This is a genomic window from Pseudoalteromonas sp. KAN5 (genome assembly GCF_022846535.1).
In the GTDB taxonomy this organism is placed as follows: domain Bacteria; phylum Pseudomonadota; class Gammaproteobacteria; order Enterobacterales; family Alteromonadaceae; genus Pseudoalteromonas; species Pseudoalteromonas haloplanktis.
Window position 1 is genome coordinate 3,668,015 of sequence record NZ_AP025589.1, and the last position, 230,686, is coordinate 3,898,700.

General features: G+C 41.4%; 228 protein-coding genes, 4 tRNA genes, 3 rRNA genes, 1 other RNA gene, 7 pseudogenes and 1 riboswitch (1 of these 244 only partly in view). Of the genes and pseudogenes, 144 read left to right on the forward strand and 99 right to left on the reverse strand.

The window, feature by feature from the left end; translation table 11 throughout:
* Positions 1–13 precede the first annotated feature (13 nt).
* Both KAN5_RS16300 and elbB read right to left on the reverse strand, forming a co-directional pair.
* Entirely contained in the window at positions 14–406 is a 393-nt protein-coding gene (locus KAN5_RS16300) for a cytochrome c5 family protein (RefSeq protein WP_016709574.1), read from the reverse strand.
* A gap of 191 nt (positions 407–597) precedes the next feature.
* The gene (elbB, locus tag KAN5_RS16305) at positions 598–1,248 is read right to left on the reverse strand and encodes an isoprenoid biosynthesis glyoxalase ElbB (protein ID WP_016709572.1); all 651 of its coding nucleotides are present in this window, start codon (positions 1,246–1,248) and stop codon (positions 598–600) included.
* A gap of 567 nt (positions 1,249–1,815) precedes the next feature.
* Here elbB and polA point away from each other — a divergent pair.
* The 3 genes from polA to KAN5_RS16320 all read left to right on the forward strand — a co-directional run bounded on the left by polA (position 1,816) and on the right by KAN5_RS16320 (position 6,028).
* The gene (polA, locus tag KAN5_RS16310; protein ID WP_244390120.1) at positions 1,816–4,551 is read left to right on the forward strand and encodes a DNA polymerase I; all 2,736 of its coding nucleotides are present in this window, start codon (positions 1,816–1,818) and stop codon (positions 4,549–4,551) included.
* A 359-nt stretch (positions 4,552–4,910) separates the two neighbouring features.
* A complete protein-coding gene (locus KAN5_RS16315; RefSeq protein ID WP_244390121.1) occupies positions 4,911–5,498 on the forward strand; it encodes a YceI family protein in 588 nt (195 codons plus the stop codon).
* Positions 5,498–6,028, forward strand: a complete 531-nt coding sequence (locus KAN5_RS16320; protein WP_244390122.1) for a DUF1285 domain-containing protein — start codon at positions 5,498–5,500, stop codon at positions 6,026–6,028. Before KAN5_RS16315 ends, KAN5_RS16320 begins: the two co-directional genes overlap by 1 nt.
* 7 nt (positions 6,029–6,035) lie before the next feature.
* Here the strand turns inward: KAN5_RS16320 and yihA are convergent, their stop codons facing one another.
* The gene (gene yihA, locus KAN5_RS16325) at positions 6,036–6,698 is read right to left on the reverse strand and encodes a ribosome biogenesis GTP-binding protein YihA/YsxC (RefSeq protein WP_016709568.1); all 663 of its coding nucleotides are present in this window, start codon (positions 6,696–6,698) and stop codon (positions 6,036–6,038) included.
* Positions 6,699–6,992: 294 nt separating this feature from the next.
* Between yihA and KAN5_RS16330 the strand changes: the two genes are divergently transcribed.
* From KAN5_RS16330 to KAN5_RS16340, 3 genes are all read left to right on the forward strand, one after another.
* Positions 6,993–7,625 carry a c-type cytochrome gene (locus tag KAN5_RS16330; RefSeq protein ID WP_016709567.1) on the forward strand — a complete coding sequence of 211 codons (633 nt, stop codon included), beginning with the start codon at positions 6,993–6,995 and terminating at the stop codon, positions 7,623–7,625.
* 742 nt (positions 7,626–8,367) lie between these two features.
* Positions 8,368–8,955 carry a Der GTPase-activating protein YihI gene (gene yihI, locus KAN5_RS16335; protein ID WP_016709565.1) on the forward strand — a complete coding sequence of 196 codons (588 nt, stop codon included), beginning with the start codon at positions 8,368–8,370 and terminating at the stop codon, positions 8,953–8,955.
* A complete protein-coding gene (locus KAN5_RS16340; protein WP_085999752.1) occupies positions 8,952–9,467 on the forward strand; it encodes a DUF2489 domain-containing protein in 516 nt (171 codons plus the stop codon). Before yihI ends, KAN5_RS16340 begins: the two co-directional genes overlap by 4 nt.
* A 58-nt stretch (positions 9,468–9,525) precedes the next feature.
* On the opposite strand, the gene hemN is transcribed toward KAN5_RS16340, so the two are convergent.
* A complete protein-coding gene (gene hemN / locus KAN5_RS16345) occupies positions 9,526–10,899 on the reverse strand; it encodes an oxygen-independent coproporphyrinogen III oxidase (protein ID WP_016709563.1) in 1,374 nt (457 codons plus the stop codon).
* Between the two features lie 116 nt (positions 10,900–11,015).
* Positions 11,016–13,043 carry a methyl-accepting chemotaxis protein gene (locus KAN5_RS16350; protein ID WP_244390123.1) on the reverse strand — a complete coding sequence of 676 codons (2,028 nt, stop codon included), beginning with the start codon at positions 13,041–13,043 and terminating at the stop codon, positions 11,016–11,018.
* Positions 13,044–13,172: 129 nt separating this feature from the next.
* Here KAN5_RS16350 and KAN5_RS16355 point away from each other — a divergent pair, with 129 nt between their 5' ends.
* Positions 13,173–13,943: an NADP-binding protein gene (locus KAN5_RS16355; protein WP_244390124.1), complete on the forward strand. Its 771-nt coding sequence runs from the start codon at positions 13,173–13,175 to the stop codon at positions 13,941–13,943.
* Here KAN5_RS16355 and hutH read toward each other — a convergent pair.
* The 3 genes from hutH to hutC all read right to left on the reverse strand — a co-directional run bounded on the left by hutH (position 13,940) and on the right by hutC (position 17,943).
* Positions 13,940–15,472, reverse strand: coding sequence for a histidine ammonia-lyase (gene hutH / locus KAN5_RS16360; protein WP_016709560.1), 1,533 nt, complete (start codon positions 15,470–15,472; stop codon positions 13,940–13,942). The genes KAN5_RS16355 and hutH overlap by 4 nt on opposite strands.
* A 2-nt stretch (positions 15,473–15,474) precedes the next feature.
* A complete protein-coding gene (gene hutU, locus KAN5_RS16365; RefSeq protein WP_244390125.1) occupies positions 15,475–17,148 on the reverse strand; it encodes a urocanate hydratase in 1,674 nt (557 codons plus the stop codon).
* Between the two features lie 81 nt (positions 17,149–17,229).
* Positions 17,230–17,943 (reverse strand): histidine utilization repressor, encoded by a 714-nt coding sequence (hutC, locus tag KAN5_RS16370; protein WP_016709558.1) that lies wholly within the window; start codon positions 17,941–17,943, stop codon positions 17,230–17,232.
* A gap of 111 nt (positions 17,944–18,054) precedes the next feature.
* On the opposite strand from hutC, the gene hutI reads away from it, so the two are divergent.
* A complete protein-coding gene (gene hutI / locus KAN5_RS16375) occupies positions 18,055–19,302 on the forward strand; it encodes an imidazolonepropionase (RefSeq protein WP_138555545.1) in 1,248 nt (415 codons plus the stop codon).
* A gap of 130 nt (positions 19,303–19,432) precedes the next feature.
* On the forward strand, positions 19,433–21,094 hold the full coding sequence (locus KAN5_RS16380) for a GGDEF domain-containing phosphodiesterase (RefSeq protein ID WP_050901596.1): 1,662 nt from the start codon (positions 19,433–19,435) through the stop codon (positions 21,092–21,094).
* Between the two features lie 3 nt (positions 21,095–21,097).
* On the opposite strand, the pseudogene KAN5_RS16385 reads toward KAN5_RS16380, so the two are convergent.
* Both KAN5_RS16385 and rraA read right to left on the reverse strand, forming a co-directional pair.
* A pseudogene (locus KAN5_RS16385) lies at positions 21,098–22,148 on the reverse strand (formimidoylglutamase).
* 3 nt (positions 22,149–22,151) lie between these two features.
* Entirely contained in the window at positions 22,152–22,649 is a 498-nt protein-coding gene (rraA, locus tag KAN5_RS16390) for a ribonuclease E activity regulator RraA (protein WP_016709553.1), read from the reverse strand.
* Positions 22,650–22,866: 217 nt separating this feature from the next.
* Between rraA and KAN5_RS16395 the strand changes: the two genes are divergently transcribed.
* The 3 genes from KAN5_RS16395 to KAN5_RS16405 all read left to right on the forward strand — a co-directional run bounded on the left by KAN5_RS16395 (position 22,867) and on the right by KAN5_RS16405 (position 26,425).
* The gene (locus KAN5_RS16395) at positions 22,867–23,406 is read left to right on the forward strand and encodes a phosphatase PAP2 family protein (protein WP_016709552.1); all 540 of its coding nucleotides are present in this window, start codon (positions 22,867–22,869) and stop codon (positions 23,404–23,406) included.
* A complete protein-coding gene (locus tag KAN5_RS16400) occupies positions 23,403–24,431 on the forward strand; it encodes an MJ1255/VC2487 family glycosyltransferase (protein WP_016709551.1) in 1,029 nt (342 codons plus the stop codon). Before KAN5_RS16395 ends, KAN5_RS16400 begins: the two co-directional genes overlap by 4 nt.
* Positions 24,432–24,544: 113 nt before the next feature.
* Entirely contained in the window at positions 24,545–26,425 is a 1,881-nt protein-coding gene (locus KAN5_RS16405; protein ID WP_138555543.1) for a methyl-accepting chemotaxis protein, read from the forward strand.
* A gap of 72 nt (positions 26,426–26,497) precedes the next feature.
* On the opposite strand, the pseudogene KAN5_RS16410 reads toward KAN5_RS16405, so the two are convergent.
* Positions 26,498–26,617: pseudogene (locus tag KAN5_RS16410) on the reverse strand (IS3 family transposase); the annotation flags it as partial.
* 586 nt (positions 26,618–27,203) lie between these two features.
* Between KAN5_RS16410 and KAN5_RS16415 the strand changes: the two are divergent.
* The 4 genes from KAN5_RS16415 to mutT all read left to right on the forward strand — a co-directional run bounded on the left by KAN5_RS16415 (position 27,204) and on the right by mutT (position 33,428).
* The gene (locus tag KAN5_RS16415) at positions 27,204–28,574 is read left to right on the forward strand and encodes a Gfo/Idh/MocA family oxidoreductase (RefSeq protein WP_244390126.1); all 1,371 of its coding nucleotides are present in this window, start codon (positions 27,204–27,206) and stop codon (positions 28,572–28,574) included.
* 342 nt (positions 28,575–28,916) lie between these two features.
* Entirely contained in the window at positions 28,917–29,396 is a 480-nt protein-coding gene (locus KAN5_RS16420; RefSeq protein ID WP_244390127.1) for a DUF721 domain-containing protein, read from the forward strand.
* 335 nt (positions 29,397–29,731) lie between these two features.
* Positions 29,732–32,440: a preprotein translocase subunit SecA gene (gene secA / locus KAN5_RS16425; RefSeq protein ID WP_016710096.1), complete on the forward strand. Its 2,709-nt coding sequence runs from the start codon at positions 29,732–29,734 to the stop codon at positions 32,438–32,440.
* 592 nt (positions 32,441–33,032) lie between these two features.
* Positions 33,033–33,428 carry an 8-oxo-dGTP diphosphatase MutT gene (gene mutT, locus KAN5_RS16430; protein ID WP_244390128.1) on the forward strand — a complete coding sequence of 132 codons (396 nt, stop codon included), beginning with the start codon at positions 33,033–33,035 and terminating at the stop codon, positions 33,426–33,428.
* Between the two features lie 115 nt (positions 33,429–33,543).
* Here mutT and yjgA read toward each other — a convergent pair whose 3' ends face one another.
* A complete protein-coding gene (yjgA, locus tag KAN5_RS16435) occupies positions 33,544–34,071 on the reverse strand; it encodes a ribosome biogenesis factor YjgA (protein WP_016710094.1) in 528 nt (175 codons plus the stop codon).
* Between the two features lie 145 nt (positions 34,072–34,216).
* Here yjgA and pmbA point away from each other — a divergent pair, with 145 nt between their 5' ends.
* Positions 34,217–35,566 (forward strand): metalloprotease PmbA, encoded by a 1,350-nt coding sequence (gene pmbA, locus KAN5_RS16440; RefSeq protein ID WP_138555345.1) that lies wholly within the window; start codon positions 34,217–34,219, stop codon positions 35,564–35,566.
* A 560-nt stretch (positions 35,567–36,126) separates the two neighbouring features.
* Positions 36,127–36,543, forward strand: a complete 417-nt coding sequence (locus KAN5_RS16445; RefSeq protein WP_244390129.1) for a VOC family protein — start codon at positions 36,127–36,129, stop codon at positions 36,541–36,543.
* Between the two features lie 53 nt (positions 36,544–36,596).
* Here KAN5_RS16445 and KAN5_RS16450 read toward each other — a convergent pair whose 3' ends face one another.
* A complete protein-coding gene (locus KAN5_RS16450; protein ID WP_138555000.1) occupies positions 36,597–37,256 on the reverse strand; it encodes a LiaF domain-containing protein in 660 nt (219 codons plus the stop codon).
* Positions 37,257–37,598: 342 nt separating this feature from the next.
* Here KAN5_RS16450 and KAN5_RS16455 point away from each other — a divergent pair, with 342 nt between their 5' ends.
* On the forward strand, positions 37,599–38,162 hold the full coding sequence (locus KAN5_RS16455; RefSeq protein ID WP_016710089.1) for a BON domain-containing protein: 564 nt from the start codon (positions 37,599–37,601) through the stop codon (positions 38,160–38,162).
* Between the two features lie 53 nt (positions 38,163–38,215).
* A complete protein-coding gene (locus KAN5_RS16460; protein WP_016710088.1) occupies positions 38,216–38,374 on the forward strand; it encodes a YqaE/Pmp3 family membrane protein in 159 nt (52 codons plus the stop codon).
* A gap of 866 nt (positions 38,375–39,240) precedes the next feature.
* On the opposite strand, the gene mgtE is transcribed toward KAN5_RS16460, so the two are convergent.
* The 12 genes from mgtE to KAN5_RS16520 all read right to left on the reverse strand — a co-directional run bounded on the left by mgtE (position 39,241) and on the right by KAN5_RS16520 (position 48,687).
* Positions 39,241–40,599: a magnesium transporter gene (gene mgtE, locus KAN5_RS16465; RefSeq protein ID WP_016710078.1), complete on the reverse strand. Its 1,359-nt coding sequence runs from the start codon at positions 40,597–40,599 to the stop codon at positions 39,241–39,243.
* A gap of 117 nt (positions 40,600–40,716) precedes the next feature.
* Positions 40,717–40,989, reverse strand: a complete 273-nt coding sequence (locus tag KAN5_RS16470) for an HPr family phosphocarrier protein (protein ID WP_016710077.1) — start codon at positions 40,987–40,989, stop codon at positions 40,717–40,719.
* Between the two features lie 27 nt (positions 40,990–41,016).
* Positions 41,017–41,859 (reverse strand): RNase adapter RapZ, encoded by an 843-nt coding sequence (gene rapZ / locus KAN5_RS16475; protein ID WP_016710076.1) that lies wholly within the window; start codon positions 41,857–41,859, stop codon positions 41,017–41,019.
* 177 nt (positions 41,860–42,036) lie between these two features.
* Positions 42,037–42,489 carry a PTS IIA-like nitrogen regulatory protein PtsN gene (gene ptsN / locus KAN5_RS16480; RefSeq protein ID WP_016710075.1) on the reverse strand — a complete coding sequence of 151 codons (453 nt, stop codon included), beginning with the start codon at positions 42,487–42,489 and terminating at the stop codon, positions 42,037–42,039.
* A gap of 4 nt (positions 42,490–42,493) precedes the next feature.
* Positions 42,494–42,781, reverse strand: coding sequence for a ribosome hibernation promoting factor (gene hpf / locus KAN5_RS16485; protein ID WP_016710074.1), 288 nt, complete (start codon positions 42,779–42,781; stop codon positions 42,494–42,496).
* Between the two features lie 28 nt (positions 42,782–42,809).
* The gene (locus tag KAN5_RS16490) at positions 42,810–44,306 is read right to left on the reverse strand and encodes an RNA polymerase factor sigma-54 (RefSeq protein WP_016710073.1); all 1,497 of its coding nucleotides are present in this window, start codon (positions 44,304–44,306) and stop codon (positions 42,810–42,812) included.
* Between the two features lie 66 nt (positions 44,307–44,372).
* Positions 44,373–45,098 carry an LPS export ABC transporter ATP-binding protein gene (gene lptB, locus KAN5_RS16495; RefSeq protein WP_016710072.1) on the reverse strand — a complete coding sequence of 242 codons (726 nt, stop codon included), beginning with the start codon at positions 45,096–45,098 and terminating at the stop codon, positions 44,373–44,375.
* Positions 45,095–45,628 (reverse strand): lipopolysaccharide transport periplasmic protein LptA, encoded by a 534-nt coding sequence (lptA, locus tag KAN5_RS16500; RefSeq protein WP_016710071.1) that lies wholly within the window; start codon positions 45,626–45,628, stop codon positions 45,095–45,097. Before lptA ends, lptB begins: the two co-directional genes overlap by 4 nt.
* Positions 45,618–46,172 (reverse strand): LPS export ABC transporter periplasmic protein LptC, encoded by a 555-nt coding sequence (lptC, locus tag KAN5_RS16505; protein WP_016710070.1) that lies wholly within the window; start codon positions 46,170–46,172, stop codon positions 45,618–45,620. The genes lptA and lptC overlap by 11 nt, the downstream gene beginning before the upstream one ends.
* Positions 46,169–46,720 carry a 3-deoxy-manno-octulosonate-8-phosphatase KdsC gene (gene kdsC / locus KAN5_RS16510; RefSeq protein ID WP_138555744.1) on the reverse strand — a complete coding sequence of 184 codons (552 nt, stop codon included), beginning with the start codon at positions 46,718–46,720 and terminating at the stop codon, positions 46,169–46,171. Before kdsC ends, lptC begins: the two co-directional genes overlap by 4 nt.
* Complete coding sequence (locus KAN5_RS16515; protein WP_016710068.1) at positions 46,720–47,691, reverse strand: KpsF/GutQ family sugar-phosphate isomerase; 972 nt, start codon at positions 47,689–47,691, stop codon at positions 46,720–46,722. The genes kdsC and KAN5_RS16515 overlap by 1 nt, the downstream gene beginning before the upstream one ends.
* A 24-nt stretch (positions 47,692–47,715) precedes the next feature.
* Positions 47,716–48,687 (reverse strand): calcium/sodium antiporter, encoded by a 972-nt coding sequence (locus KAN5_RS16520; protein ID WP_138555743.1) that lies wholly within the window; start codon positions 48,685–48,687, stop codon positions 47,716–47,718.
* Positions 48,688–48,935: 248 nt separating this feature from the next.
* On the opposite strand from KAN5_RS16520, the gene mlaF reads away from it, so the two are divergent.
* Genes mlaF through murA form a run of 7 tightly spaced genes read left to right on the forward strand, consistent with a single transcriptional unit; the run spans position 48,936 to position 53,595 of the window.
* Positions 48,936–49,751 (forward strand): phospholipid ABC transporter ATP-binding protein MlaF, encoded by an 816-nt coding sequence (mlaF, locus tag KAN5_RS16525; RefSeq protein WP_016710066.1) that lies wholly within the window; start codon positions 48,936–48,938, stop codon positions 49,749–49,751.
* Positions 49,751–50,530, forward strand: a complete 780-nt coding sequence (mlaE, locus tag KAN5_RS16530; RefSeq protein WP_016710065.1) for a lipid asymmetry maintenance ABC transporter permease subunit MlaE — start codon at positions 49,751–49,753, stop codon at positions 50,528–50,530. Before mlaF ends, mlaE begins: the two co-directional genes overlap by 1 nt.
* Before the next feature lie 14 nt (positions 50,531–50,544).
* Positions 50,545–51,093, forward strand: coding sequence for an outer membrane lipid asymmetry maintenance protein MlaD (gene mlaD, locus KAN5_RS16535; protein WP_016710064.1), 549 nt, complete (start codon positions 50,545–50,547; stop codon positions 51,091–51,093).
* A 6-nt stretch (positions 51,094–51,099) separates the two neighbouring features.
* Entirely contained in the window at positions 51,100–51,774 is a 675-nt protein-coding gene (locus tag KAN5_RS16540; protein WP_138555742.1) for an ABC transporter substrate-binding protein, read from the forward strand.
* Positions 51,767–52,060 (forward strand): STAS domain-containing protein, encoded by a 294-nt coding sequence (locus KAN5_RS16545; RefSeq protein ID WP_016710062.1) that lies wholly within the window; start codon positions 51,767–51,769, stop codon positions 52,058–52,060. The genes KAN5_RS16540 and KAN5_RS16545 overlap by 8 nt, the downstream gene beginning before the upstream one ends.
* 5 nt (positions 52,061–52,065) lie before the next feature.
* Positions 52,066–52,323, forward strand: coding sequence for a BolA family protein (locus KAN5_RS16550; RefSeq protein WP_016710061.1), 258 nt, complete (start codon positions 52,066–52,068; stop codon positions 52,321–52,323).
* A gap of 12 nt (positions 52,324–52,335) precedes the next feature.
* Positions 52,336–53,595, forward strand: coding sequence for a UDP-N-acetylglucosamine 1-carboxyvinyltransferase (gene murA / locus KAN5_RS16555; RefSeq protein WP_016710060.1), 1,260 nt, complete (start codon positions 52,336–52,338; stop codon positions 53,593–53,595).
* A 39-nt stretch (positions 53,596–53,634) separates the two neighbouring features.
* Here murA and KAN5_RS16560 read toward each other — a convergent pair whose 3' ends face one another.
* The 3 genes from KAN5_RS16560 to KAN5_RS16570 form a co-directional block, all read right to left on the reverse strand.
* Entirely contained in the window at positions 53,635–54,717 is a 1,083-nt protein-coding gene (locus KAN5_RS16560) for a trypsin-like peptidase domain-containing protein (protein WP_016710059.1), read from the reverse strand.
* A 102-nt stretch (positions 54,718–54,819) separates the two neighbouring features.
* Positions 54,820–56,172 (reverse strand): Do family serine endopeptidase, encoded by a 1,353-nt coding sequence (locus tag KAN5_RS16565; RefSeq protein ID WP_016710058.1) that lies wholly within the window; start codon positions 56,170–56,172, stop codon positions 54,820–54,822.
* A 123-nt stretch (positions 56,173–56,295) separates the two neighbouring features.
* On the reverse strand, positions 56,296–56,739 hold the full coding sequence (locus KAN5_RS16570; RefSeq protein ID WP_016710057.1) for a YhcB family protein: 444 nt from the start codon (positions 56,737–56,739) through the stop codon (positions 56,296–56,298).
* A gap of 153 nt (positions 56,740–56,892) precedes the next feature.
* Between KAN5_RS16570 and zapE the strand changes: the two genes are divergently transcribed.
* The 8 genes from zapE (at position 56,893) to KAN5_RS16610 (ending at position 63,570) form a co-directional block, all read left to right on the forward strand.
* Positions 56,893–57,984 carry a cell division protein ZapE gene (gene zapE, locus KAN5_RS16575; protein ID WP_016710056.1) on the forward strand — a complete coding sequence of 364 codons (1,092 nt, stop codon included), beginning with the start codon at positions 56,893–56,895 and terminating at the stop codon, positions 57,982–57,984.
* Between the two features lie 311 nt (positions 57,985–58,295).
* Entirely contained in the window at positions 58,296–58,724 is a 429-nt protein-coding gene (gene rplM, locus KAN5_RS16580) for a 50S ribosomal protein L13 (protein WP_002957960.1), read from the forward strand.
* Between the two features lie 11 nt (positions 58,725–58,735).
* Positions 58,736–59,125: a 30S ribosomal protein S9 gene (rpsI, locus tag KAN5_RS16585; protein WP_016710054.1), complete on the forward strand. Its 390-nt coding sequence runs from the start codon at positions 58,736–58,738 to the stop codon at positions 59,123–59,125.
* Positions 59,126–59,828: 703 nt separating this feature from the next.
* On the forward strand, positions 59,829–60,419 hold the full coding sequence (gene petA, locus KAN5_RS16590; protein ID WP_016710052.1) for a ubiquinol-cytochrome c reductase iron-sulfur subunit: 591 nt from the start codon (positions 59,829–59,831) through the stop codon (positions 60,417–60,419).
* Complete coding sequence (locus KAN5_RS16595; protein WP_016710051.1) at positions 60,419–61,684, forward strand: cytochrome b N-terminal domain-containing protein; 1,266 nt, start codon at positions 60,419–60,421, stop codon at positions 61,682–61,684. The genes petA and KAN5_RS16595 overlap by 1 nt, the downstream gene beginning before the upstream one ends.
* Positions 61,681–62,424: a cytochrome c1 gene (locus tag KAN5_RS16600; RefSeq protein WP_016710050.1), complete on the forward strand. Its 744-nt coding sequence runs from the start codon at positions 61,681–61,683 to the stop codon at positions 62,422–62,424. Before KAN5_RS16595 ends, KAN5_RS16600 begins: the two co-directional genes overlap by 4 nt.
* A gap of 79 nt (positions 62,425–62,503) precedes the next feature.
* Positions 62,504–63,130 (forward strand): stringent starvation protein SspA, encoded by a 627-nt coding sequence (sspA, locus tag KAN5_RS16605; protein ID WP_016710049.1) that lies wholly within the window; start codon positions 62,504–62,506, stop codon positions 63,128–63,130.
* Positions 63,130–63,570 carry a ClpXP protease specificity-enhancing factor gene (locus KAN5_RS16610; protein WP_016710048.1) on the forward strand — a complete coding sequence of 147 codons (441 nt, stop codon included), beginning with the start codon at positions 63,130–63,132 and terminating at the stop codon, positions 63,568–63,570. The genes sspA and KAN5_RS16610 overlap by 1 nt, the downstream gene beginning before the upstream one ends.
* Positions 63,571–63,970: 400 nt before the next feature.
* Here the strand turns inward: KAN5_RS16610 and dolP are convergent, their stop codons facing one another.
* Genes dolP through KAN5_RS16630 form a run of 4 tightly spaced genes read right to left on the reverse strand, consistent with a single transcriptional unit; the run spans position 63,971 to position 67,408 of the window.
* Positions 63,971–64,537 carry a division/outer membrane stress-associated lipid-binding lipoprotein gene (dolP, locus tag KAN5_RS16615; protein WP_244390130.1) on the reverse strand — a complete coding sequence of 189 codons (567 nt, stop codon included), beginning with the start codon at positions 64,535–64,537 and terminating at the stop codon, positions 63,971–63,973.
* Positions 64,537–65,124, reverse strand: a complete 588-nt coding sequence (locus KAN5_RS16620; protein ID WP_016709492.1) for an SIS domain-containing protein — start codon at positions 65,122–65,124, stop codon at positions 64,537–64,539. The genes dolP and KAN5_RS16620 overlap by 1 nt, the downstream gene beginning before the upstream one ends.
* A 1-nt stretch (position 65,125) precedes the next feature.
* On the reverse strand, positions 65,126–65,497 hold the full coding sequence (locus KAN5_RS16625) for a YraN family protein (RefSeq protein WP_016709491.1): 372 nt from the start codon (positions 65,495–65,497) through the stop codon (positions 65,126–65,128).
* Between the two features lie 33 nt (positions 65,498–65,530).
* Positions 65,531–67,408 carry a penicillin-binding protein activator gene (locus KAN5_RS16630; RefSeq protein ID WP_244390131.1) on the reverse strand — a complete coding sequence of 626 codons (1,878 nt, stop codon included), beginning with the start codon at positions 67,406–67,408 and terminating at the stop codon, positions 65,531–65,533.
* Between the two features lie 62 nt (positions 67,409–67,470).
* Here KAN5_RS16630 and rsmI point away from each other — a divergent pair, with 62 nt between their 5' ends.
* Both rsmI and rnpB read left to right on the forward strand, forming a co-directional pair.
* Positions 67,471–68,328: a 16S rRNA (cytidine(1402)-2'-O)-methyltransferase gene (gene rsmI / locus KAN5_RS16635; RefSeq protein ID WP_016709489.1), complete on the forward strand. Its 858-nt coding sequence runs from the start codon at positions 67,471–67,473 to the stop codon at positions 68,326–68,328.
* Positions 68,329–68,371: 43 nt separating this feature from the next.
* An RNA gene (rnpB, locus tag KAN5_RS16640) (RNase P RNA component class A) lies at positions 68,372–68,734 on the forward strand.
* A 275-nt stretch (positions 68,735–69,009) separates the two neighbouring features.
* Here the strand turns inward: rnpB and KAN5_RS16645 are convergent.
* The 3 genes from KAN5_RS16645 to KAN5_RS16655 are packed head-to-tail and all read right to left on the reverse strand — an operon-like array spanning position 69,010 to position 70,065.
* A complete protein-coding gene (locus tag KAN5_RS16645) occupies positions 69,010–69,264 on the reverse strand; it encodes a hypothetical protein (protein WP_016709488.1) in 255 nt (84 codons plus the stop codon).
* Positions 69,265–69,267: 3 nt separating this feature from the next.
* A complete protein-coding gene (locus KAN5_RS16650) occupies positions 69,268–69,714 on the reverse strand; it encodes a hypothetical protein (protein ID WP_016709487.1) in 447 nt (148 codons plus the stop codon).
* 6 nt (positions 69,715–69,720) lie between these two features.
* Positions 69,721–70,065 carry a hypothetical protein gene (locus KAN5_RS16655; RefSeq protein WP_016709486.1) on the reverse strand — a complete coding sequence of 115 codons (345 nt, stop codon included), beginning with the start codon at positions 70,063–70,065 and terminating at the stop codon, positions 69,721–69,723.
* A gap of 507 nt (positions 70,066–70,572) precedes the next feature.
* Here KAN5_RS16655 and mraZ point away from each other — a divergent pair.
* From mraZ to lpxC, 17 genes and pseudogenes are all read left to right on the forward strand, one after another.
* Entirely contained in the window at positions 70,573–71,031 is a 459-nt protein-coding gene (gene mraZ / locus KAN5_RS16660) for a division/cell wall cluster transcriptional repressor MraZ (RefSeq protein WP_016709485.1), read from the forward strand.
* Between the two features lie 30 nt (positions 71,032–71,061).
* Positions 71,062–72,000 (forward strand): 16S rRNA (cytosine(1402)-N(4))-methyltransferase RsmH, encoded by a 939-nt coding sequence (gene rsmH, locus KAN5_RS16665; protein ID WP_016709484.1) that lies wholly within the window; start codon positions 71,062–71,064, stop codon positions 71,998–72,000.
* Complete coding sequence (ftsL, locus tag KAN5_RS16670) at positions 71,997–72,323, forward strand: cell division protein FtsL (RefSeq protein ID WP_016709483.1); 327 nt, start codon at positions 71,997–71,999, stop codon at positions 72,321–72,323. Before rsmH ends, ftsL begins: the two co-directional genes overlap by 4 nt.
* Positions 72,320–74,137 (forward strand): peptidoglycan glycosyltransferase FtsI, encoded by a 1,818-nt coding sequence (locus KAN5_RS16675; RefSeq protein WP_016709482.1) that lies wholly within the window; start codon positions 72,320–72,322, stop codon positions 74,135–74,137. The genes ftsL and KAN5_RS16675 overlap by 4 nt, the downstream gene beginning before the upstream one ends.
* Positions 74,130–75,635, forward strand: a complete 1,506-nt coding sequence (murE, locus tag KAN5_RS16680; protein ID WP_244390962.1) for a UDP-N-acetylmuramoyl-L-alanyl-D-glutamate--2,6-diaminopimelate ligase — start codon at positions 74,130–74,132, stop codon at positions 75,633–75,635. The genes KAN5_RS16675 and murE overlap by 8 nt, the downstream gene beginning before the upstream one ends.
* Positions 75,632–77,020 carry a UDP-N-acetylmuramoyl-tripeptide--D-alanyl-D-alanine ligase gene (gene murF / locus KAN5_RS16685; protein ID WP_016709480.1) on the forward strand — a complete coding sequence of 463 codons (1,389 nt, stop codon included), beginning with the start codon at positions 75,632–75,634 and terminating at the stop codon, positions 77,018–77,020. Before murE ends, murF begins: the two co-directional genes overlap by 4 nt.
* Positions 77,014–78,096, forward strand: a complete 1,083-nt coding sequence (gene mraY / locus KAN5_RS16690; RefSeq protein ID WP_016709479.1) for a phospho-N-acetylmuramoyl-pentapeptide-transferase — start codon at positions 77,014–77,016, stop codon at positions 78,094–78,096. Before murF ends, mraY begins: the two co-directional genes overlap by 7 nt.
* Positions 78,097–79,422, forward strand: coding sequence for a UDP-N-acetylmuramoyl-L-alanine--D-glutamate ligase (gene murD / locus KAN5_RS16695; protein ID WP_138555339.1), 1,326 nt, complete (start codon positions 78,097–78,099; stop codon positions 79,420–79,422).
* The gene (gene ftsW, locus KAN5_RS16700; protein ID WP_029216204.1) at positions 79,419–80,594 is read left to right on the forward strand and encodes a cell division protein FtsW; all 1,176 of its coding nucleotides are present in this window, start codon (positions 79,419–79,421) and stop codon (positions 80,592–80,594) included. Before murD ends, ftsW begins: the two co-directional genes overlap by 4 nt.
* On the forward strand, positions 80,591–81,700 hold the full coding sequence (gene murG / locus KAN5_RS16705) for an undecaprenyldiphospho-muramoylpentapeptide beta-N-acetylglucosaminyltransferase (RefSeq protein WP_138555338.1): 1,110 nt from the start codon (positions 80,591–80,593) through the stop codon (positions 81,698–81,700). Before ftsW ends, murG begins: the two co-directional genes overlap by 4 nt.
* Positions 81,701–83,149 carry a UDP-N-acetylmuramate--L-alanine ligase gene (gene murC / locus KAN5_RS16710; protein WP_016709475.1) on the forward strand — a complete coding sequence of 483 codons (1,449 nt, stop codon included), beginning with the start codon at positions 81,701–81,703 and terminating at the stop codon, positions 83,147–83,149. It abuts the gene before it with no gap.
* A complete protein-coding gene (locus KAN5_RS16715; RefSeq protein WP_244390132.1) occupies positions 83,146–83,430 on the forward strand; it encodes a hypothetical protein in 285 nt (94 codons plus the stop codon). Before murC ends, KAN5_RS16715 begins: the two co-directional genes overlap by 4 nt.
* Positions 83,319–84,065, forward strand: coding sequence for a D-alanine--D-alanine ligase (locus tag KAN5_RS16720; protein WP_244390963.1), 747 nt, complete (start codon positions 83,319–83,321; stop codon positions 84,063–84,065). Before KAN5_RS16715 ends, KAN5_RS16720 begins: the two co-directional genes overlap by 112 nt.
* A gap of 1 nt (position 84,066) precedes the next feature.
* Complete coding sequence (locus KAN5_RS16725; protein WP_244390133.1) at positions 84,067–84,846, forward strand: cell division protein FtsQ/DivIB; 780 nt, start codon at positions 84,067–84,069, stop codon at positions 84,844–84,846.
* Positions 84,843–86,075 carry a cell division protein FtsA gene (gene ftsA, locus KAN5_RS16730; protein WP_016709472.1) on the forward strand — a complete coding sequence of 411 codons (1,233 nt, stop codon included), beginning with the start codon at positions 84,843–84,845 and terminating at the stop codon, positions 86,073–86,075. Before KAN5_RS16725 ends, ftsA begins: the two co-directional genes overlap by 4 nt.
* Positions 86,076–86,096: 21 nt before the next feature.
* Positions 86,097–87,342: pseudogene (ftsZ, locus tag KAN5_RS16735) on the forward strand (cell division protein FtsZ).
* 104 nt (positions 87,343–87,446) lie between these two features.
* Positions 87,447–88,358: a UDP-3-O-acyl-N-acetylglucosamine deacetylase gene (gene lpxC / locus KAN5_RS16740; protein WP_016709470.1), complete on the forward strand. Its 912-nt coding sequence runs from the start codon at positions 87,447–87,449 to the stop codon at positions 88,356–88,358.
* Positions 88,359–88,458: 100 nt separating this feature from the next.
* On the opposite strand, the gene yjjG is transcribed toward lpxC, so the two are convergent.
* The 3 genes from yjjG to KAN5_RS16755 all read right to left on the reverse strand — a co-directional run bounded on the left by yjjG (position 88,459) and on the right by KAN5_RS16755 (position 90,646).
* Positions 88,459–89,133: a pyrimidine 5'-nucleotidase gene (gene yjjG, locus KAN5_RS16745; protein ID WP_016709469.1), complete on the reverse strand. Its 675-nt coding sequence runs from the start codon at positions 89,131–89,133 to the stop codon at positions 88,459–88,461.
* Positions 89,134–89,142: 9 nt separating this feature from the next.
* Complete coding sequence (yjjX, locus tag KAN5_RS16750; RefSeq protein WP_138555337.1) at positions 89,143–89,679, reverse strand: inosine/xanthosine triphosphatase; 537 nt, start codon at positions 89,677–89,679, stop codon at positions 89,143–89,145.
* Between the two features lie 67 nt (positions 89,680–89,746).
* Entirely contained in the window at positions 89,747–90,646 is a 900-nt protein-coding gene (locus KAN5_RS16755; RefSeq protein ID WP_016709467.1) for a phosphoribulokinase, read from the reverse strand.
* Positions 90,647–90,761: 115 nt separating this feature from the next.
* Here KAN5_RS16755 and KAN5_RS16760 point away from each other — a divergent pair, with 115 nt between their 5' ends.
* The 3 genes from KAN5_RS16760 (at position 90,762) to KAN5_RS16770 (ending at position 92,584) form a co-directional block, all read left to right on the forward strand.
* Complete coding sequence (locus KAN5_RS16760; RefSeq protein ID WP_244390134.1) at positions 90,762–91,631, forward strand: hypothetical protein; 870 nt, start codon at positions 90,762–90,764, stop codon at positions 91,629–91,631.
* A gap of 70 nt (positions 91,632–91,701) precedes the next feature.
* Positions 91,702–92,067, forward strand: coding sequence for a hypothetical protein (locus KAN5_RS16765; protein WP_138555334.1), 366 nt, complete (start codon positions 91,702–91,704; stop codon positions 92,065–92,067).
* Between the two features lie 64 nt (positions 92,068–92,131).
* Positions 92,132–92,584: a hypothetical protein gene (locus KAN5_RS16770; RefSeq protein ID WP_138555333.1), complete on the forward strand. Its 453-nt coding sequence runs from the start codon at positions 92,132–92,134 to the stop codon at positions 92,582–92,584.
* A 71-nt stretch (positions 92,585–92,655) separates the two neighbouring features.
* Here KAN5_RS16770 and KAN5_RS16775 read toward each other — a convergent pair whose 3' ends face one another.
* From KAN5_RS16775 to KAN5_RS16805, 7 genes are all read right to left on the reverse strand, one after another.
* Positions 92,656–95,226, reverse strand: coding sequence for a M1 family metallopeptidase (locus KAN5_RS16775; protein WP_244390135.1), 2,571 nt, complete (start codon positions 95,224–95,226; stop codon positions 92,656–92,658).
* Between the two features lie 109 nt (positions 95,227–95,335).
* The gene (locus KAN5_RS16780) at positions 95,336–96,016 is read right to left on the reverse strand and encodes a hypothetical protein (protein WP_138555331.1); all 681 of its coding nucleotides are present in this window, start codon (positions 96,014–96,016) and stop codon (positions 95,336–95,338) included.
* Between the two features lie 77 nt (positions 96,017–96,093).
* Entirely contained in the window at positions 96,094–96,444 is a 351-nt protein-coding gene (locus KAN5_RS16785; protein ID WP_016709461.1) for a DUF2750 domain-containing protein, read from the reverse strand.
* Positions 96,445–96,460: 16 nt separating this feature from the next.
* A complete protein-coding gene (locus KAN5_RS16790; protein ID WP_016709460.1) occupies positions 96,461–96,601 on the reverse strand; it encodes a hypothetical protein in 141 nt (46 codons plus the stop codon).
* A gap of 289 nt (positions 96,602–96,890) precedes the next feature.
* On the reverse strand, positions 96,891–97,175 hold the full coding sequence (locus tag KAN5_RS16795; protein ID WP_244390136.1) for a glutathione S-transferase N-terminal domain-containing protein: 285 nt from the start codon (positions 97,173–97,175) through the stop codon (positions 96,891–96,893).
* Positions 97,176–97,365: 190 nt separating this feature from the next.
* On the reverse strand, positions 97,366–97,647 hold the full coding sequence (locus KAN5_RS16800; protein WP_016709458.1) for a peptidylprolyl isomerase: 282 nt from the start codon (positions 97,645–97,647) through the stop codon (positions 97,366–97,368).
* A gap of 84 nt (positions 97,648–97,731) precedes the next feature.
* Positions 97,732–98,301 carry a glutathione peroxidase gene (locus tag KAN5_RS16805; protein ID WP_138555330.1) on the reverse strand — a complete coding sequence of 190 codons (570 nt, stop codon included), beginning with the start codon at positions 98,299–98,301 and terminating at the stop codon, positions 97,732–97,734.
* Positions 98,302–98,638: 337 nt separating this feature from the next.
* On the opposite strand from KAN5_RS16805, the gene KAN5_RS16810 reads away from it, so the two are divergent.
* The 3 genes from KAN5_RS16810 (at position 98,639) to KAN5_RS16820 (ending at position 102,381) form a co-directional block, all read left to right on the forward strand.
* Positions 98,639–99,124: a GNAT family N-acetyltransferase gene (locus KAN5_RS16810; RefSeq protein ID WP_016709456.1), complete on the forward strand. Its 486-nt coding sequence runs from the start codon at positions 98,639–98,641 to the stop codon at positions 99,122–99,124.
* Between the two features lie 82 nt (positions 99,125–99,206).
* Positions 99,207–101,162 (forward strand): ATP-binding protein, encoded by a 1,956-nt coding sequence (locus KAN5_RS16815; protein ID WP_029216203.1) that lies wholly within the window; start codon positions 99,207–99,209, stop codon positions 101,160–101,162.
* Between the two features lie 88 nt (positions 101,163–101,250).
* A complete protein-coding gene (locus KAN5_RS16820) occupies positions 101,251–102,381 on the forward strand; it encodes a response regulator (RefSeq protein ID WP_244390137.1) in 1,131 nt (376 codons plus the stop codon).
* A gap of 21 nt (positions 102,382–102,402) precedes the next feature.
* Here the strand turns inward: KAN5_RS16820 and queG are convergent.
* The 4 genes and pseudogenes from queG to KAN5_RS16840 all read right to left on the reverse strand — a co-directional run bounded on the left by queG (position 102,403) and on the right by KAN5_RS16840 (position 106,484).
* Positions 102,403–103,537: pseudogene (gene queG / locus KAN5_RS16825) on the reverse strand (tRNA epoxyqueuosine(34) reductase QueG).
* Positions 103,538–103,603: 66 nt separating this feature from the next.
* Positions 103,604–104,821 carry a methyl-accepting chemotaxis protein gene (locus KAN5_RS16830; RefSeq protein ID WP_244390964.1) on the reverse strand — a complete coding sequence of 406 codons (1,218 nt, stop codon included), beginning with the start codon at positions 104,819–104,821 and terminating at the stop codon, positions 103,604–103,606.
* Between the two features lie 101 nt (positions 104,822–104,922).
* On the reverse strand, positions 104,923–105,621 hold the full coding sequence (locus KAN5_RS16835; protein ID WP_016709451.1) for a glycerophosphodiester phosphodiesterase family protein: 699 nt from the start codon (positions 105,619–105,621) through the stop codon (positions 104,923–104,925).
* A complete protein-coding gene (locus tag KAN5_RS16840; RefSeq protein WP_138555328.1) occupies positions 105,618–106,484 on the reverse strand; it encodes a DMT family transporter in 867 nt (288 codons plus the stop codon). Before KAN5_RS16840 ends, KAN5_RS16835 begins: the two co-directional genes overlap by 4 nt.
* Before the next feature lie 272 nt (positions 106,485–106,756).
* On the opposite strand from KAN5_RS16840, the pseudogene KAN5_RS16845 reads away from it, so the two are divergent.
* The 3 genes and pseudogenes from KAN5_RS16845 to rlmB all read left to right on the forward strand — a co-directional run.
* A pseudogene (locus KAN5_RS16845) lies at positions 106,757–106,966 on the forward strand (helix-turn-helix transcriptional regulator); the annotation flags it as partial.
* Positions 106,967–107,085: 119 nt separating this feature from the next.
* Positions 107,086–109,579 (forward strand): annotated as a pseudogene (gene rnr, locus KAN5_RS16850) (ribonuclease R).
* Positions 109,576–110,322 carry a 23S rRNA (guanosine(2251)-2'-O)-methyltransferase RlmB gene (gene rlmB, locus KAN5_RS16855; RefSeq protein WP_016709445.1) on the forward strand — a complete coding sequence of 249 codons (747 nt, stop codon included), beginning with the start codon at positions 109,576–109,578 and terminating at the stop codon, positions 110,320–110,322. The pseudogene rnr and the gene rlmB overlap by 4 nt, the downstream one beginning before the upstream one ends.
* Before the next feature lie 21 nt (positions 110,323–110,343).
* Here the strand turns inward: rlmB and KAN5_RS16860 are convergent, their stop codons facing one another.
* Complete coding sequence (locus tag KAN5_RS16860; protein ID WP_244390138.1) at positions 110,344–110,643, reverse strand: hypothetical protein; 300 nt, start codon at positions 110,641–110,643, stop codon at positions 110,344–110,346.
* A gap of 82 nt (positions 110,644–110,725) precedes the next feature.
* On the opposite strand from KAN5_RS16860, the gene rpsF reads away from it, so the two are divergent.
* The 14 genes from rpsF (at position 110,726) to alr (ending at position 120,955) form a co-directional block, all read left to right on the forward strand.
* The gene (rpsF, locus tag KAN5_RS16865; RefSeq protein WP_016709443.1) at positions 110,726–111,067 is read left to right on the forward strand and encodes a 30S ribosomal protein S6; all 342 of its coding nucleotides are present in this window, start codon (positions 110,726–110,728) and stop codon (positions 111,065–111,067) included.
* 54 nt (positions 111,068–111,121) lie between these two features.
* A complete protein-coding gene (priB, locus tag KAN5_RS16870; RefSeq protein ID WP_016709442.1) occupies positions 111,122–111,439 on the forward strand; it encodes a primosomal replication protein N in 318 nt (105 codons plus the stop codon).
* 12 nt (positions 111,440–111,451) lie between these two features.
* Positions 111,452–111,679: a 30S ribosomal protein S18 gene (gene rpsR / locus KAN5_RS16875; protein WP_002962753.1), complete on the forward strand. Its 228-nt coding sequence runs from the start codon at positions 111,452–111,454 to the stop codon at positions 111,677–111,679.
* Positions 111,680–111,715: 36 nt separating this feature from the next.
* Positions 111,716–112,168, forward strand: coding sequence for a 50S ribosomal protein L9 (gene rplI / locus KAN5_RS16880; RefSeq protein WP_016709441.1), 453 nt, complete (start codon positions 111,716–111,718; stop codon positions 112,166–112,168).
* A gap of 380 nt (positions 112,169–112,548) precedes the next feature.
* Entirely contained in the window at positions 112,549–112,986 is a 438-nt protein-coding gene (locus KAN5_RS16885; RefSeq protein WP_308700776.1) for a type IV pilin protein, read from the forward strand.
* Positions 112,987–112,988: 2 nt separating this feature from the next.
* The gene (locus KAN5_RS16890) at positions 112,989–113,441 is read left to right on the forward strand and encodes a GspH/FimT family pseudopilin (RefSeq protein ID WP_016709439.1); all 453 of its coding nucleotides are present in this window, start codon (positions 112,989–112,991) and stop codon (positions 113,439–113,441) included.
* The gene (locus KAN5_RS16895; protein ID WP_244390139.1) at positions 113,441–113,854 is read left to right on the forward strand and encodes a prepilin-type N-terminal cleavage/methylation domain-containing protein; all 414 of its coding nucleotides are present in this window, start codon (positions 113,441–113,443) and stop codon (positions 113,852–113,854) included. The genes KAN5_RS16890 and KAN5_RS16895 overlap by 1 nt, the downstream gene beginning before the upstream one ends.
* Complete coding sequence (locus KAN5_RS16900) at positions 113,854–114,378, forward strand: prepilin-type N-terminal cleavage/methylation domain-containing protein (RefSeq protein WP_016709437.1); 525 nt, start codon at positions 113,854–113,856, stop codon at positions 114,376–114,378. Before KAN5_RS16895 ends, KAN5_RS16900 begins: the two co-directional genes overlap by 1 nt.
* Positions 114,378–116,213, forward strand: coding sequence for a hypothetical protein (locus KAN5_RS16905; protein WP_244390140.1), 1,836 nt, complete (start codon positions 114,378–114,380; stop codon positions 116,211–116,213). The genes KAN5_RS16900 and KAN5_RS16905 overlap by 1 nt, the downstream gene beginning before the upstream one ends.
* A gap of 199 nt (positions 116,214–116,412) precedes the next feature.
* Positions 116,413–116,964: an RNA polymerase sigma factor gene (locus KAN5_RS16910; RefSeq protein WP_016709435.1), complete on the forward strand. Its 552-nt coding sequence runs from the start codon at positions 116,413–116,415 to the stop codon at positions 116,962–116,964.
* On the forward strand, positions 116,951–117,433 hold the full coding sequence (locus KAN5_RS16915; RefSeq protein WP_016709434.1) for a hypothetical protein: 483 nt from the start codon (positions 116,951–116,953) through the stop codon (positions 117,431–117,433). The genes KAN5_RS16910 and KAN5_RS16915 overlap by 14 nt, the downstream gene beginning before the upstream one ends.
* A gap of 11 nt (positions 117,434–117,444) precedes the next feature.
* Complete coding sequence (locus KAN5_RS16920) at positions 117,445–118,386, forward strand: DUF4097 family beta strand repeat-containing protein (RefSeq protein WP_138555597.1); 942 nt, start codon at positions 117,445–117,447, stop codon at positions 118,384–118,386.
* 110 nt (positions 118,387–118,496) lie between these two features.
* Positions 118,497–119,876, forward strand: coding sequence for a replicative DNA helicase (dnaB, locus tag KAN5_RS16925; RefSeq protein ID WP_016709432.1), 1,380 nt, complete (start codon positions 118,497–118,499; stop codon positions 119,874–119,876).
* Positions 119,876–120,955, forward strand: coding sequence for an alanine racemase (alr, locus tag KAN5_RS16930; RefSeq protein ID WP_138555596.1), 1,080 nt, complete (start codon positions 119,876–119,878; stop codon positions 120,953–120,955). The genes dnaB and alr overlap by 1 nt, the downstream gene beginning before the upstream one ends.
* Before the next feature lie 23 nt (positions 120,956–120,978).
* Here the strand turns inward: alr and KAN5_RS16935 are convergent, their stop codons facing one another.
* A complete protein-coding gene (locus KAN5_RS16935) occupies positions 120,979–121,218 on the reverse strand; it encodes a DUF2960 domain-containing protein (protein ID WP_016709429.1) in 240 nt (79 codons plus the stop codon).
* Between the two features lie 132 nt (positions 121,219–121,350).
* On the opposite strand from KAN5_RS16935, the gene KAN5_RS16940 reads away from it, so the two are divergent.
* Genes KAN5_RS16940 through KAN5_RS16950 form a run of 3 tightly spaced genes read left to right on the forward strand, consistent with a single transcriptional unit; the run spans position 121,351 to position 123,077 of the window.
* Positions 121,351–121,602, forward strand: a complete 252-nt coding sequence (locus KAN5_RS16940) for a hypothetical protein (RefSeq protein WP_016709428.1) — start codon at positions 121,351–121,353, stop codon at positions 121,600–121,602.
* A gap of 24 nt (positions 121,603–121,626) precedes the next feature.
* Positions 121,627–122,250 carry a nicotinamide riboside transporter PnuC gene (gene pnuC, locus KAN5_RS16945; protein WP_244390141.1) on the forward strand — a complete coding sequence of 208 codons (624 nt, stop codon included), beginning with the start codon at positions 121,627–121,629 and terminating at the stop codon, positions 122,248–122,250.
* A gap of 8 nt (positions 122,251–122,258) precedes the next feature.
* Entirely contained in the window at positions 122,259–123,077 is an 819-nt protein-coding gene (locus KAN5_RS16950) for a phosphotransferase (protein WP_244390142.1), read from the forward strand.
* On the opposite strand, the gene KAN5_RS16955 is transcribed toward KAN5_RS16950, so the two are convergent.
* A complete protein-coding gene (locus KAN5_RS16955; RefSeq protein WP_016709425.1) occupies positions 123,074–123,256 on the reverse strand; it encodes a hypothetical protein in 183 nt (60 codons plus the stop codon). The two genes, KAN5_RS16950 and KAN5_RS16955, sit on opposite strands and share 4 nt — an antisense overlap.
* 254 nt (positions 123,257–123,510) lie before the next feature.
* Here KAN5_RS16955 and KAN5_RS16960 point away from each other — a divergent pair.
* Both KAN5_RS16960 and KAN5_RS16965 read left to right on the forward strand, forming a co-directional pair.
* A tRNA-Arg gene (locus tag KAN5_RS16960) sits at positions 123,511–123,585 on the forward strand.
* Positions 123,586–123,818: 233 nt separating this feature from the next.
* On the forward strand, positions 123,819–124,526 hold the full coding sequence (locus KAN5_RS16965) for a hypothetical protein (protein ID WP_244390143.1): 708 nt from the start codon (positions 123,819–123,821) through the stop codon (positions 124,524–124,526).
* A gap of 149 nt (positions 124,527–124,675) precedes the next feature.
* On the opposite strand, the gene KAN5_RS16970 is transcribed toward KAN5_RS16965, so the two are convergent.
* The 6 genes from KAN5_RS16970 to KAN5_RS16995 all read right to left on the reverse strand — a co-directional run bounded on the left by KAN5_RS16970 (position 124,676) and on the right by KAN5_RS16995 (position 129,846).
* Entirely contained in the window at positions 124,676–125,302 is a 627-nt protein-coding gene (locus KAN5_RS16970; protein WP_244390144.1) for a recombinase family protein, read from the reverse strand.
* A 378-nt stretch (positions 125,303–125,680) separates the two neighbouring features.
* Positions 125,681–126,349 (reverse strand): hypothetical protein, encoded by a 669-nt coding sequence (locus tag KAN5_RS16975; RefSeq protein WP_244390145.1) that lies wholly within the window; start codon positions 126,347–126,349, stop codon positions 125,681–125,683.
* 583 nt (positions 126,350–126,932) lie between these two features.
* On the reverse strand, positions 126,933–127,421 hold the full coding sequence (locus KAN5_RS16980; protein ID WP_244390146.1) for a hypothetical protein: 489 nt from the start codon (positions 127,419–127,421) through the stop codon (positions 126,933–126,935).
* On the reverse strand, positions 127,411–127,647 hold the full coding sequence (locus KAN5_RS16985; RefSeq protein ID WP_244390147.1) for a hypothetical protein: 237 nt from the start codon (positions 127,645–127,647) through the stop codon (positions 127,411–127,413). The genes KAN5_RS16980 and KAN5_RS16985 overlap by 11 nt, the downstream gene beginning before the upstream one ends.
* A 215-nt stretch (positions 127,648–127,862) precedes the next feature.
* Positions 127,863–128,579 carry a hypothetical protein gene (locus KAN5_RS16990; RefSeq protein WP_244390148.1) on the reverse strand — a complete coding sequence of 239 codons (717 nt, stop codon included), beginning with the start codon at positions 128,577–128,579 and terminating at the stop codon, positions 127,863–127,865.
* A complete protein-coding gene (locus KAN5_RS16995) occupies positions 128,566–129,846 on the reverse strand; it encodes a tyrosine-type recombinase/integrase (RefSeq protein WP_244390149.1) in 1,281 nt (426 codons plus the stop codon). The genes KAN5_RS16990 and KAN5_RS16995 overlap by 14 nt, the downstream gene beginning before the upstream one ends.
* Before the next feature lie 481 nt (positions 129,847–130,327).
* On the opposite strand from KAN5_RS16995, the gene KAN5_RS17000 reads away from it, so the two are divergent.
* The 6 genes from KAN5_RS17000 (at position 130,328) to KAN5_RS17025 (ending at position 135,878) form a co-directional block, all read left to right on the forward strand.
* A complete protein-coding gene (locus KAN5_RS17000; protein WP_016709424.1) occupies positions 130,328–130,990 on the forward strand; it encodes a hypothetical protein in 663 nt (220 codons plus the stop codon).
* A gap of 226 nt (positions 130,991–131,216) precedes the next feature.
* A complete protein-coding gene (locus KAN5_RS17005; protein ID WP_244390150.1) occupies positions 131,217–133,367 on the forward strand; it encodes a TonB-dependent siderophore receptor in 2,151 nt (716 codons plus the stop codon).
* 118 nt (positions 133,368–133,485) lie between these two features.
* The gene (locus KAN5_RS17010) at positions 133,486–135,009 is read left to right on the forward strand and encodes a PepSY-associated TM helix domain-containing protein (protein ID WP_244390151.1); all 1,524 of its coding nucleotides are present in this window, start codon (positions 133,486–133,488) and stop codon (positions 135,007–135,009) included.
* Positions 135,006–135,350, forward strand: a complete 345-nt coding sequence (locus KAN5_RS17015) for a hypothetical protein (RefSeq protein WP_016709421.1) — start codon at positions 135,006–135,008, stop codon at positions 135,348–135,350. Before KAN5_RS17010 ends, KAN5_RS17015 begins: the two co-directional genes overlap by 4 nt.
* The gene (locus KAN5_RS17020) at positions 135,350–135,628 is read left to right on the forward strand and encodes a DUF3325 family protein (RefSeq protein ID WP_016709420.1); all 279 of its coding nucleotides are present in this window, start codon (positions 135,350–135,352) and stop codon (positions 135,626–135,628) included. Before KAN5_RS17015 ends, KAN5_RS17020 begins: the two co-directional genes overlap by 1 nt.
* A 25-nt stretch (positions 135,629–135,653) precedes the next feature.
* Positions 135,654–135,878 (forward strand): Rho-binding antiterminator, encoded by a 225-nt coding sequence (locus KAN5_RS17025; protein WP_244390152.1) that lies wholly within the window; start codon positions 135,654–135,656, stop codon positions 135,876–135,878.
* On the opposite strand, the gene KAN5_RS17030 is transcribed toward KAN5_RS17025, so the two are convergent.
* A complete protein-coding gene (locus tag KAN5_RS17030; protein WP_016709418.1) occupies positions 135,856–136,827 on the reverse strand; it encodes a zinc transporter ZntB in 972 nt (323 codons plus the stop codon). The genes KAN5_RS17025 and KAN5_RS17030 overlap by 23 nt on opposite strands.
* Positions 136,828–136,977: 150 nt before the next feature.
* On the opposite strand from KAN5_RS17030, the gene KAN5_RS17035 reads away from it, so the two are divergent.
* Genes KAN5_RS17035 through KAN5_RS17045 form a run of 3 tightly spaced genes read left to right on the forward strand, consistent with a single transcriptional unit; the run spans position 136,978 to position 139,367 of the window.
* Entirely contained in the window at positions 136,978–137,406 is a 429-nt protein-coding gene (locus KAN5_RS17035) for an ATP-dependent zinc protease (RefSeq protein ID WP_016709417.1), read from the forward strand.
* 10 nt (positions 137,407–137,416) lie between these two features.
* Positions 137,417–138,322 (forward strand): 30S ribosomal protein S6--L-glutamate ligase, encoded by a 906-nt coding sequence (rimK, locus tag KAN5_RS17040; protein WP_016709416.1) that lies wholly within the window; start codon positions 137,417–137,419, stop codon positions 138,320–138,322.
* Positions 138,309–139,367 carry a succinylglutamate desuccinylase/aspartoacylase family protein gene (locus KAN5_RS17045; protein WP_016709415.1) on the forward strand — a complete coding sequence of 353 codons (1,059 nt, stop codon included), beginning with the start codon at positions 138,309–138,311 and terminating at the stop codon, positions 139,365–139,367. The genes rimK and KAN5_RS17045 overlap by 14 nt, the downstream gene beginning before the upstream one ends.
* 84 nt (positions 139,368–139,451) lie before the next feature.
* Here KAN5_RS17045 and KAN5_RS17050 read toward each other — a convergent pair whose 3' ends face one another.
* The 4 genes from KAN5_RS17050 to recQ form a co-directional block, all read right to left on the reverse strand.
* Entirely contained in the window at positions 139,452–139,997 is a 546-nt protein-coding gene (locus KAN5_RS17050; protein WP_036981231.1) for a mechanosensitive ion channel domain-containing protein, read from the reverse strand.
* Between the two features lie 77 nt (positions 139,998–140,074).
* Positions 140,075–141,697, reverse strand: a complete 1,623-nt coding sequence (locus KAN5_RS17055; protein WP_138973966.1) for a ShlB/FhaC/HecB family hemolysin secretion/activation protein — start codon at positions 141,695–141,697, stop codon at positions 140,075–140,077.
* 152 nt (positions 141,698–141,849) lie between these two features.
* Positions 141,850–142,149, reverse strand: a complete 300-nt coding sequence (locus KAN5_RS17060) for a DUF3630 family protein (protein ID WP_244390153.1) — start codon at positions 142,147–142,149, stop codon at positions 141,850–141,852.
* A gap of 15 nt (positions 142,150–142,164) precedes the next feature.
* Entirely contained in the window at positions 142,165–143,988 is a 1,824-nt protein-coding gene (gene recQ, locus KAN5_RS17065) for a DNA helicase RecQ (RefSeq protein ID WP_138555601.1), read from the reverse strand.
* Between the two features lie 108 nt (positions 143,989–144,096).
* Here recQ and KAN5_RS17070 point away from each other — a divergent pair, with 108 nt between their 5' ends.
* The gene (locus KAN5_RS17070) at positions 144,097–144,552 is read left to right on the forward strand and encodes a thioesterase family protein (RefSeq protein WP_016709410.1); all 456 of its coding nucleotides are present in this window, start codon (positions 144,097–144,099) and stop codon (positions 144,550–144,552) included.
* A 52-nt stretch (positions 144,553–144,604) separates the two neighbouring features.
* Positions 144,605–145,528: an EamA family transporter RarD gene (gene rarD / locus KAN5_RS17075; protein WP_016709409.1), complete on the forward strand. Its 924-nt coding sequence runs from the start codon at positions 144,605–144,607 to the stop codon at positions 145,526–145,528.
* 16 nt (positions 145,529–145,544) lie between these two features.
* On the opposite strand, the gene KAN5_RS17080 is transcribed toward rarD, so the two are convergent.
* Both KAN5_RS17080 and KAN5_RS17085 read right to left on the reverse strand, forming a co-directional pair.
* On the reverse strand, positions 145,545–146,780 hold the full coding sequence (locus tag KAN5_RS17080) for a response regulator (protein WP_016709408.1): 1,236 nt from the start codon (positions 146,778–146,780) through the stop codon (positions 145,545–145,547).
* 90 nt (positions 146,781–146,870) lie between these two features.
* Positions 146,871–147,245, reverse strand: a complete 375-nt coding sequence (locus KAN5_RS17085; RefSeq protein ID WP_016709407.1) for a DUF413 domain-containing protein — start codon at positions 147,243–147,245, stop codon at positions 146,871–146,873.
* Between the two features lie 91 nt (positions 147,246–147,336).
* Between KAN5_RS17085 and KAN5_RS17090 the strand changes: the two genes are divergently transcribed.
* On the forward strand, positions 147,337–148,212 hold the full coding sequence (locus KAN5_RS17090) for a LysR family transcriptional regulator (RefSeq protein ID WP_016709405.1): 876 nt from the start codon (positions 147,337–147,339) through the stop codon (positions 148,210–148,212).
* A 193-nt stretch (positions 148,213–148,405) separates the two neighbouring features.
* Positions 148,406–149,335 (forward strand): porin, encoded by a 930-nt coding sequence (locus tag KAN5_RS17095; protein WP_016709404.1) that lies wholly within the window; start codon positions 148,406–148,408, stop codon positions 149,333–149,335.
* A 50-nt stretch (positions 149,336–149,385) separates the two neighbouring features.
* Here KAN5_RS17095 and recG read toward each other — a convergent pair whose 3' ends face one another.
* From recG to asnC, 3 genes are read right to left on the reverse strand one after another with little or no spacing between them, the layout of a single operon-like run.
* Positions 149,386–151,467 carry an ATP-dependent DNA helicase RecG gene (recG, locus tag KAN5_RS17100; RefSeq protein ID WP_029216197.1) on the reverse strand — a complete coding sequence of 694 codons (2,082 nt, stop codon included), beginning with the start codon at positions 151,465–151,467 and terminating at the stop codon, positions 149,386–149,388.
* Between the two features lie 60 nt (positions 151,468–151,527).
* Positions 151,528–152,214: a tRNA (guanosine(18)-2'-O)-methyltransferase TrmH gene (gene trmH, locus KAN5_RS17105; protein WP_138555589.1), complete on the reverse strand. Its 687-nt coding sequence runs from the start codon at positions 152,212–152,214 to the stop codon at positions 151,528–151,530.
* 54 nt (positions 152,215–152,268) lie between these two features.
* Positions 152,269–152,727 (reverse strand): transcriptional regulator AsnC, encoded by a 459-nt coding sequence (gene asnC / locus KAN5_RS17110; protein ID WP_016709401.1) that lies wholly within the window; start codon positions 152,725–152,727, stop codon positions 152,269–152,271.
* 198 nt (positions 152,728–152,925) lie between these two features.
* Here asnC and asnA point away from each other — a divergent pair, with 198 nt between their 5' ends.
* A complete protein-coding gene (asnA, locus tag KAN5_RS17115; protein ID WP_138555588.1) occupies positions 152,926–153,921 on the forward strand; it encodes an aspartate--ammonia ligase in 996 nt (331 codons plus the stop codon).
* Between the two features lie 52 nt (positions 153,922–153,973).
* Here the strand turns inward: asnA and KAN5_RS17120 are convergent, their stop codons facing one another.
* The 6 genes from KAN5_RS17120 to KAN5_RS17145 form a co-directional block, all read right to left on the reverse strand.
* Entirely contained in the window at positions 153,974–155,578 is a 1,605-nt protein-coding gene (locus tag KAN5_RS17120; protein ID WP_016709399.1) for a FapA family protein, read from the reverse strand.
* A 158-nt stretch (positions 155,579–155,736) separates the two neighbouring features.
* Entirely contained in the window at positions 155,737–156,129 is a 393-nt protein-coding gene (locus KAN5_RS17125) for a RidA family protein (RefSeq protein ID WP_016709398.1), read from the reverse strand.
* A gap of 12 nt (positions 156,130–156,141) precedes the next feature.
* On the reverse strand, positions 156,142–158,247 hold the full coding sequence (gene spoT, locus KAN5_RS17130) for a bifunctional GTP diphosphokinase/guanosine-3',5'-bis pyrophosphate 3'-pyrophosphohydrolase (protein WP_016709397.1): 2,106 nt from the start codon (positions 158,245–158,247) through the stop codon (positions 156,142–156,144).
* 128 nt (positions 158,248–158,375) lie between these two features.
* Positions 158,376–158,651, reverse strand: coding sequence for a DNA-directed RNA polymerase subunit omega (gene rpoZ / locus KAN5_RS17135; protein WP_016709396.1), 276 nt, complete (start codon positions 158,649–158,651; stop codon positions 158,376–158,378).
* Between the two features lie 117 nt (positions 158,652–158,768).
* A complete protein-coding gene (gene gmk, locus KAN5_RS17140) occupies positions 158,769–159,389 on the reverse strand; it encodes a guanylate kinase (RefSeq protein WP_016709395.1) in 621 nt (206 codons plus the stop codon).
* A gap of 113 nt (positions 159,390–159,502) precedes the next feature.
* On the reverse strand, positions 159,503–160,363 hold the full coding sequence (locus KAN5_RS17145) for a YicC/YloC family endoribonuclease (RefSeq protein ID WP_016709394.1): 861 nt from the start codon (positions 160,361–160,363) through the stop codon (positions 159,503–159,505).
* A gap of 178 nt (positions 160,364–160,541) precedes the next feature.
* On the opposite strand from KAN5_RS17145, the gene rph reads away from it, so the two are divergent.
* The 5 genes from rph to rrf all read left to right on the forward strand — a co-directional run bounded on the left by rph (position 160,542) and on the right by rrf (position 167,626).
* Entirely contained in the window at positions 160,542–161,255 is a 714-nt protein-coding gene (gene rph / locus KAN5_RS17150; RefSeq protein ID WP_138555587.1) for a ribonuclease PH, read from the forward strand.
* Positions 161,256–161,278: 23 nt separating this feature from the next.
* Positions 161,279–161,923, forward strand: a complete 645-nt coding sequence (pyrE, locus tag KAN5_RS17155; RefSeq protein ID WP_016709392.1) for an orotate phosphoribosyltransferase — start codon at positions 161,279–161,281, stop codon at positions 161,921–161,923.
* 613 nt (positions 161,924–162,536) lie between these two features.
* Positions 162,537–164,076, forward strand: a 16S ribosomal RNA gene (locus KAN5_RS17160).
* Positions 164,077–164,368: 292 nt separating this feature from the next.
* Positions 164,369–167,253: ribosomal RNA gene (locus KAN5_RS17165) — 23S ribosomal RNA — on the forward strand.
* Positions 167,254–167,511: 258 nt separating this feature from the next.
* Positions 167,512–167,626, forward strand: a 5S ribosomal RNA gene (gene rrf, locus KAN5_RS17170).
* Together the 16S, 23S and 5S rRNA genes form the textbook arrangement of a ribosomal RNA operon.
* Positions 167,627–168,120: 494 nt before the next feature.
* Here the strand turns inward: rrf and KAN5_RS17175 are convergent.
* The 6 genes from KAN5_RS17175 to KAN5_RS17200 all read right to left on the reverse strand — a co-directional run bounded on the left by KAN5_RS17175 (position 168,121) and on the right by KAN5_RS17200 (position 173,033).
* Positions 168,121–169,506 carry a tetratricopeptide repeat protein gene (locus KAN5_RS17175; protein WP_244390154.1) on the reverse strand — a complete coding sequence of 462 codons (1,386 nt, stop codon included), beginning with the start codon at positions 169,504–169,506 and terminating at the stop codon, positions 168,121–168,123.
* A 26-nt stretch (positions 169,507–169,532) separates the two neighbouring features.
* Positions 169,533–169,967: an energy transducer TonB gene (locus tag KAN5_RS17180; protein WP_244390155.1), complete on the reverse strand. Its 435-nt coding sequence runs from the start codon at positions 169,965–169,967 to the stop codon at positions 169,533–169,535.
* Between the two features lie 222 nt (positions 169,968–170,189).
* Positions 170,190–170,594 (reverse strand): biopolymer transporter ExbD, encoded by a 405-nt coding sequence (locus KAN5_RS17185; RefSeq protein WP_016708379.1) that lies wholly within the window; start codon positions 170,592–170,594, stop codon positions 170,190–170,192.
* A gap of 3 nt (positions 170,595–170,597) precedes the next feature.
* Complete coding sequence (locus KAN5_RS17190; RefSeq protein ID WP_016708380.1) at positions 170,598–170,969, reverse strand: MotA/TolQ/ExbB proton channel family protein; 372 nt, start codon at positions 170,967–170,969, stop codon at positions 170,598–170,600.
* A complete protein-coding gene (locus tag KAN5_RS17195; RefSeq protein WP_016708381.1) occupies positions 170,962–172,272 on the reverse strand; it encodes a MotA/TolQ/ExbB proton channel family protein in 1,311 nt (436 codons plus the stop codon). Before KAN5_RS17195 ends, KAN5_RS17190 begins: the two co-directional genes overlap by 8 nt.
* Positions 172,269–173,033, reverse strand: a complete 765-nt coding sequence (locus tag KAN5_RS17200) for a DUF3450 family protein (protein ID WP_016708382.1) — start codon at positions 173,031–173,033, stop codon at positions 172,269–172,271. The genes KAN5_RS17195 and KAN5_RS17200 overlap by 4 nt, the downstream gene beginning before the upstream one ends.
* Positions 173,034–173,368: 335 nt before the next feature.
* Here KAN5_RS17200 and KAN5_RS17205 point away from each other — a divergent pair, with 335 nt between their 5' ends.
* Positions 173,369–175,552 (forward strand): TonB-dependent siderophore receptor, encoded by a 2,184-nt coding sequence (locus tag KAN5_RS17205; RefSeq protein ID WP_016708383.1) that lies wholly within the window; start codon positions 173,369–173,371, stop codon positions 175,550–175,552.
* Between the two features lie 92 nt (positions 175,553–175,644).
* On the forward strand, positions 175,645–176,325 hold the full coding sequence (locus KAN5_RS17210; protein WP_016708384.1) for a Fe2+-dependent dioxygenase: 681 nt from the start codon (positions 175,645–175,647) through the stop codon (positions 176,323–176,325).
* 39 nt (positions 176,326–176,364) lie between these two features.
* Here KAN5_RS17210 and galE read toward each other — a convergent pair whose 3' ends face one another.
* On the reverse strand, positions 176,365–177,378 hold the full coding sequence (galE, locus tag KAN5_RS17215; protein WP_244390156.1) for a UDP-glucose 4-epimerase GalE: 1,014 nt from the start codon (positions 177,376–177,378) through the stop codon (positions 176,365–176,367).
* A 228-nt stretch (positions 177,379–177,606) separates the two neighbouring features.
* Between galE and KAN5_RS17220 the strand changes: the two genes are divergently transcribed.
* On the forward strand, positions 177,607–178,104 hold the full coding sequence (locus tag KAN5_RS17220) for a DUF3016 domain-containing protein (RefSeq protein WP_016708386.1): 498 nt from the start codon (positions 177,607–177,609) through the stop codon (positions 178,102–178,104).
* Positions 178,105–178,154: 50 nt separating this feature from the next.
* On the opposite strand, the gene KAN5_RS17225 is transcribed toward KAN5_RS17220, so the two are convergent.
* Complete coding sequence (locus tag KAN5_RS17225; protein ID WP_016708387.1) at positions 178,155–178,445, reverse strand: hypothetical protein; 291 nt, start codon at positions 178,443–178,445, stop codon at positions 178,155–178,157.
* A 71-nt stretch (positions 178,446–178,516) separates the two neighbouring features.
* Between KAN5_RS17225 and KAN5_RS17230 the strand changes: the two genes are divergently transcribed.
* Positions 178,517–178,726 carry a hypothetical protein gene (locus KAN5_RS17230; protein ID WP_244390157.1) on the forward strand — a complete coding sequence of 70 codons (210 nt, stop codon included), beginning with the start codon at positions 178,517–178,519 and terminating at the stop codon, positions 178,724–178,726.
* Positions 178,727–178,741: 15 nt separating this feature from the next.
* Here KAN5_RS17230 and epmB read toward each other — a convergent pair whose 3' ends face one another.
* Positions 178,742–179,755: an EF-P beta-lysylation protein EpmB gene (epmB, locus tag KAN5_RS17235; RefSeq protein WP_244390158.1), complete on the reverse strand. Its 1,014-nt coding sequence runs from the start codon at positions 179,753–179,755 to the stop codon at positions 178,742–178,744.
* A 42-nt stretch (positions 179,756–179,797) separates the two neighbouring features.
* Between epmB and efp the strand changes: the two genes are divergently transcribed.
* Both efp and epmA read left to right on the forward strand, forming a co-directional pair.
* The gene (gene efp / locus KAN5_RS17240) at positions 179,798–180,364 is read left to right on the forward strand and encodes an elongation factor P (RefSeq protein WP_244390159.1); all 567 of its coding nucleotides are present in this window, start codon (positions 179,798–179,800) and stop codon (positions 180,362–180,364) included.
* A gap of 57 nt (positions 180,365–180,421) precedes the next feature.
* Positions 180,422–181,396 carry an elongation factor P--(R)-beta-lysine ligase gene (gene epmA / locus KAN5_RS17245; protein ID WP_244390160.1) on the forward strand — a complete coding sequence of 325 codons (975 nt, stop codon included), beginning with the start codon at positions 180,422–180,424 and terminating at the stop codon, positions 181,394–181,396.
* 107 nt (positions 181,397–181,503) lie between these two features.
* Here the strand turns inward: epmA and KAN5_RS17250 are convergent, their stop codons facing one another.
* Positions 181,504–183,612, reverse strand: coding sequence for a TonB-dependent receptor (locus KAN5_RS17250; protein WP_244390965.1), 2,109 nt, complete (start codon positions 183,610–183,612; stop codon positions 181,504–181,506).
* A gap of 120 nt (positions 183,613–183,732) precedes the next feature.
* Between KAN5_RS17250 and KAN5_RS17255 the strand changes: the two genes are divergently transcribed.
* The 8 genes from KAN5_RS17255 (at position 183,733) to KAN5_RS17290 (ending at position 191,372) form a co-directional block, all read left to right on the forward strand.
* Positions 183,733–184,128: an acyl-CoA thioesterase gene (locus KAN5_RS17255; RefSeq protein WP_016708393.1), complete on the forward strand. Its 396-nt coding sequence runs from the start codon at positions 183,733–183,735 to the stop codon at positions 184,126–184,128.
* 125 nt (positions 184,129–184,253) lie between these two features.
* Positions 184,254–184,655, forward strand: coding sequence for an META domain-containing protein (locus tag KAN5_RS17260; RefSeq protein WP_016708394.1), 402 nt, complete (start codon positions 184,254–184,256; stop codon positions 184,653–184,655).
* 56 nt (positions 184,656–184,711) lie between these two features.
* Positions 184,712–184,822: riboswitch (TPP riboswitch) on the forward strand.
* A 151-nt stretch (positions 184,823–184,973) separates the two neighbouring features.
* Complete coding sequence (gene thiC, locus KAN5_RS17265; RefSeq protein WP_016708395.1) at positions 184,974–186,926, forward strand: phosphomethylpyrimidine synthase ThiC; 1,953 nt, start codon at positions 184,974–184,976, stop codon at positions 186,924–186,926.
* A 114-nt stretch (positions 186,927–187,040) separates the two neighbouring features.
* Positions 187,041–188,042, forward strand: coding sequence for an FAD-dependent oxidoreductase (locus KAN5_RS17270; protein WP_244390161.1), 1,002 nt, complete (start codon positions 187,041–187,043; stop codon positions 188,040–188,042).
* Positions 188,043–188,062: 20 nt separating this feature from the next.
* Positions 188,063–188,260: a sulfur carrier protein ThiS gene (thiS, locus tag KAN5_RS17275; protein ID WP_029216111.1), complete on the forward strand. Its 198-nt coding sequence runs from the start codon at positions 188,063–188,065 to the stop codon at positions 188,258–188,260.
* A 1-nt stretch (position 188,261) separates the two neighbouring features.
* Positions 188,262–189,080: a thiazole synthase gene (locus KAN5_RS17280; RefSeq protein ID WP_016708398.1), complete on the forward strand. Its 819-nt coding sequence runs from the start codon at positions 188,262–188,264 to the stop codon at positions 189,078–189,080.
* Between the two features lie 13 nt (positions 189,081–189,093).
* A complete protein-coding gene (gene thiE, locus KAN5_RS17285; RefSeq protein WP_244390162.1) occupies positions 189,094–190,614 on the forward strand; it encodes a thiamine phosphate synthase in 1,521 nt (506 codons plus the stop codon).
* Positions 190,614–191,372 (forward strand): HesA/MoeB/ThiF family protein, encoded by a 759-nt coding sequence (locus tag KAN5_RS17290; protein WP_244390163.1) that lies wholly within the window; start codon positions 190,614–190,616, stop codon positions 191,370–191,372. The genes thiE and KAN5_RS17290 overlap by 1 nt, the downstream gene beginning before the upstream one ends.
* A gap of 52 nt (positions 191,373–191,424) precedes the next feature.
* On the opposite strand, the gene asd is transcribed toward KAN5_RS17290, so the two are convergent.
* Both asd and rsgA read right to left on the reverse strand, forming a co-directional pair.
* Positions 191,425–192,291, reverse strand: coding sequence for an archaetidylserine decarboxylase (asd, locus tag KAN5_RS17295; protein WP_016708401.1), 867 nt, complete (start codon positions 192,289–192,291; stop codon positions 191,425–191,427).
* A 15-nt stretch (positions 192,292–192,306) separates the two neighbouring features.
* On the reverse strand, positions 192,307–193,365 hold the full coding sequence (gene rsgA / locus KAN5_RS17300) for a small ribosomal subunit biogenesis GTPase RsgA (RefSeq protein WP_016708402.1): 1,059 nt from the start codon (positions 193,363–193,365) through the stop codon (positions 192,307–192,309).
* A 122-nt stretch (positions 193,366–193,487) separates the two neighbouring features.
* Here rsgA and orn point away from each other — a divergent pair, with 122 nt between their 5' ends.
* The 4 genes from orn (at position 193,488) to KAN5_RS17320 (ending at position 194,676) form a co-directional block, all read left to right on the forward strand.
* A complete protein-coding gene (gene orn, locus KAN5_RS17305; RefSeq protein ID WP_016708403.1) occupies positions 193,488–194,033 on the forward strand; it encodes an oligoribonuclease in 546 nt (181 codons plus the stop codon).
* A 144-nt stretch (positions 194,034–194,177) separates the two neighbouring features.
* Positions 194,178–194,253, forward strand: a tRNA-Gly gene (locus KAN5_RS17310).
* Positions 194,254–194,424: 171 nt separating this feature from the next.
* Positions 194,425–194,500 (forward strand) — tRNA-Gly (locus KAN5_RS17315).
* Positions 194,501–194,600: 100 nt separating this feature from the next.
* A tRNA-Gly gene (locus KAN5_RS17320) sits at positions 194,601–194,676 on the forward strand.
* A gap of 446 nt (positions 194,677–195,122) precedes the next feature.
* Here the strand turns inward: KAN5_RS17320 and KAN5_RS17325 are convergent.
* The 3 genes from KAN5_RS17325 to KAN5_RS17335 form a co-directional block, all read right to left on the reverse strand.
* Positions 195,123–195,548, reverse strand: coding sequence for a secondary thiamine-phosphate synthase enzyme YjbQ (locus tag KAN5_RS17325; protein WP_016708404.1), 426 nt, complete (start codon positions 195,546–195,548; stop codon positions 195,123–195,125).
* A complete protein-coding gene (locus KAN5_RS17330; protein ID WP_016708405.1) occupies positions 195,545–196,012 on the reverse strand; it encodes a chemotaxis protein CheX in 468 nt (155 codons plus the stop codon). Before KAN5_RS17330 ends, KAN5_RS17325 begins: the two co-directional genes overlap by 4 nt.
* A gap of 80 nt (positions 196,013–196,092) precedes the next feature.
* Complete coding sequence (locus tag KAN5_RS17335; protein WP_016708406.1) at positions 196,093–196,527, reverse strand: transcriptional repressor; 435 nt, start codon at positions 196,525–196,527, stop codon at positions 196,093–196,095.
* A 455-nt stretch (positions 196,528–196,982) separates the two neighbouring features.
* On the opposite strand from KAN5_RS17335, the gene KAN5_RS17340 reads away from it, so the two are divergent.
* From KAN5_RS17340 to KAN5_RS17375, 8 genes are all read left to right on the forward strand, one after another.
* Positions 196,983–197,450: a hypothetical protein gene (locus KAN5_RS17340; protein WP_016708407.1), complete on the forward strand. Its 468-nt coding sequence runs from the start codon at positions 196,983–196,985 to the stop codon at positions 197,448–197,450.
* 188 nt (positions 197,451–197,638) lie between these two features.
* The gene (gene dusA / locus KAN5_RS17345; protein WP_016708408.1) at positions 197,639–198,571 is read left to right on the forward strand and encodes a tRNA dihydrouridine(20/20a) synthase DusA; all 933 of its coding nucleotides are present in this window, start codon (positions 197,639–197,641) and stop codon (positions 198,569–198,571) included.
* A 236-nt stretch (positions 198,572–198,807) separates the two neighbouring features.
* The gene (locus tag KAN5_RS17350; protein WP_138555946.1) at positions 198,808–199,476 is read left to right on the forward strand and encodes a PspA/IM30 family protein; all 669 of its coding nucleotides are present in this window, start codon (positions 198,808–198,810) and stop codon (positions 199,474–199,476) included.
* Positions 199,477–199,488: 12 nt separating this feature from the next.
* Positions 199,489–199,692 carry a PspC domain-containing protein gene (locus KAN5_RS17355; RefSeq protein ID WP_016708410.1) on the forward strand — a complete coding sequence of 68 codons (204 nt, stop codon included), beginning with the start codon at positions 199,489–199,491 and terminating at the stop codon, positions 199,690–199,692.
* A gap of 9 nt (positions 199,693–199,701) precedes the next feature.
* Positions 199,702–200,025 (forward strand): hypothetical protein, encoded by a 324-nt coding sequence (locus KAN5_RS17360; protein ID WP_016708411.1) that lies wholly within the window; start codon positions 199,702–199,704, stop codon positions 200,023–200,025.
* A 102-nt stretch (positions 200,026–200,127) separates the two neighbouring features.
* Positions 200,128–200,643: a copper chaperone PCu(A)C gene (locus tag KAN5_RS17365; protein WP_016708412.1), complete on the forward strand. Its 516-nt coding sequence runs from the start codon at positions 200,128–200,130 to the stop codon at positions 200,641–200,643.
* Positions 200,644–200,651: 8 nt separating this feature from the next.
* Positions 200,652–201,638, forward strand: a complete 987-nt coding sequence (locus tag KAN5_RS17370) for a DUF2333 family protein (RefSeq protein WP_244390164.1) — start codon at positions 200,652–200,654, stop codon at positions 201,636–201,638.
* Between the two features lie 3 nt (positions 201,639–201,641).
* Positions 201,642–202,403, forward strand: coding sequence for a TIGR04219 family outer membrane beta-barrel protein (locus tag KAN5_RS17375; protein WP_138555944.1), 762 nt, complete (start codon positions 201,642–201,644; stop codon positions 202,401–202,403).
* Positions 202,404–202,427: 24 nt separating this feature from the next.
* Here KAN5_RS17375 and KAN5_RS17380 read toward each other — a convergent pair whose 3' ends face one another.
* Both KAN5_RS17380 and KAN5_RS17385 read right to left on the reverse strand, forming a co-directional pair.
* The gene (locus KAN5_RS17380; protein WP_016708415.1) at positions 202,428–203,315 is read right to left on the reverse strand and encodes a TIGR03899 family protein; all 888 of its coding nucleotides are present in this window, start codon (positions 203,313–203,315) and stop codon (positions 202,428–202,430) included.
* On the reverse strand, positions 203,284–203,787 hold the full coding sequence (locus KAN5_RS17385; RefSeq protein WP_308700768.1) for an SRPBCC family protein: 504 nt from the start codon (positions 203,785–203,787) through the stop codon (positions 203,284–203,286). The genes KAN5_RS17380 and KAN5_RS17385 overlap by 32 nt, the downstream gene beginning before the upstream one ends.
* A gap of 268 nt (positions 203,788–204,055) precedes the next feature.
* Here KAN5_RS17385 and KAN5_RS17390 point away from each other — a divergent pair, with 268 nt between their 5' ends.
* A complete protein-coding gene (locus KAN5_RS17390) occupies positions 204,056–206,251 on the forward strand; it encodes an EAL domain-containing protein (RefSeq protein ID WP_244390165.1) in 2,196 nt (731 codons plus the stop codon).
* Positions 206,252–206,355: 104 nt separating this feature from the next.
* A complete protein-coding gene (locus KAN5_RS17395; RefSeq protein ID WP_016708418.1) occupies positions 206,356–208,530 on the forward strand; it encodes a YgiQ family radical SAM protein in 2,175 nt (724 codons plus the stop codon).
* 65 nt (positions 208,531–208,595) lie between these two features.
* Here the strand turns inward: KAN5_RS17395 and KAN5_RS17400 are convergent, their stop codons facing one another.
* A complete protein-coding gene (locus tag KAN5_RS17400; RefSeq protein ID WP_244390166.1) occupies positions 208,596–211,370 on the reverse strand; it encodes a prolyl oligopeptidase family serine peptidase in 2,775 nt (924 codons plus the stop codon).
* Between the two features lie 157 nt (positions 211,371–211,527).
* Here KAN5_RS17400 and KAN5_RS17405 point away from each other — a divergent pair, with 157 nt between their 5' ends.
* Positions 211,528–211,812 carry a four helix bundle protein gene (locus KAN5_RS17405; RefSeq protein WP_244390167.1) on the forward strand — a complete coding sequence of 95 codons (285 nt, stop codon included), beginning with the start codon at positions 211,528–211,530 and terminating at the stop codon, positions 211,810–211,812.
* A gap of 70 nt (positions 211,813–211,882) precedes the next feature.
* Here KAN5_RS17405 and slmA read toward each other — a convergent pair whose 3' ends face one another.
* Positions 211,883–212,470 (reverse strand): nucleoid occlusion factor SlmA, encoded by a 588-nt coding sequence (slmA, locus tag KAN5_RS17410; protein ID WP_016708420.1) that lies wholly within the window; start codon positions 212,468–212,470, stop codon positions 211,883–211,885.
* A gap of 113 nt (positions 212,471–212,583) precedes the next feature.
* Positions 212,584–213,801, reverse strand: a complete 1,218-nt coding sequence (gene coaBC, locus KAN5_RS17415) for a bifunctional phosphopantothenoylcysteine decarboxylase/phosphopantothenate--cysteine ligase CoaBC (protein WP_244390168.1) — start codon at positions 213,799–213,801, stop codon at positions 212,584–212,586.
* Positions 213,802–213,954: 153 nt separating this feature from the next.
* Here coaBC and radC point away from each other — a divergent pair, with 153 nt between their 5' ends.
* The 3 genes from radC (at position 213,955) to rpmG (ending at position 215,309) form a co-directional block, all read left to right on the forward strand.
* The gene (gene radC, locus KAN5_RS17420; protein WP_138554221.1) at positions 213,955–214,629 is read left to right on the forward strand and encodes a DNA repair protein RadC; all 675 of its coding nucleotides are present in this window, start codon (positions 213,955–213,957) and stop codon (positions 214,627–214,629) included.
* Between the two features lie 276 nt (positions 214,630–214,905).
* Entirely contained in the window at positions 214,906–215,142 is a 237-nt protein-coding gene (gene rpmB / locus KAN5_RS17425) for a 50S ribosomal protein L28 (protein WP_016708423.1), read from the forward strand.
* An 11-nt stretch (positions 215,143–215,153) separates the two neighbouring features.
* Positions 215,154–215,309, forward strand: a complete 156-nt coding sequence (gene rpmG / locus KAN5_RS17430; protein WP_004335545.1) for a 50S ribosomal protein L33 — start codon at positions 215,154–215,156, stop codon at positions 215,307–215,309.
* A 311-nt stretch (positions 215,310–215,620) separates the two neighbouring features.
* On the opposite strand, the gene KAN5_RS17435 is transcribed toward rpmG, so the two are convergent.
* Complete coding sequence (locus KAN5_RS17435; protein WP_138554222.1) at positions 215,621–216,547, reverse strand: manganese-dependent inorganic pyrophosphatase; 927 nt, start codon at positions 216,545–216,547, stop codon at positions 215,621–215,623.
* A gap of 160 nt (positions 216,548–216,707) precedes the next feature.
* Between KAN5_RS17435 and KAN5_RS17440 the strand changes: the two genes are divergently transcribed.
* A complete protein-coding gene (locus KAN5_RS17440; protein ID WP_138554223.1) occupies positions 216,708–217,235 on the forward strand; it encodes a hypothetical protein in 528 nt (175 codons plus the stop codon).
* Positions 217,228–218,037, forward strand: coding sequence for a bifunctional DNA-formamidopyrimidine glycosylase/DNA-(apurinic or apyrimidinic site) lyase (mutM, locus tag KAN5_RS17445; protein WP_138554224.1), 810 nt, complete (start codon positions 217,228–217,230; stop codon positions 218,035–218,037). The genes KAN5_RS17440 and mutM overlap by 8 nt, the downstream gene beginning before the upstream one ends.
* Positions 218,038–218,112: 75 nt before the next feature.
* Here the strand turns inward: mutM and KAN5_RS17450 are convergent, their stop codons facing one another.
* The 3 genes and pseudogenes from KAN5_RS17450 to KAN5_RS17460 all read right to left on the reverse strand — a co-directional run bounded on the left by KAN5_RS17450 (position 218,113) and on the right by KAN5_RS17460 (position 220,625).
* Complete coding sequence (locus KAN5_RS17450) at positions 218,113–218,613, reverse strand: DUF3299 domain-containing protein (RefSeq protein ID WP_016708430.1); 501 nt, start codon at positions 218,611–218,613, stop codon at positions 218,113–218,115.
* Between the two features lie 10 nt (positions 218,614–218,623).
* A complete protein-coding gene (locus tag KAN5_RS17455; RefSeq protein ID WP_244390169.1) occupies positions 218,624–219,940 on the reverse strand; it encodes an ABC transporter permease in 1,317 nt (438 codons plus the stop codon).
* A pseudogene (locus KAN5_RS17460) lies at positions 219,940–220,625 on the reverse strand (ABC transporter ATP-binding protein). The gene KAN5_RS17455 and the pseudogene KAN5_RS17460 overlap by 1 nt, the downstream one beginning before the upstream one ends.
* 184 nt (positions 220,626–220,809) lie before the next feature.
* Here KAN5_RS17460 and KAN5_RS17465 point away from each other — a divergent pair.
* From KAN5_RS17465 to KAN5_RS17495, 7 genes are all read left to right on the forward strand, one after another.
* Complete coding sequence (locus KAN5_RS17465) at positions 220,810–221,916, forward strand: phosphoribosylaminoimidazolesuccinocarboxamide synthase (RefSeq protein ID WP_138554228.1); 1,107 nt, start codon at positions 220,810–220,812, stop codon at positions 221,914–221,916.
* A gap of 165 nt (positions 221,917–222,081) precedes the next feature.
* Positions 222,082–222,741, forward strand: coding sequence for a methylamine utilization protein (locus KAN5_RS17470; RefSeq protein WP_244390170.1), 660 nt, complete (start codon positions 222,082–222,084; stop codon positions 222,739–222,741).
* Positions 222,734–225,046, forward strand: coding sequence for an EAL domain-containing protein (locus KAN5_RS17475; RefSeq protein ID WP_244390171.1), 2,313 nt, complete (start codon positions 222,734–222,736; stop codon positions 225,044–225,046). The genes KAN5_RS17470 and KAN5_RS17475 overlap by 8 nt, the downstream gene beginning before the upstream one ends.
* Positions 225,033–225,866 carry a DUF3034 family protein gene (locus KAN5_RS17480; RefSeq protein ID WP_244390172.1) on the forward strand — a complete coding sequence of 278 codons (834 nt, stop codon included), beginning with the start codon at positions 225,033–225,035 and terminating at the stop codon, positions 225,864–225,866. Before KAN5_RS17475 ends, KAN5_RS17480 begins: the two co-directional genes overlap by 14 nt.
* Positions 225,866–226,285: a group 1 truncated hemoglobin gene (locus KAN5_RS17485; protein ID WP_244390173.1), complete on the forward strand. Its 420-nt coding sequence runs from the start codon at positions 225,866–225,868 to the stop codon at positions 226,283–226,285. The genes KAN5_RS17480 and KAN5_RS17485 overlap by 1 nt, the downstream gene beginning before the upstream one ends.
* 91 nt (positions 226,286–226,376) lie before the next feature.
* A complete protein-coding gene (locus KAN5_RS17490; RefSeq protein ID WP_244390174.1) occupies positions 226,377–227,444 on the forward strand; it encodes a CDP-glycerol glycerophosphotransferase family protein in 1,068 nt (355 codons plus the stop codon).
* On the forward strand, positions 227,441–227,842 hold the full coding sequence (locus tag KAN5_RS17495) for an adenylyltransferase/cytidyltransferase family protein (RefSeq protein ID WP_016708439.1): 402 nt from the start codon (positions 227,441–227,443) through the stop codon (positions 227,840–227,842). Before KAN5_RS17490 ends, KAN5_RS17495 begins: the two co-directional genes overlap by 4 nt.
* 36 nt (positions 227,843–227,878) lie before the next feature.
* Here KAN5_RS17495 and KAN5_RS17500 read toward each other — a convergent pair whose 3' ends face one another.
* Positions 227,879–228,895: a CDP-glycerol glycerophosphotransferase family protein gene (locus tag KAN5_RS17500; protein WP_244390175.1), complete on the reverse strand. Its 1,017-nt coding sequence runs from the start codon at positions 228,893–228,895 to the stop codon at positions 227,879–227,881.
* A gap of 225 nt (positions 228,896–229,120) precedes the next feature.
* On the opposite strand from KAN5_RS17500, the gene KAN5_RS17505 reads away from it, so the two are divergent.
* Together KAN5_RS17505 and KAN5_RS17510 are read left to right on the forward strand one after the other, a co-directional pair.
* Positions 229,121–230,356 (forward strand): capsular biosynthesis protein, encoded by a 1,236-nt coding sequence (locus KAN5_RS17505; protein WP_138554233.1) that lies wholly within the window; start codon positions 229,121–229,123, stop codon positions 230,354–230,356.
* On the forward strand, positions 230,289–230,686 hold the 5' portion of the coding sequence (locus KAN5_RS17510) for a sulfurtransferase (RefSeq protein WP_138554234.1). The gene runs 457 nt beyond the window's last position; the window shows 398 of its 855 coding nt (coding positions 1–398); it begins with the start codon at positions 230,289–230,291; the stop codon falls past the right edge of the window. The genes KAN5_RS17505 and KAN5_RS17510 overlap by 68 nt, the downstream gene beginning before the upstream one ends.

Consider the following 230,686-nt stretch of genomic DNA (forward strand, 5'->3'; position numbering starts at 1 on the left):
ACAGTATTAAGTATTAATTTTTGCTCATGAACTCAATGGCGGCTTGTAGCTCATCATCAGAACAATCCATACATGTGCCTTTTGGCGGCATTGCATTAAAGCCATTAATAGCATGATTTAAAAGTGTATCAGCACCTTTAGCTAAGCGTGGAGCCCAATCATCAGCTGATTTTGGAGCACCAAGTGCGCCAGTACCATGACATGCAAAACATGCAGCTTGGTAAACTTGTTCACCAGTGCGAGGACCTGTTGGCACTTCAGCAACGGCTGCTTTATCGCCTTCAAAGTAAACGGCACCAACTGGTGCGATACGTTTTTTGATCGCATCTTCAGTCATAGAGTTATCATATGGCTGTGCGTATGCGGTGGTTGCTAGCAATAATAATGCAGCTGATAGTTTTTTCATTTTGCCTTGCTCACTTCGATTTGAACGTGATCAATCACGATAGATGACGGAATTTAGAACGATTATAACGCTTAGCCGCAATTTATAAAACGCTACGATGGATTTTTCTTATGAAAAAACACTCTTTTTTGCGCCAGCGCAATAAAATCGCTCTCGCAAAGCAATTGATTTACGGCTTTTTTAAATTTGAGTTAGCTCATTTTTAATACGGCACTGACTAACTTTTCAATGCCTGCATCGGCATCTAAAATAGATTCTGCAAGCATGTATGCTGGTGTGCTTACGAGTTTGTGTTGCTCGTCAATAACAATGTCATTAACTGGGCAAGTAATGTGCTGAGCCCCTAATTTTTGTAATGCATCGGCAGTATCAACATCATTGCCTATGGTTGCTTTAACTCCATTGCCGTAGATCAACGGGATCATAGCGGGTGCTATACACATATAACCTGCTGCTTTATTAGTATCTGCAAATGCTTTTCCTACACGCAGCATCTCAGCGTGTAATTGTGCTTGTGTGCCATTAATGGCAAAATCACAGAGGTTTTTAGCTGCGCCAAAACCGCCAGGTACTATTAACGCGTCAAAGTCATTAGCGTCCAATTCGGATAGTGCTTTTATATCCCCTCTGGCAATACGTGCCGCTTCAACCAGTACGTTGCGATTTGGCTGCATTTCTTCGCCATTGAGGTGGTTGATGGTATGTAATTGTTCAATATCAGGGGCAAAGCATTGGTAGCTTGCGCCAGCTTTAGCAATGTGTAATAAGGTTAATACGGCCTCGTTGATCTCTGCACCATCATAAACCCCACAACCTGCTAAAATTACAGCTATTTTTTTCATATTATTGGCCCTTATTTATGTTTCATAAAGTTAGTTTAGCATGGCTTTTTAGTGTTCGTCGTGACCTTTGTAAGATCATTTTATGATCTTACAGATGATCGATTAAAGATTATTTTTACTTTTTTAATTCATCTGAGGATGAGTAAAAACGTGCTATATGCTTTTTTAAAAGAGGAGTAAGAGGAAAAAATTATAAAGGATCACTATGATCTTTGATCCATTGTGATAGAATGCTCGTCCGGTTATTTACAAGGGATGAATTAACCGTTATTAGTTGTACCAAAAAGCACAATGAAGGGAAGCGATAAAATGCTTTTCCACATTGCTATAAAAATAATAAAAAAAGAACCTCGCATTATCTTTTTTAAATAAAACAAACGCTTACTGTTTTTCTAGGTAGTTTTAACTACTTTGGAGGAATCCTTTGTGGGTGTTATCTACATAGTTATCCACAGCTTGCTCTTATTTGCTTGCTTAAACAAAGTTTAATTGGCAGTCGTTTTATGTGTGCCCTTATGGCATGCTTATAATTATTTCGTTTTCTCTCATTTAGGATCCAATTACACCATGGCTCAGATCCCTGAAAATCCACTTATTTTAGTTGATGGCTCATCATATTTATTTCGTGCATATCATTCACCACCACATTTAACTAACTCAAAAGGTGAGGCTACAGGCGCTATTTATGGCGTAGTTAATATGATGAAAAGTTTGATCAAGCAGTACGATCCCAGTCATATGGTGGTGGTTTTTGATGCTAAAGGGAAAACGTTTCGTAATGATATGTACAGTGAATACAAGGCCAATCGCCCACCGATGCCTGATGACTTACGTACGCAAATAGCACCACTACATAATATTATTAAAGCGATGGGTTTTCCGCTTATTAGCATCGAAGGTGTAGAAGCCGATGATGTGATTGGCACATTTGCGCGCATTGCCTCAGAGCAACAGCGTCATGTATTGATTTCAACTGGCGATAAAGATATGGCTCAGTTAGTTAATGAGCATGTCACTTTGATCAATACGATGACTGATAGTATTTCAGATCCTGAAACGGTGCTTGAAAAGTTTGGGGTTGGCCCTGAGCTCATTATCGACTACTTGGCGTTAATGGGCGATAAAGTCGATAACATTCCTGGTGTAGATGGCTGCGGCCCTAAAACAGCGGTTAAGTGGTTGCAAAAATATGGCTCATTACAAGGTGTGCTTGAACATGCTGGGGAGATCAAGGGGAAGATCGGTGAGAAACTGGCTGCCGCTGTTGATCATTTACCACTAAGTTATGAACTGGCTACGATCAAATGCGACGTTGAGGTTGAATCTGATCTAGACACTTTCAAACTGCAAGAGCCTAATCGTGATGAATTAATTGCCTTATATGGCGAATGTGAATTCCGTCGTTGGTTGGCTGAATTGCTGGATAATCCAAAAGATGCCGATACCCATTTGGCTGTGCCAAGTGAAGCGAATGAACTACCTCAGGTTGCAGACGCTCACTATGAAACCATTCTCACACAGGCACAATTAGATACCTTAGTTGAGCAACTGAATAAGGCTGAACTTTTTGCGTTTGATACCGAGACGACTAGCCTTGATTACATGCAAGCCAAACTTGTTGGGATGAGCTTTGCAGTAAAAGCTGGTGAAGCGGTGTATTTACCTATAGCCCATGATTACCCAGGTGCGCCAGAGCAGTTAAGCTTAGAGACGGTAATGGCTAAGCTAGGGCCAATTCTAGCAGATGAAAATAAAGCGAAAGTAGGGCAAAACCTTAAATACGATAAAAGCGTATTAGCCAATGCTGGCTTTGAGCTCAAAGGTATAAAGTTCGATACCATGCTTGAATCTTACGTATTTAATAGCGTAGGCACGCGTCATGATATGGATTCATTAGCACTTAAATACTTAGGTCATAAAAATATTAGCTTTGAAGAGATTGCTGGTAAAGGCAAGAAACAGCTAACCTTTAACCAAATTGAACTTGAAAAAGCCGCGCCGTATGCCGCTGAAGATGCGGATATTACTCTACGCTTGCATCAGGTGTTATGGCCAAAAATAGCGGCTGATGAAAAGCTTAAATCAGTGTTTGAAGAGATTGAACTACCGCTGCTGAGTGTTATTTCAGATATTGAACGTACCGGTGTCGCAATTGATAGTAAAATGTTAGCAGCGCATAGCCAACGTTTAGGTGAGCGACTCATTGAGCTGGAAAAAGAAGCTTTTGACATAGCTGGCGAACCGTTTAATTTAAGTTCACCAAAGCAGCTACAAGTGTTGTTGTTTGAAAAACTTGAACTACCGGTTATTAAAAAAACCCCGAAAGGTGCGCCATCTACCGCTGAAGAAGTGCTGCAAGAGCTCGCTCATGATTACCCATTACCGAAAGTGATCATTGAGCATCGTGGTTTATCTAAGCTTAAATCGACTTACACCGATAAACTGCCGTTAATGGTCAATGAGCAAACTAACCGTGTGCATACCTCTTACCATCAAGCGGTTACAGCAACGGGACGCTTAAGTTCTACCGATCCTAACTTACAAAATATCCCAATTCGTTCAGAAGAAGGGCGCCGCATTCGTGAAGCTTTTATCGCAGCGGATGGCTACAAAATAGTGGCAGCCGATTACAGTCAAATTGAACTACGGATCATGGCGCACTTATCGCAAGATAAAGGTTTGCTCAATGCGTTTGCTAATGGCCTTGATGTACACAGTGCTACTGCTGCAGAGGTATTTGGTGTTACGCTAGAAGAGGTGACGACTGATATGCGCCGAAAAGCCAAAGCGGTTAACTTTGGTTTAATTTATGGTATGTCGGCATTTGGCCTCGCGCGTCAACTTGATGTACCACGCCATGAAGCACAGCATTATATTGATAAGTATTTTGAGCGCTTCCCAGGAGTGCTTGAGTATATGGAATCAACCCGTGAAAAAGCAGCTGAAAATGGCTACGTTGAAACTATTTTTGGCCGACGTTTACACTTACCTGAGATCAACGCCCGTAATGGTGCGCGTCGTAAAGGAGCGGAGCGTGCTGCAATCAACGCACCGATGCAAGGCACAGCCGCCGATATTATTAAAAAGGCCATGCTAACGGTAAATAAATGGGTGTATGAACAGGCACCAAGTACCGTTAAGTTACTAATGCAAGTACACGATGAATTGGTATTTGAAATCAAAACAGACTGTGTAGAGCAATATACAGCTGAGATTTGTCAGTTAATGTCAGATGCGGCAAAACTCGATGTCCCCTTGGTTGTTGAAGCCGATAGTGGTGACAACTGGGAACAAGCTCATTAATTGAGCCGACGACTATAAAAGCGCCTTCTGGCGCTTTTTTATTTTTAACTCGCTGCTGTTAATTATGCGTTAAAAAAAAATATTATTTGTAGGATTCGTTATTTGTTTATCAATTCTGCTAGTTTGTACCTGTATTTAGTTTATTTCTCACTATTAGTTTGGTAAAGTCCGCGCGTCCTCATCCTGTAGGACATCCTGTTGATGATGCACTCGCAAGGGTGCAACGTATTGATAGCTTCTCCCCAGTTTGCTATACCAACCCAGTATTAATTTACTGGGTTGTTTTTTTTATCTCGCCATTGCACTTCACTCTATCAGTGCTAACATCAATATAATTCTCATTATTAAAGGAATGCGTTATGTTTAAAACTATGGCTGTCGCCACTTTGTCCCTATCTAGTCTACTTTTGGCACCACTTGCGAATGCGGCGTGGCATGTTAATAATGATCAAAGCAAAGTGAGCTTTATCTCGATCAAATCAAATAGTATTGCTGAGGCACATTACTTTAAATCGGTCTCGGGTGGTTTATCTGATCAAGGTCAGTTTAAAGTCGAAATTGATTTGGCATCTGTTGAAACGATGATCCCAATCCGTAATGAGCGTATGACTAACTTGTTATTTGAAACTGCTAAATTTCCTAAAGCAATTATCACTGCAGATTTAACTAAGCGTTTACAAGCCATTGCACCGGGCCAGCACCTATTAAAAGGTATTAGTGCCGAGCTTGATTTTCATGGCAATAAAAAAGAGATTAAATTTGATGTGTTAGCCAATATGTCGCCAATGGGTGATATCACCATCTCATCGCTTAGCCCTATTATCATCAATGCGAGTGATTTTGCTGTAACAGAAGGGATTGCCGAGCTACAAAAATTAGCGGGTTTACCATCAATTGCAACCGCTATTCCAGTAGACTTTTCATTAACGTTAAATAAAGATAGATAATGCAAAGTTTGCCTGAGCTTGCCAAATTGCTTGAGCAACCAGGCAAGCCTTTCGAACAGTGGCAACCACAACATTGCGGTGAGTTGCCTCTTGAAATCAATGAACAAGGTGAATGGTTTTACGCAGGTAGTAAAATTAATCGCCTTGCCATGGTTAAGCTATTTGCTGCTGTGCTTTGTAAGGAGCAGGGAGCATATTATTTAAAAACACCGGTCGAAAAAATAGCTATCACAGTACGTGATGCACCTTTTATTGTGGTTGATTGGTGCTTTGAAATGACGAAGCAAGGCCAAGTATTGTGTTGTATCGATAATTTAGCGCGAACTTGGTTAATTACGCCAGCACAACCTATTAAAGTGCAAGATTACCAAGGGCAAGATGTGCCATATATTCAATTACCGAATGGCTGTAGTGCGCGAGTTTCTAGAAGTGTGTTTTATCAGTGGGCTGAAATAGCCAACACTGATCAGCAAGGCTATTTCATTCAATCTGCGGGCCAGCGTTTTTATTTAGCCCACTACAATGGTTAATCTATAATTACGCGTCAGTATCTGTTGTTGGTTCCGCATCAGCTGGCGGGGTTGCAACGATCGGTCCTAAAAACCACTCATCTAATTTCTTAGCAACTTCAGGTAATCCAGTGCCTTTTAACGATGAAAATGCATGTACGGTAATGTCACCCTCTAATGTGCTTAATTCGCGACGAACTTGCAAAACTTGTGCTTTACGTGCACCTTGCTTTAGTTTGTCTGCTTTAGTTAATAGCGCTAGCACCGGAATTTCACTGCTAGTTGCCCAGTTAATTAAATCACGGTCTAAATCTTTTAGAGGGTGGCGAATATCCATCAGTACTACAATACCTTTTAAGCTTTGACGCTTTTGCAGGTATTCACCAAGTGATTTTTGCCATTTCTTTTTCATTTCGATTGGTACCTTAGCAAACCCATAGCCAGGTAAATCGATTAGTCGCATATTATCAACATCAGCTAATTCAAAGGTATTGATCAGCTGAGTACGACCAGGTGTTTTACTGGTACGTGCTAACTTTTGATCTGTTAAGGCATTAAGGGCGCTTGATTTACCAGCATTAGAGCGGCCAGCAAAGGCAACTTCAATTCCCGTATCAGTAGGTAATTTAGTGATATCTGGGGCGCTGGTTACGAACGACGCAGTGTTATATTTGATACGAGATTTGAGCACAGGCTCTCCTAGAAACTTAATTTAAGTATTACAGCGAGTAAACTTTCTTATTAAAGTTCACTTAAGCGGTGCATTTTATACTATTACTGGCGTATTAAAAAGCTGATTTGGACTAAGATAGCAGCCTAAAATAAGCAAAAATGATAGCTCTAAAGCTTAATCTAGGTCAAAACCCTATAATTTATAAGTTTAATATGAGTAGAAAACGTGCCAGAGAATTTATTATCGTGTAGAATATATAAATCACAACATCCATATTGTAGATGATACAGGGTCGGAAACAGAGAATTCACCATGAAAAAAATAGCACTATCTTTAACTATATTGCTTGGTGCGTTGTCAGCAAGCAACGCAACAGCATTTGATGGCGATGTAAACGCAGGTAAAGAAAAATCAGCAACGTGTGCGGCTTGTCACGGCCCAGACGGTAACGCGCCGGTTAATATCTACCCAAAACTTGCAGGCCAGCACGCAGATTACATTTATAAGCAACTTGTCGATTTGAAATCAGGCATGACTTCAGGTGGTAAAGAAGGTCGTATGGACCCTGTCATGAGCGCAATGGCAATGCCATTAAGCGATCAAGACATGAAAGACGTGGCGGCTTATTTTTCGTCACTAAATATGTCTGAAGGTGCAACCCCTAAAGATGTAGTTGAAGTTGGCGCCATGCTTTATAAAGCCGGTGATGCAGAGCGTGGTATTCCAGCATGTGCAGCATGTCATGGCCCTCGTGGTAATGGTTCATCATTAGCTAAATTTCCAAAGATCTCTTTTCAACATCCTGAATACATCAAGTCACAACTTGAAAAATTCCGTGATGGTACACGCAATAATGATTTAAATGGCATGATGCAAGATATTGCTAAAAAGCTAACAGACAAAGATATCGAAGTGCTTTCGAAGTACCTAGGCGGTCTACACTAAAGTAGTATGGTTTAGTTTTATTTTTAAGACTAAACTCTACATTAGTTACAAAAAGCAGCGTACGCTGCTTTTTTTGTACCCGTGTTCTAGTTGATATTTCCCTCTTTCTTGTAAGACATTGACCATACCAAGCTGTAAGCTAAATCTTATTTTTATTTTTGTTTTTATTATAACTTGTTGTAATTTAATGTTTTCACAATGTTGCAATTTATGTTGTGTAAGAAAAGTTATATAAATTAGTTGTAACAAAATTATTAATGCGTAAATTAACCCCTGTCGCTGAAACAATAAGAACAAAATGGATTAAACTACACGGAAAGTAGTGTGACACGATTATCGGGGATAGGCATCGGTTGATGTCACCAAGGGAATATTAAAAAAGAGTCAATGAAGACCGAGAATAATAAAATCTCATGGAAGTTTAAAATAACAATAAAATGGAATGTTACACGGAAGGTAAAAATAATAACAATATGGATAAGTAAAATAATAACAATAATAAAGACTAAAAAGTCGAAGGGAGAAGTGTCCAGTTAAATGGTCGCTCAGATTAGCAGGCGGTAGAGATGTTTTCTCTACCGCCTTTTTATTTGTCCTGTTACAATAGCCACCGTTTAGAAAGTGCGCTAGTAGTCGAGTTACCCAACCTCAATCCGCACAAACCGAATTCTTCTGGCAAGGCCAGCATTGCAACGCCAAAAACGCGCGTTGTGCAAAACCTCTTAAGTGAGATGATCAAGATATGAGCAGAAAGAAAAAGTCACGTAAAATCCCGTCTAACGGTCCGGTTCGTTTAAGCCAAGATAAGCTTAAAGAAATGCGTGCGTTAAAAGAGCAACGCGTTAAAAAAACCAAAGGTGCTAAACCAGGGTCACGTAATTCGATTGAGACTTTGCAACCAGAAAGCAAAACCAATCAGCAAAATAAAGACAAGCGTGTTGGCAGCAAAAAGCCAATTCCTTTGATTGCTGTTGCGCCTGAGCCGGTTATTGAACTTAAGCGTAACTTAAAGCCACAAGTTGAATTGAAAAAAGTCGTACAACCTGAGCTTTCACCAGAGCAAGAACTTGAAGCGCTAGAGAACGATGAGCGTTTATTAAAACTGGTTGAGCTGCATGAAAGTGGCCAAATGTTAACTGGTAAAGATGCTAAATACTTTAATAGCCGTATTGCACGTCATCAAGAGTTATGTGAATTGCTTGGCATTGAAGACGATGCAGATGACTTTGCTGACGAACAGTTCAGTGACGAAGGCAATAGCGATTTTGATCATTATTTGTCGAACGATTTAGCCAACGAGTGGTTAGATGATGACGAGGATGATAAATAATGAATATGCTGATCTTAGCTCTGTGTGTTGGTGCTGTGATCATTGCAGGGCTGGCATTTTATGCTGGCCAATTACTGTATAAGCTCAGTGCGCAAAAAAAGCTAATAGCGAAAGAGCAAGCAAAGCAACAAGCCAAGCTCGCTCAATCGCGTTTAGAACGCAATGCAAAGCTGGCTGATAGCATTCATCTAATCGCTCGCGCAATGCATCAAGAGCAGTGTGAGTACTCTGAAGGATGCTTGCGTATATGGGTGCTAATGTCGCAATATAGCTTTGCAGACGATGATGATTTATCAAAACGTTATCCGGGCATATTCGCAATGTATGAAGTCGTAAAAGAAATGCCAACTCATGATGCGCGTAAAAAATATTCTAAAAAAGAAATATTTAAACAGGATACTGTGCGCTGGCGTGCTGAAGAAAGTAATGCCGAGGCAATCAAAGCTGATTGTGAGAAAATCCTTGAAGATTTCAAAGCAGCGCCAGGCAGCGAGAATGTGGTTTTTAATTAGATTTGTGATAACACATAAAGCAAAAGCAGACCTAGGTCTGCTTTTTTGTGCGTGGTAACTAAATCACCCGTGAAAAGCGGGTGTTTTTAATGTGTTGCTGCAAGTAAGTATCAAAGCACATGCAAATGATACGAATAAACAAATTACCGCGCGCAGTGACGGTGATCAATTTTTCATTGATAACAACCATCCCATCAGCAATTAATGGCTCAAGGGCGCTGAGGGAGCTGGCAAAGTAGTCTGTGAAGTCGAGTTGGTACTTATCAGCAATACTTTGCATATCCAACTGAAAATGACAGATCAGTTGTTTGATTACTTCAGCGCGTATTAGGTCATCATTATCAAGTTGCATGCCTTTAGTAATTGCACTGCCGTGTTGAGTTTCTATCGCGTGGTAATACTGTTTTAGCTGTTTTTGATTTTGTAAAATAGCGGTGCCAATTTGCGAAATCGATGACACACCCAACCCGAGTAAATCGCAGTCACCATGCGTGGTGTAACCTTGAAAGTTACGATGCAATTGTTGGCTATTTTGTGCCACGGCTAATTCATTGCTGGTTTTGGCAAAATGATCCATACCAATGAATTGATATCCTGCTTCACTCATTTGTTCTAGGGTATTTTTAAACATGGAGAGTTTATCGTGGGCGCTGGGTAAATCGGCGTCTTTAATTTTTCGTTGTGCGGCAAAGCGCTCAGGTAAATGCGCATAGTTAAACACAGAGACACGATCAGGGCTCAGCTCAATAAGCTGCTCTATGGTTTCTTTAAAGCTCTGAGGTGTTTGTAAAGGCAGGCCATATATCATATCTGCATTGATTGACTTGAAGCCAAGCTCACGTGCTTCACTGATCAAGCTTTTTACTGCATCAGCACTTTGCGGGCGATTAACCGCAAGTTGAACCTCATCATTGAAGTCTTGAATACCAAATGACACACGATTAAAGCCTAAAAAGCGTAAGTGTTTTAACATATCATCGGCAAGCGAGCGGGGGTCAATTTCAATTCCGCGTTCAGCATCATGAGCAAAGTTAAAATGCTGTTCGAGTATGCCAATTAAACGCGCCATTTGCGCCGCAGTTAAAAAGGTTGGCGTGCCCCCGCCTAAATGTAATTGCTCTACTTGGTAACTGGTAAATAGCGCTGCTTGCGCGATGATCTCTTGCTCTAAATAATCGAGGTAGAGATCTGCTTTTGATTGATGGCGGGTGATCACTTTATTGCAGCCGCAGTAATAGCAAAGCTGGCTACAAAAGGGGATATGAATATAGACAGAGAGGCTGTTGGTTGATGATGAGTTGATAGCCTTAATCAAATCATGCTGCTGGTAGCCATCACTAAACGACAAGGCGGTTGGATAAGAGGTGTATCTTGGCCCCGAAATATTGTATTTGTTTATTAAGTCTTGATCCCACTTTGGTAAATTAATCATCACGCGCGCCTTTAATAAAGTTTGCGTCATTATAAAAAAATCAACTTGGCTGAGTATTGATCTACAACAAAAAAGAGTGCTACGAGAGCACTCTTTGTTAGTAGTTTAAAGAGGGATTAAAGCTTAAATTGATTGACAGTTTTATTAAGGGATGCTGCCAAATCATTCAGCTCCCGAGCTTCATCAGCAAGTTCAAGAGCATGATCAGCGGTATTATTTACTAAGTTATTAATCGCCGCTAAGCTGTTATTGATATCTTCTGCTACCACTGTTTGTTGCTCAGTTGAAGTGGCAATATGATGACTTTGATCTTGTACTTTAGTGACGGAATCGGCAATGTTCTGTAGGGCGTCAAGCACTTCTTGTGTTTGCGTAACTGAGCTTTGCGCGCGTTCTTGTCCTTGCTGCATCATAGTGGATGCTTGCTGCGCAATTTGCTGTAAGCGTGAAATCATATTGCGAATATCATCAGTAGATTCTTGGGTGCGGCTCGCTAAGGAGCGAACCTCATCGGCAACCACAGCAAAGCCACGACCTTGCTCACCGGCACGAGCAGCTTCTATAGCGGCATTAAGTGCCAGGAGATTCGTTTGCTCGGCAATTGAGTTGATCACATCAACAACGGCGCCAATATTACTACTTTCTTGCTCTAAACCAGCCACAACCTTGGACGCCTCACCGATATGTTCTGCTAATGCAGTCATTACGCTTTGTGCATTTTGCGAACGTTTTGCTCCATCAACAGAGATGTGTTGTACTTCTTCAGCGGCATTATTGGTGTGTTGGGCATTGCGAGAAATCTCCATCACGGTGGTGGCCATTTCAGTTACTGCAGCACTTACACTGTCGACTTGTTGTTTCTCTTGTTGGATTTCGTCATTAGTTTTTTGTGAAACTAAATTTAACTGCGCTGCGGCATTGGTTAATTGTTTTGCTTGTTGTGCGGTGTCTAACATCATCACACGTAGCTTATCAATAAAGGTATTCATATGATGAGCTAGTTGGCCAACCTCATCTTTACTATCTATGGTAATAGTTTGGGTTAAATCGCCATCCCCTGATGCAATATCGCGCATAATATGGGTTAGGGTGATGATAGGCTTTGAGATCATTTGTGTGGCCCAGATGATCATGGCAATGATGATCAGCAAAATAATAACCACCGAGGTGGTGGTAGTCATTACCGCATCATTGACTGGTTCATCAATTAAGCTGCGCGGTACTAAAATTCCCACATACCAATTTACATAAGGATGCTCTAATTGCAGACGGTGATACACCACAAAATACGCTTGGCCCTGCAAAGTAACACTAGCATCGCCTGTTATGTTATTTTTCATCAGCTGGTTAAGTTCAGCAAACCCTTGAGTGTTGTTAAACTGTTTTTCTAGTACTTCTAGCCCTTCTTTACCGTTAGGGCCTTCATCGGTAATCGATAACTTGTGGTTGGTACGATTTGATAAGTGCACCACTTTTTGATCGCCGTCGAGTAAAAAGCCAAAGCCTTGGCCGTTAAAGCGAATATCTTCAACCATTGTATTGATTTTATTGAGTTGTAAATCAACACCACCAAAACCAATGAGTTCACCTTGTTGATCATAAACAGGTTGTTGTACGACGGCTGAGGCATTGCCTGTTGTTAAATCAACAGAAATTGGCCCTACATATAAGCGGTTTAGTTTTAATGCATCTTTCCACCAGCCGCGTTTATACGCATAATAGGGCTCGTTATTGTAATGAGTGGTTCGCTCATTTTCTTTAAAGTATTCGCCGGTTTTTGCTGATGCAAAAAAGGCGGATAAAATATTTTCGTCTTTACTACTAATGCGCACAAAGTCTTGGTTTATTTCATCATATCCAGGTGCACCTTGTAAGGTTTGGTCACGTTTTTCCCAATTATCAAACCAGTTTACTAAATGGGGATTATTGACAAAAGTGGCTACTACTTTTCCGTACTGAGCAAAATAGCTTTGCATTGATAGTTGTTCGCTTTGCAAGTAGCTGTGGGCTTCACGCTCGATACTTTGTCGAGACAAAGCGGCAATGTGATTAACAAAGTACGCAGAGGCAATCAGTAATAAGACACTTATAGTGCCACCGATCAGTAATAGTATTTTTTTTCGCAATGATAGATTTTTAAGCATAAGTGCACACATTCTTGTTATTTAGTAGAGTAAGCACTCTTATCTAACCATATCTTGATACGTAGTGCTATGGTATCTGATAAGACAAATTAATGAAATTTTATAAAATTGTAAGGGTGATGTTACGTAATGGGTACAAATAAAGACCAGTTAATTGTATTAGGTGCAGGTTGGCTGGGTCATCCCTTGTGTTTACAACAGCAGGCTAAAGGCTGGGACGTACAAGGTACGCACCGCAGCAATGTACACCAACATGCTTTTCAACGGCAGCTAGTATTGCTAGACAATAAGCTAACTCATCAACTTGATTTACATAATGCGTGGTGGGTATGTGCAATACCGCCTCGTAGCCGACACGCAGACAGCCACTATTTAGAAACTCTGACGCTGGCCATTGAGCTTGCTGAGTCTATGAAGGCAAAAGGGTTTCTCTTATGCTCATCAACAGCTGTGTACGATCAAGATAATGCAATCTATACAGAGCAAAGTGAGGTTAAAGCAAGCACTGCACGTCAACAGCCACTAATTGATGCAGAGCAATTAGTGTTAAATGCGGGGGGAAAGGTACTTCGATTAGGTGGTTTAATTGGTCCTGATCGCGAACCAGGTAGGTTTGTGGCGGGTAAAGAATTACGTGGCTCGAGTCGACAAACCGTTAATATGGTGCAGCAGCAAGATGTAATTAATGCGGTACTTACGGTGCTGGATAACTGGCAAGTGGCAGCGCCAATATACAATGTTGTGAATCCCGCGCATCCAACTAAAGCGGATTATTATCAGCAGAAGTGTCAGCAGTATGGTACGCAAGCGCCCACCTTTATTAGTGACAAAATAGCCGAACGCATCATCGATGGTTCGGCTATTGAAGCGTTAGGTTTTAATTATCAATTTGCTATTTAAAACGAAGGTAAAATGCCCGTAGGCAACAAGTTACATAGTTTACCTTGTTGCAATAACGTATTGGCAGCTTCGATATCAGGGCCAAAATAACGGTCCTTATCGTAGTAACTGACCTTTTCACGCAAGATAGCTTTAGCTTGCTCTACTTTTACAGAAGCTGTTAATGGTTTTCTAAATTCCAACCCTTGCGCGGAGGCGAGCCATTCAATGGCTAATACACCTTGGGTGTTATTGGCCATTTCACCAAGACGACGCGCTGCAAAGGTTGCCATTGAAACATGGTCTTCTTGGTTTGCTGACGTTGGTAGGCTATCTACCGACGCAGGGTGCGCCAGTGATTTATTTTCAGATGCCAGTGCTGCCGCTGTTACTTGCGCAATCATAAAGCCCGAATTAACCCCACCATTTTCAACTAAAAACGGTGGCAGTTTTGATAGATTTGAATCAATCAATAGGGCAATTCGACGCTCCGCAAGGGCGCCAATTTCGGCAATCGCTAACGCTAAGTTATCGGCTGCCATTGCAACTGGCTCGGCATGGAAGTTACCACCAGAGATAATATCACCGACATCTGCAAAAACTAATGGGTTATCTGTAACACCATTTGACTCACACAATAACACCTCTGCGGCTTGGCGAATTTGTGTTAAGCAGGCTCCAAGCACTTGTGGCTGACAACGTAAGCAGTATGGATCTTGTACTTTTTCACAATCAACATGGGCTTCGCTGATCTGCGATTGTGCACCAAGCAGTTCACGGAAGATGGCTGCGGTATCTATTTGCCCGCGTTGACCACGTATATCATGAATACGCGCATCAAATGGTGAGCGACTACCCATAGCCGCTTCAATGCTGATTGAACCAATAGCACAGCTTTGTGCATATAAGTCTTCGGCGCGGAATAAGCCTTGCAGAGCAAATGCAGTAGAAGCTTGAGTGCCGTTTAACAAAGCTAAGCCTTCTTTAGCGGCAAGTGTTAGCGGTTCAAGCTTGGCAATTTCTAGGCCTTGGGCAGCGCTGATTAATTTACCTTGATGACGCATTTCGCCTTCACCCAATAGTGGTAAACACATGTGTGATAACGGTGCTAAATCGCCCGATGCACCCACCGAGCCTTTCTTAGGCACACAAGGGTAAACTTCGGCTTCAAGTAATTGCATAAAAAACTCAATAACTTTTAAGCGAATACCGGAAAAACCACGAGATAAAGAATTGATTTTGAGCACCATCATCAAACGTACCGTGCTGTCATCCATGTATTCGCCAATACCTGCTGCATGAGAAAGCACAATAGAGCGCTGTAGTAGTTCCAGTTCATGCTCGGCAATTTTAGTATTAGCCAGTAAGCCAAAACCAGTGTTAATCCCGTATACTGTACGCTGCTGATCAATCACATCTTGCACCGTTTGTGCGCTTGCGGCGATCTTGATGTCGCTGTCTTTAGCAAGCGTTAACTTAACTGGCGAAAGATTAATTTTACGCAGTGTTGCCAAATCGAGCTGGCCGGGTGTGAGAGTATATTCAAACATGGTTATTCCTTATTCAACATAGGTAAGTCGAGACCTTGCTCGTTTGCGCAATTAATTGCAATATCGTAACCTGCATCAGCATGGCGCATTACGCCGGTAGCAGGGTCGTTCCATAGCACGCGACCAACGCGTGCGGCAGCTTCATCTGTACCATCGGCAACAATCACCACACCAGAGTGTTGGCTAAAGCCCATCCCTACGCCACCACCATGATGCAGTGAAACCCACGTCGCACCGCCGGCAGTATTCAGTAAGGCGTTTAATAATGGCCAATCAGAAACGGCATCTGAACCGTCTTTCATTGCTTCGGTTTCACGGTTAGGGCTGGCAACTGAACCTGAATCTAAATGGTCACGGCCAATCACGATTGGTGCTTTTAATTCGCCATTTTTAACCATCTCGTTAAACGCCAGTGCTAGGCGGGCGCGGTCTTTTAAGCCAACCCAACAAATACGCGCTGGTAAACCTTGGAACTGAATACGTTCACGAGCCATATCAAGCCAGTTGTGCAAATGCTTATCATCAGAAATAAGCTCTTTAACTTTAGCATCAGTTTTATAAATATCCTCAGGATCGCCAGATAGGGCTACCCAACGGAACGGACCGATGCCTTCACAAAATAATGGGCGAATATAAGCGGGTACAAAACCTGGAAAATCAAAGGCATTACTTACACCTTCTTCAAACGCCATTTGGCGAATGTTATTGCCATAATCAGTTGTCGCAGCGCCAGCTTGTTGTAGGGCTAACATCGCAGTGACTTGTACTGCCATAGATTGTTTTGCAGCTTTCACTACGGCTTGTGGATCTTGTTCACGCATTTTAGCAGCATGATCCATGCTCCAACCTTGTGGTAAGTAGCCATTAAGCGGATCGTGCGCTGATGTTTGATCGGTTACAACGTCTGGGGTAATTTTACGTTTAACTAGTTCACTAAATACATCGGCGGCGTTACCAAGTAAACCAACCGATAGCGCTTCACCTTTAGCGCATGCATTGTTGATAAGCTCTAGGGCATGATCTAAATTGGTCGCTTTAACGTCTACATAGCGGGTTTTAATTCTAAAATCGATACGGGTTTCATCACATTCGACAACTAAGGCGCTAAAACCTGCCATGGTTGCTGCAAGTGGTTGCGCGCCACCCATACCGCCTAAACCACCGGTTAATACCCATTTACCAGTAGCATCACCGTTAAAGTGTTGTTTTGCCATGGCGACAAAGGTTTCGTAAGTACCTTGTACTATGCCTTGTGAGCCGATATAGATCCAAGAGCCTGCGGTCATTTGCCCGTACATCATCAAGCCCAGTTTATCTAGCTCATTAAAATGCTCCCAATTAGCCCAGTGTGGTACTAAGTTTGAGTTCGCAATTAATACCCGTGGTGCATTGCTATGAGTCTTAAATACCCCAACAGGTTTACCCGATTGCACGAGTAGCGTTTCGTCGTCTTCGAGTCTATCAAGGGTTTCGATGATTTTATCAAAACAAGGCCAATCACGGGCTGCACGACCAATGCCACCATATACAACGAGGGCATGTGGGTGCTCTGCAACCTCAGGATCTAAGTTATTCATTAACATACGCTTAGCCGCTTCGGTGAGCCAGCTTTTAGCGCTTATCTTATCGCCATGTGGCGCGCGGATCACACGCGATTCGTCAAGTCTATTGTTCATGGAGTGCTCCTGTTGTATATACAAGCTTGTTAGTTACAAAAAATACGCTGTTAAGCGCATCATTTTGATATTAATGATCTTTTAATGTTGCTTTTTAAATGTTAAATGGCCACCTAAGCGGTATTTACTACCAGGGGACACTAAACGAGCAAAGCTTACTATGCCTGCGGATGACCAGGTGCGGCGGATCACCTGCAAACAAGGTTCTTCATGGTATAAGTTTAACCACTGGCACATTTCACTATTGGGCATAATTGCTTCAACTGTGTGGCGTGCTTCGGTCAGCGGAGCCACACTTGATAAATACTCATGCGGTGTCAACGTGGTAAAATCTTGCTGTAAGTAGCTTTGTGCTAGCGCGGGGTTAACAAAGCGCTCCTCCACTTGCAGTGGTTGATCGTTTTCGTTGTGCACCAGCACACTGCGAAATACTACACTGTCTACTTCAACACCAAGGGCAATGGCAATCGGTGCCACGGCATTGATTGATTCAAGTACTAATACCGTACAACTGTAATTGCCATTTCGGGCTTTCACTTCATCCGCTATATTTTTAATTTCAAGTAATGATGACTGTGATTTGAAACTGGCGACAAACGTCCCTAAGCCTTGGCTACGAGTAAGGATGCCGGCTTCGGTTAATTCGCTTAATGCTCGGCGTGCAGTCATGCGGCTAACACTAAATTGTTCGGCTAACTCGTTTTCAGAAGGCACTCGTTGGTTTTCAAGCCACGCGCCTGAGCGAATATTATCAACAATAAACTGTTTTATTTGCGCGAACTTAGGTGTCGTCATGTACAGAGCCACTGCGTTATTTTAATGAAATACAGGCTATAAGATGGCACATTTATCTTGTATATACAAGATAGCTTGTTAAACTGATGAAAACATTTTTTAGGGGCTGCTATGACAAATCTAACTGTAAATAACCACGGTGAGGAGTGGGACTTATTGATCACTGATGCCAATATTGCCACTATGGATAGCAGTATTGCTGCACCTTACGGGGCTATTGAAAATGCCGCGTTGGCAATTAAGGATGGTCACATAGCTTGGCTTGGTAAGCAAAGCGAGTTACCACAGTTTGATGCATTGGCAACGCCAATCATTTCGGCAAAAGGGCAGTGGCTCACGCCTGGTTTAATAGATTGTCATACCCACTTAGTGTTTGCCGGCTCCCGCGCTGAAGAATTTGAACAGCGTTTGCAAGGTGTAAGTTATGAGCAAATTGCCGCACAGGGCGGCGGTATCGCAAGTACAGTCAGCGCCACTCGCGCAGCTGATCATGAAACATTATTTGTATTAGCGAAAGATCGTTTAAATGCACTTTATGCTGAAGGTGTTACGACTGTTGAAATTAAATCGGGTTATGGACTCGATTGCGAAAGTGAAGTGAAAATTCTCGAAGTGGCGCGATTACTGGGTGAAAATCACCCTGTTGATGTAAAAACCACTTTTTTGGGTGCTCATGCACTCCCACCAGAATATAAAGACCGCAGTGATGAATATATTGAGTTAGTGTGCAATGACATGTTAACGCAAGTCGTTGCGGGTAATTTAGCCGACGCAGTGGATGTATTTTGTGAAAATGTCGGTTTTAGTCCTGCACAAACTCGTCGTGTGTTTGATGCGGCCACTAAGCACGGTCTACCTGTTAAATGCCACGCAGAACAATTATCAAATCAACAGGGCGCGCAGCTAGTTGCTGAGTTTAATGGTTTATCGGCGGATCATATTGAGCATCTAGATGAAGAGGGTGTAAAAGCTATGGCAGCGGCAGGTACTGTCGCGGTTTTACTACCCGGTGCATTTTATTTTTTACGTGAAACTAAGCAGCCGCCAATTGCATTATTAAAGCAATATAATGTGCCCATGGCCATCTCAACCGACTTTAACCCAGGTACGTCACCCTTGTGTTCTTTGCAATTAATGATGAATATGGGCTGTACCTTATTTAGGCTAACACCAGAAGAAACCTTAACAGGCGTCACTAGAAATGCAGCAAAAGCCCTAGGTTTAACTGATCGTGGGGTACTGAAAGTGGGTATGCGTGCAGATATAGCACATTGGCAGATATCCCACCCTGCGCAATTAAGTTACCAATTAGGCGTAAATAAACTGTTAAATTTGTGGGTTTTGGGTAGACTAAACTAATCAGTATTAATGTTGTACTCAAAAGATGTTTTTAATTGCGCTATTAACAAACACAGGACTTGAACATACTGCAGGGAGCGCATTACTTAACCACACACAATTACCTGTTTTTTTGGCCGGTGCTGTTTTAATGGCGATGATCTGCGCTTTGTGCGTTACTCAAAAGCCGTTATTCCGTCTGAGTTACTTGATCAATAGCGTACTAGCGCTGGCAGTATTAAGTAATGAGCTTAACTTTTTGGAGTTATTCTTCGCAGCCAGTATCGGCTTACATTTATGGTTGGCATTTTCGCAAGATAAATGGACGATGCTAACAATCAGTTGCTGTTCTGCTTTGGTGTTTACCGTATTTTTAGCCGCTCATTTATTATTGGGGTCACCACTTTATTTGATTGTACTGGCGAGCATAGTATTAACGATATCAGGCTATTTTACTGATGAAGAGCTGACAACTAGCGCAGATGAAACAACTCAACTTAGTAGTGCCAGTTACATGGAACCTGCGCCGTTATTAAATTTACCTAACACTACACTGTTACGCCAACGTTATTATCAGTGGCGTAAAGATAACCCACAGCGTGCAGCCTTGGTGGTATTTCGTTTAGAAGGGTTTGCACAAGTTAATCAGCATATTGGTCGTGATTTTGGTGACTTATTACTTGCGCAGTCGGCGAACCGTATTAAGCAATTACTTCTTATTGATGAAGTGATTAGCTTAGCGGGTGAGCAGAAGTTAGCGCATTTAGGTGGACTTAACTTTGCTTTTATTTGTAATTTAGCCCACCAAAAGCACTTACATGAACAGCTAATCAATCAAATATTAGGGGCGACAGTAAAGCCTTTTAATGTAGCTAACTGCACCATCAAAGTAAGCGCGCGGGCGAGTTTTGTAGATTGTGATGAGCAAGAAAATAGCTTTGATAATCTAATTTCGTTCGCTTTTCTCGCGTTAGATAGCCACCCTCAACAACAAGTGGTTGCTTATCATCAACAAATGAAAATAGAGCAAATAGAACAGCAAGCCCGTTTACAAGAGCTCGCAAATATAGATTTTACCAGTGAGTTTGAATTGTATTTCCAGCCGATTATTTGTAATCAGCATGAAAAAATTGAGTTTTTAGAGTTATTGCTACGTTGGCAGCATCCTCGACAAGGGATCTTATCAGCCAACCGTTTTATAGATGACATACGTGTGGCTGGGCTTGCCTATCCATTAGCGACCTTTGTAATAGAGCGCGCTGCGGAACTTGCTATGGCACTGCGAATGGAAGGTATTAGTATGCCTTTAAGTATCAATCTATTTGGTTCAGAAATGCTCAATGAAGAATTTATTGAGTTTATCGATCGCATCTTTGCTGAGCATAATCTACAAGCGGGTGATTTAATTATTGAGTGCCCATTAAACTTGTTTATGAGCCTAGACGAGCAGGGTAAAGCCATGGTGTCGCGCATAAATAGCATAGGGATTAAAGTGTGTGTGGATGGTCTTGGCGATAGCCCTATTTGGTTAGCTAAACTGCCAAATTTAGCGGTTGAGTATGTAAAAATAGCCCCGGCATTAACTGCCGATTTTAGTCAACAAAGCCATGTTCGCAGTTTGATAAGTGGTATGGTCGATATGCATAATCAGCAAAATGCGAAAGTCATTTGCGAAGGGGTTGAAACTCGTGAGCAGCTAAACTTTGTGAAAAGCTTAAATACTTACGCTGCACAAGGGTATTACTTTAGTCATCCATTGAGTAGTGTTGGCATGATCTCTTGGCTTAAGCAATGGCAAATTGAGCATCAATAGCTGTTATAGCTGCTCTCTGGCTTGTAAATAAGCATTCACTAGCGCAGTTATTATTTGTCCTGCGTCGCTCATTCCTGCCTGCATACCGCTGGGGTGTTGATTCGGCGCAGCTTCACATAAATGCAAGTAGTGGCTGTTTATTTGGCTGGCAGCCAAATGCACAAAATGCTCGGCATCACTGACACTAAAACCACAGTTTGTGTAAGCACTGACGGGCATTAATGAAATGCTATCTAAATCAACTTCCACCCCAAGAGGAGCATGAGTTAGCGTTGCAAGTGCTTGCTGGCAAGCTTCTGTGAGAGTTTTTTCGCGTCTTACTTGCAGTGCTTGGTAGCTGTCATAATTAAATTGCGCAGTTGCTAAAGCGTCAATAATCGTTTGATTGTTTTTTAGTTCATGCATGCCAATTACATGGTAATTAGCTAGGCACTGCTCATTGTAAGCATAACGAAAGCCATTGCCGCTGTGGCGACCTTCGCAATCACGAAAATCAGCATGTGGATCAAAATTAATTGCATTGATCGCAGTTTGTTTGTGTTTGCTGAGTGCGCGAATAATACCTAAGCAATTATTATGACCACCGCCAATAACGATAGGCTCAAGACCTGCGGCAAAAATTAAACTCAACACTTGCTCAACACGCTGATCAAGTTGAGCACATAACTCACGTAATTGGATTAACTGCTGAGGATCTTGGTTTGATAAATCGCGTGCCGCAAGGGTTAAATCGTTCACTGCGACTTCACCTAATAACAACACTTTTTCGTTCGCTAAAAATTGGTTATCAGGTTGATTTAAAAATCGTTTAAGGAATGCTTGCCAACCATCTTCCGCACCACCATTGCCTAGATTAGCACGCGGACCAATATCTTCGCACACCCCCACTAGCACATACTTAATACCAAACTGTGCGGCATCCTGCATGGCTTGCAGAGGATCTACATGGGTATCGAGCAAAGCGATAGATTGCCATGCTTTTTTTTTCATTGGCGCGACTGCTACACCAAGGTTTTACAGTCGCTTCGTCATAAATATGGAGATGGTTTGTCACTGACTATTCTTCTACAATTTCCAGTTCAAGTTCTTCTGCTGATAACACAATACCTGTACTATCGGCGTAGATAAAATCATCATCAAAAAACGATACACCCGCAAAGTTTACGCCAATGCCATCTTCGCCAGCACCAGTGCTATCAGCCGCTACAGGGATCGAAGCGATGGCTTGAATACCTAAATCAAGTTCTTCCAACTCATCAACATGGCGAACGGCCCCATAAACAATAATACCTTGCCAGTTATTTTCAATGGCGAGTTCTGCAAGCTCAATATCAATAAGCGCACGACGTGTCGAGCCACCGCCGTCAATTAATAGCACACACTCGTCCCCATCTTGAGAGAGTATGTCGCGGATCAGTTCATTATTTTCAAAACACTTTACGGTTTTTATTCGGCCACTAAAGCTGTGACGACCACCAAAGTTAATGAACATAGGTTCGAGCACATCGACCACATCGGCAAAGTGATCGCATAAATCTGAAGTGCTGTAATCCATTTTTCTATCCTTTTTGAAGATACGTGAGCTGAACTTTAGTATACCTTGCTTTATTGCAATAACAACGACTTAATTGCAACGCTTTGTTCTTTTTTTAAACAATTATTGCGCTAAAACAGTAAAAGCAATATTAGTGTCTTAAAAGCGTCACTCAATTGTTATTTTCACCACCTAAGCTGAAATTGTGTACAGCGTTTACACCATAAAGGAGCAAGTGATGAATGAGAACAACATGCTAAAAAAAATGGCCCAGCTTGATCAAAGCTTATTTTTAATGGTGTTTAATGGTAATGCCCCAAACTGGTTAAGAAATTCTGCCTTAGGTTTTTCTAAAACAGGGGATGGGGGGCTTTACGTGTTAATTGCTGTTGGTTTTGGTTGGTTAAGTAATGAACCTGAGTTACGCCTTTTAGCAATGACCTTATTACTTGGCTTTTTAATCGAGCGACCAATTTATTATGTCGCAAAAAATAGTTTTGCCAGAATTCGGCCATGTGATTGCTTAATCAAAGGGGCTTACATTGTTCCTAGCGATAAGTTTAGCTTGCCATCAGGGCACAGCGCCGGCGCATTTTTAGTTGCCGTTGTATTAGCTCAGTACTTTCCAGAACTCATTAGTTTGTGGTTTCTATGGGCTACATGTGTTGCTACCTCTCGGGTTTTACTTGGCGTTCATTTCCCTATAGATGTCGTTCTTGGTGCATTGATGGGCAGCAGCTGTGGTTTATTAGCAATCTTACTAGTGGCGACTTTATGAAGATATTGTATGGTATTCAAGGGACCGGCAATGGTCATGTTACCCGGGCGCGCGTGATGGCGAAGGCGTTCAAGCAAATGGGGGTTGAGGTTGACTATGTGTTCTCAGGACGAACCCAGCAAAACTACTTCGATATGGATGAGTTTGCAAATTATCGTAGTTTTCGCGGCTTATCCTTTAGTACTAAAAATGGCCAAGTAAATAGCTTTCACACGGTGAAAAATACTCGGCTTTGTAAATTGCTGAGAGATATAAAACAGCTCGATGTATCTGATTATGATTTTGTATTTAACGATTTTGAACCTATTACCGCATGGGCGGCAAAGCGCCAAGGAGTGCCTGTTATTGGCATGAGCCATCAGGCCGCATTTTTATCGCCTAAAGTACCGATGTTTGGACACAGCTTACTTCGGCGCTCATTTATTAAATATTATGCTCCTGCAGATATTTATTTAGGGGTGCATTGGCAACCTTTTGCGCAAAATATCATTCCGCCATTTATTGCTCATCATCACCATAACAACCCTGTTAATGTAGATAATAAAGTATTGGTGTATCTTCCTTTTGAAGATCTCAATAGCGTAATTGATTACTTACGCGATTTTCCTGAAAAAGAGTTTTATTGTTATCACCCCCAAGCTAGCAATGCATCAAGTGGGCATATTCATTTGCGAACTCCAGCCCGAGATGGCTTTTTAAATGATTTAGCAAATGCCAGTGGTGTGATTGCTAATGCAGGATTTGAACTGTCGAGTGAAGCATTAAAGCTTGGTAAAAAGTTGCTACTAAAACCCTTATCAGGACAGTTTGAACAAGATGCCAACGCACAAACATTATTGGCAATGAAAGCTGCACACGTTATGAATTATTTAAACCCCAATGCCTTGGATGATTGGATCCACAGTGCCGGGCAAAAACAAATTAATTTTCCGAGTGATCCACAGCCATTAGTTGATTGGTTGGTGGCAAAGCAGTGGCATAGCACTGAGGATTTGCACCAAAACTTGTGGTCAGCGGTAAGCTAACGTTAAATTTAGCTCAGTTTTTAAAACATCTTGTAAATAGAGCAATAATGTAAGCTAACTTTCCGTTATTTAACTATACTATTTACAATGAATAACTTTAAAGGCTGTTGTTAATGGGTTTACTCCAAAATTTGACTATTAAACGTCGTTTACAAGTCAATGCACTCGTAGTTGGTCTTGCGATGGTAGTTATGCTGTGCGTCATTATTTATGAAGCACGCATAATGTTAAAACTAAATGAAACGATTCAATATGCAGAAGAACTCGATATCCATGAGCTCTCTATGCGTAAGTACGAAAAAGACTTTTTGTTTTATAAGCAAGAAAGCAGTTTAGAGTTATTTGCACAAGAATATGAGCAACTAAAATATAAAATTAGTATGTTAACAGAGCTCTCTCAAGAGCTGGAAATCGCCACGGCACAGGTAGAGCAATTTGCCACTCTTGCTGAGCAGTATAATGAAGATTTTCAGCACGTTGTTAAATTGCAAAAGAAAATAGGTTTACACCCAACAGATGCACTTTATGGTGAACTACGAGATGCCGTTCATCAAATGGAAGCTTTGCTCGATAAGCAAAATAACTACCACTTATTAAGCCTAATGTTACAGCTTAGACGCTCAGAAAAAGACTTTATGTTGCGCTTTGATCTGAAATACCTAGACCGTTTTGAAGAGGGGGTTGCTCAGCTGACAAGGCAGATCCGCAACGAAGACTTAGCAACCAATCAGCAGTCTGAATTGCTCAGTCTACTCACCAGCTATAGTAGCAAGTTCAAAGCATTAGTTGATGCACAAGTTGCGCTAGGTTTAGATTTAGATTCCGGTGCGCTGGGTAAAATGCGTACGAGTGTGAAAAAAAGTGATGACGTGGTGACACAAATTACCGCAGCAACTAAAAAGCAAGTGGAATCTACAGCCGCCCAAGCACAAATGACGGCGATCATAATTTTTATTATCGCAAGCTTGTTAGTGATGCTTTTAGTGTACTTCACAAGTCGCTCGATTATAGTGCCTATTGAGCGGGTTTATCATGCTATTAATGATATTCGCCGTAACAATGATTTACGTCTTTCTATAGAGCACACAGGTAAAGACGAAGTAACCACTATGACCATTGACTTTAATAGCTTAGTGGGTGATTTTAAAAAGCTAATTTATGAGGTGAATACCGCTTTAACCACGCTAAATATAGCGACCGACCATCTATCGGAAACTACCGCCGCCACCAGCTCAGGTATGCAAGAGCAGTTACATGAAGCCGACATGGTAGCAACGGCTGCTACTGAAATGCAGGCGACTATTCAGGACATTTCTCATAATACTGAAGCCGCAGCTAAAAAAGCTGAATCAACTAACCAAAGCGCACAACAAGGCCGCCAAGAAGTTGAAGCAACGGTTAAACAAATAAATCAACTATCTGATTCGCTAGGTGATGCCTCAGCGGTCGTATCGCAGCTCGAAAAAGACGGCGAAACAATTGGTTCAGTACTTGACGTTATTCGCGCTATTGCCGAGCAAACAAACTTACTAGCCCTAAACGCGGCAATTGAAGCCGCAAGAGCTGGCGAGCAAGGACGCGGCTTCGCAGTGGTGGCCGATGAAGTTCGCTCGCTTGCCCAGCGCACGCAAGAGTCAACAAAAGAGATTGAAAGCATTATTTCTATCTTGCAAGGGCGCACTCAAGAAGTGGTAAGTATAATGCAGCACTGTAGAAATCAAGGCGGCGAAAGCGCAGCGCAAGCAACTAAAGCCGGTGAACTGTTAGGCTCAATTACCGAAGATGTACAAACGATTATGGAAATGAGCACTCACATTGCCGCCGCAATTGAGGAGCAAAGCCAAGTTGCTTCAGAGGTAAATAAAAACGTAGTACGTATTCGCGATATTGCCGAAGACGCCTCCGGCCACGCCGCCACTAACGCACAAACCAGCGAAGAAGTGTCAGAGCAAGCAAGAGTACTTTATAAAGCAATAGATAAGTTTAAGGTGTAGCTGTCAGCTTTAAGCGCTAAGCCATAAGTTTTAAGCAGCCTGATCTGACCCCGCTAAAGTAGACACGGGGTTTTATTTTATTGATTCATATTGCATGGGACTTACATTACCTAATGTTCCATGCATTCTCACTGAGTTGTAGTAGTCAATATAAAAACGACTTTGTATTGTCATTTCACTGCGACTCAGTTCAAAGATTCACCACAGAGAACACAGAATTCATAGAGGAAAGTGAAATATTAATTTTGGTTTCTCATTTATTCTCATTCACTTCTCTTTGTGCAAATGGTTTTGAAGTAACTTATTCACAAAGAGGGTAAGAGACGCTGCGCTGAAGAGGTTAAAGGTTAAAGGCGCTAGGAGCTAGGGAAGTGACTAGGGGCTAGGTGTCTTGGCTTTTGTGGGAACAAGCTTTAGCCGTGATTGTTTTTGGTTATGTGTTAAAGCTCATCGGCGCTAAAGCGCTCTCCTACAATCATTAAAGATTTTAGACTTAGGGCAGTGACTAGGGGCTAGGATTCGTAGCCCGCAGCTCGCAGCTCGCAGCCCGTTACCCGCAGCCCGTGGCTTTTCTTCTAGGGGGGCATAAACCTGCGCGAGGTCAACTCGCGCCTACGGGTTTGCACCGGTGTTTGGGTTATTATAGGCGCGGCTTTATGCCGCGCGGTTAAGGGTAATTCTAACCCCTTCTTTTATTATGTTATCTATCCTCATCTACTTTACCTGTTACCCTATTTTAGGTAAGTTGCAGTGAAGTAAATCCAGGGATAATTATAAAATGAAGCAAATTAATCGTCGCGATTTTTTAAAAGCAGCCAGCGCGGCTGCGGCTGCCAGTGTGGTGGCAGGCTGTGCAGGTAATACTAATTCTGCAGCTATAACTCCGAAACAACAAGGCCGTTCAGTAATTGGCTTGATTGCGCCAAAAATGGATGTAGTACGGGTTGGCTTTATTGGTGTAGGCCAACGAGGTTTTGGCCATGTAAAACGCATGAGTCATATTGCTGGTACTGAGATCAAAGCGATTTGTGACACGCATAACGAAGTATTAGAACAGTCCGCAAAGTATCTCACTGATAAAGGGTTAGCAAAGCCTGCTTTGTATACTGGGTCAGATAACGCTTACCAACAAATGCTTGAGCGTGACGATATTGATATTGTCATTATTTCCACTCCGTGGGCATGGCATGCGCCGATGGCGATAGATACTATGAATAGCGGTAAACATGCGTTTGTTGAAGTGCCGCTAGCATTAACCGTTGCAGAAATGTGGCAAATTGTTGATACCGCAGAGCGCACCCAAAAGAACTGCATGATGATGGAAAACGTCAATTATGGTCGTGATGAGCTAATGGTTTTGAATATGGTTCGCCAAGGTGTATTTGGTGAATTACTGCATGGCGAAGCGGCGTATATTCATGAATTACGCTGGCAAATGAAAGAGATTGAGCATAAAACCGGCTCTTGGCGTACCGCTTGGCATGCAAAACGAGATGGTAACTTGTATCCTACTCATGGCTTAGGGCCTGTGTCGCAGTATATGAATATCAATCGCGGTGACCGTTTTGACTTTTTGACCTCAATGAGCTCACCTGCTTTGGGGCGCAGCGCTTATGCAAAAAAAGAGTTTCCAGCCGATCATCAGCGTAATCAACTTAATTATATTGCTGGTGATATGAACACGACGCTAATCAAAACCGTTAAAGGTCGCAGTATTATGGTGCAGCATGATACAACTACGCCTCGACCTTACTCTCGCCATAATTTAATTCAGGGCACTAATGGGGTATTTGCTGGGTTCCCAAATCGTATTGCACTAGAAGACGGTGGCTCAAAAAGCTTCCATGAGTGGGATTACGAAATGGCTGATTGGTATAAAAAGTACGACCATCCCTTGTGGATAAAAATGGGTGAAGAAGCGCAGCGTAACGGCGGCCATGGTGGCATGGACTTTTTAATGTTTTGGCGAATGATTTATTGTTTACGCAATGGCGAAGCGCTCGATCAAGATGTATACGATGGCGCTGCGTGGTCTGTAATATCACCGCTTTCAGCAGAGTCAGTGAGTAACCGCAGCGCATCGATTGATATTCCTGATTTTACCCGTGGCGCGTGGCAAAATGCCAAGCCGTTGGGGATTGTGGGTTAAAAATTAAAGGGGGAAGGGACGAGGTTCTAGGGAAGTGACTAGGGGCTAGGATCCATAGCCCGCAGCCCGTGGCTTTTCTTCTAGGGGTGAACATAAACCTGCGCGAGGTAAACTCGCGCCTACGGGTTTGCACCGGTGTTTGGGTTATTGTAGGCGCGGCTTTATGCCGCGCGGTGTAAAGATTCATGGCTAAAGCCATTTCCTACGTTACGATGTTAACCTTGAATCTTGAATCTTGAATCTTGAATCTAAAATCTAAAATCTAATCTCTTTCTTTTCCCTGGTAGCTTTAACTTTGCTATTCATCTAGAATTGATCTCTCGATGTAATTTGGTGTTTTTCATGGCTAAAGATAGGTTTGCGCCAAAACCGTTAAACGATATTATGGCAGGTCTCAGTGGCCGGTTGTCGTCGTATGCGGGTAAAAGCCAAGCGCTGGATAAACAGCAGAGCTTATTAAGCGAATTTTTAGGGCCTAATTTAAGTGCTAAATGTCGGGTAAGTAATTATCGAGATGGCACTTTAATGATTGAAGCCGTCTCTGCTCCAATTGCTTTACGGTTAAATTACTTAAAAATGGATATGCTGTCGCACTTTCGCGGTGCAGGAATGGCTGAGCTTGGGCAGATCAAAATTACTGCTAACCCACAAGCAAGCCAGCGTTTGACACCAAACAATGCTACAAAAACCGCAAACGCTATGCCCGCTAAAAAACTTGCTATGAGTGAGCAAACAGCAGATTACCTTACTGCTATCGCCGCAGATGCACCGCCATCACTAAAAGAAAAGCTTGAACGATTGGCAAGGCATGGTAAGAAATAAAGGTTTTGGCGCTAGAACCTAAGTTTTTTTCACCTCTTGATTTTATTTTATCTACCTCCATATCTTCAGAGTTAATGTCGTTTCATCGCTTTTATTAAAGTTATGTTTACGAGTTATTGTAAATTTTCTTGCAGAAAACGCATATCTTAACTACGCGATGGTTTGATGTTTCGCATAGTCTGGTATAGTAGCGCACGTATTGAACGCTGCATTTGGCAACGTTTCTCGAAATTGCTAATTAATATGTGCTCAAATGAGTAATCTATTAATTAGTAATTATAAAAATGGGTTAGCTGATAATCGGCTAGCAAAGAATACATTGTAACGGTTTTATCATGATATCTAATTTATTTACCAAGATTTTTGGTAGTCGCAATGACCGCACTATTAAAAATTTAAGAAAGACGGTCGCGCTGATCAACGCACTTGAAACGCAACTTGAAGCGCTTTCAGATGAAGACTTAAAAGCCAAAACAGCAGAGTTTAGAGAGCGTTACGATAACGGGCAAAGCCTTGATGACATTTTACCAGAAGCATTTGCAGTGGTACGTGAAGCATCGAAACGTGTTAATGGTATGCGCCACTTTGACGTACAGTTACTAGGCGGCATGGTGTTACACCAAGGCCGCATCGCAGAAATGCGTACTGGTGAAGGTAAAACTCTTACCGCAAGCTTACCGGCATACCTACGCGGTATCACGGGTAAAGGGGTTCACGTTATTACCGTGAATGATTACCTTGCTAAGCGTGATGCTGAGACTAACCGACCATTATTTGAGTTTTTAGGGTTAACGGTTGGCTGTAACGTGCCTGGTATGATGCCGCAACAGAAAAAAGAAGCCTACGCAGCAGATATCACCTACGGTACTAATAACGAATTTGGTTTTGATTACCTACGTGACAACATGGCGTTTAGCATTAACGAGCGTGTTCAACGCCCACTTTACTATGCGGTAGTCGATGAAGTTGACTCAATTTTAATTGATGAAGCACGTACACCATTGATCATTTCAGGTCCTGCAGAAGACAGCTCGCAGTTATATGCTGAAATTAATACCATAGTCCCGCTTCTTGAATTGCAAGAGAAAGAAGACGAAGAAGGGGTTGAAGGTGATGGCGATTTCACCATTGATGAAAAAGCCAAGCAAGTTCACTTAACTGAGCGCGGCCAAATCAAGGTGGAAGAATTGCTAATCGAGCGTGGCTTGATTGAAGAAGGTGATTCGCTTTATTCTGCTGCAAGTATTACGCTATTAAGCCATATTTATGCGGCATTACGTGCTCATAAGTTGTATCAAAAAGACATTGATTACGTAGTAAAAGAAAACGAAGTAATCATTGTTGATGAGCACACTGGCCGGACTATGGAAGGACGTCGTTGGTCTGAAGGTTTACACCAAGCTGTAGAAGCAAAAGAAGGTGTGAAAATTCAAAACGAAAACCAAACGTTAGCGTCAATTACCTTCCAAAACTACTTCCGTATTTACGACACGCTTGCAGGTATGACAGGTACTGCTGACACTGAAGCATTTGAGTTCCAGTCAATCTACGGCCTAGACACCGTTGTAATGCCAACGAATAAGCCGATGATCCGTGAGGATCGTGCTGATTTAGTTTATCTAACGCAGGAAGAGAAATACGAAGCAATTTTAGTTGATATTAAAGATTGCCAAGAGCGCGGCCAACCAGTATTGGTGGGGACTATTTCAATTGAAAGCTCAGAGTATTTATCACAGTTTTTACGTAAAGAAAAAATTAAGCATAATGTCCTAAATGCTAAATTCCATGCGCAGGAAGCTGACATAGTCGCCGATGCTGGTTTACCAGGTACCGTTACGATTGCCACTAACATGGCTGGTCGTGGTACCGATATCGTATTAGGTGGTAATTGGCAAAGCGAAGTTGAAAAACTAGACAACCCAACTGATGAGCAAATTAAGGCAATTAAAGACGCATGGCAAGTTCGACATGATGCTGTAATTGCGGCTGGTGGTTTACATATTATTGGTACGGAACGTCATGAATCACGTCGTATTGATAACCAGCTACGTGGTCGTTCTGGTCGTCAAGGTGATGCGGGTTCAAGCCGTTTTTACTTATCAATGGATGATGCATTAATGCGTATTTTCGCAGGTGAACGCATGACCAATATGATGCGTAAACTCGGTATGCAACGTGGTGAAGCGATTGAGCATCCGTGGGTTAACCGCGCCATTGAAAATGCACAACGTAAAGTTGAAGCGCGTAACTTTGATGTTCGTAAACAATTACTTGAGTACGATGATGTGGCAAATGATCAACGTCGTGTTGTTTACTCACAACGTAACGAGTTACTTGAGGAAGGCGATATTTCAGAGACTATCTCGGTTATTCGTGGTGACGTATTAGGCAATACTATTGACCAATATATCGCGCCGCAAAGTTTAGCTGAAATGTGGGATATTCCTGGCCTTGAAGAGCGTTTAAAGCAAGATTTCTTAATCGAGTTACCAATTGCACAGTGGCTAGCTGACGATAACAAGCTTTACGAAGAAAAATTACGTGAGCGTATCGAAGAAGCGGTCGAGCAAGCTTATAAAGAGAAAGAGCAACAAGTTGGTGAGTCAGTACTTCGTCAATTTGAAAAGGCGATCATGCTACAAAGCTTAGATCAACATTGGAAAGACCACCTGGCGGCAATGGATCATTTACGTCAAGGTATTCATTTACGTGGTTACGCACAAAAGAATCCTAAGCAAGAGTACAAGCGTGAGTCGTTTGAATTGTTCTCAGAAATGCTTGAGAACCTTAAAATCGATGTAGTGAGCATTTTAAGTAAAGTGCAAGTACGTGCTGAAGAAGATGTTGAAAAAGTAGAAGAGCAACACCGTAAGAGTGAAAATGCCCCTCGTGAATATCAGCATGAAGAAGTTGAGCACGTAGGTGGTGAGACACCACAGGGCGCTGTAGTTAGCGCTCGCGCGGAACCTAAAGTTGGCCGTAATGAACCATGCCCTTGTGGCTCAGGTCAAAAGTTTAAGCAGTGTTGTGGTAAGTTAAAATAACCTGTTTGAGTACTGAAAAAGCGACGCCTACGTCGCTTTTTTTGTTTTAAATTAAGGGGAACAGGGAAAGGTGAAAGGCGCTAGGTTCTAGGGAAGTGACTAGGGGTTAGGTGTCTTGGCTTTTGTGGGAACAGGCTTTAGCCGTGATTGTTTTTGGTTATGTGATAAAGCTTATCGGCGCTAAAGCGCTCTCCTACAATCATTAAAAACTAGGAGCTAGGCTTCATAGCCCGAAACTCGTCACCCGCCGCCCGTGGCTTTTTCTTCTAGAGGGGCATAAACCTGCGCGAGGTAAACTCGCGCCTACGGGTTTACACCGGTGTTTGGGTTTATTGTAGGCGCGGCTTTATGCCGCGCAAAAGGTTTAAGTGAATTATTCACAAAGAAGTAAAGAGGCGCTGCGCTTTAGAGGAGAAAGGTAAAAGTTAAAAGGTTAAAGGTTAGGGTCTTGGGAAGTGACTAGGAGCCAGGTGTTTTCATAGCCCGTAACTCGCAGCCCGTAACTCGTAGCCCGTAACCCGTAACTCGTAGCCCGTGCTTTATGCCACGCGGTTTTTTGGCGGTGTAGATTAATAATAAAGGTAAGATGATAATGACTAAAGAAATTGTGCATGTAGCGGTGGGGGTTATCAAAGCGGGTAACACTTTATTTATCTGTAAGCGTCCAGATGATAAACACCAAGGTGGTTTATGGGAGTTTCCAGGTGGTAAAGTGGAAGATGGCGAAACCGTTTTTGCAGCACTGCAACGTGAGCTTCAAGAAGAAGTTGGTTTAACAATTAATAGCTCAAGTGAATTGATGGTGATTGAGCATGATTACGGCGATAAATGCGTAAAACTCGATGTGCATTTAGTGACTGACTTCAGCGGCCAGGCTCATGGCGCAGAAGGCCAGCAAAGCTCTTGGGTTGCTATTGAGCAGTTAGATGAATATAACTTCCCTGCTGCAAATGTAGAGATTATAGAAAAAATAAAAGAGTCTTGTTAAGCCATATCCCGCGTTCAAAAAATTCTAACCTATGTGAGGAAATATAACTGCTATAACAGTTAATAAGTAATTGCCTATAAAGGGGTTTTATAGGCAACTCAGCGCTAAATGTAGTTTAGCGCATGATGCTTTCCTTAAGGTACTGAAATAACTCTTTGTAGCTTTTGGCTGGTTTTTCAGCTTTTACTTCTTTTGCGGCATTGCGTACTAATTGACGTAGCTTTTGACGCTCAATAACAGGGTGCTCTTCAATCGTTTGATTAACTAAATCATCACCTTGCGTAATTAAGTCTTCGCGTAACTGCTCAATTTTTTTAATCAAAACCTCTGCTTGGTTGTTTTTATTGAGCATAATATCGATGATAGCTTTGATCTCTTCGATATTTTCAACAGTACGTAATGTTTTAGCTATGTAATTTAAATGACGACGATACGCATCACTTTTGTTGCTGATTTTATCTGCGACTACCATGGCTTCTTTTAAATCATCATTTAAGGGTAAGCGTTCACGCTGTTTTTTCCCCATTTTGGCAATTTCTGAACCTAACTGATGAAACTCTTGCGCTTCGCGCTTTAGTTCACTTTTTGATATATAGATAATTTCTTCTTCAATTTCAGCAGGCTTGCCTTTTTTCTTCGCCATGGGGTACTCATATGATAACGTTAACTGCGGTCATTATACGTGATTCTTTTAATGATTAATATTAGCTGATGCAATGCGGTGAGTGTGTTAGCATTTAAGTATTATGATTGCGCCCGTAAAACGCTCTAAGCTCAGGACTAAAAAGATGAAAAGCCAACAGCAAGATCCTATTTATACTCAAATTTCTCAAATTAAAGATGCCGTTGCAGAAGTTTTAGAACACGCTAAAAAACTTGGCGCCACAGGCGCTGAAGCTGCTATGTCGAGCACATCAGGTTTATCGGTAAGCACACGCATGGGGGAAGTTGAAACCATCGAGTTTAATCAGGATGGTGGATTGGGGATCAGCGTTTATGTTGGTAATCATAAAGGTTCAGCATCAACGGCTGACTTAAGCCCAAAAACATTGCGTACAGTGGTCGAAAAAGCCATTGATATTGCTAAATTTACCTCAGATGATCCGCATAATGGTGTTGCTGATAAGGCACTTCTTGAGTTTGCTCCACTTGATTTAGATTTATATCATCCGTGGGATGTTAGTCCTGAACAGGGAATTGAGCTGTGCCATACTGCTGAGCAGGCTGCACTAAACGCTGATGCGCGTATTGTTAATTCAGATGGCGCGAGTTTTTCATCACACCAAGGTCTACGAGTGTATGGTAATAGCCACGGCTTAATTACCGGTTATCCGCGTACGCGCCATAGTATTAGTACCATGGTGATTGGTAAAGATGGCGAGCAAATGCAACGAGATTCAGCCTACACGGTCGCGCGTGACCAAGCTGGTTTGAATAGTGCCGCAGCGGTTGGGCTTGAAGCCGCTCATGAAACATTAGCAAAACTTAACAGCCAAAAATTAGGCACCATGAAAGTACCAGTGGTTTTTCGTGCCGATATTGCTAACTCATTATTTGGTCACCTTGTGTCGGCAATTGGTGGTGGTGCATTATACCGAAAGTCGAGTTTCTTACTTGATAGCCTTGGCACACAAGTGTTCAATAACTGCGTTAATATTTCAGAACGTCCGCATATATTAAAAGGCCTAGCGTCTTCACCATTTGATAGTGAAGGGGTAAAAACAATTGACCGCGAAATCATTCAAGGCGGTGAGCTACAAACTTACTTATTAGCAAGCTACGCAGCGCGTAAGATGAATATGACACCTACCGGTCATGCAGGTGGTATTCATAATTGGCTAGTTGAACAAACCCATGCTGACTTAGCGGCCTTGTTAAAAACCATGGGCACTGGCTTATTAGTGACTGAATTAATGGGCCAAGGAGTTAATACCGTAACAGGTGATTACTCGCGTGGCGCCGCTGGTTTTTGGGTTGAAAATGGTGAAATACAATACCCTGTAAGTGAAATAACCATTGCAGGTAAACTGCAAGATATGTTTAAAGGTATTAGCGGTATAGGTGGCGACATAGAGCGTCGTGGCGGTATTCAAACCGGCTCTGTATTGGTTGAGCAAATGCAAATAGCGGGAAGTTAGGTTAAAGCTTTAAGTCATAATTTTTTAAGCTATAAGTCCTAAGTTTTAAGCAATAAGTTTTGCTCGGTGCCTGAATTTGCGTAGGCGCGGCTTTATGCCGCGCATCAGCGGGAAAGGTTAAAGATGCTAGGGAATATGCTTTTGTAGGTCGGGCTTTAGCCCGAAAAAGTAAAATATTAATTTTTTGGTTTCTCATTTCCTCTCATTGTTTTCTCTTTGTGTAAAAATGTTTATAGGCGCGGCTTTATGCCGCGCATCAGCGGGAAAGGTTAAAGATGCTAGGGAATATGCTTTTGTAGGTCGGGCTTTAGCCCGAAAAAGTAAAATATTAATTTTTTGGTTTCTCATTTCCCCTCATTGTTTTCTCTTTGTGCAAAATGTTTATAGGCGCGGCTTTATGCCGCGCGGTGTGAAGATTCATGGCTAAAGCCATTTCCTACGTCATGCTGTTAACCTAGACCCCCCATTTTTATTATTTCATTTTTCATAAAAAACACTTTACCTCAACTTTGCTTGAGGTTTTATTGTGCCTTTAATTACTCAAATAAAGGAATTTTATTATGTATTTAGAGCACGTGAATTTAGTTGTTGATGATGTTGAAGCTATGCTGCATTTTTATAAAGCCGCTTTTCCACATTGGTCTATAAGAAGCCAAGGTGAAGGGGCGTGGCATGGAAAACCGCGAAAATGGTTGCACTTTGGTGATGACCGACAGTATTTGGCACTAAGTGATAATGGTGAACAACGTAATCGGGATTTAACGGGCCATCAAATTGGTTTAGCGCATTTTGCATATGTTACAAATAATATTGCAGCGGTTATTTCGCGTTTAGAAAGTGCGGGTTACCGTATTGATAAGCGTGGCGCGGAAAACCCTTTTCGTAAAAATGTTTATTTTATCGATCCGGCTGGATTTGAAATTGAGTTTGTGGAGTACCTAAGTGACATTCCCAGTGAGCGTAATAATGATTTATAAAGCGATTAAGTAACTCGCGGCTAGCGTGTAGATAGCTGGCCGCTTTATCGGCTTTACGAGCGCTTATTCATATCTTGCCAGCTGGTTTTGAGGCTGTTGGCGAAGGAGATAAACTTTTCTTTAATGGTTCGCTTGATTTTAATTTCTACCGAGCCAAGCAACACTTTACCTTCGATAGTAATAGTTGGTCCTTGCTGCTTGTTCAGTGACACAGATGTATTTTCAACACTGCCAATAATACTAAATAGTTTTGATACAACATTAACGTGCTCTGGAACATAAATTTGGTCACTACCAAGCAAGCAATTAACATAGAGGGTGATATTTTGATGCTGGAATATGGCATCAGTAAAATCAAGTTCAATCGAACCTAGCAGGTTAGTTAGGTGAATTTCTTTGGGTACGACCCATTGACCACTGCGCTCATTTGATCCCAATATGCTGCGTAGGTGCAATGCTTCATCGTTGTTTTTATTACTGTAATTTGGGCTAAACTGTGCTCTTTTTTCAGATTGATAGCTACTATCAGTTGTTAGTTCAAGGTCACTTACCAAATCAATTAAGGTTTGGTTATCTTTAGCTTCCATCGCTTGGTCTAATCGGCGCTCAAAAGCCTCTGCTGAAATAACCGCATGGCTGTAGTTATAAATTAATTGATCAATAACTTGTTCACGCACTTGCTCAATTGGGCGATCTTCTAGTTTTACAGGCATGGTGTATTCCTTTTTAGTGAAGCAGTTGCTGTATATGTACTATTACTAAGTTCAACTATAACTAAGCAAGGCTTAGGCCATTATTAATTGCAATAAAAATCAATCTGTTAGATTTTATGAAACTAAAATGGTTCGTTATATTAACGACAGATTAACGAATAATGTTATTAAATAGTTAATTTTGCAACGACCAGAATAAATTACCGAATAGTCGGTAAATTATTACCAAGACAAAACACACTGTTGTCACATTTATTCTGTAACACTCTGATTTTTATTGTTTTAAATGTTGGCCTGATGTTCGCATTAATCATATTGTCTTTAATCAAAAGGAGAAAGATTATGAAAACATTTAACAAATCTATTATTGCAGCGTTAGTTCTTGGTACAACAGCAATGGGTGCTCAAGCAAGTAGCTGGGAAAATGAAAGTAAAGATGCTTGGATTGATGGTAAGGCAGAAACAGTTCTTCTAATGAACACTAACTTAAACAATTTTGACATTAACACTGATGTAAAAAATGGCAAAGTTGTACTCACTGGTAAAGTTGAAAGTGAGCTTGATAAAGAGCTAGCCGAAGAGCTTGTATTAAGCCTTGATGGCGTAACTGATGTTGATAACGAATTAACGGTTGTTAAAAATGTCGAAGCCAAAAACAAGAAAATGAAATCTGATAGCACTGAAAGTGACTTAACTGACGCTAAAATCAGTACTGTTATCACAACTCGTTTCTTGTTCAACTCTGAAGTAGGTGGTACTGATATCGACGTTGATACCGATAAAGGTGTAGTTACACTCAAAGGTACTGTTGAATCTGAAGCTGAAAAACAGCTTGCGGTGAAAATTGCCAAAAATGCTGAAGATGTTCGTGATGTGATTGATGAGTTAACAATCGTCGCTGAATAATCTATAAGTCAAGAATGCCCAGCTAGGCTGGGCTTTCTTATGGAGTAAACAATATGGACTTAATTCGTATTATATTTTCAGTATTGATCCCGCCACTGGGTGTTTTTTTACAAGTGGGCTTAGGGATACAGTTTTGGATTAATATTTTGTTAACATTGCTGGGGTATATTCCAGGCTTAATTCATGCAATTTATATAATTGCTAGGCGTTAAGCGCGCAATGTTCAATAAAACAAGGATGGGCAGCCTTATGGCAAGGAGAAATATTATGGACAACATATTAAGGAAAAACCAACAAGGAAGAACAGTCAGTGTTACGCCACTGTGGACGGCACAGCAATGGAAGCAGTTAATGGATAAGGCAACAAGGAGTGAAGCCAAAGCAACAAGGAGCGGGCTTTAAATTATAAGGAATTTACTAGGATGTTAAATACCGAAAAATTATAAGTGCATGCTACTTTTAAACGCAGAGCATGCACTTATAACCTTCCCATAGAATATCTCAAAACTAAATTAGTATCATATAAGCTATAAGCGGTCGGCTTTAGCCACTAAAGGTGTAAGGTAAAAGTTATTAAAAGGCGCTAGGCTTTAGGGAAGTGACTAGGGGCTAGGATTCGTAGCCCGCAGCCGTTACCCGCTGCTTTTTCTCTGTGTAGCGAAGCGCCTCGCTGCTCTTTGTGGTAAAAATTGTTTGTAGGCTCGGGTATCCCGAGAGAAAGATTTAAGTGATTTATTCACAAAGAGGTTAAGAGGCGCTGCGCTTAAGAGAAAGATATAAATGGGTATGTCTTCTCATTTACTCTCATTGTCTTCTCTTTGTGTAAAAAGTGGTTTTTGTCGGAGCTGGCTTTAGCCGCGAAGGTGTAAAGTAAAAGGTGCTAGGATGCGTAGCCCGTGACTTTTATTTTCGGTGGTGAGTATAAACCTGCGCGAGGTAAGCTCGCGGCTACAGGTTTGCACCGATGTTTGGGTTTATTGTAGGCGCGGCTTTATGCCGCGCTTAAAAGGCGCTAGGTTCTAGGGAAGCGACTAGATACTAGGGCCTAAAACCTAGCTTCTAGAACCTCTATTCCTATCTAGACTAACAACCAAGTTGCGGTGCCGAGAAAGGCAAAAATGCCTACAATATCAGTTACAGTAGTCAACACTACACTACCAGCTAGTGCAGGGTCTATTTTCATTTTCTTTAACAGTAGTGGGATACTTGCGCCGGCGACGCCTGCTGCGACTAAATTCATAAACATGGCAAAGGCGAGTACGCCGCCGAGTTTAAAGTCCCACTGCCATAGTGCGACTACACCTGCTATTAAAATTGACCATACCATGCCGTTTATAGCGCCGATCGCGAGCTCTTTCATTAGTAAAAAGCGTTGGTTAGTTTGGTTAATATGACCTACAGCGATACCACGGATCACTAGAGTAAGTGTTTGGCTACCAGCTACGCCACCCATTGAGGGCACAATCCCGTTGAGTACAGCTAGGATCGGTAGAATCGCTAAGGTGTTTTCAAAGAAGCTTGCTACAATTGCAGCGAGCAACGCGGTTAATAAGTTAACGCCAAGCCATACTGAGCGCTTTTTCGAACTTTTTAATACTGGGGCGAAGGTATCTTCTTCGTCGTCAAGACCCGCTAAGCTCAATAAGCTGTGCTCTGCATCTTCACGGATAACGTCAACGATATCATCGATGGTGATCCGGCCCAGCAGGTGGTCGTTATCATCAACAACAGGTGCAGATATCCAGTTATGGCGTTCGAACAATTGGGCTACTTCACTTTCATCCATGGAAATAGGGATTGATTCACAATCTTCGTCCATTAATTCGCGAATAACTTTATCCGGCGAGTTGGTGAGTAGCGTGGTGAGCGACATTGCGCCTAAAAAGCAGTTGTGTTTATCAACCACATAAAGGTCATCAGTGCCTTCAGGCAGTTCGCCACGTAAGCGTAAGTAGCGCAGTACCACGTCAATAGTGACATCGGGACGAATAGTGACCGTATCGGTATTCATCAATGCGCCAGCTGAGCGCTCTTGATAGGAAAGCGCTTGAGTTGCCCGCTCACGGTCTTGGCTATCCATGGCGCTGACAACGTCTTGGTAGACTGTGTCAGGTAAGCTACGTAATACTTCCCCTAAGTCATCGTGACTCATGTCTTCGGTCGCCGCAGCAATATGCTCTGGCGCCATTTGGGCAATGATCCCTAGGCGAACATCTTCAGAAAGCTCTTCGAGTACATCACCTTGTACATCTGGATCTACCAGTTGCCAGAGCAAGGTACGAATTTTATGCGGCGATGATTCTAGTAGTAAAGCTGTGTCACAGGGAGCTGTTTTTGCCAACATACGCCTTACTTGAACAAATTGACCACTGTTAAGTGACTTGGTCACTTGCTTTAGTTGTTGTAGTGGGTAATCTTGTTCAAAAGCTTCTGGCATTGGCGTCCTTAAATAATAAATACATTTAATTGGTGGGATGAAACTTTGATAATTACACTGGTTGCGTTGACCAGTAGCTTATTAAGTTTAACGTAATTTTATTGTGCTGACTATGGACTATTCTTGCTCGTTAAAGCGGTGCGCAATCAGCTCTCCAATAGCAGCAAGTGCGAGTTCGGCATCGGGCCCTTCACACACAACTTTAACTTCTTTACCTTGGCTGCTTTCTAATAACATTAGGCCTAGAACACTGTCGCCAGCGGCTTGTTTGTCATCTTGGTGAAGTGTGATACTGGCATCAAACTGCACGGCTAACTGTGCTAATACACTGGCTGCGCGGGCATGTAATCCAAGTTTGTTTTTTATTAAAAATGTATCTTCTAAGCGCATCCACATTCCTTACTGTAACAGTGGTTGTTATTCTTGCTCGCGATGGCGAATTTTTACATTGCTGTGGCTCATTGAAAAGCTTTCGCCAATGGTTTGCGCTAAATAAACCGAACGATGTTGGCCACCTGTGCAGCCGATTGCAATGGTTAAATAACTGCGGTTATTACGTTCTAAGTGCGGTAACCAGGTTTGTACAAAGGTTTGGATCTGCCAAGTGAATTTTTGCACAATACTGTGGCTGGCTAAGTAATCTTTAACTGGTTGATCAAGACCTGTCAGTGGCTTTAGCTCAGGCTCCCAATGCGGGTTAGGTAAAAAGCGCGCGTCAAATACATAATCCGCTTCTTTTGGAATACCATGTTTAAAGCCAAACGATTCAAAGGTGATAATTAGCTTTTTATCTTTTTTACCTAAAATCTTTTCGCGAATCGTCTCGGCAAGTTGATGGACACTTAGATCAGTGGTATCTAACATAAAGTCAGCACGTGTTGTTAACACATCAAGTAATACTTTTTCTTGTTTGATGGCTAAATCAAGCGGCAATGAATCTAAAGAAAGTGGATGCAAACGGCGCGTTTCAGAAAAACGTTTGATCAGTGTTTGATCATCACAATCTAAATAAAATAATGTTGGATTGGCAAAGCCGGGTAAGTACTCAAGAATGTCGTTAAATTCTTCTTGTTCTTTGGGTAAGTTACGAACATCAATACTAACAGCAATTTTGTCGTAATTATCAGAGACACTACGAACTAATGAAGGCAGTAAGTTTACAGGGATATTATCGACACAATAATAACCAAGATCTTCAACTACACGCAGGGCAACCGATTTACCTGAGCCAGAGCGCCCACTGATGATGATTAACTCCATGTAAACTCTCCTTCACTTAATAGCAATTTTATTAAAAACATGATCACTCTAGCTGGTTAAATAACTCATTAACGTTATTAAAAATTATGTGTACAGAATAACTACCTGTCATAATTTTTCCTTGTTATTGAACTACTTTGTACCGCCATAATAGATCACTAACGCAAGAGGTATGACTTACGATTGCTCAACAATAACGTGATATAAATCTTGATCTGTTTTCGCGCTACGTAGTTGTTTACAAAAATCTTTGTCGTTAAGTTTATCAGCAATTGTGGCTAACGTCTTTAAATGAAGTTGACTATCACCCTCTGGTACGATGAGAGCGACAAACAGATCCACAGGGCGATTATCAATTGCGTCAAAATTAATAGGCGTTTCGCTCACTAAAATGATTGCTAGTGGATTTTCAATACCACTCATTCGACCATGAGGAATGGCAATGCCACGACCAATACCAGTACTACCTAGTTTTTCTCTAGCGAGTAATGCATCGAGGATTTCTTGTTGTGATAGCTGAGGAAGTTGTTCATGAGCCAATTGGCTGATAAATTCAATGATCCGTTTTTTGCTATTAAAAAGGACCGCAGTTTTACTGCAGTCCTGGCAAATAAGTGAGCTTAATTTCATAGTGTTAGTGTCGAGCGTGCTTCTCTTTGTGTTTGATTACTTGACGGTCGAGCTTGTCGATTAGTCCGTCAATGGCTGCATACATGTCTTGATGTTCAGTTGAAGCAAATAACTCAGCACCACTGACATGGATGGTGGCTTCTGCTTTTTGGCTTAGCTTTTCTACGTCAAGAATAACATGGACATTGTTGATGTGATCAAAATGCCTCTCAAGCTTCGCAAACTTATTGTTTACATAGTCTCTTAATGAATCAGTAATTTCTACGTGACGACCAGTTAAATTTAGTTGCATAAGCATTTTCCTTTTTTGATTTTACGCCTTAAATCAAACTCTTTCTTTGATTTGACGGTGGAATAGCCAGTGACTCGCGGTATTTTGCAATAGTCCGTCTAGCTACTTTGATACCTTGCTCTGCCAATATATCTGCAATTTTACTATCACTCAATGGTTTCGCTGAGTTTTCTGCGCTAATCAGTTTTTTGATTAGTGCGCGAATAGCTGTCGATGAGCATTCGCCGCCATTTTCAGTGCTAACATGGCTTGAGAAAAAATACTTTAACTCAAAAATACCACGCGGGGTATGCATGTATTTTTGGGTAGTTACACGAGAAATTGTTGACTCATGCATCTCTACCATTTCAGCAACGTCATTGAGTACCATAGGTCGCATGGCTTCAGGGCCATGTTCAAAGAAACCTTGCTGCTGTTTTACGATGCAATTGGTTACTTTGAGCAATGTGTCATTGCGACTTTCTAGGCTTTTTATAAACCATTTAGCTTCTTGCAGATGCGAACGAATAAACTGACTATCAGTGCTCGACTTTACTGAGCGCGACATAGCTGCATATTGGCTGTTCACTCTGATTTTTGGCATGCTGTCTGGATTAAGTTCAACCACCCAGCGGCCTTTAATTTTTTTCACTGATACGTCAGGAATAACGTATTCTGACTCTTCTCGTACTATGGTATCCGCAGGCTTTGGATTTAGGCTGTGGATCAGAGTCATCACTTCTTTTAGTTCATCTTCCTTAAGCTTAGTCTTTTTCATCAAAGTGCGATAGTCGCGACTAGCTAATAAATCGATATGATCAGTTAAAATCATTTTTGTCTCATTAATCCAAGGGGTTGCCGGATCAAATTGATTTAGCTGAATACATAAACACTCTTGTAGACTGCGAGCCGCGATGCCTACAGGGTCAAATAATTGGATACGTTTTAAAACCGCTTGTACTTCGTCAAGTTCGATTTCTTCTTCGTTGTTGCCTTGATTTAAGCTCTCTACAATGTCTTCACAGCTAAGCGTTAAAATACCTGAGTCATCAATGGCCTCAACAATTGCAATGGCTATTGCTTCATCTGTAGGGCTAAATGGAGTTAGCTGTAGCTGCCACATTAAATATTCATGCAAGGTTTCTGTTGAGGCGCCTTGATATATAGATTCGTCCTCTGGCATTGGGCCTGCTGAGCTATTTGGTGCAGCGCTCATGTACTCATCCCATGTGACATCCATCGCCATTTCATCACTGAGTGTTTCTTTGGTGAGTGCTTCGCTGCTTTCTTGTTCGTATTCGCTGGGCTTGTCATCTGCTGAGGCGCTAACGGTTAAGTCGTCGTTATCTTGCTTTTGCTCATTCTTGCCCGCCGTGTCGTCTGAATACTCATGCTCTTCTAGCTCTAGTAACGGATTGCTATCTAACGCTTCTTGAATTTCTTGCTGCAGATCCAATGTGCTGAGCTGCAATAAGCGGATAGCTTGTTGCAGTTGCGGTGTCATTGTAAGTTGCTGGCCCATGCGCAGCTGGAGTGATTGCCTCATGTATCTCTAACAATCCTTTTATTGTTGTCATTGTTAAGTTTAGCAGATGCTTAGCCAAGTGTGGCTTTATAGCCTAAATTGCTCACCTAGGTAAACATCGCGAACTGTTTGGTCGGCGAGTACATGCTCAGGTGTGCCTGATGCAATTAACTCCCCATGAGAAACTATGTAGGCTTTTTCACAAACATCAAGAGTTTCTCGTACATTATGGTCGGTGATAAGCACGCCAATACCACGGTTTTTAAGGTGTTCAATAATCTTCTTTATATCTAACACTGAAATTGGATCAACACCAGCAAAAGGCTCATCTAACAAGATAAATTTTGGGTCTGCGGCTAATGCACGGGCAATTTCAACACGACGACGTTCACCGCCAGATAGGGCCATACCTTGGCTGTCGCGAATATGTTGAATGCTAAATTCATCAAGTAAGCTGTCAAGAGCTTCTTCTCTTGCTTGTTTTTTAAGGTCTTTTCGGGTCTCTAAAATAGCCATCAAATTTTGATAAACAGTCAATTTACGAAAAATTGATGACTCTTGCGGTAAGTAACCAATCCCCAAGCGAGCGCGACTATGCATTGGCAGTAAGGTGATGTCGTTGTCATCTATACTGATCTTGCCTTTGTCGCTAGGCACTAAGCCTACAATCATATAAAAGGTTGTGGTTTTACCCGCACCATTTGGGCCCAGTAAGCCAACAATGCTGCCGGCGGTAACTTCTAAGCCTACACTTTTGACAACTTGGCGACCTTTGTAGCTTTTAGCTAAAAATTCAGCTTTTAATGTACTCATGGCTGGCCTTTAGATTTGTCTTTTTTGTTACTTACCGGTACTAAAATAGTGTGCACGCGATCATTTGAGCTTTCGCCTTTTTCGGCGCTGATAAGCTGTTGGTCCATGTCGTAGGTAATGCTTTTAGCATTAATTTTTTGCCCTGCTTGAGTAACCTGCGCATCGCCAATTAAGGTTAAGTAGCGCTTGGCAACGTCGTAACGAACCTCTTTAGCGCTGGCGCTCATAATTGTGCCATCAGCTTGTTTTTCTTCAAAATAAGCTGGACTTCCTGTGGCTACAAGCAGTTGTTTATTGTCGCCTAAGTCTTCACGTTTGTGTACTTCAAGGCGATCAGCTTTAATACGGCGGTTACCATGAATAATTTCAACGTTGTTTTCAAAAATACCGATGTTATCTTTTAACTGGGCAAGTTGTTTGTCTGCACTGATCGATACTTGGTCCGCAGGTGGTAAATTAGTCTCAGCAAAGCTTGCAAAGGCCATGAATAAGCTTGGTATAACAAGCAAGTGAGCAAATTTATTGGTCATAATATATGGTTCGCGTATGGTTAATTAGTTCTACCACTTCGGCTTTTAAGTCGGCATTGAGGCCGCGCCCAGTGATCTTTAAATTTGGCCCAATCAATTCTACAGGTTGTTCAGAGCTCATGGTTTGTAGTTCAATATCAACCTGAATGTTATCTGCATTGATGTGCTCAATCATGGCATTGTTGGTCAGGTTTTTAGCCACCACATTGCCTTCTAAAATTAATTGATGGTTTTCATATAAAGTGGCTTCGTTTGCATTAATTTGCCACGTTTGTTGTTGATTATATAAAGTAAAAATAGGTTGCTCAAAGTAAGTGAAGCCTAACTGTTGATAGAGCTCCATTTTTGCAGCGGTTACTTTGTGGCTAATTTTACCTTGTTCATCAAATGCTGTTTGTTTTAATGCTACGGCAGTGTAATCGGGTTTTGCTATTATATCTTCTTGGTTTTGTGGTGCATTTGTTGGCTGATTAAAATAGGGAAACCACAACCACACCATGCAAGCGACGAACAATACGCATAATATTAAACGCGCACTATTCATGAGCTAGTCCCTTCGCTTGTTAGTGACTTACCATTTTCAAGCATCAATAAATCAGTGAGCTCACGCACTGCACCAAAACCACCTGGTAGCATGGTTGTATAATGCGAGATGCGTTTTATGAGCGGGTGTGCATCATTCACTGCTACAGCAAAACCGACTAATTCCATAACCGGCATATCTGGTCCATCGTCACCTATATAGGCTATTTGCTCATCTGTTAACTGCAATTTATTTTTGAGCTGTTGATAAGCTTGCAACTTGTTTTCTTGACCTTGATAAATATGCGCTACAGTCAGGCTAGTCATTCGTTGCTGAACTATCTGTGAATGACGGCCAGTGATCACTGCCACTTCAAAGCCACTGTTGATTAAGGCTTTAATGCCAAAGCCATCTTTAGTATTAAAGGCTTTGAGTTCTTCACCATGATTACCTAAGTAAATACGGCCATCTGAAAATACACCATCGATGTCGCAAATAAGCAGTTTAACTTTTTGCGCGCGACTACGGGCATCATCACTAAGCGGCTGGTATAAATCAGCAAACTGCATTATAAAACTCCTGCTTTGAGCAAGTCTTGCATGTTGAGTGCACCAATAGGGTGTTGATTATCGTCAATCACAATTAAGCCGTTGATACGCTTATTTTCCATAATATTGAGTGCCTCTGCTGCCAACATATCAGCGCTTGCTGTAGTACAAGAGCGGGTCATTACTTCGCTGATTAAGGTGCTATGAATATCAACCCGCTGCTCTAAAATGCGGCGTAAGTCACCATCAGTAAATAATCCTGCAAGTTGGTTGCTATCATCAACAATGGCGGTCATCCCTAATCCTTTGGCTGACATTTCAATTAATGCATCTTTAATACATTGTTTATCATTAATGATAGGTGTTGCAGTCCCCGTGTGCATAATATCTTTTAAGCATAGCAGTAGGCGTTTACCTAAGCTGCCACCTGGGTGCGATAATGCAAAGTCGTCGGCGGTAAAGCCGCGGGTCTCTAACAAGGCAACGGCCATAGCATCACCCATTGCAAGCATTGCAGTAGTGCTTGCTGTAGGGGCTAGTCCTAATGGGCAGGCTTCTTGACTTACTTTTGTACACACATGGGCATCTGCCCAATTCGCCATTGACGATGCAGGGTTTCCAGTAATGGCAATCATTTTTGCGCCAATTCGTTTGATTACTGGAATGATATTCAGTACTTCGCTGGTTTCACCAGAGTTTGATAACAGCATGACGACATCATCGCGGGTTATCATTCCTAAATCGCCGTGGCTTGCTTCACCGGGATGAACAAAAAACGCAGGTGTACCTGTACTTGCCAATGTTGCTGCAATTTTATTACCGATATGACCTGATTTTCCCATGCCAACAACAATGATCCTGCCATGACATTGATATATCAGCTGGCAAGCTTGATTAAAGTTTTCGTCTAGGTATTGGGCTATCTCAGTTAGTGCTTGGCGCTCGATATCGAGTACCCGCTTACCTTGTTCAATAAAATTTAACTGCGTCATGTGTTGTCCATTTTTTGAGTAGCATTAAGCAACTTGGTTGAAAATATAACCTTGATAGATTAAAAACGCGACCAATAAAAGGCCACCTTCAACGCGGTTTATGCGTCTTGTGCCTCTAAAACTCAAAGACATAGCAATCAATGCTATGGTGGCACCAATCATAATTAATGCATCACGGTTTGCCGCGGATGGATCGATAATTGATGGGTTGATAATACCAGCCAGCGGCAATACCGCTAAGATGTTAAAGATATTAGAGCCGACGATATTACCCAGTGCTAAATCATCTTCTTTTTTCAATACTCCAGCAATACAGGCAGCAAGCTCTGGTAAGCTGGTACCAACGGCAATAATGGTTAAGCCGATAACCAGATCACTTAAGCCGAAGAATTTGGCAATATCAACCGCTGAACCAACTAAGAAGTGCGAGCTAATAGGTAACACAATCATGCCAATAATGAGCCAAAATAACGCTGATTTAGTTGATACGTTATCTGGGACGTCCTCACAGGCTTCGCTGACAAAAGGGTCATCAGCTTGGTTTTTTGCGCGAATAGAAATAACAATTAAACCCGCAATAAAGACAACAAAGCCAATAATTAATGCAACACCCTCAGCAAATGAAAAGTAGTTATCGGAAAACACATACCAAGCAGCAATCGAAACTAATAATACTAACGGCATTTCACGCTTTAGGGTCATTGATGACACCGAAAGTGGACGTAACAGCGCGGTAATACCTAAAACAAGCAAAATATTCGTGATATTTGATCCTACCGCATTACCTACTGCGGTGTCGGTTTTACCTGCCAGAGCCGCTGAGGCAGAGACCATCATTTCAGGCGCTGACGAGCCCATTGCAACTACGGTTAAACCAACAATAAGTGTAGGGACACCGAAATTTTTTGCCAGTGCTGCTGCACCGTAAACAAAACGATCTGCACTCCACACAAGAGCTGCAAACCCGAGAATTAAAATGACAAAAGAAGTCACCATTATGTTACGCCAATTATTCAAAATGAGATGGCTGCAAATAGTAACAAAAGCGAACCTGAAAGTATAAATAAAAGAATCAGGTCAACTTGTTGTATTGATTTTGCTTAATAGAATTTTTTTAAGCGCCTGTTAAGCCTGCTGCTGTAAGGTTTTGGCTGTTATTACATAGAATATTACAAAATTTTACGATTTGTTTTTTCCATCTTGCTGTAAAAACGCTTAAAATAGGGGAACTAGTGAAAATAGTAATGGAGAGCGGCTTGTCGCAACCAATAGTAGAAATCAAGGATGTAAGCTTTTCTCGAGGCAATCGCAGCATATATAAAAATATGAGCTTTAGTGTCCCTAAAGGGAAAATTACGGCGATCATGGGACCAAGCGGAATTGGTAAAACCACCATGCTGCGTTTAATTGGTGGCCAATTAAAACCAGATAGCGGTACTATTTTATTCGAAGGCAACAACATTCCTACCATGTCCCGTAAAGAGCTTTATGCGGCACGTACCAAAATGAGTATGTTATTCCAAAGCGGCGCATTATTTACCGATATGTCGGTGTTTGACAATATCGCTTTTCCGCTGCGTGAACACACTCGTCTCAGTGAAGATTTGATCCGTCTTGTGGTGCTCATGAAACTACAAGCCGTTGGCCTACGTGGCGCTCAGGATTTAATGCCTTCTGAGCTCTCTGGCGGAATGGCGCGTCGCGCTGCATTAGCGCGTTCTATTGCACTTGATCCTGATTTAATTATGTATGATGAGCCGTTTGCAGGCCAAGATCCGATTTCAATGGGGGTGTTGGTTAAATTAATTAAGTCACTTAACCAAGTGCTTGGTTTGTCATCGCTAATTGTCACCCATGATGTAACCGAAGTAATGAGTATTGCTGATCACGTTATTATTATTGCAGAGCAAGGCGTTATTGGTAGCGGTACACCAGATGAAATGCGTCATCATGAGTCACCGCTTGTACAGCAGTTCTTAAAAGGGTTATCTGATGGCCCTGTGCCATTTCATTTCCCTGCGCAACCTTACCAGCAAGAGTTACTGGGAGGGCGCCGCTAATGTTAGATTTTTTGCAAATGTTAGGCCATAAAGCATTAGGTCGTTTTGCGGCGCTTGGCCGTTCGACACAAATGTTGTTTGGCGCGCTATGCCATTTACCTAACTTTAGAAAAGGTACCCCGTTACTGGTTCGTCAATTATATATGGTTGGTTCGCAGTCATTATTGATTATCATGGTATCGGGCTTATTTATTGGTATGGTGTTAGCGTTACAGGGCTACACTGTGCTGGTTGGCTATGGGGCAGAAGACAGCTTAGGGCCGTTAGTGGCATTGAGTTTATTGCGAGAGTTAGGGCCGGTAGTCACCGCGTTATTATTTGCTGGACGAGCAGGGAGTGCGTTGACTGCAGAAATAGGTTTAATGAAAGCAACTGAGCAGTTATCTAGCCTTGAAATGATGGCGATTGATCCTCTTAAACGTATTATTGCACCGCGCTTTTGGGCAGGTTTTATCAGTATGCCATTGTTAGCATTAATATTTTCTGCTGTTGCAATTATTGGTGCTCACTTAGTTGGCGTTGATTGGCTAGGCGTTGATACAGGCAGTTTTTGGTCAATCATGCAGTCGCAGGTGTCATTCCAGCAAGATATTTTAAATGGCATGATCAAAAGTTTTGTATTTGCCATCGTGGTTACATGGATAGCACTTTATAAAGGTTATGATTGTATACCGACCTCTGAAGGGATCAGTAAAGCAACAACAGAGACGGTAGTACACTCTTCTTTGGCTGTTTTAGGGTTTGATTTTATTTTGACAGCGGTAATGTTTACCAGCTAATAAAGGTATAAAAAATGAATTCACGGAAATTGGAAATTTTAGTTGGTTTTTTTGTTGCGTTAGGTATTGCTGCATTTGCAATGTTGGCGTTAAAAGTGGCCAATGCAGGGATCAGCGGTAATGGCGAAACGTATTTATTAAAAGCCAAATTTGAAAATATTGGTTCGTTAAAGGCGCGTGCGCCAATCAAAGTGGGTGGGGTTGTAGTTGGTCGAGTTGAGTCGATTTCAATTCATCCGCAAGAATTTGTGCCAGTTGTTGATATGACGATTGATGCGCAATATCAATGTCGTTTTTCAGACACCAGCTCAGTGTCAATTTTGACCTCAGGTATTTTAGGTGAGCAGTACCTAGGTATTAACCCTGTTATTGCGCCGAAGTCGGCTGAGCAAGCTTGTTTCGGTGTAGCAGTCACCAGTGATGATAAAGATTTAGGTTTAGATGAGCTATTTGGTGTTGAAAGCAAAGCCTTAAAAGATGGCGACTATATCACGGACACTAAATCTGCATTGGTGCTTGAAGAGTTAATCGGGCAGTTTTTATTCAATCAAGGCGGCGAGTAAATAATTATGTTTAAACAATTTTTAATGATAGTGGCGCTTACTTTCAGCGCTATCAGTATTGCAAGTGAGCCGGTTGACTTAAAAGACCCTTACAAAATGGTACGCCAAGTTTCAGATAATACGTTTCAGCGCATTACGCGTGACCAGCCTTTAATTGAAAAAGACAAAGAGCATTTACGGGTGATCGTAAAAGAAGAGCTAATGCCGTATATAGATTATAAATATGCTGCACTTCGGGTGTTAGGTAGCCATGTTTCTAAAGTTCGTTCAATTAAAGATCCTGCAGAGCAAAAACAAGCGGTTGAAGACATTAAACGCTTTATTGATGTGTTTCAAGAGTATTTAATCGCAACGTATGCTGGTGTGTTTACCCAATACACAAACCAAAAAGTAGAGTTTGGCCCAAGCAAAGAGTTTGCTGGACAAGATTTAGTATTAGTAAAAACAAAAATTGTTGAGCCGGGTAAGCCAGAAATTAAAATTGATTTTAAAGTGCGTGAAGACCGCGATGGCGAATGGCGTGCTTATGACATGGTTGCTGAGGGCATTAGCTTATTAGATGCAAAGCAAAGTGAATTCCAAGGTATTTTACGCCAACAAGGCATTGACCATGTAAGTAATCTACTTGAACAGAAAAGTAAGTTACCAGTGCAATTTAGAGGCGAAGGCGGTAATGAGTAAAGTGACGGTTACTCAGCTCAATGAACAGCAATTTCGAGTCAGTGGTGAATTGACTCGAAATTCAATTTCTGCTGAACGACTTCTGAATAAAACACCACAAAGTGACCATAAAACATGGTATTTTGACCTTTCTGAGGTGTCTAGGGTTGACACGGCGGGCTTAGCTTGGTTAATTCACTCTTTCGCAGAATTAAAGCAGCAAGGTATTCACCTTGAATTGCAAAATATTCCTGAGCAATTGCAAAAATTGATGCAGTTGGGACAGGTTACAAACCTATTTGAGTGAGAGTTATGCAAACGAGCCAGGTCGAAACCCTATTACGCGACGAACTACAATTAGCTGAAGTACATGTAAAAGCCAATGGTAGCCATTATGAAGTCATCGCAGTTGGTGATTGCTTTGATGGTTTGAGCCGTGTGAAAAAACAACAGCTAGTGTATGGGCCGTTAATGAATACTATTTCTGATGGTACAATCCATGCGGTGTCGATTAAAGCCTTTACACCGACTGAGTGGAAGCGCGAACAAAAATTCATTTTACCTCAATAAAAAGGTTTCCTCATGGATCAATTTGTAATTCAGGGTGGAACCGGACTTGCCGGTGAAGTCACTATTTCAGGCGCTAAAAATGCTGCGCTGCCCATCCTCTTTGCCGCTTTACTTGCGGATGGCAAAAGTACCTTTAACAATGTGCCTCGTTTACGTGATATTGGGACTACTGAAGCGTTATTAAAAACCCTTGGCGCAGAAACCCAATGGCATGGTGAGCAGCTTGTTATTGATGGTGGCAAAGTAGATAAAACACTCGCTCCTTATGAACTTGTTAAGCAAATGCGTGCATCGGTATTAGCTTTAGGGCCTTTGGTTGCGCGTTTTGGTCAAGCGCAAGTATCGTTGCCTGGAGGCTGTGCAATTGGCGCACGTCCTGTTGATATTCATATTCAAGGCTTAGAGCGCATGGGCGCGGTAATAAGTGTTGAGAATGGTTATATTAATGCCAAGGTTGACGGGCGTTTAAAAGGCGCTGAAATATACATGGAAATGGTTAGCGTTGGCGCAACGGAAAACTTATTGATGGCCGCTACTTTGGCCGATGGTAAAACTGTATTAGAAAATGCCGCTCGTGAACCAGAGATCATTGATTTAGCTGTGTGCTTAACCGCTATGGGCGCAAAAATTACAGGTGCGGGCACCAGCCGTATTGAAATTGAAGGTGTTGAAAAACTTCATGGTTGTGAACACCGTATTTTACCGGATCGCATTGAAACCGGTACTTTCTTGGTGGCTGCAGCGATGGCGGGTGGTGAAGTGCTGTGTAAACTTACTGATTTTCACAGCCTAGAGCCTGTGATTGAAAAGCTGCGCGCCACTAATGCGTTAATTGAAGTACACGACGACAGCATTTACCTTGATATGCGCGGCCGTGAACTCAAAGCCGTAAATATCAAAACCATGCCACACCCAGGCTTTCCTACTGATATGCAAGCTCAATTTACTGCGTTAAATGTGGTTGCTAATGGTAGTGCGACAATCACTGAGACGATTTTTGAAAACCGCTTTATGCATGTACCTGAGTTACAGCGTATGGGTGCTAATATTCGTTTAGAAGGCAATACCGCTATCTGTGGTGACACTAAAAGCCTAACTGGTGCGCAAGTGATGGCAACAGACTTACGTGCTTCAGCGAGTTTGATTTTAACGGGGATAGTAGCGCAGGGTGAAACGGTTGTTGATCGTATCTATCATGTTGATCGTGGCTATCAACGCATTGAAGATAAACTCAGTGCATTAGGTGCCAATATCAAACGTAGAAGTAGTTAATAGCCTAGAACCTAGGTCCTAGCTTCTAGGCCCTAGGTTTTATAGTTTAGTCTCAAGCTCTGCCACTTTAACCATCACTTTCAATATTTCACCATTGCGATAAAGCTCAAACTCAATTTCATGGCCGGGCTCTGAATTACCAATAATATTTAAGGTCTTTTGTGGGTTAGTGACATTTTCGCCTGCAATTTTTACCACTATGTCTTGCTCTTTGATCCCCGCTTGCCACGCAGGGCCTAATGGATCAAGGTTGGTTATACGCAGACCAGCCACTGGCGTATAGTTATCACTGACCTCTTTACCTGTGCTATCAACAGCGGTACCCGTGAAACCTAGATAGCCGCGTACAACACGTCCATGACGGATCAGTTTATCCATTACTTCTTTGGCTAACGAGTAAGGAACTGCAAAGAATATTCCTTGAATATCTAAGTTCTCCCGGGTTTTAAATTGTGCGGAGGTGATGCCAACGAGATCGCCGTTAGAATTGACCAGTGCGCCGCCTGAATTGCCAACATTGATTGCGGCATCCATTTGTAACAGGCTGTTGTAGGGGCTGTCGGTAATTTTTTGTTTTCCCGTTGCACTGATGATCCCTTGGGTGATGGTTTGTCCTAAATTAAGCGGGTTACCAATTGCAAGGACGACATCGCCAACTCGTGGTATAAAACGGTCGCTGATCGGGATCACTGGCAAGTGCTCTACATTAATTTTTAATAATGCTAGGTCGGTGATGGTATCAAAGCCGATCAGCTGCACATCAAAATAACGACGGCCATCAGTGAGTAGCACCATAATTTGGTCAGCGTTATTGATCACATGATAGTTAGTTAGAATATAGCCATCACTTGACATGATCACGCCTGAGCCAAGTTCTTGCACGGTATTTTGCCGTTTGTAGCGTGGCTCTTTTGAAATGCTTTCAGAAATGATAGTTACAACCGAAGGTGCGGCGCGTTGTACTGCATCAGCAAAGCTCAGGTGATTAACACTCATGGCGCTTGGCAGTGGGACATTGGGTAGTAAGGTTGCACGCATATTTGGGCTAAAAAAAACGACCAAAAAGGCGATGCCGAGTCCGGCAAACAGCGGAGGAAGGACAAACTTAAAGAATTTCAGCACAATTTTCTTATTCTTAGTGAGCAATCTGGTAATGATGGCACAAAAAAAATAGCAGCGGCAAGTGCCACTGCTATTTTTTATGTCATTTGTGCAATATTTACTTTATTGAATTAAAACAAATACTGACTCACGACCACGTTGTACCCCAAGTACTATGTTTCCTTTGGTATTCTCAATGATCTTATTCATATCATGAATTGTTGCAACGCGCTGGCGATTGACCTGCATAATAACATCACCTTCTTCAAGACCGACTCTTGCTGATGGTGAACGTGGGTCAACAGTTGTTACTTCGACGCCTTTTGCTCCGTTTTTCTGGGTGTTCTCAAGCGTGGCTCCTTGGAATGCAGGGTGAAGTTCATCCCCTGCGGCAGTGAGGCCTGATGCGCCATCAAGTGTCACTTTAACCGTTTGTACTTTGCCATCGCGGTAAATTCCCAGTTTAACTTTTTTACCTTCACCTAAGGTAGCAATTTTACTGCGTAGTTCGTGGAAGCCACTGATTTCGCTACCATCAATGCTAATAATTACGTCACCGGCTTTGATGCCTGCTTTACTTGCAGCAGAATCATCCATCACTTGCATGACGTAAGCACCTTGTTTTACATCTAGCTTTTGCGCTTTGGCAAGGCCTGCGTCAAGTGGACGGCCAGAAATACCTAATGAGCCACGACGTACCTCGCCATGCTCAATAATTTGATCAACTAGGTTTTTCATCATATTAGATGGGATGGCAAAGCCAATGCCCACATTACCACCAGAGGCACCTAAAATAGCAGTGTTAATGCCGATTAGCTCACCGTTGAGATTAACGAGTGCACCACCAGAGTTACCTTGATTTATCGCGGCGTCAGTTTGAATAAAGTCTTCATAGCCTTCAATATTTAAGCCGCTGCGGCCAAGCGCACTGACAATACCTGATGTTACGGTATGGCTTAAACCAAAAGGATTACCAATAGCAACGGCAAAATCACCCACGCGAAGTTGATCTGAATTAGCCAGCTTTACGGCTACTAAGTCTTCAGCATCAATTTGCAATAGGGCGATATCTGACTCTTTATCGCTGCCGATTTTAGTTGCTTCATATTCGCGGCCATCTTCAAGAGTCACTAGCATTTTTTCTGCGTCTTGAACTACATGATTGTTAGTCACTACGTAGCCTTCTTTAGCATCAATAATAACCCCTGATCCTAAACCACTAAATTCACGTTTTTGACTGCGTGGTTGCGGGTTGCCAAAAAAGAAATCAAGCGGATCGGCGCGACGACGAACTTCTTTTGAGCCGGATACTTGGATGCTGACAACGCCCGGTGTTATTTGTTCTAGCATAGGCGCTAACGTTGGTAATTGTTGACCATTAACAGCGATAGGCATTTTTGCCATTGATACAGCAGGGGCCAATAATAAGCTGGTAGATAACATTGCTGCACTGATTAACGATAGTTTCATTTTCATAGTCAGGGTTTACTCCACATCACAGGAAAAAGCACAAACAAAAAAGGCTGCATGTAAGCAGCCTTTTCGAATTTAAATATAAAGCTGTTACATTTAAAGACTATGGGGTCAAAAAAAAGTTCATCAAGATACTTTAGAATGTTCTGAAACTTTATTTTCACCAGCAAATAATCCTGAAGTACCGGCTACATAGTCAGAAGGTTGTGCGTGTGCTGATGAACGATCACTTTGACGCTCTTTTAATGAACGTTGTAATTGTTCTGTCGTTTCTTTTGAGAAGAATGGTTCTGCGGGGTGTTGTTTTTTGTCAGTCAACAGTAGCTTATTGGTTTCATCAACATGGTTTAATAGTTGATCATAGTTGTCTTTCATTTTGCTAACTAACTTACTGGTACTTGCTAAGTGATCTGCAACGTCTTGGCGATATTGCTCCAAAGCATTTTTAGCTTGTTCAGCTTGTTGTTCCAGCTCATCTTGTTTAAATTGCTTTTTGGTTACAAATGCACCTAGGAAAAAAGCCGCCACTGCCACAATAATAATAATGCCGATCCAAGTAACTGTGCCCATAAATTCTACCCCTTTGGGAATTAATACGTAAAAAATAAAAATAACGCCTAAATTGCGTATTCAATAATAAATCCTGTTGTTGCTAATATACCCCGAGTTACGATGCGTGTTAACATATTGCGTAAATTAAACCGTGTTTTATTGTAACTATCTATGACTCCTTGGCAAAAATATCAACAAGATTTACAACGCGATGACTTTGTTTACGATGCCGCGCAAGAAAATGCCGTGCGTCACTTACAAAGACTCTTTGATGACTTAACAGCTCCAAAGCCTGCCGCTAAAGGTTGGTTTTCTAAGCTCTTTAATAATAAAGATAGCACGCCACCTATAAAAGGTTTGTATTTTTGGGGTGGGGTAGGTCGTGGTAAAACATACTTAGTTGATACCTTTTATGAAGCGCTACCTGGCAAGCGAAAGATGCGTGTGCATTTTCATCGCTTTATGCACCGAGTTCATGATGAGTTAAAGAAATTAGATAAAACAGCGAATCCACTTGAAGTTGTTGCGGATATTTTAAAAACCGAAACTGACATTATTTGTTTTGATGAGTTTTTTGTTCAAGATATCACCGATGCTATGCTACTTGGTGGTTTAATGGAGGCCTTATTTGAGCGAGGCATAGTATTAGTTGCTACATCGAATATCGTACCTGATGAGTTATACCGTAATGGCCTGCAACGCGCCCGTTTTTTACCTGCCATTAAGTTGGTCAATGAAAACACAGTGATTGTGAACGTAGATTCGGGGATTGATTACCGGTTACGTACTTTAGAGCAAGCAGAGATATTCCACAGCCCACTCGATGCGCAAGCGGATAAAAACTTATTTGAATATTTTGATAAATTATCGCCAGAGCCGGGCGTACTTGATAAATCAATTGAGATTGAAGGGCGGATGATCAAAACACGTAAAGTGTCAGATTGTATTGTAATGTTTGATTTTCCAGAGCTTTGCGAAACCGCCCGTAGTCAAGTGGACTACATGGAGATCAGCCGTCTTTATAACACCGTGATCTTATCTAACGTAAAGCAGCTCGGGCAAAGTAATGATGATGCTGCACGCCGTTTTATTGCGTTGGTAGATGAGTTTTACGAACGCCACGTAACATTAATTATCTCTGCTGAGAAACCGATCACTGAGCTTTACACGCAAGGTAACCTTAACTTCGAGTTCAAGCGCTGCATTAGCCGATTACAAGAAATGCAGTCACTAGAGTATTTAGCAAGAGAGCATTTGGCTTAGTCTGAGCCGTCAGCCGTCAGCCGTCAGTTTAAGACAAATTCGTCTTTACACGAAAGTTGCAGCGGGCAAATTTTCTAGCTGATAGCTGATAGAAGAAATTTCTTGCGGAAAAAACAACCGTCGAGTAGCAATGTGGTAAAAGTGCTGGTATACTCCCGCGTCTGCCACGTTGCGTTCTATTGCCTTCATCAGATTAGCCTCTTTTGAATGGCGCTAAAGTCTTAAACTCGAAGGGGTTGGAGCAAACATTTAGAGCGGTAATTAATAATAATTACCTGTGGTTTTAATTGAAAAACATTGGATTTTTATAAATGAAAACGTTTGTTGCTAAACCAGAAACAGTAAAACGTGACTGGTACGTAGTTGACGCTGAAGGTAAAACTTTAGGTCGCATCGCTACTGAAATCGCTCATCGCCTACGCGGTAAGCACAAAGCTGAGTACACTCCACACGTAGATACTGGTGATTACATCATCGTTATCAACGCGGAGAAAGTTACTGTAACTGGTAACAAGTTCAAAGATAAAGTGTACTATGCTCACTCTGGTTTCCCAGGTGGTCTTAAGTCTACTACTTTTGATAAACTTCAAGCTGCAAAGCCTGAAATGATCATCGAGAAAGCTGTTAAGGGCATGTTGCCACGTGGTCCTTTAGGCCGCGCAATGTACCGTAAACTTAAAGTTTACGCGGGTACTGAGCACAACCATGCTGCACAACAGCCTCAGGTTCTAGACATTTAAGGAGCACTAACATGGCAAATCAATACTACGGTACAGGTCGTCGTAAAAGTTCAAGTGCTCGCGTATTCTTACGCCCAGGCACTGGTAACATCGTAATCAACAATCGCTCTTTAGAAGAGTATTTTGGTCGCGAAACAGCACGCATGGTTGTTCGTCAAGCTCTAGGGCTTGTTGATATGACTGAAAAGTTTGATCTTTACATCACCGTTGCTGGTGGTGGTACTACTGGTCAAGCTGGTGCTATCCGTCACGGTATCACTCGTGCACTTATGGAGTTTGACGAGTCACTACGTCCACAACTTCGTAAAGCAGGTTTCGTTACTCGTGATGCACGTAAAGTTGAACGTAAGAAAGTGGGTCTTAAGAAAGCGCGTAAGCGTCCACAGTTCTCAAAACGTTAATATTTACGTTATCAAGAATTCAAAAACCCAGCCTCGGCTGGGTTTTTTGTTTTTGCGGCTATAAAAGTTAGCGATAAGCCTTGAGTTTTATATGGTGGTATTATTTAATCTTGAAAAACTCGCAACTCGCAACTCGCAACTCGCAACTCGCAACTCGCAACTCGCAACTCGCAACTCGCAACTCGCAACTCGCAACTCGCAACTCGCAACTCGCGCTCTCTATAAGTGAATGCAAATTCGCACTTTTTATTAGTAACCAGCAAACTCGCATCAAATATGCGCCTAATAATTAACCTGCTTTGGCCTTTACTGCGTGTAACTCAAAAAAAAGTTCAATAATTATTGTAATAAGTGTAAATCCGTCAGTTAATTGGTGAATTTTTTTGCTACAATTGTCTGGCAAGTAATGTGAGTGAGTTCAACAGCACCATGTGCAGTTTATCTGTTTCCTCTTAGTGAGGTTGATCTTGGTCAGTATATTGTTTTTTAAAGACGCTATTATAACAAACGGCTTCATACTCGAGCCGACCCTATTAATAATTTAATTAAATCGGGTTTATTCGAGCATGGAACTGTGAATAACCTTGTTTTAATCAAGGGTTTTAATTATGATCGCGTCTATTTTAAAATTTCTAAAAATTAACCTGCTGTAACTGATGTTCTCAATATAGCAAGTGTTGGGAATCATAGTGGAGATAAGTGGATGAGCAATGCGCCTGTAGACAATGGCCGACGTCGCTTTTTAACCATAGCTACCTCTGTTGTAGGTGGTGTTGGTGCGGCTGGGGCTGCTGTTCCTTTTATTGCGTCTTGGAATCCAAGTGAGCGAGCTAAATCTGCGGGTGCGCCTGTAGAAGTAGATATCAGCAAGCTTGAGCCTGGGCAATTAATACGTGTCGAGTGGCGTGGTAAACCTGTATGGGTTGTATCACGTACCCCAAAAATGCTTGAGCAGATGAAAGCTCACGAAGATCAACTTCGTGATCCTGCATCTGAAGAGCCTCAACAACCTGAATCAGCTGTAAACGAATACCGTTCAAAACGTCCGGAAATTTTCGTTGCTGTTGGTATTTGTACACACTTAGGTTGTTCACCAGGCTTTTTTGAAGGCAACTTTAGTGAAAAAGTAGAAGGAACCGATGATGGTTTCTACTGCCCATGTCACGGTTCTAAATTTGATATGGCAGGTCGCGTATTCCAAGCGGTTCCAGCACCATTAAATTTAGAAGTACCGCCTTACACCTTTATCGATGACACCACTATTTTAGTGGGCGAAGAAGAAGGGGCTGCCTAATGTTTGGTAAGATTATTGGTTGGATCGACGACCGTATCCCAATGACACGTGTTTGGAACATGCATATTGCACAGTATCCAGCACCAAAAAACTTTAACTTCTGGTACTTCTTTGGCTCTTTAGCTATGTTAGTGCTGGTAAACCAAATCCTAACTGGTATTTGGTTAACGATGAACTTTGTTCCGTCAGCTGAAGGTGCATTTGCTTCTGTAGAATACATCATGCGTGATGTTGAATACGGCTGGTTATTACGTTATTTGCATTCAACCGGTGCATCAGCGTTCTTTATCGTTGTCTATCTACATATGTTCCGTGGCATGATCTACGGTTCTTATCAAAAACCACGTGAATTACTGTGGTTGTTTGGTATGTTTATCTTCTTAGCGCTTATGGCTGAAGCCTTCATGGGTTACTTATTACCTTGGGGTCAAATGTCATTTTGGGGTGCACAGGTAATCATTTCATTATTCGGTGCGATTCCGGTTATTGGTGATGACTTAACGCTTTGGATCCGTGGTGACTACGTAATTTCAGGTGCAACGCTTAACCGCTTCTTCGCACTGCATGTAATTGCGTTACCTTTAGTGATCGTTATCTTAGTATTCTTACATATTGTTGCACTTCACGAAGTGGGTTCAAATAACCCTGATGGTGTTGAAATCAAACGTAAGAAAGGCTCTGTTGCAGAAGAAGATAAGCCTAAATTTAAATTCCATGAGTATTACACTGACAAGAAAGACATTGTTGATGCGATACCGTTCCACCCATATTACACAGTAAAAGATATTATGGGCGTGGTAGGTTTCTTAATCTTATTTTGTTGGGTTGTGTTCTTTATGCCTGCGATGGGTGGGTTCTTTTTAGAAGCGCCGAACTTTGAGCCAGCAAACCCACTTAAGACGCCTGAACATATTTTCCCTGTTTGGTACTTTACGCCATTCTATGCAATCTTACGTGCAATCCCAGATAAATTAATCGGTGTTGTCGCTATGGGTGCATCGATTGTTGTACTGGCTCTGTTACCTTGGATTGACCGTGGTACAGTTAAATCAGTTCGTTACCGTTGTGGCTTCCATAAATGGAACATCGCAGGTTTTGTGGTGACTTTCGTTTTACTTGGTTGGGTGGGCGCAACTCCACAAACTGATTTGAAAACGATTATCTCGCAAATCTGTACTGTGACTTACTTTATGTTCTTCGTGCTGTTATTTGTATACAGTAAGAATGAAAAAACTAAGCCATTGCCAGAGAGGTTAACGAAATGATGAAGAAGCTAATTATCGGTTTATTTGCTTTATCAATAAACGTATTGCCGGCAATGGCTGCAGGTCCTTCGGTTCCGTTAATGGAAGCGGGCAATGACCTTACAGATCAGCCATCATTGCAACGTGGTGCAAAGTTGTTCATGAATTATTGTCTTGGTTGTCACCAAATGCAGTATCAACGTTATGAGCGTACTTTTCGTGATATCGGTATTCCTACAGAGGTAGGTCTTGAGCAGTTAATTTTTGACGGTTCAAAAGTAGGTAGCCATATTACCAATGCAATTACTAAAGATGATGCTGCAAAATGGTTTGGTGCGGCTCCGCCGGATCTAACAAATGTTGCGCGAGTGCGTGGCAGTGATTGGATTTACACCTATTTAAAATCGTTTTATAAAGATGAATCTCGTCCGTTCGGTGTGAATAATACAATATTCCCATCGGTAGGTATGCCGCATGTTCTACAAGAGCTGCAAGGTTTACCTACGCCTATCACTGAAGAAGTGGAAGAACATGGTCAAACTGTGACTAAAGTTGTTGGCACTAAAACAGATGGCACTGGCGAATTAAGTGTAGATGAGTATGACCAAGCTGTTCGTGATTTAACGAACTTCCTAGAGTACGTAGGTGAGCCTACGCGTCTTGAATCGGAAGCGCTTGGCCTTAAGGTAATCGGATTCTTAATTATCCTCTTTATCTTGTCATTTATGCTGAAGAAAGAATACTGGAGAGATGTTCATTAATCTTGAACATATTTAAAGGTAATTTTGCAATAGGGGCTTAAGCCCCTATTGCTGTTTTTGTTATTTAATGGAGGTAGGCATGGCCGTAGCTGCCAATAAGCGCCCTGTAATGACCCTTTTTTCTGGTGCTAACTGTATGTATAGCCATCAAGTACGCATTGTACTTGCTGAAAAAGGCGTAAGTGTAGATATTCATCTGGCTGAAAAGGACAACCTGCCAGAAGCACTTCATGAAATTAACCCTTACGGTACAGTGCCAACACTGATCGACCGTGAGCTTGGTTTATATCAGGCAAACATCATCATGGAATACCTTGATGAACGTTTTCCTCATCCTCCACTAATGCCTGTTTATCCGGTAATGCGTGGCCGTAGCCGTTTGATGATGCATCGTATCGATACAGACTGGTATAGTTTAGCTGCTAAAATTTACGACAATGGTGCAGAATCTGCTCAAGCACGTAAAGAATTAACAGAAGCTCTACTTGCTGTTTCAGCCATCTTCACCGAAGCGCCATATTTTATGAGCGAAGAATTCAGCTTAGTTGATTGTTACTTAGCGCCGTTATTATGGCGTTTACCAGAGCTTGGTATTGAGTTAACAGGTGCAGGTTCAAAAGAAATGAAAGAATATATGATCCGTTTATTTGAACGTGAATCATTCCAAGCTTCTTTGACTGAAACTGAGCGCGAGATCCGTTTGTAATGACGCCTAATCGTCCTTATTTATTACGCGCTTTCTTTGATTGGATTGTCGATAATCAGTGTACACCGCATTTAGTGGTTAACGCTGATTTTCCAGCAGTACAAATACCAACACAGTTTGTTCAAGATGGTCAAATTGTATTGAATATTAGTCCTTCTGCTGTAACACAATTCTCAATGGATAATCAGCAGTTAAGCTTCAATGCACGTTTTGGCGGTCAGCCAATGCAAGTTTATGTACCAATCGGTGCTGTACTTGCTATCTATGCCCGCGAAAACGGTGAAGGCACGGTGTTTACCGCAGATGAGTTTTTAGAGGACGAAGACGAATTTGCAGCTGAGTTAGAAAGTGTTGATGTCGCAGATGAATTGTTACCTGACGAACCAGCACCAGCTAAGCCAGAAAAGAAAAAAGGCTCACATTTACGTGTTATTAAGTAATATGTAATTGTTTGATAAAAACCGCTTAGTAGCGGTTTTTTTATGTCTGAATAAAAGCAGGTTCTAGATCAAAGTGAAAGGTGCTAGGTACTAGGGAAGAGACTAGGGGCTAGGTAAACTCACGGCTACGGGCTGCATGGGGGGAGGTTTATTGTATGCGGGGCTTTATGCCGCGCTTAATAGGTTAAAGGGAAAATACTAGGGGCTAGGATTCGTAGCCCGTTCCCCGTATAGCTCGTGGCTTTTTTTTCCCGGTGGTAAACATAAACCTGCGCGAGGTAAACTCCCACCTACAGGAATTAAAAAAGCCTTGCGATATTAACCGCAAGGCTTTTAAACTCGTTGCTCGTTGCTCGTTGCTCGTTGCTCGTTGCTCGTTGCTCGTTGCTCCTGATACCTTTTACAAATATTCAAATACTTTAATTACACGCTCTACACCAGATACATTACGGGCAACGTCTACAGCGGTGTTCGATTCAGCATTTGATACTAAGCCCATTAAAAATACTTCACCGTTCTCTGTAACTACTTTGATGTTGTTGCTACTGATATTTTCAGTGGTGAGTAATTGTGTTTTTACTTTAGAGGTAAGCCAAGAGTCGTGGGTTCGGGTGCTCATACTTATATTAGAGCCAATACGCAGCTGGTTATGTATTTTACGTATTGCAGGTAAGCCCTCAATCGCTCGCTGAGCTTCGTCTTTCATTTCTTGGTTAGCAACTTGGCCTACGAGTAATACAATGCCGTTAACGCTAATTACGTTAATATTGGCATGATCAGCAAGACGAGGCACATCGTTTATTGCAACCCCAGCTTTGATTTCAATATTGCTATCGTCTATTTGTGAGCCAAGCGTACGACGATCGTTTGCTGCAGTAACAGCTCCCGCAGTGCCAGCGACGACTGCAGCGGCACAACCTTGTAATAATAAAACCGTACTGATAACGATAAGAGATTGTTTCAACATTAATTTTCTTCCTGTGGGAATAAGGTTAAGTCGACGAGTTCGCTTAAACAATGAAGATTAACCAAGTGAGATTCAATAATGCGACTTGGACGTTTTGATGGCACACGTATTTCTACGTCATTTGCACCCAATAAACCAACTAATTCACCACCGTCATCACCAACCAACACAATGACTTTCATATCTTTAGTGAGTGCCGCTTCAACTGCGCTAATGATATTTTTTTCATTACCATTGATTGCCAACACTAACAGTAAGTCGCCTTGTTGAGCAAAAGCGCGAACTTGACGAGCAAAAGTATCTTGGTCATCACTTTGGTTGTTTTGACCAAGATTGATATGTTCTTGAGAGAGAGCAATTGCGGGTAAACACGGGCGTTCGGTTTCATAGTAATTGATCAATACACCTGCCATATGCTGTGCAAGCATATGGCAGCTAGCGGTGCCGCAACAGATCAATTTATTACCATTGATCAGGCTTTGCGCTATGGTAAATGCAGCTGCTTCTAATGCACTAGGGAGTACTTCACCTGCGGCAATTTGCACTTGAATGCTTTCTGTAAAAATTTCTTTAATGGTATCTTGCATATTAAAATACGTTTTTTATCCAATTAAGTTGTTGTGATGCTTCGCCGGTTATAGCGACAAAGTCAATTCGTATTGCTTGGTCACTCAGTTTTTTCGCCGCTAAATAATGGTAAATTGACCGTTTTAAGCGTGCTTGCTTTTGCTTCCCTAAAGCATGGAGTGCTCCGCCTTTAACATGGCTACTGCGAAATTTCACTTCCACAAACACTAACGTGTTGCCATCGCGCATTATTACATCTAGCTCCCCGTAAGGGCAGTTATAGTTACACTCAATAGGGATTAGCCCCTGCGCAACTAAATATTTTTGAGCTTCTTGCTCGTAGTATTGGCCTTTTTCCCGGCTATTTTGCCACAGCTGTTTAAACCACGACATAATGACATCCTTGTTTGATAAGTTTGTTAACAACTACTCACTGTTAGATAAGGTGGTAGCTGATTGCATAAATAAGGGCATCGGCGCTGATGTTTGTAACTGCACTGCTTGGATCTGCCTATCTTTGTACTGTGCCCAATCAAGATGACGATTAACTTGGCCATCACTGGTAATACTTAACTGTCCGGTTAAGCCATTAAAGCGTTTACCGGGGATCATACTCAATTGTGTAATATTACTGAGCATTGCCACAGAGTCATACGCCATGGCAAATAAACGTTGGCTAATATCGGCTTGATCAGGCCACAATGAATTATATTGTTGACGCAAACTATGATCTGCAATTTGCCCACTCAACATCCAAGGTAGTTCAGTAAAATACAAGCCTTCGAGGTCGCCTTTATCTGTACTATCTATTTGTTTACTATGGCTTTTAGAGCTGGCATACAGAGGGATGCGATCTGCAAAAGTACTCACGTTGACATCTAAATAAGGTTTGATAAGTCGCGTTTCCATCGCATCACCAAGGATATAAATAACATCAATATCACGGCGAGAGCGGGTTTCACTTTCGACTTCTTGTTTAAATAGCGATTTAACCGAAGCAACACGCTCTTTTGATTTATCTACTTCAAGCAAGCTGATTATAGTGGTAGGCATGTCTTTTTTATCATTATACAGCCCGACTTCCGGAGTCGTTTCGCTGTAGCGTTGCCATTGTACGTTGAAAAAATCAACTAAGCGCTGCCCTGTACTATTATTAGGTGCTAATAACATTGGCTTTTGGTAGCCCACCGTTAAAAAGTGTTCAAGAGCTTGCTGTACTTCGTGCTCAGGGTTTAAGGCAAAATAGTAATGCTGCGGTGATTGGCGTTCGGCATCTGCTGTATTTAAGTGCAGTACAGGGTAGTCTAATAAGGTTTTGCTTGCAGCAAACTTATCGATATTTCCTTTGAGCAACGGACCAATCACAAAGCTTGGTTGGGCTTCGTGTAATTTAACCGTCAACTCTTCAGGACTGAGCATTTCGTCAATAAAAATGGTTTCATCAATCGCGGCGTTATCTAATGCAGCTAGTACACCCGCTTTTAAGGCATCCCCCAAACGTTGATTAGCGCCAGATTGCGGCAATAATACCACTAAACGTTCAATAGTAAGGGGGGTAATGGCGATTAACTCAGCCGCTTTTTTTGGCAATACATCAATTGCAGGGTGACCAGGGTAACGGCGTTGCCAATTATTAATCGCTTGATCAAGCTCAACCGGCGCACCTAAATATACTTGATGATAAAGAGCTAAGTTTACCCAGCCTTGCTGCACTACCGAGCCGCGATTAAAGCGCTCCAACGCATACGATGATAATTGTTGTAAATTGTGCCAAAGATCATGGTTGAGTTGTGGGATCGTTAAGTTATTTTTGCTGGCGGTTTCAGACGCGCGAAAAAAATACTCCATCGCTTCTTTTGGCAAATTTTGTGACGCATACACACTGGCAGTTAAATATTGGTGCCAAGCAAAATGTTCAGGTTGAGTTAGTTGGTTGTCTAAGCTGGCTAAGATCTCAAGTGCGGCGGTATTCTTATTTTGTTGTTTTTGCGCAAACGCGATATACAGCTTATTCTGCACTTGATCTACGCTCGGTGTGCGTTCTAATTCAGTGCATATTTGCTCTAGGAGTGGCCATTGTTGCTCTGTGATCGCCGCATCTCGTGCACTATACAAGAGTTGAATTTGGTCCACACCTTGGCGATTTAAAGCTAGTTGGTACAGTGATTGTGCATCAGTTGCTTGAATTTGTGATGAGCTATTAGCTGAACTGAGATTTTCAGTGGTTTTAGTCGGTTTTTCGGTTGTACTACAGGCCGATAACCCTGACAATATGATAACTAGACTAACAAGTTTAAGTCGCACAATGATTTCCCAATACGTTAAACGCGATTTGCTTATATTACTGACTGACGCAGGAGACCTCAATGTTAAATGAGGAGAATTCACAGAAAATCGGCACTCTTTACATTGTAGCCACCCCAATTGGCAATTATGACGATTTAAGTCAGCGTGCAATCGCGACATTATCGCAAGTTGACTTAATCGCTGCTGAAGACACACGCCATACTGGTAAGTTGCTTAGTCACTTTGGTATCAAAGCTAAAACCTTTGCTTTACATGACCATAATGAAAAACAAAAAGCGCAACAAATTATCGATCAACTTAACCAAGGTTTAAATATAGCACTGGTTTCTGATGCAGGCACACCGCTGATTAGTGATCCCGGTTATGCGGTTGTAAACTTGTGCAGAGAACAAGGTGCTCATGTTACACCTATTCCAGGGGCATGTGCAGCCATCACAGCAGTATGTTGCTCTGGCTTGCCAACAGATCGCTTTCAATTTATTGGTTTTACTCCCGCAAAAAGCAAAGCGCGGCAAGATTTTTTTATTGAAGCGGTTAATTCCAACATCACCAGCATCATGTACGAAAGCACGCACCGTATTATGGCAAGTCTTGATGACTTAGAAATTGCCTTAGGGAGTGAACAACAGGTGGTATTTGCCAAAGAATTAACTAAAACCTTTGAAACATTCTTTAGTGGCACTGTTAGTGAGTTAAAGCAATTTTTAACCGATGACCCAACCAAGCAACGGGGCGAAATAGTGCTTATGTTACCTGGTAACCCTAAGCAGGTTGATGATATTCCGCCAGAAGCACGAAAAATGTTAGCGCTACTTGAGAATGAAATGCCAATGAAAAAAGCCTGCGGTATTGTGGCTGATTACTTTGGCATGAAGAAAAACGCCTTATATAAAACAATTATTGACGAAAAAGGCTAAATCTTTACTGCACACAACTACAAGCTCAGGTATACTGCGCGCCGAGTCAGCCAAGATGATCGCTGCCTGCAACGAAAATGCGCAGGGGGAGGAAAGTCCGGGCTCCACAGGGCAGGGTGCCAGCTAACGGCTGGGGGGCGTGAGCCTACGACAAGTGCAGCAGAGAGGAGACCGCCAACTTCGGTTGGTAAGGGTGAAAGGGTGCGGTAAGAGCGCACCGGGCCACTAGTAATAGTTGGTTGCAAGGTAAACTCCACCCGGAGCAAGACCAAATAGGGTTCCTTAAGGTGTGGCCCACATCGGAACCGGGTAGGTTGCTTGAGCCATAGAGCGATTTATGGCCTAGACGAATGATTATCACTTTCTTCGGAAAGGACAGAACCCGGCTTATACGGCTGACTCACTCATTCAACAAAAAAAGCCCGCAGTTAACGCTGCGGGCTTTTTTTGTGCTTGTGTTTAGGTTATGGGTCTCGAGTTTCGAGCAGCGCGCTACGGGAGTAGGATGTTGAGAGGTGGACTCAGATCTCAGATATAGAAATTAGAAGTTAGAAACTTAAAATTTAAATTTATTATTTCAATAAATAGACTTGGAATAGCTTACATAAGATAACGTCGAGGTAAAAATAGCAATACGCTTAAGCTAGATATTCAAAAACCACTATCTCAGTATTGCATCGCTTATAGCAGCCGTAATAACCAACTAAATTGACTTAATTTAGCGACATTACTGGAAGGTCGGCGGCTATTTAGCGCTTGATAACCTGCACCGGCAGTAAATGCGCTGGCAATACCCACTTTGGTTACAGCAAAGCGTTTCAGTCGATAGTTGAAAGCTTGATGGTGCTGTTGTTTTAAAGCTTGAATGGTGTTCATCTTTTCAGTTAAATGAGCCACTTTCCGGTTTGGTTTGAGAATAAAGTAATCAATGAGCATCTATTACTCCTTGGTAATATTGAGCAACTGCTTAATGCTATGGCTGGTTTTATCGAAGCCAATTTTACTACTGATATAACCAATGTTTTTCCACAGCCAAAATAAACACAGTAACTGCAAGCTGATCAGGCAAAGGGCACTGAGCCAGATTGATTGGCTAAAGGCGAAAATAGCCAAGCCAAGAGTGACGAGTAGACCTGCCCATAAGAGTACTAAGCCACCTGCAAAGCTCACGAGTAAAATGATAGTCAACGCTAATGAGCGGGTTGATAGTCGCCACTCTGCACTGGCTAACTCTTTACAAATACCAGCTTGTTGGCGGTAATCCTGATAAAGCTGTTCACCATACTGGGTTAATTTAGCTAGGTGATCTTGCCACTGATCTGCACTTTGCTGTGCAGGATCAGCGGCTTGATTTTGCTTATCTTTAAGATCAGTATCTTGTTGCATAACAGCTTACTTGCCACGACGAAGTAATGCAGTTACTAACATACCAGCTGCAAATGCAATACCAGCTGTTGCAAGAGGATTTTCTGATGCTAGCTGACGTGTTTTACCACTGTATTCAGTTAACTTTTCACGAGCAACTTTTTGCTTTTCTGACAGTGTTTCAGCTGAACTAGCTGCGCCATGACGGATACTTTGCTCTGCTGTAGCCGCCTTTGAAGAGAGTGCGTCAACTGCAAGATGAGCCGCTGAAGTGGCTTTATCTGTAAGTGGCGCCTCTGTATGAGGTGCTAGGGTATCTGTATTTTTGTTAGCTGCTGAAGCTGAGTTAGTACTTGATGTTGAAGTAGCCATAATAATCATTCCTTAAATATTAAAATTAAATAGTGCAATACTAACTGCATCCTTTGTACCAGTTCTGCCAAATAATAATTTAACCATTAAATCAGTTGCTTATGTTTTTTAATGGAAATTGAAATACTTAAAAAAGCAGCATTTTAGGTAACTATTGCAAAGCCATCGCGTAAATTTTACAAGGCGTAGTTAATAGGCATTTGGTGTTGTTTATTTTGTAACTATTCATTGATTATTCATTAATCATTTAGCTTGGTTTATTTGTTTTTATCTCAGAATAAAATATTTTTTTCAAAGATATCCACTTTTTCCCACGTAATTCAGTAGCTTTGCGCTAGCCCTTATTTTTTCTGGCTTTAACACGCGATTATAGGATCTTGCTGACTTGACAAAACCGCTTGTCAAGCCCTAAACTGGAGCACTGTGGTAAAAAGTGGTTTTTAGTGGATCAAATTGGATCAAACTAATCAAAATGGATTGATTATCAACTTTTAGAATAGGCTTTTTATGTTCCGTGGTGCGAGTTCGCTCAGTTTGGATGACAAAGGACGGTTTGCGGTACCTACTAAGTACCGCGATGCGTTGTTGTCTGAAGATCAGGGAACTGTGATTTGTACAGTCGCACTGAACGAGCCTTGTTTGTGGTTATATCCACTGGCGCAATGGCAAGATATAGAAGATCGCCTCGCTAGAATTTCTAATATGAATCCACGTGCTCGACGCATGCAAAGGATGTTGTTAGGTAACGCAACTGAATACCAATTAGATAAAAATGGCCGAATTTTGCTGGCACCGTCGTTACGGGCTCATGCAGATTTAGGCAAAAAAATCATGTTGGTTGGTTTGATGAATAAATTTGAGATCTGGGATGAAGAGCGTTGGCATGAACAAATGCGCCAAGACACCGAAATAGAACGCCTCGGTGAGTTTGAATCAACACCAGACTTAGATAATTTTTCACTCTGATCACACAATAAAAAAGGCAAATAATAGCTAATGACAGCGCAATTTGAACACATTTCCGTACTAATGGACGAAACCATCGATGCGTTAGCAATTAAGCCAGACGGCATCTATATGGATGGTACATTTGGCCGTGGCGGACATTCTGGGCAAATCTTGGCGCGCCTTGGTGAACATGGTCGATTACAAGCGATCGATCAAGATCCACAAGCAATTAAGTCAGCTGAAAAGTTTGCCGATGATAACCGCTTTGCTATTGCTCATACGCGTTTCTCTAATTTATACGAAGTGGCGGCGCAAAACGATCTGCTAGGTAAAGTGGATGGTATTTTATTAGATATCGGTGTGTCATCTCCGCAATTAGACGATGCTGAACGTGGTTTTAGCTTTATGAAGGATGGCCCGCTTGATATGCGTATGGACCCAACCAGTGGCCGAAGCGCGGCGCAGTGGTTAGCCGAAGCCGAACTTGAAGACATTGTGCATGTGATCAAAACCTATGGCGAAGAAAAGTTTGGTCGCCGTATTGCGCACAAGGTTTTAGAAGTTCGTGAACACACTCCTATTACGACGACCAAGCAGCTAGCTGATTTGGTTGATGAAGCGGTCCCCGTAAAAGATAAGTTTAAGCATCCGGCTACGCGTACTTTCCAGGCGATCCGTATTTATATCAATAGTGAGCTTGAAGAGATTCAAACAGCGCTGCAGGCGGCAATTAGGGTATTAAAGCCGGGTGGCCGTTTAGTGGTGATTTCGTTTCATTCGCTTGAGGATCGCATTGTAAAACAGTTTATTAAAAAACAGAGTAAGGGAGCAGCATTACCCAGAGGTCTGCCTTTAACTGATGCACAAATAAATCAAAACCTGACGTTAAAGGCAGTGGGTAAAGCTATTAAGCCAAGCCAAGCTGAAATTGAGCGTAATCCACGTTCACGTAGCTCAGTACTTAGGGTGGCACAGAGATTGGGATGAAGCCAAAAGCGAATCATCGACAACCCAATTTATTTGTAGAAGTGCTCAAAGGCCTAGCAGCAAATAAGCTGACGTTGGCCTTATTGGTTGTGATATTTGCATCCAGTTTGAGTGTGGTGCAGGTCACCCACTTTGCTCGCCAAGAGCTGATTGAACAGGATCAGCTGCTGCAAGAGCGAGATGAGCTGGATTTAGAATGGCGTTATTTATTAGTTGAAGAAGAATTTTATTCGCAGCATGCGCGCATTGAAGAAATTGCCACCATGCAACTTGAGATGAAACGGCCGACCAGCCAAGATGAACAGGTGATAGTACTGCCATGAGAAGCAGAGGGAAAAAACCAGTCAATAGTTTGATCACATGGCGTTTTATGCTGGTGTGCTCTGTTGTGCTGCTTGTTTTTGTCACTTTGGTTTCACGTGCGGCCTATTTACAAGTTATTGAGCCTGATAAAGCGCGTTCAGAAAGTAACAAACGTACCGTGCGAGTTGAAAAATTACACGTACAACGTGGGATGATTTTTGACCGTCATGGTAAAGAGCTCGCAGTGAGTGTGCCAGTTGTAAGCGTGTATGCAGATCCAAAAGCATTGCATAAGTCATTGCGTACTAAAGTGCTTAGGCAAGCACGAAAAAATGGCGAAGACGAAAAAGCATTGGCCGAAAATACAGCATTACTTGAGCAACGTATTAGCGAATATTACAAAAATGACTTACGTTGGCGCGAACTTGCCGATGTACTGCGTATTGAACCGAACAAAATTAATAGTCGTTTACGCGACGATGCTAGCCGCCGTTTTGTGTATTTAAAACGCCAAGTAACTCCAGCCGTTGCCAATTATATTGGTGATTTACGCCTACCAGGTATTCATTTATTAGATGAATCAAAACGTTATTATCCAGCAGGTGAAGTAACTGCACATGTGCTAGGTTTTACCAATATTGATGGTAAAGGGATTGAAGGCATAGAAAAACTGTATGAAAGTGCGCTAACCGGTGTGGAAGGACGTCGTACTATTCGTAAAGATGCACAAGGGCGTGAAGTGGAAGTACTTGATGAACGTGAACGCATTGAGCCTGAAAATATCCAACTCAGTATCGACCAACGTATTCAAGCAATTGCTTATAAAGCAGTTAAATCAGCAGTACTGACTTACAAGGCAACCTCTGGCTCGGCAATGGTTGTGGATGTAAAAACCGGTGAAGTGTTAGCGATGGTTAACAGCCCCTCTTTTAACCCCAATAATTTAAATGATGCAGCTCCTCATAAGCGTCGTAACCGCGCAATCACTGATTTGTTTGAACCTGGTTCAACCGTTAAGCCTCTAGCCATTTTAGCTGGCTTAGACTACGGCACAATTCAACCGGATGATAAAATTGATACTTATCCAGGCTGGATGCGTTTAGGCGGTAGTTTAGTGTCAGATTCGCGTAACCACGGCGAAATGACACTGCGTGAGATTTTAAAATACTCCAGTAATATGGGCGTGACGAAAATTAGTCAAACAGTGCCTAAGGATTACTTTGTTGGGTTATTCCAAAAAGTGGGTTTTGGAACAGATTCAGGCACCGGTATGGTCGGGGAAAGCAGTGGTTTGTTTTACCCTAATCGTCGTTGGTCTGATCACGAAATTGCCGCTTTGTCATTTGGTTATAACCTTGCCGTAAGTACCGCTCAAATGGCACGTTTTTATGCCATGTTAGGTGCTGGTGGTGTAAATCGTCCACTTACAATCTTAAAGCAAGACAGTATTCCTGAAGGTGAACGAATATTTCAACAACAAGATGTTGAAGCCGTTGTACATATGATGGAAAGCGTATTTGAAGACGATGGTACAGCGAGACGTATAAAGGTCGATGGCTATCGCGCAGCAGGAAAAACAGGCACCTCTAAAAAAGCCGCCGTAGGTGGTTATGGGGATGAGTATGTTGGTTATTTTGCAGGTTTAGCACCTGCCAGTAACCCACGTTTAGCTGTAGTAGTATTAATTAATGAGCCCGGTGGAGATGTTTATTACGGCGGCGCAACGGCAGGACCGGCGTTTGCTGAAATAATTTCTAATTCATTAAGAATTTTAAACGTAGCGCCTGATAAAGGCTCGGTTGCCTACGTGAAGGGCATAGATGATGATGCGTGATTTAAAAATAATTTTACAAAAAATAGAAGTATCAGCTGCAAGCTTGTTAGTTAAAGATTTGCGTTTGGATAGTCGCGATGTCACCCCCGGTGACGTATTTGTGGCTATTAAAGGCCACCAGTTAGATGGTGGGCACTTTATACAACACGCCATTGATAATGGCGCGGTGGCGATTATTGCTGACCGTTTATGTGAGTTTGAATCTGATTTTGATCCGCTGTATTTAATTACTGACTTGGATAAAAAGCTACCGGCTTTGGCGAGTCATTTTTATCAGCAACCGAGTAAGCACTTAGATGTGATAGGTGTTACTGGTACGAACGGTAAATCAACCACCACCGCTATGATAGCCCATTTAGCAAGGTTTTGTGGTACCCCGTCAGCCATTGTTGGTACATTGGGTTATGGGCAGCCAGATAACTTAACCGAATTAATTAACACCACACCGTCATGTGTTGACTTGCAAAGAATATTAGCGCAATTAGCTGAGCAAAATAATAAGTTGGTGGCGATGGAGGTTTCATCCCATGGACTGGTACAGCATCGTGTTGCCAATACCCACTTTAAAGCTGCGGTGTTTACCAATCTATCTCGCGATCATTTAGATTACCACGGTGATATGGCAAGTTATGCTGACGCTAAGCTAATGCTAATGCGAGACTTTGATGCGCAGCTGGTGGTACTTAATCAAGATGATCATCAAGTTCAGCAATGGTTAGAGCAGTATGATTTTACTAGCTTAATTTGTTATGGTCACAAAGCGCTAGTACCTAAAAATGCACGGTTTGTTTACTTTACCGATGTTAATTACCATAAAACTGGTATTTCGGCACAATTAACGACAAGTTGGGGTGATGTTGCCATTGCTTGTCCGCTGTTTGGTGAATTTAATTTATATAATTTAGCCGCCGCAATAGCCACGTTATTGGGTATGGGTTATCCGCTTGAAAAATTAGCCGCAGGGTGTGAAAGTTTACAGCCTGTTGCGGGCCGAATGCAGGCCTTTAGCGCACCAAACCAACCAACTTGTATTGTTGATTATGCTCATACGCCGGATGCCTTAGCATTGGCACTGCAAGCACTCCAACAACATGTGCCTGGTGGCGTAAGTTGTGTATTTGGCTGTGGTGGCGATCGTGATAAAGGCAAGCGCCCGATGATGGCAAAAGCGGCAGAGCAATATGCTGATCAGCTTATTGTCACCAGTGATAATCCCCGCAGTGAAGATCCGTGGCAGATCATTAACGATGTTGCCGCAGGTTTTAGTCAACCAGATAAAGTTCATTTAGAGGCGGATCGTGCTGCAGCTATTGCCTTTGCTATTGATAATGCAAATGCTCAAGACGTTGTTTTGATTGCAGGCAAAGGCCATGAAGATTACCAAATCATTGGTGCGCAACGGATCGATTTTTGCGATCGAAAGTTTGTTCAGCAGCACTTACAACAAGCACAAAAGCTAGATTTACAAGAACAACAACTCAGAGGATCGCAGTTATGATCCCTATGGATTTTGATTGGCTGGCAAATGTGCTAGCAAGCGATTATCAAGGTGATAATCAACCCGTAATTAATATTAATACGGACACTCGCACAGTTTGCGCGGGAGAGGTGTTTTTAGCGTTACAAGGCTCTAATTTCGACGGCCATAAATTTGTACAACAAGCGAAAGACAAAGGCGCAATAGCTGCCATCGTTAGTCATAAAGTTGCCGTTGATATTCCCCAATTTTTAGTGGCAGATACACGTATTGCACTAGGCGACATTGGTGCTGCGGTAATGGCAAGTGTTGCTCCGCAAACTATCGCGATCACTGGAAGTGTCGGTAAAACCACGGTAAAAGAAATGTGTGCCGCTATTTTAGCCGCACATGGTGAGGTGTTAGCAACGAATGGCAACTTTAATAACGACATTGGTGTGCCATTGACCTTGCTTCGCCTTGAACCTCAGCATAAGTATGCCGTTATTGAACTTGGTGCGAATCATATTGGTGAGATTGCATACACTGTTGCCATGACCAAACCTGATGTAGCTGTAGTATGTAATGTTGCAGCAGCGCATATTGAAGGCTTTGGCTCGCTTGAAGGCGTAGCCACTGCTAAAAGTGAAATTTACGACGGCTTAAAAGAGCATGGTACTGCAATTGTTAACTGTGACAGTGAATTTAGCGATGGTTGGTTGAATAAGCTTGCAGGGCGTAAAATTAAATGTTTATCAAGCACTGAACAGCTGGACATTTGGGCTGAAGATATCAGCTTAGATGCACAAGCACACGCGTCTTTTTTCTTCTGCACTGCGCAGCAACGTGTGCCAGTAACGCTTGCACTGCCTGGTCGTCATAATGTGACTAATGCATTAATTGCTGCGGCACTAACCAGTGAGTTTGGTGTGTCACTTGAGGCGATCGCTAAAGCGCTCGCAAATATGGCTGAAGTTAAAGGCCGAGTAAACATAATTCCTGTTACTGACACCCTAACCGTGATTGACGACACCTATAACGCTAATGTGCAATCAGTTAAGGCTGCAATCGACCTATTACGTGACCTAGCAGGTAAGCGTGTTTTGGTCTTAGGTGATATGGGCGAACTTGGCAAGGAAGCTGCGCTTTATCACCAACAAGTTGGTTTATATGCCAAACAACAAGGTATCGATGAGCTGTATAGTTTAGGTGTATTGAGCCAATATGCCAGTGATGAATTTGCTCAACCACAGCGGCATTTTTCGAGCCGTGAACAGCTATTGCAACAGTTGCGGGCAGAGTTGGCTGATTCTACACAAAACACCACTATCGTCGTGAAGGGATCACGTAGCTCTCGCATGGAATTATTAGTACAAGATTTAGTTAACAGCCAGCAAGTTGGCCGCAATGGAGTATCTCAATGTTAGTTTGGCTGGCAGAATACCTAACTCAATATTACAGTGCCTTTAATGTGTTTTCGTACCTTACGGTGCGCGCAGTATTTGGCATTTTAACGGCATTATTAATTTCTTTATATTTTGGTCCTAAATTGATCCGCGCGTTGCAAAGAATGCAAATAGGCCAAGTAGTTCGTAATGATGGACCCGAATCTCATTTATCGAAAAAAGGCACTCCAACCATGGGGGGCTTATTAATCTTAGCGTCTATTTTTACAAGCTCACTACTATGGGCTGATCTGAGCAATAAATACGTGTGGGCAACACTGTTTGTGATCGGCTCGTTGGGTATTGTTGGCTTTGTTGATGATTACCGTAAAGTGATCCGCAAAGATCCTAAAGGACTTATCGCTAAGTGGAAATATTTTTGGCAATCAGTGATCGCACTCGTGGTGGCGTGTGCATTGTTTTTTAGTGCGAATCATGCAAATGAAACCTCACTCGTTGTGCCATTTTTTAAAGATGTGTTACCGCAATTAGGCTTATTTTACATAGTAATGACTTACTTTGTGGTGGTGGGTACTTCAAATGCTGTAAACCTCACTGATGGCCTTGATGGCTTAGCTATTGTACCAACTATTTTAGTGGCGGCAGCACTGGCGATCATTGCGTATTTAACCGGTAACGTAAATTTTTCGGCTTACTTACATATTCCACATTTACCGCTGGCTAGTGAGTTAGTTGTGGTATGTACTGCCATTGTCGGTGCAGGCCTAGGCTTTTTATGGTTCAACACCTATCCGGCACAAGTATTTATGGGGGATGTAGGTTCATTAGCACTTGGTGGTGCACTAGGAATTATTGCGGTATTGGTACGCCAAGAATTGATACTCATTATTATGGGGGGCGTGTTTGTGATGGAAGCGTTATCGGTGATTTTACAAGTCGGCTCGTATAAATTACGCGGCCAGCGCATTTTTCGAATGGCGCCTATTCACCATCACTACGAATTAAAGGGTTGGCCAGAACCACGTGTTATTGTTCGGTTTTGGATTATATCAATCGTGCTAGTACTGGCTGGCCTCGTGACATTAAAGATCAGGTAAATGACGTATTTAAACGAGATAAAAAACAAACAAGTAACAGTGCTCGGACTCGGTGTAACCGGTCTGGGCATTGTGCGTTTTTTATTGTCGCAAGGTTTAACACCGAATGTAGTTGATAGTCGCCAATCGCCACCGGGAAGTGACTGGCTGCAACAGCATGCGCCAAATTTAAATACTCATTTTGGTGATCTAGCAAAGGCAAAGCTTGATAGTGCCGATATGATCATCATCAGCCCAGGCCTAAGTTTGACCCTTCCTGCTGTTGCACAAGCGATACAAGCGGGTGTGGAAGTATTGGGTGATATTGAATTGTTTGCGCGCTTAACAGATAAGCCTGTAGTTGCTGTCACTGGTTCTAATGGTAAATCAACGGTGGTGACACTTGCGTACGAAGTGCTAAAAAGCGCCGGTTATAAAGTTGGCCTTGGTGGCAATATTGGCACCGCAGCGTTGGACTTATTAAGCGATGATTTTGATGTGTATGTACTCGAGTTGTCGAGTTTTCAACTCGATACCACATACAGTTTAAAGCCGATTAGCGCAACGGTATTGAATGTTTCAGAAGATCACCTAGACCGCTATGCCAGTTATCAAGCATACATAGAGTCAAAACAAACAATTTATAGTAATGCTGCTCTTGCTGTGATCAACAGCAGCGATAGCGCAACCCATACGCAGGTTATGCCGCAATTGAGCTTTGGGATAGACACTGGCGATTATTGCCTGATGACTTATCAAGGTGTTCAGTACTTTAGTTATCAAAATGCGCCTTTGTTGCCTGTGAGCAGTTTAGCGGTGGTGGGTCGTCATAATCAGCTCAATGCATTAGCGGTTATGGCTTTACTCAGCCCATTTGATATTACACCACAGCAATATGCACAGGCATTTGGTGAATTTACAGGGTTAGCTCATCGTTGCCAGTTTGTTGCAGAACAAGCGGGCGTTAAATATTTTAATGACTCTAAAGCCACTAACGTTGGCGCGACTATTGCGGCAATAGAAAGCTTGGCAGATCAAGCTAAGCAACTGGTGGTTATTGCCGGTGGTGATGCTAAAGGTGCAGATCTTGATAGTTTAAAACCGTATTTACAGCAACAAGTTAAAGCGTTAATTTGTTTCGGTAAAGATGCTAAAGCCTTAGTTGCATTAACTGATAAAGGTCACCTAACAACAAATATGGAACAAGCTGTTGCGCTTGCTAAGCAGCTAGCGACAGTGGGTGATATTGTTTTGCTTGCTCCTGCTTGTGCCAGCATCGATATGTATAACAATTACATGCAACGTGGCGATCACTTTAGCCAATGTGTTTTAGCGGAGGCGCTATGATCGCGTTTGCTGATATTCGTGACTCTTTGACTCCAAAGCCATCGGCGCAGCTGTTCGATGTACCTCTGCTGTACTGTGTGATTATGCTCATAGGTTTGGGGTTTGTGATGGTGACGAGTGCATCAATGCCCACCGCAGATCGTCTGTTTGATAATCCGTATCATATTATTATCCGCCACAGCATGTTTTTAGCGATTGGTTTTGTATTGTTTTGGATCACCTGCTGTGTGCCGATGGACTGGTGGAAGCGCTCCAACCCTTATTTGTTACTGCTTGGCATGGTGTTGTTGATCATTGTGTTGATTGTTGGCCGTGAAGTGAATGGTGCAAAGCGCTGGATCCCAATAGGTCCGATAGGCTTTCAAGTTGCTGAAGCCGCAAAGTTATATTTTTTCAGTTATATCGCTGGTTATTTGGTACGTAAACGCGAAGAAGTACAAGAGAACATAAAAGGTTTTGCTAAGCCTATTGCTGTATTTGCAGTGTACGCGGCATTAATTTTACTACAACCCGATTTAGGGACTGTGGTGGTGATGTTTGTAACTACAGTCGGGTTATTATTCTTAGCTGGCGCGAAATTGTGGCAGTTTTTTGTATTGATCTTAACCGGCATTGGCTTAGTGGTTTTACTGATCATTATTGAACCGTATCGCATGGCGCGAGTGGTAGGCTTTTTAGAACCATGGGATGATCCATTTGGAAAAGGCTACCAGTTAGTACAGTCATTAATGGCCTATAGCCAAGGTGGTTGGTTTGGTCAAGGCTTAGGTAATAGTGTACAAAAATTACAGTATTTACCAGAAGCTCATAATGATTTTATTTTTGCCGTGATCGGTGAAGAGCTAGGTTTTATCGGTATTGTCAGTATTTTGATGGTATTTGGAACCTTTGTATTTAGAGCCTTATTAATCGGTCAACAAGCATTAAAGTGCGGCAAAGAATATGAAGGCTATTTTGCATTCGCAATAGGTATTTGGTTTGCGTTTCAAACCATGGTGAATGTGGGCGCAAGTGCCGGTATTTTACCAACCAAAGGCCTAACTTTACCGTTTGTGTCTTATGGTGGCTCTAGCTTACTTATCATGACCATAGCGGCAGCTATTTTATTACGAGTGGACTTTGAAACCAAAATGGCCACAAAACAAGCAACATCTCGCGGAGGTAAGCGATGAGTAAAAAATTAGTCGTTGTTGCTGGTGGCACGGGGGGGCATATCTTTCCTGGTATTGCGGTGGCGGATCACTTAAAACAACAAGGTTGGCAGGTTAGTTGGATTGGCACGGCCGACCGAATGGAAGCCCAAGTGGTACCCAAACACGGTATTGATATTGATTTTATTAATGTCAAAGGCGTGCGAGGAAATGGCCTTGCACGTTTAATAAAAGCCCCATTTATGGTTATTAATGCCATATTACAAGCGCGTAAAGTATTGAAAAAGCAACGCCCTGATGTTGTGCTTGCGATGGGCGGCTATGTGACAGGGCCAACCGGCATGGCTGCAAAAAGCTTAGGTATTCCATTGGTGATCCATGAACAAAATGCAGTGGCTGGTATGAGTAATAAATACCTCGCTAAGTTTGCTAATAAAGTTTTAGCTGCATTTCCGCAAGCCTTTGCAGCAGGTCACAGTGAAGTTGTTGGTAATCCAGTGCGAGCCAGTGTGGCAAATGTAACAACGCGCACCGCATCAACGCCGGTTAATATTCTAGTTGTTGGTGGTTCATTAGGGGCACAAGTACTAAATCAAACACTACCAGCGGCATTTAAGCAACTGAATGATGACTTTCAACTAAATGTTTGGCATCAAACAGGCAAAGGGCAGCTTGGCTCGGTAACACAGGCATATCAGCAACAAGGTTTTAGTGTTGAGCAAGCAAAAGTGGCAGAGTTTATTGATGATATGGATACCGCATACAGTTGGGCTGATATAGTGGTTTGCCGCGCTGGCGCTTTAACTGTCAGTGAAATTGCCGCTGCTGGCAAAATGGCGGTATTTGTGCCGTTTCCGCATGCAGTGGACGATCATCAAACCGCCAATGCAAAATTTTTAGTCGATGGCAAAGCAGCATTATTAATGCCGCAGGGGCAGTTTAACGAACAAAACATTGTTGAACTATTGCGCCCATATTTAGCCGAACCAGAATTAATTAGTGAACTTGCTGGTAATGCAAAACAGTTGGCGACACTCGATGCTACCGCAAATGTTGCATGGCATTGTATGGATGCGGCCGGTGTTGCTCTGCCTGCACAGCACGTTACAGAAAAAAGAGATTATTAAGTGAAAGAAACGTCAACAGAAAAAAGTACTCGTCCGGCAATGCGCCGTATTAACACCATTCACTTTATTGGCATTGGTGGTGCGGGTATGGGTGGTATTGCCGAAGTACTCGCTTTTGAAGGATACCGTATTACTGGGTCTGATATTGCGCACAGTGCAATGACCGAACGTTTGATCCAAGCCGGTGCTGAAGTGTTTATTGGTCATCATCAAAGCAATGTAAAAGATGCCAGCGTTGTAGTGGTATCAAGTGCGATTGATGAATCTAACCCTGAGATTATTGCAGCAAAAGCTGCACGTATCCCTGTGGTTCGCCGCGCTGAAATGCTGGCCGAGTTAATGCGTTTTCGCCATGGTATTGCCATTGCTGGCACTCACGGTAAAACCACAACAACCAGTTTAATTGCCAGTATTTATGCTCAAGCAGGGCTTGATCCAACCTTTATTATAGGTGGCTTACTTAATAGTGCTGGTAGTAATGCTAAGGTGGGTAAAAGTGATTTTTTAATTGCTGAAGCGGATGAGAGTGATGCGTCATTTTTACATTTACAACCTATGGTATCGGTGATCACTAATATTGAAGAAGATCACATGGATACTTACGGCGGTAGTTTAGAAAAAATGAAAGACACGTATGTAGACTTCATTCATAACCTACCGTTTTATGGCCTTGCTGTGGTGTGTATTGACTCTGAAGTGGCGGCTGAGCTTATTCCACGTTTTGCACGTCCGGTGATCACTTACGGAGAGTCAAGTGACGCCGATTATCGTATGACTGACTTTAGCCAAACCGCAAATACGAGCCAGTTTAAAGTGCGTAGCAAGCAAGGTGATGAGTTAACTGTGCATTTAAATATGCCAGGTAAGCACAATGCATTGAACGCCACTGCAGCGATTGCTGTGGCCAAAGATCAAAAAATTGCTGACCATGCAATTTTAGAAGCATTGCAGAAGTTTGAAGGCATTGGTCGTCGTTTTCAGCATTATGGCGACTTTGAAAACGAGCGCGGCAAAGTGATGCTAGTGGATGATTATGGTCACCACCCTTCAGAAGTTGCGGTAACAATCGCGGCAATTCGCCAAGGCTGGCCTGATAAACGTTTAGTGATGATTTATCAACCGCATCGTTTTACGCGTACTCGTGATTTGTATGAAGACTTTGTAAAAGTACTTGCTGATGTTGACCAGTTATTATTGTTAGATGTTTACAGTGCTGGTGAAGAGCCAATTGTGGGGGCTGATAGTAAGAGCTTATGCCGCACTTTGCGTCAACGTGGTAAAGAGCCTCTGCATGTTGCCAGCAGCTCAGAGCTTGCAGGTGTTTTAGCAGATACATTACAAGATAATGATTTAGTTATAACCCAAGGCGCTGGTAATATAGGTCAATTAGTAAAAGTACTCGCAGCGACATCGCTATCGATTGAGAAACTTAAGCAGGTAAAGGTATGACGCAATTAAACACACAATTTGGCAAAGTGGCCGTGTTGCTTGGTGGTAACTCCGCTGAGCGTGAAGTCTCACTAAAATCAGGTCAAGCTGTCTTGAACGCATTACAAAATGCAGGTGTTGATGCCATTGCGTTTGATCCAAAAGAGCAACCTTTATGGCAATTAAAAGAATTAGCTATCGAACGTGTGTTTATTGCTTTGCATGGCCGCGGGGGGAAGACGGTACCATTCAAGGCGCACTTGAATTTATGGGCATCCCTTATACCGGCAGTAACGTATTAGGTTCAGCGTTAGCGATGGATAAAGTTCGTTGTAAGCATTTATTTAAATCAGCAGGGTTAAGTACCGCACCATATGCTGTTGTGGATAACAAACGTGGTTTTGATGCTAACGCTATTATGGCTGAGCTTAAAAAAGTAATGGTTAAACCGTCACATGAAGGCTCTAGCATCGGCATGGCGCAGGCAAATAATGCGCAGGAGCTTGATGCAGCACTGGCTGCTGCATTTAAATTTGATAGCCAAGTATTAGTTGAGCAATGGATAACTGGCCGTGAATTTACTGTGGCTATTTTAGGTGATGATGTACAACCTGTAATTGAAATGACCACCCCGAATGGCTTTTATGATTACCAAGCTAAATATCAATCAAATACTACGCAATACCATTGCCCTGCTGATTTATCAGCAAGTGACACGCAAAAGCTGCAAACAATGGCGTTACAGGCGTTTGATTTAGTAGGCGCCAGTGGTTGGGGACGTGTTGATGCAATGCAAGATGCTGAGGGCAACTTTTACTTACTTGAAGTGAATACTGTACCAGGCATGACTGAAAAATCGTTAGTGCCGATGGCAGCGAAAGCAAATGGCGCAAGCTTTGAGCAATTAGTTGTTCGCATTTTAGGGCAAACGCTTTAATATGCCTCCCTTTTTGGAAAAAGCGCAGCAATTAAAACAGCAACTAAATTGGTCGCTGATTTTTGGAGTGAGCTTTTTTCTGGTCGTGGTGTTTAGCTTAGTGCAAATCACCAGCGGCGTAAGGGAGTGGTTGGTAGAGAACAAAGACGCCCAAATTAAGCATTTATCGGTATTAGGTAAACCTCAATATACTGATGAAAAAGCGATTATTGGGGCAATTAAAAAAGCCGACTTATCGAGTTTTTTTGATTTAGACGTTAAACATGTGCAGCATTTGGTACAAGCGCTGCCTTGGGTTGCCACGGCATCGGTACGTAAGCAATGGCCAGACACATTACAAGTGTACGTAGTGGAGCACCACGCGGTGGCAATTTGGAACAGTGATTTATTGCTGAACCAAAGCGGTGAAGTATTTGAAGCGAGTAGCGACAAACTCGTTGAACAACTGCCGCAGCTTTATGGCCCGGAAGGGAGTGAGTTAGAAGCATGGGTTGCCTTCAAGCAATTTGATGAGATGCTCAAAGTAAACGATTTAAAGTTAACCAGTCTTGCATTGTCTGAGCGGTTTTCATGGCAACTGTGGCTTGATAACGGCATTCGTCTTAAGTTGGGACGTAAAGAGAAAGCTAAACGGGTACAACGGTTTATCGATGTGTACCCGCGGATGGAAAAACGTGCAGATGCACAAGTAGATGTAGTGGATTTACGGTATGATACCGGCCTTGCAGTGAGCTGGAAGCTCCTGGAAGAAGCGCAATTACAAAATAAGAGTAAGGCATGACTAAGTCAGCAGAAAGAAACCTCGTGATTGGATTAGACGTTGGCACCTCAAAAGTGGTGGCCACGGTTGGTGAAATCACCGCAGATAACAAGCTCAGTATTGTTGGGGTTGGCAGTCAAGTATCCCATGGTATGGATAAAGGCGGCGTAAACGACCTTAATTTAGTGTCTGAGTCTATTCGTCGTGCAATCGATGAAGCAGAGCTTATGGCAGATTGCCGTATCAGCTCTGTGTATCTGGGGATTTCCGGTAAACATATTCAATGTCAAAACGAAAGTGGTGTGGTGGCAATTAATAACACCGAAGTTACCGATGAAGACATTGAAAATGTGATTCATATTGCTCGTTCAGTGCCGGTATCTGCTGAGCGTAAAATGCTGCATGCGTTGCCGCAAGAGTACAGTATTGATATGCAAGAAGGGATTAAAAACCCACGTGGTATGAGTGGTGTACGAATGGAAGCCCGTGCTCATATCATCACTTGCTCAAATGATATGGCGAAAAACATTGAAAAATGTGTAGAGCGCTGTGGTCTTGAAGTTGACCAACTGATTTTTACAGCCCTTGCGTCGTGTTACTCGGTATTAACTGATGATGAAAAAGAGCTTGGTGTAGCGGTGCTTGATATTGGCGGTGGTACAATGGATATCACCATTTATATCAATGGTGCGCTGCGTCACTCTGCGGTTATCCCTGTTGCGGGTAATCAAGTGACGGGCGATATTGCAAAAATATTTCGCACACCGATATCACATGCTGAATCACTCAAGGTACAATACGCCTGTGCAAGTAGCCAGATGGCCAGCAGCGAAGAGACAATAGAAGTACCAAGTGTTGGTGGGCGACCTGCGCGATTAATGTCGCGACATACCTTATCAGAGGTGGTTGAGCCACGCTTTAGAGAGTTATTTGAACTGGCGATGGAAGAAATTCATCGTTCAGGGTTAGCAGACCAAATTGCAGCAGGACTCGTCATAACTGGCGGGAGTGCTAAAATGGCTGGCGCGATGGAAGTGGCAGAAGACATTTTCCAGATGCCAGTAAGAATAGGCAAGCCAATCGGGATGGTTGGTTTGACTGATTATGTAGATGACCCTTCATATGCAACGGCGGTGGGCTTATTACAGTATGGCCGCACAATGCAATCGATGAATGCACAAAAATCGAAACCTGAAGGCGATAACAATTGGTGGAACCGTATTACTAAGTGGTTCCAAGGCGAGTTTTAATACTCAAGTCGGAGAGTAAACATGTTTGATATGATGGAACAACACAGCGAAGAAGCTGTCATAAAAGTAATAGGCGTGGGCGGCGGCGGCGGTAATGCAGTCGAGCACATGGTTAAGCAACAAATTGAAGGTGTGCGTTTTATTGCAGCTAATACGGATGCGCAAGCATTACGTAATTCATCTGCCGATATTACCGTGCAGCTAGGTACGCAGATCACCTCAGGCTTAGGTGCTGGGGCAAATCCTGAAGTTGGCCGAAATTCAGCAGAAGAAGATGCGGAAACTATTCGTGCCAGCCTTGAAGGTGCTGACATGGTATTTATTGCTGCAGGTATGGGCGGTGGTACTGGTACTGGTGCTGCACCGGTTGTTGCTAAAATAGCTAAAGAGCTAGGTATTTTAACCGTTGCAGTAGTAACGCGTCCGTTTGACTTTGAAGGCAAAAAGCGTGGCAGCAGCTGCTGAACAAGGTATTAACGAATTGTCAGAAATTGTAGATTCACTTATTACAATTCCTAACAATAAATTGCTTAAAGTTTTAGGTAAAGGGACTACACTATTAGATGCGTTCGCGAAAGCAAATGACGTATTGTTTGGTGCGGTACAAGGTATTGCGGAATTAATTACCCGCTCAGGTTTAATCAACGTGGATTTCGCCGACGTACGTACAGTAATGTCAGCAATGGGTACTGCGATGATGGGCACAGCGTCAGCGTCGGGTCCTGATCGTGCGCAAGAAGCGGCAGAAGCAGCTATCTCTAGCCCATTACTTGAAGATGTTGATTTAACCGGTGCTAAAGGTATCTTGGTTAATATCACCGCCGGTATGGATATCGCGATTGAAGAATTTGAAATTGTTGGTAACCACGTTAAAGCACTAGCATCTGAAAACGCGACAGTTGTTGTAGGTGCTGTGATTGACCCTGAAATGACGGATGAATTACGTGTAACAGTGGTAGCAACAGGTTTGGGCGGTGATCGTCGTCCACAGTTTGGTATTGTTGATAACGGCTTTAAGAAAGCGTCAGGTTCTGATGTAAGTGGTTCAACAGGCCAAACAAGCAGTATGTATGTACCAAGCTTTGCAAGCCAAGGTAGCAGTGATGATGTAACTGCTGCCCCAAGTGTTGAAAAACACGAGTCGAGCATGACAACGCAAAGCAATAGCGGTTTATCAAAAACCAATGAAAGCAGTAAAAAGTCTGAAAAATCAGAAGGTGGTGATTACTTTGACATCCCTGCCTTTTTAAGAAAACAGGCCGATTAAGCAAATAAATAAAATTATTTTGCTTGAAAAGTAATCGAATTTGGCAGCTGGTCGTATATGTGATACAATCGGTAGTCTAACTGTAACTATAAGTGAGCGAAGCTATGATTAAACAGCGTACGATTGCAGAAATAGTCAAAGCCATAGGAATTGGACTTCATAAAGGTGAGAAGGTCACAATAACTCTCCGACCTGCGAGCGCAAATACTGGGATTGTATTTCGTCGTGTCGACCTTGATCCGGTTGTTGATTTTGAAACAACGCCTGAAGCCGTTGGTGATACGCAATTGTGTACCTGTTTAACTAACAAAGATGGCGTTCGCTTATCTACGACTGAGCACCTGATTGCAGCGGTAGCAGCAATGGGGATTGATAATTTGATCGTTGAATTAGATAGCTCAGAAGTGCCAATTATGGATGGTAGTGCATTGCCATTCATCTATTTGTTACAAAAAGGCGGCATTGCAGAGCAAAATGCGGCTAAGCGCTTTATTCGTATAAAAGAAAAAGTACGTATTGAAGAAGGCGATAAATGGGCCGAGATCGAACCTTATGATGGTTTTCATATCGACTTTGAAATTGCTTTTGACCACCCGGCAATCAATGAAAGCCGCCAACGTATCGGTTTAGATATCACGGCACAAAGCTTCACTGAAGAAATTAGCCGCGCGCGTACTTTCGGTTTTATGAAAGACATTGAATATATGCATGCTAACAACCTAGCTTTAGGTGGCAGCATGGATAACGCGGTAGTATTGGATGAGTTTAAAGTACTTAATCCTAACGGTCTGCGTTACAGCGATGAGTTTGTTAAGCATAAGATTCTAGACTGTGTTGGTGACATGTTTATGACAGGTCACAACATTTTAGGCAAAATTACTGCCTATAAGTCGGGTCATGACTTAAATAACAAGTTACTTCGTAAAATTATGGCAACTGAGTCTGCATGGGAATGGGCTACATTTGATACTCCAGTTACAATGCCAGCACCGGGCCTAGAAGTAGCCACAGCGTAATTACAACCGCTTACTACAGTTATAAAAAATGACGCCATTGAGCGTCATTTTTTTGCCTTAATATTATGGCCTAGATTTTAATTGCAAGCCTAGAACCTTTCTACAATCCCAACAGCTGTTGTAATTGCACCAACTCGGTAATTTTATAAGTAGGCGTGATCCCTTGCGGTAGCTCAAACCCTGGGTGCTGTAACCAGCAGCTATCAATTCCTGCATTTTGCGCACCGAGTATATCGCTGTTTGCAGTATCGCCAACCATTAAGATCTGCGCTTTGTCAGGGTTACCCATTAAATCAAAAGTATGTTGAAAAATTTCCTTCGCAGGCTTTGCTATGCCAACTTGCTCAGAAATAACTAGCCAATCAAACATATCGTTTAAGCCGGTGCGCGCTAAGCGGCGAGCTTGTAATTGCGTAAAGCCATTGGTAATGATACCAAGCCGAGCATGTGGTTTTAGCGCAGTGAGTAACTCTACAGCACCTGGTAAGGGGTGACAGATTTCAGCCATCGCGGTTAAAAAATCATCATTGAGTGTTTGAGCGGGCACATTGAGTTTAGCGGCCCATTCACTAAACCGGGTTACCTGTAAGTGTGTTGCCGTTATTTGATTGTCTTGATAAGCAAGCCACAGTGATTTATTGGTTACTTGATAGTGTTGATAATCAGCCTCAGTAAAGTTAACTCCGTAATTGGCAAACATTCTTTTTAAGCCTGCGAAGGCATTGAAGCTGAATAGCGTTTCGTCGGCATCGAATAATACATGGGTATACTTCATTAAACTTCCTTAGCGATAAAGTGCAGGGTGTATAAACGGCGCCATAGCGAGTGTTAAGGCTTGCGTGTAAGTACTTTCACGGGTGGCATGGTGGTTAGTTAATAAACCGATAGCGCCGCCTTGCTGTTTGATATTGGTGGTATTAAATGCATTGTCCATTACATCACCCAGTTCGTTACCTTGTAGCAACGAATCATAAAGACGTTGTGGTAAAGGTAGATTACTACTGCGGCCGATTGCTCGTTGCTGGCTGTTGGCAATCACCACAAATGCAAAGGTTGCTGGGCCATAACTAAATTGCTCTGCACCGCCTTCCATTGCCACGTAAAAGTCGGCTTGATGATGCTGTTGGCAATGTAATACACGATTTTCTGCACCAATACGGGTTTCATCTTCACCGATTGGTTGATCTGGTACTTGTGATGGAGCGTCAACACCTTGGCAGTCAATTGTCATATCAGGATAGTAGAGAGAGAAAATACTGCGTGCGGCATTTATTTTAACTGGATTGTTTGAACCGACAATAATACGTAATGATTGTGCCATGCTGACATCTCCTTTTATGATGAAGTCAGCAGTTTACATAAGCTAGGTATTTCAGCAAGCGTATTTCTTAAATAGGCAAATCAACCGGGGCTAATTCGGCAAGGGCGCGTTTTTTCAAAATAATGTCTTTAATGAGTGGGGTTAACACAAGTTCCATTGCCAAGCCCATTTTTCCACCAGGTACTACAAGGGTATTGATACGTGACATAAAGCTGCCTTCAATCATCCGTAGGTAATACGGAAAATCTACATCATCTATGCCACGAAAACGGATAACTACAAAGCTTTCATCAAGGGACGGAATATCTTTTGCGCTAAAAGGATTAGACGTATCAACCGTTGGAACCCGTTGAAAGTTTATATGCGTGCGTGAGAACTGTGGCGTAATGTGATTAATGTAATCATCCATACTGCGCACAATTGAGCCCATCACGGCTTCGCGAGAGTGACCACGTTCAGAAGTATCGCGGATCAGTTTTTGGATCCATTCAAGGTTAATAATTGGCACCATGCCAATGAGTAAGTCGACATGTTTTGCTACGTCGTGATCTTCATCAACTACGCCGCCATGCAGTCCTTCGTAGAATAAAATATCAGTGCTAGCCTCTAACTCTTGCCATGGTGTAAAGGTACCAGGTAATTGATTGTAAGGGACGGCTTCATCGAAGGTGTGCAAATAACGACGTAACTTACCAGCACCAGTATCACCATAGGTGCTAAACAAGCTTTCAAGTGCGCCAAAGTCATTTGCTTCACGACCAAAGTAACTAATGTGTTTACCTTCTTGTTGCGCTTCACGGACTTTTTTATCCATCTCAGGGCGAGTATAACGGTGAAAACTATCGCCTTCTATAAATGCAGCCTCAATATTAAGACTACGAAATATATGTTTTATCGCGCTTGTCGTAGTGGTAGTACCTGCACCAGATGAACCAGTGATTGCAATAATCGGATGTTTAGCTGACATAATTGTTCTCGTTATTATGGTCTAGTCATTTATAAAGGGCTTAGTAGAGTAGGTCAAGTGACATAGGGAGTTAATTAACGCTATTATAGGCAGAGAATAATAACGAGAGACCCACATGAAATTGATTTCACCTTGGTTAAGTTTAGTTGCCACCTTTGTCACTATCCCTCATATGGCTCTGGCTGCGATGCCAAAGAGCGAAATTTTACTTGCTAAACTTAACACGGAATATGGATTACAAGTAAGCCGTATCACCAATAATGATGTTTATAATAATCAACCGTTACTTACTCAAGCCGGTATTTATTTTACCAAAGAAGTACAAACAGATGGGCAAAGCCAAACTGATTTGGCTTTTTACGATTTTAGCAATCAACAAGTCGTTAATTTAACAAATACAGCTGTAAGTGAATACTCTCCTACTTTAACTCCTGATGGTGATGCGCTTTCAGCAATCGTGGTTGAGGCTGACGGTAAGCAAAAATTATGGCAATACCCGTTTGATCATAACGTACCACCGAGTCGCATTTTTGAGTGGATAGAGCCCGTTGGTTATCATGCTTGGGGGCCTAAAAATGATATGGTTATGTTTATTTTAGGCGAACCTCATACCTTACAATACACTCAGGTTACTGCTGCAAAGCCAACAGTTGTTGCGCACAATATAGGGCGTACTTTGACTTTTAACCATACTCTAGGAGTTTACACATTTAGCTACAATAAAGCGCAGCAGCATTGGTTAGCCAGTTATGATCCGCAACAAGCTAGTGTGACTAATTTGTTTCGTTTACCCCAAGATGTACAAGATTACGCATTTAAAGACGCAAATACGGTTATTTATGCAATCGGTAGTCGTGTTTATCAACGCCAGTTGGATAGCCCTGAACACGTTTCACTGTGGTTAGATTTAACGCCTTATTGTGATAGTAAGATTACTCGTATGAGCTATTTAGATGAACAGCTCGCTTTTGTATGTAGTATATAATATAAGACTTTTCAGGCTTTTAGCTGTACTGTAGTTTACAGCTAATAGCCTAATGAGGAACAGAATAACCATGTCAGCTAGCCCAGAGCAAATCAACGAGCAGTTAATTGAATTACAATGTCGTAGTAATTTTAGAATTAAAAATATTACTGAGTACATGTTGCCTAAATCAAAAGAAGCTATTTATCTGCATATAGAAGGCGGGCAAGCTAAGTTAGTACTGCGCCCGGCGCTGGAAGTGTTTAGTGATGATTTTAATAACATAGACGGTGTTAGCCGTATTGCAGGCTTTTTCCATAGTAGTGAAATGACTCGCTTCCCGACTCGCATTTTTAAAAGCACCAATCCCATTCATTACGGTATTGGTTTTAAAATGAATAGTGTTGCAGGCGCGAAAGAATTTATTACTCAGCTGGTAAAAATTATCAACGGTTAGGTTCATTTTGATTTCAGTTTGCTTGGGTATAATCGTCCCTAAAGTAAATAAATGGAATTGACTTATGCAACGCTTAATACTCGCTTCAACTGTAGCGGCGAGCTTAGCTGGTTGTGGTTTACAAGCTACTCATAGTGTACCAGCGCCTGATTATACAATTGAACATGACCAGTTCGTTAGCCAGAATGAAGTAATACCAGCAGGGTGCTTTGCACAATTGGTCACTAACCTTAATGGTGATAATACCACTGCCGCAGTGTTTATTGAGTCAGCAAATTCACGTGGCTGCAATAGTGCAAATTATCCGTATCCCGGTGGGGATGAAACACAGATAAGCTACAGTATTGAAAAAATATTACCGGATCACAATTATCAGCTAAAAGTATGTGAAACACGTGATGAAGGAAGTATAGCTGCAGTTTGTGATCAGATAGTGGTTCAGTTTACTAATTTAGACTATCAGTTGGTTGGGGGGGCTGAGCAAGTTCTGTCAATTATTAAGCGCGGTGAATGGTAAGTTTAATATTGCTAAGTTCAGGATTAGTTTAGTAATAACGGCAAACCAGTGGTTTGCCGTTTTTATAAAAATTAACGCTTTAAGAAGCTATTAACAGACGCTAACTCACGTTCTTTAAGTGAGATACAATTATTCACGCTTTCTTCAAGTTTACTTAATGTACGCGCATAACCTGGCTCGTCAGCAATTTTATCCATAAAGAAACTTTGTGTTTTTGCCAAGCTACTAGCGCTACAACCTGAGGTTGTAAAATAAGGTAAGTTAGGCACAAAGAAAGGAGGTAAATTGGCCGCTACTTTATCGTAATTTTCATATACCCAATTGATAAATAAGCTTTCACGAGGCTTACTATACATTTGACCAGACATGATAGTACGCATGTCTGATGCAGTCACATCGTCAGTTAAGCTGTAATTTAGCACCTTGGTTTGTAGTTCAGCACTACCAAAGTAACTCATTGCGGCAAGCATTTTAGTGCGCACTTGCGGGTCTTTAGTCGTTTTAAAGGTATTTATATAGGCATCAAGTAAGTGTTGATCGCCATGAAATGCCGCTAAGTTTAAGTAAGTTGATGCCAGATATGGGTCTACTTTCTCAGGATTGCTTAAGTAAACACGCGCTTGTGCTTTAGCGGTGTTTATTACGCTTTTGTCTTCTCCGTCAAATCCTAAACGAGCTACCACTTGCGTACGTAATTGTGAAATTGCTGCGTCTTCATCAACTTTGGCCGTTAAACCATATTGCTTAGCTGCGGGCATGATGCTTTTACGAATAAACTCAGGCCACAAGTCGTGGTTGCTTTCATCTTCAAAAGTACGTTTTTGCGCTGCTAAATAGCCAAGTGCAGTGTTTGCAACACGAGGATGTTTATCACTTACGAATACTTCCAGAGTTTGCATTAAGTGGGCTGCTGAAATTACACCGGCATCTAATAATGCATCGGCGGCTGATAGCAATGCTAAGCGCTCGCGTACGGTGAGTACTTCGGCTGCATGCTCAATTAATGAAGCGAATTGTTGGTCGTCCATTACCCAGCGATAATAACCTAAAGCTCCTTGATCTGGGTAAATCCACTCTGGTTCAAATTCAAGCTTAACACTCTGGTTGGCCTTACTCAGTAATACATTAGCGGTTTTGACTTTGTCGCCTGCACCGTATTTTATTGCCACAGGTACATTCCAAAGTTGTGCCGGCGCGTCAACTCCAGCGTTGGTAAAGCGGCTTTGGTTAATGGTCAGTGTTTTACCTTGCTGAGTTACTTTAACAAGCGGAAATGAAGACTGTTCGATGAACGATTTTAATACGCTTGCTACATCTTTGTTTGATGCTTTACCAAGTGCTTGCCATAAATCAGCCGCTTCTGCATTCTTATAAGAGAACTCTTTTAGATACGCCTGAATACCTTGTTGGAATGCCTTTTCACCAATCCAATTTTCAACCATGGCTAATACAGAGCTGCCTTTGCTATACGCAAGGCCTAAGCCATCCATAATATCGGCTTCGGTTTTAATTGGTTTCCGAATTGGTTTAGTACTTAAACGTGCATCGAGTGCCATTACATTATTTTGTGGTAAATCTAAATGTGATTCAAACTCAGGGTTTAATTGAGCGGTGATTTTGGCCGCCATCCAGCTCGCAAACGCTTCATTTAGCCATAAGTCATTCCACCATTTCATGGTGACTAAGTTACCATACCATTGGTGAGCAAGTTCATGAGCAATAATCGATACATTACGCTGCTTTTTACTGCGCGTAGCCGTGGCTAAATCTAGCAGTAAAATATCTTCACGGTAGGTAACTAAACCAGCATTTTCCATTGCGCCAAATGGAAACTCTGGTACAGCGACAGAATCCAGCTTTTTATAAACGTAGGGGATCCCAAAATAATCCTCAAGGGCTGCTAGCACTTTTGGCATTGCTTGCTCGGCATATTCGCTTAAATGAATTTTACCTTGTGGCGTGATCACGCGTCCTGGAATAGGCATACCTTTGACTTCACGCTCTTCAAATGGACCCACAGCCATCGCCACCAAATAGGATGGAATTGGCGGCGTTTTACCAAAATAGTGAGTGGTCATCTCACCCGTTTTTGTGGTTTTTAGTTCAGGGGTGTTGGCATACACTTTTTGTGAACTTGGCGCTGTAATCGTTAATTGAAATGGGATTTTGTAACTTGGTTCATCAAATACCGGAAATGCACGGCGGGCATCGCTCATTTCAAACTGGGTAAATAAATATGGCACACCTTGATCTAAGGTTTTATATAAGCCCACACTTTGGCGGTTATAAGGTGCGGTAAAATCAATTTTTAGGGTATACTTTCCTGGTTGGATTTGTTCAGCGCAACTGAACTTAACCTTGCCAGTTTTAAGCATTTCAGTACTTAAATCGCAGTTTTCATCCCCCAGCAACTTTGCCATTTGTGCTGCGTAGTCAACACCGTTCAGTTCGATATAGTTAGTTGGTTTTAGCACTTCAAGAGCTATTTCGGTCATACCGGAAAATGTATCTTGGGCTGGATCTAGAGTTAAAGAGACGTGTTGAGAGCTTGGTTTGGCAAGTTTTTCGATAACAAACTCATTAGCATGGGCTGAACTAACAGCAACGGCCACACTCAGAGTCAGTAAGCTTTTAATAAACATAGAGCACCTGGATTTTTCTTGTTAGAAGTTATGTACCAAAGCTTCAAAAAAGTACTTTGGCAGCGTCTTTCCTATCCTAGCAGTTTTTTATCAATGAGTAACAAATTTGTCAGACTGCGTGACGTTGCACAAAGCGGGACCAGTGGATGTGAGGGTTGATCACTCTGAGCTGCTGGGTGATCTGATTTAGTTGCGTTATATCATTAAACTCGTGCTGGTCATATTCATTAAAGCCGAGCAAATAGTTAAAGGCATCTTTATTATTTGCTTGCATAGCATAAATACGAATTTGCTGTTCAAAGTTAAGCCGTAAGCTACTGATCGCCGTTTTCATACCGAGTTGATCAATACTGGGAATATCACACTTTTGTAAGTACCCGGCACGCTCCCCTTCACCGGAGAACCAAATACGCACTTTCTCACTGTAACGACCTGATTTTGAAGGTAAGTCAAATAGTAAACGAGTGTGATTTTGTTGTTTTACTAAGGCGATATAGTCATTTAAACCGGCATCAAACAGGGCTTGATGAATAGGCACAATACGAGCTTTAATTTTACCGTGAGTATGAAAATGAAAACAAAATACATGTTGGTGTTCAACGATGTCATCCAGTTGCAAATGACCAATTTCGTCACTGTAGGCACCGCTATAATAGGCGATTAATGGCAGCCAAAAATGCCAATGTTTTGCTTGTTCACGAGGGAGGCGTTGATCACCATAAATATAGCCATGGTAAAGCGTATGTAATTCCATAGCGGAAAAAGGGCGACGACCAAGATGGGATTTCAACGTAATACCCTGAAAGTAAATATGTGCGTTAGTTTATAGCAAATAAACCAACGCAGTAAAGCAATGTTAAATAATGCTTATTCGCTTAACGCGCGTGCTAATCCAACTGGTTCGATTTCAACACAGACTTGATCGTCATTCCAGTTTAGGCCTACAAGTGCATCATCTTCTTTAAGGTCTTCAACCCAATCATCTAAAAATTCATCTAAGGTAATTTCAAGCGGACTGTAATCAGCCCATTCTTCTTTACACTGGGCCTTTGCCGTAGCTTCACTTTCCCATAATAGCAGTACATCGGTGTTTTCAAATTGGTTAGAATCACAAACCACAAAACCGCCATCTTCAGCACCGAGTGCCCATAGTTTTTCACTTAGGCGTACTTTTTCTACAAAACTAACTAGTTCTGATTCTATTTCGATATCACTCATGTGTTTACCCTTAATATTAAATTCGAGGATTAGTTTGCTGTGCGACAGTATGTTGACTGTATGAACGGTGAAACTCAATTAAGTTACTAAATAGAGTCAGATCAACCAGCTCACGAAAGCAAATCCAATCAAGTAAGCAGTATAAACTGATGTGCATACCCAAACCACCTCAAAATGTAAGTTTCAGTTGGAATTAAAAGTGATTTAGGCAAGGCATTGATTGCAAGTAATAGTAGATCTATTGTTAAAATCAATAACGCAGTATAAATCGCTTTTAAACCAACCCGTTGGGCGTTTCACAGGCACTTACTCTCAGCGTTGTTACTTTTTAAAAGGGACATTCTTGCAAAGTAACGCCTTGATATTAAGCACCTGTGAAACGCTGAATTCTGCATCTTGGGGTGGTTTGGGTATAATTATTCACAGCTTTTAAATTCATGATCAGTTCAATGACTATTTAAATAGCTTAATGTTTCAGCAATGCGTTCGTTTTGGAGATTAAAAAATAATTTATCTTGTGTGGAATCAAAGCCAGAGCGTTGGCACAATAACAGTTCAACCCGCGAATCATTGCAGCCATTAATAGTGCTAAGTAAGTGCTCCTGTTGCCAGCTAAGGCGAGGGTGAGCATGCTGCTCAAGTAAAAAACGGATAATGTTATTCGAATCAGCAAGTGTGTGCTGCTTGGTGATTAGCACCGGAATTTTACGGGCAGGGTTGTTTTTGATCATTAATTAGCGATCGTGCTCAGCGAAAATATTGAGATTGATAAACCCCAATTCGCAGTTATTTAACAATGCCCAAATACGAATGCGGCGTACAAATGGTGAGGTTGTTGAGCCTAATAACTGCATATGCTTACCTGTGACATAAAAATAAAGCCGCAGAGGCGGCTTTATTCACATTAGTTGAAAACTAACATTATTCTGAGCGGCTGGTTACTTCAAGTAAGTGGTAGCCAAACTGAGTTTGCACAGGGCCTTGTACCTGATTTATTGGTGCAGAAAAGACCACTTTATCAAATTCAGGAACCATCATACCTGGGCCAAATTCACCTAGCGCACCACCATCTTGGCCAGAAGGGCAGTTAGAATGTGCTTTTGCTAATTCAGCAAAGTCTTCACCTTGCTCAATCTTGCTTTTTAAATCTAAGCACTGCGCTTCGCTGTCTACTAATATGTGTCTTGCACTTGCCACTGTCATAAAATCTCCCGTTTAAAATGGTGTTTTTTTAATCAAACCTGTGGTTATTCTAGTCTAATACTATCGTCTTGTACCAGTATTTATTTAAATATCTGAAATTGCTTGTTCAACGGCTTTCACCATTGCCTCTGAATTTGGTTTAGCTTTGCTATTAAAACGTATGATCTGTTTACGATCTGCAGAGACAAGGTATTTGTAAAAGTTCCAATTTGGTGAACTGGTCTGGGCATTCAAATGCTTAAAAATAGGGTTGGCGTTACTCCCGCGTACTTCGCTGGTTGCAAACATTGGAAACGTAACCCCATAATTGATAAAGCACACTTTTGCAGTGTCTTTTTCATCGTCTTCTTCTTGAAAGAAATCATCTGATGGAAACCCCAAGATCACTAAACCTTGCTCTTGGTATTTTTGATACAGCGCCTCTAACCCTTCAAACTGTGGAGTAAAGCCGCAGTTGCTAGCAGTATTAACGATTAATAGTGGTTTGTTTTTAAACTGGCATAGATTAATGCTCTCTTTAGAGCGTAATTTACGCATATTGACATTGGTAAAGTCATCACACTGTGCTGAGGCTTCTAATGTCGCTGGAGTGGTTGCGGCATTTAGGTAGATGCTACTAAATAATGCGGTACAGAATAATAATTTTTTAAACATAGTGATTCCTAGCTGGTGGTTATATACCCGAACCACCTCAAGATACACGTTTCAGTTGGAATTAAAAGCGACTTAGGCAAGGCATTGATTGCAAAGAATGGTTGTTCCCTTGTTAAAATCAATAACGCAGTATAAATCGCTTTTAAACCAACCCATTGGGCGTTTCACAGGTACTTACTCTCAGTGTTGTTACTTTTTAAAAGGGACTGCCATTATTGCAAAGTAACGCCTTGATATTAAGCCCCTGTGGAAACGCTGAATTCTGCATCTTGAGGTGGTTTGGGTATAGCTGATACGTTATTATCAACATTACTGATCAATAACCATAACAAACTTAATGACAACTCGATTAGCGACTAGCAATGATTTACCGGCCATCGTTGCAATTTATAATGAAACCATTGCCAGCAGAATGGTTACCGCTGACACCGAAGAGGTGACAGTAGCACAAAGACAAAGCTGGTTTGATAGCCATACGCAACTTCGGCCAATATATGTGTATGAGCAAGATGAAAAAGTGGTTGCATGGCTCAGCTATAAATCGTTTTATGGCAGACCCGCTTATGACGGCACTGTTGAGATCAGTATTTATATTACTGGCCGCGCACAAGGGCAAGGGCTTGGTAAGTATTTACTCGAATTTGCACAGACGCAGGCTAAGCAGTTAAATATTAAAGTGTTACTAGCATTTATATTTAGTCACAATATTCCCAGCATTAAACTGTTTGCGGCCTTTGAGTATCAACAATGGGGAGAACTCCCCAACGTTGCTATTATGGATGGTAATCACTACAGCTTAACCATATTAGGCAAGCATATTTAAGAAAATGACCTTTTTGATTATGTGAATACAGAAAATTTAGGCTACGCTTTCATCAGGTTAAGTGGGTGAAAGTGTGGTCAAAATAGTGCGAAAAATATTAATCGTTGATAGCAGTAGTGTTTTAGCTATGCGAATAAAAGTATTGCTAGAATTAATTGGCTGCGAAGTTGAATTAATCCATTTTTCAATGTTAAAAGAGTGCCCCGCGTTGAGTTCTTACGATCTCGTGGCTATAGCACATGGCGTGCCAGTAGCTACTGCAAGTTTATTAATTGCAGAGATCAAAGTCGAGCACGTGGTACTTCTTGCACCAAAAGTTGAAAACAACGAGCAACTGTCTTTATTCAGTGAACTTAACCGGTTGGTGCCAAATGCGATTGTCATTTATCCCTTCTTCTCAAATAAAGAAATTAGCAGCTTATTAGAGCAAGCTCTAGAGCTTGGCACTGATACTACGTTGCAATTACCGACAGTATTACTGGTTGATCATATTCCTGAGCGGCTTGAAAAAGTAGCGAATAGCTTGTTAGGCGCTCATATCAAAACTATTACTGCTAACAGTATTAGCGCTGCAATTAGCCAAGCACAAGGGCATGATATTGATTTGCTATTGAGTGACTTTAGTTTACCTGATGGCTCCGGTATTGATGTATTTGTTACCCTCAAAGCACATTACCCACAATGCCGTTGCTTGCTTTTTACTTCAAAGCCAAATCAAGTTTCTATGATTGAAGCGATCCGCCAAGGTGTTGAAGACGTGTTAATAAAGCCAATTAATGAAAATATGCTACTGCAATCTGTACATAAACTCTGGCAAACGGAATTATTAAAACGTCATAACATTGAATTGGTTGAGCGCTTACAAGATACCGTTGATGCACTCATCGAAAAAGATAGTCTACTGCGAGTTATTTATAAACATACCCCAGATCCTATCATGCTATTTGCAAGAAATGGTGAAGTCATTGAAGCAAATGACGCCTGCTCTAAACTTTTTCGACTTTCAGCAAAAGAGCTTCAGAGCTGCTCTGTGTTTACTTTATTAGATGAAACATCAGCAGAAAAAATTAAGGATAAAGTGGTCACTTTAAATCAAAATCGGCAATTTAGCTGTGACGTGCACCTACCTTTGGAAGCCGGTGAAGGCATCCCTTTGGTTGGCTCGTTTAATGAGATTGATCATCATGGTGAAATTGCGCTGGCTGTTATTTTTAAAAACGTTACTCATCTAAAACACAAAGAAGATCTCTTACTAGAAGCGAAAGATATGCTGGAAGAGCAAGTCAGAGCACGTACCTCGCAATTGGAACATGCTAAAAATGTTGCTGAAGCGGCTAATCATAGTAAGTCAGAGTTTCTTGCCAATATGTCTCATGAATTGCGTACCCCAATGCATTCAATCTTAAGTTTTGCTCGCTTTGGTTTAGATAAGCTTAGCAAAGGGGATATTGCGGTGGAAAAGTTACAAAAATACTTATCACGTATTGAGTGCAGTGGTGAAAGATTGCTTTCATTACTTAATAATTTGCTCGACTTATCAAAATTAGATGTGGGCAAATTTCCCTTTAATCCGCGTCCGCATAATCTAACGAACATAATTAAAACCAGTATTGATGACGTCTCTGGTACTGCGATGGAAAAAGAGATAGACATTCAGTTTGTGCCACCAAGCTCGCCTGTCATGATTGACTGTGATGAAGAGCAAATAAATCAGCTATTACGAAATATATTAGGCAATGCATTGAAATTTAGTGAACCACGTAGCTGCGTTGAAGTGGTTTTAACGACTAATCAACAAGCGCAAGCTGTTATTGAAGTCATCGACAGTGGTATTGGTATACCTGACGATGAGCTTGAGCATGTGTTTAGCAAGTTTGTACAAAGCAGTAAAACGAATAGCGGTGCTGGGGGAACTGGCTTAGGTTTAGCGTTATGTCGAGAGTTTGTTTCGCTACATAAAGGGGCGATATCAGCGCATAACAATAGTTCAGGTGGGACTACAATTAATATCAATTTGCCATTAGAGGTAAAACTTTAGCCAAACAAAAATAAATTACTTGTTCGTACTGGTAAGTGCCTTTTTTACGACTAAACTATTAATGTTAATTAAGAAATGGACGACAATTATGGCTTTGACAAGAATATTGGCGGTTGATGACGAACCTTTTAATTTAGAAATTATTGAAGAGATATTACTCGATTTGGATTTTGAATTAAAAATGGTAGGCAGCGGCTTTGAATGTTTGAGTGTGGTAGAAGACTTTGCACCGCAAGTTATTTTACTTGATGTGAGCATGCCGCAAATGAACGGCTATGAAGTATGTAGAAAACTGAAAGCGAATCCTAGCACAGCTCATATCATTGTTATGTTTGTTTCAGCTCGAGGCACTGTTGAAGAGCGTATGGAAGGTTATGCGGTAGGAGCCGAAGACTATATTGTTAAACCGTTTGGCCACGATGAATTAAAATCAAAGCTGAACATTCTTAATCAAGTATTAATTGAAAAAGAGTCGCTAGAACAGCAGGTTGAAGATGCAACCTCAACCGCTTTTAATGCTATGGCAAATAGCTGTGAGATGGGATTAATCGTTAATTATATTGAAAGCATAGGTATGATTAACAACACTAAGGCGCTTGGTGAGGCTTTAGTCAATTGCTTAAAGTCGTTTGATTTACAAAGTAATGTTGAGTTTAGAACGATTCCTGATGCTCCTGAGCATTTTTCTCTAACAGGTGTGTGCTCGCCAATTGTAATTGAATTGTTTGATATGCTTAAACATAAAGGACGATTGCATGAATTTTCTCACCGCATATTGGTTAATTATGAATTAATTAGTTTATTGATTTTAAATATGCCAGATCATGATCCTGATAAGCATGGACGAATTCGTGATCATGTTTGTTTTATTGTTAGTGTGACCGAGCAACAGCTGCGAGCAATTATGAACCGTGCAGCTTTAGAGTTGCAACAAACCAAACTAAATAATGCCATAACGATGGTTAATAGTAAGTTTCATGGCTTAATTGATTTATTGAATGAAAATCGTAAAAATAATGAAGCCGTTTTTAAGCGTTTACAAGAGGAATTAGAAGAACGGATCCCATCAATGGGATTAGATGAAGATCAGGAAATTTTTATTTATCAAAAGGTCGATCAAACTATCCAGAACTCAGTTGCCCGAGAAGAGTCTGTTAAGGAGGTGAAGGCTGCTTTTCATGAAATAGAGCAAGATCTATCAACTTTACTAAGTAAGTAAATTTACTCGCGATAATTGACTTTATGCGTCTCGTGGTAAGCCTTTTTCTACAATACGTATTAAACGGGCGGTTTTGCGTAATAACTTATCATGCTTAGCGCGTTGTTGCGCAAGCGCCCAATCGATATGCTCGATGACCATAGCACTCGATTGTGTGCGAATAACATTGAGTGTATCAACAATGCTTTGGCTAAATGCTGCATTTCCTAATCCCACCGCAATATTGCGACGCCAGCGCTGATGGCCAATGCGACGAATTGGGCTGCCTTCGGTATTCTTTAAAAAAGTGGCTTCGTCCCAACTAAATAGCTCGAGTAGATCTTTATCTTTTAACTGCTTGCGTGGGTGAAAATCTGCTTCATCTGTGATTTGCCCATAGCGATTCCACGGACAAACGAGTTGGCAGTCATCACAACCATAAATACGATTACCAAGTAGTGGCCGATATTGTTCAGGTATTGAGCCTTGTAGCTCAATGGTTAAGTAAGAGATGCATTTACGCGCATCAACCACATAAGGCTCAACAATAGCACCAGTTGGACATAAGGTAATACACGCAACGCATTTCCCACAACCTTCAAACTCATTTGGTTTATCAATGGGTAGTGGAATATCAACAAATAGCTCCCCTAAAAAAAACCAAGAGCCAGCTTCTTGATTAATCAATAAGCTGTGTTTGCCTCGCCAGCCTAGCCCTGCTTTTTTCAGCCAGTTGTCGCTCAAGTACCGGCGCTGAATCAACAAAAGGGCGAAATCCCAATTGATCAACATGCTGCTCAATTTTTTGACCAAGCTGCTTGATGCGATTGCGCATCAGTTTGTGGTAATCACGGCCAAGGGCATAGCGACTAATATAGGCTTTATTAGTATCTTTGAGGGTTTTAGCAAAGCTTGCATCGGGGGGCAGGTAATTCATTTTTACCGAAATAACTCGTACAGTGCCTGGTACGAGTTCAGCTGGGCGCGCACGCTTCATACCATGGGCGGCCATGTATTCCATCTCACCGTGATAGCCTAAATCAAGCCAACGTTGTAGTTGTGCTTCATGTTTGCTCAGATCAATATCAGTGATTCCGACTTCACTAAAGCCAAGTTCTAAACCCCACTTTTTTATATCTAAAGCAAGTTGTTTGTAATCAGAAGTTAGGTTAGTCACACGGGCACATCATGGTTAAAAGTCGCTGCGTAATTTAGCATATTACGCAATTAAGATCACGATAGGTTATACAAAGCGCTGTAATTGCTGCTGTGTTTTTTCGCTTAACCGCTGAGACTGTTGGCAGTCAGTAACGGCGATATCGATTTGTGATTTGGCTTGACTGCCCAATGCAACGATTTGCTCAACTGATTGGTGGGTTTGGTTTTGTGTTTGCTCAAGTAGATGCACGGCATGCACAATTTGCTGCAATTGTTGTTGGTTCTGCTCAAACTCAATTAACCGCTCCGTGAAACCATGGGAGGTATTGCTGATAGTGGTTTCTGCATTGTGTGAATAATTAACGAGTTGTTCTGATTCTTTATTTGTTTGGTTGACTAAGGAATCCATTTGATTGATGAAATCGCTGATCTGGCGAGTTGCATCGCTTACTTTAACTGATAATGTTCTTACTTCATCGGCAACAACAGCAAAACCACGACCCGCTTCACCAGCGCGAGCAGCTTCTATGGCTGCATTTAGAGCCAGCAAATTCGTTTGATCTGAAAATTCTTCGACCATTTTTAGGATGCTGCGAATATTGTCACTGTTTTGTTTCAAACCTAAGATTGTTTCTGAAAAGCTGCTTAACACATGACTAATCGACTTAACTTGGCTAACGAGTTCAGTTAGTTGCTGTGCCGAGTGAGTTACAAAGTTTACATGCTCACTATTTACTTGATGAACACTGTCGGTGTTACTCACAATGCTTTGCAAACTATCGGTTATTTGATTGCTGGCAGCGGTGATTGTTTGGCTAAAGTCGATTTGTTGTTCGCTTAATTGTGCAGTGTGTTGCATTGATACGGTCACTTGATTATTACTCTGTGCGCTGGCTTGGGCACTTTGATAAATAGTGCCTAATAACTGACTCAAATGCTCCGTAAAAATATTGTATTGCTGACTAACGTCGCGAAACTCATCAAAAGTAAATTGAGGTAATTTTGCAGCTAGATTGGCATCTTCGTGATTTATTTTAACTAATGTATCGCGCATAGCTTGCACAGGACGCACAATTAGAAAGCGCATATAAAAAATGGTGAAGGCAAAGCCGCTAATAATGATAAAGGTTAGAACCCAAAAAACCCCAGTGTTGGTGCCTTGCTCATTAAGGCTTTGATATAACCAAATTAGGGTAACGGCTTGAAAAGCGAAAACAAAGCTCAGGTTACCAATGATTTTTCGCGTTAAAGTAAAAAATAAGCTTTGTTCAATAAAGTTATAAATACGCATATACCCACTCATTAGTCGCCCGCTTGGCTGTTGCATCTGTTTTTACTCAGTATTGTTCAAATTCACTTTAATTCAAGAATATAGGACGAACTGTAGTATCTTATACAGTAGGCTCAAAGTGAGTTTAAAATCATTTTAGTGTTACAAGGGTAGTTGGTAAAAATACCCTCTACGCCATAATTAAGCATTAATTCTATATCTTCCTGTTTATCAACTGTGTATGCATAAACTTGTAAACCACGTTGCTTAGCGTCAGCAACAAACTCATGATTAATGAAGTTTTTATCAATATGAATACTTGAAGCATGTAAACGTTGTGCGAATTCTGCATAGTTGATTGGAATAGAGGCTGTTAAAGCGCCAATTTTGACCCATGGTAACTTTTGTTTTAACCACATGAGTTGATGGTGATCAAATGAAGAGACTAAAAGGTTCTCCCGCGACAGTTTGTTAACTGCAATATTTGCTTCAATCAACTCAACAAACTTATCCAGCGAAAAGGTGTGTTTTAATTCAAGGTTCAATAATGTTTTATTACCAACCCAGTCAATGGTTTGCTGTAAAGTAGGGACGCACTCGTTATTACCAGCATCAAAACATTGAATTTGCTCTCGAGTAAGTTTATTGACTTTACCGCGGCCGCTGGTGGTGCGATCTAACCACGTATCGTGGATAATCATGTAATCATCTAAACAACTTTGCACATCAACTTCAATCCCATCAACTTCTATATCAACAGCAGCTAAAATCGCACTTTGAGTATTTTCAGGGTACGTACCGCTGGCGCCGCGATGAGCAAAAACTTTTATCATAATGTGTGTTTCCGAGTAACTGACCATGTTTCATACAATGCTGCACTGATCACCATAGTACCACCCAGTAAGGTTAGCAGTGAAGGTTGTTCATGCAACAATAAAAATGCTAAAAATGTGCCATACAGAGGCTGCAAACAAGAAATAAGCCCCGCAGTCGATGCGGATAAATATTGTAAACTTGCCGCAAATAAAGAATGCGGAGTTGCAGTAAATATAACTCCTGCAACGAGTAACAGGCCCAAGTCACGGGTGGATACATTAAGCACTGGTACTTCTACAAAAGTAGCTAATAAAATACTTGCCACTAACGTTTGATAAAACATGGTTTGTGGCCCGCCATACTGGCTAAAATAGCGTTTGTGAACAATATTTCTAAACGCGAAAAAAAACGCCGAAACCACCCCAGTTATCACCCCTAAAGTGATGTCATTACCCATATTTGCATTGGGGATCAGTAAATAGATCCCAGTTATTACTACACAGGCACTGAGCAAATCGTTTACTTTAGGTTTTTTGCCATTAAAAAAAGGTTCAATAAAAACGGTTATTACTGGGTAGGTAAAAAACGCAATCATACCCACTGCAATGCCAGCCATTTGCATACCAGCAAAATAGGTTACCCAGTGTATGCCGACAGTCGCCCCTAAAAATAGCGCAATGAGGTAATCTTTCCTGCTATTGAGTTTAATTGCTTTCTTTTGCCATAGCAGTAAAAGCAAAATAGCTACACCTGCAATGGCGGCACGATATACCGTAATATCTAGTGCATTTAAGTTAATTAGCTTGGCAAATAATGCTGTACCACCAAACAGTAATACGGCGATGTGGAGATAAATTAAACTTTGCTGCTGAGCTTGCATCTAGACCTCTTTTAGACTGGTAAATACTAACATTTCAGATGTTATAAACAGGCTTGTTTTTGTAGCATTTTGTATCTTTATTAATGACAAAAGTCAGTTTTATTGATGACAATTTACACTACACTAAGCCAGCTTTAAAAGAGATAGTTAACATATTAAGTTGACTTGAGGTTGGTTATGAATATTGCAGCATGGGTAAGTTTTACATTTTTATCTTACGCCTTAAAGTCATTACCGCTTGGTGTGGACTATAGTGCAAAGCAATTAGAGCAAACGCATTAGCTGATGGTGATCTCTTGTCACCGAAAGAGCGCAAAGCATTACAATTAGCGGGTGAAGGCTTGAAAACCGTTGATATCGCCGCTAAATTATATTTAAGCGAGGGCACGGTGCGTAATTATCTATCCGATGCGATTGCCAAACTCAATGCCAGTAACCGAGTCGATGCGGCACGTATAGCTAAACAAAAGGGCTGGTTATAGGCTTTTTTAGTCGATTTAAAGTAACTAAATTGGCTTTCTTAAAAGTTTCATAGCTTTTGCCTGTCTCATTGATCGGTTATGGGTTAAAATAACATCATAACCAATTAACAAGATAGTGAATGTCAAACCAAGATCCTAATCTCAGTCGAGAACAAGAAAAGTACGAAAACCCTGTCCCAAGTCGTGAGTTTATACTTACTCACCTAAAAGAGTGCGCTAAACCAGCTAACTTCCATCAGTTATGTGAAGAGTTGGCTGTAAACGATGATGAGCGCCAAATTGCGTTTAAGCGTCGCTTACGTGCTATGGAGCGTGATGGTCAACTATTCTTTAATAAATTTAAATGTTACGCCTTAATTGATGAAGCAGGGCTTGTTAAAGGTAAAGTAATAGGTCACCGCGACGGGTTTGGCTTTTTAGAAGTCGAAGGCGAAAGTAAAGACTGGTTTATTGCCAAGCATCAAATGAATATGGTGCTCCATGGCGACATCGTCTTGGCTAAAGGTAGCAAACGCGGCTCAGGTGGTAAATGCGATGCGCGCATCATTAAAGTATTGCCTAATGAACGTGCCCCCATTGTTGGCCGTTACTTTGTTGAACATGGTATTGCTGTTGTTGTCGCGGAAGATCCGCGTATTACACAAGATATTATAATTTTGCCTGGTAGTGAAAATGGCGCTCGGCATAACCAAATGGTGCAAGTGCAAATTACTCAAAACCCTAGCCGTAATATGAATGCGGTGGGAAAAATTATCGATGTATTGGGTGAGCATTTAGCACCAGGTATGGAAATCGAAGTAGCACTGCGTAATCATGATATTCCTCATGTTTGGCCTGAAGCGGTTGAAAAGCAGGTTGAGCATTTAGGTGAGTTTGTCGAAGAAGCCGACAAGCAAAACCGAGTCGATTTGCGCGATTTACCCCTAGTGACGATTGATGGCGAGGATGCTCGCGATTTTGATGATGCCGTGTACTGTGAGCCTGTTGAATCAGGTGGATGGCGTTTGTGGGTTGCGATTGCAGATGTATCTCATTATGTAGGAATGAATACTCCTCTCAATGCCGAGGCAATCCAACGCGGTAACTCAGTGTATTTCCCTGAGCAAGTTATTCCTATGTTGCCAAAAGTTTTATCCAATGGCTTATGTTCATTAAACCCAAAAGTTGACCGTTTATGTATGGTCGCAGAAATGCTGGTATCAGCTGAAGGCAAACTATCAGGTTACCGTTTTTATGAAGCGGTGATGAACTCACACGCGCGTTTAACCTACACCAAAGTAAATGCCATTTTACAAAACGATGAAAAACTACGTACTGAATACGCAGCCGTTGTGCCTCATTTAACTGATTTACAGCAAATGTATATGGCATTAAAGGCAGCTCGCCAAGAGCGTGGCGCGATTGAATTTGAAACCCTCGAGACCCGCTTTGTTTTTAACGCCCAGCGCAAGATAGAGTCTATCGTGCCAGTAGTACGTAATGATGCGCATAAGCTGATTGAAGAGTGTATGATTCTAGCTAATGTATCAGCGGCTAAAATGCTTGAAAAACATGAGGCGAGCGCACTCTATCGTGTGCATGCGGAACCTGATGGTGAAAAACTGGGGAACTTTAGACAGTTTTTATCAGAGTTGGGTATCGAATCTACCCTGAGTGACGAGCCAACACCAAAAGAGATCACTCACGTATTAGCTAAACTTGGCGATCGCCCTGATGCTGAATTGATCCAAACTATGTTACTGCGCTCAATGAAGCAAGCTGTTTATCAGGCCGAAAATATTGGTCACTTTGGTTTGTCATTGGATGAATACGCGCATTTTACTTCACCTATTCGTCGCTACCCTGATTTAGTGGTACATCGCGCGATTAAAGGTATTTTAAAAGCACAGGGCATGGTGACATCGGGTGCTTATGTCTACAGTGATGAAGAAGTTGCACAACTAGGTGAGCAGTGCTCAAACACTGAGCGTCGTGCCGATGATGCAACGCGTGAAGTGGCCGATTGGCTCAAGTGCGAATACATGCAAGATCATGTGGGCGACGAGTTCGAGGGAGTGATCTCTTCGGTGACTAACTTTGGTCTGTTTATTCGCTTAGCTGATTTGCAAATTGATGGTTTAATTCATGTCACGAATCTCGGCGATGAGTACTTTCAGCATGATGGCGCGAAGCATTGCTTAATTGGTGAACATTCTCGTAAGGTTTATCGTTTAGGCGATAAAGTGACGGTTCAGGTTGCGTCAGTAAGCTTAGATGAGCGCCGCATTAACTTAACCCTTGACGGTAATGGCGAGCAAGATAGATACGCGCGCCGTCGTGGTGATGCAAAAGGACATCGCCCAGCAAGTGTTCGTTCGCAATTAAAACGTGGCAAAATACCAGGTAAAAAAGCGGATGAAACCGCCACTTCTGAGCGTAAAGGCGGTGCTGAGCAGAGAAAACCAAAGCCAAAAAAAAGCAGTGCCAGTAGAGGCAAAAAAGAAGCCCGCAGGGAAGTCAGCTGCAGCAACGACTACAACAGCAAAAAAACCGAAGAAAAAGGCAGTTAAAAAGCCAAAGAGACCCGGCAAAAATGCCCGTAAAAGTACTAGCTCAGGAGCAAAGAATACGTGAGTAATGAATTAATTTATGGCTTTCACTCAGTTGAAGCGATTTTAGCAAGTGAACCCGAGCGTTTTATTGAAATTTATGCTCTTAAAGGGCGCGATGATAAACGCTTATCTCCGGTTATTGAGGAAGCGCGTAAATTTGGTATATCAGTACAATTTATGCAGCGTAAAGCGCTTGATAACAAAGCAAAGGGTGAGCAGCATCAAGGTATTATTGCAAACGTTAAAGCGGCACCTACGTTTAATGAAAAAGATTTGGATGTTATTATTGCTCGCGAAGACACGCCATTTCTATTGGTGTTAGATGGTATTACAGATCCACATAATTTGGGGGCTTGCTTACGTAGCGCTGATGCAGCTGGCGTTCACGCTATCATTGTACCAAAAGACAAATCTGCTAAATTAAATGGTACTGCACGTAAAGTAGCCTGTGGCGCAGCTGAAACAGTACCGCTGATCCAGGTTACAAACCTTGCGCGTACTCTGCGTGAAATTAAAGACGCAGGCGTGTGGGTAGTTGGCACTGCTGGCGAAACAGATACTCATGTATTCGATGCTAATCTAACCGGCCCAATGGCAATTGTAATGGGCGCAGAAGGCGAGGGCATGCGCCGCTTAACCCGTGAACACTGTGATGTGCTCGTTAAAATTCCAATGGCCGGCACCGTATCAAGTTTAAATGTTTCGGTAGCAACGGGCATTTGTTTGTTTGAAGTACTACGCCAGAGAAACGCAACACAAGCTTAAGAAGTTTTAAGCTTGTAGCCGTCAGCCGTCAGCCGTCAGTTTAAGATCAAGTAACTTATTGACACGTAAGTTAATACGAGCAAAATCTCTAGCTGATAGCTGATAGCTGATAGCTGATAGCTGATAGCTGATAGCTGATAGCTGATAGCTGATAGCTGATAGCTGATAGCTGATAGCTGATAGCTGATAGCTGATAGCTGATAGCTGATAGCTGATAGCTGATAGCTGATAGCTGATAGCTGATAGCTGATAGCTGATCTTATTTAAAGCTAAAAAACCTACTTGCTTAATTTTCCCACTAAGCGTAAAATGCGCGCTCATTTCGGCCTAATTAATATTAATTCCTTGCCTTAAACCGACTGGCTGAAACGGTAGAAGGCTCTATTAACCGTAAGGAATATCCATGCGTCATTACGAAATCGTATTCATGGTTCACCCAGATCAGAGTGAGCAAGTTGCTGGTATGATCGAACGTTATACTGGTTCTATCACTGAAGCTGGTGGTACTATCCACCGTCTTGAAGACTGGGGTCGCCGTCAATTGGCTTACCCAATCAACAAGCTTCACAAAGCTCATTATGTTCTTATGAACGTTGAAGCACCAACTGAAGTAATCAGCGAGCTAGAAACTACTTTCCGCTACAACGATGCAGTGCTTCGTAACTTAGTTATGCGTACTAAAGACGCTGTAACTGAAGCATCTCCTCTTGTAAGAGAAGAGAAGAAAGAAGCACCAGCTGCTTAATTGTTTTGAGTCCAAGCATGGCGTTTGATCAGCGAGAATTTTAAGGTAAACCATATGGTCAGTCCTTTTATGAATCAGCTGGTTATCTCTGGGGTTGTTTGTAAAACACCTAAGTATAGCCAAAGCCCTGCTGGTATCCCACATTGTATTTTTGTTGTAGAACATAAATCAATGCAAGTTGAAGCAGACCTTAACCGTAATAGTTATGTCAGACTTCAAGTGGTTGCCAGTGGTAAGCAAATGCAACAACAGACTCAACATTTGCACGTTGGGCAGGCATTGCAAGTGAGCGGTTTTTTAAATCGTCACGAAGGTCGTAACGGCCTTAGCCAATTGGTTTTGCATGCTCAGCATATAGAAAGAATTATTTGAGGAATTTATCTCATGGCACGTTATTTCAGACGTCGTAAGTTCTGCCGCTTTAAAGCGGAAGGCGTACAACAAATCGATTATAAAGATCTAGCTACTCTTAGAAACTATGTTACAGAAAGTGGCAAAATCGTACCTAGCCGTATCACAGGTACTAGCGCTAAATACCAGCGCCAGCTAGCAACTGCTATTAAGCGTGCTCGCTACTTAGCCCTTCTTCCATACACTGACTTACATAAGTAAGCAGCGGATTAACACGTTTTTAAAAGGTGTAGAAACATGCAAGTTATTCTACTAGATAAGATCGCAAACCTAGGTGGCCTAGGTGACCAGGTTGTAGTTAAATCTGGCTTCGCACGTAACTTCCTTTTCCCACAAGGTAAGGCAGTTCCTGCAACTAAAGCTAACATTGAAACTTTTGACGCACGTCGTGCAGAGCTTGAAGCGAAAATCGCTGAACAGCTTGTTGCTGCACAAGCACGCGCTGATAAGCTTGAAGCATTAGCTGAAGTTACACTAGTTTCTAAAGCTGGTGATGAAGGCAAATTATTCGGTTCAATCGGTACTCGTGACATCGCTGACGCTATCTCAGCTGTTGGTGTTGAAGTTGCTAAGTCAGAAGTTCGTTTACCTCTAGGTACTATCCGTGAGACTGGCGAATTTGACGTATCAATCGCAGTACACTCAGACGTTACGGCTACTATCAAAGTAATCGTAATCGCTGAAGCTTAATTTTAATTAAGCAAGAAAAGCCGTGCTGAAAAGCGCGGCTTTTTTGTTTGAATTGTTATAATTTTTATTTCCTCATTGTTTATAGCTATTTTACTATTGCTATAGTCGCCCACTAATTTAATAAATATTAACCCAATGCTGCTTAAGCGCTTTATGATATGAAGTTTAGGTTCTTATGTATCAAATACAGGTAAACTGCAGTAGAATTTCCATTTTAGCTAGTTTCTTATTTGCTTGTTTTAAATTAAAAGCATAAAAAACTAATGATTTATGCTTGTTATAATGTAGCAATATTGTAATTATGTTACAGTTAATTGACATTGACAGCGTTGTCACTGTATATTGTTTGTGCACTGGGCATAGTGTTAAGGATGCAATAATTGAAACAACACATGATGAGCAATGTGAAACCACCTGCTGGTTTTACATTAATAGAGTTATTAATCGTAGTCGCCATTTTAGGCATTTTGTATAGCGTTGCCATGCCTTCATATATTGAGCATATGGAGCGTAGCCGCCGTGCTGATATTCAGCAAGTTATGTTACAACATGGGGCGTCTTTGGAGCGTATATATTCGCGTAATGGTGGTTATCCAAATACTTTTGATGCGGCGGTAAATACAGAGTTTTACACGTTCACTTATACAGCGTTAAACCGTGTTACAGGCGCTGCGGCAAGTGAAAACTTTAAAAGCCGTGCATTTACATTAACGGCAACACCAAAGCTTGGTTCTGCTCAAGCGGGAGATCGCTGCGGTGCTTTAGTGATCAAGCACGATGGTACACAATCAGCTGATGCAAGTAACTGCTGGGAATAATAATGATTCGAACTGCTGCAGGCTTCACATTAGTAGAACTCATGATTGTGGTGGGAATTGTTGCGATCATGGCCGTATTAGCTTTTCCATCGTTTAGCCAGCAAATAATGCAAGATCGCGTAGTAACCACAGCTAATCAATTGAACAGTGTTTACAAATACGCGCGTAGTGAAGCTGTAAAGCGCGATCGCGATATTAAATTGATTGTAAGTGGTACAAAGTGGCAAGTAAAAGCATCTGTTGATGGCGTTGACACTGTTTTAAAAGAGTTTGTAATTCAACATCAAGGTGTAACCGTTGGATTAGTTGATCGTACTGTTTGGTCTACTGGTGAAATATCTGCGGCAAGCCAAATATTAATTGAAGATGATAATGATAAGACGGTCGACTACTATCTGTGCATTTTAAAAAGCGGCCAAAATTGGTTAGCTGAACAGTCAGCGGCGTGTGCATAATGAACAAACAACAGGGCTTTTCATTATTGGAAGTGATGCTATCTGTGGTAATTGCAGGTATTGCATTACTAGGTTTGGCCGCAGCGCAACTAAAATCATTACAGTATGCGACCAATAGCTTTAATTACACCATCTCTTTAGTACAAGGACAAAACACTTTAGAGCGAATTTGGCCTCGTTTATGTGAGCTACAAACAACAAACTCTGCATTATTTACAGATGCTAACTTTCGTGCTTCTTTAGGTCCGCAAATTAATGATTACCAGCTGACGTTACCTGCGGCGTACGCACATGATATGCAAATTACAGTGTCTTGGAGTGATGAACGAATTAAGCAGCAAGATCCTGCTCAATTAGAGAATCAGATTACCTTGAATGCCAGTTACCCCGAACTACCTGCAGGGTGTATTTGATGATATCGATTTATCGTACACGAGGTTACACCCTTGTTGAGCTAATGGTTGCATTGGCTGCCGGTGCGTTTTTATTAGCAGGTGTTAGCCTGTCATATTCAGCAATTAAAGGTACGATTTTGGTTGGTAAAGAGCTGGAAAATGCGCAAGAAGTGATCCGCTATACCAGTAAAGTTTTTACGCGCAGTATTAAACAAACCCCAAAGCTTCCTGAAATTGCGGCAGATGGCTCGACAATTACTATTTATCAGCCAGCAGGGGTTATTACCTGTGATGGGAGTGTTTCGGCTGCTGATGTTACAGAGGTTTATAGCTTAGCAGGCAATAGCTTAATGTGCGCCTTAGACGCTGCCCCTGCTCAGCGGCTGTTAACTGGGATCACGCAATTGAGTTTTTCACTTAATAATAATGTTGTAACCATTAATGTAGGGCCTGAAAACTTACCGAGCCAATTTGGTGGCGCAATTATTGTAGATATTGCGGTATCTAATGTGATTTTAAACAATGCATTCGGTGGTGTGTAATGGCTAAAAAGCAGCACGGTTTCACGTTAATAACAGTATTAATCCTCACCAGTATGGCAAGTATTGTGGTGCTTAATTCATTGCGTGAAAATATTGTTCAAGAGCGCATGAGTGGTAATTTTCAAAAGAAAATGAATAGCCGACTGCTTGCAGAAAAGGGCGTGTTTGAAGAAGCCAAATTATTGCAACAAGCTTTATTAAATGATCAAACATTAGATATAGACGGCTTAATTGCCGCTACCGGTAATGCATCCGGCAGTGGTCTGATTGGTGATGATGCCACTTATCATGCCAGTATCACTAAAAATGCCGCAGGTGAACTGGAAATAGCCAGTCTTGGACAGCGTTATGATGGTGATGCGCAAAGTAACTTAGTGGCGAGGTTTGGCTTTACACCAGGTAAAGGTGGCTCTGTTTTTGAAAATGCAATCGTGGGTTGTGAAGGGGTTTCATTAAGTGCAAGTGGCCGAATCGATAGTTATGACTCAAGTTTGGGCAACTACGATCCAGATAATGCAGAGGCCGCAGCCGTTATTGGCACTGTTTATAAAGATAAAGACGTGACGTTATCAGGCGCTTCCACTATCTGGGGGAGTGTACATGCTACGGGCAGTATTATTTTCAGCGGCTCATCACCTATTACCGGTTCGTTGCGAGCAAATAATACCATTACTATAGACTCTAATTTCACTGTGTCTACAGATCCACTTTTACCTGAAGGGTTTCCCCTAGATACAGCTGTTGGCGGCGATGTATTATCGGCTGGTGATGTAATATGGAAGCAAGGGAAAATACTGGGGGTAGTTCGTGCTAATAATGATTTAATTTTTCCAAATAACAGTGCCAGTACAGTCTTAGTAAATAAAAATAATGAAGTGTATGATGTTATGTATGGTAATACATTACAAGCGCCAGCGGGGTTAGCTGCACACCTAGAGCAAGACGGAGTTCCATATTCTGATGCTCGGTTTAAGCAATCGCCAAATGTAGAATTGGTCCCTTTTCAAGATCCCGATAACTTCGAAGCCAGTAAAGTGCAGTGCGATCCTATAGATATTGCTGGTGCTGTAAATGATCTTATAGATCCTGCAGCTGAAGATATTTTAGTTAAACACAGTACCACAACATTAGTTGTTGGCCAGCCTGAAACCCGAGTTATTTACGAGTTAACACCTGATATTGGTCAATCTAAAATAGAGAACCCAGGCACTTATGTATGGGAGAATTGGTTAGGTGAGCCCCCAGCAACGTTAGATTATCAGTTAGCTACAATTAACGAGGAAATAGATCAAAAAGTACTTAAATCAGGTAGTTTTGAGCTAAATAATGGTATCTTAAAGGTAACAGGTGGCGATGTTATTTTAATTGTTAATGGTGATTTTACCATGACAGGTGACTCCTTCATTGATATAGCAGTCGGTAGTAGTTTAACTCTGTATATTTCAGGTAAGGTCGCAATGAATGCAGCTGAAGGGGCGATAACTATGAAGCATGGTTTAACTGAGACTGGTAAACCTGTTTTTAGTATTTACTCTGGGTATTCAGGTGTGGATGGCATAGATATTAGTGCAGACTCTGATTTATACGCTGCTATCTATGCACCTAAAACGGATGTAAGTGTTGTGGCTAATGGCGGTTTTAGTGGTTCTATTCGAGGAAAAACGGTAACAGCCTCTGGACGAGGTGGGATTCATCATGATTTAAACTTATCAAATGTAAATAATGGTGGAGACAGTGCCACTACAGGAAAATTAGTTTTTCTTGGCTGGTCATATAAAGTACCCGCTCAGGCTCCAGAGGAGCCGGTTGAAGAGCCCGTAGAACCGACAATTTAATTCTCACCTAAACGGCTAACAGTTAAGTTAGCCGTTTTTGTATTTATCTTTTAAAATTTTTCAACCAGCTTTAAACCTTTTCATTCTTTCTCTACGTCTAACTATTCAAGAAACATAAAACATCTGAAAGATCGTATTTCCACCATGGTTGGGTATACACTAAATTCAGAATAATAATCATAAAGGGACAGCATCAACGATGTTGATAGATGCAAAACAGGCTTTTACACAGCTAAGTGAAGATACACTTATTACACGTGTTAAAAGCGGTGATCAAAATGCCTATGCGGCACTTTATGAGTTACATGTAAAACGGGTCTACGGTTTGTGCTTGCGCTTATTAGCGGATCGCGAACATGCGGAAGATGCAACTCAGGAAGTGTTTGTGCAATTGTGGCATAAGATAGCCAGCTTTGAAGGGCAGTCACAGTTTTCTACTTGGTTGCACAGTGTTACTAGCAATATTGCGATTAGCTATTTACGCAAACATAAAAATTGGTTGCAAAAAGTGGTGAGCTTCGAGCAAAGCGGTATGGATGAGCAAAGTGCTGCTGATTGCCAAGGATTAAATGGACTCGATAAATTAGTACTAAGGCTCCCTGAGCGAGCGCGTATGGTGTTTGTTTTACATGCCATAGAAGGTTACCGGCATGAAGAGATTGCCAGTATGTTAGGTATGGCAGTTGGATCGAGTAAGTCGCAATTTCATCGCGCCCGTCAGTTATTAAAAGAGTGGTATGAAAATGAATAAGCCAGATTTTGAAACCTTTTTAGCTGAGTCCATTAACAACACTGACTCAGAAATTACGCCACAAAAAGACTTATGGCCAGGCATAGAAAAAGCACTAACGCATGCTCCTGTGTCGCAATCTAAAACGATTTTATGGCCTAAATTAGCGGGAGTTGCGGCATGCTCGGTCGCCGCTTTATTAAGTGTGCAATTAATATTTTCGGGGGCAGAGCCTGCAACCAGTGTGGCGATGAGTGATTATTTTACCCAACAAAAGCAAACCTTGTTGGTGCAATATCAAAACCAACCAGCTTTGACCGACAATTGGCAGCAACAGTTAGCGGAGCTAGAAGATGCTGAGCGAGCAATTAAGCAAGCATTAGAGAATGAACCTGAGAACCCCGCGTTATTAAAGATGCTGGCGCAGGTTTATCAACAGCAATTAGATTTAATTAATAAGGTACATGCACCGAAGTGGCAACAAATTTAGGAGTAACAATCATGAAAACATTACTAATAGCACTGACTTTATTGCCGTTTATAGCTACGGCGGGTGAAAAAATTAACGAGCAAATTGAGGTGCCAGTTAATAAACGCATTTTTATTGATAACCAACGTGGTGATGTCCGTATTGAGGGGTGGGATAAAGCGCAACTACAGATCACTGGTGAACTTGATGATAAAGCGCAAGGTTACCGTTTAGAGGATCGAGACGGTCGCATCGAATTTATTGTTAAAATGCCGCGCAACAATAATGGTTGGAACAGTGGTGATGGTTCACAGCTGACTATTTATATACCAAAAAGTAGCGAGCTTGAGTTTACGGGAGTGAATGCCAACATCACTGCTAAAGAGTTACATGCCGGAGTTGATATTGATGTTGTTAACGGTGATATAAACTTACACAGTATCAGCGGCAATATTAGTGTTGATACCGTCAATGGTGATGTTAATGCTATCGGATTAAAAGGTGATATACGCTATGAAACTGTTAACGGTGAAATTAATGATAAAGATTCACAGGGGACACTGCGCTTTACTGCGGTTAACGGCGATATTAAATCTAAAACAGCGGCGCAAGAAGTACGTTTAGAAAATGTGAACGGTGATATTGATTTTGCATTTGCAGCGTTGAAAAGTTTACGCATTAATACCGTTAATGGGGAAAGTGAAATCCATATTAATCAGTTATTAAAAGGCGCGCAGATCACGTATGAATCAGTCAGTGGTGATGCCGACTTTTATTTCCCTGCGAATGTATCGGCTCACTTTGAAATCGAAGCTCATGCCAATGGCAAAATCGTTAATGAATTGAGCAATGATAAAGTGAAAAAAGCCAAGTACGGTCCTTCTAGTGAATTAGAATTTGCAGTTAACGGTGGTGATGCAGATATTGAAATAGATACGATCAGCGGACGCATTGAATTACGTAAGCAAAACTAATCTCCTTAAGCAAAGCAGGAAAAGAAATCCTGCTTTGCTCTTTGCACGGCTTAGCCAAGTCGATAGAATAGAGGCCATTCATTGTTAGTATTGCGAAGTTATGGCTACATATGGCTAAACCAGATAAACAAGTCGACACTCTTAAAGTTCCTCCTCATTCCATTGAAGCAGAGCAATCTGTTTTAGGTGGCTTAATGCTTGATAATCAAGCCTTTGACCGTGTTGCTGAACTGGTTGTTTCACAAGACTTTTATACCCGTACCCACAAGCTGATTTTTGAGGCCATGGTTGAGCTTGCTGAGGTGGGTGATCCAATCGATTTAATCACTATCTCTGAAAGCTTAGAGAAGAAGAATTTACTCAGTGGCATTGGTGGTTTTGCTTATTTAGCTGAGATCGCTAAAAACACACCTAGTGCGGCGAATATCGACGCTTATGCAAACATTGTACGTGAACGTGCCGTAGTGCGAGAAATGATTGGTGTTGCCAATGAAATTGCCGAAGCGGGATTTAACCCCGAAGGGCGCACCAGCCACGATCTACTCGATTTTGCAGAGAGTAAGGTTTTTAAAATTGCTGAGCAACGCACTAAAAGCAACGATGGCCCACAAAGCTTACACAGCATTCTAGAAAAAACCGTCGATAAAATTGAAGAGCTTTACCAGTCACCGCAAGATGGTGTGACAGGAGTAAGTACTGGGTATGCTGACTTAGACAAGATGACCACAGGTTTGCAGCCTTCAGATTTGATCATTGTTGCCGCGCGTCCATCAATGGGTAAAACCACCTTTGCGATGAACTTAGCTGAGCACGCTGCGATGACCCAAGATAAACCCGTGTTAATTTACTCATTAGAGATGCCCTCGGAGCAAATCATGATGAGGATGTTGGCATCACTTGGTCGCATCAACCAAACCAAAGTACGTACTGGTCAGCTCGATGATGAAGATTGGGCGCGTTTATCATCCACCATGGGCTTGTTGATGGAAAAAGGCAAGATGTATGTGGATGATGCCTCGGGCTTAACGCCAACTGATGTGCGTTCTCGTGCGCGTCGTATTGCTCGCGATCATGGCGGTATCAGTATGATTATGGTCGATTATCTGCAATTAATGCGCGTACCGAGCTTATCAGATAATCGTACCTTAGAAATTGCGGAAATATCTCGCTCACTTAAGTCCTTAGCCAAAGAGCTGCAATGTCCGGTTGTTGCGTTGTCACAGCTAAACCGTACCCTAGAGCAACGTGCCGATAAGCGGCCAATCAACTCTGACTTACGTGAATCAGGCTCTATCGAGCAGGATGCCGATTTGATCATGTTTATCTACCGTGATGAAGTGTATAACGAAGACAGCACCGAAAAAGGTGTGGCTGAAATCATCATAGGTAAACAACGTAACGGCCCAATCGGTAAAGTGCGCTTAACTTTCCAGGGTCAGTTCTCGCGTTTTGATAATTACGCGGGCCCTGCAATAGATGATGATTACTAATGCGTTTAGCGATAGCCGAAATTAATCTGCAAGCACTTGCCCATAACCTAGCGCAAGTGCGTCAGTTTGCCCCTGATAGTAAAATTATGGCGGTTTTAAAAGCCAATGCCTATGGTCATGGTTTAGTGAAGATTGCCCAACATCTCAACGCAGCTGATGCCTTTGCTGTTGCTCGTATAGATGAGGCTTTGGCTTTGCGCGCAGGTGGGTTAACTAAACCAATAGTGTTACTTGAAGGCTTTTTTCATCAAGATGACTTACCCATTTTATTGGCAAATAACTTTCAAACCATTATTCATGATGAAAACCAACTTGTCGCGCTAGAACAAGCCCAGTTAGATGCACCGATCAGCTGTTGGTTGAAAATCAACACGGGCATGCATCGATTAGGGATTGCTGCGACTCAGTTTGAAGATTTTTATCAGCGTTTACTGGCGACCCCAAATGCGAAAAATGAGATTAATTTAATGACTCATTTTTCGTGTGCTGACGATGTGAGCGATACCAAAACAGCAGAGCAAATTAGTTTATTTGATTCGTTAGTAGCAACAAAGCAGCAAGCCCATTGTTTAGCTAATTCTGCTGGCATTATTGCTTGGCCTGCAGGGCATGGTGACTGGGTGCGACCTGGTTTAATGCTGTATGGCGTGTCACCTATGCTTAACTGCACGGGAGCGCAACATGATTTAAAGCCTGTGATGCGCTTAACCACTAAGGTGATTGCAATTCGTGATGTAGCAGCAGGACAATGTGTTGGCTATGGTGGTCGTTGGCACAGCGTCAAGGCGACTAAGCTTGCTGTGGTTGCTATGGGGTATGGTGATGGTTATCCGCGTCATGCAAAACATGGTACGCCTGTGGTCATCGGTAATAAGCGTTACGGTATCGCTGGGAACGTATCAATGGACATGATCAGTGTGGATATTGGTGATAATAGCGACAATATCAAAGTAGGCGATGAGGTGGTAATGTGGGGGCCAGAACTTCCCGTGGAAGAAATAGCCCTGTGCGCTACAACAATACCTTACGAGCTATTGTGTAATATCACCCCACGGGTAAGTTATGAGTATTTAACTTAAACTAATGAGAGTAACGTTAAGCGTTACTCTTTAATAAAATACACATCACTGAAGCCCATACGGGCAAACTCTTCATCACGAAAATTACGTACTGCTGCAGAGCCTTTTGAGGTCATAGCAATTTGCTGTTCCATTTTTAAGTAATTTGTTAAATCAATCCCTTCAGCGGCTGCAATGGCTTGGTACATATCGTGGTACTTATCTTTAGCAAAATTAATTTCGCGCGGTTGATTTTTAAACTTATACGTAATGCGTCGTGCCATGGGGAACTCGTAAATTGAATTAAATTGCCCTGATTTTATACCTTATTCGTCATCCTCTCTACCTTTGAATGACTTGTGGCTAAGCTCAAGTTACAATGGTGACTTATTTTGTAGCCGCAGCAAAGGAACATCATGAAACTAACTGTTGAGATCAGCAAATACCCACTACATCAAGATTACATTCCTTTTATTAAAGGTTTTATTGACCGTTTAAATAGTTACGATGACTTAAAAGTGATTACCAATACGTTATCAACGCAAATTTTTGGTGATTATGATCTCGTTATGTCCGTGCTTAGCACAGAGATTAAACGTTCATATGAAGAGTTTGGTAAAGCCATTTTTGTGTGCAAATTTCTCAATGGTGATCTTTCTCCTGAATAACCGTTAACTTCTTAGAGAGTCAACATGGATTTTATCACGCAAACGCTTACAGGCTTTACGGCCATGTCGCACTGGGAATATATCGCTGTAGCTTTGTCGATGGCGTATTTACTGCTGGCTATTAAAGAGAGCTTGTGGTGTTGGCCTGCGGCATTTTTTAGTACTTTAATTTATACCATCATGTATTGGAATGGTGCCTTACTGATGGAATCGCTATTGCACTTTTACTATATGTATATGGCAGTTTATGGCTGGCTTGCATGGCGTAAAGGAGGAGAAAATAAGCTTGAATTAGCTATAACTTCATGGCGTTTAAATCAGCATTTATTGATCATTATGGGCACGTCAATTGTGGCTGTAGTCTTAGGGTATGTAATGAGTAATTATACCCATGCAGATTTTGCCTATTTAGACAGCTTTACAACTTGCTTTGCCGTTGTTACTACTTACTTGGTTGCAAAAAAAGTGCTTGAAAACTGGCTATATTGGATAGTGATCGATGCGGCGTCTATGTACTTATATTATGAGAAAGGATATTACCCTACACTGGTGCTTTTTGTGTTTTACACCATTATGGCGGCGTGGGCATTTAAAACTTGGTACGAAGAGTACGAGCAAACTCAAGCTAAGCCGTTAGCACAACTATAAGAAGCACTATGACAGGTCACGAAATTAGCGGCATTTTTGCCGCTTTTAACTCGCAATTAAACATCGTTAGCAGCGAACGATTGCATAGCGGTTTGAGTAACGATAATTTTTTAGTACGTGCACAGTGGAAGCATCAGCCACAGGCTTATTTATTAAAGTGTTATCGTGATCATTGGCCTGAAGTTGGTTTAATAGCGCAAGCCGATTTTGCAGCACAAGGTATTTGCCCACAGCCACTTTGGACTGATAAAGCCAATAAAATCGCTATTTTTGATTACTTAGAGGGCGATATTGCACAAGGGAATTACACTACAGAGCTTTTAAAAAAGTTAGTCACTTTACATGGTTATCATGCCCAAACAGTACCAATGAACATCAATGATGAACTCGCTTTTTATCAACAAACGCCCTTATATCAGTATTACCAAGTGAGTATTGCAAAAGCATTGCAGCAAATAGCTTTGTTTCCTCGCGATGACGGCTTTTGCCATAATGATTTGGTGAAGGAAAATATTATAGTTAATCAGCAGGGGATGTTCTTAATTGATTTTGAATACGCGAAGAGCAACGATGTTTACTTTGATTTAGCCGCGCTGGTAGTTAGTTTTTCGCTCGATGATAAGCAAAAAACTAATTTGTTGGCACACTATCAACAATTTTTACCTGATGGTCAGCAGTTTTATTGCAGCATAAACAAGTTAGAGTGTTATCAAGTGGTCTTTTTAGTTTTATGTATTTGTTGGTACAGCGCACGCTCAGTCGAAGATAAAGTATCATTATTACGTACGCAGTTAGATCGTTTAATTAACCGTAAAAGCAGTAATTAAAGACCGCCAAAACGAGCGGCAAGTTCTTTATACTTTGCAACTTCATCGGCATCAAACTGCGGATCGCCATTAGCGTCTTCACCTTTTGCGATCAGTAAGCTTTCTCTGGCTAAACGCTTTACACGCTCAGTTTTAACACCTAAAAATTCTGCGACTTGCTCGGTTGACATTAAACTCATAATACTTCCTCGTGTTAAACCTTTTACAAGCGCCTTATAAGTTGTTCGACGGGCATTGATATGTTGCAAAATGGTTATTTATTTTCATTAAGTATAATTTAATAGCGGTTTTTTGCTTACTTGTGAAGTAATTTATTCTATTTCGTTTGTTTTATAATCAACTAGGCGATAGATGCTGGCAATTCATTGCAGATGCCTTTATTATTGCTGCGCCTAAGCACTGATATCGCGAGTTAGTGTGGTGGCACAAATGTGCTCTCGTGGTGAAATGGATATCACGTGGCCCTCCGGAGGCTAAGTTGTAGGTTCGATCCCTACCGAGAGCGCCATTTGCTTACATAACCCGCTTTAAATCATACACTTAATTAAGTATTCTTTATTTGTAACTACTAATTAGCTACCAGCTAATCACTGTCGTTACAAAAATAATGCAGCAGCACCTCTATTACTGAATAATGTAAAACTTAAGTGATAGTAATAAATGAACTTAGGTATATTATGATCTACACTCAAAAGTGCGCTAAAATAATTAAGGTCAAAATTAAGAAAAGGGAAAGGCTTAATGATTATGGTCAAATATCTGTTACTGTTGGTTTGCTTTTCACTGTTAAGTGCTTGTGAAGAAAGTAAGGAATTAAATAATGCACAAGTGGAGTCGCTAGCAACCTTGGTGTCAATAACATCGCATAATGCAAACTCTACTTTATCTGGTAGTGAAAATGAGATAGAGCTATCAGCTCAAGTATTCACTATTTGTAATGAAAAGATATACGTAAATAACCCTGATATTAAAAGACTTACCCGATTGGCTGTTCAGGAAGCATTATATGCTCTCCCTATTACCAGCTTAACCAATGGTGCATTCGAAGATACTGTTAAAATGGTTACTTCTAATCCTGCATTGGATATGGGCATTTCTCCTATATTTATATCTTTATACTCACCAACTACTACACAAGCAGATATATTCGAAGATGATTATTTGGCATTTAAAAATTCACTTGTTGAACTTTATGAGTTGACGGATGAGTTTGTGAAAAGTGAGGAGAAAAACAGAAGTAAATACTCAGATAAAGAGTTTACTCGACTAGCAGTTATGAAGTTACCACACATTGCTTGTTTTAGTGCAGATTTTTACCTCAGTCTATTCGATTATAGTCAGGTTAATGGATTTAATACAATAGCCAGAGAAGCCGCGATAAAAATGCTATCCAATACCAGAAAAAAAGCTATATCAGATGTTACAAAACGATTAAGAAATTATAATTGAGTTAGTACAGTTAGAGTGTCTAACATAAAAGAGTATACCAAAAAAATATCTTAAATAAAAAATAATAGAGTTATGCTAGCGCCTTGTTAATCAAAGAATTTCAGCACTTAAAAATATCGTAGCTGAATTATTGAAATATCGTAGCTGTATCAAGTGGTTAACTTGTTTTTGATACGGTAGAACGTAGCACTACTACAGCCAGCTAGTTGCATAATTTCTCTTGGAGCTAAGCCTTTCTTAATGTAACTATCAATCTTATTGATTAGCTCAGTGTTGGCAGGGCGACCACCTTTGTCGAGTTCAACACCCTTGGCGGCTGCCATCTCTTTAGCACGTTGTTGACCCTGCTTGATACGCTCTACACGCTTCTCTTGGTCTAATCTTGCCATTGTTGCCATCAAATCTACAAGCATATTATTGATACAATCTAATACTTGCCCAGCTATAGAGCCGTCATTTACTTGGTGAGTGGTTGGCAAGTCTGCAACTATCAAGCGTAAGCCTTTAGCTTTTAGTTGGTCTTTAAGGAGTTCAAAGTCTGGTTGTGATAAACGGCTCAATCTATCTACTGACTCAACGAATATCACTTCACCAGCTTTTGACTCTTCTAGCAACTGATTAAGCACAGGGCGCTTTAGTTTAGTACCTGTGTAATTTTCAATGTAAGTTTCTACAATTGTTAAACCAAGCTCTTCTGCTTTATCTACCAGTAAATATTTTGCACGCTCTGCGTCTTGCTGTTTTGTAGATGCTCTCAAGTAGATTCTAGTATTCATAATATTCTCTCTCACATTATCATTAACTTGTTGTTGATAGTATATCTTATGAGAATTCTTGTAAACTTATTTATTCTATATGTTATGAAGTTATTTTAAGCTTGTAACGCTTGCCCTTGCTGGGTTTCACCAAGTTTATACAGTTATGAGAGAGTTTAGAGAGATAATAAAGGCTATAACCACCAGCTGTAACCTTATTAATAACAACAAGTTACACACATATTTGTATGAATTATGAACGGGCACATTAAAGGGTGATACTTTAAAGTTGTTGTTTTTCAATTATTTAGACTCTTGCGGTCTTGGTGGTGCGGTATGTAATTATTTTTTGTCATGATACGGTGCGAATCATGTCCTCAATTTGTTAAGCATAAAGGGCTATGCAGCCCTCTTAATTGTATTTTTCATTGAGGCTTTGAAGTTGGTTCTAGTTGGCTGAAAGCCTATATCAGCTCTTGTAACACTTGTGTCAACTTTAGCGAGATATGCAGCCAAATAAACAGCATTATCAATAAGGCTAGGTTTTGTTTTAGTGCTATATAATTCTACTGAGGTTTTGTTGATATCCTTTAGCCCTTTCCAATTCAGTGGATACATTAAATTCAGTCTATGATCACTACCTGCGCTAACAGCGTGAGAGGTAATCAGCCCTGCTCGCAGTAACATATTTAGAGCAGAGTTAACACGTTCAGGAGAGCAGCTATCTCTATCTACAACTAACACCATGTGAAAGTGTAAGCCGTCCTGCGTAGTGTTAGATTCAGCCTTGGCAAAGTACAGGGGGTTACCACTGGCAAGGTATTTTGTGAGCTTCTTTGTTATTTGTGTGTATTGCTCACTATTCATTAAACTAGATGGAGTTATACGAATAAAATAAGCCGTTGGTCGTTTGTATGCACCGCTGTATGAAGCGTATTCTATTAGATCTGTGAGTGTTCTAAGATAGTCACGAATGTAACCATTTTGCTTGTAAAGTAATTCATAGTGCTTGCGCTGATAGTGAGTAGAATTAATATAATTGTTTGTTGTTACCTCTAATGTTGGCATTAAAAACCTCCTGTTAATTGTTCATAAAATCACCTGTTAAGTTGGGTAAATTGTTAAATGTTATAGCTATAGTTATATACCGTAATTATTCTTGGTAATCCGCCACGCACAATACAACGCTTAAATCATTAATAACAATGACTTAAAGAGTTAGTTAGTTTGGGGGAATATAGCTAAATGAGTAAAAACACTTAAAAAGTGGGGGGTAGCCACTTTCAATTAAATAGTTAACTTTTTAATTTATCACCAAATCATTCGCATGTAAAGATAAATACTTTGCTTTCTTAAAAGTTTATTTCGATGGGGAATTTTAGGCTAACCATTTGTGTGATTCTAATTTCATCAAACCCAAGTTTCTCTAATGCTAGTGCGAAAGCGTAAGCAGATGGACTGTTTTGTGTGAAGTCATAACCAAGTCGCTCAAGTAGAGCCTTAACGTTTATCTTGTTATTAGACATAGTTTTCCTTTTTATTATTGCTGCTAGTGGACTGGTAAGAAGGGGTACAAGGCGTTTTAAGCTTTTATTTGATAAATGGTATTGGTTTTATATTAAAAATGCTTTTACCCCCGCTACAGGAAGAATTAGAGCATATCTAATAATGAATCTTTTAGTTTTTGTTGCTCTAATTTATGCTGAGTTTCAATATCAGCAAGTTTTTGTTGCTCCTTTTCGAATAGTAGATTCTCTACATACTCCTGTTTTACTGCTTCGAGTTCCGTCTTATATTGTGCAAGCACTTCTTTATCTATACGCTCAATGTCTGTCTCTTGAATGTTTTGCGGTTTAATTAGAAAGGCTTTGAATGCACCATGTGTAGCGGTACTTCTTGATAAATCAATTTCATACTCTGCCCACTTAGGTAGCTTTATCTCTTTTAAGAACTCATAGAATGTATTCTTGTAAATGATTATCTGAGAGTAGTTTTCAGTATCGCCAATTATGGGGTATCTGCTGTAATTAATTCTTGCTGCTGCATATCGTTTAGCAAGTTCAGTTTCATCAATCTGCCATGCTTGTTTGTGTTGGTCTAGCAGTTTCTGTAAGGCCGCTGGTAACTTTTTATTGCTCATGCTCACCTCCTAAAATTTGAGCAACTGCTGCAGGTAATGACTCGCCTTTTTTGAGTAAGTTGAGAATTTTTAGATATTCGTTTCTATGAGTTGATGGGTCTATATCGAGCGCTCTCATAATATCCTTAACGCTTGTTATCGTCTTTGTCGTTTCTGTGAAAATAGCCTTTGCTGTTTTAAGGCTGTAGCTTGTTTTATTGGTTGTTACAATGTCGTATGTAATCAATTAATTTGTTCCTTGTGCTGTGAAAAAAGCACACACAAAACCACCGTCCGATAAACAGAAAAATTGAGGATAATAGCGGCTAGCGTGTACTTTGGATTGGAAAGCTATGATATGAACTATTAGAAGTATTACTAGTTCATGTACCCATTATAACACTTAGTGAATAGTTATGCAATACCCTGCATTTCTATTCATTTTTGAAAGGGGGGGAATGGCTATAATAAATCAATTCCGTAAAATTTTTTTATATTTTCAGTAGAGTAGCGCTTGTGTTCTTTATCCCACCCGCTTGAATTTGGGTTTTGGCTTGCTTTATTTGCTAAAGTCTGGGTAGATTTACCTGTTATTATAGAAAGTTGCTCTCTTTTGGCAAAACCCTGACTCTTAACTGTTTGCTTACATTGTTCTATTTTGTCAGGGTCATTAATTGCATTGGGAGTGGTGGTGTGGGGGTTTTGGGTGGGAATAATTAATTCTGGAATTTCACTATTAACTTCAAGAGTTAGCTTATCAATAGTTTCTTTCAGAAATAATAGTTCTGTAGGTTGATGCTCAAACCTTACTTTATTGTTTGTTACATGTGAGAAACCATATTCACTAGACCTAGTGGTTTTTGAGAGATAGACCAATCGAAGGAGACTATCTTCATGATATATACGGGTTATAAAATGGTCATTTGAATCTACAATGCCCACTCCAGAAATGATTGTTCTTGTTGTAGATAAACTACTCAAATCCACCTCGAAAGCGCCATTTAGCTTTATTAAGCTAGGCTTGCTTCCTGATTGATGTGACGAGCCAACAGCGTAACCATTATAGTTAATACAAGGGCGTATGACGTATTGACGATAAATATAATCTTCCATGTCATCGTAAGAGCAACCTAGTTGTTTGGCAGCTTCTTTGTATTTATAGTATTTACGGGCTAGCACGATTAATTAATTCCCTTAATAAGTGATCTTTTTCTTCTTGAGTCATTTTATCAATATCTATTGTAGATGTATTGCTGTTTCCAAAAATCAGATCAGCATAACTCTGATTACTCTGTTTCATTTGCTCCATATTTGTATGGGCATAGACTGATGATGTTACTCCAATATTACTATGTCCAAGGTTTTTAGAAACGACAGTTATATCTGTTCCGCTTCTTAATTGAAGAGTTGCGTATGTTCTTCTAAGATCATGAACTTGAACATTCTTCTCTTTATCGTGAGGGAAGTGCAACCCTGCTCTAGCTCTAATTCTATACCACCAACTGCCTTTTGATGTTTTTTCACTAATATGGGTTGTAGGTTTCTTATTACTAGGGAATACATATTCACCTTGATTTTTGGTTAGCTCTTTCCTTAAGTTCAATAATTTTATCATTTGTTCTGATAGAGATAACTCCACCCTTTTCTTATTTTTAGATAAGCTTGCAGGAATAATCCAAGTTTTAGTGTTTAGGTTTATATCCTCCCATCTCATAGATAAAACATTATTTTTTCTTTGACCTGTTAAAATTAAGGATGTCAGAACATGCAAGTAAATTAAATCCTCATGTTTAGCTGACTCAATCAAAGCGTTTACCTCATCGACACTTAAGACTCGTTCTCTTGGGGTGTTAGCTATTATTTTAATTGATTGAAACGGATTGACGCTTATAACCTCTTCATTAAAAGCTTTAGTAAACATAGCACTTAAAACTTTTAACATAGAGTCTCTTACTGTTGGACTGTGCTTTGTTTCAACTTCATTAAGATATTTATAGGCTTTTCCTTGGGTGAATTGTTCTATAGCTATATCAGGCAAAGCAGGGTAAATACTTTGTTTTAGGTTTAAATGTCTTAGACATGAATTTAACCACGATTCGCTAACATCTCCCTTTTTATATCGGCTGTGTGTGTATTCGTAAAAGCTTTGGCTATATGACTTTAGTGAGTGCCCCTTGAAATTAGGGTTTTTACCCTCGTTCAAAGCAACAAACACCGAAGCCGCTTTTCTTCTCATTTCTGTAACTGAATACTCAGGAAAAGTGCCTAGCGTAATAGTTTTAACCTTTCCCTTAATTTTCTTGTATAACTTAAAAGTTTTACTTCTTTTTCCTACCTCAATTATTAGATAAGGAGTGTCAGTATCAAAGTACCGTTGTGATTTTTCTATTGAAAGGGGAAGTTTGTCTATAAAATTTTTAGTTAACTTAACTCTGTTAGTTTTCATTCCAGCTACCATTTAACTACCTTTTTTTGGTAAATTACAGTAATTTCTGGTAATTAGCAAGTTCGGTTACTTGTGGTTTTGTTGCTTATCCTTGTGTTTTTTAATGATAATATTATATTTCGGTATGGTTTGGTAATGCTTGGTTTTACTCCTACCGAGAGCGCCATTTGCTAATCTACAAGTTATTATCGAACTAAATAGAATTCGCTATTTTGTTTCTAATTACTCCCTTTTGTTTGTCTAGCTAATACCAACCAACTTAAATATTTAACCATTCTAGCGAGCTAAAAAGCACCTCAAGTTATTGCAAATTCAATTGATAATCATTATTGTTATCGCGGTGTTGAGCAACGTCGCTTACTACTTGGCATTGCGGTGAAGGTAGATTGATAAGTGCGGTTAGCTTTTGTGTACTTTTAATTTAAAGCTGAGTTTTAGACCATTTGCTAAATGAATTATTAACAGACTTAAAGGAAATCTAATGAAAAGCCTAAAAAATTCTCTTTTTATTGCTGCGCTTTTAACGTGTAGTAACTTTGCGATTGCACATGAAATTTGGTTGGTAAAGTCGGCGAAAGGTGATGCTGTAAAATTGTATTTAGGTGAGCCTGGGGAGCCTGAGTCCGGCGATAAAATTGCAGGGCTGAAGAATACAAAAGTATTTGTAGATTCAACAGAGTCGACTTTAGCACTGACTCAACAGCAAAACTTTTGGTCAGCAGAGCTTACTGAACAAGGGGATGTAAGAGCGTTTACGGATGATTTATGGAAGCCTTGGAAAATGGAAAAAGTATCAGAGCAAGATACAGATACATTTCAAGCGGCTAAGTTATTTGCGAAAGCAGGCCGTGAAGAGATCCAAGCAAAGCAAGAGCTTGAATTTGTACCAACTAAATCAAACGGGGATACCTTCACACTTGTTTATAAAAATAAACCGGTTGTTGATCATGAAGTATTAGTGCAAACACCTAAGCACCAAGTAAAAACAATTACAGATAAACATGGTCAACTAACAGTTACTAGCGAAGAACAAGGAACCTATATTATTTCGAGTGATCATCCGGTTGCGGGTAAGGCGGTGATTGCCGGTAATCAGGTTGATAGTACGTATAATATTGTAACAATTAGTTTTCAAGTTAAGTAATTAAAGTTAGAGGTAAGCACTTTATGTTTTGTTAAGTTGCTTATCTCGAATTTAAGTTAAGTAATTTTTTAATAGTTGCAAAGCGTATTTATAGAGCATTAGTTTACATGGTGGATAGATTTGACATTGTGACTTCTTCAAGTGGTATTATATTATAATAATTGATGCAAGTAGTTATCATTCGTGATATCTTTTGCGTTGTTGTTTTTCTTATTAGAGTATTACCATGCATTTTACCCTACTGCCAATTGCGACAGCTGTCAGTGTCGCGCTAATGTCAATGAATCTAGCTGCTGCAGAAAGCGACAGTAAAGACGAAAATAAAATAGAAAAAATCACTGTTAACGGCAAATATATTGTTAATGAAAACATCGATACTGCCACAGGATTAGGCTTATCTATCCGTGAAACTCCTCAATCAGTCACTGTATTCACCGCTGAACGTATTAGAGACCAAGACCTTGATACGATTATTGATGCGGTTGATAACACCGTAGGTTTATCATCATCAAAAATGGATAACATTCGTAACACTATGCAGTCGCGTGGTTTTAGCGTATCTAATTATCAAATAGATGGTGTGCCATTATCATGGAGTTTGGCTGGGGACTCTGGAGAAACATCAGCGGATGTGGCCATTTATGAGCGAGTTGAGTTTGTTCGTGGTGCTACGGGCTTATTAACCGGAGCGGGCGACCCGTCTGCATCAATTAACCTGGTTCGTAAGCGTGCAAGTAACACTGATTTAACAGGCTATGTTGATTTATCAGTAGGTAGCTGGAATAAAAAAGAGCTAACCGTTGATCTTGCCAATGGCTTGAATGACAGTGGTTCAGTGCGTGGACGTGTTGTTGCTAAAGTCGTTGATAGCGAGTCTTACATTGACTTATACGAAGAAAATAAAAAGATTTTTTACGGTGTATTAGAAACTGATTTAACTGCAGACACTATTTTTCGCGTAGGCGGTAGCTATCAAAAAAGTGATCCACATGGGCCGGTGTGGGGTGCATTACCCGCTTATTATACAGATGGTACAGCAGCAGATTGGGATGTATCAAAAACCACAGCTGTAGATTGGACGCGCTGGGAAACTGAGCACACCAATTATTTTGCTTCACTTGAGCACGTGTTCTCAAATGGCTGGCAGTTTGTTGCTAATTACAACCACTCAGAATACGACAAAGAAACAAAATTATTCTATGTGTATGGTGCGCTTGATAAAGAAACTGGTGCCGGCTTAACTGGCCAGCGTTACTTCTCGTTTGGTACCACAGAGCAAGATAGCTTTGATTTACAATTAAAAGGCCAATACAACTTATTCGATCAAACTCATGACTTTGTGCTAGGTGCTTTGTATTCAAAACAAGAAGGCACAACCAGCACGCGCGATCCAGATCCTGTTATTGGTGGTACCGCATGGGATGCTGTGCCAATTGATGACTTCTATAACTTTGCCGGCGATTCAATTGCTGAACCTAATTGGACAGAAGAAGCCACAGTACAAGACGATAATGATACTGAGCAAAAAGGCTTTTACGCAGCTACACGTATTTCGATTACTGATGCATTTAAAGTGATTGGTGGTGGACGTATTTCATCGTGGGATCGTAAGCGTTATTACTATGGTGCAGAGCAAGATTACGGTAACTCAGGGGTGTTTGTGCCTTACTTTGGTGCTTTGTATGATCTGAACTCTCAGCACCGTATTTATGCAAGTTACACTGAAATATTCAAACCACAGAATAACTTAGATGCGAACGGTGAATACCTCGACCCAATCGATGGTAAAGCAAGTGAAATCGGCTTAAAGAGTGCTTACTTTGACGAGCGTCTACAAACGTCACTTGCGATCTTTAATATCCAACAAGACAACTTAGCCGTTGAAGATCCAAATTACGTACCGACCGCAGAACAGATGTCAGCTTATTATGGCGCTGAGGGTACGCAAAGTCGTGGTTTTGAGTTTGAAGTAATGGGTGAACCAGTGGATGGTTGGAATATCTCTGCTGGTTACTCTCAGTTTGAAGCGGAAGATGCGGATGATGTTAAAGTAAATACCTCAGCACCTCGTAAGCAGTTTAAATTGTTTACTACCTATCAATTTGTTGAACAATTACCTGACTTGACAATTGGTGGTGGTGTCAACTGGCAAAGTAAATCTTATGCCGAAGGTAGTACTGTTAACGTAGAGCAAGGTTCATATGCGTTGGTTAATTTAATGGCGCGTTATGACATTAACGAAGCAATGAAAGTGCAAGCTAACGTTAATAACCTGTTTGACGAAAAGTACTACAACTACATGACTGCAGGTAGATCAAATCTATATCGCTACGGCGCGCCACGTAGTGTATCAGTGAGCTTTAGCTATAACTTTTAAGCTGAACACAATGATAAGCGGACCGCTCGTCCGCTGTAATTTACTAAAGGCGACCAGTGCGCCTTTAGTGTTTTATGTCAGTAGGAAAAATTAAGTGAAATTACGTTTTAGAGACAGCATGAACTGGTTACACACATGGTCTTGTGTGGTACTAGGTTGCCTTTTATTTGCTGTGTTTTTGACTGGGACATTGGCGTATTTTCAATATGAAATTACTCATTGGATGCAACCAGAAGTAGAGCAGATCCAACATAAAGACAAAGCGATTAATCAGGCTCAGGCTTTTTTAAATACGCATACAGAAAACGCTCCGCGCTGGACCATAGTGCCGCCTAATGAACGTTTTTCGCCGATTGTCACTTATTGGCGTGATAAAAATACTACAGGGCGATTTAGTGTTGCTCGCCTTGATGAACAAGGTAACGAAATTAACAGCCGCGCAACGCGTGGAGGCGAGTTTTTATACCGGTTTCACTTTGATTTACATTATATGCCGGTATTTTATGCCCGTTGGCTAGTGGGCATAGCAGCAATGTTGATGCTGGTGGGAATTATAACCGGCATTGTGGTTCACAAAAAAATATTCAAAGACTTTTTTACACTGCAATTTAACAAAGGAGCAAAAAGCTGGCTCAATAGCCACACTGTGTGTTCAGTACTTGCGCTTCCTTTTCATATTATGATCACTTACACAGGGATAGTGACGTTAATGCTTATGTACTTCTCATGGGCGATGAATATGGGCGATGGGGATAGACGTAGCTTCTTCTCGGCATTTAGCGATCAAGCCCCAGCTTTAAAAGCGTCAGGAGAAAAAGCACAATTACTTCCTCTTGGTGATATTTACAACAGCGCCAAAGCTCAGTTAGGGCACGCTGGTATCGGCTCAATTATTGTAAGTAACCCTGGCGATAGTAACGCTATGGTGGAAGTGTATGAAAATGCAACCGAAGAACTCACTTCAGATTACCGAACACTTAGATACCATGGTGTCACAGGTGAACTATTGCATGATTCAGGGGTAACAAACGCAGCAGAGCAAACCCGACGAACCATGATTAGTCTGCATGCCGGGCGTTTTGCTGATACTTCGCTACGTTGGCTGTATTTCTTGTCTGGGATCATGGGAACAGCTATGGTCGGCACAGGCCTGTTGCTTTGGTCTAATAAACGTAAGCAAAAAATGAATCCACGTTTTCGCATCGGTTATAAAATCATGGATGTGACTAACTTAGCATCTATTATAGGTCTACCTTTAGCTATTTCGGGGTATTTTGCTGCAAACCGGTTACTACCTTTGCAGCTTGAAAGTCGTGCCGAATGGGAAATTCATTGTTTTTTTATTGTTTGGCTTATGGCGTTTGTTTACCCGATACTAAGAGGGTGCAAACACAGCTGGCAAGAACTAAGCTTTATTACAGGCGTGAGTTATTTAGCATTACCTGTAATCAGTATTTTTACTACTTCACGCCACATTCTCAACTATCAATTTGAGCGAGATGCCACTTTGCTGTTTATGGATTTATTGTTATTTTTTACCGGAGGGTTGTTTATTTATATTGCGCATATAGTTTGGCGTAAAGGACATGAGCCAGCCGTGACTGCTCGTCCTAAAAGGCCGCCACGAGGAGTCGTACAATGACAATCAAGGCTTTTTTACAAGCAATCAGCAATGCTAAGGGTATGCAAATATTATGGCGAGTCGTGCTGGCAAGTGTTCTAGGATTCATTTTTTTAAGTGTGTTTATTGCTGGCGTAGCAAGCTTAGGCAGTGCTTTATTTCACCTGAGTAAAGCCACACTGATGTTATGGTTGATGCTGATTGGTATCGTCTTATATTGTTGTTTAGTTATGTGGATATTTGCCAGTAATAAATTAATGCGGTGTAGTGTAATTATTATTGCTGGTATTGTGATCTCTAGCGCTGCATTGTATGCCGGTGATATGTTGCATAAAAATCATCAGCCTGTGGAGTCTCGCTGATGATATTATTTATCAGTTTAATTATTAGCCTTATTGGTTTTATAGTATTAGCATTGGGAATGGCAAGGCACCGTAAAACGTTTGCTTTGACGCCAATATCAGCCATTGGTGAGCAGATCTATTTATCTGCTGGTTTGCTCATTATTAGTCTTTCCTTGTTAATAAATATCACGCAATTAAATGCAGGCTCGGCCATTGTATGGTGGTGTGGGCAATTGTCGTTGAGCGCATTGGCCGTCGTGACTATTTTGACTAGGAAACGAGGTAAGCGTTACTAATCGTTGAGTATAGGAGTTTATTGTTATGACTTATCAGCCTATAAAATGTACAGCTTACGATCAGCTTGAACTTTTTTGTATACAGCAAGCTAAGGTCACAATTACAACAACGGATGATGAAACGTTAATTGGTAAAGCTATTAATCTTGAGAACTATAAAGGGCAGGGGGAGTTTTTACTTATTAAATGTGAAGGTCAAGGCGAACATTTAGTTCGCCTTGACCAGATCAAAGCCATCGCTTATTTTTAAAGTACACGCCAATTGCACCAGTCAGGACTACCAGAAAAATTACAAAGGCGCTAAACGCATAAGGACTTTCAGTGCCCGGGATACCGCCGACATTGACGCCGAGCAATCCAGTTAAAAAGCCTAGTGGTAAAAACAATGCGGCAACGACCGACATGACATACATACGCTGATTAAGTTGCTCAGAAACTTGGCTGGTAATCGTTTGCTGAATAATTTGTGCTCGTTCAATCGAGTTGTCTAACTCTTCAATAAAACGAATAAGTAAGTTGGTTGTTTCATTTAGTTTCGCTTTATCGTTTTCATCTAACCAGCTATAGCGGTTTGTCATTAGCATAGTAAGCGCTTCTTTTTGCGGTTTTAGATAGCGCTTTAAGCCAATGGTTTGACGACGTAATTGCGACAAACCTTGGTTATCGAAACGTTTTGTTGGCTCGTCAATTTCATCTTCAAACTCGTCAAGAGAATCGTCTAAGTTATCAATAACGCCTTGCATACGAGAAGTAAGATTATGCGTTAATTGGCAAACAAGCTCAGAAATACTGCAGGGGCCGGCTTTTTCTGTTAATGACATAAGCACATCTTGTACCGAAAGTAGGCGGCGTTTGCGTGTCGTGATCACGATGTTTTCATTAATGAATAAACGAATAGACACCATGTCTTCTGGGCTTTGTGCCGGATTTAGATTAACGCCACGTAAAAATAACATACAGCCGTTGGTGACTTTGGTGATCCGAGGCCGCGTTTCATCGGCAGTTAATGAAGCTAGCTCATAATCAGTGAGTAGTTCACTGTTTTTTAGCCACTCAATAGCATCAGCTTGACTATAATCTAGATGGACCCAGAGTTTTCCTTGCTCAGGTTGCCAATTATTTAAGTCAGTGCTGCTCTCTATTATATGCGCTCCGCCCTGCTCATCGAGGGTAAGTGCGTGAAGTAAACCATTGAACATAGTAAATTCTCTTAATTGCTGTATGGTTAATATAGTTGACTATTGAAAGAGTTAGGTCAATCAAATTGACTCATCGACTTAATAAATTTATTTCATTGGTGTTTTTACTCGTGTAGCGTATAAGACAGTTTTTTATTAAAGGGCACATTTATGACGGCAAAGATAATTGTTGGTTGGCGTGAGTGGTTAAGTTTACCTGAGCTTGGCATTAATCAAATTAAGGCTAAAATTGATACGGGTGCCCGTACCTCATGTATCCATGCACTTAATATTGAAGAATATGAACTAGAAGGCGAAAAATGGGTGAAGTTTACTGCCCAGCCTTTACAAGAAGACGAACATACTCAAGTGCAGTGTCATGCTAAAGTAAAAAAGATGAAGTATGTAACTAGCTCAAGTGGGCAACGGGAGTTACGGTATTTTATTGAAACTCAGCTCTGTGCCGGTGGTCAAAGTTGGACTATTGAGGTGACTTTAACCAGTCGAGCCAGCATGAAATTTAGAATGTTATTAGGGCGTACAGCCATGGAAAATCGTATAGTCGTTGATCCGGCTTTATCTCATTTATTAGATAGTTAAGGTATTAACTATGAAAATCGGTATTTTATCTCGCAACAAAAATTTATATTCAACACGTCGTTTAATCGAGGCTGCCCAGTTGCGTGGTCATGAAGTGAAAGTGATTGATGCATTACGTTGCTACATGAACATTAACTCTGAACAACCAGAGATCCACTACCGCGGTGAAAATCTAAAAGACTTTGATACCATTATCCCGCGTATTGGTGCTTCGGTTACGTTTTATGGTTGCGCCGTATTACGTCAATTTGAAATGATGAATGTGTTTCCTGTTAATGAGTCTGTGGCAATTTCACGTTCGCGAGATAAATTACGCTCGTTACAGTTATTGTCGCGCAAAGGCGTAGGCATGCCAGTAACAGGCTTTGCTAGTAAACCAGACGATGTGAAAGACTTACTTGAAATGGTAGGTGGTGCACCCGTGGTCATTAAATTGCTCGAGGGTACACAAGGTATTGGTGTGGTGTTAGCTGAAACGCGTAAAGCAGCAGAAAGTGTTATTGAAGCCTTTATGGGTCTAAAAGCTAACATTATGGTGCAAGAATATATTAAAGAAGCGGGTGGTGCTGATATTCGCTGTTTTGTATTAGGTGATAAAGTGATTGCCGCGATGAAGCGTCAAGCACAAGAAGGCGAGTTCCGTTCTAATTTACACCGCGGTGGCAGTGCAACATTAGTGCGTATCACGCCTGAAGAACGTAGAACAGCTGTGGCTGCGGCTAAAGCGATGGGCTTGAATGTAGCTGGGGTTGACTTACTTCGCTCATCTCGCGGGCCTTTGGTAATGGAAGTAAATTCATCACCAGGTCTTGAAGGTATTGAAGTGGCGACAGGAAAAGATATTGCAGGCATGGTGATCGAATTTATCGAAAAAACCGCTGCGACTAAAAGGACCGCAACGCGTGGCAAAGGTTAAAATCAATAGTGCGTTTACTTTATTAGGTGAAACGGTAGGTGTAGGCGAGCGTAAAACACTGGCCTTGGAAGCTGCAAAGCTGTACACCCACTCACCGTTAAATATTCCTATCGAAGTAGTGAATGGAGTGCAAGCTGGCCCAGTGTTAATGGTCTGCGCAGCAATTCATGGTGATGAACTCAATGGTGTTGAAGTAGTACGCCAATTATTAGCGAAAATAGATCCGTCTCAGTTACGGGGTACGTTAATTGCGGTGCCTATTGTGAATGTATTTGGCTTTATCCATAAGTCACGTTATCTACCCGATCGTCGCGACATGAATCGTAGCTTTCCGGGTTCTACTCGTGGCTCTCTTGCAGGACGTATGGCGCATATGTTCTTTTCGCAAGTGGCCGTTCACTGTACGCACATTATTGATTTACATACTGGGGCGATTCATCGTACTAACTTGCCACAAATCCGTGCCAATTTAAGTGATGAAGCCACAGCACAAATGGCTAAAGCATTTGGTACGCCGGCGGTGATTGATGCCTCTTTACGTAATGGCTCATTGCGTAGCGAAGCTGCTAACTTAGGTATTCCAGTTATTACCTATGAAGCAGGTGAAGCATTACGTTTTGACCCAATAGCCATTGCCGCAGGTATGCAAGGCGTAGATTACGTGATGCGACATTTAAAAATGATCCGTGGTAAGCGTGCTAAAAAGCTGCCTGAACCTATCATCGCGAGCTCGACCAGTTGGGTGCGTGCAGAGGTTGATGGTATTGTACGCGCACAAGTATCATTAGGTGAGCGCGTAATGAAGGGCCAGATATTAGCATATATCAGCAGCCCATTAGGCGACTCAGAGCTTGAGCTGTTAGCTCCACGCAGTGGTATTGTTATAGGGCAACAAACAATGCCATTAGTTAATGAAGGGGATGCCGTGTTCCACTTAGCTTATTTTGCCCACGCGAATAGCTTAGTAGAGCAACAGTTAGAAACCTTTATTGATGAAATTAGTGATCTTGAAGATGAGTTAAAAACTGCTGATTTAAATAATTAGTCTGCTTAAGAGATTTACGAACACATTGGTTTAAAAAGCCGCTGAAAAGGTTTTTTCTTCAGCGGCTTTTTTGTACCCGTTAGACTACTGAGGTGACTTTTTAGGGCCGATAATACGCTTTATTGGAGCTACTTTAGTGGGTTTGGGTTCACTGCTTAATACCATTACAGGCCGGGTAACAAACAAGTTATTTGGGTAAATAACACGGTGGCCATCGATATGCTCAAGTACCACATTCATTAGGCCCATTTCGACAATGCGCCCTTCCACAAAATTAGCGCCATCAATCACGCGAACCCAATAGCCAACACGGCAATCATTTTGGATAAACATCAGTAAGAAGGAAGTTAGATTGCTTAAAAGTGACCATGCGGCAAAAAGCGCAACCCCTAACATAGCAAACAAGGAAGACCCTAACACCAGTAAGCCTCGTAGCTCAATGCCCCAAAAAACCAGCACTAAACAGATCATCACAAATGCGAGAATAATTTTTAGCAACAGTTCGGCACGGTACTTTCTGTGAATATCGACCTTACCTTTGATAGTTTTTTCGAGTAATTTAGTAGTGAGTTTTAATAGTAATGGGAATGCCAGCAAGGCAACTAATGTTACCACCCACCTATATTGCATAATAAGAATATCAAGTAGTTCCACAGGTTGTCCCAATCAGCTTTACTTAAGCCGTATTCTAGCGTTTTTCGCGACCATTAAAAGGCATTTTTTACAGTAACAAGCCATTGGATTGAATCAACGTCATCATCTTTATCTAGGGGAGCGGCAATATCTAAATGAATCACCGTACCGGCATTGGCTCTACTCGGTGCTAGCCTTAAACCAACACCAATATTTTTTAATACCTGACCATTATCGCCGTTATTTTTATCGTTAAACCAGGCGCGCCCAATATCAAAAAATGCAGCCCCGCCGACTTTAAAAAGCTGCAGCAAGTCGTATTCCCAATAATAACGTTTCTCTAAATTAATCAAAAAGCTGCGATCACCTTGTTGGTAGTCCAATGGGTAGCCACGTAAGCCATTTTCACCACCTAAACTCAATTGTTTATCTGGGGTGAGATTACCCGCATAATCAAGTCGCATTCTGGCATACCATGATTGCTCTAAACTGGTATTTAAATAATATTGTACTTGGCTGCTGGCTAAAAGGTTCTCTACTTTGCCTTGCTCCTCGTTCCAATAACCATCGAGACTGGCATGAAAGCGCCAAAGTGTATCGTTGCCGCTAAAGTGCGCTTTTTTGGCATTAAAAGAGTACACAGCGCGACTGGCATCATTACTGACTTCTTCACTTGAGTAACCGAGTAAAGCTTGTACATTCCACCCTAAATTAAGGTCTTCGGTGCGATAAATACTGTCGAAGTTTCTAACTTTTACAAAGTGATCTTCAAACCAATGACCGCTTACATAGGGATAACTTAGCTCTCGCTCTTCAGCCAGTGGTGTATTGGTCTCTAAAGTACTAGCAAAGCTCTGTTGTTCGTGGGTATAACCTACGGTAAGTCGCTGTGTCCAGCTATTACTTAGGCGTTTAGAATGACCGAAGTAAATACGGTTATATTCAGTTTTTTGGGAAAATTGGCTGAACACTTCGCCGCGTTCATAAAGCGATTCAGTTCGTTGATCTGAGTAGCTCAACAAGCCATAACTATAAGGTGTGTCAATTGAATAAAACGGGTAAGTTAACTCAAGTAAATGGCGTTTCCCATCATCGTTATCAGAATACTCGACGCGGCCACGGTAACGGCTAGACAGTATGTTCGGGTCATCATAAACAAATAAATAACCATTGCGCTCAGCATCAGTTGTACGTGACAGTGATAGGCGTTTTCCCCAGCCAAATAAGTTAGACTCACGAAAGCCTATGCTCGATTTATTTTCGCCGCCACTTCGACTAAAGCTTACCTCTGGGAGTAATGTCCATAAATCGCGGGTCTCAACTGTGACATCAATATTACCGTCACAATTAGTTTGTGCACTTATATTTGCATCGTACAGGTAAGCTTGGCGACGTAGTAAGCGTTCTGATTCGGCTAATTTTTTTGGCTCATAGTTATCTTCAGGCATAAATAACAGAATGCTTTTAATAACATCAGGCTCGGTGGTCATATGTGCACGATTAGCAAATCTAAATAATGCGTTATTCTCTTCTTCGAGTTCAGTATTAAAAACGTTAAGTTGGTTTAGTTCGATTTTTGCTATTTTAGCGCCCGGGGTTTTTTCAGGCAGTAGTTCCTCACCATCAAGTTGGCGGTGAAGGTTTGTTTCAGTGGCTGTTGTTGTTTGTTGTTTTTGGCAGCTAGATTCGCTTTGCATAGGTGATTGTGCAAGGCAATAGGGGGCATAGAGCAGGTAGCTAGAACAGCTCAAAAATAAAAATTTAAAACATCTGCTTACGGCCATTTAAATCCTTGAAAATGAACTTTAGTCTTTGCTTACTACACACTAACTTGCAGTATAAGTCCACCTCATTGCTGCATTTGTGTAAGAAAATAATGCACAAGTACAGCTAATAATTGCTCAGCTTCAACTCCTTCACCATTAATCCATATACTATTACTGTAATGTTCAAAGTTTAAATTAAAGTTTTGTTGCGCGTAGCTAAAGCGACATTGGTGGCGATCGGCACCACTGGCAAATTCGCTAATGCTGAGCGCGGGAGCATGCAAAAATAAATGTGCCCATAGTTCAAAGTCATCATCATTGGGCATTTCGCTTGGGTTGATAATGATTACATTATGACGGGGGTCTAATTGAAATTCAGTCATGTTGTTACTCGGTACTTAGGAAGTCGCTAAATAGTTGCGAATAGCATGCAAAAATGGGCTGCCGTATTTGTTAAGTTTGGTAAAACCAACTCCTGAAACTTTGAGAAATTCACTGTCATTGGTTGGCATCAACTGTGCCATTTCTGCAAGAGTTTTATCGTTAAATACCACATAAGGTGGTACATCATCAGCATCAGCAAGTTCTTTGCGCAGGGCGCGTAGTTTAGCAAAGAGCTTTTTATCATAATTAAATTGGGCCAGTTTATCTTGATAAACGTGCTTAGCCTGCAAGCGTGGCTCGGCCATTTGCAGTGCGTATTCGCCTTTAAAAATCGCACGAGCACCTTCAGTTAAACGCAGAGCAGAACCTTGGGTGATATCCTGGCTGAGCAATCCTTGGTGAATAAGTTGGCGTAAAATACTCAGCCAAAATTCACTACTGTGATCTTTGCCGATACCGTAGGTGCTTAGCTGGTGGTGATTGTTATCACGAATGCGGCTAGTATTAGCCCCGCGTAATAATTCAACAATGTAACCTAAACCAAAACGCTGCTCGGCACGGTACACACATGAGAGTGCTTGCTGGGCAACTAAAGTACCATCAAAGCTTTTTGGTGGATTCAAGCAAATATCACAGTTGCCACACGGTTCTCGTTGGTATTCACTAAAATAGTTAAGCAGTATTTGTCGGCGGCAGGTTTGTGCTTCTGCAAAGCTGGCCATGGCATTAAATCGTTGCTCTTCGACGCGACGACGCTGTTCATCTTCAATGTCTTCAAAAAAGCGTCTTACTCGACCAATGTCAGCAGGATCAAAGTACATGATTGCTTCAGCCGCAAGGCCATCACGCCCAGCGCGGCCCGTTTCTTGATAGTAAGATTCAATACTTTTTGGAATATCGTAATGTAGTACAAATCGCACATTGGGCTTATTAATACCCATCCCAAAGGCCACGGTGGCAACCACGATTTGAATATCATCACGGGCAAAACCTGTTTGCACAAACTGGCGTTGCTCGTTACTCATGCCAGCATGGTAAGCCGCAGCATTCATTCCTGCGTCAGCTATCTTTTCAGCTATTTCATCAACGCGTTTACGGCTAGTGCAATAAATGATGCCACTTTGATTTTGTTGTTCTTTTAAATAGCGTAAGAGCTGTGCGAGCGGCTTGAACTTTTCTTCTATGGTATAACGAATATTAGGCCTATCAAAACTGCCAGTATGAATATAGGGAGCTTGTAAACCTAACTGTTGCACAATATCAAACCGCGTTGCTTTGTCAGCTGTAGCAGTTAGTGCCATCATAGGCACGTGTGGGAAATGCAGCTTAAGCTCGCTTAGGCGACAATAATGCGGGCGAAAATCATGACCCCAATGCGACACACAATGTGCTTCATCAATCGCAAATAAACTAATATTAAGGTGACCTAGGCGTTCTTTAAATTCGTGTTGTAGAATTTTTTCTGGAGCAACATACAGTAGTTTTATCAAGCCACTGTGTAGTTGTTGGTATATTTGTTGTTGCTCGTCGCGGTTCAGGCTATTGTTAATATACGCCGCTTTTACTCCAAGCGCTTGGAGTTGTGACACTTGATCTTGCATGAGTGAGATCAATGGTGAGATAACCACGGTAAGGCCACTCAAGGCCAGTGCCGGCACTTGGTAGCATACTGATTTGCCACCGCCTGTGGGTAATAACACGAGGGTGTCTTGGCCACTGAGGGCTGCATTGATCACCGTTTCTTGGCCATCACGAAATTCACTATAACCAAACACTTGTTTGAGTATAGCGGCGGGACTGCGCACAATGGTGCTTGGAGTGGGGGTTGGTGTATTCATCGCGGTCATTTTAGAGCTTTTAGGCGACCTTGCATAGGTGATTTTATCGCACTTTCTTTTTAGTTGTGCTTTACTCGTCTTACCAGTCATAAAAAGCGGATAATAATAATGAATAAAGCTATTTTAATTGATCGAGTTGCTAAGGTGTTTGTTGAGCAAATGCCGTTTAATCAGTTTCTACAAATAAAAGTAGAGTCACTGGATGCAGAACAAGCACAAATTAGTTTTCCTTGGCAGGATGTTTTTATTGGTAATCCGGCGCAAAAAATCCTTCATGGCGGAGTGATCTCCTCAGTACTTGATAATGTTGGGGGGATGCTTGCTGCGGCAGCGATGATCGATAAACTTACCGAACTTGACCTGCCAAGCCTACAAAAAAAATTGGCAACCTTAGGTACTATTGACTTACGAACCGACTACTTAAGACCCGGCAAAGGGCTTGAGTTTACCGCCAGCGCAAAGCTGATCCGCTCAGGAAACAAGGTGTGCGTATGTCGGATGGAGCTGCATAATGAACTTGGTACACAAATAGCTTTTGGTACCGCGACTTATTTAGTTGGATAAAGCCTAAGAGGCAGGTAAACTAGCCGCCTTTCATCCCTTTTAGAATCAATTTATGCCAACTAATCTTGAGCAGCGTAAAGGCGTTATATTAGCGTGTATGGCCTTTTTTATGTGGGGCCTTGCGCCGATCTATTTTAAGTTATTACAACATATATCAGCATTTGAAATATTAATGCACCGTGTTGTATGGTCTGTTTTGTTTATTGTTGTCATTGTATCCGTTATGCAGCAATGGCATAAAATTCAAGCTGTAATAAGGAAGCCTAAATTATTATTGATGTTGGCTTTAACTGCTGCGCTATTAGGTTTTAATTGGGGGTTGTTCATTTGGGCGGTAAACAATGATCATATGTTGGATGCAAGTTTAGGTTATTACATAAACCCGCTTTTAAATGTATTACTTGGTATGCTCTTTTTAGATGAAAAACTTCGTAAGTGGCAAGGCGTTGCGGTTGCACTTGCATTAAGTGGTGTTGCGATTCAGTTGATCAGTTTTGGCTCGTTTCCTGTTGTGGCATTTTCATTAGCAGGATCTTTTGCTATCTATGGGTTATTACGTAAAAAACTGCCGATAGAGTCTCTGCCTGGTTTACTATTAGAGGCTGTGATTTTATTACCTGTTGCGCTTATTTATTGGTGGTTAATGGCGCCGACTGCAAGTTCTAATTTGATTTTAAACGATTGGCATATGAATGCATTACTGATCAGTGCTGGTGTCGTTACCACCTTACCATTACTTTGTTTTACAGGGGCTGCTAAGCGCTTACAGTATACGACCTTAGGCTTTTTTCAATACATAGGGCCAAGCTTAATGTTTATATTGGCAGTTATGTTTTATGGGGAAGTATTTAGCAATGAAAGAGTGGTGACTTTTGCATGTATTTGGAGCGCCCTTGCTATTTTTAGCTGGGATTCTTACCGCCAATCACAAAAGCGCAAGCGTGAAAATATCCCAGCACCCACTAAGCCTATTTAACCAGAGTTTATACTAATTAAGTACAGACTTTATTGCGGCCTGTTTCTTTGGCTTCATAAAGCTTAATATCAGCCTGTTTCAACAGTTCATCGATTTGATAAACAGGCTGATGCGCATAACCGATAGACAGCGTAAATTGAATTTTTTGCTGGCTAAATTCTGGGCTGTTGAGCTCAATGAAATGGCGAAAGCCTTCTAGATGCTTTAACACATCATTGCTGTTGGTATCACTAAAATAGACCGCAAATTCTTCACCACCCAAACGAGCTGCCAAATACTTTTTAAAGTATTTAGCAAAGCATCTCGCAAGTCCTTTAAGTACTTCATCACCGGCATCATGGCCGTAGGTATCGTTAATTGATTTAAAGTGGTCAATATCAAACATGGCTAACGAAGGTGTTAATTTTGCTTTATGCATTTGCTTTAATGACTTTGCTGTTTCTTCAAAGAAATAACGACGATTAGGAAGCTTAGTTAAATAATCAGTATTGGCTTGTAAGCGAATCGTGGCAATTTGCTCAAGCATATCAACGTTTTGGCTTAATCGACAGTAAAACTCTTCACTGTTAAAGGGTTTTCGTAGATAGTCGTTAGCGCCATTTTTTAAAAAGCGTGCTGATAGATGAGATGAATCAGAGCCAGAAATTCCAATGATGGCTTTTTCATCATTACTGTATAGGCGACGGATCTCACTGCATAACTCATCGCCATTCATATTCGGCATTTCGTTATCGGTAATAATCACGGCAATGTCGGGAGTGTGTGCAAGTATAGCAAGTGCCTCCACACCATCATTGGCTTCTAAAACCTGGTATTTATGACGCTTTAATAAACTACAAATATGACGGCGGGTTGAAAGAGAATCATCGGCCACTAATACTTTAACGTTTTCATTACGGGGAAGGCGTTGTAATTGTTTCTCTAAATATTGGTAAGCTTGTTTATTTTCTTTGGTGATGTAATCAATAATGGGATATTTTTCAACGGTATCACGGGTTTTTAAATCGATGTTACCAGTCATTACAATAGTGGGGATTTCTGCTTCAATAGTGCAGGGAACGGCTTCCCCTTGCGGGGCATCTGGTAGAATAAAATCCACAACAGCACAAAAATAGTTATTTTTACTGATCAACTCTTTTGCTTGCGCTAGGGATTCGGCTATATCAGCGTCATAGCCAACTTTAATTGCAATGTGTTTTTGCACTCGCGCTATAGTTGGCGTATCTTCAATGATGAGTATTTTCCGTGTCACGTAACACCTTGTTTTTTGGCTGAGCCAAATATAATTGCTTATACAAGTTGTAACTGTTAAAACACGAAAAAGCAAATAACATCATTATTTTTATAGACTATCTGACTCCGAATAGTAGTCTTGGCTCTGCGGTGTTGGACTTGAGATCCTAGAGCGGCCAAATAGCGTATGAAACTTGGCTTTACAGGTTGTCAGCTTGAGGTATTTAATCCACGCACGTTCAATTGCGTTGGTTGGCTCTTGACTACCTGAAACAACAGCAAGAAATTGTGCTTGAATTTCGTTTTGTGGTTCAAGGGTTTTGTTGTATAACCCTTTGAGAACAACGCCGTGCTGCTCGAGTATGCTAGCTTCTAATAAAGTGAAGTTACCGCTGCGGCCGAATCCGCGTGGAAAATTCTGGTCATCATAAAACTGACGTTGGCTTACAAATGCTTGGCGAAGTAATGAAATATCATTGCTCATGGCTGTTTCCTCATGCCCTATTTACTGGCTGGAGTATGGATCAAGTTGCGCAATTTATTAAACAAAAAATTTTTATCGTGAGGATAAATAATTGGATATAGATTTATTAAAAACTTTTGTTGAAGTGGTGCGTACTCGCCACTTTGGTAAAGCAGCTGAAAACCTTTATATCACACAGTCTGCAGTGAGTTTTCGTATTCGTCAATTAGAGCAAGGGTTAGGGGTTAACTTATTTATCCGCCAACGCAATAATATCCAATTGACCGCTCCTGGAGAGCGTTTGCTGCCCCATGCACAAATGATTATAACAGGTATGCAACGAGCTAAATTAGACGTTGCACTTGCGGACAATATGCATAAGCAAGTGAGTTTAGCAGGTACCCCAAATATTTGGGATGCTTTTTTGCAGTTTGGTATTACAAATATCGTTTCAGCTATGCCTGGTGTATCACTGGTTGCAGAAGTGAAAGCGCAACAAGAAAGCACGCGGTTATTATTAGAGCGTACTTTAGATCTCGCTATTTTATTTGATCCGCCTAAAGTCGATGAGTTGGTTGTTGAACGTATTTGCACGTTGCCTATTATTCCTATTAGTGCCTTTGAAGGAGTTGGCAATGAAAACTTTTTTGATAATCAATATGTATACGTAGATTGGGGAACCACGTTTTCTCTTTGGCATGCGCGACAGTTTACTGGTCATACTCCACCTTATTTTCGTACCAGTACTGGACGTATTGCACTAGACTTAATACTGCAATGCGGGGGGAGTGCATTTATTCCAGAAGTATTAGCGAAACCTCACTTAGACAAAGGTGAGTTATATCGAGTACCAGATGTCGAGCATACTTCTCGCGATATTTTTGTGGCGTATCATAGAGACAACGAACAAAAGCCGTTACTTGAAACGTTAGTTAATCTGTTGGTTGAGTTAACGCCAAATATGAGTAGTGAATTTGGCGTAAAATAGCTTTACTGGTACTTTATCATGCCACAGTGCAATAAATGTTTGTGACAATTTCATGTTGATTTGATTTCAGTTTGAATGATTTTTAATGAAATATTTAAGTCGAAAATGTGTCTGCTGTAATATTTCTGTCATTTATCGATGGCAAAATGCAGCCGTATCAAAACTAGTCTGTTGCGTTTATTGAGGAAAGAATATGAAATTTGCAAAATCGAGCCTGTTACTAGCGGCTATTAGTGGTGTGTCTTTCTCGGCATTAGCTGATGTTGAAGTATATGGTAAAGCAAATATCACAGCACAGTCTTCAGATGAAGGCGATGGCTCGTTTACTGAGCTAAAAAGTAATGAGTCACGCTTCGGTATTAAAGGCGGCGAAAAAATAAATGATGGATTAGAAGTTATTTATCAATTTGAGTTTAAAGTTGATGTATCGGATGCGGACTCCAAAGGCGATGAAGACAACATAACTGCACGCAATCAATTTGTCGGTCTTAAAGGTAGCTATGGAATGTTGACAGCAGGTCGTGATTACTCGGCTTTGCGTAAGTCACAAGGTAAAATTGACCAATTCAATGACCTTGAAGGTGACTTAAAGAATGTATTTAAAGGTGAAGTACGTACCGGTAATGCATTACATTATACTTCAAACTCAATGAATGGTTTTAGCGCTTACGCAACATATGTAGTGGAAGATAATGCACAAGGCGATAACTCTTATTCAGCTGCTGTTACTTACGGCGATAGCAGATTAAAAGAAACTAAGTTTTATGCTGCCATTGCCGGTGATTACGAAATGGAAGGTCACGATATTATTCGTGCAACTGTTGCAACTAAAGTTGCAGGGATAAAGCTAGGTGCAATGTATCAAAGCCAAGAGCGTTTAATAGATAAAGTAGACTCGGATGGTTTTTTGGTGTCAGCTGCCTACGATATTAGTCAATTTACACTAAAAGCACAGTATCAAACCCTTGATAGTGATGATGGCTTAGATAAATCGGGGTATAGTATTGGTGCTGATTATAACTTGAATAAGAATACTCGTTTATTCACATTTTATACCGACTATGATTACGCATTAAAAGATGATGCTAGCTACTTAGCATTAGGTCTTGAATATAAGTTTTAGTTTATCGAATTACGGTAATCAACTAGGCCCTGCAATTTAGCGGGGCTTTTTTATGCCTGCGCATAGTCAGCTTTACCAGCAAGCCAGCGGCTGATTAACATATCAACCTGTTGTGGGTGATGCTTTAACATTTGCAAGGCAATCGGCCGGACTTGGTTCAAGGTGTGCTTATCTCGGGTTAAATCAGCGATTTTAAATTCAGCTAAACCCGTTTGCTTGGTACCGAGTACCTCACCAGGACCACGAATTTCTAAATCGCGCTCTGCGATAACAAATCCATCATTACTATCTCTGAGTACTGCTAGGCGTTTTTGTGCAGTGTATGAAAGTGGTGCGTGATACAGTAATACGCAATGCGACGCCGTGGCTCCTCGACCTACGCGGCCGCGTAACTGATGTAACTGGGCAAGACCTAAGCGCTCAGGATTCTCAATAATAATTAAACTAGCATTTGGCACATCAACCCCGACTTCAATAACCGTGGTTGCGACTAATACATGAATATTACCCGCTTTGAATTCGCTCATAATTGCTTGTTTTTCAGCGGCTTTCATGCGCCCGTGCACCAAACCAACCTTCAATTGTGGTAAGGCTTGGGTTAATTGCTGAGCACTGTCTTCAGCTGCTTGGCATTGCAGTGCTTCTGATTCATCAATTAATGTGCATACCCAATAAACTTGACGACCTTGTTCAGTACAAGCTGTTCTTACCCGAGCTATAATTTCATCACGGCGAATGTCAGGCAGTGCAACGGTGGTAATGGGGGTTCGACCCGGCGGTAACTCGTCGATAATCGATGTTTCTAAGTCTGCATAGGCGGTCATTGCCAAGGTGCGTGGTATTGGTGTGGCCGTCATCACTAATTGATGTGGGTAACAGTTATTAAAGCGACCTTTTTCTCGCAGTGATAAGCGCTGGTGGACACCAAATCGGTGTTGCTCATCGATAATGATCAATACTAAGTTATTAAACACTACTTGCTCTTGAAATAACGCGTGGGTGCCGACAATCATTTGCGCTTCGCCAGAGGCTATTTTCTCTAAAGTAGCACTGCGCTCTTTGCCTTTGGTTTTGCCACCTAGCCAAGCTGTAGTGATACCTAGCGCTTGAAACCAGTTTTCGAAGGTTATGCCATGTTGCTCAGATAAAATCTCAGTAGGTGCCATTAATGCGACCTGATAGCCTTGTGCGATTGCTGTTAAGGCGCTTAAGGCGGCAACGAGTGTTTTTCCTGAGCCAACATCACCTTGAACTAAGCGCATCATTGGGTAAGGGTGCTGTAAATCACTTTTTATTTCTGCCACCACTTTACTTTGTGCATTGGTTGGGGCAAAAGGCAGTAGCGCTAAAAACTCTTTCTCTAATTGATTTATTGGCGACAGTGGCACGGCTTGCTGCTGTTGACCTTGTTGGCGCAATTTCAATAAGCTTAGGTTTTGTGCTAGCAACTCTTCAAATACCAACCGCTGCTGCGCTGGGTGCAAGCCTTGCTCAAGGGCTGTTAAGTCAACATTATTTGCTGGGCGATGCAGTAATAATAGTGCGTCAGTTAAGTTAATATTGCCATGCTGAAATTGCTTGGGTAATAGCTCTTCAACGTGATACTTATTGAGCAAGTCAATTGCTTGATCGCTTAAAGAGCGAATCGAGAGTTGTTTTAAGCCCTCAGTTGTTGGATAAACGGGGGTTAGCGTGGTCGCTGTAGGCTGTTCGCTCGGTGTATCGCTGAGGCTGTATTCAGGGTGGGTCATTTCATAGCCCACTCTGCCACGGCGTATTTCACCAAAACAGCGGATCACTTTTCCACTACTTAAGTTATTTTTTTGTGCTGCCGTAAAGTTAAAAAAGCGTAATGTTAATCGTCCGGTACCATCATTTACTTGGCACACCAGCATACGTCGCTTACCAAACGTGATTTGGCTGGTTTCTATGGTTGCTTCAATTGTTACATGGCTATGAACAGCTAAATCACAGATATTGTAAACACGGGTACGGTCTTCATAACGCAGTGGTAAGTGGAAGAGCATATCTTGTACTGTGCTGATCCCCAGCTTTTTAAGGCGCTCAGCCATCTTCGGGCCAACACCTTTGAGATCAGTAATTGGATAGCGACTTAAAGCTGGTTTTGACAAAATAGGCTCAAATCATTCATTTTTAGATGGTTTTTAGTTTACGTGCGAAAGCTTTAGTCATCAAGCATGTTTTAGCCGTTGCCAAAAGGCATCATCAGCCATGATCTCGCCACTATCATCAAGTGCTGGGTAGGGGAGTGACTTTTCTCTGCACTTTTGCGCAATGATTGGATGGCAGCCTTCAAATAGCATTGCATGTTTTACAGTTTCATCAAGCATAGTACGTTCATATAAACCTGCTTTTAGGCGCTGGTCTTGTGCTTCAAATAAAATCAAAGCAGCTGCTACTGATACATTGAGTGACTGCGCCATTCCCTGCATTGGGATAATGATATTTTTATCAGCGTGAGCCAGTGCTTGTGGCGATATGCCAGTTTTTTCTTGGCCGACAATAATTGCTGTAGGAAGTGTGTAGTCTATATCGCGATAATCAACGGCATCAGGGCTAAGATTAGTAGCAAGAACTTGGACTTTCGGATTGTGCTGACGCATCATTGCCACGGCATTATCAATATCCTTATGCAGGTGCGTTGCGATCCAATTTTTACTGCCACCAGAGGTGTTATTAGTTAGCCATTTTTGGTTTTGTGGCCACACAGCATGTACATGATGGCAGCCTACCGCATCCGCACTGCGAACAATCGCAGACAAGTTATGGTGTTTATGCACATCTTCTAAGCACACGGTTAAATCAGTTTGACGGCGATCAAGTACGTGTTTTATACGATGGTAGCGAGTATTTTCCATTTTTAGCCTTGTCTGAACTCATAAAATTGCCGCAATTATACGGGAATTAGTGCCTTAAGGCATTACTGAGCGGCTTATTGGATTTTGTAGCGAAATGAGCGTTTCGGTTGACTGTATGGCTTCGATAGCTTGAATTTTATTGATCAGTACATCTTGTAAATGATCAATTGAACGCGTCATTACCTTAATAAAAATACTGTAGTTACCGGTTGTGTAATAAGCCTCAACCACTTCTTCAAGTTCTTTTAAATGCAGTAAAGTTTGCGGGTAGTCTCGAGCATTATTAAGGTTTATACCTATAAAACAGCAGACGTCATAGCCAAGTTGTTTGGCATTAATGCTGACTTGAGTGCCGGTGATGATCCCTGCATGTTTCATTTTTTCAACACGAACATGAATAGTCCCGGCACTGACTGCAAATCGTTTAGCTAATTCTGCATAGGCAGTACGGGCATTATCCATTAAGGCGTGAAGGATCTGTTTATCGAGATTATCGATTTGATAATTTTCCATGTAAATAAGTCGCTATAATTATTGAATCTCTATTTTTTATACCATCAAATTAATTGAAATTATATATTAAAGCTCTTTTTGTTATTGGTTATTGAATTAAAATGCTAAATAGTTGAGGATTGCTTTAACGACATGGTTGCTGCAGCGCAACTATGCACTTTTAGCAAGTAACAATAACTGGGAATGAGGCCAATTATTATGAGTTCACAATTTATGCAGCAACAGCTGCAAATTAGCAAAGTGAAACACTATTTTTCACAGCAATTAGAGCAACAATTAGGCTTAATTGAAGTACAAGCCCCTATTTTGGCTAAAGTAGGCGACGGTATTCAAGATAACCTTAGTGGCACTGAAAATGCGGTTGCGGTAAATGTTAAAACCATTCCACAGAGCCAATTTGAAGTGGTTCACTCTTTAGCAAAGTGGAAGCGTAAAACATTAGCGGATCATGGTTTTGCTATTGGTGAAGGCTTATATACACATATGAAAGCATTGCGCCCGGATGAAGAGTCATTAAGCCCGATCCACTCAGTGTATGTTGACCAATGGGATTGGGAAAAAGTCATTTGTGCTAGCACTGAGCGCTCTTTAGATAAATTAAAAGAAACAGTGCGTGCATTGTATAAAGGGTTAAAAGCAACTGAGCAATTTGTTGCGGATGAATTTGCTATCAGCCCTTTTTTACCAGCTGAAATTACCTTTGTGCATAGTGAGCAATTACGTCAAATGTATCCTGATTTTACCGCTAAGCAGCGTGAAAAAGCCATTACTCAGGAGTATGGCGCGGTGTTTTTGATAGGTATTGGTGGGGTATTGGCTGATGGCAAAATTCATGATGTACGTGCGCCTGATTATGACGATTGGTCAACCCAAACCTGTGAGCAGTATAGTGGTTTAAATGGTGATATTTTACTATGGAACCCAGTGCTTGAAGATGCTTTTGAAATTTCTTCAATGGGGATCCGTGTATCACCAGAGGCGTTAGTTGCTCAACTAGCGATCACTGGTGACGAAGGACGATTAGAGTTTGATTGGCATAAGCAATTGCTCGCTAAAGAGCTGCCACAAACTATCGGTGGTGGTATTGGTCAATCACGTTTGGCTATGTTGTTATTGCAAAAGTCGCACATTGGTCAAGTACAAGTAGGTGTGTGGCCTGCAGATTTAAAACAAAATATTGCGGGTATTTTGTAAGTAGTATTAAGCAATAAGAGACTAACTAAGGGTAGTCTCTATCTGTTTGTGATCAACTGGTTTTAAATTCAATTTCTATCTTCCCTTCTTGCAATTTTACATTGCACGGAGGGTAGCTACGGTTAGTTTTCAATACCTTATCAAAAATATGGATTTCAACACCCGAGTGTAATTTCTTATTAACTGCTAGATTGGCATTATTGAGTAGCCCATATAAGTGATGTTCTAAATTCGATAAGCGCTTTTCGAGTTGTTCAGCTTGTTGGCAATAATGAGTTTGAGTAGCGCCTATTTTGGCTAGCAGGAGTTTTTTCTTCTCCGCGTCTTTAAGTAAATCAGCTTTTTCAATAGTCGCTTGCAACGTATCAAGTTGCTCATCTGTTTTAGCTAGCTCTTTTAGGCACTCATCTGTTTCTGCAGTAATAGCTCGCCCTGATGCAGCCATATTAATGAGCATTTTGGCACCAGACTCATTGCCAATCTCACCGGCTGTGATCATCCCAGCATCAAGAATTTCACCGCCAAATAGTTTACCTTGAGGATTATCAGCTTGGCCAATTTGTAGTAACTGCGTCGCTTTCATTGCGCAGTGGCTCGCTTGGCGTTCAATAAAAATATTATTACCAGCAAGGTAACTATATTGGGCGTGCGATAGATGAATATTACCTTCACAAATAATTTTACACGAGAGGGTTTTATCTTCTAGCTGGTGGCCAATAACACCTTGTTTAATAGTAATATCGCCTTGAGCAGTTAACTCACCGGATTCAACCGTGCCCATAACGGTAATATCGCCTTTGGCAGTCACTTTCATGCCCGGCTCAATGTTGTGAGTGACGATAACACTGCCATCAAAATTAACATGACCACTTTTCACGGTTACATCGGAAATAGTAAAAATATCATCAACGCGCATACCATTTTGAATTTCGACTGGTACGCCTGCAATGGTTGATATTAGCTCTAGCGGATTGGTTTTAGATATTTCGCTGCCTTCTCCGGCAACCAAAGGGCTACTTTCCCCCGGTTTCGCGGGTAAAATATCACCTTTGACGGTAAAGCCTTCTTTACCTGGAGTTGCAGGTTGCTGTTTAACTAATAATGTTCCCGGTTCAACACTGGCCAACTTGCCAAAGTCGCGCATATCTACAGTGCCATCTTCACGTAACTTCGGTGTTTTTAATCGTTCTTTTAGTGTTTGTACTTGAGGGAAAAGTTTGGATGATTTTCCGTCTTCAGGCAAGCGACCTTTTGCGAGTATGCCTTTAACTGTGGTACCTGCGGGTAATTCAAACTGTTTCTGTAAAAGCTGTTCTAAAAAAACTTGTTTGTAGCCTCTCGCAACTCCCGCTTTAATTAATTGCTGCTTCGCTAAATCTAAACCTAGCACTTTACCACCTTGCGCAATTGTAAGTTCACCGGTGGCTAACATTTTATCATCGCTGATAGTCACGACTAGGCTGGCATCATGCTTACTAGCGACAACTAAACTGCGTTCACTATTGGGTTCTTTAAAATAAGCGTTTATGGCATCGTGATCTATTCGGCATTCACAGAATGTCGATTTTTCGAGTGCTTCAATAATGAAGGCGGCACTGGGTGGTGAATGTTCTATAACATCAAGTAATACATTACCGTTATGAGCAAGCTTAAACACGGATTATCCTTTTACAACAATTAAGTTAAAGGTTTTTATTATTTATAATGATAGAGTGCTAGAGATTTGGGGTAGAGTCAAGAAAATCGAAGGTGAGATTAGATAAGGGCAATAAACCTAAGTATTTATTCTTAGGTATATTACCCCTTTAGTCATGGTTAGTTTGTAGACGGTAATTCCATAATTCCATCAATTTCAACTTGCACGTTTTTTGGTAGTGCACGTACACCGATTGCTGCGCGTGCAGGGTAAGGTGCTTTGAAATATTGGCTCATTACTTCGTTTACAGTAGCAAAATTAGATAAGTCAGTTAAATAGATGTTCACTTTTACTAAATCTTGAATGCTACCACCGGCTTCTTTACATACCGCGCTGATATTTTTAAATACTTGATGTGTCTGCTCTGCAAAATCTTCAGAGATCACTTCCATCGTAGCTGGCACTAAAGGGATTTGACCAGATAAGTAAACGGCCGTGCCAACCTTAACAGCTTGGCTGTATGTACCGATTGCAGCAGGTGCTTGTTCGGTAGAGATAAATGCTTTATTCATGATTTTCCTATGTTATTTTTTACGATAGACTTTTTGAACATCAGGCATAACGCGAATGCGGCGCATGATATTAGCAACATGGACACGGTTTTTAACAGTGATCCCTAAATCTATCACGTACAAATTACTTTCTTTTTCATCAGTGGCAATTTCCACTATGTTTGCTTGGGTTGTCGCAATCACATTGGTTAATTTTGCTAATGCACCTTGGTGATTAATAATCTCTACTCGCAGTGCTGCAATATACTCTTTCTCAGGGTTATCATCCCATTTTACGACTAAATATTTAGAGCGCTCAGTTTCCCAACCACGAATGTTTTTACATTCCTGGCGATGAACTGTAATGCCTTTACCTTGGCTAATGTGTGCCGTAATTGCATCTCCAGGCACTGGTCTACAACATTTAGAATAGTTAACTAACATGCCCTCAGTACCAATAATGGTCGCTTTGGCATTTTTAGTTAGATCGCTTAAGTCATCATTATCGTTTTGTAACAGGCGACGCGCGATCAACATACTCATTAAATTACCGCAGCCAATTTCAACTAATAGCTCTAACACTGTATTAAGTTCATGCTCTGCTAAAACACGGTTGATATTTTCTGCAGGTAAGTCATCAAATTTAGTTTCACCTAAAGCTGAATCCAGTAAACGGCGGCCAAGGAGTAGAGCTTCTTCATGATGTTGGCTCTTCAGGTAGTTTCGAATACCCAAACGGGCTTTGCCAGTGACAATAAAGTTGAGCCAAGTTGCATTAGGATGGGCACCTGAACTTGTTATAACCTCAACAGTTTGACCCGTATCAAGTGCCTTACTAAGTGGGTGAGGCTTACGATTTACACGAGCACCGACACAAGTATTGCCAACATCAGTATGTACCGCATAGGCAAAATCAACAGCTGTTGCGCCCATGGGTAATTCAACTATGCGACCATCGGGAGTAAATACATAAATTTCTTCAGGGAATAGCTCTGTTTTAACGTTTTCAACAAATTCAAATGACGAGCCGGCACTTTGTTGTAACTCTAGTAAGCTTTGCATCCATTGACGTGCACGTTGCTGTGCCGTGTGGCCTGCGCTATCACCTGCCTTTTTATACATCCAATGTGCAGCAACGCCTTTATCTGCCATATGATCCATATCGTGAGTACGAATTTGGATCTCAACAGGGATACCATGTGGGCCTACTAATGAAGTATGTAGCGATTGATAGCCATTAGTCTTTGGTACCGCAATATAGTCTTTAAAGCGCGTTTCAATCGGTTTATATAAATTATGTGCAACCCCTAATACGCGATAACAGGTGTCCATTGATTCAACTGCAATTCTAAAGGCGTAAATGTCCATCACTTCATTAAATAGCAACTCTTTATTCAACATTTTTTTGTAGATACTATATAAATGCTTCTCACGACCTGAAACGGTAGCTTTGATACCTGCTTCCTCAAGTCGAGCAGTGATCTCTGTTTGAATATTTGAAATGACTTCTTTACGATTACCTCGGGCTTTAGCAACTTCTGATTTTAAAGCGCGATGACGCATAGGGTAGAGTGCTTGAAAGCCTAAATCCTCAAGCTCATTTTTTATATCGTGAATACCTAGACGGTTAGCAATTGGCGCATAAATTTCTAGTGTTTCACGTGCTATGCGGCGGCGCTTATCCGGACGTAGAGCACCGAGAGTACGCATATTGTGGGTGCGATCGGCAAGCTTAATCAAAATAACCCGAATGTCTTGGGTCATTGCCATAATCATTTTTCGATAATTCTCAGCTTGGAACTCTTTTTTATCTTTAAAGCTGAGCTTATCTAGTTTGCTAACGCCTTCAACCAACTCGGCAACAGTATCGCCAAATATTTCTGCTAAATCTTGTTGGCTAAAGTCGGTGTCTTCAATCACATCATGCATTAATGCGGCCATTAATGTTTCATGATCTAAGTGCATGCCAGCTAAAATTTGGCTTACTTCAACAGGGTGAGTAATGTAAGGCTCGCCGCTTGAGCGAGTTTGACCTTCATGGGCCTCTCGGGCTACCACGTAAGCTTTTTGTACTAACTCTACATCGGCCGCAGGTAAGTATTCAGATATTTTCTTTTTTAGACCTTCAAAAAGATACATTCACACTCCAATGTTCTCGTGAAGCAATTAGGTAACGGTATGTTAAGAATATACGATGAAAAGAAGGGATTGCCAACGGCTAGCGTATAAATACTACGCCGTTGGCTAAATCAGACTAGTAAGTCAGATTATTGGTTGCCGCCTACAATTGCTGCTACCGCAGCCATTTCAGCTGCTTCTTGGTGTTGTTGCTCTTCACGATCGATAAGATCCATTGATGAACTATCTACTAAACCAAGTTCAATTTCACGTAAAGCAACAACTGTTGGTTTATCGTTCTCAGGGTCAACAAATGGTTTTTTACCACCCACTGCGATTTGGCGGGCACGACGAGCCGCAACTAAAATTAAGTCAAAACGATTACCAATTGCATCTACTGCATCTTCAACAGTTACGCGAGCCATCTTCAGCACTCCAAATAAATTTTTAAGCAAAGACGTAGTTTACTGCACGTAGTCAGATTCGCCAATAGCTTGTGGTTAATTTAAACAAATAAAATACGGGCTTAATAAAAATAACGATTATTTAAGCAAATCAGTGAGCAATTTTTGATGACGTATAGCTTGGCTTTGAAGTGATAAGCGCTTTGCTAATACGATTGTTTCAATTTCGTTGAGTGCAGTAGCAAAATCATCATTAACGACAACATAATCGTATTCGTCAAAATGAGATGTTTCTGACTGTGCTTTTGCCATTCTGCCAGCAATTACTTGTTGAGAGTCTTGGCCACGATTATTTAAGCGTGATTCAAGCTCGGCTTTCGATGGTGGTAGAATAAAAATAGTTTCAACATCAGCAACTAGCTCGCGAACTTGGCGGGCGCCTTGCCAATCAATATCTAAAAATACATCAATGCCAGCAGTCAATTGCTGCTCAATAGCCTGTTTAGATGTACCGTAGTAGTTATCAAAAACTTGCGCCCACTCAAAAAAATCATTTTTCTCTATCAGCGCTTTAAATTCTTCAACAGTAACAAAGTGGTAATGCACACCGTTTTCTTCCCCTGGACGAGGCGAGCGAGTCGTATGTGATACCGATACTTTCATATCACTATGTTTTGCTAACAATGCATTGATTAAGCTCGATTTACCCGCACCAGAAGGGGCCGATAAAATAAATAAGTTTCCGCGAGTTTGCGTCATGAATTTGTTCTCTTACTAAAAATAAATAGGCTTGAGTTACGAGTAACTCAAGCCTTTAATAGTTGTATTGTACTTTATTTGAGTAATTTTGCTCAAGTTGAGCGAGTTATTGATTATTCAATATTTTGGATCTGCTCGCGCATTTGCTCAATCAATACTTTAAGTTCTACTGCGGCATTGGTGATGTCGCTGTTGATTGATTTAGAGGCGAGGGTGTTAGCTTCGCGGTTAAACTCTTGCATCATGAAATCTAAACGACGACCACATGCGCCACCTTTTTTAAGGATTTTTTTAGTTTCTTTCACATGCGATTTTAAGCGGTCTAACTCTTCGGCTACGTCTTGTTTTTGTGCAAGATAAATAAGTTCCTGTTCAAGACGAGACTCATCGATATCGGTTTTTAAATCTTCCAACTTTTGGTTGAGTTTTTCACGTTGCCATTTGGCAATCTCTGGCATATGGGTTTCTACAACAGCAACTTGTTCTAAAATACCATCAAGACGCGTTGCAATCATTTCTTCAAGGTTAGCACCTTCGGAAGCTCTTGCTAACTTGAAGTCTTCGATTACTTGATCAAAACCTGCAATAAGTGCGGTGTTTACGCTGTCCATGTCAAGCTCTTCAGCTTCCATAACGCCAGGCCAACGCAGGATATCAACAGGGTTAATATCGCCATTACTTTGCTGTTGAACCCACTTAGCACTATTAATTAGCTGCGCGGCCAGTGCTTCATTAATAGATAGCTCACCAACGTGGGCTGGATTTGCGACAAACTTTAAAAAGACTTCGACTTTACCGCGTTGTAAATGTTTACGTAAGCGCTCGCGAATAACAGGCTCCATGCCACGAAATTGCTCAGGGGCGCGAATAAAAGTTTCAAGGTAACGTTGGTTGACTGAACGAACTTCCCACGTGCCAGTGCCCCAATCGCCTTTAATTTCGCGACGCGCGTAAGCAGTCATACTGTGGATCATGGATGATTTCCTAGTTTTATTTATTCAATATTAATTTGATTATACCGTAACACTGCATAAGCTCTAGCGGAAATTTTTGTTGATGAGAATTTTACAATCGGCTTTTGTACAAATCAGCATGGCATCTGAGTACACATCGACTTATAATACGTAAAATTATGAATTAAGGGGATCGTTAATGCGTCCAAGCGAAAGAACACCTAACCAAATTAGACCGGTTACATTTACCCGTAATTATACATTACATGCTGAAGGATCTGTGCTGGTTGAGTTTGGTAACACTAAAGTACTTTGTACAGCAACTGTTGAATCAGGTGTACCGCGTTTTATGAAAGGCCAAGGTAAAGGATGGATCACAGCTGAGTACGGTATGTTGCCGCGCTCAACCCATACTCGAAATGGTCGTGAAGCGGCGCGTGGAAAGCAAGGCGGTCGTACCATGGAAATTCAACGTTTAATTGCGCGTGCTCTGCGTGCTGCAGTTGACTTAAAAGCGTTAGGTGAAAATACCATCACTATCGATTGCGATGTTATTCAAGCTGATGGCGGTACTCGTACCGCGTCAATTAGTGGTGCGTGTGTAGCGTTAGTCGATGCACTTACACATATGCGTAGTAAAGGTATGATCAATTCAAACCCACTTAAATTTATGATAGCAGCAATCTCGGTTGGTATTTATAAAGGCCAAGCAATTACTGATTTAGAATATTTAGAAGATTCTGATGCTGAAACCGATATGAATGTCATTCTTACTGAAACCGGTAAAATTATCGAAGTACAAGGTACCGCAGAAGGTGAACCATTCTCGTTTGATGAACTAGATGAGTTACTAACTCTTGCTAAGCATTCGATTCGCGAAATTATTGACGTCCAAAAACAAGCATTAGCTTAATAAAGAAATAGGTTTATATAGTAATGAAAGATTATCAAATCGAGTTTATTGAATTTGCACTTGAAAAGCAGGTGCTAAAGTTTGGTGAGTTTACCTTAAAATCTGGCCGTACTAGCCCTTATTTCTTTAATGCTGGTTTATTTAATACAGGACGTGACCTTGCACGTCTTGGTCGTTTTTATGCCGCAGCCCTTGAAGATGCTGCGATTGACTATGATGTATTATTTGGCCCAGCTTATAAAGGTATTCCGATTGCAACAACTACTGCAGTTGCACTTGCTGATCATCACGATAAAGATGTGCCTTATTGCTTTAACCGTAAAGAGAAGAAAGCACACGGTGAAGGGGGAACATTAGTTGGCTCTGAGCTTAAAGGTAAAATCATGTTAGTTGATGACGTGATCACCGCAGGCACAGCTATTCGTGAATCAATGGAAATCATTGCACAAAACGGTGCTGACTTAAGTGGGGTGTTAATCGCGCTTGATCGTCAAGAAAAAGGTAAAGCAGAGTTATCAGCTATTCAAGAAGTAGAGCGTGACTTTGGTACTAAAGTTATTTCGATAGTAAAACTGGCCGATCTTATTAGTTACCTTGAAAGCAAAGGTACTATGAATGAGCACCTAGCATCTGTAAAAGCCTACCGAGAGCAATACGGTATTGCTTAATTAAGCTTTGTTAAATTGTTATCTAACAAAAAGCCCAGTGATCATCACTGGGCTTTTTACGTTTTATAACTCCCGCAGGTTAAGGTGAAGTAAAAAAAGTATCACTTTTGTAGAGTTTGGTTTGATTTTTGAACGAACAGAGTTTTATTTTAAGTTTTCTTCAATAAAGGGTTGATCTGTTTCTGGATCTCCCTATAATGCGACCCCACTGAGACGGCAGAGCAGGCAACGCTTAAGCTGCAAGCAAGTCACTTAGTAAGTCGAGTAAAACTTGAGTTTAGATTTTTTAGAAAGTTTAAAATTAAGTGTTGACAAAAAAATAGGAAAGCGTAATATGCGCAGCCCTAGCGAGGTAAAGCCAAGCGCTTTAATCGCAACCGGATAACCGGTATAGCTCTTTAACAATATAAAGCAATCATCTGTGTGGGCACTCGTACAGATTGAGTTCTAACAGCAGATTCTAGTTCGCTAGATGACGCAAACAAATTTAGAGTCTCAATTGAACTGAGTGACCAACAGCAATAAATTTATTTATTGCAGCACAGTCAATTCAATATCGAAAGATATTAAATAAATTCAGAATTCATTGAGCTGTCGAAAGACAAAAAACTTTTAATTGAAGAGTTTGATCATGGCTCAGATTGAACGCTGGCGGCAGGCCTAACACATGCAAGTCGAGCGGTAACATTTCTAGCTTGCTAGAAGATGACGAGCGGCGGACGGGTGAGTAATGCTTGGGAATATGCCTTTTGGTGGGGGACAACAGTTGGAAACGACTGCTAATACCGCATGATGTCTATGGACCAAAGTGGGGGACCTTCGGGCCTCACGCCAAAAGATTAGCCCAAGTGGGATTAGCTAGTTGGTAAGGTAATGGCTTACCAAGGCGACGATCCCTAGCTGGTTTGAGAGGATGATCAGCCACACTGGGACTGAGACACGGCCCAGACTCCTACGGGAGGCAGCAGTGGGGAATATTGCACAATGGGCGCAAGCCTGATGCAGCCATGCCGCGTGTGTGAAGAAGGCCTTCGGGTTGTAAAGCACTTTCAGTAAGGAGGAAAGGTTAAGTGTTAATAGCACTTAGCTGTGACGTTACTTACAGAAGAAGCACCGGCTAACTCCGTGCCAGCAGCCGCGGTAATACGGAGGGTGCGAGCGTTAATCGGAATTACTGGGCGTAAAGCGTACGCAGGCGGTTTGTTAAGCGAGATGTGAAAGCCCCGGGCTCAACCTGGGAACTGCATTTCGAACTGGCAAACTAGAGTGTGATAGAGGGTGGTAGAATTTCAGGTGTAGCGGTGAAATGCGTAGAGATCTGAAGGAATACCGATGGCGAAGGCAGCCACCTGGGTCAACACTGACGCTCATGTACGAAAGCGTGGGGAGCAAACAGGATTAGATACCCTGGTAGTCCACGCCGTAAACGATGTCTACTAGAAGCTCGGTTCCTCGGAACTGTTTTTCAAAGCTAACGCATTAAGTAGACCGCCTGGGGAGTACGGCCGCAAGGTTAAAACTCAAATGAATTGACGGGGGCCCGCACAAGCGGTGGAGCATGTGGTTTAATTCGATGCAACGCGAAGAACCTTACCTACACTTGACATACAGAGAACTTACCAGAGATGGTTTGGTGCCTTCGGGAACTCTGATACAGGTGCTGCATGGCTGTCGTCAGCTCGTGTTGTGAGATGTTGGGTTAAGTCCCGCAACGAGCGCAACCCCTATCCTTAGTTGCTAGCAGGTAATGCTGAGAACTCTAAGGAGACTGCCGGTGATAAACCGGAGGAAGGTGGGGACGACGTCAAGTCATCATGGCCCTTACGTGTAGGGCTACACACGTGCTACAATGGCGCATACAGAGTGCAGCGAACTCGCGAGAGTAAGCGAATCACTTAAAGTGCGTCGTAGTCCGGATTGGAGTCTGCAACTCGACTCCATGAAGTCGGAATCGCTAGTAATCGCGTATCAGAATGACGCGGTGAATACGTTCCCGGGCCTTGTACACACCGCCCGTCACACCATGGGAGTGGGTTGCTCCAGAAGTAGATAGTCTAACCCTCGGGAGGACGTTTACCACGGAGTGATTCATGACTGGGGTGAAGTCGTAACAAGGTAGCCCTAGGGGAACCTGGGGCTGGATCACCTCCTTATACGATTTAGAACTTATTTGTTCGAAGTGTCCACACAGATGATTGTTAGTTAGAAAGCGAAAGCTTACTAATTAATATGCTCTTTAAAAATTTGGAAAAGCTGATAATAAAATTCGTATGAATAACATTGTTATTTATACAGAGTTTTCAAAAGTAAAAAAGAATGATAGCAGTATCATTCAGTGCCATTTAATAAACGTTTACGTTTGTTGATTGGTATCTACTTTAGTATTCAATATTAACTTCTGGCGAAGTTAAACTGTCACAAAACAAAGACCCGTTTGGGTTGTATGGTTAAGTGACTAAGCGTACACGGTGGATGCCTTGGCAGTTGGAGGCGATGAAGGACGTATTAACTTGCGATAAGCTTAGTCGAGCTAGTAAAAAGCACTTGAGACTAAGATTTCCGAATGGGGAAACCCACCTGCTTGCAGGTATCGTTAACTGAATACATAGGTTAACGAGGCGAACGCGGAGAACTGAAACATCTAAGTACCCGTAGGAAAAGAAATCAACCGAGATTCCGGAAGTAGCGGCGAGCGAAACCGGAACAGCCCTTAAGCTTATAATGTGTTAATGGAAGGCTCTGGAAAGTGCCACGATACAGGGTGATAGTCCCGTACATGAAAATGCATTTTAAGTGAAATCGAGTAGGTCGGAGCACGTGAAACTTTGACTGAATATAGGTGGACCATCATCTAAGGCTAAATACTCCCAACTGACCGATAGTGAACCAGTACCGTGAGGGAAAGGCGAAAAGAACCCCTGTGAGGGGAGTGAAATAGAACCTGAAACCGTGTACGTACAAGCAGTAGGAGCAGACTTGTTCTGTGACTGCGTACCTTTTGTATAATGGGTCAGCGACTTATATTTTGTAGCGAGGTTAACCGAATAGGGTAGCCGTAGGGAAACCGAGTCTTAACTGGGCGAATAGTTGCAAGGTATAGACCCGAAACCCGGTGATCTAGCCATGGGCAGGTTGAAGGTTGAGTAACATCAACTGGAGGACCGAACCCACTAACGTTGAAAAGTTAGGGGATGACCTGTGGCTAGGAGTGAAAGGCTAATCAAACCGGGAGATAGCTGGTTCTCCCCGAAATCTATTTAGGTAGAGCCTCGGACGAATACTTACGGGGGTAGAGCACTGTTAAGGCTAGGGGGTCATCCCGACTTACCAACCCTTTGCAAACTCCGAATACCGTAAAGTACTATCCGGGAGACACACGGCGGGTGCTAACGTCCGTCGTGAAGAGGGAAACAACCCAGACCGCCAGCTAAGGTCCCAAAGTCATAGTTAAGTGGGAAACGATGTGGAAAGGCCCAGACAGCCAGGAGGTTGGCTTAGAAGCAGCCATCCTTTAAAGAAAGCGTAATAGCTCACTGGTCGAGTCGGTCTGCGCGGAAGATGTAACGGGGCTAAACTATGCACCGAAGCTGCGGATTCATCTTAGGATGAGTGGTAGGGGAGCGTTCTGTAAGCCGTTGAAGGTGACCCGGGAGGGTTGCTGGAGGTATCAGAAGTGCGAATGCTGACATGAGTAACGATAATGCGGGTGAAAAACCCGCACGCCGGAAGACCAAGGGTTCCTATCCCATGTTAATCAGGGTAGGGTAAGTCGACCCCTAAGGCGAGGCCGAAAGGCGTAGTCGATGGGAAACGGGTTAATATTCCCGTACTTGGTATAATTGCGATGGGGGGACGGAGCAGGCTAAGCAAGCATGGCGTTGGTAGTCCATGTGAAAGTGAGTAGGTTGGTGACTTAGGAAAATCCGGGTTGCTAAGACTGAGACACGAGACGAGCCACTAAGGTGGTGAAGTTGCTGATGCCATACTTCCAGGAAAAGCCTCTAAGCTTCAGATTATACCGAATCGTACCCCAAACCGACACAGGTGGTCAGGTAGAGAATACTAAGGCGCTTGAGAGAACTCGGGTGAAGGAACTAGGCAAAATCGTACCGTAACTTCGGGAGAAGGTACGCTCCTATCTGTGATGAGATTTACTCTCTAAGCGGACGGGAGCCGCAGTGACCAGGTGGCTGGGACTGTTTATTAAAAACACAGCACTGTGCAAAATCGCAAGATGACGTATACGGTGTGACACCTGCCCGGTGCCGGAAGGTTAATTGATGGGGTTAGTTTTCGGACGAAGCTCTTGATCGAAGCCCCGGTAAACGGCGGCCGTAACTATAACGGTCCTAAGGTAGCGAAATTCCTTGTCGGGTAAGTTCCGACCTGCACGAATGGTGTAACCATGGCCACGCTGTCTCCACCCGAGACTCAGTGAAATTGAAATCGCAGTGAAGATGCTGTGTACCCGCGGCTAGACGGAAAGACCCCGTGAACCTTTACTACAGCTTGGCACTGAACATTGAACCTACATGTGTAGGATAGGTGGGAGACTTTGAAGATGAGACGCTAGTCTTGTTGGAGTCGTCCTTGAAATACCACCCTTGTAGTTTTGATGTTCTAACGTTGGCCCCTGAATCGGGGTTACGGACAGTGCCTGGTGGGTAGTTTGACTGGGGCGGTCTCCTCCCAAAGAGTAACGGAGGAGCACGAAGGTTGGCTAAGTACGGTCGGACATCGTACGGTTAGTGTAATGGTAGAAGCCAGCTTAACTGCGAGACAGACACGTCGAGCAGGTACGAAAGTAGGTCATAGTGATCCGGTGGTTCTGAATGGAAGGGCCATCGCTCAACGGATAAAAGGTACTCCGGGGATAACAGGCTGATACCGCCCAAGAGTTCATATCGACGGCGGTGTTTGGCACCTCGATGTCGGCTCATCACATCCTGGGGCTGAAGTCGGTCCCAAGGGTATGGCTGTTCGCCATTTAAAGTGGTACGCGAGCTGGGTTTAGAACGTCGTGAGACAGTTCGGTCCCTATCTGCCGTGGGCGTTTGAGAATTGAGAGGGGTTGCTCCTAGTACGAGAGGACCGGAGTGAACGAACCGCTGGTGTTCGGGTTGTCATGCCAATGGCATTGCCCGGTAGCTACGTTCGGAACTGATAAGCGCTGAAAGCATCTAAGCGCGAAGCAGGCCTCGAGATGAGTTCTCACTAGACTTTTAAAGTCTCTGAAGGGCCGTTGAAGACTACAACGTTGATAGGCAAGATGTGGAAGCATGGTGACATGTTAAGCTAACTTGTACTAATTACCCGTGAGGCTTAACCATACAACGCCAAACGCGTTTTATCATTTACGTCCATGTAAATGACTAAAGCCGCACAAGTGCGTTAAAATCTGTTCCAGACAGATTTTTATGTGACTGTTTAAGCGCAGAAGTTAAGATTGTAGGTCGTGATTTATCGCGACAACTAAAGTAGATTTACTGACAGCCGTAAGCGATAAGCTTTCAGTTGTAAGAAAACTTTTATTATCAGAATTCCAAATTTTAGTTAGTGCGTAGCAATACGAACTGACACCAAATTTGCTTGGTGACAATAGCGTTTTGGACCCACCTGACCCCATGCCGAACTCAGTAGTGAAACGAAACAGCGCCGATGATAGTGTAGCATTTGTTATGTGAAAGTAGGTCATCGCCAGGCTCCAAATAAGAGAAACCCGTTACAGTAATGTGACGGGTTTTTTGTTGTCTGGGATAAAGTAAGCCGTCAGCCGTCAGCCGTCAGCCGTCAGCTATCAGTCGCACAGTGTCAACCTATACACCGTGATGAGTCTCTGACACCCACGGAGAAAAGAACGCCACGAACTCCTCAGAGCGCAACATACACCTTTAAAACGGCTTGCCTCTTTAACTCCCCTATACTTTAATCTTGAAAAACTCAAAACTCAAAACTCAAAACTCAAAACTCAAAACTCAAAACTCAAAACTCAAAACTCAAAACTCAAAACTCAAAACTCAAAACTCAAAACTCAAAACTCAAAACTCAAAACTCAAAACTCAAAACTCAAAACTCAAAACTCAAAACTCGAAACTCGAAACTCGAAACTCGAAACTCGAAACTCGTCCTACTGCGTAGTGTATGATGGCTCCAAATTAAAGAAAGCCGCTTTATAAATGAAGCGGCTTTTTATCGGTTTAACCTTCTCGTTGGATCAAGCCTTCTAGAGCTCGGATATTGGTGAGTAAGTCTTGGCGTTGAGGATTGGCATTAAATGCCTTTTTTAGCTGGTTTAATGCTTGTTTGTAGTTCTTACTATCAATTTCTATTTGAGCTAATCCTAACCATGCAGATAGTTGGAAATCAGGTAACGCTTGAGCTCTAACATACATTAACCTTGCTTGTGTTAGTTGGTTTTGCTGTTGATAAATAGTTGCCAGACTTAACAGCGCATCACCTAGATTTGGATCAATAGCCAACGCTTTGTTTAACCGCTTGGTAGCCTGTTTTAAGTTTCCTTGTTCAATTGCTAATTGTGCACTGTAAACTGATAGTTCAGCTTGTGATTGTTTTGATAACTTATTGCTAAACGGCGTTAGTTTAGCAATAAGCTGTTTTGCCTGAGCCCATTTTTGTTGGGCGATAAGCCAATTTAGGGTTTGCATGCTTACCGCAGTGGCTTCATCTAGGTGTGCTGATTCTGTATTTGCAAGGGCCTTATTCAGTAGATCTACTGATCGAGAATAACTGCCTTGAGTAAGGTGTAGCTGTGCTGCAAGTAGCTGGTTATTGGCGTTAGTAGGCGCTAATTTTAGCGCGACTTCAATGCTGGCTAATGCTTGCTTATTATTATTTTGCTGAAGTGCGATTTGTGCCCGTTGTAGCCAAAGCTCAGAATTCTCCGGAGACGCATTGAGCAGCTCTTTTAACAGCACTTGGGCTTGACTAAGATCACCTGCGGAGATCAATGAAAATAATAACCCTTGTTGATATTGTGTTTGCTGTGGTTCCAGCATGAGTGCTTGTCGATATGCGGCTATAGCACTCCATGGTTGCTCAGCTTGTACATGAATATAAGCAAGTTGTGCATATACTTGAGCATCCGCTTGACCAAGTTCAATACAACGAGTTAGATGAGGTTGTGCTTGTTTATAACTACCTTGTTGCATATAAAGCAGACTTAGCCCTTGGTGTGCTTTAACTAGATCTGGGATAGTCGATAAACTTGCCTTTAATGCCAGTTCAGCCTCTTTAAACTGCTTTAGGGTCAACAATACTTGACCACGTAACAGTTGGAGTGCGGGACTGTCATTATTAAGCTCTCGTTGTTTGAATAAGTTTGCAACAGATTGATAATTTCCTTGCTCTAACAATGGTTTTACTTGTTGGGCGAAACTACGTTCGTTTGGCTCTATTTTTATATCTGTTGGACTCAGTAAATTATTATTAATAAGCAATTGCCAGTGCGGATCGCTGGGCTGTAATTTAACACTCAAAAGTGCAGCCTGACTGGCATTTATATAAAGTGTTAATGGCATGATTGCACAGCAAGCAAACCATTTTTTTGTCGTTAATTTTTTCATTGTATTTTCACTTTAATACTGACTTGCTAAGGTTTAAATTCAATGGGCCAAATAAATCTGGCACGCACTATATCACCGTCTTTTTTAGGTGAACTAAAACGACTTTGTTTGATTATTCTATCTATTTCGGGTTTTAGTTCTGGATACGGGTTTTGCACTACATTTATTAAACTTAAGCGACCATTTTCATCGATAAATACATCGAGTTTTACTATAAAAGAGCTTACTCCTTGGCGGGTTAGCTTTTTTGGTAATATGGCCTTTACCGGAGTGAGTAGTGTCGGAAGACCGTCTAGTTGGTTTAAGCTAAACGCATCCCAGTTTACCTCAATTGATTGAAATTCAGGGGTTGCTATTGGCATGTTAGTAAGTGTTGGCTTGCTTAAAGATATTTTGCTCTCAACTTTTATATTAATAGCTTGAATTGTTGCACCCGCTCCCTCGACGACTAAGCTTTGCATTGGTTCTGCTACTGTAGACTGGGTAACTGTTGGCGGTGGGGGGGCGGCAACGGTACTAAAGCAACTTCTCGCACGATCACTTTATCATTGATAACATGTTCGGCTATTTGCCCAAGCCATAGCAAGAGTAATGCAATGCTAAGTACGGCAAGGCTTAATATAAAAGCAAAAAATGGATGTCGCTTATTGCTTGTTGCTGATGTAAGCGTATTACTGTGCATATTATTGTTGGGTCGCTAAGTTAACAGTTGCAGCACCAGCGAGTTTAGCTTCGTCTATGACTTTGACTAATAACTCGGTTGGCACGGTTTTATCTGCTTGGATCACTACTGGGCGCTGTTGTTGTTTTAGCATTTGCTCAACACTGCTGCGTACACCCGCAACACCTATTTGGCTGCCATCAAAGTAAACTTGTTGGCTATCCGTTATAGCAATAAAGATCACTTGTTGCTCTAATCGGCTGGCTGAGACTGCTTGCGGTTTATCAACTTCAACACCGCTTTCGCGAACGAACACAGTGGTAACGATAAAGAATATTAATAAAATAAACACCACATCTAACAGTGGTGACATATCGATATGGTGAGCTGATTGCTGCTCTAGACGCTGTTTTAATCGTGCTTGCATTGGTTAGCTCACTGGTAATTTAATCGCACTGCGACGCGTAACGTACAATAAATATGCCTGCATCAGCCATGCGGGAATAGCGCAGACTAACCCTAACTGTGTTGTTAGCAAAGCATCACTGATCGCTTGGCTCATTAGCTCGTTTTGCCCTTGTGACATCACTTTAAATGTATCAAGCAAACCAATAATAGTACCGAGTAAGCCAAGTAATGGTAGGGCTGCAGTTAAAATAGAACTAACATCATGCCAATAGCCTTGACGTTGAAGCTTATACTGCTTTATATGCAAAATATCGTGCCAAATAAGCTGATAAACATAAAGCGCTAATAAGATGATCAGCCAGCAGATAAAGTTACCAAGTAGTTGATCAAACATCTTTTACCTCTAGCTGACTAAGTTGCAGTGCAAATGCTTCAAGTTGGCTGTAATAGGCTTTAGCTTTACGCGATAGTAGAGCATTGAGCACTAATGCAGGTATTGCGACTACTAAACCAAGCTCTGTAGTGATCAAAGCCTGAGCTATACCGCCTGATACGACCTCGGGATCACCTGAGCCAAACAATGTCATCATTTTAAATGTTTCAATCATTCCACTGACGGTGCCTAACAATCCTAATAGTGGTGCGACAGATGCAGTAATTGCAATCGCGCCAATGTAGTTATCGAGCTTATGTTTATCATGCATCAGTTGATTAAACAGTTGATCGTCTCGTATTTGCCCTTTGTGGTTATCAATCGATAGCTTGAAGAGCGTAGCTTGCATCCCGCTAAAGTTATGTTGCTCTGGCGCGTTAAATGTATTTTGTAATGTCAGAGCTGAGACTGATTTTATTTTGCTTAAACCAAACAATTGATACGCTTTAAATAAAGCAATCAATAAAGCAAAGCATGCAAACAGAATAATTGGAATTGCCCACAAGCCGCCCTTTTCAAGATGCTCAACAGTACCTTCTTGCTGAGCTTGGCTCGCAGCTAAGCGCGTTAAACTAGGATCAAATGTTAGTGATACGGTTGCTTTTTCCGAGTTCTTACTAAGTTGTGATAATGCTTCATCAAATGGCGTTTCACCGCTTGTTGATTGCACTAATGCAACTTTAGGTGGAGCTTGGGTTGGGTCTGTTGTAGCAAGTAATCCCATTAACTGTGGCTGGGTAACGCTAAACCAAGCAACGGGCCCCACTTGTAACGTTGTAGCTGGGGTAAGCTCACCATTTTTCAGTACAATATTTTGTTGTTTAAATTGCGGATAGAGCGCCGCAGTTTGCTGTTTTATCACAGAGAATACGTTATTCAACAGTGTTTGTTGATCGTTATTACTTTGAGCAGCTTTAGCGTATTGGCGAGTAAAGCGGTTCAGTAAATTAAGGCGATATTGTTGCTGTTGTTGCCAAGTATCTAAGCGAGTTTGCAGTTGAGTTAAACTAAGTGTGTCTTCATCTGCAAGGCGACGGTTTATAGCTGCTTGTTCGCGTTCTTTTTTTAGTGCTTGTTGTTTATCAAATATTTTTTGTGCAAGGGCCGTTTGTTGCTTAGTAATTCGCTGTTGTGACTTATTTAATGTGCTTTGCGCACTTTTTATATCTGTTAGTAATTGCTGTTTAGCATCATTTGCTGTGGCGGCTGTAGTTAGTTGACTTACGAATAAAAGAGCAAAACACAATAAATTGATTAATTTCATTGAATAGACTCCTTAGCTGCATAACTAAATACAGGTAGGGTTAACCAGTTTGCTGCTTGCTTTTTCTCTTGCACTGCAATGCCGTGTGCAATTTGTTCGCCATCAAGTTCACTGTCAAACTGCCATTGCCACCCTAGCTCAGCAGGAAAACCGATCCCCGTGTAGCTTAAATCATTACTCACAAACCATGCTTGAGCGGCACCTAAATAGAGTTGTTTGACCCAAATTTCTTTACCTTGATCGTTAGTAATTGCCATCTCATGAATCGAAATTCGATTTTGAAAATCAGCAAGTTGACCTAACATTTTTAAAGCAATTTGGAGTTTTTCATTTGCATCCAAATTTTCATCAGTTAGATCGCCAATTTCTTGCCAGCTAGTGAATAATGGTGGCGGTAATTGTACTTGCAGTGAACGCAGTTGCTGAATGAGCTGATTTAATTGAGTGTTTAAAGCGCTTTCATCGACTTCAAGTTGCCCTTGTTTTTGGATCAGTGCAGTGCGCTTTTCTGCAAGTTCAGAGCTGTTCTTTTGACGGTTGTGATTGAACTGTTTGAGTTGGGTTTGCTCCGCATCCAGTAGCGTGAGAGTTTGTTCCATAGTGGCTTTTTTTTCTAACCAGTGTGTTTCTAGCTCATTTGTTTGTTGTTCTATTTGTAGCCATTGATTGACAAGGCTTTCAAGTTCGCTAACTGGATCTGCGGTACTTGAGAATGAGCTGAGTAAAATAACTGCCCCAAGAGATTTTATAAAACGTTGCATATGATAATTAATGCCCTAAAAGTGATGACGATATGTAGCACGGCACAGAGTTTAGGCTAGATGAAAGTCATGCCTAAAACTGTAAATTTTTAAGTGCTTTAATATTTTTTATAGCGTAATCGGTACATCTAAATTGATGTTTATTTAACAATGGTATTACGTATGTTTAAAAGTGCGAAAAATAGTACAATGCCTGACAAAATAACACAAGTGATAATATTTCGCATTTACATTGCTTTTATCGAGTGCTAGGATTTCGCCGAATTAAAATCAACGTGCTTAAACGACTTGCTACAAATAATTATGTTAGCGAGCGACCTACATATGGAGTTAAAATGGGTAAAATGTCTAGTAAACGCCGAACTTATGTAAAACCTTTGGCTGCTTTCGTAACCGCAACTTTATCAACTTGGGTATCTGCTCAAGGAGCTGAAAATGTGCAAGAGTTATCAGTAACCAAAGCTACCACACAATCGGAACAAAGCTACAAAGTTGAAAAATCTTCATCAATCAAGAACACCCAACCACTCGTTGATACTGCAAAATCAATTACGGTTATTAACAAAGCGGTGATGAAAGATCGAAATGTAGATAGTTTGCAAGACGCTTTGCGTAATGTGTCAGGCATTTCATTAGCAGCAGGCGAAGGTGGTGCTCCTGCTGGCGATAGTTTATCTATTCGTGGCTTTAGTGCGGCGAACGATATTTTCATTGATGGTATTCGTGATATTGCTGGGTACGATCGCGATACTTATAATGTTGAGCAAATCGAAGTGGCTAAAGGTCCAAGCTCAGCAATGACTGGCCGTGGCTCAACCGGTGGGAGTATCAACTTAACCACTAAAACAGCAACATTAGATGAATTTAATGATGTGTCATTACGTTTAGGAACCGAAAGTGATTATCGTGGGCAAATCGATAGTAACTTCAAAGTAGGTGAAACATCTGCATTACGCGTAAATGCTTTAGTTGATGAAGGTGATGTTGCTGGGCGTGATCATGTTGATTACGAAAAACAAGCTGCAGCTATTTCATTTGCCTCTGGTTTGGGCACTGAAAGCCGTTTTAATCTTAATGCCGATTATCAGAACCAAGATAATATGTCTGATTATGGTATTCCGTGGGTTGGCTCTGCACCTGTGGTTGCTGAATTAGCTGGTAGCGAAAATGCGGCACCACCAGTGGATTTTGACAACTTTTACGGCAATGTATACCGTGATTTTGAAGATATAGAGGCTTACTCAGCAACAGCCAAATATGAATATGACTTATCACAAACCACAATGTTACGTGCGCAAGGGCGTATCGGTAGCGTTGAGCGTAAAGATACAGTAACTGCACCGCGCTTTATTGATGTATCGACAACCACAGATATCAGAATGAGCGATGTTAAAAACCGCGATACACGCAATGAATTAGCAACATTACAGCTTGATTTGGTGGGTGAGTATGATTTTGCGGGTGTAAAACATAATGTGGTCGCTGGTGTTGAATTAACTAACGAGACGTTTAGTCGCTGGAACGTAACTGCGCTGGTCGCTGATAATTTAAAAGATGAGCCGGCATTAAATGACTTATATAATCCGGATGCATATTTACCTTACAGCGGTCAGTATGGTCGTGATGGTACTAGTACTGAAGCGGTTGCTAAAACCCGTGCTATTTATGCTTTTGACACTATAACTTTTAATGAGTATTGGGAAGTCACTGCAGGTTTACGTTCAGAGCAGTATGACAGCGATTATCAGTATGATTACAATGATCCAAGTTTGACGATTTCAACCAGTGATACGATGACCAGTTGGAATGCGTCTGCGGTATACAAACCAAGTGAAAATAGCAGTATTTACTTTGGCGCTGGTAACTCGTATAACCCATCAGCAGAGGGGATCGCAGTTTCTACACGCGGTAATGCCAGCGAGTTAGAACCAGAGAAAAGCCAAAGTTATGAGTTGGGAACTAAGTGGAATCTCCTCGACGATAAATTGATGACTACAGCTGCTATTTTTAGAACGGTTAAGACTAATGCGCGAGTTGATGATCCAACAAGCGATGAACGTGGTGTTGAAGTGCTTGATGGCGAACAACGTGTACAGGGTTTGGAACTTTCTGCTACGGGCCTAATTACTGACGAGCTTAGTATTATCGGCTCTTACACATTCCAAGATAGTGAGGTGACGGAGTCAACTGTAGATGGTGATGTCGGTCATGATTTAGCGCGTGCGCCTAAAAACAGTTTTAGTGTATGGGCGCGATACGACTTTAGTGATGCGCTAGCCGCAGGCTTTGGTGCACAATATATTGGCGAACGTTATAATGGTAATTCATCGACCAGCCGTAAAGCCGATAGCTATGTGTTATTAGATATGATGCTTTCTTACCAAGCTACTGAACAGTTAAGTATTCAGTTTAATGGTGAAAACTTAACCGATGAAGATTATGAAGATCAACTCGGTGGTGGGCATTTTATTCCAGGTCAAGGTCGTTACTTTACTCTAACGGCTAGTTACTCTTTCTAATTACAACCAAATGTTTGTTGAATAGGTTAGAGCTTAATGAAACAGGTTAATGTACATTAACCTGTTTTTGTTTTAAAAATTCAGGAACCTCCATGTTATTAAAAATACCTGATTTACTGAGTGCTGATGAAGTTGCTTATTGCCGAAAGGTGTTATTAGCCGCGCAATGGACAGATGGCAGTGTTACCGCTGGTTATCAGTCAACTAAAACTAAAAATAATTTACAATTACCAGAGCAAAGCGTTGAAGCTAAAGAGCTTGGCGATATTGTTATGGGCGCTTTGGCGCGTAGCAATTTGTTTATGTCTGGTGCGTTGCCTGCAAAAATATTTCCGCCCTTATTCAATTGTTACCAAGGTGGGCAGTCGTTTGGTATTCATGTAGATAATGCTATTAGGCAAGTCCCTGGCACGCCAGTAAAAATTCGTACAGATTTGTCTATGACATTGTTTTTCAGTGATCCAGAAGACTACGATGGCGGTGAACTTATTATTGAAGACACATATGGATCACATTCGGTAAAACTCCCAGCAGGAAGCATGGTGTTGTATCCATCAAGTAGTTTGCATAAAGTGACACCCGTTACGCGTGGGCGCCGTTTAGCGTCATTTTTTTGGTTACAAAGTATGGTCAACAGTGATGAAAGACGTACTTTACTGTTTGAATTGGATTCATCAATTCAAAGTTTGCGTGAAAAAGTCAGTGATAGCCCAGAGATAGTGCGATTAACAGGGGTTTATCATAATCTGCTTAGGCAATGGGCACAGACTTAATCAAGCTAGACAATAATTGTCTAGCTTGATTAAAACGAACTATTTATAGCCGTTAGGGTTGTTACTTTGCCAGCGCCAAGTATCTTCCATCATGCTATCAATCCCGCGCTCTGCTTGCCAACCAAGCTCATTAAGGGCTTTTTCTGGTGCCGCGTAACAGGCTGCGATATCGCCTGGACGGCGAGGGGATACTTGATAAGGAACATCTTTACCGCAGGCTTGGCTGAATGCGTTGAGCATTTGCAGCACTGAATAACCATTGCCTGTGCCAAGGTTGTAAACGTGGGCGCCGCTATCTTGGTTTATTTTATTAAGTGCCTTTAAATGGCCAAGTGCTAAGTCTACAACGTGGATATAATCACGAACCCCAGTACCATCGACGGTATCGTAATCATCACCAAATACACCTAACTGCTTTAACTTACCAACAGCAACTTGCGAAATGTAAGGAAGCAGGTTATTTGGAATACCATTTGGATCTTCACCAATTAAACCTGATTCATGTGCACCTACAGGGTTAAAGTAGCGCAATATCGCAAAAGCAAAGCGCTCGTCTGATTTTGCGATATCTTGCAGCATCATTTCAACCATCAGTTTTGATGTACCATAAGGGTTGGTAGTACCACCTACAGGGAAGTCTTCACGAATTGGCAGACTTGCCGGGTCACCATAAACGGTAGCAGATGAACTAAATACTAGCTTGAATACACCCGCATCACGCATAGCATCAACGAGGCTTAGCGTACCTTGTACGTTATTTTGATAGTACTCAATTGGCTTTTCGACTGACTCGCCTACCGCTTTTAGACCTGCAAAATGAATAACACTCTCGATTTGATGTTTAGCAAACACGTGGTCTAAAAATACTTTATCGAGAATATCACCTTGATAAAAAGTCACGTCTTTTGCTGTAATGCTTTTGACTCGGTTGAGTGATTCTGGTGACGAATTACTTAGGTTATCAATAACGACAACATCCTGTCCTTGCTGTAGTAGTTCTAAAACTGTGTGTGAGCCAATATAGCCTGCACCACCGGTGACTAAAATAGTCATACTATCTCCATTTAAGTAATTTTATTCAATTAAGCTAATTTCATCACAAATAGTGATTGATTGCCTGTTTTATCTGTCATTAATTTTTTTAGTGTTAGTAAAACTATCTGCTTGATTACATTTTTGCTATAAATGATAACAATTAAGAAAATTAGTATTAAGCTATAGTTAAGTTGAAAGTGCTAATCTTGCACCTAACATAGGGTAACGCCTTTATTGGAGAATGTTATGAATACAGTAAAAAAAATAGCAATGGCAATGCTAGTAGCACTTCCTGTTTTTGCTCATGCTGGCGAGGCTGTAGTTAAATGGCAAGACTTTAATGATTATCGCGATACGCGACCATCTAATGAACCTAAAGGGTCATATCATAAACATATTGCGACAAGCTTTGAAAAGCACTTCAATAAATTGGCTGAAGATTTACCAGAAGGTTATAAATTTAACGTTGAAGTGACTGAACTTGATTTAGCTGGTGATGTACGTTTTGGCGGTATGAATGATTTACGTATTATTAAACCTATTTATTTTCCACGCATCGAGTTTAAATACTCAGTGACTGATAAAGATGGCAAAGTGCTGAGTGAAAGCGATAAAGTCGAGTTAAAAGACATGGGCTTTATGGATAAAATTAAAATGGGCCGTGATGAAGAGTTTTATTACGATAAACGTTTAATTACAGATTGGTTTAATAAAGAATTAATGCCGCAAATTGTTCCTAGTTAATTACACCCTAGCTAAGATGAAGAAGCGCTCACACTGTGAGCGCTTTTTTGCTATTTAAAGGTCGCTAATAATTGCAGGATTTGTTGGAGTTTAATTACCGTAGCTTTAAGCTTTTCTTCGTCAAGGCCGTTTGTGCTTAGGCTCTCGACATCAGCGGCAACATCCAGAACATAAGGTTTAAAGCGCTTTGCTTCAAAACTAAATCCTGCATCTGCAGGAAATAATGCTTTAAATTTGCCATGGCCCTGTTGCTGAAGTTCATCTAACTTTTTATCAGCATCAAGTGATTGACGATAAACAATTTTTAAGTTGGCATTGAGTTGTTCAATAATAGAATCCATTTTTTTCCTAAAGCTTTCGACTGCATTGCCGATATAATACGGGTAATGAACTAAAAAGTCAGGTATGAGCTATGAATATATCAGGTGGAAACCTACCGGCCATGAGTGGTGCGGGACAAAGCGGTGAAGTGTACAGCGCAGCATTGGCAAAAAAACAGCAAAAAGCTGACGGTGCAGCAGCGCTAGCGTTAATTGAGGCTGCTGGGACTAGTAGTACAGCGCAAACACCCGCAAAGTCTGTAACAGCAACGCTTGGTAATAACGTAAACGTGTATGTTTAACAGCGCCTTGCGTTGTTAAATCAGTTTGAGGTCGATAGGGGTTTTACTTTTTTGACCACCGATCTCGCGAACCAGCTTAGGCACTAAATAGCCTGGTAGTGCATGTAGCATATCAGCCAAAATTTTGCGTGCCTGCGATTCATCAATATCAAAGTGACTAGCCCCTTCAACTTTATCAAGTAGGTATAAATAATAAGGTAGTATATCAGCTGCAAACAACGCCTCGCTGAGTGCTATTTGAGCTTGGCTAGAATCGTTCACTTCTTTAAGTATTACTGCTTGATTTAGTAACATCACACCTGCCTGTTTGAGCTTTTGCATCGCGGCTTTAAATTCATCGTCAATTTCATTGGCGTGATTAATATGATTAATGAATACGATTTTAAGCGGTGATTTTTCTAATCGTTGGCATAATTGCTCGGTAATACGCGCAGGGATCACCACAGGTAATCGGCTATGAATTCGCATCCGCTTAATTTGTGGTAATTGTTCCAGCTCATCCATAAACCAACTAATAGCATCGTCTTTGGCCATTAGAGGGTCGCCACCACTTAAGATCACTTCATTGATATTATGATCCGACTTAATGTAATCGAGTGCTTCAATGAGACTGCGCTTATTCAGTTGATTTTCTTGGTATGGAAAATGACGACGAAAGCAATATCTACAATTTACCGCGCAGCCAGTTTTAAACATTACTAAAACTCGCGACTTGTATTTATGTAAAAGCCCTGGTTGCGCATTGTTTTGCTCTTGCAAAGGATCTTTATCAAATCCGGTTTTAGAGATAAACTCTTGGTGGCGTGGCATGACCTGCAACAGTAATGGGTCGTTTATATCGCCATAACGCATTTTTTTGATAAAAGGCACAGGTACACGAACCGGAAAAAGAGCCCGTGCTTTAAGGTCTTTTTCATCGGCCATGCTTGATAAACCTAGCATTTCTAGCAAGGTGCGTGGGCAAGTAACAACATTAGCTAATTCTTTTTGCCAGTTTTTATGCAAATTTGTTTCATTTCTTTGTATCATTGGCACGTAGATTACTCGAAAAATTATTAGATAGAGGAAACGATGGCGAATTATAGCACCAACGAGTTCAAGGGCGGCCTAAAAATTATGATGGACGGCGAGCCTTGTAGTATTTTAGAAAATGAAATGGTAAAGCCTGGTAAAGGTCAAGCATTTAACCGTGTTCGCATCCGTAAGCTGATCTCTGGAAAAGTACTTGAGAAAACCTTTAAATCAGGTGACTCAGTAGAAGGTGCTGATGTAATGGATACTGATCTTGCGTATCTATACACTGACGGTGAGTTTTGGCATTTCATGAACAACGAAACTTTTGAGCAAATTGCCGCAGATGAAAAAGCGCTAGGTGATTCAGGCAAATGGTTAGTTGAAAATGATGTATGTACTATTACATTATGGAATGGCAGCCCAATTGCTGTAACCCCACCTAACTTTGTAGAGCTTGAGATCACTGAAACTGATCCAGGCCTAAAAGGTGATACAGCCGGTACTGGTGGTAAACCAGCTACATTAAGCACTGGCGCTGTAGTACGTGTACCATTATTCGTACAAATTGGCGAAGTGATCAAAGTAGATACTCGCAGTGGTGAATACGTAAGCCGTGTTAAGTAAGCAATAACATGACTTAATTAAATCCCAGCTTAGGCTGGGATTTTTTTTGGAGAAAATATGTCAGCAGATCTTTGGATGCCTAGTGCCGAAATAGCAACCTTGCAGCAACGTGCGAGTATTGTAAGAGCTATCCGTGAGTTTTTTTATGCCCGTGAAGTAATGGAAGTCGATACCCCCAGCTTAAGTGCGGCCAGTGTTACTGACGTACACTTAGTTAGTTTTAATACCTCTTTTGTTGGGCCGGGTCATTCTAAAGGCTTGCCGCTGTATTTACAGACCTCTCCTGAGTTTGCCATGAAGCGTCTTTTAGCGGCCGGTAGTGGGGCTATTTTTCAGCTCTGTAAGGCATTTCGTAATGAAGAAGCGGGTAGTCATCACAACCCTGAATTTACTATGCTGGAGTGGTATCGCCCTGGGTTTGATGAGTTTGCCTTGATGGATGAAATAGATGAGCTAATGCAGTTGGTTTTAAATGTCCCAGCAGCGCAGCGATTAACTTACCAGCAAGCATTCCAACAGGCTTTGGGGCTTGATCCACTGACCGCGACACTGGCGCAATTACAGCAACTCGCTATTGAGCAAGGCTTTGCTGACATAGCCGCACATGAAACTCACCGAGATACTTTACTGCAATTATTATTTTGCATGAAAGTAGAGCCAACTATTGGCCAAGATAAGCCCTGTTTTGTTTATCACTTTCCGGCGTCACAAGCTGCTTTAGCACGTATTTGTGAACACGACTCACGAGTTGCAGGGCGCTTTGAGCTTTATTATCAGAACATGGAGCTGGCGAATGGCTTTAACGAGCTTACCAATGCACAGGAGCAAGCTAAACGTTTTACTGATGATAACGCATACCGCAACGCTAATAACTTAGCACAGGTGCCTATGGACAAGCGTTTAATCGCGGCTCTTGAGCACGGTTTACCACAATGCGCAGGGGTGGCATTAGGTATCGATAGGTTAGTGATGTTAGCCACCAAAAAAGACACCATAAAAGAAGTGATCGCGTTTGATGTAGGTAGGGCTTAAAAGATTCAAGGTTCAAGATTCAAGATTCAAGATTCAAGATTCAAGGTTCAAGGGAAGGTAAAAGTAATCTAGCTTTTACCTTGGAACTTGTCCCTTGAAACTCGTTTTTATAACTCGTAAATAAAGGTGACACCGGCGACCATAGGTTCGCCAAATTGTGTGTAGGTGTGAGTAGCATAACCATCAGCTGGGTCGTTACCAAACTCAAAACCACGAGTGGGTACTTCTTCGTCAAACACGTTACGCGCCCAAGCACGAACAGACCATTGCTCTGCTTCATAGCCCGCACTGAAGTTAACTAAATTAACGCTCGGTGCTTGTGAGTTATGACTATCCGAGAAGTAATAATCGTCTTTGCCTTCAATACCCACAGTGGCATATAGCTCATTTGTGAAGTTATAGCGCGCTGTAAATGCGTATTGGTATTTAGGGGCTTGTGATTGTTCACGACCATCTTGATCTAATGGAGGTGAGTAAAGGCTTGTTCTAGCTACATAATCGTTTATCTTAGTATCCAAGTAACCTGCACTACCGGTAAAAAATAAGTTATCGGTTAATTGATAGCTACCTTCAATTTCAAGGCCGTAGTTTTCACCTGAACCTGCATTGTCAAAATAACTAGTAAAGTTTTTACCTTCTATTAACCAAGACTTTAATTGCATGTCTTCACGGTACATATAAAATGCCGCTAAACGCAGCACAAATTTGTCATCCAGTGAGCTGCCTTTCACCCCGAACTCACCATTCCATAAGTATTCAGGTTCAAAGGTTGTGTGTTGTTTGAAAAAGTCTGCATCGAGCGCGAATTCTTGCGCTTTTGCGAGCGCTTCAGAGTTAATACCACCGGCTTTATAACCACGGGTTAAACTAGTATAGATCATGGTACGGTCAATCACTTGGTATTCAAGTGCTAACTTACCACCGACCATGACATCGTCAGTATCAACAATAAACCCATTGCTATCAGTGTAATCCCCTTGGTATTGCTCAACTCGCAAGCCAGTGATCAAAGTGGTTTTCGAGTTGATTGGGGTTGCTAGTTGGCCGTACATAGCGACATTGTTCACTTCATACGTTGAGTCAAAGGTTTCTAGTTCAGAAAACTTTCTACGCTGGCGGTCCAGATCTACATCTCTTCCTTGATAATAAATACCTGCAACCCAATCGCGTGACTTACCATTGAATTGTAATTCAGCAGTTTTATCTTTGCGGTCACGATAATAATAATCTTCGTAGCTATAACCATCAGGGTGTAGTCCGGCAGCGCATAACTGTGGCTGGTTAATATCATTACATACCCAGTCTTCATCAAAGCTGTAAACTAGCTCACTATCAATACCTGATAGGTTAAGATTGACATCAAACCAATCAAAGCCGGTGTATATATTGGCAAGGCCTACGGCAATACTTTCTTGGTTATCTTGGCCTGGTTCATCAGCTACGCTATTGCGGCTGTTATCTAGAGTAAATGCATCATAGCCGTTGTTGATATCAATATAGTGAACGCTTAATTCAGAGCGCAAGTGATCGGTAAGTTGGCTATGAAGTTTAAAGCGGCCAACCATTTCGTCTTGTTGTTGTGTTGGTTTATCAAGGTATAAATTATCTTGATAACCGTCAGATTCGCGCTGGTAAATACTGGCGCGTACTGCGGTGCTATCTGTAATACCAATGCCTGCGGCAACACCCGCTTCATAACTATTGTAGTTACCTGCGCCCAGTTGTACTTTTAAACTTGGCTCAAAGCTTGGATCAGCTGATTCCATTTGGATCATACCAGCCATGCCGTCTGCACCAAAGCGTGTGCCTTGTGGGCCGCGGTATATTTCAACTTGGTTAACATCAAATAACAGTGAACTGCCGCCAAGGCCTGAATAATTAATGCCATCAATCACTAAACCAACAGATGGGTTGATTGGATCAACAAACTGCGAGCGTAGACCAACCCCACGAATTTGAATATAGCGGCCACGCGATGCGCCAGAGGTAAAGTTTACATTGGCGGCACTGGCAAGCATTTCATCTAGAAAACTAGCACCACGCTCATTAATTTCACGATCGCTAAATAAGCTAGCGCTGGCGCTAAGGGTTTGAATACTTTCTTTTTGAAAATCCCCAGTAACGAGTATTTTTTCAAGTTCAGAATCATCAGCAAAAGTAGGGGCGCTTACTAAAGGTAAGAGCGCGGCAGTAATTAAAGACAAGCGTAGTTTCATTCGGTTACTTAACTCCATTTCAGGGACTCGCATGATAGCAACTATTCTTATTAAAGTCGTGATACGCGATATATTAATGTGCTATAAACGCGCACAGTATACATAATAAGGAATACAAATATGACCTTTAAAGTTGACTTTAAAGTGCGTGATTACGAATGTGATCTGCAAGGTATTGTGAATAACAGTGTGTATTTTAACTACCTAGAACATGCGCGTCATGAATTTTTACATGCCAATGGGATTGATTTTGCACAGCTCGCCCGTGATAAAATTAACCTTGTAGTGATGCGCAGTGAAATGGATTATAAGCAATCATTAGTGCCTGGGGATGAATTTTACGTAGTTGTAGAGCCTGAGCGTATTAGCCGCTTAAAGTTTGGTTTTCGGCAAACGGTTGTACGAAAGCATGATGAGAAAGTGATGTTAAAGGCATTAGTAATTGGTACCTCGGTGAATGAGCAAGGTCGCCCATTTTTGCCAGCGCAGGTTGATCAGCTATTTAAAGTCGAATAATTCTCGAATTTGAATGTTTTTTACTATCTTAGAACAATTTTTTACATTAAAAACATGCATTTTTAACGGTATAGATGGTTATTTGTTGTTATTATAATGTGATTGAGTTTTAGGTTAGTATTCACATGAAATTAGCAGCAATACCGATGCTTGTTATCGGTTTATGTGTAGGCTGCTCATCGACAGGGACCGTCACTAGTGAGCAATTGAAATACACCAAGTGGCAACTATCACGGGTTGATGGTTTAGCGATCCCAGCATCTTATTCTGCCTCATTGAGCTTTATTGAAGCTTTGCAAGTCAATGGGTTTGCTGGTTGTAATAAGTTTTTTGGCGAAGGGCAACTTGATGATAATCATCTCACGGTGAATAAATTAGGGATGACCCGGAAGTCGTGTGGTAATGAGCTGGATGAGTTTGAACAGCAGTTTTTAAATGCCTTAAAGCAAGGCGTGCCGTTGCAAATGCAAGATCAGCAGCTTGTCTTAAGCGGCGAGCAAACGTTTGCATTTATTCCAGCGGGTTAAGCGCTTGCAGACGAGTTGTATCTGACGTACACTCGTCGACGAACAATATATAGAATTTTTACTTGTCGGAGTGCCTTGAGTTTTAACTTAAAGGCTGAGATCGCGAAAGCGGGATCCGTGAACCTGATCAGGCTAACACCTGCGTAGGGAACAAGCTGCCTTAAATGGGTGCTTGTGCGCCTGTTTGGCGTATAAGTACTCTGGCTGCCAAGGTTAGGTGTACTTTTATAACACCCGCCTACGATCCATGTAGCTGTTGCTACTCTCTATTGCATAGCAATATCTGACAAGACAACCCTTTTAGCAATGAGGTAAGTCATGTCAAACACATCAAATAAACCGTCTCGCCGCGAAACCCGTGCGGCTGCATCAGATTATATTTACAACCTGACTGGGCAACCATTCCCAAGTTCACACAAAGTCTACGTACAAGGCACGCAAGAGAATGTACGCGTTGGTATGCGTGAAATTACTCTAAGCGATACTTTTATAGGTGGTACAGAAGAAAACCCAGTATATGAATCAAATGCGCCATTGCGTGTATACGATACCTCTGGTCCATACACAGATCCTGACTTTAAGTTAGATGTGCGTAAAGGGCTTGATAAATATCGTGAGCAGTGGATTGAAAGCCGTGGCGATACAGAAATTTTAGAATCCGTGACCTCACAGTTTTCGCAGCAGCGTATGGCTGATGAAGGCCTTGATCACATTCGTTTTGAGCACCTTCCTAAAATTCGTCGTGCTAAAGCGGGTAAAAATGTCACGCAAATGCATTATGCTCGCCAAGGTATTATTACCCCTGAAATGGAATATGTAGCGATCCGGGAAAACATGGGCCGTGCACAAATTCAACAAGAATTGTTAGCGCAGCAGCACAAAGGCGAGTCGTTTGGCGCGAGTATTCCTGAATTTATTACCCCTGAATTTGTCCGTGATGAAATTGCTCGCGGTCGTGCAATTTTACCAAATAATATCAACCACCCTGAAACCGAACCAATGATTGTTGGCCGTAACTTTTTAGTAAAAGTAAATGCCAATATTGGTAACTCGTCTGTTACTTCATCAATTGAAGAAGAAGTTGAAAAAATGGTGTGGTCAACCCGTTGGGGTGCTGACACCGTAATGGATTTATCAACGGGTCGGTACATTCATGAAACGCGTGAGTGGGTAGTACGTAATTCACCAGTGCCAATTGGTACTGTGCCTATTTACCAAGCGCTTGAAAAAGTAAATGGTGTGGCTGAGGATCTCACGTGGGAGATTTTCCGCGATACGCTTATTGAACAAGCCGAGCAGGGTGTTGATTACTTTACAATTCATGCCGGTGTATTGCTGCGCTATGTACCAATGACAGCTAAGCGCGTTACGGGTATTGTATCGCGCGGTGGTTCAATTATGGCTAAATGGTGTTTAGCGCACCATAAAGAAAATTTCTTATACACTCACTTTGAAGATATTTGCGAAATTTTAAAGCAATACGATGTGTGTTTTTCATTAGGCGATGGCCTGCGCCCAGGCTCAATTGCGGATGCTAACGATGAAGCGCAATTTAGCGAGCTACGTACTTTAGGGGAATTGACCAAAATAGCGTGGAAACACGATGTACAAGTGTTTATTGAAGGCCCAGGTCACGTGCCAATGCATATGATCAAAGAAAATATGGAAGAGCAACTTAAGCATTGCGATGAAGCCCCTTTCTATACTCTTGGTCCACTGACGACTGATATCGCTCCAGGTTATGACCATATCACTTCAGGGATTGGTGCGGCACAAATTGCTTGGTATGGTTGTGCGATGCTGTGTTACGTAACACCAAAAGAACACTTAGGTTTACCAAATAAAGAAGACGTTAAAGAAGGTTTGATCACCTATAAAATTGCCGCCCATGCAGCCGATTTAGCGAAAGGCCACCCTGGTGCGCAAGAGCGCGATAACGCCTTATCAAAAGCGCGCTTTGAGTTCCGCTGGCATGACCAATTTAATATTGGTTTAGACCCTGTTCGTGCTCGGGAATACCACGATGAGACTTTGCCGCAAGAATCGGGCAAAGTGGCACATTTTTGCTCTATGTGTGGGCCAAAGTTCTGCTCAATGAAAATCACCCAAGAAGTGCGTGATTACGCCAAAGATCTCGAAGCCAGAGGTATCGATCCCAACAACGTAGGCGATGCGATTGAGATCAAAATGGTCGATGTCGAAGCCGAAATGAAAGCTAAGTCAGCCGAGTTTAAACAAACCGGCTCAGAGATTTATCATAAAGCGGTTTAACTAAAAGGCGCTAGGTTCTAGGGAAGAGACTAGGTTTTAGGATGTTGTTAACCTAGAACCTAGAACCTAGAACCTAGAACCTAGAACCTAGAACCTAGAACCTGAGGAGCTCTTATGTCTTATAACATTGCGGTAATAGGCTTTGGTTTAACTGGGCGCTTAGCGGCGCTTGAACTGAGCTTAAAGCATAAGGTGACTGTTTATGAATCGGGAGATGAGCAGGCGCTTGATAGTGCGGGAAAAGTCGCTGCGGCGATGCTCGCGCCTTTAGCTGAATCGGTATTATGTGAACAAGATTTAGCTTTGCTAGGACTGGATTCGATCAGGCGCTGGCCAAGTATTTTAGCGCAGCTTGACGATGAAGTGTTTTTTCAACAGCAAGGTTCTTTAGTGGTCGCTCACCAGCAAGACAAAGGCGATTTACAGAGTTTTATACAACGCTTAAAACCTTTGGCTGGCCATCATGGACACCGGTTAACAGGAGCGCAAATCGGTGAGTTAGAGCCGGAACTTGCAGGGCGTTTTAATCAAGGTGTGTTTTTACCGTGCGAAGGGCAAATTGATAATCACGCTTTTTATCAAGCGAGTTTTAAGACTCTGAAGCAGCGGAATGTGAGCTTTAAGTTTGCACAAACAGTTGATGTAGACTCTGGAAACTTGCAGCAATCATTTGATTATATTGTTGATTGTCGTGGTCTAGGCGCTAAAAGTGCAGCGTGTAAGTTGCGTGGAGTACGTGGTGAGGTCGTGCGTTTGTTCGCCCCTGAGGTAAAGTTAACGCGTCCGGTGCGGTTAATGCATCCGCGCTATCCAATCTATATTGCCCCTAAGCCTAACGACCAGTATGTGATTGGTGCGACAGAAATCGAGTCACAAGATCATGGCCCAGCTACGGTACGCTCAACTCTTGAGCTATTATCGGCAGCGTACACAGTACATAGTGGCTTTGCAGAAGCACGGGTGTTAAGCATTCAAACTGGCCTGCGCCCTGCGTTTAGCGATAATCGCCCGCAGGTAACTCAGCAGCAACAGCTGATCAGCATTAATGGCTTGTATCGCCATGGCTATTTGCTTGCACCGAGTTTAGTCGCTGATGCTGTGGCGCGGATCAATTAAGGGTTAGTATGAAAATGAGTATGAAAATAACAATTAATGGTGAAAGTTTTGAGTTGGTAAATACTGCCAATTTAACCCAAGCATTACAGCAATTTGCTGCAAAGGAGCCTTTTGCGGTTGCGATTAATGGTCAATTTATTCCGCGTAGTCAGTGTGATACACACTTACTCAATGAAGGCGATAGCATTGAATTACTATCACCGATCCAAGGTGGTTAATGTGAGTAGTTTAATATCAGATAGTTTTAGTATTTATGGTGAGCAGTTCACTAGCCGCCTATTAATTGGCTCAGCATTGTATCCGTCACCTGCGATTATGGCCGATTCCATTGTAGCCAGTGGTGCGCAGGTGGTTACTGTGTCATTACGACGTCAGCAAAGCGCCGCAGCTGGTGATGACTTTTGGCAGTTGATCAAAGACACAGGGTTAAAAGTATTACCCAATACAGCAGGGTGTCATAGTGTTAAGGAAGTTGTTACGCTTGCGCAAATGTGCCGTGAAGTGTTTGCCACCGATTGGATCAAGCTAGAATTAATAGGTGATGACTATAACCTACAACCCGATCCGTTTGCTTTACTTGAAGCCACAAAAATATTGTTAGCTGACGGTTTTAAAGTGTTACCTTATTGCACCGACGATTTAGTATTATGCCAACGTTTAGCTGAAGCTGGATGTGAAGTACTAATGCCATGGGGAGCGCCGATTGGCACAGGCAAAGGGTTATTAAATCAATATAATTTAAGAACTATTCGAGAGCGATTACCCGATACCACATTAATAGTCGATGCAGGCTTAGGTTTACCATCACACGCCTGCCAAGCGCTTGAATTAGGTTATGATGCAGTGTTATTAAATTCGGCTATTGCAGGCGCGGGCTGCCCTGTTACCATGAGTCATGCATTTAAAGCAGCGGTTGAGGCTGGCCGTTTTGCGTATCGAGCGAAGGCGATGCCAGAAAAAGACGTTGCTGCCCCATCTACTCCCACGATGGGTATGCCTTTTTGGCATCAAGATTTTGGTATTAAGAATAAAAATTAGGAAATACGTAACTATGAATCATGTTGTTTGGACAATTGCTGGCTCTGACTCTGGCGGTGGTGCAGGTATTCAAGCGGATATTAAAGCGATGCAAAGTTTTGGCGTCCATGGTTGTACGGCGATCACCGCGTTGACTGCGCAAAATAGTTTAGGCGTTGAAGCACTTAACCCAATTTCAACCGAAGTGATTGAATCACAATTACTTGCGCTTGAAAGCGACATGAAAGCCCGAGTTATTAAAATTGGCATGTTGGCAAATGTGCAGCAAATTCAATTGATCAGTGAGCACCTTAAACATTATAAAGCCACATGGCCTGTTACACCTTTAGTTGTTTATGATCCCGTGGCGATTGCTAGCAGTGGTGACTTACTGACAGAAGAAGATACTGTTAGTGCAATTAAAGAATGCTTAATGCCGCTGGTGGATGTGATCACCCCCAATACGCATGAAACGCAGTTACTCACAGGCGTGTATTTAATAGGCCCTAGCGCTGTAAAAGAGGCAGCAGCTAAACTACATAGTTGGGGCGCGAAAGCGGTGGTGATCAAAGGTGGTCATTGGGATTACCCAAGTGGATATTGCATTGATTACTGCAGTGAGGGGGAAAGCGAATACTGGCTTGGCAATGAAAAAGTTCAAACCCCACATAGTCATGGTACAGGGTGTAGTATGGCGTCGGTGATTGCTGCCTGTTTAGCAAAAGATTACCCACTAAAAGATGCCTTTATTTTAGCGAAAGCGTATATCAATCAAGGTTTAAAAGCGGCTACTCGCTACGGTGAGGGGATTGGTCCTGTGGCACAAACGAGCTTTCCAGAAAATCTTGCCGATTACCCACAAGTAATAGAAGCGGGCAGTTGGCTGGGGGATGAACTTGATTTTGAACAACCGAATGAATTTACTATGGCGGCAGGCTTTGCAGAGTGTGAAAGCAAACAGCTTGGTTTGTATGCGGTGGTTGATACGCTTGACTGGCTAGAAAAGTGCTTGGCTCAAGGAGTTAAAACTGTACAGCTTAGAATGAAAAATGGCACTGATGAGGAGCTTGATCACGCAGTTGCCGCAGCTGTTACACTAGGTCAAAAGTATGATGGTAATGTGTACATTAACGATCATTGGCAATTAGCCATTAAGCATGGTGCTTATGGTGTGCACTTAGGGCAAGAAGACTTACTGGAGGCTAACCTAGTTGCCATTAAAGAGTCCGGTATGCGATTAGGGCTGTCAACTCACGGTTTTTATGAAATGCTACGCGCTCATAATTACCGCCCGAGTTATATGGCGTTTGGCGCTATTTACCCCACCACCACCAAAGATATGACAGGGCAAATACAAGGGCTTGAAAAGTTAAAACACTTTGTGCCGTTAATGCAAGATTACCCAACCGTTGCCATTGGTGGTATTGATTTAGCGCGTGCCAGTGACGTTGTGGCAACGGGGGTTGGTAGTGTGGCGGTAGTGAGAGCGATTACCGAATCTACTGATTATCAGCAAGCTATAGCCGATTTACAAAGTATTATTGGTCATGAATAATGATTGAGTTATCAGACAAAGAGCAGCTGCGTTACAGCCGTCATTTAATGCTCAAAGAAGTAGGGCTAGAAGGGCAGTTAAAATTAAAAGCAGCCCATATAGTGGTTGTAGGCGCAGGCGGCCTAGGCAGTCCTGCGTTACTGTATTTAGCTGCTGCTGGTATTGGCGAGTTAACCTTGTTAGATGACGATAAAGTTGAGCTTTCAAACTTACAGCGCCAAGTGCTCTATAAGGTAAATCACTTAGGACAAGACAAGGTCAGCGCTGCGGGTAAAGTGTTAAGTAGCTTAAATAATCAAATAAAAATTAATACAGTTAGTACTAAACTCAGTGCTGATAATGCCCAGCAAGTATTCTCTGGCGCGACTTTAGTACTTGATTGCAGTGATAACTTTAGCACGCGTTATGTGGTGAATCGGCAATGCTTGGCACTAGGGATCCCGCTTGTGTCAGGGGCGGCTATAGCGAGCGAAGGTCAGTTGATGTGTTTTGATTTTCGCCAGCCACAAAGCCCTTGTTACGGCTGTTTATTTGGAGCACAACCCCAAGAGCAAACGCTCAATTGCAGTAATGCAGGGGTATTAAGCCCGCTATTAGGGGTAATCGGTTCAATGCAGGCACTATTAGCAGTTAATATTGTGCTTGGTCATCATCAAGGAAGTCAGTTTATTCGTTTTGATGGATTAAGTTTAGCGCAGCAGCAGTTTAAATTAAGCAAAGCGCCCCAGTGTACGGAATGTGGTGGGGAACTGGCTTGATATAATAAAACGCGGCATGACAGGATCAGCCGCGTTTTTATTGAAAAATTAATTAATCATCAATCTCAGCGAAGGGTGTGCCCATACGGGTTATAGTGCCAGGTTTTTGATCATCAAAAATGTCTGCTTTATCCGCTCCCCAAGCTAAAATAACCGTTGAGCCTAATTTAAAGCGGCCCATTTCTTCACCTTTTTTCAAGGTAATGGCGTTGTCACCTGTGGTTGGGTAGTTCCAGCTAAATACATCTTTACCTGCGGGTGGTGTCACTGTGCCAGCCCAAACAGTCTCAATGCTAGCAACAATAGTCGCTCCTACTAATACCATAGCAAGCGGGCCAATTTCAGTATCAAATATAGCTACTACGCGTTCATTACGTGCAAATAAGTTTGGTACATTTTGTGCGGTAAGTGGGTTCACTGAGAATAAATCACCCGGTACATAAATCATTTTGCTTAATGTGCCGTCAATAGGCATATGAATACGGTGATAGTCCTTTGGGGCCAAATAAATAGTTGCAAAGTCACCTCCTAAAAATGGCGCTGTATCTTGCTCTGAGCCACCTAGTAGTGCTTGCAAGCTGTAATCATGGCCTTTAGCTTGGATCAGTTGACCTTCAACAATCGGCCCTAGTTGGCTGATCGCACCATCGACAGGGTGAGCAATGATGTCACTCTCTGTTGCTAATGGGCGCACACCGTCTTTTAATGGGCGAGTAAAAAATTCATTAAAGGTTTTATAGTGAGCAGGATCGCTATATTGCGCTTCGCTCATATCAATTTTGTATTGTTTAATAAATAGCTTGATCAAGGTAGTGGTAAGTGCGCCAGCTTTCGCTGCGGCTAATTTACCCACCATGCGCGATACAAAGTGTTTTGGCATTGCATATTGCATTGCTATTTTGAACTTATCTAAACTCACTGATTTCTTCCTAATTTATACGCGCGGAGCGCGAGCTCCGGCACGGCCATCGGCCATTGTTTCTAAAATTCTGTGGTAACTATCAAAACGTAACTGCGAAATATCACCTTCATCTACTGCTTGACGAATTATACAACCTGGATCGTTTAAATGCTTGCAGTCTCGAAAACGACAGCCACCGATGAATTCACGAAATTCTTTAAAGCACCATGTAACACGTTCTACATCTAAGTGCCATAAACCAAACTCACGAATGCCTGGCGAGTCAATTAAATTACCGCCAGAAGGGAGATGGTGTAATCGTGATACTGTCGTAGTGTGTTGACCAAGACCGCTGTTTTCAGAGACTTCTTTGGTGAGTATTTCAGCATCAGGTAAAACAGTATTCACTAAGGTTGATTTACCTACGCCACTTTGACCAACAAAAATACTGTTTTTATCAACTAACGTTTCTTTTAGTGCGTCAATGCCATAACCACTTTTATTACTCACTAAAAAAACTTGATAACCAAGGCCACGGTAAATATCGAGTACTTGGTTGATTTCTGCTAAGCCTTGCTCGTCAATTAAGTCTATTTTATTAAGCACTAAAATAGGCTCTATGCCCATGTCTTCACACGCGATTAAATACCGGTCGATAATACTTGGGGTAAACTCGGGTAATACTGCTGACACCATCAATATTTGGTCAATGTTGGCTGCTATGACTTTTACACCGTCGTAAAAATCAGGGCGAGTTAATTGCGAACGGCGTTCATGCATCGCTTCAATTACACCAGCTAAATCACCTTCGCTGACTTTAGCACGACGAAATTGTACTTCGTCACCACAAACAATGCCTTTTACGGTGCGGCGAATATTACAGCGTAGTACATCGCCGGCATCGGTTTCAATGTCTGCATGTTGGCCAAACCGGCTGATCACCACGGCATTTTCTGCAGGGCCTAAATTGTCCGTTTGCCATTGGTTTGATGCACCTTGGGCAGTGCCTGCATCGGCATTCGACAAGCGCTTTTGGTGATTGGCCTTGATCCGACGGGATTGGCCTTTACTTAATTTCTTCTGTTTTGCCACTTTTGGCCTATAACTTGGTTAAATGTCGTGCTTTTTGAAAAAAAAGCTTTAGGTCGACTGATGATACTAATATGATATAACTAAATGCGTTGGATCTAAAGGAAAGTACCGCTTAGGTAATTATGTCTTTTCATAAATCAAATCTTATCTGGCTCGACCTTGAAATGACAGGTCTTGAACCAGCCACAGATAAAATACTCGAAATAGCCACTGTTGTCACCGACAGTGAGTTAAACATTTTGGCTGAAGGGCCAACTATTGCTATTCATCAAAGCGATGAGTTACTTGATGGCATGGATGAATGGTGTACCACTCAACATGGTCAATCTGGCTTAACAGCACGTTGTAAAGCAAGTACATTTACAGAGCAAGATGCTGTAGAGCAAACCTTAGCATTTTTAAAGCAATGGGTTCCTGCTGGCGCGTCACCTATGTGTGGAAACTCTATTGGTCAAGACAGACGCTTTATGAATAAGTATATGCGCGAATTGGAAGATTACTTCCATTACCGTAACTTAGACGTGAGCACCATTAAAGAGCTTGCACGACGCTGGAAACCAGAGGTGTTAGCGCAAGTGAACAAAAAAGGCTCACACCTTGCTTTGGACGACATCAAAGATTCGATCATGGAATTAAAAGTCTACCAAGAAAAATTCTTTAATTTGTAAAAAACACTTGCAAACACATTGAAATATTGTAGAATCCTGCCCCGCTTAAGACGATAACCCCCGCGGGGTTAGTGTGTTTGAGTGCAGGTTAAAGGAACGAGGTTTAATATTGGTAGAACCTAGAACCTAGAACCTGAATATGATGCGGCACTAGCTCAGTTGGTAGAGCGCGACCTTGCCAAGGTCGAGGTCACGAGTTCGAGCCTCGTGTGCCGCTCCAATTTCTCACCAAAGAAATTGGCTTAAGTTTCAAGGGGAAAGTTGAAAGCTCCAAGCTGTTCTAACTTGAATCTTGTAACTAGAAACTTTTTATGCGGCACTAGCTCAGTTGCCAGAACGTTTTACCGCGACTTGTCGCGCACCAACGGACAAATTACTGGCTATTTTGAATGCGGCACTAGCTCAGTTGGTAGAGCGCGACCTTGCCAAGGTCGAGGTCACGAGTTCGAGCCTCGTGTGCCGCTCCAATTTCTCACCAAAGAAATTGGCTTAAGTTTCAAGGGGAAAGCTGAAAGCTCCAAGCTGTTCTAACTTTTAACTTGAATCTTGTAACTAGAAACTTTTTATGCGGCACTAGCTCAGTTGGTAGAGCGCGACCTTGCCAAGGTCGAGGTCACGAGTTCGAGCCTCGTGTGCCGCTCCAATCTTTATCTAATATCAAAAAAAAAACATGCCAAGGTCGAACTAAGTCATAAGCAGTTCGAGCCTCGTGTGCCGCTCCAATCTTTATCTAATATCAAAAAAAAACATGCCAAGGTCGAACTAAGTCATAAGCAGTTCGAGCCTCGTGTGCCGCTCCAATCTTTATCTAATATCAAAAAAAAACATGCCAAGGTCGAACTAAGTCATAAGCAGTTCGAGCCTCGTGTGCCGCTCCAATCTTTATCTAATATCAAAAAAACATGCCAAGGTCGAACTAAGCCATAAGCAGTTCGAGCCTCATGTGCCGCTGGATTCTCTTCTAAGTGAATATTCATCTTTTATTTATTAAAACCGCCACAAATAAAAGAAGTTAATAGTTTTACTTAATCAGCTGTTGGAGTAATGCTTTTCTGATAGCTGATAGCTGATAGCTGATAGCTGATAGCTTTATATTTGCCCTTGCAATGTCACAACAATACGTCTTGCGCCACCATGATCACGATGCTCACCTAAATAAACTCCCTGCCAAGTGCCTAGTTGTAAGCGCCCTTGATTAATTGGAATAGTCAGTTCACAACCTAAAACACTGGATTTAATGTGAGCAGGCATGTCGTCATCGCCTTCATAGTCATGGCGGTAATAAGGTTGGCACTCGGGGACAAATTTATTGAAATGGCTTTCCATATCCATACGAACCGTTGGATCGGCATTTTCGTTGATAGTTAAGCTTGCTGAAGTGTGCTGAATAAAAAGATGTAATAAGCCAATTTGATAATCAGCTATTTCAGGTAGTTGGCTAATTATTTCATTGTCAATAATATGAAAGCCTCGTGAGCGAGGCTTCAGTTGGATGGTTTTTTGTAACCAGCTCATAATTTGTCGAAGCTAACTTCTATGTTGGCATTACCCGCATCTGAGGTAAATGGCATAAGTATTTTTGCGCCTTCACTTTTATGAGTAATGGTATGGCCCTTACCTGACACAACAATCGGGGTTGCCATATCAAAATCATAGCCTTTTTCACCAAGTAGGTTTTTGGCACCACCTGTTACCATGTTGGTAATTTCTCCTACCATATCGGTAACTTCTTCGTTGATTGAATCAGGGCGTTCACCTAGCATGCGTTCCATAATTGTTAGTGCAAGGTTTTCATCAAATGTGATTGAAAATGACCCTTTAGTTTGTGGTCCTACCATGCCAATTAATCCAGAAACATCGCCACAGGCAATTTCATCTTTTTTAATTTTTGGCTTTCCTGGCTTTAGCTCGGTTTGTGCCATTGTGCTGAGCACGTTCAACAAAGATGATAAAAAAGGATTGATGAACTCTACATTCATTGTTGTTTATCCCTCGAATTGAGCAGTTTTACTGCGGTTATACATTAAAGTGTAGTGACTTATTTTAGCTCTGCACTTAATTATTCTTTACATTGGCCACATTTACCATGGGCTTCAATTGTTTGCCCAGAGACGATAAAGCCACTTTCTGCAGCAAGACTGTTAAGTTCGTGCGAAATTACACTTGAATGTAGTTCTTTGACAAAACCACAACTGTCGCAAATTAATAGTTGTACTGGGTGAATATGATCAAAATGATGGCACAGCATAAATGCGTTAGTACTTTCGATTTTGTGGATAAAACCAAGTTCAGCTAAAAAGTCTAAGGCGCGGTAAATAGTGGCTGGTTTTGCTCCAGATTCGGTCAACTTGAGTTGCTCTAATAAATCATAAGCGCCTACACCGCCTTGAGCAGTTGCTAATAGGCGAAATACTTTTTCACGGATGGGTGTAAACCGCGCGCCGCGATTATCACACACTTGCTTGGCTTTACTAACGAGTGATTCTATATTCATCTTCATCTTATCCTTACGCTACCCGCGATATACTAACATACTGTATTGTAGTTGCAGTGTTTTTATTCAACAGTTTTATTCTAGAAGTGGCTATGGTCTATTGTGGTCATTATGGCAAGTTTGAGTGTTTCACAGTGTCGCTTACTTATGGGTATTATCAATACTGTTTTGATGACTTGTAATACTAATTACACGTAGCTTAAGTATAAATCACAGCATTTATGATAACTGTTAATTGTGGAATTAATATCATCATCAGTTGCTACGCTATAACGCTATAAGTTAAACCTAAGCATCAGTATTTTCGTGCAAGACGTTATTGATGAGAGGTATCCATAAAAGAGCGTAATTTAACTGATAAATGGAATTAAATATATTTCATTGATTTAATTATTGAAATATCGTTAAGTGTTATCTAGTTTTACACTATAGGTTTTTTAATTTAAGGAATAAAAATGAAGCTTAAAAGTATTGTTTTATCTGCGTTACTTCTTTTTGGGGCTGTGGCTTGCGTAGAACCTAGTTATGATAGTGATAAAATAAGAGTTGTTGAAGTTACAGAGCATGATTTTGAGTTAAATGGGCAAAGCGCTGTAACTATATTTGTTGGTGAAAAAAACACCCCTAAGTTTAGTTTTACAATTTTAAAAAGTGACTTGAAAAAAGGAACGTTGCTGCAGTCCACCTCTAACAGTGAACCAAATCTAGCCGTAAGTGCTAGTGTTGGCTCAGAATACTATACTCAGTCAGCGGATTTTGATACATCAGCGACTGTACAGATTGTAGAGCTAGATAAAACTAATAAAATTGCGAAAATAGCTGTCGGGGCTAAATTAGTTAATCCTAAAATTAAAAATTACACTGAGCTTGCTGTGACTGTTGTGGAAGTCAGCGGTGTGAATTACGATTATTTAGTTAAGTAACCTCAGCCACGATAATAAATCTTAATCGAGCCATTTACAGCTATCACTCGAGGCTTGCAATTGGCTCACTGCTTATCATTGAAGCAGCCTCTCTACTTGTGTAAAATACAGCGCTTTTTACGTGGCTAATGGTAGCGACTAATTAACCTGAGGATTTTACTTTGAATAGACGTTTTTCCGTGGCACCTATGCTGGATTGGACTGATCGCCATTGCCGTACTTTTCATCGTAAAATGACAAAACACGCGGTGTTGTATACTGAAATGGTGACAACTGGGGCCATTTTATTTGGCCGCGGTGATTATCTACATTTTAATCATCATGAAAACCCGGTTGCTTTGCAATTAGGTGGCTCTGATCCAGACGCGTTAGCTAAGTGTGCAAAGCTTGCTGCTGAGCGCGGCTACGATGAAGTCAACCTTAATGTTGGTTGTCCATCAGATCGTGTTCAAAATGGTCGTTTTGGTGCGTGTTTAATGGCTGAGCCACAACTGGTTGCTGAGTGTGTTGCGGCCATGAAGGCAGAAGTTAATATCCCAATTACGGTAAAAACACGTATTGGTATTGATGAGCAAGATTCGTATGAATTTTTATGTGCATTGATAGAAGCTAGCCATAACGTTGGCTGTGACGATTTTATTATTCATGCTCGTAAGGCATGGCTAAGTGGTTTGAGCCCGAAAGAAAATCGCGAAGTACCGCCACTTGATTACCCACGAGTTTATCAATTAAAGAAAGACTATCCACAACTTGACCTGAGCTTAAATGGTGGTGTTAAAACGATCGCTGATAGCCTTGCCCATTTAGCGCATATTGATGGCGTAATGATAGGTCGTGAAGCTTATAGTAATCCATTTATTTTAAGTGAAGTAGACGAAAAAATTTATGGTGAAAGTGCATGCACTTTGTCTCGTCATGATGTGGTGCGTGCTATGTATGATTATATTGAAGATGAAATGCGCCAAGGTGCTAACTTTTGGCATATTGCTCGCCATATGCTGGGGATTTTTCAAGGCCAACCCGGTGCGCGAGGTTATAGACGCCACCTTTCAGAACATGGTCATGGCAAACAGGCTGATTTGTCAGTGATGGATAAAGCACTTAGTTTTGTTCCCGAATAGCAGTACCTTTTTAAATTAAAAAGCCACTTTTTAGTGGTTTTTTTGATCCTAAATAATGGTTAAAAAATCATTTTTTTAGTCAAATTAACTTATGCATATTCATTTCAGAGTCAGTTTAGTCTTCACTTTTTAAGTGTATCCTTTTGTTTTTTATTGTTTAAATTTTAATTTTTGTCACTTGGCACAAGTCTTGGAATCACCTTGTTGTAATCACCCATAATCAACAGGAGAAAATCATGGGCTTAATTAATCGTGTTAATGATCTAATTCAATCAAACCTCGTTGCTGTGTTAGATAAAGCAGAAGATCCAGAAAAACTACTCAACTTATTAATTCAAGAAATGCAGCAAGCATTGGATGAATGCCGTACTACTGCCGCGACAATACTCTGTGAACAAAAAGCGTTACAGCGCCAGCAAACTGATAAAAAAACGTCGATAGCACAATGGCAAGCAAAGGCTGAGTTAGCGGTCACTAAGGGGCGTGATGATTTAGCCACTGCAGCACTTAAAGAAAAGCAACGTGTTGCAACTGAGTTAGCTGCGATTGAACCAGAGCTTGTTAAATTATCAGATTCATTAGCGAAGTTACGTGATGACGCGCAGCGTTTACAAGACAAACTGAGTGCGGCTAAAGCTAAACAACGTAGCTTGGCGCAGGTTCATCATGTTCTAAATGCTCGTGTGCGTGTTAATCAACAATTAAATAGCGATAAAGTTGCGCATGCACTTGCACGCTTTGATGTTATTGAGCAGCGTGTGGAGTCAATTGAAGCACAAGTTGACGCCTATGATGTAACGGCAAAGCAGCATTCAACTGCAGAGCAGATAGATGCATTAGTAAAAGATGAAGCGTTAGATAAAGAGCTTGCAGTGCTTAAAGCTAAATTGCAACAAACCGCTTAGGAGTAATAAACAATGAATACATTTAATCATGCTCGTTGGAGTAAAGATCCGTTAAATAAAAAAATATCGGGTGTATGTAGTGGTTTAGCACGCAGGTTCGACTTTCCTATTTGGGCGACTAGGCTTGCTACAATCGTGCTTTTTATTCAGTTTCCTGTTTTTATAGGTGCAGGTTACTTAATTGCTCATTGTTGTTTAGATAATAAAGTGCACTAGGGAAGAGCCATGAAAATTATTGCATTTTGCTTATTGGTTGTGTTGTGCATAGCATTTAACCCATTTGAAGTAGGGCGATTTGATTCATGGCAGCTACCGCTATGGATTGCAGACTTAAGCTGGGTTGGTATTGAGTTATTTGGTGCATTAGTGGCGGTGATCGTTGTAATCGCTTTGGTTGCGCTGGTGAGTGTTGGCTTGCTTGGTGCGGGTCTCATTGTAGGAGTTGGTGTGATATTAGCCTTGCTTTTTGGTTCTTTAATGATTGCTTGGCCATTATTGCTTATCGTTTGCTTGTGTTGGCTTGTTGCGGATAACCAAAAAGTGGCTTAATTTGGGCCACTGAAATAATCTTAAATGCTAATTTAGCTGACTATTTTTTCGTAAATATGCTAAATTTAGCACTTAAACTTGATTCTCATAACAAGGATCGAAATGTCTCTTAAGCCATTACTTACTTTGCTCTCATCTGCTATTTTTGCAATAAGCTTTTATTCTTCCGAGTTATTTGCTCATACAGGACACCAACATGAAACTGTAAATAAAGTGGTTGTTAGCAATGCTCAAGTGCGAAATTTTTTACCTGGAAGTAAATCCAGCGCTGGCTATTTAACACTAGTAAATCATGGTGATACAACCATTGAGCTAACAAAAGTGACTCTTGATGGCATGGGGCGTGTTGAGGTTCACGAACATCAACATGTTAATGGTATGATGAAAATGCAAAAGGTAGATATGCTACAGATCAAGGCTCATCAACAACTCGATTTTAAGCCTGGTGGTTATCATTTAATGGTTTTTGAGCCTGAAGAGCCATTAAAAATAGGGCAAGAACTCAAACTCACGCTATATTTTAGCAATGGAGATCGTGTATTTACTCAAGCAACGGTGGTTTCATTAGAGAGCCAAATTGAAGAAGTGCCACAATCTCAGCAGCATACACATCACTAGGAGGTTAAATGTCACAGCATAAAGGGAAAATTATCACTGGGCTAATAGTAGTCTTTATTATTTTTTATACCATATCGGTTTATTGGAGCGTTGAACCAAGTCGCGTAAATGTAATTACTCAAGCAAAGCAAGAGGCGCAGTTGCGTGGAGAGAAATTTGTTACCGGCTATACAACCACCTCAGCGTTGATTAATGTTGCGACTACCTTATTAAATAAACCGGGCGGTTACTTATCGAATGATATGATGCCGCCAAGTGTGTTGATGGACAATATGCCGGCATGGGAATACGGTGCACTTGAAATGACTCGCGATTTAGCACTGTCGATGCGTAAAGATTTTAGCCGCTCACAGTCACAGTCAACCGAACATGAAGCTTTAAAAAAAGCGCAACCACAATTTAATATCAGCTCAGAAGCCTGGGCATGGCCAAGTGCTGAAAGTGAATATCAAAAAGGTATCGATTTTTTAATTGTGTACCGAACTCAAATAGCCGATCAAAATGCTCGAGAGAGCCAGTTTTATGCACGTGCTGATAATTTACGTGGCTGGTTAAAGGAGGCTGAAAAGCGCCTCGGTAGTTTAAGCCAGCGTTTAAGTGCCAGTGTTGGTCAAGAGCGCTTAAATACCGATTTAGCCGGTGATAAAGAAGCGCATCAAGCAACTTATGCCCCATTACAAAACCAAGTGAAAACCTCTTGGTGGAAAATTGATGATGTATTTTATGAGTCACGAGGAGCTACTTGGGCTTTATTACATTTTTTGCAAGCAGTGGAATATGATTTTGCAGATGTATTAGAGAAAAAGAATGCGCGAGTAAGCTTACAGCAAATTATACGTGAACTTGAGGCAACGCAAGAAACAGTGTGGAGTCCTATTATTTTAAATGGCAATGGCTTTGGTTTTGTTGCAAATCATTCATTAGTAATGGCAAATTATATCTCAAGAGCCAATGCGGCTCTTATTGAACTTAGCGAACTTTTAGCACAAGGATAAAACATGAAAAAGTACTGTTTAGCTGCCGCCCTTTCTATGGCCTGTTTAGCACCAGCGGCACACGCTGATACTTTATTAGGCTTATATGTTGGTGTTGATGGCTGGCAATCTGATAACTCAGGTAGCTTTGCTGATCAAGGCAATATGCAAGATTTTGATTTTGAAGATGAAACCTTCACTAGCTATTATGCGGCGCTTGAACACCCAATTCCGTTAGTACCAAACATTAAATTAAAGTATACCGAACTTGAGCTCAATGGTTCTGCACTTCTTGATGAAAGCTTTGTATTTGGTGGCACTACGTTTACTACAAATACTCAAGCCAACACCATCAGTGACTTATCACATATCGACTATATTCTTTACTATGAGATTTTCGATAATGACTTAGTGTCTATTGACTTGGGTGTGAATGCTAAGCAGTTTGATGGCGATATTATTGTTTCGGGTACTTCAAACGGCCAAGCAACAACTGAGACAGTAGATTTTTCAGGCTTTGTACCACTTGTTTATGGTCGTGCTGAAGTAGGCTTACCATTAACCGGATTAAGCGTATTTTTTGAAGGCAGTTTATTAGCGATTGATGATAGCAAAGTGCAAGATTACCAAGCGGGTATTGCGTGGGCTTTACTTGATAACCTTGCGATTGATTTAGATATCAAAGCGGGCTACCGTCAAATGACTTTAGAACTAGATGATATTGATGATCTATATACTAATATCGATGCATCAGGTCCATTTGCAGGCGTACAAATTCACTTCTAATTTGTTAGCTTTTACGTGGCACTGTTATTTATTTGCGTGCCACGTTACTTCAAACTCCTCTTCAAGCGCACTGCTTAATAATTGTTTATAAGCTTTATTTATGGGCGTGTTGATTAATTTTCGTAATTCATCACCTGTCTGCGTAAATTTATAATAACTCAGTACTAAATCGTTACTTTTGGGCTTAAGTGCTATTCGCTGGGTTAAAAAGGTTAGGTTTATTTCTTGGCCTGCTTTTAGCGCCGCAGACTCAATTTCTTTACGATAAATTAGGCCAATATCCATTAAGGTTAATATATCTGGAAAGCTGATCCCAGCTTTGCCTAAGTTAAAGGACACTTTATTGCCTTTGCGCAGCAAATCAAATAATGAGGGTTTTTTGTAAAAGCCTAATAAAATTAAATGACTGTGATCTTTTTCGTTATAGCCACAAAGTGCGGTGCACTTTTGCAGTGCATCTGCTTCGCGTTGGGTCATTTGCTTTAGTGTTTGTAAGCTTTTAATTGAAAACGTACCTGGGGATACCGTTTCTCCGGCTAAAATTTTTGCCCATAATTTTTGCATTGATTCATTAGCAGTGTCTTCACACAGTGCAATAAACCGCTCAACCCAATCACTGTCAGGTTGGCCATTACTGGTGACATCAGGGCAAAAGTCCATTGCCATGGCCATAATAGCTTCAATATTTTGCTGTTGTTTGACTAGTAGTAATTGTTGGCGATGTTGTGCTCTGCCGAGTGTAGAGTTATCACTATTTACTTGATAGGGGAGCTTACTTTGTCCTTGTGGACCATAACTGTCGTCACTGGTGCTGGTAAGGCGAGTTGAGCTGGTTTTACGCATGGAGTAACCGAGCTTAGTTTCAATAATATGAGCGAGATTAATTTTTGCTTGGGCTGTTTGAATCGTCATTAGCGTTCTCTAACTCTGGTATTGTTTGTAGTTGTGCTGTCGTTTTTAGGTTATTAAGTCCAAGTCTTAAGGTGTTTTCTAAGATGTATTGGCTAAAGAGTGCTAAATAGCCTCCAAAAATTGGCGTGGTAACTTCGCCGGATAACGTACATGTCACTAAATTGCCATTGTCTTGTGGTGAAAAAGAAACTTGTCCGGTAACAATATGCTCTTCATTAAATAAAATATTAAAATCAATTTTAGTATGGCTTATATTGGTAATGGTCATTTCACCAAATCCCCAGCTACTTTGCCAAAATTGATGAGCCCCCACCCCTGAATTTGGTTCACCAAGAGTGAAAACAATACTTGGGTCTACTTTTTGCCAAGGTGACCAACTTGACCACTTTGTAAAGTCGCTGATCAAGGGGGCTATGTTTGTTTGCGTAGCATGTATTGTAATGCTTTTTTGAACTTGGTATTGCTGGGGCAATAGCAGCCCAATTACTAAAAGAATCAAAGCAATAAGAAAAATAAATTGAGTAACTCTGGGTAAAATTTTAATAGCTATTCCTTAGGTGATAAATTCCACTGTTGTACCATGAGGCATTGAATGTTGACTATAATCTGTCTATCAAGCTTCATTATTTATCAACATTAGTACTGTATCATAAGCTAAATAGTGATAACTTATTAGTCAATAGTTGGATAGTCTCAATATTAAATGATAGCGCGGGATATTTGCATTTAAAGGGTTTGGAATGACGTCAGAACACAATGATTTTTTGTTTGCTAATCATGAAGAGGAACTTCATGCGGAAGTTGTGCCTGTTGGGTATTGGGATGTTTTGATTGTTGATGATGATCCTGAAATTCACACTGTTACTGAATTAGCACTTTCAGGGGTTAAGTTCTGGGGGAAAACATTGCGTTTTCATCATGCTTACTCTGGTGTTGAAGCGGTTGAAGTATTAGCTAATACTCATAATGTGTCGGTATTGCTGTTAGATGTCGTGATGGAATCAGATGATGCGGGGTTAAAAGTCGTTAAAGAAGTACGCGATACGTTGCAAAACCATAATGTACGTATCATTTTACGTACAGGGCAACCGGGTTACGCGCCTGAAGAAAAGGTTATTCGTGAATACGATATAAATGATTACAAAACGAAAACAGAGCTTACTCGCAGTAAATTAGTGACATCTTTAGTGACCGCTATTCGTTCGTATGAACAAGTTTGCCAACTTGAATACCAAAGCAAAGCGTTAAATAATATTCTACTGGCCTCTAAAGCTATATTAGGTTTTACCGACATCAAAGCTTTTACGATGGCGGTGATTAAGCAACTCTCGGTCATTTTAGATTGTGCACCAAGAGGGGTTGTGTGCGGCAGTTTGGATGACAGTCATCAAGTACGAGTGTTAGGTGGCTGCGCTGAGTTTAGCGCCTTTATTGGTCAAGGTATTGAGCAATTAGATGATGGACGAATAATTCTTCAGGTACAAAACTGTTTTGAATTTGGCGAACATCAACACACCGAGCATGACACGACATTTTTATTGAAGAGTAAGAATCGCCAAGCGGCTATTTATTTAGAGTATGTCAGTCAGCCAAGCTTAACCCAACTACAATTTGCTGAAATTTTCTTAACCAATGTCAGTGTAGGATTAGATAATGTTAGGCTATTTAATAAACTCAGAGATGCCGCTTATAAAGATGTACTGACAGGGCTTGCGAATAGAACGGACTTTATTGAACAGATTGAAAAATACCATCGCTTAAATAGTAATGAATACATATTTGTTTTAATTGATGTCGCACACTTTTCAGATATCAATAATGGACTAGGCCAAGAAGTAGGTAACCACTTACTTATTGCAATTGTTGAACGGCTTAAACAAGAGTACCCACAGGCTAAATTACTGTCTCGAATTGGCGCCGATGTATTTGGCTTTTTAATTGCCCGTGATGAATTTAATTTAAATATATTGCGGGAAAACTTAAATCTTCCTTTTACTGCTGCAGAGCACTTATTACCGGTTAATTTTAAAATTGGCTTATGTGAACAGCAAGACTTCCAAGCCACGGGTATCGAAACACTAAAACTCGCCTATATAGCACTTAACCAGTCTAAACAAGGTAAGTTAGGTAATGCTGTTTATTATACGCCTGATATGGAAGAGCAAATGACTTGGCGACTAGGAATCATTCGCCAGCTGCGCCAAGATTTTGAAAATAGTAAACTAGAAGTATGGTATCAGCCGCAATTGGCTTTTAGTGATTTATCCTTAATAGGCTGTGAAGCGTTACTGCGTTGGCCGTCGGGTAATGGTAATTATATCTCCCCAGCAGTTTTTGTGCCGCTGGCTGAAGATGCAGGATTAATTGTTGATATTGGTCAATGGGTGTTAGAACAGGCTTGTCAGCAACAAAAGCGTTTAGCTGCGCAAGGTGTAGAAATACGTATTGCAGTGAATGTGTCGGTGCCGCAATTTAAGGTCAAGGATTATGCCCAACAAGTCAAAGAGACGTTATTAAAATATCAGGTTAACCCCAAAAATATTGAATTAGAAGTCACTGAAAGTGTGGTGATGGATGAGCTTAGTGTGGTGATTGATACCTTAAATGAGCTTAAAGCGTTTGGTGTTGAAGTGGCCATTGATGACTTTGGTACGGGTTTTTCATCATTGAGCTATTTGCAAAAGTTGCCATTAGATCGATTGAAAATCGATCGAGCATTTATTAAAGATCTTCCTGATCAAGACGACGGCGCGATTGCTGCGTTAGTGGTTGCATTGGGTGCTAAGCTCGGTTTAAAAACCATTGCTGAAGGGGTCGAAACACAAGCACAAGCTGACTTTCTTAAGCAATTAGGCTGTGATGAAGTACAAGGTTTTATGTACGCTAAACCAATGCCAGAAGTTGAGCTTATTCAGTATATTGAAAACAAAAAGTAGCAAGATTATTGGAACTATCGGCTATCATCGTAAATAGTTAATATCGCTTGGGGATTAATTCGAGTATACTTTGCGACCTTTTTTAAAGCAATTGGTTACTTTTTATGAGCGCACTTAAAGCCAAGCGAGCGTTATTCTCATATCCCAAATATTGGGCTGAGTGTTACGGCACAGCTCCATTTTTACCTACAACACGCGAAGAGATGGACGCCCTTGGCTGGGATAGCTGCGATATAATCATAATAAGTGGTGATGCGTATGTTGATCACCCAAGTTTTGGTATGGCCGTAATAGGTCGCGTGCTAGAAGCGCAAGGCTTTCGGGTTGGCATCATAGCGCAGCCTGACTGGCAGTCAAAAGATGCCTTTATGGCACTTGGTAAACCTAACTTATTCTTTGGTGTTACCGCTGGTAACATGGATTCGATGATCAACCGCTATACGGCTGAAAAGCGTATGCGCCACGATGATGCATACACGCCGGGTAACATTGGTGGTAAACGTCCTGATCGCGCGGTAATGATTTATTCGCAAAAATGTCGCGAAGCTTATAAAGGCGTACCTATTGTTATTGGTGGTATTGAAGCAAGCCTCCGCCGTATTGCCCACTATGATTATTGGCAAGAAAAAGTGCGCCGCAGTATTTTATTTGATGCCAAAGCCGATATTTTAATTTACGGCAATGCTGAACGTCCGTTGGTGGAAGTTGCGCACCGTATTGCTGCAGGCGAAACCATGGATACCATTCAAGATATTCGTGGTACAGCGGTTATCCGCAAAGAGCCATTACCTGGTTGGCGTGGTAGTGATTCAACAGCAATCGACAAAATTGGCAAAATTGATCCAATTCCTAACCCTTATGGGGCGGATGATGTAGGCTGCAGTAAAAGTGAATTTAAACAAGCGGGTATTGATTTACAAGCTGAAGCTGCAAAACCAATTACAATTCAGCCAGCACGCCCTAAGCCGTGGGAAAAAACCTATGTTAAGTTACCTGCATTTGAGCAAGTAAGCGTTAACAAGCCGTTATACGCCCACGCATCACGTATTTTACATCAAGAAACCAACCCAGGTTGTGCGCGTGCCTTATTCCAACGTCATGGCGATCGTTCAATTTGGGTAAACCCGCCAGCGTATCCACTGGAAACGCATGAGATGGATGCGGTATTTGGCCTGCCTTATCAACGTATTCCACACCCAAGTTATGGTGATGCGAAGATCCCCGCATACGATATGATCAAAACCTCGGTTAATATTATGCGGGGCTGTTTTGGTGGTTGTTCGTTCTGCTCTATCACAGAGCATGAAGGGCGGATCATTCAGAGCCGTTCGCAAGAATCGATTATTGATGAAATTGAACAAATTCGTGACAAAGTACCGGGCTTTACGGGGGTTATTTCAGATCTGGGTGGCCCAACCGCCAACATGTATAAACTGCGTTGTAAGAGCAAAAAAGCAGAGAGTACCTGTCGTCGCCTATCGTGTGTTTACCCTGATATTTGTAAGCATATGGATACTGATCACACGCCAACAATTGAGTTATATAAGAAAGCCCGTGAAGTAAAAGGGGTGAAAAAAATTCTCATTGCTTCAGGTGTGCGTTACGACTTGGCAGTGCAAGACCCACGCTATGTAAAAGAGCTCGTTACGCATCATGTTGGCGGATATTTAAAAATAGCCCCAGAGCATACTGAAGATGGCCCATTATCAAAAATGATGAAGCCAGGCATGGGCGCCTATGATCAGTTTAAAGAACTCTTTGATAAGTACTCAAAAGAAGCGGGTAAAAAGCAGTACCTTATTCCTTATTTTATCTCTGCACACCCAGGGACAAAAGATGAAGATATGGTAAATATGGCGTTGTGGTTAAAAGAGAATGATTTTAAACTTGATCAAGTGCAAAATTTTTATCCATCCCCTATGGCGAACGCGACGACGATTTATCATACTGAAATGAATTCGTTACGTAATATTAAAAATAATACTGAGCAAGTTGCTGTACCTAAAGGGGCACGCCAACGCCGCTTACATAAAGCGATATTACGTTACCATGATCCAGCTGGTTGGCCGATGATCCGCGAAGCTCTTCGTAAAATGGGTAAAGCTAAACTCATTGGTAAGGGGCCTAATTGCTTAGTACCTGAAGAAACCCGCGATGAAAAATCGCTTAAAGCAGGTAAGGGAGGGCGTCCAGCACTGAGTCGCCATACTGGTTTTAGTCAGTTTAAAAAAGCGAATACTAAGCCGAGAGTAGGCGGCAATCGCCAACGGGCAAGGTAGTTTTTCGGCCGCTTAAGTTAAAACGCCCAGCATTTGCTGGGCGTTTTCGTTTATGGCTTATAACCTTATTCTTCTATAAACGCTTCACCTTCCGTCATCCACTTAGTAGCAGGCTTGCCTTTTAAGTAGTGATCAAAGTACTGCATCATACGAATTGAAAAATCCACTTGGTTTGGAAATTTCTTTAAATGATGCGGTTCACCTTCGTATTGCAAGAATGTAGCGTCTTTACCTGCACGGCGCAGCGCTAAATAATACTGCACACCTTCGTGCCATGGTACAGCGTCATCTTTATCTCCAAACATAATCAAGATAGGGGTATTTACTTTGTCAGCAAAAAACACCGGTGAATTTTCAATATACAGCTCAGGCGCTTCAAACAAGGTTTTACCGATGCGGCTTTGCCCTGTCTCATATTGGAACTGACGCGCAAGGCCTGATTTTAACCGAATACCACTGTAAGCACTGGTCATGTTAGACACTGGTGCACCCGATACAACCGCTTTAAACATGTCGGTTTGAGTGATCATAAAGGCACTTTGGTAACCTGCCCATGAGTGGCCTTGTAAGCCAATTTTATCCGGATCCGCAATACCTAAATCAATCAGTTTTTGGGTCGCGTTGATCATGGTTTGGGTTGATGATTTACCGGGATGACCAATTTCAAAGCGAATATCTGGTAAGAAAATCGCATAGCCGTTTGAGGTAAACATGGGGAAGTTAGGGCGGTGGTTTAACTCCATTTTAGGGAAATCATACATGCGTTGACTCATATAACGATAAAAGTACACCACTACTGGTACTTTATCGCCTTTTTTATAGCCGGCAGGTTTAATTAACACACCTTGTAAGTCTTCACCATCAAAGCCCTTATAACTAATTAGCTCCGGTTCTTGTCCCCATGCAAAGTCATTAACTTGTGGATTTAAGTTGGTAACACGTTGTGGTTTTTTAAAGCTAAAATCAGTTTGATAAAAATCAGGGAACTGCTGATAAGTTTGCTCAGTAAATAAGTACTTATCTGCGTGCTTGGCTTTTTTCACTACATCAAAACGTTTTTGACCGCTTAATACTTTACTTAGCGAGTTATCGGTAAGCTTAAGTTTGACTATTTCAGTTTGTTTTTGCTGCAAATTTGTTGCGCTAAGTAGTAAAGTTTCATCTGACTTAAAGCCAACGTGGTCTTTATCAAGTTTGATAACTCGATATTGAGTATTGATTTCTTTACCATTGGTTAAGCGAGTCGCTTTAAGAGTGTTAACATCAAACACCCAAATATCATATTTACTATATACCAATACTTGACTGCTATCGTTAAGCCAGCCAGCAACACCATAACCTGGCTGTGCTGATGGGTAATCGTGTTGGTCATCTGCAAATGTTGCTTGAATCGCTTTTGTTAAGGTGCTGACTTTATTGTTGTTTAAGTCTTTTAGTTGTACTTGGCTATTTTCAAAGTAAGTCGCGTATTGCCCACTGGGTGACAGGCTCGGTCTAAACGGGTAATCGTTGATAATTGCTTTTCGCTCACCTGTTTGTACATTCACAGCGTAGTAGTCGGCAAAAAAACCACCGTACATAATGCGTTCAAGGTAAGGTAAATTCGATGAACCAAGTAATGCATCTCGACTATTAGTATTGAGCGCCAGACTCGGCATACTTGTATCACTTAGCTGGGCAACCTGTTTGCCATTAAGGTGGTAAACTGCTTGGTAATGGCGATTTTTATTAACCTCATTCCATTGTTGTTCTTCACGAGGTTTGATTTCGGCGTCGTTATTGTGCCAAACATTTAGGCCTTTTTGGTCGCGGATAGTATCGTAGTCAAATAGCGAGGCTTGATCTGTGTATTTCTTTGCTGTAATTTTTTCTGCTAGCTTAGGATGGTTCTCAAAATATAAGCGCTCACCGTCTTCAGACCAGCTCAATTTTGCTGTTTTGCCGATAGTCCAACTTTTCTCTGGTGAAGCTATATCTGTAAGCAGTTCGTTTTGCCACAGTTTGAGTTGATGATCGCGACGACGCATATCGTCATTCACATAATTACCCAGCGTGAAAGCGGCGATATTCTTAGTTGGGTGCCAAGCAATTTTATTTGCAACAACACCTGGTTCATCAATTAATACACTTGTTTCAAACGTACTATTTAATGAAATTAACGCTACCTGATTATCGCTTCCATCTGAGTAGCTTTGACTGACAAGTAGCTCGTTGCTTGATGCATTAATAGCGTAACTAAACACGCTATTTACAGTGTGAGTTGTTTCATCTTGTAAATTTACAACCACTAAATCAAATGTTTTGTCTTTCTTATCAGGTTTGATTTCACTTGATTTATCTGTGCTATTTGCGTTATCAAGGTCTTTACTTTCATCGTCTTTATTAGTTTTTTCATCTAATCGATAGGCTAACCAGTTACCATCATCAGAGAGCTGGTAGTCCTTTATGTTTTCAAAAGTTTGTTGCTTGCCGGTAGTTGTATTTACTAAGACCAGATTGTTTTTTAAGCTGTCTTTCTTTTTTGTGGTCTCTTTTTCAAGCAAGGTAGGTATTTGGGTAAATGCTACCCAGTTGGCGACTTTATTGATTTGAGGTTGAGTGCCACGCTCAACTTCAGCGAGTAATTTATTATTGTTTAACGTATAAACTAAGCCCGTTGCATCGCCACGATAGGGTGTTGAGCTAAAGCTGAGTACTTTACCGTCTTCTGATAATTGGGTATTTTTGGCTGACTTGAAATCGAATACATCTTTAAATTGCAGCGCTTCTTTTGCGTTTACAGTGGCGCTACTTAGACTGGTAACCAGTGCTATGCTGAGCAGGGAAAGTTGTGCTTTCATTAGTAGTTCTCTTTTTGTTTCATCAATCCCATCATAACGAGTTTGTTAAACAATTCGAGTAGATACGATAAGTGCACTAAAAAGGAAGTTAAAAGTAGCAAGTGGCAAGTTACAAAGTAGGAACTAAACTTTGTTCCTGTCTATTTTATTAAGGGTTATGATGAGATTTGAACAGCTTCATGTTTGGCAGCGCTTCGCTGATTTGGCTTGTGAGGTTTATATTCACTTTAAAACAAGCAAAGAGTTTGGGCTTAAAGATCAAATTACTCGCTCAGCTCTTTCTATTTCTTCAAATATAGCTGAAGGCATGAGCGTGAAACGACTAAAGGTTATGCACGTTTTTTATGATACGCAAAAAGAAGTTGTGTGGAATTATTTCCAAAATGTTGACCGGTCTAATGAATACGGTCAACTCTTGGGAACCTTGAACCTTGAACCTTGAACCTTGAACCTTGAACCTTGAACCTTGAACCTTGAACCTTGAACCTTGAACCTTGAACCTTGAACCTAACTTAAAGCCAGATTTTTTGCAGCTCTAGCCATTGCTTTTCAAATTGAGCGCTAGGTTTTGCTTTAAAATCACTGCGTACGAATTGATTCATTTTGCCCTCTATATAGGCAAGTAAAAAATTGGCAATAGTTAACTCATCACTTTGGAAAGTTTTACCTTCGCGTAGTTTTCGTTCACGAAGTACTTGTTTTAGCTGAGTTTCAAGCTTTTCAAATAAGCCTTGTACACGATCACGTAAACGCTCTTGCTCACCTTGTAGTGCGTCACCCGTTAAAATACGGGTGATACCTGGGTTTTTTTCAGCGAAGGCTAATAGTAATAATAAAATGTTATAGATACGGCTTTGCGTCTCTTTTTCATTTTCAAGAATTAAGTTGATCCGTGAAAGTAGCGTGTCTTCAATAAACTCAATTAGCCCCTCAAACATCCGTGCTTTACTCGGAAAATGACGATATAACGCAGCTTCAGATACGCCCACCTCAGCAGCTAGTTTTGCTGTGGTGATACGTTGACCTGGGCTGGTTTCTAACATTTGTGCGAGTGCTTGTAGTATTTGCTCTTTGCGATTACTTCTTTTTGTCGCAGGCATGAACATTCCTTTCTTTTGATAATTTATTGAGCGTAGGCCAGCGTTGACCACTCACTTTTTGAGCTAATGAGTGGGGCTATGTTAATGTTTTATTCAGTTTCTTTCCAGCCTTTTTACAATCGTTTAGCAAGCTCACTCATTACACTCAGTGCGAGTGCGCTTTTGGTGTCAATTGCTAATTCTTTTTGCTCATTGTGCCAGAATAATGTCAACGCATTATGATCTGAATTAAAGCCAAGGCCACTTGTTGATACGTCATTAGCGCAGATCATATCTAAATTTTTATTCGTTAGTTTCCCTTTTGCATAACTTGCAACATCTTGGGTTTCAGCAGCAAAGCCTACGGTATAAGGACGGCCATCAGTGAGATTGGCAACGGCTGCAATCACATCAGGGTTTTTTACTAACGTCAGCGTTAACTCGTCTCCTTGCTTCTTCATTTTTTGTTCAGCAACCTTGGCTGCACGGTAATCAGCAACGGCTGCACAACCAATAAATGCATCTGATTTTGGAGCCAAAATAAGCGCCTGTTCAAGTAGTTGCTCTGCACTCTCTATCTTTATAAGGTTAGCGCCCGTAGGAGGAGTGAGTGTAACAGGACCTGAAATTAAATTAACTTTCGCACCCAATAGTAAGGCGGCTTGTGCCAAAGCGTAGCCCATTTTTCCTGAACTGTGATTAGAGATAAAACGCACCGGATCAAGTGGCTCACGAGTTGGTCCTGCAGTGATTGTAATGGTTTTACCGGTCAGCAGTTGCGGCTGCTCAGGTTGGGTGCAAAGTGCGACTAATTCGTGTGGCTCAAGCATACGGCCCGCGCCTACATCACCACAGGCTTGCTCACCTTTGCCAGGGCCCCAAATTGCAATGCCGCGTTGTGCTAACGTTGTTAAATTAGCTTGCGTGGCCGGGTGGGCATACATTTGTTGGTTCATTGCAGGCGCTACCGCTACTTTTGCTGGTGTTGCCAGTAATAAAGTGGTGAGTAAGTCATCCGCAATGCCTGCGGCCATTTTTGCAATTATATTACTGGTGGCAGGGGCAACTAAAATTAAATCAGCCCATTTCGCAAATTCAATATGACCCATAGCGGCTTCAGCAGAAGGATCGAGTAAAGAATCTGATACCATTTCACCACTAACTGCTTGCATGGTAAGTGGTGTTATAAAGTGCTTAGCTGATTCGGTCATAACGACTTTTACATCACAGCCACGCTCTTTTAAGCGCCTTACCAGTTCGGCGCATTTGTAAGCGGCAATACCACCGCTGATCCCCAGTACAATTTTTTTATTGATGAGTTCTGTAGGTAAATTGGTCATTAACTTTGTCATACTTTGCTGAAACCTTTGTCGATATGCGCTAACGATAGCAAATCTTTGCGTTATGGACGAAGTTTTAATAGGGAATTTTATTTTAACTTTAACAGGCGAAATTCTATTTTTGCATTACAGTTAAATAATAAAACACTTTTCAGGGACGAAATAATGCAGCTTATGTCTTTACCGAGCAACCAACGACCACGGGAAAAGTTATTAGCGAGTGGAGCTAAGTCGCTCAGTGATGCAGAATTACTTGCTATATTTTTACGCACAGGCTTGCCGGGAATGAATGTTGTGGAGTTAGCGCAGCATTTAATGACACAAAATCAAACCCTTCATAATTTATTTAATGCGACGATTGATGATTTTTGTGCACAAAAAGGTTTAGGGGTCGCAAAGTTTGTGCAATTGCAGGCCGTGCTGGAGCTCAGTCGCCGTTATATGATGGAGCAATGTAAGCGCGATGCAGTATTTAATTCGCCACAATCAGTGTATGACTATTTAACGCTTGAATTACGAGGCTTACAGCAAGAAATATTTATGGTGTTGTACTTAGATAGCCAGAATCGATTAATTAAAGAAGAAACTCTTTTTTATGGCACAATCAACGCTGCATCAGTTTATCCACGTGAAGTGGTGAAAGCAGCATTGAAAAATAATGCCGCGGCGCTAATTTTGGCACATAATCACCCTTCTGGAATTGCTGAACCGAGTCAAGCAGACAAATTAATTACCACTAAATTGCAGCAAGCTTTACAATTAGTTGATATAAATATTTTAGATCACATCATTGTCGGTGGAGATAATTGCGTTTCGTTCGCAGAACGAGGCTTGATTTAAGAGCATTCAAATCACTAAGCGTGTTAAAAATGAGCGGTTTAGTACTTATTTGCAAATTAGTTTAATTTAAATGCAGTTTTTACTTTCCCTAAGGGCATTCGATCTTTATAATTAGCCGCTATCAAATTTACACATGAGCTGATTGGATTAGATCAATCACTTGATCTTTGCCTGTATAAGCTGTATAAAGAGCGCCCTTCGATTTATCCCTGGGGCACAAAATACATAGCCTAGGGGAAAATTAAGCTCGAGCGAAGTTATTGGAGATATATAGACATGTCTAAAGTATGTCAAGTTACAGGTAAGCGTCCTGCGGTTGGTAATCACCGTTCACACGCGAGAAACGCGACTAGACGTCGTTTCCTACCTAACCTACAAACACACCGTTTTTGGGTTGAAAGTGAAAAACGTTTTGTAACATTACGCACTACTACTAAAGGTATGCGTATTATCGATAAAAAAGGCATCGACACGGTTCTTACTGAAATCCGTGCTCGCGGCGAAAAAGTTTAAGGACCTGAGTCATGCGTGATAAGATCCGTTTAGTTTCTACAGCTGGTACTGGTTTTTTCTACACTACCGACAAGAACAAGCGTAACATGCCGGAAAAAATGGAAATCAAAAAGTTTGATCCAAAAATCCGTAAACATGTTCTTTTCAAAGAAGCTAAAATCAAGTAATTTTAGTTTTCTCTGAATATCAAAAACCCAGCCTAGGCTGGGTTTTTTGTTTTAGACTAGCCGTCAGTTAAGAGCAGCTAGGAGCGGTAAGCTGTAAGTTTTAAGCTGAACGGCGTTAAAATTGGCTACGTAGGTTGTGGTTGAGCAGCGCGAAACCCAACGAAAAATACCATATCAGCCTGCATCAAAAAACTGCATTATCGAATGTTTTTACTCCTTCGGTTTATCTGTTTAAATGGCTTACAGCCAACAAAAAACCGTTGTTATTTACATAACAACGGTTTTTAGAATTACAGCTTACAGCTTACAGCTTACAGCTTAGCAAAAGCGTCTTGCAGTGGTGGCACTACTTGCTTTTTACGGCTTAATACACCGTCTAACCATACTTTACCGTCTTCAGGCGTTACACCATAAGCAGCTTCCACTAATGTTGCATCGTCAGAAGCGATGAGCATTTGTGAGCCTTCTTTCATAATGTCGGTAAGTAGTAAGAATACCGAATGACGGCCGCCTTCTTCCTTAAGCTTGGCAATATCAGCTTCAAGCTCGGCTTTTATGTCATCAAATACTGCAAGATCGATAACTTCTAACTGACCAATCCCTACAAGCTTACCGTTCATGTTGAAGTCTTTAAAATCACGCATTACTAAATCGCGCGCAGGTGTATCTTCAACAGCTGATTTAACACGGAACATATCCATGCCTAATTCTTTAAAATCTTCAATGCCAGCAATTTCAGCTAGTGCTTCAACACATTTTATATCAGCTGTGGTGCAGGTTGGAGATTTGAAAATTACCGTGTCACTTAAAATTGCGCACATCATGATGCCTGCAATGTCTTTTGGTATTTCAACATTGTAAAAATCATACATCATTTTGATGATGGTGTTTGAGCAACCAACTGGACGGATCCAACACTCAAGTGGTGTTGAGCTAGTTAAATCACCTAATTTATGGTGATCAACAACACCCACAACGCGTGCTTGGTCGATATCATCTGGTGCTTGGGTTTTTTCAGTGTGGTCAACGATGTAAACGTCTTCACCTGCGTAGCTTAATTTTAGCTCTGGCGCTTCAAAGCCAAACTTATCAAGAATAAATTGTGTCTCAGGTGAAACTTCACCAAGACGGGTAGGAATTGCAGGCTCTTCAATTTGGTTTTTCAAATAAGCCAGTGCAATTGCACCACAAATAGAATCTGAATCTGGGATTTTATGACCCACTACATACATTGACATGACGGAACTCCTTAAATTTTGCCGTATATTAGCAAAGTAATCTAACTTTGGCACATTACCACTGGTGAATTTTAGTAATATTGCATAACAAATTTCGGCTGCCATTTTTACATATTTTTGGTTACACTTTAACTAATTGAATCTTTTAGGAAGAACTCAAATGCAGTTAGGCCGCAAGGGCTGGAACAATGTTGTTATTTTTTCCATGCTGTTAATGATTTTCTTTTTTAATGGATTACACACTAAACTAAACAGTGGCCCAGAAGAAGCTAGGGTGCAGAGCGTGTTGCCTGACCAAAGTTTTATTTTAGCGCTTGAATTCCCAAATCAAAAAATAGAGCGGATCGGTACGTCTTGGCGTGCTATAGCATTAATTGACAATGCCCCACCGAGTCAATGGCAAGCAACCACAGTTAATCTTGTCGAATTAATTAATCAGTGGCAAAACATGCAGTTGTCGGTTGCAGAAGAGCAGCCGACATTTCACAATACCACCGCGTTAACAGTTGCTACTGTGTGGTTGGCAGGTGAGCAGTTACCTTGGTTATATCAATTATACCGTGCCCCACAGGGCTATTATTTACTCGATAAAAGTAACCAGCGTGTATTGTTGCTTGATCAACAGACTGCGCAGCGGTTATTTCCAAGTTTTAATTTTATACACAGCGAGCCTAAGTCGAATGCCTGAATTACCAGAGGTTGAAGTTAGCCGAATGGGGATCACCCCACATATTTTGCAACAACGTGTCACTAAGGTGAATATTCATAACCCTAATATGCGTTGGCCAGTGCCTGATGAGGTTTATCAAATCACTAATTTAGCTGTGTTAGATGTACAGCGCCGAGCTAAGTATTTACTGCTGAAATGTGAATTGGGTAGTGTTATTTTACATTTGGGAATGTCGGGTAATTTACGGGTTGTTGATAAAGACGAACCATTAAAAAAGCATGATCATATTGAATTCATATTTGCTAATAACAAAGCACTGAGACTCAATGATCCGCGCCGTTTTGGTTGTTGCTTGTGGCAGCAGCTTGACCAGTGCCATAGCTTATTAAGTAAGCTTGGTCCTGAACCGCTTACTGATGAATTTACCGCTAAACGGGTATATGAGCAGTCGCGTAATAAAAAAGTGCCAGTTAAACAGTTTATCATGGATAACGCCGTGGTGGTTGGGGTAGGTAATATTTACGCTAATGAATCCCTTTTTAAAGCCGGTATTCATCCTAAACGCGAGGCAGGTAAAGTATCACTGGCGCGTTATCAGCAATTAGTGCCTATTATTAAAGATACACTCGCTGCGGCGATCACCCAAGGTGGTACAACGCTAAAAGATTTTGCGCAAAGTGATGGTAAGCCAGGCTACTTTGCTCAGCAGCTTCTAGTGTATGGTCGTAAAGGTGAGCCGTGTATGGTGTGTAAACAAATATTAACTGAAATTCGCTTAGGTCAGCGCAGCACTGTATTTTGTAGTCAGTGCCAGCGTTAATTAAGCGTACTTTCTCCATCGGTTTGAGGTAAGTTAATAAAAGGTCAAAGGGTTAAGCGTTTGACCTTCCATAAATTACAACTCAAATGGTGCGACGCCGACGGCTGTCATTTTATAGCCCACTTGAGCTATTTCGCCACTCCAAGTTTCAGTGTTGATTACGCCGGTAACAACAATTGCATCGTAGAGGCTTTCAATTGGCACACCGCCTTTAATTGTGACGTGAACAATTTGATTTGGTGGTGGTGGTGGCACATGAATACAGGCGCCAAAATACGGCACCAGTAAAAACTCAGTGATCACTTCGCTATCACCTTCGAGCGGTACAACAAACCCGGGTAAACTGACTGATTGGCCATTAAGTTCTTTTACAACTGGGGCATCTAAGTCGGGTTGCACCCAATTTTGCTCTGTTCCTTCATGACTGGCTTGCTCTTGAGTGTCTATTTGCACGTGCCCTTTAGGGATTAAATCTTCCCAAAATATCTCTTTAGGTTCGTTGGCTAAGCTATTAAAGCTTAGAACAAAACTAAAAATAACTAAGCAAACTACAGTGAGTTTTTGAAAATACTGCATGGTGTTCCTCTTAAATTTTAATGCTCATGCCATCTGATAATGAATAAAAATAAGCACGGGAGGCTGGAATTAAGCCAACGATAAAACCGGCCGCCATAATAGCGCCGATCAGCATCAGTTCATAGCTCGATAGCATAGCAATGGTGGTAGTGATCCCTGCGTGGCTTTGTAAGTAGCCTGAAGCGAGGGCCATGAGTAAATAAAATAATCCACAGCCCGCTAAGCAACCTAAAAATGTGGTCAATAAGGATTCAATGCTGATCAAGGCGAATAGGTGCCAAGGTCTTGCACCCACTGAACGCAAGATTGCTAATTCACGACGGCGTTGATTGAGGTTCGCTAATAGCGTAGTGAGCATGCCTAATAGGCTTACTAATACTACGACTATAGAAAACAGCAGTAAGATTTTTTCAACAATGGTGAGCATTTCCCACAATTCACGTAATGTGACACCGGGCATTATGGCGAGCAATGCTTCATCTTTAAACTGGTTGATATTACGGCGTACCTGGAGAGTATAAAGTGGTGAATCAAAACCAATTAAAAATGCGGTAATTTGTTTTGGGTTGCCAATCAAATCAGTAGGCTTTTCATGTTCATGTTCATGTTCATGTTCATGTTCATGTTCATGTTCATGTTCATGTTCATGTTCATGTTCATGTTCATGTTCATGTTCATGGCTGGTATGGTTTGTACTATGAATTTGTTCAATTGCAGCTAATGGGATATGCAGCGTTTTATCAACAGGGGTGCCGGTGGCATTTAAAACGCCGACAACCGTAAAAGGGTTGTCATCATGATGATGAAAGCTCGTGTTACCCATGCCGTGGGAAATAATAATACTATCGCCAAGCGAGTAGCCTAAGCTCTTGGCGACTTGAGCGCCGAGCACAACTTCATTTAAATGCTGAAAAGGCCGCCCTTGGCTAAAACTAAGTGGCTGCTTTTTAGCAAATTTATAATGCTGGAAATAGTCTGCAGAAGTGCCCAGTACGGCTTGACCTTTATGGCTATCGCCAAGTGATAAGGGGATACTCCATTTTACGCCGCGTTGTTGTTTTATATATTGATAACTTTGCCAACTAACCCCGTTATTAGCGTGACCAATGCGAAAAACTGACGACAGTAACAGCTGAATATCACCCGTTCGTGCACCAACAATGAGATCAGTACCTGAAATGGTATTACTAAAACTGCTTTTGGCATCAACACGTACGCGTTCAATACTCAGTAATAGCATTACGCTGATAGCAATAGTCAACAAGGTCAGAAACACACTTGCACGGCGGTTGTATAGGCTGCTTATAGCAAGCTTTACTAGGACCATTAAACTTGCTCCTGTAACGCGATCAAATCAATATTACGATTAAATAAGGGTTGTAAGCTGTCATCGTGACTGACAAAAACGAGGGTGCTGTTAGCGGCTTGAGCTTGTTCGAACAATAACTTAATGAATGCTTGACGGTTATTGCTATCAAGTGCTGACGTTGGTTCATCAGCGATGATAAGCTCAGGGCTACCAATAAATGCCCGTGCGGCAGCGACACGTTGTTGTTGCCCGATACTTAAATTAGCAACATTTTGCTGGTGGAATTGCTCGTCCAAGCCAAGCGCATTCAATAGTCTGCTAGCTTCTTGATGCAGACTTGAGCTAGTTGTTAATGCTTTTTTTGTCGCAGCTTTGAAAACTGACAACCTAAAGTCACATTCTCAAGCGGTGATAAGTAAGGCAGTAAATTAAAGTTTTGAAAAATATAGCCAATGTGATCAGCACGAAAAGCATCACGCTTACTATTGCTTAGCTGGTTAAGCTCACAATCCAAAATTTTTAACGTCCCTGATGTTGGTTGATTTATCCCCGCTAGCAATGCTAGCAATGTGGATTTACCACAACCGCTTGGGCCATGTAAAAATACATGCTCACCTTTTATCACCTCCAACGATGCAATTGCTAGAGTGGGCTTAATTTGGTGTTTTTGCCATTTAAAACTTAGCTGCTTTATATCAATCATCATACAGTTTACTGCTGGAATTTGATGTTATCTTATAACGTTAATAACAAAATACCAACTAATCTGCGTTAAATCACATAGTGCTTTAATTGTGATTTTCCCCGGTCTCGATTATTATTAGCGGCTTATAACCCCAATCCCATACTAGTGCCTGTAATAGGCTCGCCATAGATCCGGAGATAGCATGACTAGCTATAAAGTTTTAGATGTAAACGATGACTTACCAATACGCACTAAGGGCCCTGTTCATAGTGGTAAAGTTCGGTCAGTTTATTGGCTAACAGACGAAGATAGTGCGCGTTTGATTAACGAAAAAGGTTATCAAGTACCTAAAGGTACTGAGCTGGCTATTATGGTTATTTCTGATCGTATCTCTGCATTTGATTGCATTTGGCAAGGTGAAAATGGCCTAAATGGTGTGCCAGGTAAGGGGATTGCATTAAATACTGTTGCATCGCACTGGTTTAAGCTATTTGATCAAGCGGGTCTTGCAGGAAATCATATTGTTGATATTCCACATCCATATGTTTGGATTGTTCGTAAAGCCAGTACAGTAAAAGTAGAAGCCATTGCTCGCCAGTATATTACCGGCAGTATGTGGCGTGATTACAGCAAAGGTGTTCGTCATTTTTGTGGTTTAGAATTACCAGAAGGCTTAACCGCGAATCAGAAGTTGGATGATGTTTTAATTACGCCATCAACGAAAGGTATTATTACAGGCGTTGCAGATATTCCTGCCGTGGATGATGTAAATATCACGCGTGACAATATCACTAATAATTTGAGTGTTTTTAATTTTAAATCTGAAGATGATGTTGCAAAATACGAAGAGCTACTTGTTGAAGGTTTTACTTTAATTAGTGCTGAGTTGGCTAAATTGGATCAAATTTTTGTAGATACAAAGTTTGAGTTTGGTTATGTAGAAGATATTGATGGTACAGATAAGCTGATCTATATCGACGAAGTAGGCACACCTGACTCATCACGCATTTGGGATGGTGCAGCTTACCGTGATGGTAAAATTGTTGAGAATTCAAAAGAAGGTTTCCGTCAGTTATTAATTAGCAATGTACCTGATAGTGATGTATTACTAAATAAAGACCGTATGCCTGAGCGAGAACAGCTTGCTAAAGATTATATTTTGCCAGAATCAGTAATGTTATCGGTGTCAGAAACTTATGTTGGTATTGCTAGTAAGATAGTTGGCTATGATATCGCCATTCCGACAGATCCACGTACTGAGGTTATTACTATTTTAGATCAGCAATATGGCTTGATCACCAAGCTTTAATCATGAGTTTTTTATTTGCTAATGTTTAAAAGCCTTAAGTTTTACTCTTATTTAGTGTAACTGGGCTTTTATTCTTGCATTTCGGGTCAGTCTCTAATTAACTTAACCTAAGATTAATTAGAGACACTCATAGGTTAGTGCTTACGCGCTACCGAGGATGACTAAATGAAACTGCAAAAAATGGCAAGCAAAAGCATAGTGACTCTTTTTACAGTGGCGCTCTCATACGCAGCCTGTGCGCAGAATGTTGCACTTAATATTGTTGATCAACATGACTTGCCACTTAAAAATACAGTTGTCGAACTGGTTGGTGAAGATACTCGTAAATCATCATCGCAGTTACCCGTACTTATCATGGATCAAGTTGACAAGCAGTTTTCACCCTCATTGTTAATTGCTCAGCAGGGACAACAGGTTAATTTTCCGAATAGCGATAATATTCGTCATCATGTGTATTCTTTCTCTCCTGCAAAACCATTTCAGTTGAAACTTTATTCAGGGCAGCCTGAAAGCCCAATTACATTTGAGAATCAAGGGGTCGTGGTGCTTGGCTGTAATATCCATGATTCTATGTTAGGGTATATTTATGTCGCTAAAAGTTCTCATGTATATCAAAGTGATGAGCATGGAAATGTGCAGCTAAATGGCTTAACACTGCCCGTTCAGCTTAGTCTGTGGCACTCACTGCAAAAAAACGCTCTAGAAGAAAAACAATCTTTAACGTTAACTGTAAATTCACCTAATCGTGTCCAAGTTACATTGCAAACAATAGAGCCTAAGCCACGTAATACGTTTGGTAGTAAGTTTAAGGGCGGGAATGACTAACAGCTTAAAAAATCGCATTACTATTTTATGTGTAGGCCTTGTATTATTGACGACTATGGTCAGCTTATTGAGTTTTTGGTGGTCGACGAGCCAATTTAATGAGAAAAAGGTCACACAAGATATTAACGTGGCCGAGAATGTCTATAAGCAGTATCTGACCTCAAAAGAAAGTTTACTACTTACCGCTGCTAAAGTATTAACTGCTGACTTTGGTTTTAAACAAGCGGTTGCGACTCGAGATGCCAATACTATAAGTAGTGTATTGTATAATCATAGCCAACGTATCAATGCTGACTTGATGTTGTTATTAGACCTATCAGGGAAGTTAGTATCAACTAACCGACAGCAAGATTTTGATAGTAATTTACAAGAACTGATGAATGAGTTGCTCAATAATACCGAGCAATCAAGCTTTGTTGTGCTAAATAAAGAACTATACCAGGTTATTTTATTACCGATCAAAGCACCTCGCACCGTGGCTTATAGCCTTGTTGGGTTTAAAATTGATGACGAGGTTGCTGTTGAATTAAAAAACCTAACCGGCATGGATGTAAGCTTTATTGCTAAAAGTGATGACTTAGTAAAAAGTTCGTTATTAGAACGGCCAACGCCCTTTATTCCAACTGAATATTTTCATAATAAAACCACACAACGAATTTTTGGTGAACAACTCGTTTATAGCAATCGTGACGTACATTTACCCTCACTCAATAACCACCCTGTGAATGTGTTACTAAGTGCTGATTTAACGCAAAGTTACAGTGAGTTTGAGCGGCTGTTTTACACGTTAGTTATTTTAGCCACGATAACCATTTTTATTGGTGTGATTACCAGTAGCTTATTAGCAAAAAATTTAACCATGCCACTATCACAATTGGCTAGCTTAGCGCGGCAATTTGCGCGTGGTAATTACAATGTTGAGCTAATGAGTAAAAAACAAAGCAATGAAATATCAACCTTGATCGATGCTTTTAAAAATATGGGTAATGATATTCAAGAACGTGAACAGCAAATTAGCTTTGCAGCAAAACATGACTCCTTAACAGGTTTTTATAATCGTTCAGCGATATTAGAAGTATTGAATGAGACCCTTAACCAAAATCAAGAATATACTTTAGTCGCAATTGATATTCGTGGCCTCAGGCACATTAACGATAAGCTCGGTGCACGTATTGGTGATGATTGTTTAAAAGCCGTAGCATCACGGATTGCTGAGTTTTCAGATGACTTAGGTGGTTTACATGCCCGCATTGGAGGCGATGAGTTTTTAACTGCATTTGCGAGCAATACTGGGAGCAACCTTAAAAGTGGCATAATTGGTTTAATGGCGCAGTTGCAAGCATGTTACACGATTCAAAAGTTGAAAATTAATTTACGTTTCAGTGCAGGGGTTGTGCAATATCCCTCTCAGGGTTTGCAAGCCGATGATTTAATGCGCCGGGTGTTGATTGCTGTTGATAGTGCCGCTAGTGCGCATGAAAATATCCATTATTACCAGCAAGGTGAAGATGAAGAGCACCTTGAAAGGCTGAGAATGATCGATGAGCTCAAACAGGCTATTAATGACGACGATGGTCAATTATTTATGACTTATCAACCCAAATTACATATTGCCACTCAAAAAATAGATAAAGTTGAGTCACTCATTCGTTGGCAACGTAAAGATGGTAGTTGGGTGTCTCCAGAGTTATTTATTGATTTAGCAGAACAATCAGGGTTAATTGTTGAGTTAACAGGCTGGGTTGTTAAAACAGTAGTTGCACAAGTGGGGCTTTGGCAACAGCAAGGTATTTATATGCAAGCAGCTATTAATGTGTCAGCCCAAGATATAGCTTACCCAGGATTTCATGCAAATTTAATACGTACGTTAAAACAGTTTTCGGTGGCTCCAGCGCTTATTACTATCGAATTAACCGAGCGCGATATGATCGAAAATGAAGAAAAAGGTATTCACGCACTGGAAAACCTTAAAGCTATTGGCGTAAAAATTTCGTTGGATGATTATGGCGTAGGGCAAACTTCCTTAGGTCGTTTAAAAATGCTTCCTATTGATGAGCTGAAACTTGATAAGTGTTTTATTTTAAAGCTAGATGAATCAGAAAAAGATCAATTCATTGTGGAATCCACCATCACCTTAGGTCATCAACTTGGATTTTCTGTGGTTGCAGAGGGAGTCGAAACCTTAGCTTCGCTTGAATTGTTACAAAGAATGCAGTGTGATCATGTGCAAGGTTATTACTTAAGTCGGCCGCTCAAAGCGGAGGTGTTTGAACAATGGTTGGAGCAATATAATGAACAAGCTTAAGTTATTATTTGTTACCGTTATAACATTATCCGTTTTTGATTCTTTTGCATCACAGGGTAAGTTGTTAGCAACCCCCGGGGTATCGCAAGTAGAAGGAAGTGGCGGTGGGGGGATCGTCCCCTGGGCGCAACTTGCAGGGTATGCCAGCGAAGATGAATTTGCCATCAATGGCTTTTGTAGCCGTGCAGATGTGACAGATTACACTCTAGATGTATGTGGTACACAAATTAATTTATTTAATCGTGTTGAGCTTAGTTATGCACAGCAAAATTTTGCAGTGCCAGCACTTGATACTGAAATCGAACAAGCAATTACAGGTGTTAAAGTTAGGCTCTATGGCGATATTGTCTACAGTGATTGGCCACAGCTAACACTCGGTGCGCAGCATAAGTCTCTTGATGATGGCACTGTTGCGACACTCGTAGGCGCAAAAGAGACTTCGGGCACTGATATTTATCTTGCGGCGAGTAAGTTACATTTAGGTGCTATCGCGGGTTATAACTGGTTCTGGAATTTAACTACACGCTATAGTGAAGCAAATCAGCTAGGGTTACTTGGCTATGGTGGAGCCAATGGCGGCGAAAAATTATTATTTGAAGGCAGCACTGCTATTTTCTTAAGCCGAGAAATTGCCATTGGTGTTGAATATCGACAAAAATCAAATAATCTAGGGCTCGGCGAGCAAGATTGGCACGATCTGTTTGTAGCGTGGATGCCTAATAAATATGTTAGCGTTACCGCAGCATACCTTGATTTAGGGAGTATTGCGGGAGCTGCTGAGCAAACGGGCTGGTATTTATCGGTAACAGGGTATTGGTAATGCTTAAATTTATTCCGGTAATAGTTTTTACAATGATACTCAGTGCTTGCTCAAATATAAGCAACTTAACTTTGTACCAACAACTCGATGGCCAAGCAGGCCTAGAAAGGTTAGTTGATAGCTTTATTAATCAAATTGGTAATGATGAGCAGGTTTTTCACTATTTTGAGCATGCCAATATTAGCCATTTTCGTGCAGGCTTCCTTAACCACCTATGCGTGTTAACGGATGGCCCTTGTGAATACACGCGCGATAGTATGGTTGACATCCACACTGGTATGAATATTACCGAAGCGGACTTCAATCATGTTGTCGATTTACTTATTAATGCCATGAATGAACAAAATATTGATCACACCGTACAAAATAAAATACTTGCGAAAATGGCACCGTTAAGGAAAGAGATAATTAAGATATAAATAAAATAGTCGATGATTTTAAACGATTCGGCTGAAATAAAATGATAGATTATGTACAATGTTATCTGCTTTTGCTAATTTAATGTAAGCTATGTTCATTTACTTCGATGTCCAGCATATTTATTATATCCCTCAATACCTACCAGTTATAAAAAAACTAATCGGAAAAGGGCACAAATGTGTATTGGTTTTTTATAAAACGCAGGACGCGAAACTCATTTCAATCTGTAATAGGTTTATCACAGAACAGCAGCTAGCAGCTGTTTGGTTAAATACTAATAGTGATGCTTTTTCTTTTTATCAACAAAGTGATGCTGATTGGATAATCTTTGGTAATGCTTTCCCTAATTGTGACAAGTTAACTAAGAAAACAGCTTTAATGCAGCATGGTATTGGCCCAAAGCAGTGCTATTATGATGTCTCAAATACAGGGGTGACGATACGCTTTGTTGAGGGTGAACATAGACTGAAAAGGTTACAAGATTTATATCCGAATGGCCATTTTTACGATAGCGGTTATGCTAAATTAGACCCTTTGTTTGATAATAGCGCTGAAAAAATATCGCTGAAAGAGCTAGGCCTTGACCCGAATAAAAAAACTTTACTTTATGCACCCACATTTTACCCGAGCTCAATAGAGTGTATGGGTGATCAATTTGCAAATGACTTTACTGATTATAATATAATTATAAAACCTCACTTTTTTACTCTTGTAAAACCGCGTTATAAAAAACAACGTATAAAGCTAGCGCACTGGGGGAAAAGCTCTAATGTATATATAGCAGATGAAAACCAGTTTGATCTTATTCCTTTTCTTGCCATCGCAGACGTTATGCTTTCTGATGCATCTTCAGCCATTTTTGAGTTCTCAGCTTTAGATAAACCCGTTATTTGGTGTGATTTTTATAAATTACGTTGGAGTTATAGAGGTATCTTTTCATTCAGATTGAAAGAACGATTAGATGATGATATTAATTATTTTAATGAAATTTGTCACCCAGCTAAGCATTATCAAGAGGTCATTACTACGCTTAGAAAGCCTATATTTGAAAGTATGATATTTAAGGAAAATAGAGCTAGGGTTATCAAACGGCTCGCTGGTAAAATAGATGGCTTATCTGCTGAGCGAATTGCGAACTATTTAGAGGAAAATAAATGAAACGAGTAATAACTTTTGGAACGTTTGATATTTTCCATGTTGGCCATATCAATATATTAGAGCGTGCAAAAGCATTGGGCGACTACTTGATTGTTGGGGTGTCATCAGATGCGCTCAATATGTCAAAAAAGGGGCGCAACCCTGTTTACAGTGAAGCCGACAGAGTAAAAATTATCAGCTCATTACGTTGTGTTGATGAGGTGTTTATCGAGCATTCGTTAGAGCTGAAAGGGGAATACATCACTACACATAAAGCTGACTTATTAGTTATGGGGGATGATTGGGCAGGACGTTTTGATGAATTTAAAAGCCTTTGTGATGTACAGTACCTTACTCGCACACCTTCAATTTCAACCACTGAAATAATTGAAGTGGTACGTAATCCATTATCGCAATAAGCCGTTAAGGTGGACCCCGCCCACCCTCAAGTTACATCACTTTAATTTCATATAGTTGAGTGCTTTTCGGATTTTGTATCGACGCAATAGATTGAGTGGCTTTTGCATAACCCCAGCTTCAATTACTTGTGCGGTTGCAGCCAGTACACGTTGAGCACTGTTGCCATCAGTAAAAGGGTGTACTTGAGTTATATACTGATTAATCTTTAGTTGCTGCTCATCACTTAAAGTGAGAGCTTGTGCCAAAGCATTACTTAATTGCTCCGGTTTAGTGATATTTATCAGTGCATCTTGCGGTTGAGAGTTATTAAAAGTGATCACTGGTTTACCTAATAGTAAGGACTCATCAACGGCGCTCGATGTATCTGAAATAACAACATCTGCGTGTTGAATTAAAGGAATTAAGTTATCACTTTGACAGATCTCAAAATGTGCTAACTCAGCAAGTGACTGATACAATTGTTGCCACTGCGGTTTAGTTTTTGGGTGAAACTTCAGTTTAATGTCGTAATCACCACTACTTGCAAGTGCTTTTATTTGCTCAAATAAGCTCTCAAGCGAAGATAAGTTTGGCGAAAATGTTGGCGCATATAAAATAACCGGCTTTATATTCTGTTGTTTTTGATAATCGAAGTAAGGGTCGAGTTTTGGCCAGCCAGTTTCAGTGACTCTAAAATATCCGTGTTTTTTCGCGAGTTGTCTAAATGGCTCAGTGGTGAGAGGACCGTGAGTGCAGTACAAGTCAAAAAAGCCTCTGATCGCAAAATGCCCTTTCTTTTTATATTCTAAGCCATGAAACACTTGTACCTTTACCCCAGGGAAAAAATCCGGAACAACATTACCTGGCACAAATACGGCACACGGGTTAAAGTTTTTAACTTCTTCAATAGTATGAAGTTGTTTCTCACCGTCTAATAAGCTGTTGGTAATACTGCTTTTTTTTGTAATAAACCAGCAAGCTTTATCTCCATTTGCTTTAATAGCTGCTTGAATAGGGCGTAAAATAGCAAAGCTATAGGGTTGTTCTACATAGAATAAATAATGTTTAGGCATGTGAAGTCACTTTTCGACTTTAAGTTGGCAATAAAATGCATCTCGAAGGTATTGGTAAAGACTCTATTTACCGGAATTAGTTTCATATAATACAGTTTTATTACATTAAAAGAAAATAGTGTATTTTCTCTGTCAAAAAAGCCGAATCGATTTTTTGTTCATAAATTAGTCATAATTACAGCTTAGTATTACCACCTAAAGAAGCTAAATGGGTGCGATCTTACTATGCATTTCCTCTTTGTATCTCGTCGTAATATACATGCTCGATATTATAAAAAGTTAATTGCTCAACTAGATCTGCATGCAAGTTTACATATTTTTGGTAAACCAATGCTCAGTGCATTAACATATTTACCTGACGCATTTAAAGTATCCTTTGATAGCGTTATTGCTACGCAATTAAAGCGTAAACAAGCAAAGCATGCTATTTGGCATAACTATCTGATAAAATTAGTCTACTCTTTTTTAATGAATGTAGTTGAGCGCTGTCGTTATGCTAAGTATTTAGCGTTATTCAAGAAGGAGCAGGCCACCCATTTAGTTATTTGGAATGGTCATAAACTGCCTAATGTTACAGTCGTAAATGCAGCCAAAAAGTTAGGTATTAGTGTTATTTATTATGAAAATGGCTTATTACCTAATACAACTTGTTTGGATCCCAAAGGCGTTAATTATGCATCTTCAATTCAACGTGAGAAACATTTTTACCTCGATATTGCACCTTCAAAAACTGCAGTTTGTGAAGCATCAGAATTAACAGCTAGAGTAAATCATAGAAAACGCAAAGCCTTTATGAAAAGCAAGCTGCCAGCTCGTTATATTTTTGTGCCGTTTCAAGTTCCTCATGATACGCAACTAGTATGTTATTCGCCTTGGGTTAATTCGATGGAGATGCTATTTACAGAGGTAATGACTGCGATTGAAAAGCTAAATGATCCAGACCTAAAAGTCGTATTTAAAGAACACCCTTCTTGGCATAAACATTATTCTCATTTATATAAAAAGCACCCTCAAGCAGTATTTGCTAATGGTAATATGGCAGCTGATTTAATTAATAACGCAGAGTATGTGATTACAATTAATTCAACCGTTGGCTTGGAGGCGCTATTGTTGGGGCGACGCGTTATTACATTAGGGCAGGCTTGCTATAACATTGATGAATTGGTTTTACATGCAGGTAACAGCGAGGAATTAATTAAGCGAATATTACTAATGAGCCAAGGTTGGCAATTCAACCCTCAACTTAGGGAGCAATTTTTCAATTATTTAAAGCATGTTTACAGTATTGAAGGAAGGTGGCAAGATTGCTGCAAAGAGCATGCTAAAGCTGTGGAGCAACGTTTACTCGGGTTAGATGTTTTTTCTCAGCAAATTAATGAAGTAAAGGACCATAATGAAAAACATAGTAACTTGCCAATGGTTGAACGAGCACTTGAACGACCCCAAGCTGATTATTTTTGATGCCGGCATGGTGCGCCCTGGTAAGCCGGGTGAATATAAACCTCAAGCTAAGTTACCGAATGCTTTACGTTTTGATTTTAAAAAGCAATTAGCCGATCAAGAAAATCCACTACCACATACTATGTGTAGTGCTGAGCAATTTACTCAGCAAATGCAGTTGCTGGGGGTTGATAAAGATTCGCTGGTGGTTATCTACGAGGATAAAGGATTATTTAGTTCGGCCCGAGGTTGGTGGATGTTTAAAGCCATGGGCTTTGATAATGTTAAAGTTCTCAGTGGGGGCTTAGAAAAATGGCAATCTCTCGGGTATCTCACCCAAGTTGAATACAG

Excerpts from the sequence above, each read along its gene's own strand:
- KAN5_RS16415 (WP_244390126.1), top strand. The coding sequence starts at position 27,204 with ATGAAGCAAATTAATCGTCGCGATTTTTTAAAAGCAGCCAGCGCGGCT.
- mlaF (WP_016710066.1), top strand. The coding sequence starts at position 48,936 with ATGGAGAGCGGCTTGTCGCAACCAATAGTAGAAATCAAGGATGTAAGC.
- KAN5_RS16980 (WP_244390146.1), bottom strand. The coding sequence starts at position 127,421 with ATGAGCAATAAAAAGTTACCAGCGGCCTTACAGAAACTGCTAGACCAA.
- KAN5_RS16790 (WP_016709460.1), bottom strand. The coding sequence starts at position 96,601 with ATGCACATCAGTTTATACTGCTTACTTGATTGGATTTGCTTTCGTGAG.
- KAN5_RS16970 (WP_244390144.1), bottom strand. The coding sequence starts at position 125,302 with ATGAATACTAGAATCTACTTGAGAGCATCTACAAAACAGCAAGACGCA.
- rimK (WP_016709416.1), top strand. The coding sequence starts at position 137,417 with ATGAAAATCGGTATTTTATCTCGCAACAAAAATTTATATTCAACACGT.
- yjgA (WP_016710094.1), bottom strand. The coding sequence starts at position 34,071 with ATGGCGAAGAAAAAAGGCAAGCCTGCTGAAATTGAAGAAGAAATTATC.
- secA (WP_016710096.1), top strand. The coding sequence starts at position 29,732 with ATGATATCTAATTTATTTACCAAGATTTTTGGTAGTCGCAATGACCGC.
- rapZ (WP_016710076.1), bottom strand. The coding sequence starts at position 41,859 with ATGGAGTTAATCATCATCAGTGGGCGCTCTGGCTCAGGTAAATCGGTT.
- KAN5_RS16600 (WP_016710050.1), top strand. The coding sequence starts at position 61,681 with ATGATGAAGAAGCTAATTATCGGTTTATTTGCTTTATCAATAAACGTA.
- KAN5_RS17200 (WP_016708382.1), bottom strand. The coding sequence starts at position 173,033 with ATGCAACGTTTTATAAAATCTCTTGGGGCAGTTATTTTACTCAGCTCA.
- KAN5_RS16355 (WP_244390124.1), top strand. The coding sequence starts at position 13,173 with ATGGGTACAAATAAAGACCAGTTAATTGTATTAGGTGCAGGTTGGCTG.
- orn (WP_016708403.1), top strand. The coding sequence starts at position 193,488 with ATGTCTTTTCATAAATCAAATCTTATCTGGCTCGACCTTGAAATGACA.
- rplM (WP_002957960.1), top strand. The coding sequence starts at position 58,296 with ATGAAAACGTTTGTTGCTAAACCAGAAACAGTAAAACGTGACTGGTAC.
- KAN5_RS16810 (WP_016709456.1), top strand. The coding sequence starts at position 98,639 with ATGACAACTCGATTAGCGACTAGCAATGATTTACCGGCCATCGTTGCA.
- epmB (WP_244390158.1), bottom strand. The coding sequence starts at position 179,755 with ATGATACAAAGAAATGAAACAAATTTGCATAAAAACTGGCAAAAAGAA.
- KAN5_RS17145 (WP_016709394.1), bottom strand. The coding sequence starts at position 160,363 with ATGATCCACAGTATGACTGCTTACGCGCGTCGCGAAATTAAAGGCGAT.
- KAN5_RS17125 (WP_016709398.1), bottom strand. The coding sequence starts at position 156,129 with ATGAATAAAGCATTTATCTCTACCGAACAAGCACCTGCTGCAATCGGT.
- rpoZ (WP_016709396.1), bottom strand. The coding sequence starts at position 158,651 with ATGGCTCGCGTAACTGTTGAAGATGCAGTAGATGCAATTGGTAATCGT.
- lptB (WP_016710072.1), bottom strand. The coding sequence starts at position 45,098 with ATGAGTACATTAAAAGCTGAATTTTTAGCTAAAAGCTACAAAGGTCGC.
- kdsC (WP_138555744.1), bottom strand. The coding sequence starts at position 46,720 with ATGCAGTTTGCTGATTTATACCAGCCGCTTAGTGATGATGCCCGTAGT.
- KAN5_RS16965 (WP_244390143.1), top strand. The coding sequence starts at position 123,819 with ATGATTATGGTCAAATATCTGTTACTGTTGGTTTGCTTTTCACTGTTA.
- KAN5_RS16545 (WP_016710062.1), top strand. The coding sequence starts at position 51,767 with ATGAGTAAAGTGACGGTTACTCAGCTCAATGAACAGCAATTTCGAGTC.
- KAN5_RS17450 (WP_016708430.1), bottom strand. The coding sequence starts at position 218,613 with ATGCAGTATTTTCAAAAACTCACTGTAGTTTGCTTAGTTATTTTTAGT.
- KAN5_RS17185 (WP_016708379.1), bottom strand. The coding sequence starts at position 170,594 with ATGCAAGCACGATTAAAACAGCGTCTAGAGCAGCAATCAGCTCACCAT.
- KAN5_RS17405 (WP_244390167.1), top strand. The coding sequence starts at position 211,528 with ATGATGAGATTTGAACAGCTTCATGTTTGGCAGCGCTTCGCTGATTTG.
- asnA (WP_138555588.1), top strand. The coding sequence starts at position 152,926 with ATGAGTTCACAATTTATGCAGCAACAGCTGCAAATTAGCAAAGTGAAA.
- KAN5_RS16900 (WP_016709437.1), top strand. The coding sequence starts at position 113,854 with ATGATATCGATTTATCGTACACGAGGTTACACCCTTGTTGAGCTAATG.
- zapE (WP_016710056.1), top strand. The coding sequence starts at position 56,893 with ATGACTCCTTGGCAAAAATATCAACAAGATTTACAACGCGATGACTTT.
- hpf (WP_016710074.1), bottom strand. The coding sequence starts at position 42,781 with ATGCAACTAAATTTAACTGGTCGTCACGTAGAAATTACTGATTCATTA.
- KAN5_RS17335 (WP_016708406.1), bottom strand. The coding sequence starts at position 196,527 with ATGAATATAGAATCACTCGTTAGTAAAGCCAAGCAAGTGTGTGATAAT.
- KAN5_RS16910 (WP_016709435.1), top strand. The coding sequence starts at position 116,413 with ATGTTGATAGATGCAAAACAGGCTTTTACACAGCTAAGTGAAGATACA.
- KAN5_RS16975 (WP_244390145.1), bottom strand. The coding sequence starts at position 126,349 with ATGCCAACATTAGAGGTAACAACAAACAATTATATTAATTCTACTCAC.
- murG (WP_138555338.1), top strand. The coding sequence starts at position 80,591 with ATGAGTAAAAAATTAGTCGTTGTTGCTGGTGGCACGGGGGGGCATATC.
- KAN5_RS17360 (WP_016708411.1), top strand. The coding sequence starts at position 199,702 with ATGAAAATTATTGCATTTTGCTTATTGGTTGTGTTGTGCATAGCATTT.
- KAN5_RS16935 (WP_016709429.1), bottom strand. The coding sequence starts at position 121,218 with ATGGCACGACGCATTACGTATAAGTTTAAAAATCAACCGCGCGAAATT.
- KAN5_RS16645 (WP_016709488.1), bottom strand. The coding sequence starts at position 69,264 with ATGCTCATTGATTACTTTATTCTCAAACCAAACCGGAAAGTGGCTCAT.
- KAN5_RS17000 (WP_016709424.1), top strand. The coding sequence starts at position 130,328 with ATGAAAAGCCTAAAAAATTCTCTTTTTATTGCTGCGCTTTTAACGTGT.
- KAN5_RS17055 (WP_138973966.1), bottom strand. The coding sequence starts at position 141,697 with ATGCAAAGCGAATCTAGCTGCCAAAAACAACAAACAACAACAGCCACT.
- mgtE (WP_016710078.1), bottom strand. The coding sequence starts at position 40,599 with ATGCCAGAAGCTTTTGAACAAGATTACCCACTACAACAACTAAAGCAA.
- epmA (WP_244390160.1), top strand. The coding sequence starts at position 180,422 with ATGTCAGCAGATCTTTGGATGCCTAGTGCCGAAATAGCAACCTTGCAG.
- KAN5_RS16515 (WP_016710068.1), bottom strand. The coding sequence starts at position 47,691 with ATGACGCAGTTAAATTTTATTGAACAAGGTAAGCGGGTACTCGATATC.
- KAN5_RS17480 (WP_244390172.1), top strand. The coding sequence starts at position 225,033 with ATGAACAAGCTTAAGTTATTATTTGTTACCGTTATAACATTATCCGTT.
- KAN5_RS17225 (WP_016708387.1), bottom strand. The coding sequence starts at position 178,445 with ATGGATTCTATTATTGAACAACTCAATGCCAACTTAAAAATTGTTTAT.
- KAN5_RS16620 (WP_016709492.1), bottom strand. The coding sequence starts at position 65,124 with ATGCAAGATACCATTAAAGAAATTTTTACAGAAAGCATTCAAGTGCAA.
- slmA (WP_016708420.1), bottom strand. The coding sequence starts at position 212,470 with ATGCCTGCGACAAAAAGAAGTAATCGCAAAGAGCAAATACTACAAGCA.
- KAN5_RS16400 (WP_016709551.1), top strand. The coding sequence starts at position 23,403 with ATGAAGATATTGTATGGTATTCAAGGGACCGGCAATGGTCATGTTACC.
- KAN5_RS16330 (WP_016709567.1), top strand. The coding sequence starts at position 6,993 with ATGAAAAAAATAGCACTATCTTTAACTATATTGCTTGGTGCGTTGTCA.
- mraY (WP_016709479.1), top strand. The coding sequence starts at position 77,014 with ATGTTAGTTTGGCTGGCAGAATACCTAACTCAATATTACAGTGCCTTT.
- KAN5_RS16625 (WP_016709491.1), bottom strand. The coding sequence starts at position 65,497 with ATGTCGTGGTTTAAACAGCTGTGGCAAAATAGCCGGGAAAAAGGCCAA.
- KAN5_RS17010 (WP_244390151.1), top strand. The coding sequence starts at position 133,486 with ATGAACTGGTTACACACATGGTCTTGTGTGGTACTAGGTTGCCTTTTA.
- asnC (WP_016709401.1), bottom strand. The coding sequence starts at position 152,727 with ATGGAAAATTATCAAATCGATAATCTCGATAAACAGATCCTTCACGCC.
- KAN5_RS17365 (WP_016708412.1), top strand. The coding sequence starts at position 200,128 with ATGTCTCTTAAGCCATTACTTACTTTGCTCTCATCTGCTATTTTTGCA.
- dnaB (WP_016709432.1), top strand. The coding sequence starts at position 118,497 with ATGGCTAAACCAGATAAACAAGTCGACACTCTTAAAGTTCCTCCTCAT.
- rph (WP_138555587.1), top strand. The coding sequence starts at position 160,542 with ATGCGTCCAAGCGAAAGAACACCTAACCAAATTAGACCGGTTACATTT.
- KAN5_RS17085 (WP_016709407.1), bottom strand. The coding sequence starts at position 147,245 with ATGAGCAATGATATTTCATTACTTCGCCAAGCATTTGTAAGCCAACGT.
- alr (WP_138555596.1), top strand. The coding sequence starts at position 119,876 with ATGCGTTTAGCGATAGCCGAAATTAATCTGCAAGCACTTGCCCATAAC.
- KAN5_RS16460 (WP_016710088.1), top strand. The coding sequence starts at position 38,216 with ATGGACTTAATTCGTATTATATTTTCAGTATTGATCCCGCCACTGGGT.
- trmH (WP_138555589.1), bottom strand. The coding sequence starts at position 152,214 with ATGGAAAATACTCGCTACCATCGTATAAAACACGTACTTGATCGCCGT.
- rsmH (WP_016709484.1), top strand. The coding sequence starts at position 71,062 with ATGACAGCGCAATTTGAACACATTTCCGTACTAATGGACGAAACCATC.
- KAN5_RS16800 (WP_016709458.1), bottom strand. The coding sequence starts at position 97,647 with ATGACAGTGGCAAGTGCAAGACACATATTAGTAGACAGCGAAGCGCAG.
- KAN5_RS16765 (WP_138555334.1), top strand. The coding sequence starts at position 91,702 with ATGTCAGCTAGCCCAGAGCAAATCAACGAGCAGTTAATTGAATTACAA.
- rpsR (WP_002962753.1), top strand. The coding sequence starts at position 111,452 with ATGGCACGTTATTTCAGACGTCGTAAGTTCTGCCGCTTTAAAGCGGAA.
- KAN5_RS17395 (WP_016708418.1), top strand. The coding sequence starts at position 206,356 with ATGAGCGCACTTAAAGCCAAGCGAGCGTTATTCTCATATCCCAAATAT.
- KAN5_RS17340 (WP_016708407.1), top strand. The coding sequence starts at position 196,983 with ATGAAGCTTAAAAGTATTGTTTTATCTGCGTTACTTCTTTTTGGGGCT.
- rsmI (WP_016709489.1), top strand. The coding sequence starts at position 67,471 with ATGTTAAATGAGGAGAATTCACAGAAAATCGGCACTCTTTACATTGTA.
- KAN5_RS16820 (WP_244390137.1), top strand. The coding sequence starts at position 101,251 with ATGGCTTTGACAAGAATATTGGCGGTTGATGACGAACCTTTTAATTTA.
- polA (WP_244390120.1), top strand. The coding sequence starts at position 1,816 with ATGGCTCAGATCCCTGAAAATCCACTTATTTTAGTTGATGGCTCATCA.
- hutI (WP_138555545.1), top strand. The coding sequence starts at position 18,055 with ATGACAAATCTAACTGTAAATAACCACGGTGAGGAGTGGGACTTATTG.
- KAN5_RS17175 (WP_244390154.1), bottom strand. The coding sequence starts at position 169,506 with ATGAAAAAATTAACGACAAAAAAATGGTTTGCTTGCTGTGCAATCATG.
- KAN5_RS16955 (WP_016709425.1), bottom strand. The coding sequence starts at position 123,256 with ATGAGTTTAATGTCAACCGAGCAAGTCGCAGAATTTTTAGGTGTTAAA.
- KAN5_RS17095 (WP_016709404.1), top strand. The coding sequence starts at position 148,406 with ATGAAATTTGCAAAATCGAGCCTGTTACTAGCGGCTATTAGTGGTGTG.
- KAN5_RS17490 (WP_244390174.1), top strand. The coding sequence starts at position 226,377 with ATGTTCATTTACTTCGATGTCCAGCATATTTATTATATCCCTCAATAC.
- KAN5_RS17180 (WP_244390155.1), bottom strand. The coding sequence starts at position 169,967 with ATGCAAAGCTTAGTCGTCGAGGGAGCGGGTGCAACAATTCAAGCTATT.
- rraA (WP_016709553.1), bottom strand. The coding sequence starts at position 22,649 with ATGGATTACAGCACTTCAGATTTATGCGATCACTTTGCCGATGTGGTC.
- KAN5_RS17475 (WP_244390171.1), top strand. The coding sequence starts at position 222,734 with ATGACTAACAGCTTAAAAAATCGCATTACTATTTTATGTGTAGGCCTT.
- KAN5_RS17270 (WP_244390161.1), top strand. The coding sequence starts at position 187,041 with ATGTCTTATAACATTGCGGTAATAGGCTTTGGTTTAACTGGGCGCTTA.
- KAN5_RS17030 (WP_016709418.1), bottom strand. The coding sequence starts at position 136,827 with ATGTTCAATGGTTTACTTCACGCACTTACCCTCGATGAGCAGGGCGGA.
- KAN5_RS16455 (WP_016710089.1), top strand. The coding sequence starts at position 37,599 with ATGAAAACATTTAACAAATCTATTATTGCAGCGTTAGTTCTTGGTACA.
- hutH (WP_016709560.1), bottom strand. The coding sequence starts at position 15,472 with ATGTTTGAATATACTCTCACACCCGGCCAGCTCGATTTGGCAACACTG.
- KAN5_RS17220 (WP_016708386.1), top strand. The coding sequence starts at position 177,607 with ATGAATACAGTAAAAAAAATAGCAATGGCAATGCTAGTAGCACTTCCT.
- KAN5_RS17435 (WP_138554222.1), bottom strand. The coding sequence starts at position 216,547 with ATGTCAATGTATGTAGTGGGTCATAAAATCCCAGATTCAGATTCTATT.
- KAN5_RS17325 (WP_016708404.1), bottom strand. The coding sequence starts at position 195,548 with ATGAGCTGGTTACAAAAAACCATCCAACTGAAGCCTCGCTCACGAGGC.
- KAN5_RS17005 (WP_244390150.1), top strand. The coding sequence starts at position 131,217 with ATGCATTTTACCCTACTGCCAATTGCGACAGCTGTCAGTGTCGCGCTA.
- KAN5_RS16450 (WP_138555000.1), bottom strand. The coding sequence starts at position 37,256 with ATGCCTGTAAAACTAGAAGATCGCCCAATTGAGCAAGTGCGTGAACAA.
- KAN5_RS17465 (WP_138554228.1), top strand. The coding sequence starts at position 220,810 with ATGACTAGCTATAAAGTTTTAGATGTAAACGATGACTTACCAATACGC.
- KAN5_RS16715 (WP_244390132.1), top strand. The coding sequence starts at position 83,146 with ATGACGCAATTAAACACACAATTTGGCAAAGTGGCCGTGTTGCTTGGT.
- thiC (WP_016708395.1), top strand. The coding sequence starts at position 184,974 with ATGTCAAACACATCAAATAAACCGTCTCGCCGCGAAACCCGTGCGGCT.
- KAN5_RS16915 (WP_016709434.1), top strand. The coding sequence starts at position 116,951 with ATGAAAATGAATAAGCCAGATTTTGAAACCTTTTTAGCTGAGTCCATT.
- KAN5_RS17505 (WP_138554233.1), top strand. The coding sequence starts at position 229,121 with ATGCATTTCCTCTTTGTATCTCGTCGTAATATACATGCTCGATATTAT.
- ftsA (WP_016709472.1), top strand. The coding sequence starts at position 84,843 with ATGACTAAGTCAGCAGAAAGAAACCTCGTGATTGGATTAGACGTTGGC.
- KAN5_RS17380 (WP_016708415.1), bottom strand. The coding sequence starts at position 203,315 with ATGACGATTCAAACAGCCCAAGCAAAAATTAATCTCGCTCATATTATT.
- KAN5_RS17250 (WP_244390965.1), bottom strand. The coding sequence starts at position 183,612 with ATGAAACTACGCTTGTCTTTAATTACTGCCGCGCTCTTACCTTTAGTA.
- hutC (WP_016709558.1), bottom strand. The coding sequence starts at position 17,943 with ATGACGACACCTAAGTTCGCGCAAATAAAACAGTTTATTGTTGATAAT.
- KAN5_RS17330 (WP_016708405.1), bottom strand. The coding sequence starts at position 196,012 with ATGAATGTAGAGTTCATCAATCCTTTTTTATCATCTTTGTTGAACGTG.
- pmbA (WP_138555345.1), top strand. The coding sequence starts at position 34,217 with ATGAAAAGCCAACAGCAAGATCCTATTTATACTCAAATTTCTCAAATT.
- mlaE (WP_016710065.1), top strand. The coding sequence starts at position 49,751 with ATGTTAGATTTTTTGCAAATGTTAGGCCATAAAGCATTAGGTCGTTTT.
- KAN5_RS16405 (WP_138555543.1), top strand. The coding sequence starts at position 24,545 with ATGGGTTTACTCCAAAATTTGACTATTAAACGTCGTTTACAAGTCAAT.
- lptA (WP_016710071.1), bottom strand. The coding sequence starts at position 45,628 with ATGACCAATAAATTTGCTCACTTGCTTGTTATACCAAGCTTATTCATG.
- KAN5_RS16470 (WP_016710077.1), bottom strand. The coding sequence starts at position 40,989 with ATGCGCTTAGAAGATACATTTTTAATAAAAAACAAACTTGGATTACAT.
- KAN5_RS16540 (WP_138555742.1), top strand. The coding sequence starts at position 51,100 with ATGTTTAAACAATTTTTAATGATAGTGGCGCTTACTTTCAGCGCTATC.
- KAN5_RS17050 (WP_036981231.1), bottom strand. The coding sequence starts at position 139,997 with ATGCAATATAGGTGGGTGGTAACATTAGTTGCCTTGCTGGCATTCCCA.
- rarD (WP_016709409.1), top strand. The coding sequence starts at position 144,605 with ATGCCAACTAATCTTGAGCAGCGTAAAGGCGTTATATTAGCGTGTATG.
- galE (WP_244390156.1), bottom strand. The coding sequence starts at position 177,378 with ATGACTATTTTAGTCACCGGTGGTGCAGGCTATATTGGCTCACACACA.
- KAN5_RS17260 (WP_016708394.1), top strand. The coding sequence starts at position 184,254 with ATGAAATTAGCAGCAATACCGATGCTTGTTATCGGTTTATGTGTAGGC.
- hutU (WP_244390125.1), bottom strand. The coding sequence starts at position 17,148 with ATGAACAATAGACTTGACGAATCGCGTGTGATCCGCGCGCCACATGGC.
- KAN5_RS17190 (WP_016708380.1), bottom strand. The coding sequence starts at position 170,969 with ATGTTTGATCAACTACTTGGTAACTTTATCTGCTGGCTGATCATCTTA.
- KAN5_RS16760 (WP_244390134.1), top strand. The coding sequence starts at position 90,762 with ATGAAATTGATTTCACCTTGGTTAAGTTTAGTTGCCACCTTTGTCACT.
- sspA (WP_016710049.1), top strand. The coding sequence starts at position 62,504 with ATGGCCGTAGCTGCCAATAAGCGCCCTGTAATGACCCTTTTTTCTGGT.
- dusA (WP_016708408.1), top strand. The coding sequence starts at position 197,639 with ATGCTGGATTGGACTGATCGCCATTGCCGTACTTTTCATCGTAAAATG.
- KAN5_RS16420 (WP_244390127.1), top strand. The coding sequence starts at position 28,917 with ATGGCTAAAGATAGGTTTGCGCCAAAACCGTTAAACGATATTATGGCA.
- KAN5_RS17205 (WP_016708383.1), top strand. The coding sequence starts at position 173,369 with ATGGGTAAAATGTCTAGTAAACGCCGAACTTATGTAAAACCTTTGGCT.
- KAN5_RS16785 (WP_016709461.1), bottom strand. The coding sequence starts at position 96,444 with ATGAGTGATATCGAAATAGAATCAGAACTAGTTAGTTTTGTAGAAAAA.
- KAN5_RS17210 (WP_016708384.1), top strand. The coding sequence starts at position 175,645 with ATGTTATTAAAAATACCTGATTTACTGAGTGCTGATGAAGTTGCTTAT.
- KAN5_RS17370 (WP_244390164.1), top strand. The coding sequence starts at position 200,652 with ATGTCACAGCATAAAGGGAAAATTATCACTGGGCTAATAGTAGTCTTT.
- recQ (WP_138555601.1), bottom strand. The coding sequence starts at position 143,988 with ATGAATACACCAACCCCCACTCCAAGCACCATTGTGCGCAGTCCCGCC.
- thiS (WP_029216111.1), top strand. The coding sequence starts at position 188,063 with ATGAAAATAACAATTAATGGTGAAAGTTTTGAGTTGGTAAATACTGCC.
- KAN5_RS17455 (WP_244390169.1), bottom strand. The coding sequence starts at position 219,940 with ATGGTCCTAGTAAAGCTTGCTATAAGCAGCCTATACAACCGCCGTGCA.
- murA (WP_016710060.1), top strand. The coding sequence starts at position 52,336 with ATGGATCAATTTGTAATTCAGGGTGGAACCGGACTTGCCGGTGAAGTC.
- KAN5_RS16655 (WP_016709486.1), bottom strand. The coding sequence starts at position 70,065 with ATGGCTACTTCAACATCAAGTACTAACTCAGCTTCAGCAGCTAACAAA.
- hemN (WP_016709563.1), bottom strand. The coding sequence starts at position 10,899 with ATGATTAATTTACCAAAGTGGGATCAAGACTTAATAAACAAATACAAT.
- KAN5_RS16995 (WP_244390149.1), bottom strand. The coding sequence starts at position 129,846 with ATGAAAACTAACAGAGTTAAGTTAACTAAAAATTTTATAGACAAACTT.
- murD (WP_138555339.1), top strand. The coding sequence starts at position 78,097 with ATGACGTATTTAAACGAGATAAAAAACAAACAAGTAACAGTGCTCGGA.
- pnuC (WP_244390141.1), top strand. The coding sequence starts at position 121,627 with ATGGATTTTATCACGCAAACGCTTACAGGCTTTACGGCCATGTCGCAC.
- radC (WP_138554221.1), top strand. The coding sequence starts at position 213,955 with ATGCAGCTTATGTCTTTACCGAGCAACCAACGACCACGGGAAAAGTTA.
- mutM (WP_138554224.1), top strand. The coding sequence starts at position 217,228 with ATGCCTGAATTACCAGAGGTTGAAGTTAGCCGAATGGGGATCACCCCA.
- KAN5_RS16840 (WP_138555328.1), bottom strand. The coding sequence starts at position 106,484 with ATGCAAGCTCAGCAGCAAAGTTTAATTTATCTCCACATCGCCGTATTA.
- KAN5_RS16550 (WP_016710061.1), top strand. The coding sequence starts at position 52,066 with ATGCAAACGAGCCAGGTCGAAACCCTATTACGCGACGAACTACAATTA.
- KAN5_RS17255 (WP_016708393.1), top strand. The coding sequence starts at position 183,733 with ATGACCTTTAAAGTTGACTTTAAAGTGCGTGATTACGAATGTGATCTG.
- KAN5_RS17440 (WP_138554223.1), top strand. The coding sequence starts at position 216,708 with ATGCAGTTAGGCCGCAAGGGCTGGAACAATGTTGTTATTTTTTCCATG.
- KAN5_RS17290 (WP_244390163.1), top strand. The coding sequence starts at position 190,614 with ATGATTGAGTTATCAGACAAAGAGCAGCTGCGTTACAGCCGTCATTTA.
- KAN5_RS16835 (WP_016709451.1), bottom strand. The coding sequence starts at position 105,621 with ATGATAAAAGTTTTTGCTCATCGCGGCGCCAGCGGTACGTACCCTGAA.
- mlaD (WP_016710064.1), top strand. The coding sequence starts at position 50,545 with ATGAATTCACGGAAATTGGAAATTTTAGTTGGTTTTTTTGTTGCGTTA.
- KAN5_RS16610 (WP_016710048.1), top strand. The coding sequence starts at position 63,130 with ATGACGCCTAATCGTCCTTATTTATTACGCGCTTTCTTTGATTGGATT.
- KAN5_RS16770 (WP_138555333.1), top strand. The coding sequence starts at position 92,132 with ATGCAACGCTTAATACTCGCTTCAACTGTAGCGGCGAGCTTAGCTGGT.
- KAN5_RS16755 (WP_016709467.1), bottom strand. The coding sequence starts at position 90,646 with ATGTCAGCTAAACATCCGATTATTGCAATCACTGGTTCATCTGGTGCA.
- KAN5_RS16595 (WP_016710051.1), top strand. The coding sequence starts at position 60,419 with ATGTTTGGTAAGATTATTGGTTGGATCGACGACCGTATCCCAATGACA.
- KAN5_RS17020 (WP_016709420.1), top strand. The coding sequence starts at position 135,350 with ATGATATTATTTATCAGTTTAATTATTAGCCTTATTGGTTTTATAGTA.
- KAN5_RS16905 (WP_244390140.1), top strand. The coding sequence starts at position 114,378 with ATGGCTAAAAAGCAGCACGGTTTCACGTTAATAACAGTATTAATCCTC.
- KAN5_RS17070 (WP_016709410.1), top strand. The coding sequence starts at position 144,097 with ATGAATAAAGCTATTTTAATTGATCGAGTTGCTAAGGTGTTTGTTGAG.
- rpmG (WP_004335545.1), top strand. The coding sequence starts at position 215,154 with ATGCGTGATAAGATCCGTTTAGTTTCTACAGCTGGTACTGGTTTTTTC.
- KAN5_RS17035 (WP_016709417.1), top strand. The coding sequence starts at position 136,978 with ATGACGGCAAAGATAATTGTTGGTTGGCGTGAGTGGTTAAGTTTACCT.
- yihI (WP_016709565.1), top strand. The coding sequence starts at position 8,368 with ATGAGCAGAAAGAAAAAGTCACGTAAAATCCCGTCTAACGGTCCGGTT.
- KAN5_RS16725 (WP_244390133.1), top strand. The coding sequence starts at position 84,067 with ATGCCTCCCTTTTTGGAAAAAGCGCAGCAATTAAAACAGCAACTAAAT.
- KAN5_RS16775 (WP_244390135.1), bottom strand. The coding sequence starts at position 95,226 with ATGTTTATTAAAAGCTTACTGACTCTGAGTGTGGCCGTTGCTGTTAGT.
- yjjX (WP_138555337.1), bottom strand. The coding sequence starts at position 89,679 with ATGGCACAATCATTACGTATTATTGTCGGTTCAAACAATCCAGTTAAA.
- KAN5_RS17500 (WP_244390175.1), bottom strand. The coding sequence starts at position 228,895 with ATGCCTAAACATTATTTATTCTATGTAGAACAACCCTATAGCTTTGCT.
- KAN5_RS17495 (WP_016708439.1), top strand. The coding sequence starts at position 227,441 with ATGAAACGAGTAATAACTTTTGGAACGTTTGATATTTTCCATGTTGGC.
- KAN5_RS16570 (WP_016710057.1), bottom strand. The coding sequence starts at position 56,739 with ATGGGCACAGTTACTTGGATCGGCATTATTATTATTGTGGCAGTGGCG.
- KAN5_RS16445 (WP_244390129.1), top strand. The coding sequence starts at position 36,127 with ATGTATTTAGAGCACGTGAATTTAGTTGTTGATGATGTTGAAGCTATG.
- KAN5_RS16860 (WP_244390138.1), bottom strand. The coding sequence starts at position 110,643 with ATGAGCGCGCATTTTACGCTTAGTGGGAAAATTAAGCAAGTAGGTTTT.
- murF (WP_016709480.1), top strand. The coding sequence starts at position 75,632 with ATGATCCCTATGGATTTTGATTGGCTGGCAAATGTGCTAGCAAGCGAT.
- ptsN (WP_016710075.1), bottom strand. The coding sequence starts at position 42,489 with ATGAAATTAAGCTCACTTATTTGCCAGGACTGCAGTAAAACTGCGGTC.
- mutT (WP_244390128.1), top strand. The coding sequence starts at position 33,033 with ATGACTAAAGAAATTGTGCATGTAGCGGTGGGGGTTATCAAAGCGGGT.
- KAN5_RS16675 (WP_016709482.1), top strand. The coding sequence starts at position 72,320 with ATGAGAAGCAGAGGGAAAAAACCAGTCAATAGTTTGATCACATGGCGT.
- rpsI (WP_016710054.1), top strand. The coding sequence starts at position 58,736 with ATGGCAAATCAATACTACGGTACAGGTCGTCGTAAAAGTTCAAGTGCT.
- elbB (WP_016709572.1), bottom strand. The coding sequence starts at position 1,248 with ATGAAAAAAATAGCTGTAATTTTAGCAGGTTGTGGGGTTTATGATGGT.
- KAN5_RS17400 (WP_244390166.1), bottom strand. The coding sequence starts at position 211,370 with ATGAAAGCACAACTTTCCCTGCTCAGCATAGCACTGGTTACCAGTCTA.
- KAN5_RS16315 (WP_244390121.1), top strand. The coding sequence starts at position 4,911 with ATGTTTAAAACTATGGCTGTCGCCACTTTGTCCCTATCTAGTCTACTT.
- mraZ (WP_016709485.1), top strand. The coding sequence starts at position 70,573 with ATGTTCCGTGGTGCGAGTTCGCTCAGTTTGGATGACAAAGGACGGTTT.
- lptC (WP_016710070.1), bottom strand. The coding sequence starts at position 46,172 with ATGAATAGTGCGCGTTTAATATTATGCGTATTGTTCGTCGCTTGCATG.
- coaBC (WP_244390168.1), bottom strand. The coding sequence starts at position 213,801 with ATGACAAAGTTAATGACCAATTTACCTACAGAACTCATCAATAAAAAA.
- KAN5_RS17025 (WP_244390152.1), top strand. The coding sequence starts at position 135,654 with ATGACTTATCAGCCTATAAAATGTACAGCTTACGATCAGCTTGAACTT.
- KAN5_RS17485 (WP_244390173.1), top strand. The coding sequence starts at position 225,866 with ATGCTTAAATTTATTCCGGTAATAGTTTTTACAATGATACTCAGTGCT.
- KAN5_RS17015 (WP_016709421.1), top strand. The coding sequence starts at position 135,006 with ATGACAATCAAGGCTTTTTTACAAGCAATCAGCAATGCTAAGGGTATG.
- spoT (WP_016709397.1), bottom strand. The coding sequence starts at position 158,247 with ATGTATCTTTTTGAAGGTCTAAAAAAGAAAATATCTGAATACTTACCT.
- KAN5_RS16650 (WP_016709487.1), bottom strand. The coding sequence starts at position 69,714 with ATGCAACAAGATACTGATCTTAAAGATAAGCAAAATCAAGCCGCTGAT.
- KAN5_RS16565 (WP_016710058.1), bottom strand. The coding sequence starts at position 56,172 with ATGAAAATGAAACTATCGTTAATCAGTGCAGCAATGTTATCTACCAGC.
- KAN5_RS17195 (WP_016708381.1), bottom strand. The coding sequence starts at position 172,272 with ATGAAATTAATCAATTTATTGTGTTTTGCTCTTTTATTCGTAAGTCAA.
- lpxC (WP_016709470.1), top strand. The coding sequence starts at position 87,447 with ATGATTAAACAGCGTACGATTGCAGAAATAGTCAAAGCCATAGGAATT.
- ftsW (WP_029216204.1), top strand. The coding sequence starts at position 79,419 with ATGATCGCGTTTGCTGATATTCGTGACTCTTTGACTCCAAAGCCATCG.
- KAN5_RS16490 (WP_016710073.1), bottom strand. The coding sequence starts at position 44,306 with ATGAGGCAATCACTCCAGCTGCGCATGGGCCAGCAACTTACAATGACA.
- KAN5_RS16795 (WP_244390136.1), bottom strand. The coding sequence starts at position 97,175 with ATGATCAAAAACAACCCTGCCCGTAAAATTCCGGTGCTAATCACCAAG.
- KAN5_RS16380 (WP_050901596.1), top strand. The coding sequence starts at position 19,433 with ATGGCGATGATCTGCGCTTTGTGCGTTACTCAAAAGCCGTTATTCCGT.
- thiE (WP_244390162.1), top strand. The coding sequence starts at position 189,094 with ATGAATCATGTTGTTTGGACAATTGCTGGCTCTGACTCTGGCGGTGGT.
- murE (WP_244390962.1), top strand. The coding sequence starts at position 74,130 with ATGCGTGATTTAAAAATAATTTTACAAAAAATAGAAGTATCAGCTGCA.
- priB (WP_016709442.1), top strand. The coding sequence starts at position 111,122 with ATGGTCAGTCCTTTTATGAATCAGCTGGTTATCTCTGGGGTTGTTTGT.
- KAN5_RS16895 (WP_244390139.1), top strand. The coding sequence starts at position 113,441 with ATGAACAAACAACAGGGCTTTTCATTATTGGAAGTGATGCTATCTGTG.
- rplI (WP_016709441.1), top strand. The coding sequence starts at position 111,716 with ATGCAAGTTATTCTACTAGATAAGATCGCAAACCTAGGTGGCCTAGGT.
- efp (WP_244390159.1), top strand. The coding sequence starts at position 179,798 with ATGGCGAATTATAGCACCAACGAGTTCAAGGGCGGCCTAAAAATTATG.
- KAN5_RS16395 (WP_016709552.1), top strand. The coding sequence starts at position 22,867 with ATGAATGAGAACAACATGCTAAAAAAAATGGCCCAGCTTGATCAAAGC.
- yjjG (WP_016709469.1), bottom strand. The coding sequence starts at position 89,133 with ATGAAGTATACCCATGTATTATTCGATGCCGACGAAACGCTATTCAGC.
- KAN5_RS16350 (WP_244390123.1), bottom strand. The coding sequence starts at position 13,043 with ATGCTTAAAAATCTATCATTGCGAAAAAAAATACTATTACTGATCGGT.
- KAN5_RS16920 (WP_138555597.1), top strand. The coding sequence starts at position 117,445 with ATGAAAACATTACTAATAGCACTGACTTTATTGCCGTTTATAGCTACG.
- rpsF (WP_016709443.1), top strand. The coding sequence starts at position 110,726 with ATGCGTCATTACGAAATCGTATTCATGGTTCACCCAGATCAGAGTGAG.
- KAN5_RS16940 (WP_016709428.1), top strand. The coding sequence starts at position 121,351 with ATGAAACTAACTGTTGAGATCAGCAAATACCCACTACATCAAGATTAC.
- ftsL (WP_016709483.1), top strand. The coding sequence starts at position 71,997 with ATGAAGCCAAAAGCGAATCATCGACAACCCAATTTATTTGTAGAAGTG.
- KAN5_RS17470 (WP_244390170.1), top strand. The coding sequence starts at position 222,082 with ATGAAACTGCAAAAAATGGCAAGCAAAAGCATAGTGACTCTTTTTACA.
- KAN5_RS17060 (WP_244390153.1), bottom strand. The coding sequence starts at position 142,149 with ATGACTGAATTTCAATTAGACCCCCGTCATAATGTAATCATTATCAAC.
- KAN5_RS16950 (WP_244390142.1), top strand. The coding sequence starts at position 122,259 with ATGACAGGTCACGAAATTAGCGGCATTTTTGCCGCTTTTAACTCGCAA.
- KAN5_RS16830 (WP_244390964.1), bottom strand. The coding sequence starts at position 104,821 with ATGAGTGGGTATATGCGTATTTATAACTTTATTGAACAAAGCTTATTT.
- KAN5_RS16890 (WP_016709439.1), top strand. The coding sequence starts at position 112,989 with ATGATTCGAACTGCTGCAGGCTTCACATTAGTAGAACTCATGATTGTG.
- KAN5_RS16320 (WP_244390122.1), top strand. The coding sequence starts at position 5,498 with ATGCAAAGTTTGCCTGAGCTTGCCAAATTGCTTGAGCAACCAGGCAAG.
- KAN5_RS17390 (WP_244390165.1), top strand. The coding sequence starts at position 204,056 with ATGACGTCAGAACACAATGATTTTTTGTTTGCTAATCATGAAGAGGAA.
- petA (WP_016710052.1), top strand. The coding sequence starts at position 59,829 with ATGAGCAATGCGCCTGTAGACAATGGCCGACGTCGCTTTTTAACCATA.
- KAN5_RS16300 (WP_016709574.1), bottom strand. The coding sequence starts at position 406 with ATGAAAAAACTATCAGCTGCATTATTATTGCTAGCAACCACCGCATAC.
- KAN5_RS17375 (WP_138555944.1), top strand. The coding sequence starts at position 201,642 with ATGAAAAAGTACTGTTTAGCTGCCGCCCTTTCTATGGCCTGTTTAGCA.
- KAN5_RS17350 (WP_138555946.1), top strand. The coding sequence starts at position 198,808 with ATGGGCTTAATTAATCGTGTTAATGATCTAATTCAATCAAACCTCGTT.
- KAN5_RS17230 (WP_244390157.1), top strand. The coding sequence starts at position 178,517 with ATGAATATATCAGGTGGAAACCTACCGGCCATGAGTGGTGCGGGACAA.
- gmk (WP_016709395.1), bottom strand. The coding sequence starts at position 159,389 with ATGACGCAAACTCGCGGAAACTTATTTATTTTATCGGCCCCTTCTGGT.
- rpmB (WP_016708423.1), top strand. The coding sequence starts at position 214,906 with ATGTCTAAAGTATGTCAAGTTACAGGTAAGCGTCCTGCGGTTGGTAAT.
- dolP (WP_244390130.1), bottom strand. The coding sequence starts at position 64,537 with ATGTTGAAACAATCTCTTATCGTTATCAGTACGGTTTTATTATTACAA.
- pyrE (WP_016709392.1), top strand. The coding sequence starts at position 161,279 with ATGAAAGATTATCAAATCGAGTTTATTGAATTTGCACTTGAAAAGCAG.
- KAN5_RS17355 (WP_016708410.1), top strand. The coding sequence starts at position 199,489 with ATGAATACATTTAATCATGCTCGTTGGAGTAAAGATCCGTTAAATAAA.
- KAN5_RS16805 (WP_138555330.1), bottom strand. The coding sequence starts at position 98,301 with ATGTTTAAAAAATTATTATTCTGTACCGCATTATTTAGTAGCATCTAC.
- KAN5_RS16520 (WP_138555743.1), bottom strand. The coding sequence starts at position 48,687 with ATGGTGACTTCTTTTGTCATTTTAATTCTCGGGTTTGCAGCTCTTGTG.